Source organism: Ensifer sp. MJa1 (assembly GCF_037026475.1).
In the GTDB taxonomy this organism is placed as follows: Bacteria; Pseudomonadota; Alphaproteobacteria; order Rhizobiales; family Rhizobiaceae; genus Ensifer.
Map to the genome: position 1 here is coordinate 1 of NZ_JAKUMO010000005.1, position 229,152 is coordinate 229,152.

The 229,152-nt window shown below is 62.4% G+C and carries 201 protein-coding genes and 2 pseudogenes (1 of these 203 only partly in view); 123 read left to right on the forward strand and 80 right to left on the reverse strand.

From position 1 onward, the window contains the following. The 9 genes from cysT to MKZ91_RS08610 all read right to left on the reverse strand — a co-directional run. The coding region (gene cysT, locus MKZ91_RS08570) for a sulfate ABC transporter permease subunit CysT (protein WP_336170045.1) at positions 1-716 on the reverse strand (716 nt) is incomplete at its 3' end. Positions 717-838: 122 nt separating this feature from the next. Next, positions 839-1,840 carry a sulfate ABC transporter substrate-binding protein gene (locus tag MKZ91_RS08575; protein WP_442892232.1) on the reverse strand — a complete coding sequence of 334 codons (1,002 nt, stop codon included), beginning with the start codon at positions 1,838-1,840 and terminating at the stop codon, positions 839-841. A 316-nt stretch (positions 1,841-2,156) separates the two neighbouring features. Further along, a complete protein-coding gene (locus MKZ91_RS08580; RefSeq protein ID WP_336170545.1) occupies positions 2,157-3,215 on the reverse strand; it encodes a D-TA family PLP-dependent enzyme in 1,059 nt (352 codons plus the stop codon). 86 nt (positions 3,216-3,301) lie between these two features. Next, entirely contained in the window at positions 3,302-4,387 is a 1,086-nt protein-coding gene (locus tag MKZ91_RS08585; protein ID WP_336170049.1) for an ABC transporter ATP-binding protein, read from the reverse strand. Continuing rightward, positions 4,384-5,319: a PfkB family carbohydrate kinase gene (locus tag MKZ91_RS08590; RefSeq protein ID WP_336170051.1), complete on the reverse strand. Its 936-nt coding sequence runs from the start codon at positions 5,317-5,319 to the stop codon at positions 4,384-4,386. The genes MKZ91_RS08585 and MKZ91_RS08590 overlap by 4 nt, the downstream gene beginning before the upstream one ends. Before the next feature lie 2 nt (positions 5,320-5,321). Then, on the reverse strand, positions 5,322-6,344 hold the full coding sequence (locus MKZ91_RS08595) for an SIS domain-containing protein (protein WP_336170053.1): 1,023 nt from the start codon (positions 6,342-6,344) through the stop codon (positions 5,322-5,324). Then, a complete protein-coding gene (locus MKZ91_RS08600; protein WP_336170055.1) occupies positions 6,344-7,189 on the reverse strand; it encodes a carbohydrate ABC transporter permease in 846 nt (281 codons plus the stop codon). The genes MKZ91_RS08595 and MKZ91_RS08600 overlap by 1 nt, the downstream gene beginning before the upstream one ends. Beyond that, on the reverse strand, positions 7,189-8,070 hold the full coding sequence (locus MKZ91_RS08605) for a carbohydrate ABC transporter permease (RefSeq protein WP_336170056.1): 882 nt from the start codon (positions 8,068-8,070) through the stop codon (positions 7,189-7,191). The genes MKZ91_RS08600 and MKZ91_RS08605 overlap by 1 nt, the downstream gene beginning before the upstream one ends. A gap of 145 nt (positions 8,071-8,215) precedes the next feature. Next, positions 8,216-9,454 (reverse strand): extracellular solute-binding protein, encoded by a 1,239-nt coding sequence (locus MKZ91_RS08610; protein ID WP_336170057.1) that lies wholly within the window; start codon positions 9,452-9,454, stop codon positions 8,216-8,218. 230 nt (positions 9,455-9,684) lie between these two features. Between MKZ91_RS08610 and MKZ91_RS08615 the strand changes: the two genes are divergently transcribed. Next, positions 9,685-10,914, forward strand: a complete 1,230-nt coding sequence (locus MKZ91_RS08615) for an ROK family transcriptional regulator (RefSeq protein ID WP_336170060.1) — start codon at positions 9,685-9,687, stop codon at positions 10,912-10,914. Between the two features lie 229 nt (positions 10,915-11,143). On the opposite strand, the gene MKZ91_RS08625 is transcribed toward MKZ91_RS08615, so the two are convergent. The 8 genes from MKZ91_RS08625 to MKZ91_RS08660 all read right to left on the reverse strand — a co-directional run bounded on the left by MKZ91_RS08625 (position 11,144) and on the right by MKZ91_RS08660 (position 19,778). Further along, positions 11,144-12,397, reverse strand: coding sequence for a Zn-dependent hydrolase (locus MKZ91_RS08625; RefSeq protein ID WP_336170061.1), 1,254 nt, complete (start codon positions 12,395-12,397; stop codon positions 11,144-11,146). Then, positions 12,394-12,930, reverse strand: a complete 537-nt coding sequence (locus MKZ91_RS08630; protein WP_336170062.1) for an L-2-amino-thiazoline-4-carboxylic acid hydrolase — start codon at positions 12,928-12,930, stop codon at positions 12,394-12,396. Before MKZ91_RS08630 ends, MKZ91_RS08625 begins: the two co-directional genes overlap by 4 nt. A gap of 408 nt (positions 12,931-13,338) precedes the next feature. Continuing rightward, complete coding sequence (locus MKZ91_RS08635) at positions 13,339-14,709, reverse strand: BatD family protein (protein WP_336170063.1); 1,371 nt, start codon at positions 14,707-14,709, stop codon at positions 13,339-13,341. Further along, on the reverse strand, positions 14,706-16,277 hold the full coding sequence (locus tag MKZ91_RS08640) for a VWA domain-containing protein (protein ID WP_336170064.1): 1,572 nt from the start codon (positions 16,275-16,277) through the stop codon (positions 14,706-14,708). The genes MKZ91_RS08635 and MKZ91_RS08640 overlap by 4 nt, the downstream gene beginning before the upstream one ends. Continuing rightward, a complete protein-coding gene (locus tag MKZ91_RS08645; protein WP_336170066.1) occupies positions 16,274-17,278 on the reverse strand; it encodes a vWA domain-containing protein in 1,005 nt (334 codons plus the stop codon). The genes MKZ91_RS08640 and MKZ91_RS08645 overlap by 4 nt, the downstream gene beginning before the upstream one ends. Beyond that, on the reverse strand, positions 17,265-17,792 hold the full coding sequence (locus MKZ91_RS08650; protein ID WP_336170068.1) for a DUF4381 domain-containing protein: 528 nt from the start codon (positions 17,790-17,792) through the stop codon (positions 17,265-17,267). The genes MKZ91_RS08645 and MKZ91_RS08650 overlap by 14 nt, the downstream gene beginning before the upstream one ends. A 2-nt stretch (positions 17,793-17,794) precedes the next feature. Further along, entirely contained in the window at positions 17,795-18,790 is a 996-nt protein-coding gene (locus tag MKZ91_RS08655) for a DUF58 domain-containing protein (protein ID WP_336170070.1), read from the reverse strand. Between the two features lie 16 nt (positions 18,791-18,806). Continuing rightward, complete coding sequence (locus tag MKZ91_RS08660; protein WP_336170071.1) at positions 18,807-19,778, reverse strand: AAA family ATPase; 972 nt, start codon at positions 19,776-19,778, stop codon at positions 18,807-18,809. Positions 19,779-20,047: 269 nt separating this feature from the next. On the opposite strand from MKZ91_RS08660, the gene MKZ91_RS08665 reads away from it, so the two are divergent. The 4 genes from MKZ91_RS08665 to MKZ91_RS08680 all read left to right on the forward strand — a co-directional run bounded on the left by MKZ91_RS08665 (position 20,048) and on the right by MKZ91_RS08680 (position 24,848). Beyond that, positions 20,048-21,013: a formylglycine-generating enzyme family protein gene (locus MKZ91_RS08665; protein ID WP_336170547.1), complete on the forward strand. Its 966-nt coding sequence runs from the start codon at positions 20,048-20,050 to the stop codon at positions 21,011-21,013. A gap of 40 nt (positions 21,014-21,053) precedes the next feature. Next, the gene (locus tag MKZ91_RS08670) at positions 21,054-22,115 is read left to right on the forward strand and encodes an HAD family hydrolase (RefSeq protein ID WP_336170073.1); all 1,062 of its coding nucleotides are present in this window, start codon (positions 21,054-21,056) and stop codon (positions 22,113-22,115) included. A 468-nt stretch (positions 22,116-22,583) separates the two neighbouring features. Then, positions 22,584-22,859, forward strand: a complete 276-nt coding sequence (locus MKZ91_RS08675) for a hypothetical protein (RefSeq protein ID WP_336170075.1) — start codon at positions 22,584-22,586, stop codon at positions 22,857-22,859. 219 nt (positions 22,860-23,078) lie between these two features. After that, on the forward strand, positions 23,079-24,848 hold the full coding sequence (locus tag MKZ91_RS08680; protein ID WP_336170077.1) for a hypothetical protein: 1,770 nt from the start codon (positions 23,079-23,081) through the stop codon (positions 24,846-24,848). A gap of 18 nt (positions 24,849-24,866) precedes the next feature. On the opposite strand, the gene MKZ91_RS08685 is transcribed toward MKZ91_RS08680, so the two are convergent. The 10 genes from MKZ91_RS08685 to MKZ91_RS08730 all read right to left on the reverse strand — a co-directional run bounded on the left by MKZ91_RS08685 (position 24,867) and on the right by MKZ91_RS08730 (position 34,843). Continuing rightward, on the reverse strand, positions 24,867-25,895 hold the full coding sequence (locus MKZ91_RS08685) for an NADP-dependent oxidoreductase (RefSeq protein WP_336170079.1): 1,029 nt from the start codon (positions 25,893-25,895) through the stop codon (positions 24,867-24,869). 167 nt (positions 25,896-26,062) lie between these two features. Then, positions 26,063-27,424 carry an O-acetylhomoserine aminocarboxypropyltransferase/cysteine synthase family protein gene (locus MKZ91_RS08690; RefSeq protein ID WP_336170081.1) on the reverse strand — a complete coding sequence of 454 codons (1,362 nt, stop codon included), beginning with the start codon at positions 27,422-27,424 and terminating at the stop codon, positions 26,063-26,065. Between the two features lie 41 nt (positions 27,425-27,465). Beyond that, positions 27,466-28,503 carry an isopenicillin N synthase family dioxygenase gene (locus MKZ91_RS08695; protein WP_336170083.1) on the reverse strand — a complete coding sequence of 346 codons (1,038 nt, stop codon included), beginning with the start codon at positions 28,501-28,503 and terminating at the stop codon, positions 27,466-27,468. 619 nt (positions 28,504-29,122) lie between these two features. Beyond that, a complete protein-coding gene (locus tag MKZ91_RS08700) occupies positions 29,123-29,359 on the reverse strand; it encodes a hypothetical protein (RefSeq protein ID WP_336170085.1) in 237 nt (78 codons plus the stop codon). A 120-nt stretch (positions 29,360-29,479) separates the two neighbouring features. Next, on the reverse strand, positions 29,480-30,202 hold the full coding sequence (locus MKZ91_RS08705; protein WP_336170086.1) for a TfuA-like protein: 723 nt from the start codon (positions 30,200-30,202) through the stop codon (positions 29,480-29,482). Beyond that, positions 30,202-31,449: a YcaO-like family protein gene (locus tag MKZ91_RS08710; RefSeq protein ID WP_442892223.1), complete on the reverse strand. Its 1,248-nt coding sequence runs from the start codon at positions 31,447-31,449 to the stop codon at positions 30,202-30,204. The genes MKZ91_RS08705 and MKZ91_RS08710 overlap by 1 nt, the downstream gene beginning before the upstream one ends. A 9-nt stretch (positions 31,450-31,458) precedes the next feature. Further along, positions 31,459-31,683, reverse strand: coding sequence for a hypothetical protein (locus MKZ91_RS08715; protein ID WP_336170088.1), 225 nt, complete (start codon positions 31,681-31,683; stop codon positions 31,459-31,461). 35 nt (positions 31,684-31,718) lie between these two features. Then, positions 31,719-33,593 (reverse strand): SARP family transcriptional regulator, encoded by a 1,875-nt coding sequence (locus MKZ91_RS08720; protein ID WP_336170089.1) that lies wholly within the window; start codon positions 33,591-33,593, stop codon positions 31,719-31,721. A 27-nt stretch (positions 33,594-33,620) separates the two neighbouring features. Then, entirely contained in the window at positions 33,621-34,070 is a 450-nt protein-coding gene (locus MKZ91_RS08725) for a helix-turn-helix domain-containing protein (protein ID WP_336170091.1), read from the reverse strand. Between the two features lie 416 nt (positions 34,071-34,486). Then, positions 34,487-34,843, reverse strand: coding sequence for a hypothetical protein (locus tag MKZ91_RS08730; protein ID WP_336170093.1), 357 nt, complete (start codon positions 34,841-34,843; stop codon positions 34,487-34,489). Between the two features lie 196 nt (positions 34,844-35,039). On the opposite strand from MKZ91_RS08730, the gene MKZ91_RS08735 reads away from it, so the two are divergent. From MKZ91_RS08735 to MKZ91_RS08755, 5 genes are all read left to right on the forward strand, one after another. Next, positions 35,040-37,163: a mechanosensitive ion channel family protein gene (locus tag MKZ91_RS08735; protein WP_336170095.1), complete on the forward strand. Its 2,124-nt coding sequence runs from the start codon at positions 35,040-35,042 to the stop codon at positions 37,161-37,163. A gap of 40 nt (positions 37,164-37,203) precedes the next feature. Then, positions 37,204-38,658 carry a lytic transglycosylase F gene (locus MKZ91_RS08740; protein ID WP_336170096.1) on the forward strand — a complete coding sequence of 485 codons (1,455 nt, stop codon included), beginning with the start codon at positions 37,204-37,206 and terminating at the stop codon, positions 38,656-38,658. Between the two features lie 162 nt (positions 38,659-38,820). Next, positions 38,821-39,087, forward strand: a complete 267-nt coding sequence (locus MKZ91_RS08745; protein WP_336170551.1) for a hypothetical protein — start codon at positions 38,821-38,823, stop codon at positions 39,085-39,087. A gap of 55 nt (positions 39,088-39,142) precedes the next feature. After that, the gene (locus MKZ91_RS08750) at positions 39,143-40,240 is read left to right on the forward strand and encodes a glycosyltransferase family 4 protein (protein ID WP_336170098.1); all 1,098 of its coding nucleotides are present in this window, start codon (positions 39,143-39,145) and stop codon (positions 40,238-40,240) included. Continuing rightward, positions 40,237-41,007, forward strand: a complete 771-nt coding sequence (locus MKZ91_RS08755; protein ID WP_336170100.1) for a polysaccharide deacetylase family protein — start codon at positions 40,237-40,239, stop codon at positions 41,005-41,007. Before MKZ91_RS08750 ends, MKZ91_RS08755 begins: the two co-directional genes overlap by 4 nt. On the opposite strand, the gene MKZ91_RS08760 is transcribed toward MKZ91_RS08755, so the two are convergent. Then, a complete protein-coding gene (locus MKZ91_RS08760) occupies positions 40,994-41,824 on the reverse strand; it encodes an MBL fold metallo-hydrolase (RefSeq protein WP_336170102.1) in 831 nt (276 codons plus the stop codon). The genes MKZ91_RS08755 and MKZ91_RS08760 overlap by 14 nt on opposite strands. A gap of 307 nt (positions 41,825-42,131) precedes the next feature. Between MKZ91_RS08760 and MKZ91_RS08765 the strand changes: the two genes are divergently transcribed. Further along, on the forward strand, positions 42,132-43,313 hold the full coding sequence (locus tag MKZ91_RS08765; protein WP_336170104.1) for a DUF3095 domain-containing protein: 1,182 nt from the start codon (positions 42,132-42,134) through the stop codon (positions 43,311-43,313). A 39-nt stretch (positions 43,314-43,352) separates the two neighbouring features. On the opposite strand, the gene MKZ91_RS08770 is transcribed toward MKZ91_RS08765, so the two are convergent. Continuing rightward, positions 43,353-44,690 (reverse strand): nucleotide sugar dehydrogenase, encoded by a 1,338-nt coding sequence (locus MKZ91_RS08770; protein WP_336170106.1) that lies wholly within the window; start codon positions 44,688-44,690, stop codon positions 43,353-43,355. A 375-nt stretch (positions 44,691-45,065) separates the two neighbouring features. Here MKZ91_RS08770 and MKZ91_RS08775 point away from each other — a divergent pair, with 375 nt between their 5' ends. From MKZ91_RS08775 to MKZ91_RS08815, 9 genes are all read left to right on the forward strand, one after another. Next, positions 45,066-46,415 (forward strand): adenylate/guanylate cyclase domain-containing protein, encoded by a 1,350-nt coding sequence (locus MKZ91_RS08775; RefSeq protein ID WP_336170109.1) that lies wholly within the window; start codon positions 45,066-45,068, stop codon positions 46,413-46,415. 8 nt (positions 46,416-46,423) lie between these two features. Then, a complete protein-coding gene (locus MKZ91_RS08780) occupies positions 46,424-47,374 on the forward strand; it encodes a polysaccharide lyase (RefSeq protein WP_336170111.1) in 951 nt (316 codons plus the stop codon). A 123-nt stretch (positions 47,375-47,497) separates the two neighbouring features. Then, a complete protein-coding gene (locus tag MKZ91_RS08785; protein ID WP_336170113.1) occupies positions 47,498-49,390 on the forward strand; it encodes an ABC transporter ATP-binding protein in 1,893 nt (630 codons plus the stop codon). After that, complete coding sequence (locus MKZ91_RS08790; RefSeq protein WP_336170115.1) at positions 49,387-51,288, forward strand: ABC transporter substrate-binding protein; 1,902 nt, start codon at positions 49,387-49,389, stop codon at positions 51,286-51,288. Before MKZ91_RS08785 ends, MKZ91_RS08790 begins: the two co-directional genes overlap by 4 nt. Position 51,289: 1 nt before the next feature. Then, on the forward strand, positions 51,290-52,288 hold the full coding sequence (locus MKZ91_RS08795) for an ABC transporter permease (protein WP_336170117.1): 999 nt from the start codon (positions 51,290-51,292) through the stop codon (positions 52,286-52,288). After that, on the forward strand, positions 52,285-53,460 hold the full coding sequence (locus MKZ91_RS08800) for an ABC transporter permease (RefSeq protein ID WP_336170120.1): 1,176 nt from the start codon (positions 52,285-52,287) through the stop codon (positions 53,458-53,460). The genes MKZ91_RS08795 and MKZ91_RS08800 overlap by 4 nt, the downstream gene beginning before the upstream one ends. 72 nt (positions 53,461-53,532) lie before the next feature. Continuing rightward, positions 53,533-54,750 carry a glycosyltransferase family protein gene (locus MKZ91_RS08805; protein ID WP_336170122.1) on the forward strand — a complete coding sequence of 406 codons (1,218 nt, stop codon included), beginning with the start codon at positions 53,533-53,535 and terminating at the stop codon, positions 54,748-54,750. 4 nt (positions 54,751-54,754) lie between these two features. Beyond that, positions 54,755-55,999 (forward strand): glycosyltransferase family 4 protein, encoded by a 1,245-nt coding sequence (locus MKZ91_RS08810; RefSeq protein ID WP_336170123.1) that lies wholly within the window; start codon positions 54,755-54,757, stop codon positions 55,997-55,999. Then, a complete protein-coding gene (locus tag MKZ91_RS08815) occupies positions 55,999-57,135 on the forward strand; it encodes a glycosyltransferase family protein (protein ID WP_336170552.1) in 1,137 nt (378 codons plus the stop codon). Before MKZ91_RS08810 ends, MKZ91_RS08815 begins: the two co-directional genes overlap by 1 nt. Before the next feature lie 36 nt (positions 57,136-57,171). Here the strand turns inward: MKZ91_RS08815 and MKZ91_RS08820 are convergent, their stop codons facing one another. Next, positions 57,172-57,846, reverse strand: coding sequence for a class I SAM-dependent methyltransferase (locus tag MKZ91_RS08820; RefSeq protein WP_336170125.1), 675 nt, complete (start codon positions 57,844-57,846; stop codon positions 57,172-57,174). 300 nt (positions 57,847-58,146) lie between these two features. On the opposite strand from MKZ91_RS08820, the gene MKZ91_RS08825 reads away from it, so the two are divergent. The 8 genes from MKZ91_RS08825 to nadE all read left to right on the forward strand — a co-directional run bounded on the left by MKZ91_RS08825 (position 58,147) and on the right by nadE (position 67,709). Beyond that, positions 58,147-60,846 (forward strand): ABC transporter transmembrane domain-containing protein, encoded by a 2,700-nt coding sequence (locus tag MKZ91_RS08825; protein WP_336170127.1) that lies wholly within the window; start codon positions 58,147-58,149, stop codon positions 60,844-60,846. 90 nt (positions 60,847-60,936) lie between these two features. Then, positions 60,937-61,401, forward strand: a complete 465-nt coding sequence (locus MKZ91_RS08830; protein ID WP_336170128.1) for a cyclic nucleotide-binding domain-containing protein — start codon at positions 60,937-60,939, stop codon at positions 61,399-61,401. A 139-nt stretch (positions 61,402-61,540) separates the two neighbouring features. After that, entirely contained in the window at positions 61,541-62,302 is a 762-nt protein-coding gene (locus tag MKZ91_RS08835; RefSeq protein ID WP_336170131.1) for an FkbM family methyltransferase, read from the forward strand. A 262-nt stretch (positions 62,303-62,564) separates the two neighbouring features. Beyond that, entirely contained in the window at positions 62,565-62,768 is a 204-nt protein-coding gene (locus MKZ91_RS08840) for a hypothetical protein (RefSeq protein WP_336170133.1), read from the forward strand. 146 nt (positions 62,769-62,914) lie between these two features. After that, positions 62,915-64,852: an asparagine synthase (glutamine-hydrolyzing) gene (asnB, locus tag MKZ91_RS08845; protein WP_336170135.1), complete on the forward strand. Its 1,938-nt coding sequence runs from the start codon at positions 62,915-62,917 to the stop codon at positions 64,850-64,852. A gap of 23 nt (positions 64,853-64,875) precedes the next feature. Next, positions 64,876-65,142: an acyl carrier protein gene (locus MKZ91_RS08850; protein WP_336170137.1), complete on the forward strand. Its 267-nt coding sequence runs from the start codon at positions 64,876-64,878 to the stop codon at positions 65,140-65,142. A gap of 21 nt (positions 65,143-65,163) precedes the next feature. Next, the gene (locus MKZ91_RS08855) at positions 65,164-66,711 is read left to right on the forward strand and encodes a class I adenylate-forming enzyme family protein (RefSeq protein ID WP_336170139.1); all 1,548 of its coding nucleotides are present in this window, start codon (positions 65,164-65,166) and stop codon (positions 66,709-66,711) included. Further along, positions 66,708-67,709 carry an NAD(+) synthase gene (gene nadE, locus MKZ91_RS08860; protein WP_336170141.1) on the forward strand — a complete coding sequence of 334 codons (1,002 nt, stop codon included), beginning with the start codon at positions 66,708-66,710 and terminating at the stop codon, positions 67,707-67,709. Before MKZ91_RS08855 ends, nadE begins: the two co-directional genes overlap by 4 nt. A 109-nt stretch (positions 67,710-67,818) precedes the next feature. On the opposite strand, the gene MKZ91_RS08865 is transcribed toward nadE, so the two are convergent. Continuing rightward, entirely contained in the window at positions 67,819-68,934 is a 1,116-nt protein-coding gene (locus MKZ91_RS08865) for a hypothetical protein (protein ID WP_336170142.1), read from the reverse strand. Further along, the gene (locus tag MKZ91_RS08870) at positions 68,931-69,776 is read right to left on the reverse strand and encodes a N5-glutamine methyltransferase family protein (protein ID WP_442892224.1); all 846 of its coding nucleotides are present in this window, start codon (positions 69,774-69,776) and stop codon (positions 68,931-68,933) included. Before MKZ91_RS08870 ends, MKZ91_RS08865 begins: the two co-directional genes overlap by 4 nt. A gap of 101 nt (positions 69,777-69,877) precedes the next feature. Here MKZ91_RS08870 and MKZ91_RS08875 point away from each other — a divergent pair, with 101 nt between their 5' ends. The 11 genes from MKZ91_RS08875 to MKZ91_RS08925 all read left to right on the forward strand — a co-directional run bounded on the left by MKZ91_RS08875 (position 69,878) and on the right by MKZ91_RS08925 (position 83,108). After that, positions 69,878-71,197: a lipopolysaccharide biosynthesis protein gene (locus tag MKZ91_RS08875; RefSeq protein WP_336170143.1), complete on the forward strand. Its 1,320-nt coding sequence runs from the start codon at positions 69,878-69,880 to the stop codon at positions 71,195-71,197. Continuing rightward, positions 71,187-72,335 (forward strand): GNAT family N-acetyltransferase, encoded by a 1,149-nt coding sequence (locus tag MKZ91_RS08880; protein WP_336170145.1) that lies wholly within the window; start codon positions 71,187-71,189, stop codon positions 72,333-72,335. Before MKZ91_RS08875 ends, MKZ91_RS08880 begins: the two co-directional genes overlap by 11 nt. A gap of 128 nt (positions 72,336-72,463) precedes the next feature. Continuing rightward, positions 72,464-74,068 carry a GumC family protein gene (locus MKZ91_RS08885; protein WP_336170146.1) on the forward strand — a complete coding sequence of 535 codons (1,605 nt, stop codon included), beginning with the start codon at positions 72,464-72,466 and terminating at the stop codon, positions 74,066-74,068. Between the two features lie 8 nt (positions 74,069-74,076). Beyond that, on the forward strand, positions 74,077-75,405 hold the full coding sequence (locus MKZ91_RS08890) for an O-antigen ligase family protein (RefSeq protein WP_336170147.1): 1,329 nt from the start codon (positions 74,077-74,079) through the stop codon (positions 75,403-75,405). Further along, entirely contained in the window at positions 75,398-76,156 is a 759-nt protein-coding gene (locus MKZ91_RS08895) for a polysaccharide deacetylase family protein (RefSeq protein ID WP_336170149.1), read from the forward strand. Before MKZ91_RS08890 ends, MKZ91_RS08895 begins: the two co-directional genes overlap by 8 nt. A 9-nt stretch (positions 76,157-76,165) precedes the next feature. After that, positions 76,166-77,410 (forward strand): glycosyltransferase family 4 protein, encoded by a 1,245-nt coding sequence (locus MKZ91_RS08900; protein ID WP_336170151.1) that lies wholly within the window; start codon positions 76,166-76,168, stop codon positions 77,408-77,410. A gap of 342 nt (positions 77,411-77,752) precedes the next feature. Then, entirely contained in the window at positions 77,753-78,853 is a 1,101-nt protein-coding gene (locus tag MKZ91_RS08905; RefSeq protein WP_336170556.1) for a glycosyltransferase family 4 protein, read from the forward strand. Between the two features lie 141 nt (positions 78,854-78,994). Further along, positions 78,995-79,384, forward strand: coding sequence for a VanZ family protein (locus tag MKZ91_RS08910; RefSeq protein WP_336170153.1), 390 nt, complete (start codon positions 78,995-78,997; stop codon positions 79,382-79,384). 54 nt (positions 79,385-79,438) lie between these two features. After that, positions 79,439-80,437 carry a glycosyltransferase gene (locus MKZ91_RS08915; RefSeq protein ID WP_336170155.1) on the forward strand — a complete coding sequence of 333 codons (999 nt, stop codon included), beginning with the start codon at positions 79,439-79,441 and terminating at the stop codon, positions 80,435-80,437. Positions 80,438-80,448: 11 nt separating this feature from the next. Continuing rightward, complete coding sequence (locus tag MKZ91_RS08920; RefSeq protein WP_336170557.1) at positions 80,449-82,602, forward strand: glycoside hydrolase; 2,154 nt, start codon at positions 80,449-80,451, stop codon at positions 82,600-82,602. Between the two features lie 86 nt (positions 82,603-82,688). Beyond that, positions 82,689-83,108, forward strand: coding sequence for a CBS domain-containing protein (locus tag MKZ91_RS08925; protein WP_336170157.1), 420 nt, complete (start codon positions 82,689-82,691; stop codon positions 83,106-83,108). A gap of 79 nt (positions 83,109-83,187) precedes the next feature. On the opposite strand, the gene MKZ91_RS08930 is transcribed toward MKZ91_RS08925, so the two are convergent. Further along, positions 83,188-83,895: an OmpW/AlkL family protein gene (locus tag MKZ91_RS08930; RefSeq protein WP_336170159.1), complete on the reverse strand. Its 708-nt coding sequence runs from the start codon at positions 83,893-83,895 to the stop codon at positions 83,188-83,190. 192 nt (positions 83,896-84,087) lie between these two features. Beyond that, positions 84,088-84,330 (reverse strand): ABC transporter ATP-binding protein, encoded by a 243-nt coding sequence (locus tag MKZ91_RS08935; protein WP_336170162.1) that lies wholly within the window; start codon positions 84,328-84,330, stop codon positions 84,088-84,090. A gap of 142 nt (positions 84,331-84,472) precedes the next feature. On the opposite strand from MKZ91_RS08935, the gene MKZ91_RS08940 reads away from it, so the two are divergent. From MKZ91_RS08940 to MKZ91_RS08970, 7 genes are all read left to right on the forward strand, one after another. After that, positions 84,473-85,552 carry a LacI family DNA-binding transcriptional regulator gene (locus MKZ91_RS08940; protein WP_336170164.1) on the forward strand — a complete coding sequence of 360 codons (1,080 nt, stop codon included), beginning with the start codon at positions 84,473-84,475 and terminating at the stop codon, positions 85,550-85,552. Beyond that, entirely contained in the window at positions 85,549-86,571 is a 1,023-nt protein-coding gene (locus MKZ91_RS08945; protein WP_336170165.1) for an ABC transporter substrate-binding protein, read from the forward strand. Before MKZ91_RS08940 ends, MKZ91_RS08945 begins: the two co-directional genes overlap by 4 nt. Before the next feature lie 100 nt (positions 86,572-86,671). Further along, entirely contained in the window at positions 86,672-87,499 is an 828-nt protein-coding gene (locus MKZ91_RS08950) for an ABC transporter permease (RefSeq protein WP_336170166.1), read from the forward strand. Next, positions 87,496-88,275: an ABC transporter permease gene (locus MKZ91_RS08955; RefSeq protein ID WP_104665158.1), complete on the forward strand. Its 780-nt coding sequence runs from the start codon at positions 87,496-87,498 to the stop codon at positions 88,273-88,275. Before MKZ91_RS08950 ends, MKZ91_RS08955 begins: the two co-directional genes overlap by 4 nt. Then, complete coding sequence (locus tag MKZ91_RS08960) at positions 88,268-89,296, forward strand: ABC transporter ATP-binding protein (RefSeq protein WP_336170170.1); 1,029 nt, start codon at positions 88,268-88,270, stop codon at positions 89,294-89,296. Before MKZ91_RS08955 ends, MKZ91_RS08960 begins: the two co-directional genes overlap by 8 nt. 6 nt (positions 89,297-89,302) lie before the next feature. Then, positions 89,303-90,223, forward strand: coding sequence for a nucleoside hydrolase (locus tag MKZ91_RS08965; RefSeq protein WP_336170172.1), 921 nt, complete (start codon positions 89,303-89,305; stop codon positions 90,221-90,223). After that, a complete protein-coding gene (locus MKZ91_RS08970; protein WP_336170174.1) occupies positions 90,220-92,007 on the forward strand; it encodes an adenine deaminase in 1,788 nt (595 codons plus the stop codon). Before MKZ91_RS08965 ends, MKZ91_RS08970 begins: the two co-directional genes overlap by 4 nt. Positions 92,008-92,147: 140 nt before the next feature. Here MKZ91_RS08970 and MKZ91_RS08975 read toward each other — a convergent pair whose 3' ends face one another. After that, positions 92,148-93,323: a M20 aminoacylase family protein gene (locus MKZ91_RS08975; RefSeq protein WP_336170559.1), complete on the reverse strand. Its 1,176-nt coding sequence runs from the start codon at positions 93,321-93,323 to the stop codon at positions 92,148-92,150. Between the two features lie 172 nt (positions 93,324-93,495). Here MKZ91_RS08975 and MKZ91_RS08980 point away from each other — a divergent pair, with 172 nt between their 5' ends. Further along, positions 93,496-94,197, forward strand: a complete 702-nt coding sequence (locus MKZ91_RS08980; protein ID WP_336170176.1) for a phosphoribosyltransferase — start codon at positions 93,496-93,498, stop codon at positions 94,195-94,197. Positions 94,198-94,315: 118 nt separating this feature from the next. Beyond that, positions 94,316-95,188 (forward strand): hypothetical protein, encoded by an 873-nt coding sequence (locus MKZ91_RS08985; RefSeq protein ID WP_336170177.1) that lies wholly within the window; start codon positions 94,316-94,318, stop codon positions 95,186-95,188. 83 nt (positions 95,189-95,271) lie between these two features. Here MKZ91_RS08985 and MKZ91_RS08990 read toward each other — a convergent pair whose 3' ends face one another. From MKZ91_RS08990 to MKZ91_RS09030, 9 genes are all read right to left on the reverse strand, one after another. Beyond that, positions 95,272-95,733, reverse strand: a complete 462-nt coding sequence (locus MKZ91_RS08990; RefSeq protein WP_336170178.1) for a DUF411 domain-containing protein — start codon at positions 95,731-95,733, stop codon at positions 95,272-95,274. An 80-nt stretch (positions 95,734-95,813) separates the two neighbouring features. Continuing rightward, the gene (locus MKZ91_RS08995) at positions 95,814-96,107 is read right to left on the reverse strand and encodes a copper-binding protein (protein ID WP_336170180.1); all 294 of its coding nucleotides are present in this window, start codon (positions 96,105-96,107) and stop codon (positions 95,814-95,816) included. 27 nt (positions 96,108-96,134) lie between these two features. Continuing rightward, the gene (locus MKZ91_RS09000) at positions 96,135-96,620 is read right to left on the reverse strand and encodes a cupredoxin domain-containing protein (RefSeq protein WP_336170182.1); all 486 of its coding nucleotides are present in this window, start codon (positions 96,618-96,620) and stop codon (positions 96,135-96,137) included. Positions 96,621-96,670: 50 nt separating this feature from the next. Continuing rightward, positions 96,671-98,008, reverse strand: coding sequence for a multicopper oxidase family protein (locus tag MKZ91_RS09005; protein WP_336170183.1), 1,338 nt, complete (start codon positions 98,006-98,008; stop codon positions 96,671-96,673). A 15-nt stretch (positions 98,009-98,023) separates the two neighbouring features. Further along, the gene (locus MKZ91_RS09010; protein ID WP_336170185.1) at positions 98,024-99,487 is read right to left on the reverse strand and encodes a TolC family protein; all 1,464 of its coding nucleotides are present in this window, start codon (positions 99,485-99,487) and stop codon (positions 98,024-98,026) included. Next, the gene (locus MKZ91_RS09015) at positions 99,484-99,714 is read right to left on the reverse strand and encodes a hypothetical protein (RefSeq protein ID WP_336170186.1); all 231 of its coding nucleotides are present in this window, start codon (positions 99,712-99,714) and stop codon (positions 99,484-99,486) included. The genes MKZ91_RS09010 and MKZ91_RS09015 overlap by 4 nt, the downstream gene beginning before the upstream one ends. A 197-nt stretch (positions 99,715-99,911) precedes the next feature. Further along, positions 99,912-100,304, reverse strand: coding sequence for a hypothetical protein (locus MKZ91_RS09020; protein ID WP_336170187.1), 393 nt, complete (start codon positions 100,302-100,304; stop codon positions 99,912-99,914). Between the two features lie 96 nt (positions 100,305-100,400). Beyond that, positions 100,401-100,871 carry a Cu(I)-responsive transcriptional regulator gene (gene cueR, locus MKZ91_RS09025; protein ID WP_336170189.1) on the reverse strand — a complete coding sequence of 157 codons (471 nt, stop codon included), beginning with the start codon at positions 100,869-100,871 and terminating at the stop codon, positions 100,401-100,403. A 99-nt stretch (positions 100,872-100,970) separates the two neighbouring features. Beyond that, the gene (locus tag MKZ91_RS09030; RefSeq protein WP_336170191.1) at positions 100,971-103,487 is read right to left on the reverse strand and encodes a heavy metal translocating P-type ATPase; all 2,517 of its coding nucleotides are present in this window, start codon (positions 103,485-103,487) and stop codon (positions 100,971-100,973) included. Positions 103,488-103,868: 381 nt separating this feature from the next. Here MKZ91_RS09030 and MKZ91_RS09035 point away from each other — a divergent pair, with 381 nt between their 5' ends. The 8 genes from MKZ91_RS09035 to MKZ91_RS09070 all read left to right on the forward strand — a co-directional run bounded on the left by MKZ91_RS09035 (position 103,869) and on the right by MKZ91_RS09070 (position 112,269). Beyond that, positions 103,869-104,456: a hypothetical protein gene (locus MKZ91_RS09035; protein ID WP_336170193.1), complete on the forward strand. Its 588-nt coding sequence runs from the start codon at positions 103,869-103,871 to the stop codon at positions 104,454-104,456. Between the two features lie 22 nt (positions 104,457-104,478). After that, a complete protein-coding gene (locus MKZ91_RS09040) occupies positions 104,479-105,156 on the forward strand; it encodes a hypothetical protein (RefSeq protein ID WP_336170195.1) in 678 nt (225 codons plus the stop codon). Between the two features lie 6 nt (positions 105,157-105,162). Further along, positions 105,163-106,518: a hypothetical protein gene (locus MKZ91_RS09045; protein WP_336170197.1), complete on the forward strand. Its 1,356-nt coding sequence runs from the start codon at positions 105,163-105,165 to the stop codon at positions 106,516-106,518. 1 nt (position 106,519) lies between these two features. Further along, positions 106,520-108,694, forward strand: a complete 2,175-nt coding sequence (locus tag MKZ91_RS09050) for a hypothetical protein (RefSeq protein ID WP_336170199.1) — start codon at positions 106,520-106,522, stop codon at positions 108,692-108,694. Positions 108,695-108,713: 19 nt separating this feature from the next. After that, positions 108,714-109,790, forward strand: a complete 1,077-nt coding sequence (locus tag MKZ91_RS09055; protein ID WP_336170201.1) for an aminotransferase class I/II-fold pyridoxal phosphate-dependent enzyme — start codon at positions 108,714-108,716, stop codon at positions 109,788-109,790. Between the two features lie 13 nt (positions 109,791-109,803). After that, positions 109,804-110,652: a peptidoglycan-binding protein gene (locus MKZ91_RS09060; RefSeq protein ID WP_336170203.1), complete on the forward strand. Its 849-nt coding sequence runs from the start codon at positions 109,804-109,806 to the stop codon at positions 110,650-110,652. A gap of 40 nt (positions 110,653-110,692) precedes the next feature. Then, the gene (locus MKZ91_RS09065; RefSeq protein ID WP_336170205.1) at positions 110,693-111,421 is read left to right on the forward strand and encodes a hypothetical protein; all 729 of its coding nucleotides are present in this window, start codon (positions 110,693-110,695) and stop codon (positions 111,419-111,421) included. A gap of 98 nt (positions 111,422-111,519) precedes the next feature. Then, positions 111,520-112,269 (forward strand): amidohydrolase family protein, encoded by a 750-nt coding sequence (locus MKZ91_RS09070; protein ID WP_336170208.1) that lies wholly within the window; start codon positions 111,520-111,522, stop codon positions 112,267-112,269. Here MKZ91_RS09070 and MKZ91_RS09075 read toward each other — a convergent pair. From MKZ91_RS09075 to MKZ91_RS09100, 6 genes are all read right to left on the reverse strand, one after another. Further along, complete coding sequence (locus tag MKZ91_RS09075) at positions 112,245-113,372, reverse strand: sigma-54-dependent transcriptional regulator (RefSeq protein ID WP_336170210.1); 1,128 nt, start codon at positions 113,370-113,372, stop codon at positions 112,245-112,247. The genes MKZ91_RS09070 and MKZ91_RS09075 overlap by 25 nt on opposite strands. A 734-nt stretch (positions 113,373-114,106) precedes the next feature. Next, positions 114,107-114,877 carry an ABC transporter ATP-binding protein gene (locus tag MKZ91_RS09080; RefSeq protein WP_336170212.1) on the reverse strand — a complete coding sequence of 257 codons (771 nt, stop codon included), beginning with the start codon at positions 114,875-114,877 and terminating at the stop codon, positions 114,107-114,109. 9 nt (positions 114,878-114,886) lie between these two features. Further along, a complete protein-coding gene (locus MKZ91_RS09085) occupies positions 114,887-115,870 on the reverse strand; it encodes an ABC transporter substrate-binding protein (RefSeq protein ID WP_336170214.1) in 984 nt (327 codons plus the stop codon). 39 nt (positions 115,871-115,909) lie between these two features. Further along, positions 115,910-116,782, reverse strand: coding sequence for an ABC transporter permease (locus MKZ91_RS09090; protein WP_336170216.1), 873 nt, complete (start codon positions 116,780-116,782; stop codon positions 115,910-115,912). 9 nt (positions 116,783-116,791) lie between these two features. Continuing rightward, complete coding sequence (locus tag MKZ91_RS09095; RefSeq protein ID WP_336170217.1) at positions 116,792-118,144, reverse strand: LLM class flavin-dependent oxidoreductase; 1,353 nt, start codon at positions 118,142-118,144, stop codon at positions 116,792-116,794. A 441-nt stretch (positions 118,145-118,585) separates the two neighbouring features. Next, positions 118,586-120,910: a PBP1A family penicillin-binding protein gene (locus tag MKZ91_RS09100; RefSeq protein WP_336170219.1), complete on the reverse strand. Its 2,325-nt coding sequence runs from the start codon at positions 120,908-120,910 to the stop codon at positions 118,586-118,588. Between the two features lie 574 nt (positions 120,911-121,484). On the opposite strand from MKZ91_RS09100, the gene MKZ91_RS09105 reads away from it, so the two are divergent. From MKZ91_RS09105 to nuoG, 14 genes are all read left to right on the forward strand, one after another. After that, the gene (locus MKZ91_RS09105; protein ID WP_336170220.1) at positions 121,485-121,985 is read left to right on the forward strand and encodes an NADH-quinone oxidoreductase subunit J family protein; all 501 of its coding nucleotides are present in this window, start codon (positions 121,485-121,487) and stop codon (positions 121,983-121,985) included. After that, positions 121,985-122,287, forward strand: coding sequence for an NADH-quinone oxidoreductase subunit NuoK (gene nuoK / locus MKZ91_RS09110; RefSeq protein ID WP_336170221.1), 303 nt, complete (start codon positions 121,985-121,987; stop codon positions 122,285-122,287). The genes MKZ91_RS09105 and nuoK overlap by 1 nt, the downstream gene beginning before the upstream one ends. A gap of 4 nt (positions 122,288-122,291) precedes the next feature. Beyond that, positions 122,292-123,755: a monovalent cation/H+ antiporter subunit D family protein gene (locus MKZ91_RS09115; RefSeq protein WP_336170222.1), complete on the forward strand. Its 1,464-nt coding sequence runs from the start codon at positions 122,292-122,294 to the stop codon at positions 123,753-123,755. After that, the gene (locus tag MKZ91_RS09120; protein ID WP_336170224.1) at positions 123,752-124,006 is read left to right on the forward strand and encodes a hypothetical protein; all 255 of its coding nucleotides are present in this window, start codon (positions 123,752-123,754) and stop codon (positions 124,004-124,006) included. The genes MKZ91_RS09115 and MKZ91_RS09120 overlap by 4 nt, the downstream gene beginning before the upstream one ends. Further along, positions 123,999-125,774 carry a Na(+)/H(+) antiporter subunit D gene (locus tag MKZ91_RS09125; protein ID WP_336170226.1) on the forward strand — a complete coding sequence of 592 codons (1,776 nt, stop codon included), beginning with the start codon at positions 123,999-124,001 and terminating at the stop codon, positions 125,772-125,774. Before MKZ91_RS09120 ends, MKZ91_RS09125 begins: the two co-directional genes overlap by 8 nt. An 8-nt stretch (positions 125,775-125,782) precedes the next feature. Further along, the gene (locus MKZ91_RS09130; protein ID WP_336170228.1) at positions 125,783-127,258 is read left to right on the forward strand and encodes a complex I subunit 4 family protein; all 1,476 of its coding nucleotides are present in this window, start codon (positions 125,783-125,785) and stop codon (positions 127,256-127,258) included. Further along, positions 127,255-128,694, forward strand: coding sequence for an NADH-quinone oxidoreductase subunit N (locus tag MKZ91_RS09135; protein ID WP_336170230.1), 1,440 nt, complete (start codon positions 127,255-127,257; stop codon positions 128,692-128,694). Before MKZ91_RS09130 ends, MKZ91_RS09135 begins: the two co-directional genes overlap by 4 nt. Before the next feature lie 156 nt (positions 128,695-128,850). After that, the gene (locus MKZ91_RS09140; RefSeq protein ID WP_336170232.1) at positions 128,851-129,216 is read left to right on the forward strand and encodes an NADH-quinone oxidoreductase subunit A; all 366 of its coding nucleotides are present in this window, start codon (positions 128,851-128,853) and stop codon (positions 129,214-129,216) included. After that, a complete protein-coding gene (locus MKZ91_RS09145; RefSeq protein WP_336170234.1) occupies positions 129,204-129,707 on the forward strand; it encodes a NuoB/complex I 20 kDa subunit family protein in 504 nt (167 codons plus the stop codon). The genes MKZ91_RS09140 and MKZ91_RS09145 overlap by 13 nt, the downstream gene beginning before the upstream one ends. Then, positions 129,704-130,240, forward strand: coding sequence for an NADH-quinone oxidoreductase subunit C (locus tag MKZ91_RS09150; protein WP_336170236.1), 537 nt, complete (start codon positions 129,704-129,706; stop codon positions 130,238-130,240). Before MKZ91_RS09145 ends, MKZ91_RS09150 begins: the two co-directional genes overlap by 4 nt. An 87-nt stretch (positions 130,241-130,327) precedes the next feature. Then, entirely contained in the window at positions 130,328-131,542 is a 1,215-nt protein-coding gene (gene nuoD, locus MKZ91_RS09155) for an NADH dehydrogenase (quinone) subunit D (protein WP_336170238.1), read from the forward strand. Between the two features lie 16 nt (positions 131,543-131,558). Then, positions 131,559-132,071 (forward strand): NADH-quinone oxidoreductase subunit NuoE, encoded by a 513-nt coding sequence (gene nuoE / locus MKZ91_RS09160; RefSeq protein WP_336170561.1) that lies wholly within the window; start codon positions 131,559-131,561, stop codon positions 132,069-132,071. 4 nt (positions 132,072-132,075) lie between these two features. Next, complete coding sequence (gene nuoF / locus MKZ91_RS09165) at positions 132,076-133,341, forward strand: NADH-quinone oxidoreductase subunit NuoF (RefSeq protein ID WP_336170240.1); 1,266 nt, start codon at positions 132,076-132,078, stop codon at positions 133,339-133,341. 14 nt (positions 133,342-133,355) lie between these two features. Further along, positions 133,356-135,923 (forward strand): NADH-quinone oxidoreductase subunit NuoG, encoded by a 2,568-nt coding sequence (nuoG, locus tag MKZ91_RS09170; protein ID WP_336170241.1) that lies wholly within the window; start codon positions 133,356-133,358, stop codon positions 135,921-135,923. A gap of 57 nt (positions 135,924-135,980) precedes the next feature. Here nuoG and MKZ91_RS09175 read toward each other — a convergent pair whose 3' ends face one another. From MKZ91_RS09175 to ubiT, 6 genes are all read right to left on the reverse strand, one after another. After that, positions 135,981-136,421, reverse strand: coding sequence for a CBS domain-containing protein (locus tag MKZ91_RS09175; protein ID WP_275026019.1), 441 nt, complete (start codon positions 136,419-136,421; stop codon positions 135,981-135,983). A gap of 41 nt (positions 136,422-136,462) precedes the next feature. Next, positions 136,463-137,029 (reverse strand): NADH-quinone oxidoreductase subunit I, encoded by a 567-nt coding sequence (locus MKZ91_RS09180; RefSeq protein WP_336170246.1) that lies wholly within the window; start codon positions 137,027-137,029, stop codon positions 136,463-136,465. 132 nt (positions 137,030-137,161) lie between these two features. Continuing rightward, positions 137,162-138,148, reverse strand: coding sequence for an NADH-quinone oxidoreductase subunit NuoH (gene nuoH / locus MKZ91_RS09185; RefSeq protein WP_336170248.1), 987 nt, complete (start codon positions 138,146-138,148; stop codon positions 137,162-137,164). Positions 138,149-138,312: 164 nt separating this feature from the next. Further along, a complete protein-coding gene (gene ubiV / locus MKZ91_RS09190) occupies positions 138,313-139,269 on the reverse strand; it encodes a ubiquinone anaerobic biosynthesis protein UbiV (protein ID WP_336170250.1) in 957 nt (318 codons plus the stop codon). Positions 139,270-139,276: 7 nt separating this feature from the next. After that, entirely contained in the window at positions 139,277-140,254 is a 978-nt protein-coding gene (gene ubiU / locus MKZ91_RS09195) for a ubiquinone anaerobic biosynthesis protein UbiU (protein ID WP_336170252.1), read from the reverse strand. Next, a complete protein-coding gene (gene ubiT, locus MKZ91_RS09200; protein WP_336170254.1) occupies positions 140,245-140,763 on the reverse strand; it encodes a ubiquinone anaerobic biosynthesis accessory factor UbiT in 519 nt (172 codons plus the stop codon). The genes ubiU and ubiT overlap by 10 nt, the downstream gene beginning before the upstream one ends. A gap of 124 nt (positions 140,764-140,887) precedes the next feature. On the opposite strand from ubiT, the gene MKZ91_RS09205 reads away from it, so the two are divergent. Both MKZ91_RS09205 and MKZ91_RS09210 read left to right on the forward strand, forming a co-directional pair. Then, complete coding sequence (locus MKZ91_RS09205) at positions 140,888-142,414, forward strand: UbiD family decarboxylase (RefSeq protein WP_336170255.1); 1,527 nt, start codon at positions 140,888-140,890, stop codon at positions 142,412-142,414. Continuing rightward, on the forward strand, positions 142,411-142,989 hold the full coding sequence (locus tag MKZ91_RS09210) for a UbiX family flavin prenyltransferase (RefSeq protein WP_336170256.1): 579 nt from the start codon (positions 142,411-142,413) through the stop codon (positions 142,987-142,989). The genes MKZ91_RS09205 and MKZ91_RS09210 overlap by 4 nt, the downstream gene beginning before the upstream one ends. A gap of 19 nt (positions 142,990-143,008) precedes the next feature. Here MKZ91_RS09210 and MKZ91_RS09215 read toward each other — a convergent pair whose 3' ends face one another. From MKZ91_RS09215 to MKZ91_RS09230, 4 genes are all read right to left on the reverse strand, one after another. After that, positions 143,009-143,701, reverse strand: coding sequence for an NnrU family protein (locus MKZ91_RS09215; protein ID WP_336170257.1), 693 nt, complete (start codon positions 143,699-143,701; stop codon positions 143,009-143,011). 10 nt (positions 143,702-143,711) lie between these two features. Continuing rightward, positions 143,712-144,140, reverse strand: a complete 429-nt coding sequence (locus MKZ91_RS09220) for a hemerythrin domain-containing protein (protein ID WP_336170259.1) — start codon at positions 144,138-144,140, stop codon at positions 143,712-143,714. A gap of 232 nt (positions 144,141-144,372) precedes the next feature. Further along, positions 144,373-145,062 carry a DUF1326 domain-containing protein gene (locus MKZ91_RS09225; RefSeq protein WP_336170261.1) on the reverse strand — a complete coding sequence of 230 codons (690 nt, stop codon included), beginning with the start codon at positions 145,060-145,062 and terminating at the stop codon, positions 144,373-144,375. Between the two features lie 180 nt (positions 145,063-145,242). After that, positions 145,243-145,398, reverse strand: a complete 156-nt coding sequence (locus MKZ91_RS09230) for a hypothetical protein (protein WP_336170262.1) — start codon at positions 145,396-145,398, stop codon at positions 145,243-145,245. A gap of 124 nt (positions 145,399-145,522) precedes the next feature. Between MKZ91_RS09230 and MKZ91_RS09235 the strand changes: the two genes are divergently transcribed. The 6 genes from MKZ91_RS09235 (at position 145,523) to MKZ91_RS09260 (ending at position 151,233) form a co-directional block, all read left to right on the forward strand. Next, on the forward strand, positions 145,523-146,083 hold the full coding sequence (locus MKZ91_RS09235; RefSeq protein WP_336170264.1) for a cytochrome c oxidase subunit 3: 561 nt from the start codon (positions 145,523-145,525) through the stop codon (positions 146,081-146,083). A gap of 5 nt (positions 146,084-146,088) precedes the next feature. Next, positions 146,089-146,367 carry a cytochrome C oxidase subunit IV family protein gene (locus MKZ91_RS09240; RefSeq protein ID WP_336170266.1) on the forward strand — a complete coding sequence of 93 codons (279 nt, stop codon included), beginning with the start codon at positions 146,089-146,091 and terminating at the stop codon, positions 146,365-146,367. Between the two features lie 170 nt (positions 146,368-146,537). Further along, positions 146,538-146,990 carry a c-type cytochrome gene (locus MKZ91_RS09245; protein ID WP_336170268.1) on the forward strand — a complete coding sequence of 151 codons (453 nt, stop codon included), beginning with the start codon at positions 146,538-146,540 and terminating at the stop codon, positions 146,988-146,990. Positions 146,991-147,098: 108 nt separating this feature from the next. Continuing rightward, positions 147,099-148,445, forward strand: coding sequence for a nitric-oxide reductase large subunit (locus MKZ91_RS09250; RefSeq protein ID WP_336170270.1), 1,347 nt, complete (start codon positions 147,099-147,101; stop codon positions 148,443-148,445). A gap of 65 nt (positions 148,446-148,510) precedes the next feature. Then, positions 148,511-149,323 carry a CbbQ/NirQ/NorQ/GpvN family protein gene (locus MKZ91_RS09255; RefSeq protein ID WP_336170271.1) on the forward strand — a complete coding sequence of 271 codons (813 nt, stop codon included), beginning with the start codon at positions 148,511-148,513 and terminating at the stop codon, positions 149,321-149,323. 8 nt (positions 149,324-149,331) lie between these two features. Further along, a complete protein-coding gene (locus tag MKZ91_RS09260) occupies positions 149,332-151,233 on the forward strand; it encodes a nitric oxide reductase activation protein NorD (protein ID WP_336170272.1) in 1,902 nt (633 codons plus the stop codon). A 63-nt stretch (positions 151,234-151,296) separates the two neighbouring features. Here the strand turns inward: MKZ91_RS09260 and hemN are convergent, their stop codons facing one another. Next, positions 151,297-152,649: an oxygen-independent coproporphyrinogen III oxidase gene (gene hemN, locus MKZ91_RS09265; protein ID WP_336170274.1), complete on the reverse strand. Its 1,353-nt coding sequence runs from the start codon at positions 152,647-152,649 to the stop codon at positions 151,297-151,299. A gap of 220 nt (positions 152,650-152,869) precedes the next feature. On the opposite strand from hemN, the gene MKZ91_RS09270 reads away from it, so the two are divergent. Genes MKZ91_RS09270 through MKZ91_RS09285 form a run of 4 tightly spaced genes read left to right on the forward strand, consistent with a single transcriptional unit; the run spans position 152,870 to position 155,387 of the window. After that, positions 152,870-153,148, forward strand: a complete 279-nt coding sequence (locus MKZ91_RS09270; protein ID WP_336170276.1) for a DUF2249 domain-containing protein — start codon at positions 152,870-152,872, stop codon at positions 153,146-153,148. A 34-nt stretch (positions 153,149-153,182) separates the two neighbouring features. Then, positions 153,183-154,547, forward strand: a complete 1,365-nt coding sequence (locus MKZ91_RS09275) for a hypothetical protein (protein ID WP_336170278.1) — start codon at positions 153,183-153,185, stop codon at positions 154,545-154,547. Further along, positions 154,544-155,074: a DUF2249 domain-containing protein gene (locus MKZ91_RS09280; RefSeq protein WP_336170281.1), complete on the forward strand. Its 531-nt coding sequence runs from the start codon at positions 154,544-154,546 to the stop codon at positions 155,072-155,074. The genes MKZ91_RS09275 and MKZ91_RS09280 overlap by 4 nt, the downstream gene beginning before the upstream one ends. Next, positions 155,061-155,387: a metal-sulfur cluster assembly factor gene (locus MKZ91_RS09285; protein ID WP_336170283.1), complete on the forward strand. Its 327-nt coding sequence runs from the start codon at positions 155,061-155,063 to the stop codon at positions 155,385-155,387. Before MKZ91_RS09280 ends, MKZ91_RS09285 begins: the two co-directional genes overlap by 14 nt. A gap of 66 nt (positions 155,388-155,453) precedes the next feature. Here the strand turns inward: MKZ91_RS09285 and MKZ91_RS09290 are convergent, their stop codons facing one another. Continuing rightward, entirely contained in the window at positions 155,454-156,677 is a 1,224-nt protein-coding gene (locus tag MKZ91_RS09290) for an NnrS family protein (protein WP_336170285.1), read from the reverse strand. 337 nt (positions 156,678-157,014) lie between these two features. On the opposite strand from MKZ91_RS09290, the gene nirK reads away from it, so the two are divergent. From nirK to MKZ91_RS09305, 3 genes are all read left to right on the forward strand, one after another. Continuing rightward, the gene (gene nirK / locus MKZ91_RS09295; protein ID WP_336170288.1) at positions 157,015-158,151 is read left to right on the forward strand and encodes a copper-containing nitrite reductase; all 1,137 of its coding nucleotides are present in this window, start codon (positions 157,015-157,017) and stop codon (positions 158,149-158,151) included. 100 nt (positions 158,152-158,251) lie between these two features. Beyond that, a complete protein-coding gene (locus MKZ91_RS09300) occupies positions 158,252-159,169 on the forward strand; it encodes an SUMF1/EgtB/PvdO family nonheme iron enzyme (protein ID WP_336170289.1) in 918 nt (305 codons plus the stop codon). A gap of 123 nt (positions 159,170-159,292) precedes the next feature. Then, the gene (locus tag MKZ91_RS09305; RefSeq protein WP_336170290.1) at positions 159,293-159,991 is read left to right on the forward strand and encodes a Crp/Fnr family transcriptional regulator; all 699 of its coding nucleotides are present in this window, start codon (positions 159,293-159,295) and stop codon (positions 159,989-159,991) included. 754 nt (positions 159,992-160,745) lie between these two features. Here MKZ91_RS09305 and MKZ91_RS09310 read toward each other — a convergent pair. Beyond that, positions 160,746-161,768 carry a LacI family DNA-binding transcriptional regulator gene (locus tag MKZ91_RS09310; RefSeq protein ID WP_336170292.1) on the reverse strand — a complete coding sequence of 341 codons (1,023 nt, stop codon included), beginning with the start codon at positions 161,766-161,768 and terminating at the stop codon, positions 160,746-160,748. A gap of 255 nt (positions 161,769-162,023) precedes the next feature. Between MKZ91_RS09310 and MKZ91_RS09315 the strand changes: the two genes are divergently transcribed. From MKZ91_RS09315 to MKZ91_RS09370, 12 genes are all read left to right on the forward strand, one after another. Continuing rightward, positions 162,024-163,358 carry an ABC transporter substrate-binding protein gene (locus tag MKZ91_RS09315; protein WP_442892233.1) on the forward strand — a complete coding sequence of 445 codons (1,335 nt, stop codon included), beginning with the start codon at positions 162,024-162,026 and terminating at the stop codon, positions 163,356-163,358. 104 nt (positions 163,359-163,462) lie between these two features. After that, positions 163,463-164,410 (forward strand): carbohydrate ABC transporter permease, encoded by a 948-nt coding sequence (locus MKZ91_RS09320; protein WP_336170294.1) that lies wholly within the window; start codon positions 163,463-163,465, stop codon positions 164,408-164,410. Beyond that, on the forward strand, positions 164,407-165,348 hold the full coding sequence (locus MKZ91_RS09325; RefSeq protein ID WP_336170296.1) for a carbohydrate ABC transporter permease: 942 nt from the start codon (positions 164,407-164,409) through the stop codon (positions 165,346-165,348). Before MKZ91_RS09320 ends, MKZ91_RS09325 begins: the two co-directional genes overlap by 4 nt. Further along, positions 165,345-165,533 (forward strand): hypothetical protein, encoded by a 189-nt coding sequence (locus MKZ91_RS09330; protein WP_336170298.1) that lies wholly within the window; start codon positions 165,345-165,347, stop codon positions 165,531-165,533. The genes MKZ91_RS09325 and MKZ91_RS09330 overlap by 4 nt, the downstream gene beginning before the upstream one ends. 4 nt (positions 165,534-165,537) lie before the next feature. Continuing rightward, positions 165,538-166,635 (forward strand): ABC transporter ATP-binding protein, encoded by a 1,098-nt coding sequence (locus tag MKZ91_RS09335; protein WP_336170299.1) that lies wholly within the window; start codon positions 165,538-165,540, stop codon positions 166,633-166,635. After that, complete coding sequence (locus MKZ91_RS09340) at positions 166,628-167,623, forward strand: ABC transporter ATP-binding protein (RefSeq protein WP_336170301.1); 996 nt, start codon at positions 166,628-166,630, stop codon at positions 167,621-167,623. The genes MKZ91_RS09335 and MKZ91_RS09340 overlap by 8 nt, the downstream gene beginning before the upstream one ends. 10 nt (positions 167,624-167,633) lie before the next feature. After that, on the forward strand, positions 167,634-169,298 hold the full coding sequence (locus MKZ91_RS09345) for a dihydroxyacetone kinase subunit DhaK (protein ID WP_336170303.1): 1,665 nt from the start codon (positions 167,634-167,636) through the stop codon (positions 169,296-169,298). A 464-nt stretch (positions 169,299-169,762) separates the two neighbouring features. Next, positions 169,763-172,831, forward strand: coding sequence for an ATP-binding protein (locus MKZ91_RS09350; RefSeq protein ID WP_336170305.1), 3,069 nt, complete (start codon positions 169,763-169,765; stop codon positions 172,829-172,831). After that, positions 172,815-174,053, forward strand: a complete 1,239-nt coding sequence (locus tag MKZ91_RS09355; protein WP_336170307.1) for a YcaO-like family protein — start codon at positions 172,815-172,817, stop codon at positions 174,051-174,053. The genes MKZ91_RS09350 and MKZ91_RS09355 overlap by 17 nt, the downstream gene beginning before the upstream one ends. An 8-nt stretch (positions 174,054-174,061) precedes the next feature. Further along, positions 174,062-174,829 (forward strand): TfuA-like protein, encoded by a 768-nt coding sequence (locus tag MKZ91_RS09360; RefSeq protein ID WP_336170309.1) that lies wholly within the window; start codon positions 174,062-174,064, stop codon positions 174,827-174,829. 35 nt (positions 174,830-174,864) lie between these two features. Continuing rightward, positions 174,865-176,049 carry a hypothetical protein gene (locus MKZ91_RS09365; protein ID WP_336170311.1) on the forward strand — a complete coding sequence of 395 codons (1,185 nt, stop codon included), beginning with the start codon at positions 174,865-174,867 and terminating at the stop codon, positions 176,047-176,049. A 16-nt stretch (positions 176,050-176,065) separates the two neighbouring features. Then, positions 176,066-176,731, forward strand: coding sequence for a hypothetical protein (locus MKZ91_RS09370; RefSeq protein WP_336170313.1), 666 nt, complete (start codon positions 176,066-176,068; stop codon positions 176,729-176,731). Between the two features lie 409 nt (positions 176,732-177,140). Here the strand turns inward: MKZ91_RS09370 and MKZ91_RS09375 are convergent, their stop codons facing one another. Beyond that, the gene (locus tag MKZ91_RS09375) at positions 177,141-177,338 is read right to left on the reverse strand and encodes a heavy-metal-associated domain-containing protein (protein WP_336170315.1); all 198 of its coding nucleotides are present in this window, start codon (positions 177,336-177,338) and stop codon (positions 177,141-177,143) included. Positions 177,339-177,776: 438 nt separating this feature from the next. Here MKZ91_RS09375 and MKZ91_RS09380 point away from each other — a divergent pair, with 438 nt between their 5' ends. Further along, complete coding sequence (locus tag MKZ91_RS09380; protein WP_336170317.1) at positions 177,777-179,069, forward strand: NCS2 family permease; 1,293 nt, start codon at positions 177,777-177,779, stop codon at positions 179,067-179,069. A 159-nt stretch (positions 179,070-179,228) separates the two neighbouring features. Here MKZ91_RS09380 and MKZ91_RS09385 read toward each other — a convergent pair whose 3' ends face one another. Together MKZ91_RS09385 and MKZ91_RS09390 are read right to left on the reverse strand one after the other, a co-directional pair. Next, entirely contained in the window at positions 179,229-179,549 is a 321-nt protein-coding gene (locus tag MKZ91_RS09385) for a 2Fe-2S iron-sulfur cluster-binding protein (protein WP_336170319.1), read from the reverse strand. 39 nt (positions 179,550-179,588) lie between these two features. Further along, positions 179,589-180,842, reverse strand: a complete 1,254-nt coding sequence (locus MKZ91_RS09390) for a cytochrome P450 (protein WP_336170320.1) — start codon at positions 180,840-180,842, stop codon at positions 179,589-179,591. A 112-nt stretch (positions 180,843-180,954) separates the two neighbouring features. Here MKZ91_RS09390 and MKZ91_RS09395 point away from each other — a divergent pair, with 112 nt between their 5' ends. Next, a complete protein-coding gene (locus tag MKZ91_RS09395) occupies positions 180,955-181,803 on the forward strand; it encodes a helix-turn-helix transcriptional regulator (protein ID WP_336170321.1) in 849 nt (282 codons plus the stop codon). Between the two features lie 68 nt (positions 181,804-181,871). On the opposite strand, the gene MKZ91_RS09400 is transcribed toward MKZ91_RS09395, so the two are convergent. The 3 genes from MKZ91_RS09400 to puuE form a co-directional block, all read right to left on the reverse strand. Continuing rightward, the gene (locus MKZ91_RS09400) at positions 181,872-182,357 is read right to left on the reverse strand and encodes an ureidoglycolate lyase (RefSeq protein ID WP_336170323.1); all 486 of its coding nucleotides are present in this window, start codon (positions 182,355-182,357) and stop codon (positions 181,872-181,874) included. 112 nt (positions 182,358-182,469) lie between these two features. Further along, on the reverse strand, positions 182,470-183,492 hold the full coding sequence (gene alc, locus MKZ91_RS09405) for an allantoicase (RefSeq protein ID WP_336170325.1): 1,023 nt from the start codon (positions 183,490-183,492) through the stop codon (positions 182,470-182,472). A gap of 9 nt (positions 183,493-183,501) precedes the next feature. Next, the gene (puuE, locus tag MKZ91_RS09410; protein ID WP_336170327.1) at positions 183,502-184,917 is read right to left on the reverse strand and encodes an allantoinase PuuE; all 1,416 of its coding nucleotides are present in this window, start codon (positions 184,915-184,917) and stop codon (positions 183,502-183,504) included. Between the two features lie 173 nt (positions 184,918-185,090). Here puuE and uraH point away from each other — a divergent pair, with 173 nt between their 5' ends. Genes uraH through xdhC form a run of 4 tightly spaced genes read left to right on the forward strand, consistent with a single transcriptional unit; the run spans position 185,091 to position 190,177 of the window. After that, positions 185,091-185,462, forward strand: a complete 372-nt coding sequence (uraH, locus tag MKZ91_RS09415) for a hydroxyisourate hydrolase (RefSeq protein WP_336170329.1) — start codon at positions 185,091-185,093, stop codon at positions 185,460-185,462. Positions 185,463-185,465: 3 nt separating this feature from the next. After that, a complete protein-coding gene (gene xdhA / locus MKZ91_RS09420) occupies positions 185,466-186,944 on the forward strand; it encodes a xanthine dehydrogenase small subunit (protein ID WP_336170330.1) in 1,479 nt (492 codons plus the stop codon). Between the two features lie 11 nt (positions 186,945-186,955). Further along, positions 186,956-189,295 carry a xanthine dehydrogenase molybdopterin binding subunit gene (gene xdhB, locus MKZ91_RS09425; protein WP_336170333.1) on the forward strand — a complete coding sequence of 780 codons (2,340 nt, stop codon included), beginning with the start codon at positions 186,956-186,958 and terminating at the stop codon, positions 189,293-189,295. 18 nt (positions 189,296-189,313) lie between these two features. Then, positions 189,314-190,177, forward strand: a complete 864-nt coding sequence (gene xdhC, locus MKZ91_RS09430; RefSeq protein WP_336170565.1) for a xanthine dehydrogenase accessory protein XdhC — start codon at positions 189,314-189,316, stop codon at positions 190,175-190,177. Between the two features lie 32 nt (positions 190,178-190,209). Here xdhC and MKZ91_RS09435 read toward each other — a convergent pair whose 3' ends face one another. Further along, positions 190,210-190,998 carry an NAD(P)H-dependent oxidoreductase gene (locus MKZ91_RS09435; protein ID WP_336170335.1) on the reverse strand — a complete coding sequence of 263 codons (789 nt, stop codon included), beginning with the start codon at positions 190,996-190,998 and terminating at the stop codon, positions 190,210-190,212. Positions 190,999-191,092: 94 nt separating this feature from the next. Between MKZ91_RS09435 and MKZ91_RS09440 the strand changes: the two genes are divergently transcribed. Then, entirely contained in the window at positions 191,093-192,019 is a 927-nt protein-coding gene (locus MKZ91_RS09440) for a LysR family transcriptional regulator (protein ID WP_336170337.1), read from the forward strand. Between the two features lie 4 nt (positions 192,020-192,023). Here MKZ91_RS09440 and MKZ91_RS09445 read toward each other — a convergent pair whose 3' ends face one another. Next, positions 192,024-192,938: a LysR family transcriptional regulator gene (locus MKZ91_RS09445; protein ID WP_336170339.1), complete on the reverse strand. Its 915-nt coding sequence runs from the start codon at positions 192,936-192,938 to the stop codon at positions 192,024-192,026. A 147-nt stretch (positions 192,939-193,085) separates the two neighbouring features. Here MKZ91_RS09445 and MKZ91_RS09450 point away from each other — a divergent pair, with 147 nt between their 5' ends. Together MKZ91_RS09450 and guaD are read left to right on the forward strand one after the other, a co-directional pair. After that, positions 193,086-194,324 carry a urate hydroxylase PuuD gene (locus MKZ91_RS09450; protein ID WP_336170341.1) on the forward strand — a complete coding sequence of 413 codons (1,239 nt, stop codon included), beginning with the start codon at positions 193,086-193,088 and terminating at the stop codon, positions 194,322-194,324. Continuing rightward, complete coding sequence (guaD, locus tag MKZ91_RS09455) at positions 194,321-195,673, forward strand: guanine deaminase (RefSeq protein ID WP_336170343.1); 1,353 nt, start codon at positions 194,321-194,323, stop codon at positions 195,671-195,673. The genes MKZ91_RS09450 and guaD overlap by 4 nt, the downstream gene beginning before the upstream one ends. A 108-nt stretch (positions 195,674-195,781) precedes the next feature. Here guaD and MKZ91_RS09460 read toward each other — a convergent pair whose 3' ends face one another. Next, positions 195,782-196,603, reverse strand: coding sequence for an IclR family transcriptional regulator (locus MKZ91_RS09460; RefSeq protein ID WP_336170345.1), 822 nt, complete (start codon positions 196,601-196,603; stop codon positions 195,782-195,784). A gap of 171 nt (positions 196,604-196,774) precedes the next feature. Between MKZ91_RS09460 and gcl the strand changes: the two genes are divergently transcribed. From gcl to MKZ91_RS09480, 4 genes are all read left to right on the forward strand, one after another. Further along, positions 196,775-198,559 (forward strand): glyoxylate carboligase, encoded by a 1,785-nt coding sequence (gcl, locus tag MKZ91_RS09465; protein ID WP_336170347.1) that lies wholly within the window; start codon positions 196,775-196,777, stop codon positions 198,557-198,559. Between the two features lie 80 nt (positions 198,560-198,639). Next, positions 198,640-199,455, forward strand: a complete 816-nt coding sequence (gene hyi / locus MKZ91_RS09470) for a hydroxypyruvate isomerase (RefSeq protein WP_336170349.1) — start codon at positions 198,640-198,642, stop codon at positions 199,453-199,455. Between the two features lie 5 nt (positions 199,456-199,460). Then, complete coding sequence (locus tag MKZ91_RS09475) at positions 199,461-200,345, forward strand: 2-hydroxy-3-oxopropionate reductase (RefSeq protein WP_336170351.1); 885 nt, start codon at positions 199,461-199,463, stop codon at positions 200,343-200,345. A 211-nt stretch (positions 200,346-200,556) separates the two neighbouring features. After that, entirely contained in the window at positions 200,557-201,825 is a 1,269-nt protein-coding gene (locus MKZ91_RS09480) for a glycerate kinase type-2 family protein (protein ID WP_336170353.1), read from the forward strand. Positions 201,826-201,854: 29 nt separating this feature from the next. Here the strand turns inward: MKZ91_RS09480 and hpaH are convergent, their stop codons facing one another. From hpaH to MKZ91_RS09505, 5 genes are all read right to left on the reverse strand, one after another. Continuing rightward, positions 201,855-202,658 carry a 2-oxo-hept-4-ene-1,7-dioate hydratase gene (hpaH, locus tag MKZ91_RS09485; protein WP_336170355.1) on the reverse strand — a complete coding sequence of 268 codons (804 nt, stop codon included), beginning with the start codon at positions 202,656-202,658 and terminating at the stop codon, positions 201,855-201,857. 373 nt (positions 202,659-203,031) lie between these two features. Then, the gene (gene pbpC, locus MKZ91_RS09490) at positions 203,032-205,113 is read right to left on the reverse strand and encodes a penicillin-binding protein 1C (protein WP_336170357.1); all 2,082 of its coding nucleotides are present in this window, start codon (positions 205,111-205,113) and stop codon (positions 203,032-203,034) included. A gap of 8 nt (positions 205,114-205,121) precedes the next feature. Then, positions 205,122-210,572: an alpha-2-macroglobulin family protein gene (locus tag MKZ91_RS09495; protein ID WP_336170567.1), complete on the reverse strand. Its 5,451-nt coding sequence runs from the start codon at positions 210,570-210,572 to the stop codon at positions 205,122-205,124. A gap of 205 nt (positions 210,573-210,777) precedes the next feature. Further along, entirely contained in the window at positions 210,778-211,443 is a 666-nt protein-coding gene (locus MKZ91_RS09500) for a GntR family transcriptional regulator (protein WP_336170359.1), read from the reverse strand. Between the two features lie 231 nt (positions 211,444-211,674). Continuing rightward, positions 211,675-211,926 (reverse strand): hypothetical protein, encoded by a 252-nt coding sequence (locus MKZ91_RS09505; protein WP_336170361.1) that lies wholly within the window; start codon positions 211,924-211,926, stop codon positions 211,675-211,677. A 392-nt stretch (positions 211,927-212,318) separates the two neighbouring features. Here MKZ91_RS09505 and ccoN point away from each other — a divergent pair, with 392 nt between their 5' ends. From ccoN to MKZ91_RS09530, 5 genes are all read left to right on the forward strand, one after another. Continuing rightward, positions 212,319-213,974, forward strand: a complete 1,656-nt coding sequence (gene ccoN / locus MKZ91_RS09510; protein ID WP_336170363.1) for a cytochrome-c oxidase, cbb3-type subunit I — start codon at positions 212,319-212,321, stop codon at positions 213,972-213,974. Between the two features lie 5 nt (positions 213,975-213,979). Further along, the gene (ccoO, locus tag MKZ91_RS09515; RefSeq protein ID WP_336170569.1) at positions 213,980-214,711 is read left to right on the forward strand and encodes a cytochrome-c oxidase, cbb3-type subunit II; all 732 of its coding nucleotides are present in this window, start codon (positions 213,980-213,982) and stop codon (positions 214,709-214,711) included. A 4-nt stretch (positions 214,712-214,715) separates the two neighbouring features. Further along, complete coding sequence (locus MKZ91_RS09520) at positions 214,716-214,886, forward strand: cbb3-type cytochrome c oxidase subunit 3 (RefSeq protein WP_336170365.1); 171 nt, start codon at positions 214,716-214,718, stop codon at positions 214,884-214,886. 4 nt (positions 214,887-214,890) lie between these two features. Next, positions 214,891-215,769: a cytochrome-c oxidase, cbb3-type subunit III gene (ccoP, locus tag MKZ91_RS09525; RefSeq protein ID WP_336170367.1), complete on the forward strand. Its 879-nt coding sequence runs from the start codon at positions 214,891-214,893 to the stop codon at positions 215,767-215,769. Between the two features lie 231 nt (positions 215,770-216,000). Continuing rightward, a complete protein-coding gene (locus MKZ91_RS09530) occupies positions 216,001-216,789 on the forward strand; it encodes a DUF2189 domain-containing protein (protein WP_336170369.1) in 789 nt (262 codons plus the stop codon). A gap of 39 nt (positions 216,790-216,828) precedes the next feature. Here MKZ91_RS09530 and MKZ91_RS09535 read toward each other — a convergent pair. Further along, positions 216,829-217,542, reverse strand: a pseudogene (locus MKZ91_RS09535) (sensor histidine kinase); the annotation flags it as partial. Between the two features lie 309 nt (positions 217,543-217,851). On the opposite strand from MKZ91_RS09535, the gene MKZ91_RS09540 reads away from it, so the two are divergent. Further along, positions 217,852-219,285 (forward strand): Fic family protein, encoded by a 1,434-nt coding sequence (locus MKZ91_RS09540; protein WP_336170371.1) that lies wholly within the window; start codon positions 217,852-217,854, stop codon positions 219,283-219,285. Between the two features lie 313 nt (positions 219,286-219,598). Here the strand turns inward: MKZ91_RS09540 and MKZ91_RS09545 are convergent. Then, positions 219,599-219,816 (reverse strand): annotated as a pseudogene (locus MKZ91_RS09545) (IS66 family transposase); the annotation flags it as partial. A gap of 307 nt (positions 219,817-220,123) precedes the next feature. Here MKZ91_RS09545 and MKZ91_RS09550 point away from each other — a divergent pair. After that, positions 220,124-221,155, forward strand: a complete 1,032-nt coding sequence (locus MKZ91_RS09550; protein ID WP_336170373.1) for a trans-3-hydroxy-L-proline dehydratase — start codon at positions 220,124-220,126, stop codon at positions 221,153-221,155. Positions 221,156-221,212: 57 nt separating this feature from the next. On the opposite strand, the gene MKZ91_RS09555 is transcribed toward MKZ91_RS09550, so the two are convergent. Further along, complete coding sequence (locus MKZ91_RS09555; protein ID WP_336170374.1) at positions 221,213-221,833, reverse strand: helix-turn-helix domain-containing protein; 621 nt, start codon at positions 221,831-221,833, stop codon at positions 221,213-221,215. Between the two features lie 227 nt (positions 221,834-222,060). On the opposite strand from MKZ91_RS09555, the gene MKZ91_RS09560 reads away from it, so the two are divergent. The 6 genes from MKZ91_RS09560 to MKZ91_RS09585 form a co-directional block, all read left to right on the forward strand. Next, positions 222,061-223,638 carry an ABC transporter substrate-binding protein gene (locus tag MKZ91_RS09560; protein ID WP_336170375.1) on the forward strand — a complete coding sequence of 526 codons (1,578 nt, stop codon included), beginning with the start codon at positions 222,061-222,063 and terminating at the stop codon, positions 223,636-223,638. A 63-nt stretch (positions 223,639-223,701) separates the two neighbouring features. Further along, positions 223,702-224,643, forward strand: a complete 942-nt coding sequence (locus MKZ91_RS09565) for an ABC transporter permease (RefSeq protein ID WP_336170377.1) — start codon at positions 223,702-223,704, stop codon at positions 224,641-224,643. Beyond that, on the forward strand, positions 224,640-225,509 hold the full coding sequence (locus MKZ91_RS09570) for an ABC transporter permease (protein ID WP_336170379.1): 870 nt from the start codon (positions 224,640-224,642) through the stop codon (positions 225,507-225,509). Before MKZ91_RS09565 ends, MKZ91_RS09570 begins: the two co-directional genes overlap by 4 nt. A gap of 1 nt (position 225,510) precedes the next feature. Further along, the gene (locus MKZ91_RS09575; protein WP_336170381.1) at positions 225,511-226,524 is read left to right on the forward strand and encodes an ABC transporter ATP-binding protein; all 1,014 of its coding nucleotides are present in this window, start codon (positions 225,511-225,513) and stop codon (positions 226,522-226,524) included. Continuing rightward, the gene (locus MKZ91_RS09580) at positions 226,521-227,537 is read left to right on the forward strand and encodes an ABC transporter ATP-binding protein (RefSeq protein ID WP_336170383.1); all 1,017 of its coding nucleotides are present in this window, start codon (positions 226,521-226,523) and stop codon (positions 227,535-227,537) included. The genes MKZ91_RS09575 and MKZ91_RS09580 overlap by 4 nt, the downstream gene beginning before the upstream one ends. A gap of 25 nt (positions 227,538-227,562) precedes the next feature. Beyond that, positions 227,563-229,152, forward strand: partial view of an aminopeptidase P family protein gene (locus MKZ91_RS09585; protein WP_336170385.1) — the 5' portion only. The gene runs 213 nt beyond the window's last position; 1,590 of the gene's 1,803 nt are visible here — the first part of the coding sequence; its start codon is at positions 227,563-227,565; its stop codon lies beyond the right edge, outside the window.

Here is a 229,152-nt window from a genome sequence, read left to right on the forward strand (position 1 = left end):
AGCGGGGCGATCTCGGAGACGTAAGGCAGGTTGCCGGCGATGAAGATCACCGAGCCGTATTCGCCGACGCCGCGGGCAAAGGCAAGCGCAAAGCCGGTGAGGCCAGCCGGCAACAGCCCCGGCAGCAGCACCCGGCTGATCGTCTGGAAGCGGCTGGCGCCAAGGGTGGCGGCGGCTTCCTCCACCTCCCTGTCGATCTCCTCCATGATCGGCTGCACGGTCCTAACGACAAAGGGCAGGCCGACGAAGATCAGCGCGATGACGATGCCGGCCGGGGTAAAGGCGACCTTCAGCCCGAGCGGCTCAAGAAACTGGCCGATCCAGCCGTTCGGGGCATAAAGCGTTGTCAGCGCAATGCCGGCAACGGCAGTCGGCAGCGCAAACGGCAGGTCGACCATGGCGTCGATCACCCGCTTGCCGGGAAAGCGATAGCGCACCAGCACCCAGGCGAGGATGACGCCGAAGACGAGGTTGATCACCGCGGCGACAAAGGCCGTGCCAAAGGAGATCTTCAAGGCGTTGAGCGTGCGCGGATCGAGCGCCAGCTCCACGAACTTGGCCCAGCCGAGCCCGCTGGCGCGAAACACCAGCCCCGACAACGGGATCAACACGATCAGGACCAGCCAGCTCAGCGTGATCCCGAGCGACAAACCAAACCCAGGCAATACACTCGGCTGGCGAAACCGCCAGGGTGCCGTCTTCTTCGCTTCCGACAATGACACTACCTTCTGCAAAGCGTGCAAGAACCATCCGGCCGCGTTCCAGCCGATGGTCTGGCTAGGCGTGGCGCAGCGAGGATGCGCAGCCGGTTGCCCGGCTGCGCATGTGTGTTCAGGTGTTATTGGCCCGGCTTGTAGAGCTGGTCGAAGACGCCACCGTCGCCGAAGAATTTCGGCTGGGCTTCCTTCCAGCCACCGAAGTCTTCGATGGTGACGAGCTTCAGGTCGCCGAACCGCTTGATGTCAGCCGGGTCGGCGGCTGCCGGCTTGAACGGCCGGTAGTAATGCTTGGCGGCGATCTTCTGACCAGCGTCACTGTAGAGGTAACCGAGATAGGCTTCCGCCACCTTGCGTGTGCCCTTGGCGTCGACATTGCCGTCAACGAGCGCCACCGGCGGTTCGGCCTTGATCGAGATCGACGGCGTGACGATCTCGAACTTGTCCGGCCCGAGTTCCTCGAGCGACAGATAGGCTTCGTTTTCCCAGGCGAGAAGCACGTCGCCAAGGCCACGCTGCACGAAGGTCGTCGTCGCGCCGCGCGCGCCGGTATCGAGCACCGGAACATGCTTGAAGAGTTCAGTCACATATTCCTGTGCCTTGGCGTCATCTCCGCCATTGGCGGCCCGGCCATAGGCCCAGGCGGCGAGGAAGTTCCAGCGTGCGCCACCCGACGTCTTCGGGTTCGGCGTGATCACCTGGATGTCCGGCTTCACCAGATCGCCCCAGTCCTTGACGCCCTTGGGGTTGCCCTTGCGCACCAGGAACACGATCGTCGAGGTGTAGGGTGCGCTGTTGTTTTCGAACTTTGTCTTCCAGTCCGCCGGGATCTTGCCGGTTTCCTTGGCGATCGCGTCGATATCGGCTTCGAGCGCCAGTGTCACGACATCGGCCTGCAGGCCGTCGATGACCGAGCGGGCCTGCTTGCCGGAGCCGCCGTGCGACGTCTGGATCGTCACGGTCTCGCCGGTATCCGCCTTCCACTTCTCAGCGAAAGCAGCATTGAAGTCCTTGTAAAGTTCGCGTGTCGGGTCATAGGACACGTTCAAGATTGTCGTGTCGGCAAACGCGACACTCGCATCTCCGAGCTGCAGGCCTCCGAGCACAATTGCCAGTCCCACCATTCCGGTAATTCGTCCAAAGACCATCTCGACCTCCATTGGTTACCAGATAAAACTATCAATTTAATCGACTGCTACAACGCAAACCGATGATGCTGGAGGCGGCTATCGGGAAATGTCCTATCGTTCTTACGGCTTTTTCAGGAACGGTTTGCCTGCAACCGACCGATCAGGCCGCGCCGACCCGCCATGAGGGTTAACATGGGGGTAACGACGCAGCTGTCCAGTGCTGAATTGGTCGGAACAGAAATTTCGCTGCGTCGAACGGCTCGGCGTTGTCCTTCAATTGGACGGACCGCGACGGCAACGCGGGCGCTGCCTAGAGGACGTGGCCGCGTGCCACGACCGGCCATTTATCCTTCAGGCTGTCGCCTTCGATGATGTGAATGACGTCGACCATGTTGGTGACGACGCAGGCGTGGTTCGGCACGATGCGCAATTGGTCGCCGACCCTCAAGCCGATGGCCCCATCGGTGACGAGGCGGCCGTGTTCCTCCGACAGCTGGTCGATGCGGATGTCGTCGCGGCCGAGAACGTGGCCGTAACCGGTCATCCCGAGCAGGTCCGAGGTCAGCACCTTGCTGCCGGCATCGATGATCGCGCGGTTTTCTGATGGCACAGAGACGACGGTCGCAAGCACCGTCAGCGCGCAATCATCCCAGCTTGCCACACCGCGCGAAACCAGCGAGCGGTCGTTGTAGATATAGGTTCCGGGGCGATACTCGTCGGCAACGGGGGCGCCGGCAGCATGCATCATGCTCGGCGTGCCGCCCGACGTGATCACGGGCACGGTGATGCCATCGGCTTCGATGAGATCTTTTGCCTCGCCCATGAAGGCCTGGACCTTCGTCTCGCCATTGACAGGGGGGTAGGTCATCAGGCCGCCGAACAGCAGCCCTTTCGCATCGGCAATCCGGCGGGCGAGGCTTGCAGCCGCAGCCGGCGTACCAACGCCGCAGCGGTCGGCGCCGGTGTTGCATTCGACAAAAACGCGCAACGGCTTGTCCTTGCCGGCAAAATAGCCGGCAAGCCCGTCGATGACCGCCTCGCTGTCGGCGACGACCGCCAGCGCGACGCGGGCATTCAGCCGATCGAGCCGCGCCATCTTGGCTTCGCCGAGAATGTTGTAGGTGATCAGCACATCGGTGATGCGGTCGCTGCCGTCGACCATCGCCTCGGCCTCCGTCACCTTCTGGCAGGTGATGCCGATGGCGCCGGCTGCAAGCTGCAGTTCGGCCATCTGCGGCAGCTTGTGCGTCTTGATATGCGGGCGCACGCGAATGCCGTGCTCATCGGAATAGGCCTGGAAGCGTTCGATGTTGCGCTTGGCAATATCGAGATCGACGAGAACGGCCGGCGTTTCGATCGACAGGGGCATCGCGGTCACTTCCTCTCCAGGGCGCGGGGATGACATGTGATGAACGATTCTCGCCGGAAGGAAAAGCCGCGCGAAGGCAATGGCGATCAGCCCTCCGCCAGCCTGCATCCGTTTTCCGGGTCAAAGAGATGCAGCGCATCGGCGTCAACGGCGAACAGCCGTTCTTCACCTGGTGTGAGCGCGCTACGTGGCGGCAGGCAAGCGGTCAGGCGCTGAGTGCCGATCCGCGCCGTCGTGACGAGTTCCGGTCCCGTCAGCTCGACGACCTCGATGCGTGCCTTGAACTGCAGCGCGGCCTCGTCGCCGGCGACGAGCCGCAGGGCTTCCGGCCGGGTGCCGAGTTTGACGCGCTGGCCGTCGGAGACCGATCCGCGGAAGCGGGCGGGCAGGGCGACGGCCTGGTCTTCGCCGGTTATCTGCAGGCGCTCGCCCGAAACGGTCGCATCGAGCACGTTCATCGGCGGCGAGCCGACGAAACCCGCGACATAGAGGGTAGCCGGGTGGTCGTAGATTTCCTCCGGCGTGCCGAGCTGCTCGATCCGCCCGTCGCGCATCACGGCGATGCGGGTTGCCAGCGTCATCGCCTCGATCTGGTCGTGGGTGACGTAGACGACGGTCGTCTTCAGCATCTGGTGCAGGCGCTTGAGTTCGGTGCGCATTTCCATGCGCAGCTTGGCGTCGAGATTTGAGAGCGGCTCGTCGAAAAGAAAGACCTGCGGCTTGCGCACCAGCGCCCGGCCAATGGCTACCCGCTGGCGCTGGCCGCCGGAGAGCTGGCTCGGCTTGCGCTCCAGCAGGTTCTCGATCTGCAGCAGCTTGGCCGTCTCCGTCACCGCCTTCTCACGCTCGGCTAACGGCACCTTGCGCATTTCAAGGCCGAAGCCGATGTTCCGGGCGACGCTCATGTTCGGGTAAAGCGCATAGGACTGGAACACCATGGCGATGTCGCGGTCCTTGGGGTGGGCGCCGAGAATGGAGTGGTCGCCGATGCGAATGTCGCCACCGGTCGGTTCGGCAAGTCCGGCGATGATGTTGAGCAGGGTGGACTTGCCGCAGCCGGAGGAGCCGAGCAGCACCAGGAACTCGCCGCTCTGCAGGTCGATGTCGATGCCTTTGAGCGTCTCGACCTCGCCGTAGCGCTTGTGAATGTTCTCAATCGCAAGAGCGCTCATGCGCCGGTCTCCTGAAGGAAGGATGAAAGCGGTTTTCCGTAGCTGCGCGGCAGGGTGGAGATCGCCTCCGAGGCGATCGTGACGCCGGTCGAGAGGCAGGCGGCCAGCGGCATGCCGGCGGCAAGGGCCGCCAGGAAACCGGCGTTAAAGACATCGCCGGCGCCAATCGTATCGACCACCGAAACGGCGGGTGCTGCCACGGACGAGAGGCCGCCATCGGCGCCGACGGCAATCGCGCCGTGCGGTCCACGCTTGACGACGACGATCGCGCCTTCTGGCATGTGTGCCTTCAAGTCGCGCGCCGCCTCAATGGGATCGGAGAGACCCGTCAGCGTCGTTGTCTCGACCTCGTTGAACAGCGCCAGCCGGCAGCGCTTCAGCCAGCCGACCGTCGCAGCGCAATTCGCCTCGGTCCAGCCGTCGAGCGGCCAACCGGTGTCGAGAGCGACCGCGATGTCGTGTGTGTCGGCCCATTCGAAGAAGCGGTCATAGTCTGCCGTCAGCGCGTCGGTGAGGAACGAACCGGTCAGAAGCGCATAGCCGCCCCGCAGTGTCTCGCCGTCGAGCATGGACCGGACTTCGTCGAAGGTGAGCAGCGGCAGATGCCCGCGTGTCGTAAAGAAGGTCCGTTCCCCATCGGGATGGGTGATGCCGACGGATAGTGTCGTCCCGACATTCTCGACCGGCCACGACCTGGAGCGTTCGGGAAAAGCTTGCCTCAGCCAGGTACCGAACTGGTCGTTGCCGACATTGGCGGCGATCGCATAGTCGACACCGAGCGAATCCCAGGCAAGGGCGCTGTTGCCGGCGCAGCCGCCGACCCGCAGCTCGTCGTGATCGACGATGATTTCGGTTCCGGCCTTTGGCCAGGGGGCCGCGGGCCCAAGGATGAGGTCGACATTGGCGTTGCCGACCACGGCAAGAGGACGCATCGTTACTCGCTCCGGGTGATCTTGGTCGAACGCACCGGGGTGCCGGCATTCTCGACGCGGGCCGCCGCAAAGGCGATCATGAAGGATTGCGCCACCGGCAACATGGCGAAGATCGCCGCCATGCCGGAGGCCGGCGCAAAGGCGATGGTGGTGACGCCGTCGGTCGGCGCCTCGCCGGAGGCATCGAAGACGACGACGGGGGCGCCGGCTTCGGCAGCCGAGATCGCCATGGCATGCACGAGCCCGGCGGTTGCGTCCGCACCGCGGAAGAGCACGACACCGACGGACGATCCCAGCATTTCCATCGGGCCATGTCGCAATTGGCCGCCTTCGAGCGAGAAGCACGGCAGGCGGGAAAGCTCGGCGAGACCGAGTCCGATCGCTTCGGCAAGACCTTGCAGTCGGCGGCCGGACGTGACGACGGACCGGACTTCGCTCAAGGCTGCCAGCGCTGCCGACGTATCAGGCGACTGCGGCTCTTCCAACGCCTGAAGGGCAGCGGCGGGATCGTCGCCGAGGGCCGTCAGAACGGCGAGGTGCAAAGCAAAGCTGATCGTCAGGCTGCGGGTGGCGGCAAAGGCCCTTTCGGTTCCGCCGACGCCGACAAGCGAGGGCGCGTTTCTGGCAAGAAACGACCCGCCTTCCAGCGTCAAGCCAAAGGTATCGGCGGTTGCGCCATTGGTCTCTTCGAACCAGCGCAGCACCTCGGCACTCTCGCCCGACTGCGACGTTACGAGGATCGTCTTGCCCTCGATCGAAAGTGGCTGGCCGAGCTGTTCGGAGAGCGGCAGTGCGACGGCATCGATGCCATGGGCGCGGTAAAGTGGCTCGACGGCGCGGCCGACGGCGTGGGACCCGCCCATGCCGAGCAACAGCAGCTTTCCGGTTGCCTTCAGCGAGGCGGCGATTTTCGCCGCGTTCGCAGCGGCCTGCCGGACCGACGCGATGGCGTCTGAGGCTTGGCGCGCCATCTCTTGGTCAATGGCGACGAGCCCGGCCGGGCGTTCCGTTGAGGTCATGGTCATCATCCTTTGACACCGCCGCTGGTAAGCCCCGATATCAGGGCACGTTGCATGACGAGGCCGATCAGCACCGGGGGCAGAGCGGCAAGCACCCCGGCAGTTGCGATCAGGCCGTAATCGGAAACACGGCCACCGGCGAGATCGGAGATGGCGACCGTGAGGGTTTTTGCGCGCAGGTCCGAGGTGAAGAGCAGCGCGTAGAAGAATTCGTCCCAGGCAAGAAGGAAGGCGAAGAGCGCCGATGTCGCCATGACCGGTGCTGCGAGCGGCAGGGTGATGATCCTCAGGATCTGATCGAGGCGCGCACCGTCGATCATGGCGGCGCTCTCGATTTCCTTCGGAATGGAATCGAAGCCGGATTTCAGGAGCCAGGTGGTGAAGGGCGCCAGAATGGTGAGATAGACGAGCGCGAGGCCAAAGACCGAATTCAGGAGGCCGAGATAGGCAAGGCCCATGTAAAGCGGAACGGCGAGCGCCACCGGCGGCAGCATGTAGGTGGCAATCACCCCATAGAGCGACCAGGAGACGTTTGGCGTGCGCGAGACCGCCCAGGCAGCCGGAATGGCAACCGCGATCGCTGCCAGCGTTGCCATGCCCGCGACCTTCAGGCTGTTGACAAGTGATGCGGTAAACGACCCTCCGGCGCTGTTCTCGATCGTCGACAACAGCAAGCGGTAGCGCGACAGGTCGATTTCGTCCGGCCACCAGTTGAGCGGCTTTGTCGACAAGTCGGCAGCCGACGAGATGCTCATGACGAAGAGCCAGAGGATCGGAGCGAGGATGACGGCGGCCAGAAGCAGTGCCGCGGCGTAGACGAAGGCGGTGAAGAGCGGACTTTGGCGTTCCATCACGAGGCTCCTGCGGCTTTGCGCACCAGGCCGGCATAGGCAACGGCAAGCACGGTGACAAGCAATGTAACGATCAGCGCCAGCGATGCGCCCGATCCCGCACGCTGGAAGGAGAACGCCTCCTGATAGACGAGGATCGACAACGTGCGGGTGCTGTTGGCGGGGCCGCCACGCGTCATCACCCAGATCAGATCAAATACCTTGAAGGCTTCGATCGTGCGCAGCACGAGGGCGACGAGCAGGGGGCCCGCCAGGTAGGGCATGATGACGTAGCGGAAACGGTTGAAAGGGCCGGCGCCGTCGACGAGGGAGGCGGCTGTGATGTCGCGCGGCACGGCCTGAAGCGCTGCGAGCGCGATCAGGGCGACCAGCGGGAAATTTTTCCAGCAATCGGCGATGATCAGCGCCGTCAGCGCCGAGCCCGGTTCGCCGAGCCAGGAACGGTAGCTGTCGATCAGGCCGATCTGGGTGAGCGCCGCGTTGAGTGCGCCATATTCTGGATTGTAGATCAGCCGCCAGAGCGTGGCATTGACGACGGTCGGCAGCGCCCAGGGCAGGATCATCAAGGCTCGAAGCGCCGTGCGGCCGCGAAATTGTTGGTTGAGCAAGAGCGCCGCCAGCACCCCGATCACCATCTCGGCCGTGACCGAGACAACCGCAAACCAGGTGGTCGTCACCAATGCACGCTGGAAGTTCGAGCCGCCAAGCACCTTGGCATAATTGTCGACGCCGACGAACACGCCTTCCGTGCCGACGAGCTTGGCGTCGGTGAAGGAAAGCCTGACCGTATCGATCAGCGGCCAGCCGATCACGGCGGTCATGACCACGAGCAGCGGCAGCATGAGAAGCCATGCGCGCGTTGTTATCCAGGTGCCGGGCATACGTTGGAAACCTCTCGGGCGTTCAGGCCCGTCATGCTAGCGCATACCGTCTCAAATCGTCATCGATCTGAGCAGATGATGCATCGATCTGGAGTGCCGGGGAGCTCGGCGCCGCCGCGGATCAGCCTCACGGTCCCCGGGCGGCTTAAAGGCCGCTGTTTTCGGCCGCGGTCTTCAGGGCATCCTCGGCGGAAGCCTGCCCGAGCAGCGCTTCCTGGATGGCCTGCTGAAGAGCAGTCGAAAGTTCCTGGTACTTCGGCGTCGTCGGGCGCGGATACATCGCTGCCAGACCAAGCTTGGCAGCGCCGATCAGCTCTTCCTGGCCCTTGGTGACGCTTGCGTCCTCATAGGAAGAGGCCCAGATCGGCAGGCTGAGCTTGGCATAGGCGTTCTGGGTCTGCTGCGAGGTCATGTGGACGATGTACTTCCACGCCTCGTCCGGATGCTTGCTGGTGGTGGTGATGCCGAGACCCATCGAGCCGTTGACGGCCGAAACCTCGCTCTTGCCGGCAACGCCCGGCGCCGGCACGACGCCGACCTTGCCGGCAACCTTGCTCTCCTTCGGGTCATTGGCAAGGTTGTACATGTAGGTCCAGTTGAGCGCGAAGGCGGCTTCGCCGTTCTGGAACACCTTGCGCACGTCCTCTTCCAGGAACTCCTTGGAGTTCGGGTTGGTGAGGCCTGAGGTGTAGCTCGTCACCATGTAGTTGAGCGCATCGAGACCGCCGCCGGACGTAAACGCCGGCTTGCCGCCGTCGATGAACTTGCCGCCATAGGCGCTGACGAGCGTGGTGTAGTCGCAGATCGCAGCTTCTGCCTGCGACCAGCTCCAGGCGATCGGGGTTGCAAGCAGGCCCTTGTCCTTGATCACCTTGGCCTGTTCGGCAAGCTCGGCCCAGGTCTTCGGCGGCGCCTTGATACCGGCCTTTTCCAGGATCTCCTTGTTGTAGAACAGGTACTTGGTGTCGAGGATCCACGGCATGCCGTAGCGCTTGCCATCATACTCGACCGTCGTCCAGGCGCCCGGCAACACGCCGGATTTCATCTCATCGGTGATGCGGTCGGTGACGTCGACGAGCACCTTGTTGGTCGCGTATTCGGCTGGCCAGATCACGTCGAAAAGCACGATGTCGTAGCCGCTGCCGGACCCCTGCGCCAGCACGGCCTTGTCGTGCAGGCCTTCATAGGGCACGAATTCGAGATTGACCTTCACGTCCGGGTTGGCCTTGTTGAAGGCCTCGGTCATGGCGCGAACATCTGCCTCGCTATAGGCGGCCTGCGCCATGAACAGCGCGTTCAGCGTCGTTTCCGCCTGCGCGTGTCCGGCGAAGGATACGCCGGTGAGAGCCGCGCAAAGCAGGGTCGTTCTTATGGATTTCAGCATTCCAACCTCCAATATCCAAGCGTTTCAGATTTTTCTGGCGTGCCTTCTCGGCCCGCCGCATGCGAGAAATCCGCCGGTGCGTGGCGGCTATCGACATTTCAATCGGAGCGCTTGCGACAGCTTGTTGCCACCGCCTTCGTTCCCCCGGAGCTCTTTTCGGCTCCTATTAAGTCAATTGTCTTGACTTATTTTTTGTTCAATATTCTAACAGTGTCAAGAGGGGTTCGTGGATGAATGATATGCGCCTGATCCGTGCGAAGAGCGGCACCAATCAGGAAGGGACAAGCGCGCACAATCGCCGTGTCATGATCGATGCGCTGCGGTTGAACGGCCAATTGTCGCGAGCGGACCTTGCCCGGGCTACGGCGCTGACGAAGCAGACGGTTTCCAACATCATCGAAGACCTCGAGCGGGATGGCCTGGTTGAATCGCTCGAAGCGGTGCGCAACGGTCGCGGCCAGCCCTCGACGCCCTACAGGCTCGTGCCGGAGGGCGCCTTCGCGATCGGTTTGCAGATCGACCGCCATGTGACGCGCACGATTGCGGTCGATCTCGTTGGCCGCGTGCTTGCCCGTGGTGAAGCCAACCTGCCGGCCGGCGGACCGACGACCGGCGTCAGGTCGATCCTGGAACTGATCGAGAAGACCCGCAGGGACCTCGCCGCCATCGCGCCCCAATCGGAAGACCGCCTCGTCGGCCTTGGTGCTGCCATGCCCGGTCCCTTCGGCATCGAAGCCGAGACCGACGATCCCTGGATGATGGCGGCCTGGCAGAATTTTCCGCTGCTCGAAACCCTAGCCGCCGGCACGGGGCTCGATGTCGAATTGCAGAATGACGCAGCCGCAGCCGCGACCGCCGAGCGCCTGGTCGGTGCAGCGCATGGCGTTGACCAGGCGATCTGCATCTACTTCGGTTATGGTCTGGGGGCCGGGCTGATCCTCAACGGCGAGCTTTATCGCGGCGCCAATGGCAATGCCGGCGAGATTGGCATGATCCTCAGCCTGCCGCGCGGGGCGGCCTCGGACGAGCGCATGCCGCTCGAACATCGCGCCTCCATCGCCTCGCTCTGCAAGCTCCTCGAGCTCGACCCTGCCGATCCGGACCTCTATGCACATATCGATGCGGTCGCTGCACAACCCGACGATCGGCTTGCGCGATGGATTGATGCGGCCGCCTTCGAGATGCGCGCGGCCGTCCAGACGCTGGAGACGATCTTCGACCCGCAGACCGTGATCCTGTGCGGCGGACTTCCGCCTGGGCTGGCACACCTTTTGGTCGACGCGATGATGCCGCTGCTGCCGTCGATCGCCGATCGGCGCGACCGCAGCCTCCCCCGCCTGCAGGTCGGCTTCACCGATCCCTGGGCGGTGGCGATCGGGGCTGCCGCCGAGCCGATCAGCCGAACCTTCGATCCGCGTTTCCAGGCGATTCTGAAAACGCGCGAGCACGCGGCCGTGTAGTTGAGCGACCGTCAGGTCGCGGGTGAAGCGGGCGATCATTTCTGCTACGGGCAACTGAGGTGGACGACGCCCTGCGGCTCGGAGCGCATGCGGTCCATCACCTCTTGCGCCGCCTCTGCCTCCACCAACATGGCCAGGCAATGGCCGTAGTTCGATTCCGCGCGGGCTAAGGCCTCAATCGCAACCACCCGCGGCAGCCGGGCTGCCGTGGGTTGTTTCTTCGTATTCTTCAGCGACGGTCGAGCTCAAGGATGGCCTGGAACAGGACCTCCGCGCCACGCGCACATTCTTCCGGCGATGTGTATTCCGCCTCGTTGTGCGACAGCCCATCTTTGGACGGGACGAAGATCATCGCGGTCGGCGTGATCGTCGCGATGTGGGCCGCATCATGACCGGCGCCCGAAACCACGTCGGTTGCCGAAAAGCCGAGGGCTTCTGCGCTGTGGCGCACGGCTTCGACGATCGCCGGATCGAAGACGACCGGGGCCTTCGACCAGATGTGCTTCAGTTTGGTGCCGACCCCTGCGTTGCGAACGGCGTCTTCCAGCGCTGCCTGCATCTGGTCGAGGCCGGTCTCGGACGGGTGGCGCATGTCGATCTGCAGCCGGACGCTGCCGGGCACGACATTGCGCGAGTTGGGACCGACCTCGACGAAGCCGACGGTGCCGACGCCCGGTGGGTTCTGCCGGGCGATGTCGCGCACGGCAAGCACGATCTCTGCCGCGGCGACGAGCGCGTCGTCGCGCTGCGCCATCGGCGTGCTGCCGGCATGGGCTTCCGTGCCCGATATTGTGATATCGAACCAGCGCACCCCCTGAACCCCGGTAACGACACCGATCTCGGTTGCCGACGCCTCCAGCAACGGTCCTTGCTCGATATGGAGCTCGATGTAAGCGGCGAAGGTGGCAGGATCGAATTTGGCCTCGCCACGGTAGCCGATCGCATCGAGCGCTGCATTGACGGTCGTGCCTTCACGATCGGCAAGCGCGTGCGCTGCCTCGAGCGAAAGCGCGCCGGCGAACACGCCGGAGCCCATCATCGCTGGCGAGAAGCGCGACCCTTCCTCGTTCGTCCAGTTGACGACGGTCAGCTTGTGGCGGAGCCGGGTGGAGCTTTCGCTGAGTGTCCGCAACACCTCGACGCCGGCAAGCACACCAAGGATGCCGTCGAACCGGCCACCCTGGGGCTGGGTGTCGAGGTGGCTGCCGACGGCAATCGCCGGCAGTGACATATCCTCACCGGGATAGGTGGCGAAGATGTTGCCGATACCGTCGATCTCGACCACGCAACCAAGCGCCTGGCACTCGGCGACGAACCAGTCGCGGACTCCGCGGTCCTCTTCGGTCAAGGTCAGACGGGTGACGCCGCCCTTGTCGGTGCTGCCAAAGCGCGCGGTCGCGACGATATCGTTCCACAGCCGGTCGCCATTGGTGGCCGGTGTGTTGTGGCGCCGGGCTCCGGCGCGCAGAGCTTCGGCACTCATTTCGACTGCTCCGGGGTATCCTTGTTGAGCCGATAGCGGAAGTCGCAATGGGTTGCGCCCTGCATCACCGTCTGCGTGCGCTCGAGCGTGATGCGTGGATCGTAGCCGGTGCAGAACACGCCGTCGCGGTTGCAGGAGAGCAGGTGCCCGATATGGCCGAGCCCCATCTCGCGATAGGTCTCGGCGTAGCGACAGCGCTTAACGTTGTAGTGGAATTCGTCGTCCGTCGCCTTTGTCACCTCGATGACAAGCGCGTCGTCCTGCGTCCACAGATCCTGCAACTCCTGGAACGTGCGAAGGTTTGTACCGCCCGGTGTCTTTGCAGCAAAGTTTCTCCCGGCCTCGATCGCAGCCTTGGTAATCGCCTTGTCGAGGATGGCCTGAGCGCGTTCCTCGCCGATCTCCTCGCGCATCGCCTCATAGATCGGTGCGATGATGCCGGCCTCGATCCGGCGGCGGGCGAGAATGCCGATCTCGCCGTCCATCGCCGCCCGCGAGGTGGTTTCGGTTGTTTGCTTGTCCGTCTTTTCCATGGAATGCCTCCCTGTCTACCGTTAAGCAGACCCAACTGGGAGAACATACTACGGCCGAAGAGCCTCTGTGTTGCAAATCCATACCGGGCCGGTTTGGCGCAGCGCAAATATTTTGCGTTATTGCGCTATTTTACCGGAAGAATTCCCGCGTGTTGGCCGAGAGGCGAGCCGCAGTCGCGGCAAATCCTGAATCGGTGAGGCCGGCATAGGCGTTGAGCGACGCCTGGTAGAACGGCATCAGGCGGTTGTGAGCGTCATACTCATTTCACGCCTCCCTGAGGCCGTAACAAATCGCTCTCGGAATGCGGCAGTCACGAGTCTGCCAAGGCAATCTCCGTGCGATTGCGTCTGCTGGTGAGTACAGTTGCGAAGACGGGCGATTGACTGCGAGACCGACCATCGAACAGGTCAGAGGTTCGCCCTCGGCGAAAGGTCGAGGACAGGATTGAGCTCCGGCAATTCGCCCGCCGGTGCGTTGCTGTCTCCCGAGACGGCCTCCAGCCACCGTTGCCGCGACGCTTTCAGGCCGCTGTACAGATGTGCGAGATCAGGCTCTTCCCGATCGATCGGAGCTGTGGCGTAGCGGCTTTGCCGATAGCTGGCAAAAGCGGTCCGGGTCTGCGTATCGGCAAACCCGTCGAGCCAGCGCGATAGTGGCAGGTTGCCGGTCTTGCGTGACCAGGCGTCAAGCGCGGTCTCCAATCGTGCCGGGTCATGTGCACGGCAAGCGTCGAGCACATGGCGGAACGCCGTCGCCTCGGATTGTGCGCGGCGCATGAGAGCCGCCTCGAGGGAGCGTTCCAACCGGCCGAACAGATTGGCCGCCAGCTGGGTCAGAAGCGCGAAGGCAAGGACAGCGGCGGCAAGGCCGGCCCACCAGAGCCGATCGACCGGCTCTTCCGCCGGCGGTGCTGCAGGCGGCGCAAGCGCTCGGTCTGTCGCGGCAGGTGCCGCTGCAACCGTGATCTCTGCCCCGTCAGCCTCGGCCGTCTCGGTCTTGCCGGAAGCCGGATTGAACCATTGCAGTGCGATCGCCGGCAGCGAGAACGTGCCCTGCCGTGTGAAGACGTAAGTCGCGGTGTCCTTGCGTAACCCTGCGGTGATTTCCCCGCGAGGTGTCCGCTCTTCTGTGAGCACAGGGTCATGCGGATAAATCTGCACGCCATCGGGCGCATTGAAGGAGGGCACCGGGATCATCATCGGCGCCACGCCCGCAGCCCGGATCGTCACCGTGCGCACGAGCGCATCGCCCGTTTGCAGGCCCTTAAGCTCCCGGTCGAAGGCCTGGGTGATTGTCAGCTCCCCAGCGGTAACACCGGGCGCGCCACCGGAGGCGCCGGGAACCGCGGCGACCGAAAATGTCAGCGACGGAACCGTGACCTGGCCTTGGCTCGTCTGGCCGGGCACGGCGGCATAGCCGAAGGGGATCTCGATCTTGGGCAGGGTGTAATCGCCGGCCGCCTGGGGCGTGATCACATAGGTCTTGCGGATGCCGGAGAAGTCCTCGCCGTTGACCGTCTCATTGAGGTTCATGCCGCGATCATCGGGCATCGTGACGACCGTGCCCGGAATGTCGAACAGCGGAAACTGCGGCGGCGAGAGGAAGTAATTGGGCACGAAGACGTCGATGTCGACTTCCACCTGCTGGCCGGCATAGATCGTGCCTTTGGTGGCAAGTGTGGCGCGCGCGAAGGGATCGGCGGCGAAGGCTACGCTCGCGAGCCAGAAGGAAAGGCCGGCGAGCCAGATCAGGTGGCGGAGCGCGGACGATGGGCTCACGGTTCTACATCCTTTGCCTCGATCGCAAATTTTCTTGCAAGCAGTTCGGCAGGCGAGACCTGAATGTTGCGCATCCACATGTCTGCCGTTTGCGGTCCGCCCTGGATCGTCGCCGCGGTGCCCTTCTTGCCCTTGTCGTCGAACTGCACCTGGTCAGGTTCGATGCCCGCCTGTTCCTGCTCCTGGTCCTTCTCCAGCTTGTCCTTGTCGGCCTTCAGTTTTTCGGCGATGGCGAGGTTTTTCTTCGCGTCGGCCCAGTCGGCACGTCGCTTCAGCGCCTGCTGGTAAGCGACGATCGCTTCCTCCACCTTGTTGAGATGCATCAGGGCGTTGCCCTGATTGTAATAGCTTTCGGCGGTGTCGCTCTCGGCGAAGGCGTCGATCGCATCATCAAATCGGCCGGCGCGATAGAGTGCGGTCCCGCGCCAGGCGGGATCGGCGAACTTCTCAGCGGCCTCCTGGAAATCGCCGCGCTCGAAGGCGCGCCGTCCCTGCTGGTCGGGCGTCAGCCAGAGGTCAAGGAAACGATTGTCGGCAGCCTCCGCCCGCTCATTGCTCAAGAGCATCACGAAGGCGAAGAGATAGACGGCCCAGCGGATGGTCCAGCCGCGACGGAACCAGAACAGCCCAAACGCGGCGATCGGGATCGTCAGCCACCAGCCGGCGTCGTGCCAGCGGGTCAACCCTTCTGCGGTCTTCGCCGCGAAGTTGGTCTGAATGCGCCTGACGATCCAGCTGACGTCGGCATCGTCGGGCGTTACGGTTGCCACCTCCGCCTTGGATGCGGACTGCAATGCCTTGAGGCCGTCGACATCAAGTTTGGCGCGCACATGGCCGCCGCTGGCGTCTGTCAGGAACCCGCCGTCGGCGGTCTTGACCGGCCCGCCTTCGGCCGTGCCGACGCCGAGCACCATCAAGGTGTTGCGGCCCTGATACTGGGCGAAGGCATCAAAAGCCGACCGCTCGACGCCGTCGGTCATGAACAGAATGGTGCCGGGCACCGTTTCGTTCGCCAGGGCCTTTTCAACTTCCTGCAGCGCCTTTGCCGTATCCTTGCCGGCGACAGGCATGATCGCCGGCGAAAGGGCCGCCAGATAGGTTTTCACAAGGGCCGCGTCGTCGGTGAGCGGCAGAACCATATGTGCCGAGCCGGCATAGGCAAAGAGTGCGGTGCGCGAACCTTTCCGGAGGTTGAGAATATCCTGGGCCTTGAGCTTGGCGCGCTCGAGCCGCGTCGGCGAAATGTCGGTCGCATTCATCGTCGGATTGAGGTCGATGGCGATCGCCAATGGGGCGGTGTCCTCGACGAAGGGTGGCCGCTCCCGCTGCCAAGTCGGCCCAGCGGCTGCAATTGCAGCGACGGCGATCAGTGCCGCGGTGATGTGCACTGGCTGGAAGCGCCGTTTGCCGCCTTTCTCGATCAAGAGATGGTCGAGCAGATGCGGCGCGATCATGCCCTGCCATTGCGAGCGGACGTCGGATCGTCGGCTGACGAGGTAGATGAGCAGGGGAGCTGCCGCGAGCGCCAGCAGCCAGAGCGGTCTGAGAAAGTGGAAATCGGCGATCATTGCGCCGCCTCCTGCCGACGCCGACGCTCGGCAAGCGAAGAAAGCAGCCACATCACGGCGTGGTAGGCAAGCACCAGCAATAGAGCGGCACCGAGCGGGTAGTGAAAGAGTTCGATGCGTGGTCGCCAGGAGAGCGTCTTCTGGTTCGCCGGTGTCAATTGATCGAGCAACTGATAGACGTTTTCGAGGCTTGCCTGGTCCTGACCGAAGAAGTAACGCCCATTCGTCGCGGCCGCGATCTCCTGGAGCGCCTTTGTGTCGAGCTTCTGCTCGCCCTCGGCGTTGGGATCGCCGATCCCGACGGCGTGGATGACGACCTTCCTGTCGGCTGCGATGCCGGCCGCCTTGTCCGGCGGCATTTTGCTGGCGGTGTCGTTGCCGTCGGTCAAAAGGATCATCACCTTGTCCGGTGCGGTGCTTGCATCGAACATCTTGATCGCCAGCCCGATCGCGTCGCCGATCGCCGTGCGCGGGCCGGCCATGCCCGGCAGGCTGTCGGCCAGCATCAGCTTGACAGTCTTGTGGTCGAGCGTGAACGGCACCAGCGGATAGGGCGCGTCGCCGAAGGCAATCAGACCGAGGCGATCGTTGGGCCGGCGGTCGATGAAATCGGCGACGACCTTGTGCACCGCCTCGGCGCGGGTCTGCAGATTGCCCGAGGGATCGCGAAAGTCCCGCGTGTCCATCGATTGCGAAAGGTCGATGGCCAGCATCAGGTCGCGCTGCGGCTCGGTCTTCTCGATCGGCGGCTCGACATATTGCGGCCGCGCGAGCGCCAGCACGATCAAGGTCCAGCAGATGGGCGCGATCACCTTCTGGCCGAGATTGGTTCTCGGGATCACCGAACCCTCGGTCGGGCCCAGGTTTGCAGCCGCCGTGATCTCCTTGAAGAACGGGATCCTGACGGCGGCCGACTGTTCCCGATAGGGGGGGAGCAGCCACCAGACAAGAAATGGCAGCGGCAACAGCAACAGCGCCCAGGCATAGTCAAGGACGTACATGATGCGCCTCGATCCAGTGACGTGCGGTGGCGATGTAGGCTCTCGCTTCGGCTTCCGGGACTGCGGACAGGGCGGTTTTGCCGCGATACTCGGCTTCCTCGAAGAAGCGCGCCGAAGCGATCGGGAACACCGGGCCGCCGGAATGGGCATCGAGGAAGCCGGTCCAGCCGGTGCCGTGAAGGCCGGCAATGGCTTCGCGCGGCCAGATCGCCAGAGCCGTACGCTTCAACAGAACCGGCAGGGCAACGAGCGCTTCGCCACGGGTTGCCGGCGCGGAAAGCCGCGCCTCGATGTCCTTGAGATCTGCGAGTGCTTCCCGGCGGTAGCGGTTGGCTTCCCAGCGCCGATACCAGCGCCAGCCGGCGATGAGGATTACCAGGAGCAGCACGCCGGCAAGGGCCGCCCAGGCCCAGGTCTGCGGCATCATCGATACCGGCGCTGGCACGGAAATGTCCGCGAGTTGTCGAAGAGCTGCGTCGACCAGCGGATCTTTGGCAGGGGCGGCCGTCGCCATCTCTATCGTCTCCGTTGCCGGCTGGCGAGTTGCCCAAGCATGGTGCGCAGTTGCGGCGCCACCTCCTCGGCCGCGGAAATCGGCAGCATCGGCAGGCCAAGTTCCTCCTGCCAGGCGCGCAATGCCCGGCCGCGTTTGCGGGCGAAACTGTCGATCGCCTCGCGCACGTCGCCGTGGCTGAACCGCACTTCCGCCTGGAGCAGGCCGCCGCTGAAGACGATGTCGCCCTTGCGCGGCAGTTCGAGCAGGAACGGGTCATAGATCAGGATGGATATCACGTCGTTGTGCGCCGAGAGCTTCAGCAGCATGTCGCGGGTCTCGAGACTGTAGCCGTCGAAGTCGCTGACGACGATGATCAGGTGGTCATGCCGCGCGATATTGGCGACGGTGGAGAGCACGACGTCGAGCTGCTCCTCTCCGTGCGGGACCTGCGAGCCCGCCTCAAGCATGGTGTTGTGGCGCACGATGCTGTCGGCAAGCCGGATTACCGCCTCACGGCTGCGGTGCGGACGCACCTCCGTGACCGTTTCGTCCCCGAACACGAAGCCGCCGACGCGGTCGCCGAGCCCAAGCACGCGCCAGGCCGAGAGCGCCGCGACCTCGGCAGCAGCGACCGATTTCATGGTGCGGCGGCTGCCAAAGAACATGTTGATACGCTGGTCGACCAGGATGAGCGCCGGACGGTCCTTCTCTTCGTCATAGACGCGCACGACCGGCTTGCCGGTGCGCGCCGTCACTCGCCAGTCGATCGCGCGGATATCGTCGCCGGGCAGGTAGTTGCGCAATTCCTCAAAGGAGAGCCCCCGGCCGCGCATGCGCGACTCGTGGCGCCCGTCAAGAAGCCTGCGGACGGGCGCCTTGCGCAGGAAGGTCAGGTCGCGGGCCATGGCTTCGAGGCCGACAAGCGCGTCGACCGACGTGTAGGCGCCCGCGGTGTCCGTGGTGCGGGGTTTTATGATCCCGCGGGAGCGGGCAAGAGCCGGCAGAGAGATGGCCATCGGCAATCCTCCATCCTCAGGCGACCGCGACGAGTTCGACGATGCGGTCGATCACCTGGTTGGCGGTCGTTCCGCCAGCATGCGCCTCGTAGGAGAGCACCAGCCGGTGGCGGAAAACGTCGTGTACCGTCGCCTGCACATCGTCCGGGGTCACGAAGTCGCGGCCATTCAGCCAGGCATGCGCGCGCGAAACCTTGTCGAGGCCGATGACGCCGCGTGGGCTGACGCCGACCTGGAGCCACTTGGCGAGATCATTGTCGACCTTGTCGGGGTAGCGGGTCGCCATCACCAGGGCGACGATGTAGTTCTCGATCGCCTCGGACACGGTGATGGCCGAGATCTCGCTGCGCGCGGCAAAGACGGCATCCTGGGCCAGCTTTTCCGTCGCGTGATTGTTGGTCTTGGTATGGATTTCCTCCGAGCGTACCAGCCGCATGATGCCGGCTTCCGACGCCGCGTCGGGATAGTCCACCTGAATGTGCATGAGGAACCGGTCGAGCTGCGCTTCGGGCAGTGGGTAGGTTCCCTCCTGCTCGATCGGGTTCTGGGTCGCCATCACCAGGAACAGGTCCGGAAGCGCATGGCTCGTTCCGCCGATGGTGACCTGCCGCTCTTCCATTGCTTCGAGAAGGGCCGATTGCACCTTCGCCGGGGCCCTGTTGACCTCGTCAGCAAGAATGAGGTTGGCGAAGATCGGGCCCTCCTGAAAGCGGAACTCGCCCTTGCCGCCCTCGGAAAAATAGATCTCGGAGCCAGTAATGTCGGCCGGAAGCAGATCGGGCGTGAACTGGATGCGCGAAAGTTCGGCGTCGAGGTTCTTTGCCATGCTTTTGATCGCGCGCGTCTTTGCGAGCCCGGGCAAGCCCTCGACCAGCAGGTGACCGTTGCTGAGCAGACCCAGCAGCAAGCGCTCGATCATGCTTTCCTGGCCGATGATCGCTTCGCCGATACGCTTGCCAAGTTGCTGGATATCGTCCCGTGCACCCATGAATTCCTGCTCCCCTTGCCTCACCGGCAGCATCAGTCATCATGAACTTTCGGCGAAGCTTATTGTTAAATCGGGCGCGATGGAAAGGACGTAACAGTAACGAAGAGATGATCGGCGTCGTTGGCGGCAATGATCAGCGGTTCTGATTGCTTTCGTAACGGTTACGTACTTTGGCCGCGTGACAAATGGCGTTAGCTTGTATCGGCTCGGTGGTCGCGCTTCGCCAATGTCGCCTTCATGCCGCTCAGGAGATGGAAGCCCTCATGCAAATGTCCCCGAAGATGCCCCTAGTCGATGAAACGCCGGCGGCCATCAGTGCGCGCGAACCAATCTGGATCGAGGGCGGCACTTTCGTCATGGGCTCGGACCAGCACTACCCGGAAGAGGCACCGGCGCATCCGGTCAAGGTGGACGGCTTCTGGATCGACGTGACGCCGGTGACCAACCGGCAGTTTGCCGCTTTCATCGAGGCGACCGGCTATGTGACCGAGGCGGAGAAGACGCCGGATCCCAAGGATTACCCAGGCGCCTTGCCCGAGATGATGCGCGCCGGTTCGGTGATCTTTGACCCGCCGAAACGGCTTGCCGGCAATAGTCCGTCGCAATGGTGGAACTTCAAGTTCGGGGCCGACTGGCGCCGGCCCTACGGACGCCAGAGCAACATTCGCGGCAAGTTCGACCACCCCGTCGTCCATGTCTCGTATCTCGACGCAAAGGCCTATGCGGAGTGGGTGGGCAAGGACCTGCCGACCGAGGCGGAGTGGGAGTTTGCGGCAAAAGGGGGGCTTGAAGGCGCCGAATTTGCCTGGGGCGACGAACTCGTGCCCGAAGGGCGCTTCATGGCGAACACCTGGCACGGCATGTTTCCTACGGAAAACCTGAAGCCTGACGGTTTCGAGCGCACCTCGCCGGTCGCCAGTTTCCCGCCGAACGGCTACGGGCTCTACGACATGATCGGCAATGTCTGGGAATGGACGAGCGACTATTGGTCGACGAAACACCCGGCGCCGGCGCAGAAGAGCTGCTGCATTCCTTCCAATCCGCGCGGTGGCGACAGGGAAGCGAGCTTCGATCCGCGCCAGCCGACGATCCACATCGCCCGCCGCGTCGTGAAGGGCGGATCGCATCTTTGCGCACCCAACTACTGCCGGCGCTACCGGCCCGCGGCGCGCCATGCGCATGAGGAAAATGCTGCAACGTCCCATATCGGGTTCCGCCTCATCAGGCGGCCCTGACGGGATTCGACTTCGATTTTGTTCGTTGGGAGGGTTGATGATGACGGCAGTTGCTTTGCGATTTGATTCCGCGCCGGCTCGTGTCGAGGGGCGCCCGAGGCGCTCGCGGCTTGCCGGTCTCTTGCTGCTGCTGGCGACCGTGCTTGGCGCTCCGGCGACAGGGACCACCGCCGACGCGCCCGCCGGCGATCTTTCGTCCTGGAACGACGGTGATGCAAAAGCTGCGATCGTCGATTTCGTCACGCGTGTGACCAGCGAGGGCGGGGCGGACTTCGTCGCGCCGGAAGATCGGATCGCTGTCTTCGACAATGACGGCACGCTGTGGACGGAGCAGCCGGCCTATTTTCAGGCGCTGTTTGCAGCCGATCGCGTCAAGGCGATGGCGCCGGAACATCCGGAATGGAAGGACAAGGAACCATTCGCCTCGCTTCTGAAAGGCGACATGGCGGGTGTGGCGGCATCCGGCGAAAAAGGCATCGTCGATCTTGTCATGGCGACCCATGCCGACATGACGACGGACGAGTTCAGCAAGATCGTGACCGATTGGTTTGCCTCAGCCAAGCATCCGCGCTTCAATCGTCCGTACAACGAAATCACCTTCCTGCCGATGCGTGAACTGCTTGATTACCTGCGCGCAAACGACTTCAAGACCTACATCGTCTCGGGCGGTGGCATCGAGTTCATGCGGCCGATGACCGAGCAGATGTACGGCATCCCACCCGAACAGGTTGTCGGCAGCAGCATCACCACGAAATATGAACTCGACGGCGATGCGCCCGTCCTCAAGCGCGAGGCCAAGATCGACTTCATCGACGACGGCCCCGGCAAGCCGGTCGGTATCAACACGTTCATCGGCCGGCGGCCGATCTTTGCGGCCGGAAACTCCGACGGCGATTATGAGATGTTGCGCTGGGTGACGACGGGCTCAGGCCCGCGCTTCGGCATGATCGTGCACCATACGGATGGAGAGCGCGAATGGGCCTATGACCGGCAATCGCATGTCGGCAAACTGGACAAGGCGCTGACCGAAGCCGAGCAGCGGGGGTGGCTGCTGGTCGACATGAAGAATGACTGGCGCAAGATCTACGCCTTCGAAAACTAGGTCGAAGCATCCGTCCATTGGCGTCGGTGCTGCAGCGCCCGGACACATCTTCACCGGGCGCCACCGCAACGCGGGATTGGCTTAGCCGGTTCCAATGACCGCGCTGCTGCCGCACTCCGGACGGGTGCTGCCTTCGGCGCCAGGCAGCTCCGACGAACGCGACGATGTCCCCTGCCGTATGAGGTCGAGGGGAGGGGATCTCCTTCAGACCAGGCGAGCTATTCCGGGCGGCAGCCAGCCAGGGTCAATGTTACTGTTACGTACTTCCGAAAATCGGCGTTCATGCCACGCTTGCTGCCAAGGGAAAGGTGGGCTGCGGTCGGTTCGGCTGCAACGCGCCGATCGCGAAGCCGATGTCTTGCCCGGGAGGTGTTTGGTCGTCGCTGACACCTCGGTGGATTGCGGGCGCAGATGTCGGGCCATTTGCAGAACATGAGCAACGAATGACGTTCAGACGGGTGGGAAACAATGCCCAGTGCGGACATTCAGCGAGGATTATTGAAGCTTATGCTCAAGCTTCCGGCGTTGCGCGGGCAGTTGCAGCTGCTCAGCGCCAAGAACCTGTCGTTGGCAAGCCTCTGCGAAGCCTACGAGGAGGCGAGCTCGATGCTCGATCGGCAACGGCGCAACGATCCGCTGGATCATTCGATGATCTCGGAGTATGAATTGATCTGTCGTGAGATCGAAGAAGAGGTCATTTCTGTCTGTATCGCCGATACGGGACACGAACCTAATCCATTGTGATTAACAAACGCCTCGATTGAACCTGCCGAATTTACGAAAATCCCAGGAGAATTCTATGGGTATTTTCCAAGGTTCCTGTTTCATTTTGAAATGATGCCATTCTTCCGTAAAAATGTTTTGTGACGGCACAATATTCTTCTTTGCGCCACGAGGGCTCTCGTCTAGAGTTCGTCTCGCGTTTGCACTCTCTTTGGGGTTGTGGGCAGCTGGGAGCGCATTATGGAAGCCAGCAGAAATGCAGGTCAGGCGATTTGTGGTGTCGTTGCCGAATGCGAGGCGCGTGCCACACTCGAACGTCTTCTGGCCGATAGCCAGTTTCATGCGACCGAACGCCATCGGAAGCTCCTGCGGTACCTGGTCGATGAGTTCTTCGCTGGTCGCTCCGCGCAGGTAAAGGCCTACACCATCGCGATCGATGTCTTTGGCCGACCGGCATCCTTCGATCCGGCGACCGACCCGATCGTACGGGTAGAGGCCTCGCGGTTGCGCGCCGCGCTGACGCAATATTACGAAACGACCGGCGACAAAGCGGACCTTCGGATCGAGCTCCCGAAGGGCAACTATGTCCCGCAGTTCGTAACCTCGGGCGGCGAGCATCTGCCCGGCTTGCCCGAAAGCGTCGCGCTTCCCGTCGACGTTGCAGGTGAGCGGGAGAGCGAACCGCATGTACCCGTTGCTGCCCGATCGGGGCGGCGGCGAGTATTGGGCATCCTTTCCGCCGCCGGTGCAGCCGTCGCGACGATCTCCATCGCTGCTTATGCTTTTATGGCTGATCGCCTGCCCTGGCAGCCGGCGCTGTCGGCCAAGCCGACGATCATCGTCGACGTACCTGCCCGTGGAACAATCGGCGAAGAACAGATGAGAGCCGGCGACTATCTGGTGCATGCCTTGTCGCAGTTTTCTACGGTGCGCACCTTGGCCCCGACACCCGGCGTCGATCTCGCCGCGGTCACCGGTTGGGTGTCACCGTCGTCGCGGGTCAAACTCCAAGGTAGCAAGGAGTACCGGCTATCGATTGCCTACAATACCAATCGATATGAGCACGAGATTTCATGGCAGGTCGTCGACGCGCAAAGCAACGAAGCCCTGAGAGCGGGGATTTCGAAGGAGGCGACTGACAGTGGCGACGCCAGGGAAATCCGAGAAAAGCTCTTGGGGCGTCTCGCCCGCGCGCTTGCCGGCGAAGAAGGCGTGATCGTCAGTCTCGAGGCGGCCCGGCAACTGGCAACGCCGTCGATCGGCTACGGTTGCGTACTCCTGGCCGATGTCGCCCAGTCGCGGATCGACCCCGAAGGGCTCGCTTCGGCCTACGGCTGCCTCGAACAGTCGGCGATCTACCAGGCTGCGGATCCAGATGTTCTGGCGAGCCTTGCCACCGTGCTGGTGGCCACGGGCAAGGCAAATGCTGCGCCGACCGAGGCGGCGCGCGCTGTCAAGCTTGCGGACAGGGCAGTCGCGCTCGCACCGCAGTCGAGCCAGAGTTATGTCGCCCAGATGCAGGCGCGCTTTGCCGCGGGCAACGCGGAGGCCGCATTTGTTTCCGGCCGCAGGGCCGCCGCGCTCAACCCCCTCGATGATGCCATTCCGGCCCGGCTTGGGCTGCTGCTGTTCGTCAGCGGTCAGTATTCGGAGGGCGTAAGGCTGGCACGCTCAGCGCAAGTCGGTAGCGAGTATCTGCACCATGACGCCGCGCTCACCCTCGCGCTCGAAGACTATCGAACAGGCCGCTATCGTGAGGCATTGATCCGCGCACGCCAGCTCGCCAACCCGTCGGACATTGCCGTGAACCTGCTGCGCATGGCGGCTGCAGGACAGCTCGGCCTCACGCGGGAAGCGAACAATGCGCTCGACGAACTGCGCTGGAGCAAAGGCAGCGCGGCAAGACAGATCGAGAGCGAACTCCGCGCGCGCCGCTACGCTCCAGAACTGATTGCGCTGCTCGACGAGGGGCTCGGCAGGGCCGGCGTTCGTCCCGCCGACCTGCACTGAAGCCTGCCGGATTGCTTCCTATTCGTCGGCCGCGACCCGGATCACCAGCTTGCCGAAATTGCGTCCGTCCAGCAGCCCGATGAAGGCCGTGGGAGCATTATCGATGCCATCGACCATGTCTTCCTTGTAGCGAACCTCGCCGCTCGCAATCCAGGCAGCCATCTGCTCATAGAAGGCCGGGCGTTGGTCGGCGAACTCGCGCTGGATGAAACCCCTGATAAGCAGGCTTCGGCTCAGCACCTCGCGCATGACGCCGGGCAGTCGATCGTTGCCGGCTTGCGGGCCGGCCTGGTTGTAGTGGGCGATCAGGCCGCAGACCGGAACCCGGGCAAAATCGTTCAGCAGCGGGAACACCGCGTCGAAGACGTGGCCGCCGACATTCTCGAAATAGACGTCGATGCCGTTGGGGCAGGCTGCGGCCAGTTGCGCGGGGAAATCCGGCGCGCGGTGATCGATCACCGCGTCGAAGCCGAGCACATCACGAACAAAGGCGCATTTGTCCGCGCCGCCGGCAATCCCGACGGCTCGCGCGCCCTTGATCCGGGCGATCTGGCCGACCGCAGAGCCGACGGCTCCGCTTGCCGCCGCCACGACGACGGTCTCGCCGGGCTTCGGCTTGCCGATCGTCAGGAGACCGGCATAGGCGGTGAAGCCGGGCATGCCGAGAATGCCAAGTGCGGTCGACAGCGGAGCTGCCGAAGGATCGAGCTTGCGCAGGTCCGCTCCTCGAGACAGCGCGTAGCTTTGCCAGCCGGAATGGGAGAGCACGAAGTCGCCGTCGCTGAAATCCGGGTGGCGGGAACGGACAATGCGGGCGACCGTGCCGCCTTCCATGACCGCGCCGATGTCAACCGGCTTGGCGTAGGATCTGCCGGCACTCATGCGGCCGCGCATATAGGGATCGAGAGAAAGGTAGAGGATCTTCAGCAGGATCTCGCCGTCTGCCGGTTCGGGTATCGCCGTTTCGACGATGCGGAAGTCGCTCGGGGCGGGCCGGCCGGAAGGGCGCGCGGCCAGCAGGACCTGGGTGTTCGTGCTCATTGTCATTCCCTCCCTTTGCGCGCCGTCTCGCAGACCGAACGAACCGGCGATCGACGCGTTCTTTGACACGATTCCGGCAAACGGCCTATCGCTGCGATTTCCTGCGGCACGGCAAAACCTCCGTGGCCCACTCGTCAGAGCAGGTCCGCGGAGGTCTTTTGCGAAGCCTGCCGTCAGGCGACGTCGATCGCCTGCCTGAGGTCGGCAATGATATCATCGGCATGTTCGATGCCGATCGAAAGTCTGACATAGCCCGGGGTCACGCCGGTCTTCAGTTGGTCTTCCTGCGAAAGCTGCGAATGCGTCGTCGTCGCCGGATGGATGGCGAGCGAGCGGGCGTCTCCGATATTGGCAACGTGATAGAGCAGTTTGAGCGCGTCGATGAAGCGGCGTCCGGCGTCGCGCCCGTCCTTCAGCTCGAAGCCGACCAGGGCGCCGAAGTGGCCATTCTCAAGGTATTTTTCGGCGCGGGCCCTGGCTTCGCCCTGCTGGAATTTCGGGAAGATGACCCGCTCCACCTTCGGGTGCGTGCTGAGGAACTCGGCGACCTTGATCGCGTTCTCGTTGTGCTGCCTGATCCTCAGCGGCAGCGTCTCCAGGCCCTGGATGAACTGGAAGGCGTTCAGCGGACTGATGGCGGCGCCAAGGTCGCGCAGGAGCACGGCTCGGGCGCGCAGGATATAGGGGTGAAAGGCGATCGCCGCGGCCTTCTCGAGCCAAGTCTTGCCCTGATAGCTCGGATCCGGCTCGTGCAGATTGGGATGGCGCGCTTCGTGCTCGTGCCAGGGGAAATGGCCGCTGTCGATGATGGCGCCGCCGATCGAGGTGCCGTGGCCACCGATGTATTTGGTGGTGGAATAGACGACCACGGCTGCGCCATGGTCGAAAGGTCGGATCGTCAGCGGTGCTGCGGTGTTGTCGACGATGAGCGGAATGCCGAAGCGCCGACCGATATCGGCCACCTCTGCGATCGGGAAGACCTCAAGCTTCGGATTGGGCAAGGATTCGGCATAGTAGGCGCGGGTCTTGTCGTCCGTTGCACGGGCAAAGGCCTCGGGATCGCAGGCGTCGACGAAGCGCACTTCGACGCCGAAGTTCTTCAGCGTTGCGGCAAACAGCGCCCAGGTACCGCCGTAAAGACCCGCGGCGCTGACGATATTGTCGCCGGCGCGGGCGACGTTGAGGACGGCAAAGGCCGAGGCTGCCTGGCCGGAACCAAGCGCAAGTGCGGCAGCACCCCCTTCGATTTCCGCCAGCCGCTGCTCGAATGCGTCCTGGGTGGGATTGGAGACCCGGGTATAGAGGTGCCCCGGAGCTTCGAGCGCAAACAGCGCGTCGGCGCCATCGGTGCCGGGCAACTGGTAGGACGTTGTCTGGTAGATCGGCACGGCAACGGCGCCGCTTGCCGGATCGAAGCGATAGCTGCCGCCGTGGAGCGCCAGCGTTTCCGGACGCAATTTCCCGTGCGTTTCACGCAGCCCCGTCGGTGTCTTGATTTCGACTACGGCTTCCTCAGGCTTCTGGTGGATCGTCATCGCGTTTCTCCTGTTCAGGTTGATCGGGCCGTTGGGGTGGATCAGGCGGGGACTGCGGCCTTCTGCTGTTCCAGAAGATCAGCATGATGAACGGCGGCAACATCCGGATGCGAGCGCAGCCGCGATTTCAACACGTTACGGCCAACCTCGTGGAAAAGCGGATTGAGCGGATCCTGGCTGACGCCGCGGACCTCGGCAGCAAGGTTCGCAGGCAGGTCGAGTACCGGAATGGTCGATGCGAGGTTCGCGCCGAGGAAGAAGGCGACGGACAGTCGGTCACCGCCCGCCGGCGGGGTGACGACCCGATGGATGTTGGCGAGCAGATAGCCGTTCGACGCCAGTTCAAGCAGTTCACCGACATTGATGACAAAGGTGCCACGCTTCGGCGGCGCGTCGATCCAGCCGCCCTTGCCGTCATCCACTTGCAAGCCGCCGACGACGTCCTGCAAGAGGATGGTGACGAAGCCGCCATCCTTGTGGGCGCCCACACCCTGGTCGCTCTCGGTTTTGTCGCGGCCGGGATAGCGGATGATCTTTAAGAGCTGGTTCGGCCCATCGCGGTAGATCGAGCCGAAAACATCTGGCTTCTGACCGAGGGCCTCGGAGAAGACCTCGATCAACCGGATGCCGAGGCCGGTGACGGCGTCGATGTAGTCAAGGATTGCGGGCTTGAGCTCCGGCAGAGCGTCGGGAAACTGGTTGGGGCCGATCAGCCGCTTCCACGGCGCCTCGCCAGCCGCGACGTCGAGGCGTTGGCGCTCGGGACCGAAGTCGACCTGTTCACGCCAGTCCTGGGTGCCGCGGGTATATTCGAGCCCGGCGCGATTGTAGCCGCGAAAGTGCGGCGACTTGCGCATCTCGATCGCCAACTTGTCGTCTTCCGGCAGGGCAAAGAAACGGCGCGACAGCGACAGGATCGCATCGATCTGCTCCTGCGGAATGCCGTGCCCTTCGAGGTAGAAAAAGCCCACCGAGCGGGCGATCGTGCGCAGCTTGTCGAGAGCTGCCGCCCGCTCGGGGTGGCCTGCCGCAAAGCGCGAGAGGTCCAGGACCGGCAAGGTTGAATTGGTGTGGCTCACGATGGTCTCCCTTCATGTGTCGTGGTCGTCTGCAGTTTGTGCGGAGCTCAAGCGCAAGGCCGAGCGCATGCGGTGCGGTGGATGTCCAAAAGAGCTCGGCCGTCGCGCGGGCGATCCCGAGCACGTCAGGAGAGTTCGGCGTGACAGGCCGGCAGTCTTGCTTGGAGTTGTATGATGATCATCCCCGCTCGCATGTGATGATCAAAGCCTAACCGGCGCTGCGGGGTCTATTCAATATTGTCTATTGAAATTGTGGACTAATTTTCTGGCGAAGCGCAACGCGCGTGTTCGAAGGGGGTTCGCTTCGAGGAAAATTCTGTCCCTGGCCGTCCGCGGACCTTCCTTTTGGGGTCACCGGCTTTGCTCTGAAGAGCCGGCCTCGCGATGAGCACGGGGTAGATGCGACCCAAAGTCACGTTTTCAACGTGCGGTCCGCCAACAGAGTGTCGGATCCCCGAGCGATGTGGCGGCTGAGAAATTCGATGGCCCTGTCTCGCGCTTGCGAAACAGGGCCATCGAGCAAGTGGATGATGCGTCATCCGCCTCCAAGAGAGGCGATCTGAGATTGTGCCGGAACGCCATGCCGATCTGAAAGCCAGGTCGACCTTGCGGTGGCCTCTCAGCAGCGTCCGAGGCTCGGGCGCGTCAGCAATTCGTTGGTGAGATGCGCCCTCTTGTCGCCGCAGTCGTCCGCCTCCTTGAGCAGTGAGGCCAGCGCCAGCTCGAGGCAGTACTGCACACCTTCGACGTTGAGGGTCTTGGCGGAGTCGCGTGCGTAGGTGACAAGGCGAGCCAATGCCAGCAGCTCCTTTTCCTTGTCTTCCGGCTCAACCGGTACAGCAAATGAAGATAGCATGATGTTCCCCAGCTCCCAATGGATCGATGAGATCCCGTTCAGCGTGACCAATCATAGCGTGACCGCGCCACGGCGCGCGTGACATGAGCGTGACACACGTTGTATGTGAAAAACACGCTCTTAAGATGAAGCGTCAGGTTGACCGGACAAGCTCTTCCACATGCTGGTAGAATTGAATTTCCAGTCACGCGGCACAACCGTCCGTTGGGTTTGCGCGTGTTGCACTGCGTCAAGAAGCTGCAGTGCATCAAGTCGTTTCTGGTCGATGACGGCGCCGGTGAGCACTCCCGCAAGCACCGCAACATTCATGTCCTTGGCAAGGCCTGCGCTTTCGCAAATGGCCAGCCAAGTGCGCTCCTTGTAGAAGATGCCGGCTGCTGCGGTGCGGATCGCGATGCACAGCTCGGCCGAAAGGGATCGGCTCTCTTCCAGGTGTGCCAGGGTGGCATCAACATTCACGAGCGGCAGGGTCAGCGGCAGATAGTTAAGCTCGGCCGGACCATGAAGCAGGGCGACATCGGCATCATCGACGCGTTCCCCGGTCGCATATTGCCGGTAGATCTCACCGACACCGACCATGCCGAACGCGGCGCATTCAGCGGCCCTCAGCGCACCCATGCTGGCGGCGCCGAAAACCTCGACGCCCTGCGACAGCGCATAGAGGATTTCCTTGTGCCACACCGGGGCGACATATTCGAAGTTTCCGTCGATCAGCCCGATCGCGGACGCACCGCTTTCGACGGCGCGCAGAATGTCCCCCTGTGCCGCAGGCGGCCGCACGACGATGCCCTCTGCCAAAGGCGATGCATCCGGCAGGGTCGGGCCGACGAAGGCGACTTTCATCACGCCTCCAGCGCGCGTGCCAGCGCCCGCGGTCCGAGCCGGCGCTTGCGAATGCCATCAGGGTTTTCGAGGTCCGGGACGAAAACCTTGACCACGCTGAACGGCATTGTGCCCTCGAGCAACGGCGTTGCGACCACCGTTCGAATGCCGGCCGTCGCCAAACGCTGCAGCACAAGGCCGAGCAAGGCCTGTGGTCCGCCGGTGACCTCCACTGACACAGGCGCCTCTTTCTGCGGCACCGCCTCGAACAGGCTTCGGGTCTCGTGAGGGAGATCGCGCGTGAACGTTTCCGGGAAGACGTCGTCACGGGCCCCGCTGATGTAGGTCAACCTTGATTGCGCCGCCTCGGTCACCGCGCGGATGGCAGCGCGCACCGGCACCGGGTGAGTGCCGAGACCGATCGTGACATCGTGATAACGCGGCCTCCTGGCCGACAACAGGCCAGCCTCGGCCAGCATGACGGCGTAACAGGGGATGGCGATATCGCTGGTCATGTCGAAAAGGCGTATCTGCAGGCCGCAGGCCGATACTCGCGCGATCATGTCGTCGAGGACGCGATCCTCGAACGTGGCCGGGTTGATGCAGCCGGCATGTTTGCGCTCCAGCGGCAGCAGCCGCCAGAGCGTGTCCGCGTCGCGCTCGATGCGCTCGAGAAGACCGTGGAGGATCGCTTCTGCCTGGGTGTTGCCCGACGCCAGGCCGTCGGAGGATTGCCAGTAGCGGCATCGATCGATGGTGCGGTCGAGCGTCGCCGCCTCGAAAGGGACCCATGTCGTTGTGCCGTCGGCAAGGTCGATGCCGCTGAGCCAGGCGATCGGTTCGTCGTCCACAAGATCCGGCTGCCCGACGGCAATAAGACCGGGAAGCGTCAGCGCGCGGTCGCCAGTTTCGCACAGAGCATGCCGCGTTGCGGTCTTTGTCGGCACGGACGGCGCACAGGCGACAGCGCGTTCGATCGCTTCCATCGCCGCCGAGACTTTTGCATCGATGTCGGTGATGCCCTTGCCCTGATTGATGACGATCGATCTGGCGTTTGGCGAGACCGCGTTCCAGACAGGGATGCCGAGCTTGTCGAGGCCGGTCAGGCGCGCCAGCCGGCTGACGCCGAATTGCGGCAACAACCCCTCGATCCGCCGAAAGGTCTCCTCCGGCGGGCAGGTGCGATCGCTATAATTATAGTAAACGGCTTCGCCCGCCGAAGGACGAAGGTCGTCCGGCGGTCGAGGCATTCCGGTGGTGTGCGTCATGTCTTGACGTCAGCCGTCCATGAAGCCGCCGGAGACCGAGCCGGAGGATGCTGCGAGCACGGCCAGGTTGACGCCCTTGTGCACGACCGCGCCGCTGTTGTTGTTGCGAAGATCGTTGGCCGTTGCCAGTGGCCCCTGCGTCGGCGCCGGGATCTCGGTGACCGTTCCGGCATCGAGATCGGCCATCCACAGCCTCGTGTCACCTGCCACGCCAATTACCACCACTTTCGCCATTTGTGCCCCTCCTGGCCATCGGTTGATGAGAACGCTTAGAAGCCTGCCTTTCGCAGGCCCTCGCAATAGTGGATCCGCTGCCATTCTTCCCTAAAGGGGACGATCGCGATCCATTTGTCGAGGTCGAAATCGGGATGCACGTCGAAGGTCTTGCGAACGTACAGGCGCGCCTTTTTCCGGTTGCCCAGCATGCCCCAGCTTGCCGCCGAAAGCCTGTCGGCGGGAGTGGGATCGCGCATGCGGTCGATGTAGCCGATCGCCTGTTCATACTGGCCGAGCGAATAGCTGGCACCGGCGGCGGTCCAGAAGTACTCGTCAGGCGCGATCGGATTAAGGTCGAGCGCGGCCTGGATCTTGCGCAGTCCGCCTTCCGGCCTGGAGGCCTGAACCAGCGTGTCCGCATAGCTCGCGATCACATTGGCGTGCTGCGGACTGAGCGCTTCGGCCTTGTCATGGAACTCCATGCTTTCGTCGAACTGTCTGAGGTAGAGCTTGACGACCCCGAGTTCGCGGTATCCCGTCGCCAACGTGTCGTCGGCGATCACTGCGTCGCGCGCGTGCCGCTCAGCAAGTGCGAGCAACTCGCTGTCACCGCGCGCGGTCAGCAACCATTCGACGAAGTAGCTGCGGGCCAGCCCGCTCATGGCCGGCGCAAAGTCGCCATTCTGGTAGAGAGCCTCGCGGAAGCTCTTGCGCGCGCGCCGCACCTCAGGAAGATTGAGTTGCTTGAGATAGCGCTGCCCTAGCAGGAAGCTGCGGTAGGAGCCGACATTGGTCTCGTAGGACTTGCGGTGGGTCTCGTTGCGCTCCACCTGGCTGGCAATGGCCAGCGCAATCTGCCTCGAGATCTCGCGCCGGGAGGCCATCAAGCCGTCACCATCGAGGTTGAAGCGATCGGCCCAGATCACTTCGTCATTGGCAAAGAAGATCAACTGCGTGAACAGCGTCAGCCGGCTGCCCTCGTCGGTGAGGCGCGTGTCGAGAATGTAGCTGATCGCGTGCTTCTGATAGGTGTTTGCCTTGTCGGCCTGGAGGCTGATCTGTGCGGCGGTATAGGGAGCGATCACCGACACGGAGCGAAGCGCGCAGAGACCGATCGTCACGTCCTCGATCAGGGCACTGGCAAACTGGGTCGCGGGGCTGTCTATCGATCCGTTGTTCGGCGGCAGCAGCACGACGCGGGGTGGCCGCATGTCTCCGGACGCTTCTGGAGCCGGTGAGAAGAGGACCGGCGCCGACGACCCTTCCTGCTTTGAGGGGGCGGCCGGCAGGTTCCCATGCGAGATGACCCGCGCCTCGATATGATTGCCTTCCAGCTGGAAGGCCTGGGCAAGGATCCTGCGCACATCCTCGTCGAGCGGGTTGCGCTCAAGGAGGCGCGTCGCTGCCGCCTTGACGAGCTTGCGGTGGTTGCTGGTCGCTTCGGATGCGGCTGCAAGCAGGCTTTCCCGCAGCAGTGCCACGTGCTCGCTTCGGTGTCGTTCGATCCAGCTGTGGAGCGCCTGGCCCTGGGATCTCAGGTCCCTGAGGAAATCATCCTGAAGCGTGGTCGCGGCCAGCCGAAAGCGCGAGAGAACGTCGCCTTCGCCATTACCGCCAATGTCGTCCAGATCACTGTGCAACCGGCTCCTGTCGAGCCGTACCGACGATTGCGAAAAGCTCAGGAAGTGGCAGTCGAGTTCATCCTGCCGGGCGATGATGCGAGAGATCGTCTTGCGCAGGTTGACGAAGGCCTGGCTCGGCACGATTTCGTCCCACAAGAGCTTTGCGACATCGTTTCTGGATTGCTCCTGCAGTCCGTCGACGATCAGATGGCATAAAATGAGCAGACCCTTCTCCGGGAAGGGCACGTCGCGCCCCTCCGCATCGACGAGACGCAAGCGCCCGAGGGTCTGCAGTCTGAATGTCATCCGGTCATTCCTGTCGGGCGCAGCCGCTTATCCGTGCAGTTCCTGGTTGTGGCTCGTTGCCGTCCGGGTGGTCTCCGTCTCCGGCGTCTGGGCGACGGCGGCGACAAGCGAGATGATCTTCTTGCGCAGCACGGGATCCGTGATCTTCAGGAAGGCGCGGTTGAGCGCGATACCTTCCTTCGACGAGACGAAGGAAGAGATTTCACTGGGTTCGCGCGTCGCTTCGCCGGAGCGGGCAGAGGCGGGATCTTCGCCCTCCTGGAAGAAGAAGCTCGGATGCACGCCAAGGATATCGGCGATGGCCTGAAGACGGCTGGCGCCGATGCGGTTCGTGCCCTTTTCGTACTTCTGTACTTGCTGGAATGTGATCCCGAGACCGTCGGCCAGCTTCTCCTGGCTCAACCCGGCCATCAACCGACGCATCCTGACGCGGGAACCGACAAAGACATCAATCTGGCTGGGGGCTTTCGTGTTCACTTGCATTTCCTCCGCACGTAGGAGTGGTCAGTTCATGCATATGAGTTTGCTTGAATAAATCGCCCGATGCAATCACCACGGGCTAAAACACAGAGATTTGCCGATCTTTGTCCGCATCGTTTGTGGCTGACAGCGCAGGGCGTGTCGTGATTGGAACAGCAGCCCCCGGTTCACAGCCGTGCGGCACGCTGGCGACGGCGAAGCCTTGGGTCGCGCCAGCCGATTCGGTGCGCCCTGAAGGAGGGCGCGCCGCGAAAGCCGGGCGTTTCTGCCGGCTCGGGTGGCGTCGTCAGAGGCCCGTTACGGTCGCCGTTACTGTTACGTACTTGTGCGGACCCGGCGGGCAAACAAGCTTGCTGCTCCACCGGTTCTGACGCCGGCCTCTGGTCGTCGTTTGAGAGGGCAATCAGACGTCTTCAGCATAACGGCCGGCGCGGATCGCCTTTGGATATCGGAGAACCGAGATGCATCGCTCTACCCTGGCCCTGACGCTGCTTGCGATAGCCGCCGTTCCGGCCGAGGCCGGCCCTGCCACGACAAGCGCGTCCGTCAACCAACGGATCGATCCGCAAGGAGCGGACATAGGCGCGCGAAACCAGGCGCCAGACCATCTCGCCGTCGACCAGATCGGACGCCAGCTCGGCAACCAGCGTAGCTTGGAGCGTCAATCGTTCGACCAGCGGCCACTGAACTTTCCGAGCGGTGGCTATCGCGGCGGCTTTGATCGGCCCGGCGGCTTTGGTGGTGGCGGCTTTGAGGGCGGTGGCTTCCACGGCGGTGGCGGGTTCCGCAGCGGTGGTTTTGGCGGGGGGTGGCGGTTTTCACGGCGGCGGCGGGTTCCGTCGGCGCTGACAAGGCAACGCGACCTGCGGCGACGTTGGCACAAACGGCAGCGAGTGTGCTAGCGTTTGGTAATAGGCAAGAGTCGAGCCGATCGGGGGATCGGCTTGTTCGACAGGGGTACTGGGGATGGTTGGTTTGAAGTTGCCGCAACGCATGTGGAAGTCGTTTTGCGGCCTGCTTGCGTTTCTAGCGATCGTCGTTGGCATCGCTTCGCACGGGTTTGCGCAGGAGGCGGCCCCTATCGCTCCGCCGGCCAAGGTCCAACAATTGATTCAGTTGCTGGACGATCCGGAAGTGAAGCAGTGGCTGTCGACGAAGCCGGCGGCCGCCCCGCCTGCGGCTGCAGCGGCGCCTGCCACCGGTATCGTGGCGAGGTGGACGGCCGAGGTCAGGCGGCACTTGACGGGCATTCGCAACGCGGTGCCGCGCGTTTTTCCGGAAATGCAGGCGGCGCGTGAACGCGTGACGGGGGACATGGTGAGCCATGGCACCGCTCCCATTCTCAAAGGCTTTCTGCTCATCCTGTTGATTGGTTACAGCGCTGAGTATCTGTTGCGCTGGCAGCTCGGGCGCAGCCTGAAGGGCGCAGAGTTGACGGGGCCGGCCCGAACCATGCTTGTGCGGGTGCTGCCGCTTGTTGTCTTCGCGGCGGTCAGCTTGGCGGTGCTTGCTATCGCTGACTGGCCGGCACGGCTCGAGGCGACAATCGCGCCCTTGCTCGGAGCCTGGATCGGTGCCCGGCTGTTGATGATTGTCGCCGGTGCCGTGCTGACGGGCGGGCCAGCGAACGAGGGAAATGCCGAAGGGCGAGCAGGCTACCTGTCCCTTACGGCGGATGAAGCGCATTTCTGGCATCGTCACTGCCTTTGGCTGATTGGTGCTGCGGCGCTCGTCTGGGGTGTCGGCGATGCGATGCGGGCACTCTCCATCTCAGCCGACGTCCACAACCTCATTACAGCGGCCCTCGGCCTCGTGGTCCTTGCGCTTGGAATCCTGACCGTGGCGCGGCGCCCTGCGGGTGCCGTCACCGGCTCACGCCGCATTGTCGGCAACGTGCTGTTGATTACCTTCCTGATCGTGCTGTGGCTCGTCTGGGTCGCGGGCATGGACGTGCTGTTCTGGATCGGTCTCTACTTCATCGGTTTGCCGCCCCTGCTGCGCTTCACCAGCGCCTTTACCAAGACGCTTTTGGACGCCTCGGCCGACGACGAAGCGCGTGTCATCCGTAACATCTTGATCGAGCGCGGCGCCCGGCTGCTGGTCATCGCACTTGCCGCCGGATGGCTCGCCCTCGTCTTCAAGGTCAGCGCCACGGCAATGATGGAGGATGATGCCTTCAAGCGGACTTTCCGAGGGGCGTTGGCCGGTGTCGTCATTCTGCTGGCGGCAGACCTCGTCTGGCAACTCGTGAAGGGCTTCATCAATCTGCGCGTCAAGCAGGCCAATCACGCAACCGACGACCCGGCCGAGCGTGCTCGCAACACCCGTCTGATGACCTTGTTGCCAATCCTGCGCAATTTTCTCGCGGCTTTCATTGCGGTCGTGGCCGTGTTGATGGTGCTCTCGGGCCTCGGCGTCGAAATCGGCCCGCTCATTGCCGGCGCTGGTGTTTTCGGCGTGGCGATCGGCTTTGGGTCGCAGACCCTCGTCAAGGACGTCATCAGCGGCATTTTCTACATGATGGACGACGCCTTCCGTATCGGGGAATATATCCAGAGCGGCAGCTACAAGGGCACGGTCGAATCCTTCAGCATCCGTTCCGTCAAGCTCAGGCACCATCGGGGGCCGGTCTTTACGGTACCCTTCGGTTCGCTGGGCGCAGTTCAAAACATGAGCCGCGACTGGGTCATCGACAAGTTCCTGATCAACGTTTCGTTCGACGCCGACGTCGCCAAGGTGAAGAAGGTCGTCAAGGGCATCGGCGCCAAGCTGCTGGAAGATCCGGATATCGGGCCCTTGATCCTCGAAACGGTCAAGATGAAGGGGGTCGAACAGTTCGGTGACTATGGCATGACACTGAGCTTTGCCATGAAGACGAAACCGGGAGCCCAGACTCAGGTCCGGCGCCGGGCCCAGGTCATGATCAAGGAAGCCTTCAAGGAAAACGGTATCAACTTTGCATCGCCAACGGTGCAGGTGGCAGGCGACGAGCCGCAGCAATCGGCCGCAGCCGCTGCGGCGACCCGCGACGCGATCGCCAAGAAGAATGCTGCCGCGGCGCTTGGCGAAGGCGGTGCGCCGAAGGAATAGGATCTAGCAACAGGTTTCTCGGGGGCTTGGGAGTTCGGTCATGAAACGCCTGCTTTTGGGACTATTTCTGCTCGTGTTCTTCGCGGGCGCCAGCGCCCTTGCGCAATCGGACGAAGCCTTTCTCCGCTCGATGTTCGTGCCGCACAAGGATGACTTCGACGGCATGGAAAAGCGCCGTGTCGTGCGTATCATCGTGCCGTTCAGCAAGACGATCTATTTCGTCGACCGGGGCCAGCAGCTCGGCACGGCGGTCGAGTTCGGTACGGCGCTTGAGAACGAGCTCAACAAGGGGCGCAAGAAGCAGATCGACAAGATCCGCGTCGGTTTCGTGCCCATGCCGCGCGTACGGTTGCTGTCTGCGCTCGAAGAGGGCCTCGGCGATATCGTCATGGCCAACCTGACGATTACCGAGGCGCGGCTTGCCAAGGTGGATTTCACCGCGCCGCTGTTCGACGAGGCCAAGGAGGTGCTCGTTACCGGTCCATCCTCGCCGGCGATCGCGAGCCTCGATGACTTGAGCGGCCAGGAAACCCACGTCCGCCGATCGAGCAGCTATTACGAGCACCTGGCGGCGCTCAGCGCCCAATTCGAAAAGGCCGGTCGCGCGCCGATTGCGCTGAAGGACATGGATGAAAACCTCGAGGATGAAGACGTCCTGGAGATGATCAATGCCGGTCTATTGCCGTGGACGGTTGTCGACAAATACAAGGCGGACATCTGGGCGACGGTCTTCACCGACATCAAGGTGCGTGACGATATCGTCTTGTCCGATCACGGCGAGATCGCCTGGGCGATCCGCAAGAACAGCCCGAAGCTGAAAGCCGTCCTCGACGATTTCGTCAAGACCCACAAGGTCGGTACGACCTTCGGCAACATCCTGAAGAATACCTATTACAAGGGCGACAAGATGCTGAAGCGCGCCTATGCGCCAGCCGATGTCGAGCGCTTCAAGCAGCTTGTGGAGATCTTCCGCAAGCACGGAAAGACCTATTCCTTCGACTATTTGATGCTGATGGCGCAGGGCTACCAGGAATCGCAGCTCGACCAGTCCCGCCGCAGCCACCGTGGTGCGGTCGGGATCATGCAATTGTTGCCGTCGACGGCCGCAGACAAGTCGGTCAATATCAGCGGCATCGACAAGGACGAGGACCTGAACGTCGAGGCTGGATCGAAGTACCTTCGCTTTCTGGCCGATACCTATATCAACGATCCGGCGGTCACGCCGCGAAACCAGATGCTTTTCGCTTTCGCGGCCTACAACGCTGGGCCGGGCAATCTGCGCAAGTTCCGGGCGAAGGCGAAGGATATGGGGCTTGATCCGAACCTTTGGTTCGGCAATGTCGAAAACGCTGCCGCGGCGATTGTCGGGCGCGAGACGGTTCAATACGTCAGCAATATCTACAAGTACTATGTCGCCTATAGTCTGCTTGCGGCGCATGATGCAGATGCGGGGGCGACGAAGGTCGGAAGCAAGGAAGGAACCGCCACGCCGTAAGCCCACAGGCGAAGGCAGGCCGGCGACGGTGTCAAGGGTTGCGCGGTTGGCGCCCGGCCGGCAACCACATCAATTGATGCAAGAGCCTGTGAGTGCGGCAGGACCGGTGCCAGGAGATCGGCGCCAAGCGCATGGAGGTCAAAAATGGCTTTGGTGAAGAGCATGTTCGGCGAAGCTCGGTTGTCTGCCTTGCTCTGCTTTTTCGTGTTGACGCTTGCGAGCTGCACGACGCCGGACCTTGAACCGATTCCCGGCAGCATCACCTATGGCGGCCAGCCGCGCACAAAATTGACGAAGGCGCCCGTCGGCAGCATCGTCCCGCACCGCTTCACGAGTGGCAACAGTTTCGTTCAGGAGACCTATGTCATCGAGCCGGATCGCTCATTGAGGTTGATCCGTCGGGACTACTACGATCTGCCGATCGATTGATGAGCGATCGGCGTCGGTTGACAGTATCCAGCGGAGGCATGATAGCTCGCTCCGGATGAAGATTGCCTTTTATGCACCGCTCAAATCTCCCGATCACCCGGTGCCCTCCGGCGACCGCCTGATGGCGCGCATGCTGGTCGCAGCGCTGCGCGCCGATGGGCATGAGGTCACGATCGCTTCGAACCTGCGAAGTTTTCTGGCGAACCCCTCGGTTGACGATTTTTCCCGCCTGCAGTCGGACGCGCAAAACGAGGTGGTCCGGATACGCGCTCATTGGAAGAGCGAAGGTGCAGCCGATCTCTGGTTTTGCTACCACCCGTACTACAAGGCCCCGGATCTGCTCGGGCCTGCACTCGCCGCCGAGTTCTCGATCCCTTACCTGACCGCGGAAGCCTCATACTCGCGCCGGCGCAACGAAGGCGTGCGCGCCGTTGCCCAGAGCCACGTGCTGGCGGCCATCGAACAGGCGGCCGTCAACATTTGCCTGACGCGTCGCGACCGCGACGGGCTGCTCGAGGGGGCTCCGGCCTGCCGCCACGCGATGCTCGCACCCTTCATCGACGCGACGCCGTTCGTCCCGGGCCTTGTGCGGTCGGGTGGCGCCTGTCGGATGGTGGTCGTTGCGATGATGCGCAGCGGCGACAAGATGGAGAGCTACCGGATGCTGGCGCAATCGCTGGCGCTCGTTGCCGATGCCGCCTGGAGTTTGACGATCGTCGGCGACGGGCCCTGTCGCGAGGAGGTGCAACGGGTCTTTGCCGATTTGCCTACGGGCCGCTTGAGATGGCTCGGTGAAAGGGCGGCGGCCGAGCTGCCCGACATCCTTTCTGATGGCGACCTCTATGTATGGCCCGGCTGCGGCGAGGCCTATGGGCTTGCCTATCTCGAAGCGCAGGCCGCCGGCTTGCCGGTCCTTGCCCAGCGAACGGCCGGCGTGCCTGAGGTGGTCTGCGACGGAAAGACGGGTGTGTTGACGCCCGAGGGCGATACCGACGCCTATGCTGCCGCGATGCGGGGCTTGATCGAGGACACAGCCCGTCGTCGGCAACTGGGGGAGGCCGCCCGGCGCTTTGTTCACGACGAGCGGTCGTTTCCGGCTGCGGCGCTGCGCCTTCGCGCGATCTTTGGTGAGTTCCTGGAGAGGCCGGCATGACGGACAACGCCCATTGGCATCAGCTTGCGGCCGCGCTTGACCGCGCGGCGGCATCCGGAAAAAACGTCGATTTCTGGTTGCGGGATGACGACGCGGCCGAACCGACAGCGGCGCTCGACCGCCTCTTGGCTCTGGTCGATCGATATGCGCTTCCGGTCGTGCTGGCCGTCCCGCCCGCTCTTGCAGGCGATGCACTCGCGCGCCGACTGGACGGTCTTGCCGATGTGAGCGTGGCCGTGCACGGGTGGGCACACCGCAACCACGCGCCGCCGCAGGAAAAGAAGCAGGAGCTCGGCCTCCACCGTCCGCGGGCCATTGTCGTTCATGACCTCGAACTTGGCTTTGCGCGCCTGAAAATGCTCTTTCCCGCGAGCTTCGTTCCGGTGCTGGTGCCACCGTGGAACCGGATCGATCCCGTGCTTCTCGATGCTTTGGGCGATGTCGGCTTTGCTGTGCTGTCGGTCTTTGGTCCGGAAAAGCCGCTGCCGTTCCGGCTCGTCAACACCCATGTCGATGTCATGGACTGGCGCGGAACGCGCGGCTGTCGTGACCATGCCGCGATCGTCGCGGATCTCATTGTGAGGCTTGGCCAGGTCTGCGGTGAGGTCGAGGAAAGGGCGGACCAGGCCGGTCGGACGATTGGCCTGCTGACCCATCACCTGGTTCATGACGAGGCCGTCTGGTCGTTCCTCGAAGAGCTCTTTGCGGCAACCGCTAGGCATCCGGCTTGCCGCTGGCTCTCGGGTCCCGAAATCACAGGTCGATGATTTGTCCGTCTCGGGCGGCAAAAGCGCCCGCGAAAGTCGCCTGAACGTCGCGTTCCATCGCGGCCAGCGCTTCGTCGGTGCGGGACGGATCGTGGTGGAACATCGCCAGTTGCTTCACGCCGGCGGCCATCGCCAGCCTGGCGCCGTGCACCCCGGTCGAATGTCCGTAGCCTTGAAAATGCACCATCTCGCTTTCGAGGTAGGTGCAGTCATAGACCATCAACTCGGCGCCGGCGATGAGTTCAAGAACGCCGGGATCGAGAATGCCGGGTTCGTGCTCGGTGTCGAAGACGAGGGCGACGGCGCGTCCGTTCCATTCGACCCGGTAGCCGACGCAGCCGCCCGGATGATTGAGGCTGGTCGTTCGGATGGTGATACCGGGACGCGGCGTCAGGACGTCCCCAGGTTTGAAGTCCATGCCGTCAAGGCTGGCCTGACAGATGTCGGGATCGACCGGGAACCACGGCGGTCGCATGAAATCGCGGATCATTTCCCTCGTGGTCATCGTGCCATGGAGATGGCCGGACCAGAAGCGCACGGAGTTCCGACACTTGTAGATCGGCTTGAAATAGGGGAGGCCGATGATGTGGTCGTAGTGGCTGTGAGTGAAGAACAGGTCAAACTCTTCGACACCTTCGGCAATCAGCGAGTAACCGGCCTCGCGCAGCCCCGACCCTGCATCGAAGAGCAACACATCCTTGCCGCATCGGATCTCGATGCAGGATGTATTCCCCCCATAGGCGACGTATTGTTGGCCGGATACCGGCAAACTACCTCTTACGCCCCAGAACCGCACTCGAAAGTTGTCGTCACGCATTCAGTTTCGGCTTCACTACGCACGCTGGGATCATTTTGATCCCTGTGTGACTGTTAAACAAGCACATATCTCCTCACCCCTGCAATGCCACGGGTTATTATTTGGAAGGTAACCTTAGCATCGCCAAGAGCGGGAGAAGTGAAATCACCCGACGGGGGCTGCGGCGCAGCCTGTACTGCCGGATCGGTGAGGGGGCTTAGCAACGGCATATGAAACTTTTTGTTGCGCTGTTCCGTGGATTATCTAACGAACGGTCAGTAACGCAGGAAACTGGCGAACAAACTGTAACGTAGGGAACAGGTCACCCATGGCTGAGGCAAGTGAAGGACGGTTCTACGACACCGTACCCCTGTTCGATGCGTTCGAAGGGGTGGCGGACGAATCGAATTACCGGCCGCTGCCAGATGGATGGCTGCTTGCGGTCGCCGATATCGTCAACTCGACCGGCGCGATCGCCGACGGCCGCTACAAGATCGTCAACATGGCCGGAGCGAGCGTCATATCCGCGCTGATGAACGCGCTTGACGAAAAAGCGATGCCCTTCGTTTTTGGGGGGGATGGTGCGCTTGCCGCGCTGCCGGCGGCGATGGCGGACCGGGCGAGAAACGCACTCTCTGCGGTCAAGACCTGGGTGGCCGAAGAGCTTGGACTGGAACTGCGCGCCGCCCTGGTGCCTGTCACCGACATCCGCGCCAATGGTCTCGACATGCGCGTCGCGCGCTTCAAGGCGAGCGATGAGGTTTTCTATGCGATGTTTGCCGGTGGCGGCGCCAGTTGGGCGGAGGCGGCCATGAAGGCCGGCCGCTATCATGTCGAAGCCGCGCCGGCTGGCAGCCGCCCGGATCTTACCGGTCTTTCCTGTCGCTGGAACCCGATCCAGTCGCGTCACGGAGCCATCGCCTCGATCATCGCGGTGCCGGGGCCGCTGGGCAACGGTCCGGAGTTCCAGGCTCTGATCGCCGACATCGTCACGCTGGCTGACGAAGAGGACCGTGGTGGCCACCCCGTTCCGGAACTCGGCCCCGATCCGCGTTTCTCCTTCAAGGGGATCGATGCCGAAGCGCGGGCGATCGCTTCGCGCGGGCGGCGCATGCTTGCGCGTTGCTGGATCACGCTTCAGACGCTTGCCCTTTTCGTCTGTTTCAGGCTGAACTGGAACTTCGGCACTTTCGATACGACGCGATACCGGCGCGATCTTGCCGACAATACCGATTTCCGCAAGTTCGACGACGGCCTGAAGATGACCGTCGACATCAGCGCTGAGAGGCTTAAGCGCATCGAGGCCCGCCTGCAGCAGGCGGCTGCCGCTGGCGTTGGCCACTACGGCCTGCACCAGCAGGACTCGGCGCTGATGACCTGCATCGTTCCGACGCCCATGGCGCGGGATCACATGCATTTCGTCGATGGCGCCTCGGGCGGCTATGCCGTGGCTGCAAGCAAGCTCAAGGCTGCGCTTGCACGATCGAACGCGGCGGGCGCGGGCGCTTAAGCCCGGCCGCCAGCGACAGCGACCGGCAACTGCCGCGAACTAGGCCTTGACGATGTGAGCGCCCGTCAGCCCGTTGCGGTGGAAAACATTGCGTGTGTCGACGATCAGCGGCGACCAGGCAGCAAGTGCGGCATAGTCGACCTGATCGTGGTCGGTGGCGATCAGCACGGCGTCGAACGCTTTGACCGCCCCTTCGTTGATCGTGACCGATTGCCGGCCCTTGAGGGCGCCATGCTCGCGTGTCGGTGGGATCTCGGTGACATGAGGGTCGTGATAGGCCGTGCGGCCGCCGCGCTCCTCGATCAGTTCGATCAGGCGCAAGGACGGGCTCTCGCGAATGTCTGGAACGTTCTTCTTGTAGGCGAGCCCGACGACGAGGATGTTGGAGCGGCTGAGCGCCTTGCCCGCGTGCCGGTCAAGCGCTTCTGCCAGCCGGCTGACCACATGGCGGGGCATGGCCGAATTGATTTCGCCGGCGAGCTCGATGAAACGTGTCGGCAATTCGTATTCCCGTGACTTCCAGGTGAGGTAGAATGGATCGATCGGGATGCAGTGGCCGCCGAGCCCCGGGCCCGGGTAGAAGGGCATGTAACCGAACGGCTTGGTCTTTGCCGCCTCGATCACCTCCCAGACGTCGATGCCCATTGCCTCGTAGACGATCTTCAGTTCGTTGACGAGCGCGATGTTGACCGAGCGGAAGATGTTCTCGGTGAGCTTCACGGCTTCGGCCGTCGCGTTCGAGGATACCGGCACGACCGTCTTGACCACGGCCGAATAGAACCGCTCCATCAACGTCGCCGCCTGGGCGCCGTCGCCGGCAATGACCTTCGGGATGCTGACAGTCTCGTAGACGGGGTTGCCTGGATCTTCGCGCTCCGGCGAGAAGCCGACGAAGAAGTCGCTTGCCGACTTGAGCCCTGTTTGCTCGAGGATTGCGCGGACCACGCCATCGGTGGTGCCCGGGTAGGTCGTCGATTCCAGGACGACGAGCTGGCCGGGCCTGAGGGTGGCGGCGATGGCGTGCGATGTTCTTTCGACGAAGGACAGGTCCGGATCGCGATGTTTGGTCAGCGGTGTCGGAACGCAGATGATGATGACATCACAGCCCGCCAGTTGCTGGAAATCCGTCGTCGAGCGGAACCGGCCGGCATCGCTCTCCTTCGAGAGCGCGGCATCCGGGACCGCCGCGATATAGGATTTGCCTGCGTCGAGTGCGACGATCTTGGTGGGATCGATGTCGAAGCCCGTGACGGGAAAGCCCGCCCGTGCAGCCGCGATCGCCAGCGGCAGCCCAACATAGCCAAGGCCGATGACGCCGACCCGGGCGCTCAAGGTGGAGATGGACGACAGCAGGCTTTCGTAATGAGGTGAGGTCAAGTTTGGTTTCCGGATCTCGTGGGCAGACGGACGGTGCCGCGCAAACATGTCGTGGTTTGTTGGAGAGAAACAAGCCCCAAGTCAAGCGAGCGGCGCCATCTGGAATCGCCGCCGGCGATAAGCCGGCCATCGACACGTCGTGCGATAAAAACTTTGCAGCACCTCTGGAAATCACCCGGCGCCGTCAATATCTGCAAGGTATAAGTGCCGCATTCCGGGTGCCTGCACGTCATCGACGCCGGAACCGGCTGGAGCATTTTCTTAACGGGCACGGCTCATCATCATCCACCGCGAACTTCGACCGGCCTGAAGGCTGGGGCGTTCGTCGTCTCCGGATGGTTGATACGGGACGGCCTGTCATGGTGAGGACGCGAAATGGCCACGACGAACGACAACGTATCCGAAATCCTCATCGACAAGGTTGCCGATTGGCTGATGCGCACATCGCTCAGCGACGCGCCGCTGGAAACGATCGTCAGGGGTTTTTGCGAACGGCTGGCAGCCGCCGGCCTGCCACTGATGCGCGTCCATCTCTCCTTTTCGATGCTGCATCCGCTCTATGACGCTCTTGGCTTTACCTGGGTTCGTGGCAAGGGCGTTGAAGTCAGCGGCCTCAGGCACGAGGAGCTGGCGCTCAATCCCGAGCGTTTTCTGCAGAGCCCCTATTATTATCTGCTCAACAACAATCTCGAGCACGTCCGGCGGCGCATCTACATGGACACGCCGTCCGAGTTCCCGATCTTCGACGATTTGAAGGAGATGGGCGCTACGGACTACCTTGCCTTCATGCAGTCGCTGGGCGCGGATTCCGGCCATGGCATGGTCGGATCATGGACGACGGACCGTCATGGCGGCTTTACCGACGACGTGATCGGGGCCTTGCTTAAGCTGCAGCATCACCTGGCGGTTGCCGCCAAGATGGCGGTGCTTGGCAAGCTGGCGGACAACATGCTGACGACCTATCTCGGCTCCAGCGCCGGCAGGCGCGTGATGAGCGGGCAGGTTCGCCGCGGTGATGGCGAAACGGTTCGCGCCATTCTGGTCATGGCCGACATGCGCCGCTCGACCATGCTGGCCGAGAAAGAGGGGCGCCAGTCCTATATCGAGACGCTGAACACCTACTTCGATGCGATCGCGGCACCCTTCAACCGCAATGGTGGCCACATCCTGAGCTTCGTCGGTGATGGGTTCATCGCCGTCTATCCGTGCGGCCGACACAAGGAGCCCTCGGAGTTTGCCGCTCGTGAGGCGTTTACCGCCGTCCGCGCGGCGACCGCGCGCATGGAGGTGCTGAACGGCGAGCGCCGCAAGCAGGCAAGGGATCCGATCGGCTACGGTATCGGGCTCCATGTCGGCAACGTGATGTTCGGCAATGTGGGCTTGCGTGACCGCCTGACGTTCTCCGCGTTCGGCTCTGCCGTCAACGAAGTTCAGCGGCTGCAGAACCTCACCAAGAAATATGCCCACAGCGTTGTCGCAAGCGAAGCCTTCGTCAACTATTGCGGCGGTGACTGGACGGCGCTCGGCCAGGAAAAACTCAGGGGCGTGCGTCAGAAATTCACGATCCTCTACCCCAATGACGCCGCCCTTCTGGCGAGAGCCGACGAACGGTTCGACGACGTCTTGCAGGATGGACTTTCCGAGGCGGAACATGTCATGTTGCTTCATCGCAACACCCGTCCGCTCCAGCCGCCGCGCGGCCTGATCGACAAAATGCTTCAGTAGGGGGAAGAATGTTCCGAGTTGTGTTTCTCGCCGCCAGCATCGCAATGTCCGGAGGCGCGATGGCGCAGCCGTGGGAAACCAAACTGTTCGACGGGTTCGACGGGCAAAATTTCGCATCGGAAGGGGGGCTCTACTACCGCGAGAACTTCGAGCAGAGCGCTGGCACGGTCGAGTTTCAGGATCTGGTCAAGCGCACCGGCAATGGCGCCCTCAAGTTGAGCGTCGTGCCGATCTGCCCCGATTCGCTTGACGGTTGCAGCGAGCGTGCGGAGATCTGGGAGAAGACGGATCTGCGGGTGCCCTATGACCAGGGTGTCTGGTACGGCTTCGCCGTCAAGTTCGCCGACCCGGTCCCGAGCGAGGATCATCGCTACCTGATCGCCCAATGGAAGCGCGAAATCGACCCGGGCGCAGAAGGTGATTTCAGCCCGTTCCTGGCGTTGCGGCTCGATTCCGGCAAGCTGTTTGTGACGGTGGAAACGAACTATATCGCGCCGCTTTCCGCCGGCCCGGAAGGCACGCCGGCAAGCTGCAAGCCCGGTGAAATCCCCGTCTGGGGTCGGCCCGGGGTCAATCAGATGCGAATGCTCGTGGCCGCCGACAGCAATTGGAAGCTGGAAGACGGCAGCTTGTTCAATGGCTGCACCGATGCCATCGCGGTGACGGACCATGGCAACCCGCTGCCCGACCCGAAGTCGGGCTGGATCGATTTTGCGATCTACACGCAGCCGGGCGCCAACGGCTCGGGCCGCATCGAACTCTTTGCCAATGGCAAGCCGATCATCACCGTGAAGGGCCATGTCGGCCATGACGACCAGGGGCTCGGCAAGAACCAGTACTTCAAGTTCGGCCCCTATCGCGCCGCCGACAAGACCGACTGGACGATGTTCTATGACGACTTTCGTCGCTCCCCGAACTGCTCCGACGTGTTGAAGGATGGTGCGTGCCCTTCGCCCTAACCATCTGAAGATGCACGTGGGTAGCGCCTCGGTTGCAGCCGGCCGTGCTGGACAGCCCTCTGAAGCTGCGCTAGTCTTTTTTTAGAGGCGGCGGATAAAAAACGATGAGGGAAGCGTGCTGCTATGACATCTGGGGCGGACCTGCTTCGAGTTGAAGGTCTGCGGATCACATTCTCGGTGCTCGGCGGCGAAGTACAAGCCGTCAATAACGCGAATTTCAGAATTTTGCCCGGCAAGGTCACGGCGCTCGTCGGCGAATCCGGATCTGGCAAGTCGGCGATCAGCCAGGCGGTGATGGGTATTCTGCCCAACGTCGCCAAGGTTGGCGGCAAAATTTTGTTCAACGATCCTGCTTCGGGCGCCAAGCCGACCGACCTGCTCGCTCTGGAACGGGAAGGAGAGGAGATACGCAGCCTGCGCGGCACGCGTATCAGCAAGATCTTTCAGGAACCGATGACGTCGCTGTCACCGCTTCACACCATCGGCAACCAGATTTCCGAAGTGCTGAAGATCCACACGGATGCGGAAAAGGCGGAGCGACGGGCACGCACGGAGGAGTTGCTTGGCTATGTCGGCTTTGCCAATCCGAAGCGAGCCTACGACATGTATCCGTTCGAGTTGTCGGGCGGCATGCGCCAGCGCGCGATGATTGCGATGGCGCTGATCTGCCGGCCGGCACTGCTGATCGCGGACGAGCCGACAACGGCGCTTGACGTGACGGTGCAGGCGCAGATCCTGAAACTGTTGCGCGAGCTTCAGGTGAAGCTCAACATGGCGATGCTGCTGATTACGCACGACCTCGGCGTCGTTGCCAACATGGCCGATGAGGTCGTGGTGATCTATCACGGCCAGATCGTCGAGGCGGGTCCAGTCGAAGCAATCTTCCGCAACCCGCAGCACCCCTATCTCAAGGGGCTGATGGCCGCCGTGCCGCATTTCGACATGAAGCCGGGAGAAAGGCTGAAGGCGTTGCGCGAAGTGCCGGTCAAGGCTGGGACGTTGCTTGGCACATCGGCCGCCGACAGGCGTCATGGGCCCGAAGTCCTCTTGTCCGTGCGCAATGTCTCGAAGACCTATGGAACACGGAAGTCATCCTGGTTCGGTGGCGGCGAGAGTTCGTATCACCGTGCCGTAGACGACGTCAGCTTTGACATTCGCCGCGGCGAATGCCTCGGCCTTGTCGGAGAAAGCGGCTGCGGCAAGACCACCGTCAGCAAGATCCTGATGCGCGCGGTGACGCCCGACAGCGGATCGGTGACCTTCGACAATGGCGAGGGCCGGGTCGATGTGCTGAAAGTGCAGGGCGACGCGTTGCAGGCGATGCGCTCGAAGATCCAGATGGTGTTCCAGGACCCGGTCTCTTCGCTTTCGCCGCGCATGACGGTCAAGAACATTCTGAGCGAGCCGCTGGAGATCCACGGACGCGGTACGGCAAAGTCGCGTGTCGAGACGGTGCGCTCGTTGCTGCAGGCGGTCGGGCTCGACCAGCGCTTCATCAACCGCTACCCGCACAGTTTCTCGGGTGGTCAGCGTCAACGCATCGGCATCGCCCGCGCCCTGGCGCTGGTTCCGGAACTGCTGATCTGCGACGAGCCGGTCTCGGCGCTTGACGTTTCCGTCCAGGCGCAGATCCTGAACCTGCTGAAGGACCTGCAGAAGGAACTGGGGCTTACCTGCCTGTTCATCTCGCACAACCTCGCCGTCGTCGACTATATGGCGGATCGCATTGCCGTCATGTGTGCCGGGCGCATCGTCGAGGTTGCGCCGCGCGAGGTGCTGATGCGCAAGCCGGTACACCCCTATACCAAATCGCTGCTGGCGGCCGTACCATATCCGGATCTCGACCGGCCGCTCGATTTCGACAGGTTGAAGGACAGCGAAGGTTCCGACATGCGTCGTTGGGGCGCTCAGTTCCGTGACGATGACGCTAGTGACGCGCTGATCCCCGCCGATCTCGGTGGTGATCACTTCGTGCTGGCGCGTCGATCCGTGGATGCAAGGGAGTTGCGGCCATGATCACCCGCCGAACTGTACTGGCATTGCTGGCAACCGTGGCTCTGCCGAGCAGGCTCTTTGCCGCTGCCGGCGAGCCGGCATTTCTGGAAAAGCTGATTGCCGACGGCAAGCTTCCGCCGCTCGCCGAGCGGCTGCCCAAGACGCCCCGCGTCATCAATGTCGCGGCCATGGGGCGCAAGCCCGGCAAGCACGGCGGCGTCGTGCGGATGCTGATCGGCAGCGCCAAGGACATCCGGCTGATGACCGTTTATGGTTATGCCCGGCTGGTTGGCTTTGATGAAAAGCTGAAGATCGAGGCGGACGTCCTCGAAAGCTACGAAACCGTCGAGGATCGCATCTTCACCTTCCATCTGCGGGAAGGGCACAAGTGGTCCGACGGAAGCCCGTTGACGACGGAAGACTTCCGCTATTGCTGGGAGGACGTTCTCAACAACGAAAAGCTGAGCCCGGCCGGCATGCCGACGGCGCTGGTGATGGATGGCGAGGTCGGCAAGTTCGAGGTCATCGACGAGCGCACCGTGCGCTATTCCTGGTCGACCCCCAATCCGGACTTCCTGCAGAAGCTGGCGGCGCCCCAGCCACTGGTCGTGGCGATGCCTTCGGCCTATCTCAAGCAGTTCCACGAGAAGTACCAGGAAGAGGACAAGCTGAAGGCCCTCATGAAGGAAGAGAGGGTCAAGAAGTGGAGCCAGCTGCATATGCGTATGGCCCGCTCCTATCGTCCGGAGAACCCGGATCTGCCGACGCTCGACCCCTGGCGCAACACCACGCCGCTGCCTGCCGAACAGTTCGTCTTTGAGCGCAATCCGTATTATCACCGCGTCGATGAGAATGGGCTGCAGCTGCCCTATATCGACAAGTTCGTGCTGAGCGTCAGCTCGTCCGCGCTGATACCGGCAAAGACCGGTACCGGCGAAAGCGACCTGCAGGCAACCGGCATCGATTTTGTCGACTACACGTTCCTCAAGGATTCCGAAAAGCGGTATCCGGTAAAGGTGCTGCTCTGGAAGAAGACGCAAGGGTCGCGGCTGGCGCTCTTGCCTAATCTTAACTGCTCCGATCCGGTCTGGCGACCGCTGCTGCAGGACGTGCGCGTTCGTCGCGCACTGTCGCTTGCCATCGACCGAACGGAGATCAACAAGGCGGTCTTCTACGGACTGACGAAGGAGAGCGCCGATACGGTCCTGCCCGACAGCCCGCTTTTCCGCCCCGAATACGCCAACGCGTGGGTTGCCCATGACCCCACCCAGGCGAACGCCTTGCTCGACGAGGCCGGGCTGACCAAGCGCGGCAGCGACGGCATTCGGATTCTGCCCGACGGGCGGGCGGCGCAGATTGTCGTCGAGACGGCCGGCGAGAGCACGCTCGAGACAGACGTGCTGCAGCTCATCACCGATTACTGGCAGAAGATCGGCATATCCCTGTTCATCCGAACCTCGCAGCGCGATACCTTCCGCAGCCGCGCCGTCGGCGGCGAAATCATCATGTCGATGTGGTTCGGGATCGACAATGGCGTTCCCACGGCAGACATGAACCCGGGGCAACTGGCCCCGACTGCCGACGACCAGCTGCAATGGCCGGTCTGGGGGCTCAACTATCTTTCGCACGGAGAAATGGGCCAGGCGCCGGATCTGCCGGCAGCCATCGAGCTGACGGAGCTGTTGCAGCGCTGGCGGCATTCGGCGGAAGACGCCGAGCGTGCCGAAATCTGGGGGCGGATGCTGTCGGTCTATACCGACCAGGTGTTCTCGATCGGGATCGTCAACGCATCGCTGCAGCCGATCCTTGTCGCCAAGACGCTGGTGAACGTGCCGGAGACGGCGCTCTACGGCTTCGATCCCACGGCCTACTTCGGCGTCTACAAACCCGATACTTTCTGGATCGAGCAGGAAGGCTGACATGCTGCGTTATATTCTCTGGCGTATCGCGGCGATGGTTCCGACCCTGCTCATCATTTCCGCTCTTGTCTTCACCATCATCGAGCTGCCGCCCGGAGATTATTTCGAAAGCTACATTGCCGAGATCAAGGCCCAGGGTGAAGGCGTCGACATGGAGCAGATCGAGGCGCTCCGGAAGGAGTACGGCTTCGACCAGCCGGCGCCGATACGCTACGTCCAATGGGTTGCCGGCATGCTGCAGGGCGATTTCGGCTATTCCTTCGAATACGAACTGCCGGTCAGTGACGTCGTCGGCGACCGGCTGTGGCTGACGATCCTTGTCTCATTCGTGACGATCATCTTCACCTGGCTGATCGCCTTTCCGATCGGCATCTACTCTGCGACCCATCAGTACAGCTGGGGCGACTACGGCCTGTCGCTGATGGGGCTGATCGGCATCGCCATCCCGAATTTCATGCTGGCGCTGATCCTCATGTATTTCGCCAATATCTGGTTCGGGATTTCGATCGGCCATCTGATGGACCAGAAGTATCTCGCCGAACCGATGAGTTGGGCCAAGGCGAAATCGATCCTCGAACACATCTGGATCCCGGTCATCATCGTCGGTGCGGCCGGCACCGCCGGCATGATCCGGCGTCTGCGCGCCAATCTTCTTGACGAGTTGCAGAAGCAATATGTTGTGACGGCGCGCGCCAAGGGGCTTTCGCCGATGCGCACGCTGCTGAAGTATCCGCTCCGCATGGCCTTGAACTTCTTCATCTCGGATATCGGTTCCATCCTGCCGGCGATCATCTCCGGCGCGGAAATTACCGCGATCGTGCTGTCGCTGGAGACCACCGGTCCGATGCTCATCAAGGCCCTTCAGAGCCAGGACATGTATCTCGCCGGCTCGTTCCTGATGTTCCTCGCCTTCCTCACCGTGATCGGCGTGCTGATATCCGACATCGCGCTCGCCATTCTCGATCCCCGAATTCGGCTGCAAGGCAGGAGCACCAAGTGACGTCATTTCTTCCGGCGCCCGGCGAACCCCTGCCGCATTACGTATCGACAGCCCCGTTCGATCCCTATTCCGTAGAGGCGATGACGGACGAGCAGGTCCGCGTCAACCAGGCTTCACAGCTTCGTCTGATGTGGTGGAAGTTCCGCCGCCACCGGCTCGCGCTCGTGTCGGGCATCTTCCTTGCCGCGCTCTATCTGATGATCCTTATCTGCGAGTTTCTGGCGCCCTACAACCTGCACACCCGCAACATGGATTACATCTATGCGCCGCCGCAGTCGGTGCATTTTTTCCATGAGGGCAGTTTTGTCGGCCCGTTCGTCTACGGCCGAACGATGACGCTCGATATGGACACGCTGAAGCGCAACTATGCCGACGACGTCAAGGATGTGCAGCGGCTTCGCTTCTTCTGCCGCGGCGACAGTTATCGTTTCTGGGGCCTGTTTGACAGCAACGTGCATCTCGTTTGCCCGGCAAAGGACGGCCAGGCCTTTTTTCTCGGAACGGATCGCCTCGGCCGCGACGTGCTGTCGCGCATTATTTACGGCGCCAGGATTTCGCTGACGATCGGTTTGCTCGGCATCACCGTCAGCTTCGTGCTCGGTATCGTCATCGGGGGGCTTGCAGGTTACCACGGCGGCGTATTCGATCTCATAACGCAGCGCGTTATCGAAGTGCTGCAATCGATCCCGAGCATTCCCCTCTGGCTGTCGCTGGCTGCGATCATGCCGGCGACCTGGAGCCCGATCCTGATCTATCTGGGGATTACCATCATCCTCGGGCTCTTGGACTGGACAGGTCTGGCGCGAGCCGTCCGCTCGAAGCTCCTGGCACTGCGCGAAGAGGATTACGTCCTTGCTGCCCAGTTGATGGGGGCCAAGAGCAGCCGCATCATCGGACGCCATCTGGTGCCCGGTTTCATGTCACATCTGATTGCAACCGCGACCATCTCGATCCCCGGCATGATCCTGGGTGAGACGGCGCTCAGCTTCCTCGGCCTCGGCCTCAGACCGCCCATCACCAGTTGGGGCATCTTGCTGACGGAGGCAAAAAGCGTCAGCGTCATCGCCTTTTATCCCTGGCTCCTATTTCCCACAATCCCGGTCATTCTTGTGATTTTGGCATTCAACTTCTTGGGAGATGGCTTGCGTGACGCGGCCGATCCCTACAAATGAAGCGCGGTTTGACGCTGGCAACCGGCTGGCGTCGACATTCGGTTCATTGTTCCTGAACGAAAGGTTCCTTGCATGATGCGGCGCTTCGAAGATGCCCGGATCCTCATGTATAGCCATGACACGTTCGGGCTCGGACACCTCAGGCGTTGTCGCACGATTGCGCATTCGCTGGTGGAAGACTATCGCGGCTTGAACATCCTGATCATTTCCGGGGCGACGATCGCCGGCGCCTTCGACTATCGTGCGCGCGTCGATTTCGTCAAAATCCCGAGCGTCATCAAGCTGCACAATGGCGACTACACCTCGCTCGACCGTCACATCGAGCTGGATGAGACGCTGAAGATGCGCCAGGCGATCATTCGCCACACGGCTGAAACCTTCAAGCCCGACATCTTTATCGTCGACAAGGAGCCGATGGGCCTGCGCGGGGAGGTGGAAGAGACGCTCACCTATCTCAAAGCCCACGGCACGACATTGGTTCTGGGCTTGCGTGAGGTCATGGATGCGCCGCATCTGCTCGAGGCCGAATGGAAGCGGCGCGACACGATGCGCAAGATCGAGCAGTACTACGATACGATCTGGGTCTATGGCCCGCCGGATTTCTACGACCCCCTGACCGAGCTGGAGGTGCCTCCGGCCGTGCGCGACCGGATGAATTTCGTCGGCTTCCTGCAGCGCAGCGTCCCCCGTGAGGAGCTGCCCAACCACAAGCCGCAGGGCGACTATATCCTGGTGACCACAGGGGGCGGCGGCGACGGCGCGGATATGATCCACGACGTCATTCACGCCTACCAGCAGGACCCGGAGCTCACCCACAAGGCGCTGATCGTTCTCGGGCCCTATATGCCGGTCAAGAAGCGGGAGAAGCTGATCCGCAAGGGCAGCAAGATCCCGCATATAAAGATCATCGAATTCGACAATCGCATGGAAGAGCTGATCGCCGGCGCGAAGGGCGTCGTCGCCATGGGCGGTTACAACACCTATTGCGAAATCCTGTCGTTCGACAAGCCGGCGCTGATCGTGCCGCGGATCCAGCCGCGCGAGGAGCAACTGATCCGGGCCCGCCGGGCGGCGGAACTCGGGCTGGTCGAGATGTTGCTGCCCAACGAGGCCGAAGACCCGTCGCGGTTGGCTGCAGCGCTCAAGGCGCTGCCCTATCGGGCGCCGCCATCCAAGAGCAGTGCCAATGGCCTGCGGCTGGAAGGGCTCGTTCATATCTCCGAAATCGTCGGCAGATGGCTCGACCGGCCGTCGGGCGAGCATCTGAACATCGTGAAGAAATCGAGCTGAAATAGTGCAGACAGACCGCAAGATTGCCGTCGTGCTGAAGGGATATCCGCGTCTTTCGGAAACCTTCATCGCGCAGGAACTGCTTGGCCTTGAACGGGCAGGACTGGACCTGGTGCTGATAGCGCTCCGCCGCCCGACCGACGCCAAGCGCCATCCCGTTCACGACGAGATCCGCGCCGAGGTCCACTATCTTCCCGAGTATCTGCACGAGGAGCCGCTCAGGGTGCTGCGCGGCCTCATGCGCTCGCTGCCGAAGGCCGGATTCTGGCCAGCACTCAAGCTCTTTGCGCGGGATCTGCGCCGCGATTTCAGTCGCAACCGCTTCCGGCGATTCGGGCAGGCCGCGGTGCTGGCTGCGGAATGGCCGGGCGACCCGGGCTGGCTGCATGCGCACTTCATCCACACACCGGCATCGGTGACCGCCTATGCCAGCGTTATTGCCGGCATACCCTGGACCTGTTCTGCCCATGCAAAGGACATCTGGACGTCGCCCGACTGGGAGCTTTCCGAAAAGCTCGGCCGCGCTCGCTGGACTGTGACCTGCACGCGCATGGGTTACGAACACCTGAGGAGCCTGACGAACGAGAAGGCGAGGGTTCACCTCAGCTACCACGGCCTCGATCTTGACCGTTTCCCGCGGTTCGCGGGCAAACACTCCGATCGCGATGGGTCCGATCCGGCTGCGCCGGTGCAGATCGTCAGTGTCGGCCGTGCCGTCGGCAAGAAGGGATACGACGTTCTGCTGCGCGCGTTGGCAATGCTGCCGGCGGAGCTCCATTGGCGGTTCGAGCATATCGGCGCCGGCGACCTCACCGAAAAGCTGAAGGCGCTGGCAATCGAGCTTGGCATTGCCGACCGGGTCGCCTGGAAGGGGGCGCTTGACCAGACGGACGTGCTTGCGCACTACCGTTCCAGCGACATCTTCGCGCTGGCTTGCCGAGTGACGGCGGATGGTGATCGTGACGGTCTCCCGAACGTGCTGGTCGAAGCGTCGAGCCAGCGGCTGGCCTGCATCTCGACGGCCATTTCCGGTGTACCGGAACTCCTTTCCGACGGTGAAAACGGTCGCGTCGTTCCATCCGAAGATCCGCAGGCATTTGCCCGAGCGCTCGAGGAACTGATCCGCAACCCTGCGCTTCGCCAGCGACTGGGCGATGCGGCGGAACGCAAGGTTCGCGAGCATTTCGATCATCACGCCAGCATCGATCAGCTGGCCGGCCTTTTTGCCAGCGAATGGAAAGCCGCATGATGCGTAGACGTCGCGTATTTTTTTATGTGCAGCACCTGCTCGGCATCGGTCACCTGGCCCGCGCGAGCCGGATTGCAAGCGCGCTTGCGGCCAGTGGGTTCGAGGTGACGGTGGTGACGGGCGGCAGCCCGGTGCCGGGTTTTCCGGCTGCGGACGTGAAACACGTAGCCCTGCCGCCGGTGCTTGCGGGGGACAAGGGCTTTTCGGGTCTTGCCGACAGCGACGGAAAACCAGTGAGCGATGCCTTCAAGGACAAGCGCCGCGATCTGCTGATTAAGGCTTACCTTGCCTGCGATCCGGATATCGTCATCTTCGAAGCCTTCCCCTTCGGCCGGCGCCAGATGCGTTTCGAACTGATGCCGCTGCTCGACGTGATTGCGGGCAAGAGCCCGCGGCCGCTCGTTGCCGCATCGCTGCGCGACATCCTGCAGGAGCGGACGAAACCGGGCCGCGCCGAGGAGACCCTCGAGGTGGTCAAGGAGCACTTCGATCTCGTGCTGGTGCACGGGGATCCCGCCTTCGCGCGGCTTGAGGAAACCTATCCGTTCGCGGCCGAGATCGAGGACAAGGTTGCCTATACCGGTCTGGTGGCGGGGCTGCCGCCGGAGCCACCTTCGCAGAGGTTCGATGTTCTGGTTTCGGCCGGTGGCGGTGCAGTCGGAAAGGAACTGATCGGTGCAGCACTTGAGGCTGCGGGCTTGCTGCCGAGCGATCTGCAATGGTGCCTGATCACCGGGCCGAACCTGCCGCAGCAGGACTATGACGCCTTTTCGGCGGCAGCGCCCGCCAACGTGCATCTGTTCCGCTTCCGCAAGGATTTTGCGAGCCTTCTGGCTGGAACGCGGCTTTCCGTGTCCCAAGCCGGCTACAACACGGTCTGCGACATCATCCGCGCTGGCTGTGCCTCCTTGCTCATTCCGTTTACGGCCGGTGGCGAGACCGAGCAATCGACCCGTGCGGCACGGCTGGAAAAGCTCGGGCTTGCCGGTGTGCTGCCGGAGGCAGAGGTGACACCCGAACGGCTGGCGCGCGACGTCGAGGCGATGCTCAAGCGGGCAAAACCGCTGATCCCGCCACTCGACCTCGATGGGGCGACAAAGACCGCCGAAATCCTCGCGCGCCGCGCTTTGCCGTGAGCAAGGCGACGGCGTGGCGAGGGCGTTCGGTGGTGTTCAGACCGTTCCGATGAGCATGAAGCGCGTGTATTTTTTCGTCGGCAGGGAGCCGGCGAAATCGAGCGTGGTCAGGGCGGCCTGGTTCACAAAGTCCTCGACCGAGGCCACGCAATTGATGTGCGTCGGTTCGCTGAAATAGTCGTTGGATTGCAAAAGCACGCGCGTGCCGGTCGGAACGAGGTCGAGCCACGATCGCAGGTCGGCGATATGTTCGCAGCTCGTGTTGACCAGCAGGTCAGCCTGAAGTGCCGCGTAGTCGATGGCGTACATGTCGGCTGTCACGGCGCGAAACCTGTCGGCGAAGGCGGCATTCAGGGTGCACGCCACCGCCTCGACATCCGGGTCGATGTCGAAACTGTCGACCGCGGCAACCTTGAAGCGGGAATCCTCGAGCAGCATTGCCCCCAAAATGCCGTACCAACCGCCGAGAATGGCGATCCTGGAGTATGCGGGACCCGCTGCCGAAAGGAGCGTGTCGCGCGCCCAGAGCTTGCAGGCGACCTGCTTGTGATTGAAGGCATTGGCGATGTGAGCATCGGGGTGCTTGGCGATCACCCGGGAGATGCCCTCGATCAAGGGGCTCCGGGTGTAGGCGGCAATACCACGTGTCAGATCAAAGGCATGCTCGTACCAATCGCCGGCTTCGGAAGGGTGGTGGCTGGTGTGTTTCATGCGGTCGTTTTAAGCTGGTGGCCGAGCGAGTGCAATAACAGCGTGTGCCTTAGGGAACATCGGTCTCTGCAGTTGCTCTGTAAGCTACCGGGCGGCAGTGGCGTCCATTGCAGATTTTCCTCGCTCCTGCATAATCGATCCACCGGATTCGGCGCCGGCGGATTACGCGGGCGTCTCTTCGTGATCGAGCACACACGGGTGTTTGCGCGGAGGCGTCGCCGAAGAATGATGCGCGGCCAGGGCAGCGGCAGCCCAGACCACCACAATAAACGTGTTCAATAAGGTCCTATTGCCAAAGACATGGAACCACGCCTTTCCCGCTACATTTGGACCCACACGCGCAAGGATCAGCTTTGGATCCTGGTGGTCGTCGCGCTGTCGATGATCCCCTATTTCCTGTCCTTCGACCTGCCGAAGCAGATCGTCAACGGACCGATCCAGGGTGACGGCTTCGACAGTCCGGAGGCCACACAAGCTTTCTTGTCGATCTCCTTCGACCTGCCATATTTCGGCACACTCAACATCTTTGACGGCTTCCAGCTCGGTCGCGAAGGCATGCTGCTTGCCCTGAGCCTGGTGTTCCTGCTGCTTGTGGTCGTCAACGGCCTGTTCAAGTTCTACATCAACACCTTCAAGGGCCGCCTCGGCGAGCGCCTGTTGCGGCGCATCCGCTTCGAACTCGTCGATCGCGTCCTGCGGTTTCCGCCCACGCATTTCAAGCGGGTGAAGCCGGCCGAAATCGCCACGATGATCAAGGACGAGGTGGAGCCGCTCGGCGGCTTTACCGGCGACGCCTTCGTCTCTCCGGCGCTGCTCGGCGGCCAGGCGCTGACAGCGCTGGTGTTCATCCTGCTGCAGAGCTTCTGGCTCGGCCTGATCGCGACGTTGATCGTTGCCGTGCAGGCGATCATCATTCCGCGCATGCGCAAGAGACTGCTGGTGCTCGGGCGCGAACGGCAGCTGACGGCACGTGAACTCTCCGGCCGCGTCAGCGAAATCGTCGACGGTATCGGTGCCATTCGCGGGCACGATACCTCAAACTATGAGCGCGCCGACATCGCCGCGCGCCTCGGTCGTATCTTCAAGATCCGCTATGATCTTTACCAGTGGAAATTCCTGGTCAAGTTCATCAACAACTTCCTGGCGCAGGTCACACCGTTCCTGTTCTACGCAATCGGCGGCTACTTCGCACTGCAGGGGCGCCTCGATATCGGCCAGCTCGTGGCTGTCATCGGCGCCTACAAGGACTTGCCAGGCCCGCTGAAGGAACTGATCGATTGGGATCAGGCGCGCCAGGATGTCCAGGTCAAGTATGCCCAGGTGGTCGAGCAGTTCAGCATCGAACCGCTGCTCGATCCGCAGGTGCAGGCCGTAACGACGGGATCGGCCGAACCGCTGACGGGTCCGCTGGCGGCGGTGAACCTGACCGTGACCGACGATGGCGGCGTGACTGTGCTCGACCATGTGTCGCTTCAGGTGCAGCCGGGAGAGAAGGTGGCGCTCACGGGCGGTGAAGTGCTCGCCGAGGCGTTCGGCAGGCTCGTGTGGCCAGCGAGTGGCAAGGTGACGATCGGCGGGCAGGATATCCTGGAGATACCGGAATCGGTGACCGGACGCCGGGTCGCCTATGCCTCGTCCGACGTCTACATGTTCCAGGGCAGCCTTGGCGACAACATCCTCTACGGACTGAAGCATGCGCCGTTGACGGAACTCGTCTACGAGGGAGAGCGTGCTTCGCACCGCAAATGGGAAGTGACCGAAGCGCGGCTTGCCGGCAATCCGCATCTCGACGTCAACAGTGACTGGGTCGACTATCGCGCCGCCGGTGCGACCGGACCGGAGGATCTGCTGGTCCAGATCAGGCCGGTGCTCGACGCGGTGCTTTTGACCAACGACGTGATGGCGCTTGCCGTCCGCTCGACGATCGATGCCAATCGGCATGCCGATTTCGCCGCCCGTATCGTCGACATGCGCAGCGCGCTCAGGCAGAGGCTTGAAAGCGAAAAGCTCAGCGATCTCGTGGTGTTCTTCGAACCAGGGGCCTACAACATCGAAGCCACCATCGGCGAAAACATGCTGTTCGGGACCATCACCGACCAGGCGATGTGGGAGAACGCGCTCGAGCACCATCCGTTCTTCAAGACGATCCTGCAGCGGGTCGGGCTGAGGGAGACCTTCTACGATATGGGCCTCGAGATCGCGGAGAACGTCGTCGAACTGTTCCGCGACCTGCCTCCGGACCACCCGTTCTTCCAGCAGTTGACCTTCATGACGGCCGAGGAAATTCCCGTCTATGAGGCGATCCTCCAGAAGGTGCGTACGCGCGGTAAGGGCGAGGTTTCCGAAGACGACCAGATCAAGGTGCTCAGGCTGTGCTTCGATTACATCGAGCCGCGGCACCGTTTCGGCTTGCTGACAGACGAGGTGATGGCGAAGATCGTTGCCGCGCGGCGCGAGTTTGACGAAGGGCTGCCTGCCGATCTCGCCGGTATGATCGAACACTATCGTCCCAACCGCTACATCGCATCCGGTAGCATCATCGATAACGTGCTCTTCGGGCGCATCGGGCACAAGCATGCCGACGGTTCGGAAAAAATCCGGGCAATCGTGCGTGACCTGTTCGAAGCCGGCGGTCTTTACAACGAAGTGCTCGCCTTCGGTTTTGGCTACAATGTCGGCGCCGGCGGCAAGCGCCTCACGGCGGGACAGCGGCAGAAGCTCGATCTTGCGCGGGCACTCATCCGCAGCTGCGACTTCTACATCTTCAACCAGCCGCTGCTGGCGCTGGACCAGCGCGTTCAGGAGCAGGTTGTCCGCAACGTCTTTGCCATGCTCGAGCAAGGCGGGCGCGACCCGGCAATCGTCTGGGTTGTCGCCAATCCCGCGCTGACGGATCTGTTCGATCGCGTTGCGAAATTTGAGAACGGGCGCCTGATCAACGACAGCAGTGTCGACGCCACGGTGGATGAAGGACCCGACTATAAGGAAATGGCATCTTGATGTAATATTAATGTCAGACCACGAGCATATGGTCCCGCCCGATGCGGGAGGCGGACTGCTCCCGACGGGAACTCGGAGACACGGATTGTGATGTTGCTCAAAGACGAAGTTGAAATGCTGCGCCGAATTACCCTGTTTTCGGGATTGCCGCCGGCAAAGCTGAAACTTCTTGCCTTCACATCCGACAGGGTCATGTACAACGCAGGTGACGCTTTGTTCCACCAGGGTGACATCGGCGATGCTGCCTATGTCATTCTCTCCGGCAAGGCAGAGGTGCTCATCAACACGGCTGGCGGCCCGTTCAAGATTGCCGAGTTCGAACAAAACTCGATCGTCGGTGAAATTGCCATTCTCTGTAACACGCCGCGCACGGCAACCGTGCGCACAATGACACCGCTTGAGGCATTGCGCATCCGCAAGGACGACTTTCTGAAACTCCTGGCTGACTTTCCGGAGATGGCCGTGGAAATCATGCGTGTACTTGCCGACCGCCTTGCGCAAACCACGGCCGAGCTTAGCGAAGCCCGGGGCCGCCTGGAACCAGTGGACGCCTGAAGCAATCACAGCCTCGTCACGCATTCAGCCGTTTCATCTCGATACACGCAAAGGGCGAGTGCGCGAGCTATCCGCTTCAAGCAGCGAGCCCTTCGCAAAAACGATTCCGCTTTGCGGGGATATCGGCTAGAGAAACGCCATGCGTTCGATAACCTATTTCCGCAAGACTGTTCAGTTTCCCGACAAGCCGGAGAAGAAGCGCTTTTTCGCGCGGCTGCAGAATGGCGACTGGGAACCCTGTACGTTCCAGAACATCGAACGTCTGGTCGATCGTGAGACAACCTTCATTGATATCGGCGGCTGGATCGGGGTGACGCCCTATTGGGCGGCGCAGATTGCCGACAACGTCATCACCGTCGAGCCCGACCCCGTCTGCTTCGGCATCCTCAAGGAGATGCAGCCGCAAAACAGGGGCGAGGTGCACGTCATCAACGCAGCGCTCTCTGAGGACGAGGTGCTGGTGCTGCATTCGGTCGGCGGTGGCTTCGGCAGCTCGGAAACGTCGGCCCTGATCGCTGATGACGACGGAGAGGCAATCCGTGCGCAGACCGTGACCATTGCGCAGCTTCAGGCCATGGCGCGAACCGAGCGGCTCTGTTTCAAGATCGACATCGAGGGGTACGAGTATCGCGCTCTCGACCAGTTCGGCACCATAGACCCGCGACGCACTGCGGGTGTTCTTCTTGCGGTCCATCCGCAGATCCTCTTTGCCTCGTTGTCCGGGTCCCGCGTTTCGCGGGCGGCCCGCACCGTCGTTGCAACCCTTCGACTGATCCGGAGCCTTCGCGGCTTTCGCCTCGACAATCCGTCCGCGCTCTGGACCGCATTGAGCAGGTCGATCGCACGCCGAGAATTCCGCGGTTTCGATCTGCTGTTTGTTGCAAGAGACCGCAACCGCTAAGGGGTGCCCTAAACCTGAAATGCGCCCCCGGCCTTGGGCGACGTCGCCGTTGCGGGAAGGGGCACGCGCGGGGCGTTTGCTGTATGTGAGGGTTTGCTTAAGGATCGGTCTTGACCGACGGGCGCTGTCCGCTACAATTAACCATCCTGGAGGCAAAGTTAATTCTTCGTGTAAAGATATTACTTCCAGTGGTATGAATAGTTTTATGTAATTTTTGGTTTTGAATTGGTTTTGATTGGTGTTGTGTCGTGAGGGCGACCGCATGTCCTGGGTATACGTTGCCAGTGCCGCCTATTGCCTAACCGCATTGTTCCTGATGTCGATGACCTTTCTCGAAGGTGCGCAGGCGCGCGCCTCCTGGAACCTTTATCGTTTTGCCGGGCTTCTGGTCTGCCTTTTTTGGCCGGTCCTGGTCTTGTATTTGATGTTTAAAATGGTTTTCAAAAGAAGTGTTGCAGAACAATAAAAGTACATCTCCGTGCTTCCGGTCGCGCCCTTGGTGCTCAATCGGTGGCATTTACCATACAACTAGAAAATGCCGGAGATTAACCCATGATTTTTGCCTGCGGACTATGCTCCCCCCGTGATCGTCTGATGTGAAAGTAGCTGGGCATGTGCGGTTACGGTGGTTATTTCGGGCCAGTCGCCGACGCGGAAACGCTTCTCGGACGGATGATCTCTGCCATTGCCCATCGCGGGCCAGACGAGCACGGCGTCTTTGTCGCGCCGGAGGTAGGGCTTGGCCACGCCCGGTTGTCGATCGTCGGCCTCGGCGACGGCCAACAGCCGATGTCGGACGCGACGGGCGACCTGACGATCGCCTTCAACGGCGAAATCTTCAATTACGTCGAGTTGCGCGAAGAACTGCGTGCCAAGGGCCGGCAGTTCCGTACGTCCAGCGACACCGAGGTGATCCTGCATCTCTATGAGGTGATGGGCGAGGAGTGCCTGTCGGTTCTCAATGGCGACTTTTCCTTCGCCATCTGGGATCGGCGCCGCCAGCGGATGATGCTTGCGCGCGACCGGATGGGCGTACGCCCACTGTTCTATACCACCCACGGCGGCACGCTGTACTTTGCCTCCGAGATCAAGGCTCTGCTTCAGGTGCCCGGCATTTCCGCGGAACTTGATCCGGTGGCGCTCGACCAGATCTTCACGCTATGGGCCCCGATCCCGCCGAGGACGGGCTTTCGCGATATCTACGAACTTGAACCGGCCCATCTGATGATCGCCGAAAAAGGGAAGGTTTCGGTCCGTCCCTACTGGCAACTCGACTATCCCGATCGTGATGCACCGCCGCTCTTTGCCGACGAACAGAGTGCTGCGGAGGAACTGCGCGCGCTTCTTACCGATGCGACCCGCATCCGCATGCGCGCTGACGTTCCCGTCGGCTCTTACCTCTCCGGCGGTCTCGATAGTTCCATCGTCTCGGCGCTCGCGGCCGGCATGACCTCGCAGGGGCTCAGGACCTTCTCCGTCACCTTCGATAGCGTCGAACATGACGAGAGCAGCTTCCAGATGGAAATGGCAGACGCTCTCGGCACGCACCACAGTGCGGTCGCCTGCCGCACCGGGGATATCGCCAGGGCCTTTCCTGAGGTCGTGCGTTTTGCCGAGCGTCCAATCATCCGGACGGCGCCGGCACCGCTTTATCAGCTTTCGGGGCTCGTCCGGGAACGCGGCCTGAAGGTCGTCCTAACTGGCGAAGGGGCCGACGAGGTCTTTGCCGGCTACGATATCTTCAAGGAGTCGCGGGTCCGCCGCTTCTGCGGTCGACAGCCCGGATCGCGCATGCGCCCGCATCTGTTCCGCAAGCTCTACCCCTATCTTCCGGGGCTGCAGCAGCAGTCGGCCGAGTACCTTGCCGCGTTCTTTGGCGCCGGCGATGTGCCGCTCGACGATCCGCTTTTTTCGCATCGCCCCCGGTTCAAGAACACCTCGGCGACGAAGATCTTCTTCTCGGCCGATCTGCGCGGCATGGTGAAGGGCTACGATGCGGCCGAGGATCTGGCGAGCCAACTGCCGTCCGCCTTCGCACGCTGGCACCCGCTGCACCAGGCGCAATATCTTGAGAGCCGGTACCTTTTGCCAGGCTATATCCTTTCCAGCCAAGGCGACCGCATGGCCATGGCGCATGGTATCGAGGGGCGCTTCCCGTTCCTCGACCACCGCCTCGTCGAATTTGCGACCCGCCTGCCGCCGGAAATGAAGCTCAAGGGCCTGGTGGAGAAACACATCCTGCGGGAAGCGACGAAGGACCTGTTGCCCGTGGCCATACGCCAGCGCACCAAACAGCCTTACCGTGCTCCCGACAGCCAATCCTTCACCGGCGTTGGCCAACTCGACTATGTCCGCGATGCCATGAGCGAGACGAGCATCAGCGACAATGGGTTGTTCAATGCCAAGGCGGTGAGCAAGCTCTACGAAAAATGCCAGTCTCAGCCGGTCACCGGATTCCGCGACAACGCCGCCTTCGTCGGCATCCTCTCGACACAACTCTGGCTGAAGACTTTTACCGGCACCAGCATCCGCGCCGCCGAGGCGGCCTGAATATCATTGGGAAAGGAAACCACATGACGGAAACGATCAAGGACAAGGTCAGGGCCTTTGTCATCGAGAACTTCCTGTTCGGCGATACGTCCTACGATCTCGCCGACACGGCGTCGCTGATCGAGAACGACATCATCGATTCGACCGGCGTTCTCGAACTTGTCGCCTTCATCGAAGATCAGTTCGGAATAACCATGGGAGATGCCGACATCGTGCCCGCGAATCTGGATTCGCTCGCGCGCATCTCAGCCTTCATCGGGGCAAGAGCTGGAGCGCCGGCCACGGCCTAACCTGACGCGAGGGGGCGTCCTATGCGGTTCGAGCAATTCCTTATCGGCAGTGCCACACGGCATGGTGCGAAAACGGCGCTGGTTACCGATCGCAGACGCCTTCGCTATGACGAATTCGATGATCTGTCGAGCCGCCTTGCCAACGCGCTGATGAAAGCCGGCGTCAAGCGTGCCGACCGCGTCCTCGTCTTCATGGACAATTGCTGGGAGGCGGCGGTCTCGATCTTCGCCATCCTGAAGGCCGGGGCGACCTTCAGTCCGATCAATGCGTCGACCAAGGCGGACAAGCTCGCCTATATCATCACCGATTGCGAGGCGGTTGCGATCCTCACCCAGGCGAAACTGACGCCGATTGTCGCCGAGGCTGCGCAGTTGAGTGGAAGCACCGGGCTTTTCATCGCCTCGACGGCGGCGCCGAACGGCAACACCCCTGAGGGGGTAGTGGCCTTCGAAGCCTGCCTGTCGGAAGACGCAACGCCGGTTCCGCATCGCGGCATCGATGTCGACCTGGCGATGCTGATCTACACCTCTGGCTCCACCGGGCGACCGAAGGGGGTGATGATGACCCATCGCAACCTCGACGCAGCCTCGGAGTCGATCACGACTTATCTGCGCAACCAGCCAGACGACATCATTCTCAACGTGTTGCCGCTCGCCTTTGACTACGGCCTCTATCAGTTGCTGATGGCCGTGCGCATCGGCGCGACGCTGGTGCTCGAAAAATCCTTTGCCTTCCCGCATGCGATCTTCGAGCGCCTCCGCGAGGAAGGCGTCACCGGGTTTCCGCTGGTACCGACCATGGCGGCGATGATCCTGCAGATGCGTGAATTGGAGCCGGGTTTCCTGCCGAGCGTGCGCTACTTGTCCAACACCGCCGCTGCGCTGCCGCCGCCCCATATCGCGCGGTTGCGCGAGCTCTTTCCCGGCGCGCGGCTTTACTCGATGTATGGCCTGACGGAATGCAAGCGTTGTACCTATCTTCCGCCGGAGGAACTTGATCGTCGTCCGGGGTCCGTCGGCATCGCCATCCCGAACACCGAAGCTTTCGTCGTCGATGACGAGGGCCAGCGCGTGCCCCCGGGTGTACCCGGTGAACTCGTCATTCGCGGGCCGCATGTGATGCAGGGCTATTGGCGCAACGATGCCGCAACGGAGCGCATGCTCAGGCCAGGGCCGAACCCCTGGGAAAAGGTGCTCTATACGGGCGACCTGTTCCAGACCGATGAGGAAGGGTTCCTGTACTTCGTCGGGCGCAAGGACGACATCATCAAGACGCGTGGTGAGAAAGTCGCGCCGAAGGAAGTCGAGACCGTGCTGCACGCGCATCCCGGCATCGCCGAGGCTGTGGTCGTCGGCGTCGCCGACCCGGTGCTTGGTCACGCCATCGCAGCGCTGGTGGTGCGCTCGGATCCGACCTTGACCGACAAGGACGTCATTCGCCACTGCAGCCGGCATCTCGAAGATTTCATGGTGCCGAAGATAGTCGAATTCCGCACCGAGCTCCCGAAGACGGATACGGGTAAGGTCAGCCGCCGGCTTGCGGCCGAAACGATGGAACCAGCACAATGAACATTCGAACGACTGAGGGTGCACATCCGTTTTCAGCAGAGACGTTGACGATCGACAATGCCGTCGAGACGGACCGTATCGTTGCCGGACTGCGCGAGCAACTGCGGGCGATGAAGAAGCGCGGCCTGGTGCTTGGCCTTTCCGGTGGCATCGATTCCAGTGTTTCGGTTGCGCTGGCGGTGCGTGCCGTCGGTGCCAAGAACGTGTTCTGCCTGTTCATGCCGGAAAACGATTCCGATCCGGACAGCCTGCGCTATGGCCGGCTTGTCGCCGAGACCTTTGGAGTGGACGCAATCGTCGAGGACATTGGGCCGACATTGAAGGCGATGGGCTGCTACGAGCGTCGCGATGCCTTCATTCGCGAGCTGGTGCCTGACTACGGCGACGGATGGGCCTCCAAGATCGTGATCGCCAATGCGCTTGAAGGCGAGGGCTACAACATCTCGTCGCTTGTGGTGCAGAGCCCTGAGGGCGTGCAATCGAAACACCGTATGCCGCCGTCGGTCTATCTCGGCATCGTTGCTGCCACCAACATGAAGCAGCGCACGCGCAAGCAGGTCGAATACTATCACGCCGACCGGCTGAACTTTGCCGTGCTCGGTACGCCGAACAGGCTTGAATACGACCAGGGGTTCTTCGTCAAGAACGGTGATGGGGCGGCCGACGTCAAGCCGATCGCCCATCTCTACAAGTCGCAGGTCTATGCACTTGCCGCCCATCTCGGCATTCCCGAAGAGATCCGCCGCCGGCAGCCGACGACCGACACCTATTCTCTCGAGCAGACGCAGGAAGAGTTTTACTTCTCTCTGCCCTATGCGCGCATGGACCTCTGCCTCTACGGGCTCAACAACGGCATCGACATCGATGCCGTCGCCAGCGCTGCGGGCCTCACACCCATTCAGGTCGAACGGGTATGGGCGGATATCGCGGCGAAACGCAAAGCGACGCGCTACCTGCATCTGGGGCCGCAGCTTGTACGGCCCGTCGAGGAAATCTAAGGTTCCGGGGCAACTCGCGGATCGGATGAAATGGCTCCCGGTCCGCGATTTGCACGGGTACCGCAGCAGCGTCTGCCGGCTTGCTTCCACGACGTTCAGATTGAGCGCATCACTCGAAGTGGCCGGCGATCAGCCGGCACCAGTGTTCCCCGGCAAGGCCGTTGAAGAAACCTTGTCCGTCCCGGCAGGCCTGGACGATCGCCGGATCGCGCGAGTGAAGCACGGTCGAGGCAACGTGGACGAAGGCGATCCGGCGCCCGAGCATGGCCTCCATCAGCGTCGGCTGTGTCCGTCCGCGCAGGCCAGGAAGCCCGCGCCGCGCCGCGTGATCGACAAGGCAGTCGAGGACAGGACCGGCCTGGCCGGGCAGCGCCAGAACCTGCAGCACCCGTCCGATTTCGCCCGGCCTGGCATAGTAGGCGAAGGCGCCGACGACGGTACCGGTGCGCGCCGCGACCAGGGCATAGAGAAGTTCACCCTGTTCGGGCTTTTGCTCTGCGTCACCGAGGATGTAGTCGAGCTGCCCCTCGGCCCAGTCGGGGTGAAGCGGAAACGGTTCAATGAAGCGGTCGACCACGGCGGCGAAACCCTTGCGGTCGGTATCGTTGGCGGTAAAGCCAGACTGGGCGGTGCCGGTCGCAGCCACGGCCGACCAGCGTTGTTCGCCGGGGGCCATACGTTTGCGGTAGAGGCTGTCGACGGTGCGTGCGATGGGCGCTGCAAGCCGCGCAGGCTTGATGCGGTTCGATGCCACGCTGAGGCTGAAGGAGGCGGGTTGGATGACGCGCACCCAGTCGAGGCTGTATTGCGGCAGCACGATGCCGCGAAGCCGGGTCCACATCTGCACGGAGACGTCGCTTGCGGTCTCGCTGAAGGACAGGTCCTGCGGACCTGCCAGGAACGCTTTCAGGATGCGCGCGCCGGCCAGTGGGTCGTTGTCGCGGTCCTCGACCATCAGCGAGCCGCAGATCGCCGCCCGCAGCCGGCGGCCATTCAGCACCATGGGCAGGACATTGACGCCGACAAAGCCGGAGATCACACCCCTGTCGTTGACGTGCACGAGCGGGCGGATCTCCGGGTCGCAGCCCGGCGCATCGAGGTAAAGCCGCTGCATATAGGCCACGAGCGTCGGTGGTGCTCTCCCCTTTTCGTCGCGGAATACGCGCTGGAACATGCCTGCGATCGCCGGAATGTCTGCGCGTTCAAGCGAACGGATTTCGCTCATTTGGATCCGCCAGCCCGATCGTCGATTTTTTTGACGAAAGCGACCCGCGGTTTGCCGTCGCGATCGTTCGCGAACGTTACCGTCTCATAGGCCTTGGCCCGGGAAAGGAGTGCGGCAGCCTGTCGATCCTGTCCCTCGCCGAATTCGAACAGAAGCCAACCGCCCGGTTTCAGGAAGGCAGGAGCGTCCCGGATCAGCCGCTGGTGGATGGATATGCCGTAGGGGCCGCCGTCGAAGGCTTCGCGCGGCTCGCTGTCAAGCAGGTGCGCCCTGTCTCCCTCGAGCCGTCCGGTCGAGATATAGGGGGGGTTGCAGACAATCATGTCGACGCTGCCTTCGAGCCCGTCGTCGGCCAATGCCGCGAAAAGGTCGCCCTGGCGGATGGAGACCCTTGCGCCGACGCCAAGACGCTCGACGTTGCGGCGGGCGAGTGCGACGGTGCTGTCGGTCAGGTCCGCACCCCAGACGCGGGCGGACGGAACTTCGCTGGCAATACCGACGGCAAGATTTCCAGAGCCGCAGCACATGTCGATGACGACAGGTGCGGCCGTGCCGTCCTTGAGGATCGACACAGCCTTCATGCCGAGCAGCTCGGTCTCCTCCCGTGGAACCAGGACATCGGCTGCAAGTTCAAGCTCGACGCCCATAAAGCGATGCAGACGCAGTGGCCGGTCGCCGGCCGGCACGTCGTTCGAATGATTGTCGTTGTGCGGCACGGCCACTCCCTCATGTCCTGGGTGAAGTTCCTGGATAACTCTGTGACGCGTAGTGCTGCAGACTATTGTAATCGGGTAAACGAAGCTCAAATGCAATTGCGGCGCATGCGTTAACCGCGCAATCATCTCTCACTGCTACCTTGCGCGGCGATCAAAGGCGATTGCTCGCTGTCATTGAGTGCGATTTTGCGCAATAAACGGCGGGTTGGTGTCAAAGGCAGATCGGAATGGCTTCGGAAAGTGTGAAGGAACGCACGCACAGACCGTTCCTCTCGATGATCCTGTCCTACGCTGCATCCGGCGGCAGTCTCGTCATCGGGTCCGCCGCCCAGCTCCTGACTTTCGCGATCCTCGCGCGCTGGCTTGGCGTGCATGAGTTCAGCGTTTTCGTCGCCATCACCGCCGTTGCCAACATTGCCGTGCACCTGTGCGGCCTAGGCGCAATGGAGTGCCTGGTGCGTCGCGTCGCGCGTGACCGCGGCATGTATCCGCGCATGCTCGGCCACAACATCCTGCTGACGGCCGCAAGCGGCACGATCCTCGTCCTGCTCGGTGCTGCAGTGCTGCCGCTCTTCTTCACGCTCTCGCGCGATCCCGCGACCAATGTCGCGGCGATCACGTTGATGCTTGTCACCAACGTCATCTTCGTCCGCGTCATCGTGCTTGCCGAGCAGATCTTCCTCGCCCATTCCAATTTCGCTTCGGCGAACAAGGTCGTCGTCGGCTTTGCCGTGGCGCGCACGATCGCGGCGGCACTGGCCTGCATCGTCTTTGGCGTGGCGACCGTCGCGTCGTGGGCCGTGTGGCAGTTCCTGTGCCATGTTCTGGTGGCACTCTGCTGCTGGCGCGCCGTCAAGGGGCTCGGCCGTCCAAGCTACGGTATCGTGCGGGAAGAGTTGCCGCTGGGGCTCTATTTCAGCATTCCCTTCATCCTGCGCGCGGTCAGGCAGAATGCCGATCTCCTGGTGTTGAGCCTTGTGGCGAGTGCCGAGGTCATGTCGAGCTACAGCGTTGCGCGCCGGATGCTGGAAAGCAGCTATCTCTCCGTCGAGGCGTTGAACCGGCTGATCTACCCGGGTTCTGCCAAGGCGACCGCCGCCGGCCTTCATCATGCGTTTGCGCGTGTCCGCAAGGTGCTGTTGGCTGCAACATCGATCAGCATTGCCGCCGCCGTAGCGGTTTTCTTACTCGCGCCGGTACTGCCGTATCTCTTCGGCAAGGACTATGTTTCCCTGGTTTCCTTCGTCCGCATCCTCTGCTGGGTCGTTGTTCCGCTCGCCATGTGGTCGGTGGCGATGGAAGCGCTCGGCGCTTCCGGCTACCATCCGGCGCGCGCTTCCGTGATGGGGCTCGGCAGCGTGCTCGGCGCCGGGCTCACGGCCTGGGCGACCTGGTATGCACCGCCGACCGGAACGTTCATTTCCTTCTACGTCATCGAAATTGCGATGGTCATTGTCTCCTGGACCGTTTTCCTGCGCTTCGTGAAGCGCGATCGGGACCAGGCGGACCATGCACCGCTGCAGACCAGGATGGCCCATGAAGGTTGAGGTCGGGACCATGCGGGTAGAAAGGTCGCTCGGACGGGAAACGTCCCGCTTGGGCACTGTGCGCGCGATGGAGCTCCGGGACATTCCCATCGTCAGCAGCATGTTCACGCGGATATTTCGCAAGCGCGAACACGCGGCGAACCAAGAGCTTCGACAGTATATCGAGACCACCTTCTTCGGCAGCCCACTCTATGCCCCGGAGAACGGCAGCATCGTCTACGACGACGGGGCCGGCGGGATCGGCAGCGCCATCCTGGCGCTACCGATGGAATTCACGGTCAACGGCCGACGGACCATGGCACGGCTCCTGTGTGCCTTCATGTCGGAAGGCAAGGCCGGCGCAGTCGGCGCCGCCTGCCTGGCCCGCGCCATGCGTGCCGCCCGGCAGGACATGTGTTTTTCCGACAATTCTTCGCCGGTGAGCGCGGACCACTGGGTAGCCGGTGGCGGGATCGTGCTTCCGGTCCAGAGCCTCGACTGGCGCCGGTCCTTTCGGCCGCTCAAGGCCTGGGCCCTGACGATCGGTCGTCAGGCGCCGGTTCTGCGCTCGCGTGTCATCACCGGGCCTCTTTCGGTGGCCGATGGAATCCTGCGCCGCCGTCGTCCCAGCACGAAGCCGAGCGGCGCGGCCGGCTGCACCGCCCGTGCCATCGATCCCTCAGCCTTTATCGAATGCGCCGAGCCGATGCTCCAGCGCTTTGCCGTCCGGCCCGTCTGGTCGCGCAGCGAGTTCGACTGGCTGGTGGCCGTCGCGCGCTTGAACAGCAACTTGGGCGAACTGCTTTGCCGGGAGGTCGTGGATGGGAATGGGCGTGTCATTGGCGCCTATCTCTATTTCGGCAAGGCCGGGAGTACCGCAACGGTGCTCAACATCGTCTGTGAGGCGGGCCGCGAGCTCGACGTCACCGCGCAGATGTTCCATGCACTGGACGCCGAAGGATACGCTCTTGCGATCGGCAGTGCGCAACCTTTCCTGATGAACGCGATTTCACGTCAAAGGTGGCTATCATTCCACCACCGCGGTTACTTCTGCATGGTGACGCGGCACGCGGACCTCAAGGAGGCCGCGCTGCGCAACGAGATCTACATCGGCGGGCTTGCGTCGGAGAGCTGGAGCCGCCTGTTGACCGACTTCTGAGGCGGCATGGTTAAGCTGCCGCTGGTTCGTTTAACGGAATGTTCACCCTGCGACATTAAATCTGCGGTAGAAGGCGGCACGCGAGGTCACGTTCTTCGCGTCTTGATGGGCGTGCGTGAGGGATGCGTATGTATAGGCCGGACGAGGCCGGAAAACCGAGGCCTAGCCAGGCGACGCATGATCACCGTGCGGCGAGCGAAAGAGGTTCCTTGCTGGATCTTTTGTCGTCCGATGTCCAGCAGGCCGCGCCGCCTGTTGACCGGCCTGCAAGCTTCCAGCAGCGCTCGCAAAGCTCTCCTGATCCAGCCCCGCTTCAGTCGAGCGCACCGCAGTTGCGTGACAGTGGCTATTTCCCGGGACTGAGCGACATCGGCGCGATCGGCGTCGACGACATTATCCGCTGGCTGCGCGACGGGCTCTTTTGGATCGTTGTCGCCGTTGTTCTCTGCACCGCCGCAGCACTCGCCTATGCCGTGACAGCCACGCCGCGCTACGCCGTCTATACCGATATCGTCGTCGACCCATCCAACCTCAATGTCGTCAGCGACGACGTCTTCACCAGCAATCCGCAGCGCGATGCGCAGTTGCTGGAGGTCGAAAGCAAGCTTCGCATCCTGACGTCGCGTAACGTCCTGTCGCGCGTCATCGAGCAATTGCGCCTGACCGAAGATCCGGAATTCGTCAAACCGTCGACCTTCGGTTCGCTGAAGAACCTGTTCTCGAGTAAGGCGGAACAACGGGCAGACAACGAACTAGCGGCCATGCGGGCCTTGTCGGAGCGTGTCGAAGCGCGACGCGAGGAGCGCTCCTTCGTCGTGGTGATGAAAGTCTGGAGCGAAGAAGCGGCAAAGGCGGTGACGCTGTCGAACGCTATCGTCGCGGCCTTCGAGCAGGAGCTTTTTCAGTCCGCTGCAGAGAGTGCCGGACGCGTTGCCCAGAACCTGAATGCGCGCCTTGACGAATTGCGCCACAACGTCACCGCGGCCGAACGGGCTGTCGAGGATTTCCGCCGCAAGAACGGGCTGCAGTCGACCAATGATGGCCAACTGGTCAGCAATCAGCTTTCCAATCAGCTGAACACCCAGGTTCTCGACGCGCAACAGCGCTTTATCCAGGCGGAGACGCGCTATCGGCATATGAACGACGCGATCGTGCAGGGGCGGACCGCGAGCGCTTCGGAGTTCGAGTCCGTCAACATGACGAATCTGCGCGAGCAGTACAACCTGCTGCAGCAGCAGATCGCTTCCATGCAGCGCACCTATGGCGAACGCCATCCACGCCTGGTCAGTTCACGCTCCGAACGCGCGACCCTGGAAGCGGCCATGGCTGACGAGGCACGCCGCATCCTCGAGCGGGCAAAGGCCGACATGGACCGGGAGCAGCAGGCCTTTGCAGCCTTGCGGGCCAAGGCCAGCGACGAGAAGTCGAACGTCTTTGCCGACAACGAGGCCCAGGTTCAGCTTCGCGACCTCGAGCGGGACGCCCGCGCCAAGGCCGCCATCTACGAAACCCATCTGGCGCGCGCCCAGCAGATCGCCGAACGCCAGCAGATCGACACGACCAATGTCCGCGTCATTTCGCGTGCGCTGCCACCGAATTCCCGAAGCTGGCCGCCGCGCACCCTTATCCTTTTGGCAGGCGGTGCGATATTCGGTCTGGCGCTCGGTATCGGCCTGGCGGTCACTTTGGGCCTGTGGCGCTTCTTGCGCGGACGCCGGCCGGTCGCGGCCTGAGAGGAGGCATGAGCAGCGCCGTCTATATCGAGGAAAGCCCGGCAGACCTGCTCCGCATGCGCGTCGGAACGGTGCTCTTCATGGCGACGTTCCTGTTCTTCTGGATTTCGACCACCCCCTTCGTCGATCTGACCGGCGCGGCGGTGCTCGATCCATCGGCCGGCAATTCGAACCGGCTGAACCAGATCGTGTCGCTGGTCCTGTTTGCCGGAATGTTTGCCTATGGCCTGGCACACCCGATGCGCCGGATCATCCTGCAGCCGCGACCGTTGCTTGCCGTGCTCTACACCTGGTTCCTGTTCGTCTCGGCGATCTCGGCCTATCCGATGCTCGGTATCAAGGGCACCGTGCTTGCGGTGATGGTGACGATCAATGCCAGTGTCTACCTGCTGCTGCCGGCGTCCGAACGGCATTTTGCCAAGATGCTTGGGCTCGGCATCCTGTTCATGCTGGCGGTGGCCTATTACGGCATTCTCTTCAAGCCGACCCTGGCGATCCATCAGGCCACGGAGCTGCGCGAGCCGATGAATGCCGGCCTTTGGCGTGGCCATTTTCCCCACAAGAACAGTGCGGCGGCGGCCATGGTGATTGCCGCCTTCTTCGGCCTCTACGTGATGAACGTCTGGTCGCGGCTCGCCGGCATCATGATCGTCGCACTGTCGTTCAACTTCCTGCTTCACACCGGCGGCAAGACGTCGACCGCGATGTTGCCGGCGATCGTACTGCTTGCGTGGATTTTCGAGCGGTTCCGTTTTCTGCGGATCCCGATCGTTATCGGCGGCGTCGGCCTCTTCAATCTTTTTGCCGTCGGTTCGGCGGTGTTCACGCCACTCAGCGAGTTCATCACCGAACTCGGCATCGACGCGACATTCACCAACCGGGCGGATATCTGGCGCTTTGCCTTTACCGCGCTCGCCGAACAACCGATAACCGGTTACGGCTTCAAGGCCTTCTGGCAGACGTCCGAACTCGTAAACGGCGGCGGTTCGATCGAGACCTGGGCAGTGGCGGCGGCCAACGGCCACAACTCCTATCTCGACATTGCGCTCACCACGGGCTTTCCCGGATTGTTTCTGACGGTGATCTGGTTGCTTGTCCTGCCGTTGCGCAACATCGCGCGCCTGGCGCCTGCCGAGGAACATTCGCATCTGACCCGGCTGTTCATTCGGGTCTGGCTCTATACGATCTTCAACGCCGGTCTGGAGAGCCTGTTCTTCGAAGGCGGCAACATGCTCTGGTTCACCTTCCTGTTTTCCCTCTATGGCCTGCATCTCCAGTCGCGCGCCGTGCTTTCGGTGGCGCCGCAGCAGGCAGTGTACGGAGCCGCCCATGGCTGATCTCATGCGAACCATAGACGGACTGGTGGATCGCGTCGCCAACCGGCTGATCTGGCGATTTGCCGCCAAGCCGCGCGATGTGAAGACCGGCGTACCGCTCGTCTCGTTCACCTTTGATGACGTGCCCGACAGCGCGCTCCACAACGGCGCCGCGATCCTCGAGCGCCACGGGGTGCGGGGCACCTTCTACATTGCCGGCGGCCTTGCGGGCCGGGTCGAGCCCGGCCGCACACTGATCTCGTCGGAAGGATGCAGCGAGCTTGCCGCGCGCGGCCACGAAATCGGTTGCCACACCTTTTCCCACAGCAAGATGCGGCGCCTGGGAGCGGGGCTTGCCCGCGATCTTGACGGCAATGCCGACTACCTGAGGCGGAGCGGCGTCGACAGGGCCGCGACGAACTTCGCCTTTCCCTATAACGCGGCCTGGCCATTGGCGCGCCGCGAACTCGGACGGCGCTACCGCACCTGCCGGGCTGCCGGCGAGAGCATTAATCGCACCGCCGTCGATCCGCTGATGCTGAAAGCGGTGGAAATCCGGCAGCCGGAGGCCGATGCCCGGATGCTGACCGGGTGGATCGACGATGTGGTCACGCGACCTGGCTGGCTGGTGTTCTTCACCCACGACATCGCCGCGCGACCGACGCCCTTTGGCTGCACGCCGGAAACGTTCGAGTACCTCGTTCAGTACGCGGTCGACAAGGGCTGCGCGGTGCTGCCTGTCGAGCAGGTGCTCGACAGGCTCGGCTGGTAGGAGGGCCGGATGTCGGAACCCAAGAACGGCACCAAAAGTCTTCTGGCAATCAACAACTACTTCTACCGGCGCGGCGGCGCCGAGGCGGTCTTCTTCGACCACATGAAGATGTTCGGCGATATCGGCTGGGAGGTCGTGCCCTTTGCCATGCAGCACGAGGACAACGCGCCTTCGCCCTGGGCGGACTATTTCGCCTCCGAGATCGAGTACGGCCGTCGCACCAGCCCGCTGCGCAAGGTGGTGCAGGCGGCAAGCGTCATCTATTCGCGCGAAGCGCAGCGAAGCATCGGCCGGTTGATCGAAAAGGTCAGGCCCTCGATCGCCCATGCCCACAACGTGTACCACCATCTCTCCCCGGCCATCTTCTCGACGCTGAAGTCGGCAGGGATACCGGTGGTGATGACGGCGCATGACCTGAAGCTTGCGTGCCCTTCCTACAAGATGCTGCGCCACGGGGTCGTGTGCGAGGAGTGCCGCGGCGGGCACGTCTACAATGTCCTGCGCCATCGGTGCATCAAGGGGGAGTTGCCGCTGAGCGCCGTGGTGCTTGCGGAAACCGTCGTCCACCGCGCGCTCGGTCTCTACCGCAACAGGGTGGACCGCATCGTCGTGCCCAGCAAGTTCTATGTCGAGAAGCTGGTCGAATGGGGCTGGCCGCGCGAGCAGATGGTCCATGTTCCGAACTTCGTCGATGTGGACGATTATTCCGACCAATGGACGGAAGGCGACTATTTCGTTTTCGCCGGGCGGCTGGCGCCGGAAAAGGGGCTGGCGACCCTGATCCGGGCCGCAGCTTCTTCGCGGCAACGGCTGGTGATTGCCGGCACCGGTCCAGAGGAGGCAGCGTTGCGCCAACTCGCAGGCGAGACCGGCGCCGATGTCACCTTTGCCGGTTACCTATCGGGTCACGCGCTGCATCGTTTGATCGGGGAATCGCGAGCACTGGTCCTGCCGTCCGAATGGTACGAAAACGCGCCGATCAGCGTGCTGGAAGCCTATGCCTTGGGGCGCCCTGTCATTGGTGCATCGATCGGCGGCATTCCCGAGATGATCGTTGAGGGGGAGACCGGCATGACGGCACGGGCTGGTGATGCCTCCGACCTGGCGCGCACGCTGGCGAAGATGGCCGCGCTGCCTCCGGCAGCGCGTGCGGCGATGGGGAGTTCCGGTCGCAACTGGATCGCCAAGGAATTTTCGGCGGCCGCCTATCGCCGCCGGACGCTCGATCTCTATGCCATGCTCGGCGCGGCCTGACCGCGCCGCCATTAACGTTACGATACAATTTGTAGTAACCTGGGCTCGCCCTATGGTTTTCTCTGATTTATATAAGGGGTCAATGAAATATCTTGAACAGCAGGTAAGTATTTCGCCGCAGTAAAAAAACGGAACGGCTCGAGGCGACGCATGAGCAGGAAGCCAGAAGTTTCGCGAAGTCATCGCCAACAGCAGCCGGTGAATGCGCAGGAGATGGTGCAAACCGGAGTGTCCGGCGGAAACGACGGGTTGCCTCGGCGTGGCGCTGCCTTTGCCGCAAGGCAGAACAGCCGGTCTGTCCAGAGCGGAGCCCTTGCTGCCAGAGGTGAGCGCAAGCGCGTGATGATGCTGGGGCTGCGCGGCATACCGAACGTGCAAGGGGGCGTCGAGAAACACGTCGAGATGCTTTCCAGCAAACTCCTGGGTTACGGGTGGGACGTGGAGGTGGTCGGGCGTCGCCGCTATCTCCAGGATAGAGAGATCTATGCCTGGAACGGGGTCGAGGTCATTCCGCTGTGGTCGCCGCGTCGCATGGCACTGGAGGCGCTCGTTCATACCTTCCTCGGCGTGTGCCTTGCTGCATGGCGGCGCCCTGACGTGCTGCACATCCACGCCATCGGCCCAGCGCTGATGACGCCGTTTGCGCGCCTTCTCGGGCTCAAGGTCGTCGTCACCCATCACGGCTATGACTACGACCGGCAAAAGTGGGGCGCCTTCGCCAAGCGGGCGCTGAGGCTTGGCGAGTATTTCGGCATGCGCTTTTCCAACGGGCGTGTGGCGATCTCAAAAGATATCGTCCAGACAATGCGGGTTCGCCACCATGTGTCGATGACGCTGGTGCCGAACGGTGTCGCCATCAGTCCGCCAAGTGGCACGTCTGGCGTTCTCGCGGAGTTTGGCCTCACGCAACGGGGCTACATCCTGCTTGCTGCCCGTCTGGTGCCGGAGAAACGGCAGATAGATCTGATCCGGGCCTTTGCCAAGGGCGGCCTTTCCGGCTTCCGGCTCGTCCTTGCCGGCGGAGCGGAGTTTGAAACACCCTATGTCAAAGAGGTGAGGGTGCTCGCTGCCGAGGTGCCGGGCGTGGTGCTCACAGGCTTCCAGTCGGGCGACAGGCTCGCGGAACTGTTTGCGAATGCCGCCCTGTTCGTGCTGCCTTCGAGCCATGAGGGCATGCCGATCGCGCTGCTCGAAGCGATGGCCTACGGGCTGCCGGTACTGGCAAGTGACATCGTCGCCAACCAGGAACTGGACCTGGCCGCCGACGAGTACTATCCGCTGGGCGATATCGGTGCGCTTGCGGCTGGAATTGCCGGAAAGCTTGCGGCACCGTTGAACGACGAGGAGGTGCGCGAGCGTGCGGCGCACGCCGAAGCCACCTACAGTTGGACGAACGTGGCGCAAAAGACAGCTGCCGTGTATAGCGCACTGCTGGCGAAGTAGCCTGGATGCCCGTCGCGTCCGACGTTTCGCCGTAGCCAAGTTGCGTCAGCGCCCGCGCAAATCAGACGAATTGTGCGGTCGCAGTCGCGGATCCCTCGCCGATTGCCGTGCCCTGCACGCCGCCTGAAAGACAAGAAGACAATGAACCTCAAGCGCGCCGCCTGCCTTTTCGCATGGCTCCTGTTTGCCGCGATTGCCTACTCGACGACATCACCGCTCGATCTGCGCCCGCGCATCGGACATCTGGTACACCTTGAGCGCTTCGGTGCGTTCGGCCTGTTGGGCCTGCTGTTTGCGATCGCCTATCCGAGACGGCTCGGCCAAGTTCTTGTTCTCGTGCTCGCGACCGCCATCGGTTTCGAGATGCTGCAGATGGTGTCGGCGGACCGCCACGCCCGGGTGACGGATGTCGCGGTCAAGCTTGCCGGGGGCGCCTGCGGGGTTCTGGCTGGTTGGGTCTTCATCCGCTACCGGTCACGGTTTTCGGCTTTGCTGGTCGGGATAAACAAAAACGCAAAACATCGCAGCTAGTGTGTTGGCAACCTGAACGCGTCCACGGACGCGCCACTGATATTGGGGGATCGCGTGGCAGTATCCGTCATCATCAAGACGCTGAACGAGGAAAAGCGTATCGCCGCCACGATCGAGAGCGCGCTTGCAGCGCTCGGGACGGTCGGAGGCGAGGTTATCGTTGCCGACAGCGGCTCCCTGGACAGGACTGTCGAGATCGCTTCGCGTTATCCCGTGGTCATCGCTCAGATCAGCGCACCGGCACGACCGAGTTGCGGGATCGGTCCGCAGCTCGGGTTTCAGTACTCACGCCATGACCTTGTGTGCCTGGTCGATGGTGACATGCTGCTCGATGGCGATTTCCTTGAAGTGGCGGTCGAGTTCCTCGACGACAATCCCGAAGTCGCGGGTGTCACCGGTCACGTCCAGGAAATGTTGACCTCCAATCTCGAATTTGCCCGGCGGGTCACGCGCAACGCGCCGGAAAACCGCATCGGCGCCATCGACCGCATGAACGGCGGCGGCGTCTACCGGCGCGTGGCGATCGAGAAGGTTGGCTATCTCTCCGACCGCAACCTGCATGGCTACGAGGAGTTCGATCTCGGCATCAGGCTGCGCAGCGCCGGGTGGAGGCTGCACCGCCTCGACCGGCGCTTCGTCCAGCATTTTGGCCATACGGACAATTCCTACCGACTGCTCATCCGGCGCTGGAAGAGCAAGTACCTGTTCGGTATTGGTGAATTGCTGCGCGCTTCGATCGGCCGGCCCTATTTCTTCCAGCTCATCCGGGAGTTGCCGGAGCTGAAGCTCTGGGCATTGGTCTATCTCTGGTGGGCGCTATCGCTTGGCCTCCTGCTGTTCCTGCCTGACAAGCGGCTTGCGCTTGGCACTATTGCGGCCGTGCTTGTCGCCGTCGTCGGGTTGATGAGTTGGCGCAAGGGCGGCTTCAGCATGGGTCTTTATACCGTCGTTGCCTGGTTCTTCCACGCGGCTGCCTTGCCGGTTGGCTTCTTCCGGGCGCGCCGCAAGCCCGATGCACCGATCGAAAGCAAGCTGCTCGGAGCGCCGGCGTGACGCGATGGATCATGTTCGCGACGGCGGCTGTGTTGCTTGCGCTCGGCGCGCCGGCGCGCGGCTCCGACCAATGGCTGCCCGTGCGCGAGATCTCACTGGAGCTTCGCCCCGGCAGCCCGCTTGATTTTACCTCACTGTTGCCGAACGGGACGATCGACGGTGATCACCGCCTGATTGCCGGAAACGATGGGCGGCTTGCCTTCGCCAAGTCACCGGACAAGCCCGTCCGGATGCTTTGCGCCTCACTGGCATGGAGCCCGGCCTCCGGCGGATTTCCAGACCACGATACGGCAGACCGTTATGCCCGGCAGTTGGCAATGCGCGGATACAACATCGCGCGCCTGCACTTTGTCGATGCCAGCCTGATGTTTGGCCGCGACACGGATTTCGACTTTGACCCGGAGACACTCGACCGCGTTCACTATCTGCTGGCCGCGTTGAAGAGGAACGGCATCTACTGGATCGTCGACGGCCTTTCGTCGCCACGTGGCGCCTATGGCGGCTTTGACGATCGCTGGGATGTCGGTGGCGACCTGAAACAAGCCCTCTACTTTGACGAAAAGGCGTTCGCTCACTGGAAGCGAATGCAGGAAACCATCCTCGGCCGGGTAAACCCTTATACCGGGATAGCGCCGATCCGCGACGATGCCTTGGCCCTTGTCATTCTCGCCAACGAGAACGGCCTTGAGTTCGACGGTGTCGTACGCGACCGGCCGGGCAGGGTGCCTTACGATGCCGTACTCGCGACACCTTTCAATGACTGGCTGGCGGCACGCTATGGTTCGACCGAGGCGCTGGCAAATGCCTGGCCCGACCTTCAGGCCGGCGAACGGCTCGAAGCGAGAACGATCGCGCTTCCCGCCGATCGTTACGCCGACAGCCCGCGGCTGCGTGATCTCCAGGCCTTTTTCGTCGAGACCGAACGGGCGGCCATCGCGCGGATGAGCGCTGTGCTGCGCGGGCTCGGCCATCGCGGGCTGATCAGCACCTACAACAACTGGCCGACGATCCAGACGGCACTAAGCCGTCGCGACCTCGAAGCCGTCACCATGAACACCTATCACGACTGGGTCAGTGGCTATGCGCCGGGCAGCACGACGACCCAGACGAGTTCGATCGCCGACGGCGTCAATTACATCAGGATGATCGCCGCGGCGCGCTGGCTCGGCAGGCCGTTCGTCGTCAGTGAATATGATCATCTCTTCTGGAACCGCTACCGCTACGAGGCCGGCTTGGCGATGCCGGCTTACGCGGCGCTGCAAGGGTGGGACACACTTTGCCGTCATGGTCATGGCCCGATCGTACTCGCCTATGGCGAACCCTTTGCGCACAAGAAGGCGATGCTTCCTTATGCCATTGCGCTCGATCCGGTCGCGCGCGCCGGTGAAACCCTGGCAGCCCTTCTTTACCGACGCGGGGACGTCGCGACATCTGGTGTGACAGTGCCTTTTGCCATGCGCGGCGAGGAAGACCTCTCCGACGACATGCAGGCGCGCGAGCCGGAGTTTCTGACCGACCTCGCCCTCATCGGTCGGATCGGCCTTGAGGAGGCAGGCCGGATCGGCGAGACCGATGCGGTAACACAGCCGCGTCGCCAGAGCACGGATGACATCCTCGAGGTCCTGCGCGAGCGCGGCGTGCTTGCCGGCAACAACAGTACCAGCGTTGATGCCGGTATCTACCAAAGCAGCACCGGAGAAATCCTGCTGAACCGCTTTGCCGGGCAATTGCAGGTTTCGACGGACGCGACGGAGGCTGCCGCCTTCTCGTCGATGCGCGAACCGCTGGATCTTGGGGTGATGCGCATCGAAAGGGCCGATGGCAACGGGCTCGTCGCGCTCTCGGCACTGGATGCCGAGGCATCGCTGGCAAAGAGCCGCCGCTTGCTGCTGATCTTTGCGACCGATGCGCAAAACACCGACATGGTCTTTCGCGACACCGAGGAGAAGGTGATCGAGGATTTCGGGCGTCTTCCGGTGCGCATTCGTGAAGGCTACGTCGATCTCACCCTCGCCAGAACCGTAGCCTCCTGGAGTGTGTCGCCTGTCGGCCTCGACGGCACCGTTCACCCCGCGGTCGCAAGGGGCAGCGGGCCTGTTGCATTCCGTCTCTCCAACGATCTCCCCTTCGGTCCGACGACCTACTTCCTGCTTGAACTGCGCTAGGCAACTTTCGAGCCCGACGATGGCCGGACCAATGAATGGCCATGATCTGAGCCTATTCTCTGTGCTTCGACTGAAGGGAGGATGTTATGAGAATATCAGAAGCCATGCACCCGGGTGCCCGCTGGATCTCCCCCGACACGGATCTCTCCACGGTCGCGCGGATAATGCGCGACGACGACATCGGCGCTTTGCCGGTCGGTGAAAACGATCGACTGATCGGTATGGTCACGGATCGCGACATAGCGCTGCGCGCGCTCGCCAAAGGTCGAGATGCCGCCTCGATGACGGCACGCGACGTGATGACGAGGGACATCGTTTACTGCCGCACCGATGAATCGATCGAAGACGCCATCCATCTGATGGAAAAGAAGCAGGTTCGTCGCCTGCCTGTCATAAACAAGGACAAACGCATGGTTGGCATGCTGTCGCTCGGCGACATATCCCACGCCACCAGTCGCGAACTGTCGGGTGAACTGACCAGGGCAGTCTCGGCGCACCACGCCTGAGAGGATCCCCGCTGCGCTGATCACATCGCGGTGCCGGTAAGATGGCGCCGCGATGTGCCGCGTCTCGGGCCGGCCGCGATCAGAAACGGTAGCTGATGCCGGTGCCGATCAGCCACGGGTCAAGCTTGACCTTGCCGCTGACTGAGCCTGCACCGGGCAGGGTGGCGTTGACCTCCGGCTCCAGGAACAGCTTTTTCACATCGAAGTTCAGGCCCCAATGTTCGTCGAGCTTGATGTCGACGCCCGCCTGGAGCGCCACGCCAAAGGTGTTCTTCATGTTGAAGCTCGAGAAATCGCCGCGAGGCTTCTCGTTGTAGAACACCGTGTAGTTCACGCCGGCGCCGACATAGGGCTTGATCGTGTCCGTCGCGTTGAAGTGATACTGCAGCGTCAGCGTCGGCGGCAGCAGCCAGGCCTTGCCAATCTCACCCAGCCCGGCGATCGAGCCGCTGCCGCGCGCCGTGTGCGGCGTCGTGCCGAGGACCAGTTCGGCGGCGATGTTGTCGGTGAAGAAATAGGTGATATCGAGTTCGGGCACGACCGAGTTGCTGACGCCGACCTTCTCGCCGTCGAGCGCGGTGCCGTTCAGGGAGAGCGACGCCTTGTCGTCGGGCAGCACGGCGAGCGCGCGGGCGCGGATCATCCACGGGCCGGGCTCGCTCGCAAGCGGCATTTCGGGTGCTGCCACTGCGCTCGGTTCGGACAAATCCGCCGCCACCGCGGTCGAAAGCGGTGCCGCGAGTGCGGCGAGGACGATGGCAGATAGCAGAGTAGCGCGCGTAGGCATGATTTTTCCGGACCCTAAGTGACATTGAGCACCGCCCGTCGGGCGTGCGGCCACGGGACTCCGTGGCCGGCGGCACTATGTTCAAGACGGGCTTCTCAAGGGTTGTCCTGGATCAATGCGCGCGCGAATCGCCAAGTGCTTGGGGATAAATACGGATTCGTCGAAAGCAGCGATATCTGCGCCAAGTCGTTGTCAGGCAGGCATGCGCGGAATGCTGGCAAGCAGCCTCTGTGTATAGGGATGCTTTGGGGCTGACAGAATGTCGCGGGTCTTGCCGCTTTCAACCACGGTGCCGCGCTCGAGAATGACCATTTCTTCGCAAAGGGCGGCGACGACGCCGAGGTCGTGGGAGACGAAAACCAGCGTCAACTTTTCCGAGAGCGCCTTGAAGAGTTCGACGATGCGGATGCGGGTGGAGAGATCGAGGGCGCTCACCGCCTCATCGGATTGTCGTCCACAATGGAATTCGCTCGAAAATTGCAAAATGCAACACGTCGATAAAAGGATTCGACAGGTGCGGGATTCTGATATATCGCATGATTAATCGTTTAATCATGCGATAGCGGAAACCAATGCCTTGGCGCGTTCCGGACCAAAACTGACGAGGATTGCCAGAACGCTGGGCGTCTCCGCGGCGACGGTGTCCAACGCGCTCTCCGGCAAGGGCCGGGTTTCAGCCGAGATGGTTGAAAAGATCCGCGCGACCGCTGCCGAACTCGGTTATGTGCCGAGCCAGGCGGGCAGGGCGCTCAGGACCGGGCGCACCGGCGTCCTTGGCCTCGTGCTCCCTGATATCGCCAATCCGCTCTTCCCGCAGATCGCCCAGGCAATCGAGCTCGCCGCATCCTCCTCCGGCTACGGCGTGCTGATTGCGGACTCGCGCGGCGACGTCTCGACCCAGACCAAGGCGATCGAGCGGCTGATCGACCGCGACGTCGACGGCCTGGTGATCGTGCCCAGGCGCGGCACACGCATCGCCGATGTCGGCTGTCCGGTTGCCGTCATCGACACGCCTTCGACGCCTGGCAACACGGTAGCTGCCGACCATTGGGGCGGCGGTCGGCAGATTGGCGAACATTTGAAGGCGCTCGGGCACCGCCGCGTGCTGATCGTCGGCAACAATCCCGCTTCCAACGTGCAGAACGATCGTGCCGGCGGTATCCGCTCGGTCTTTGGCGAGGGCTGCCACACCGATACGCTCTGGATCGAGCCGCTGGAGAGGATGAATGGCAAGGGCTGTCCTCTCGGGCTCGCCGAGAAGGTGGCCGAAGGTTACACCGCCTTTGCCTGCATCTCCGACCTGCATGCGCTTCGGGCGCTCACCGAATTGCAGCGCGCCGGCATCAAAGTGCCGGAAAAGGCGAGCGTCACCGGTTTTGACGACCTGATCTGGGCGCCGGTGATCACGCCGGCTTTGACGACCGCCCGCATGGACATGACCGAGATTGCCGCGATCGCGGTCGCAGCGCTCGTCAAGGCGATCAGCGAGCGCGACCCGACCGATCCACAAATCGGTGCGCCGGTTACGGCTGAGACGTCGAAGGTTCCGATGCACCTGGTCGTCCGGCAATCGGCCGCCGCACCGCTCGGCTCTCAGCCCATTCATACACCCACCACCGCAGCCACACCCGTCATCGAAGGAGGACACCAGCCATGAAGAAGTTCCTGCTTGCCTCGAGCGCGCTCTTGCTCGTCGGCGCCACTGCCGCGTCTGCTCAGGAAAAGACGCTCACCATTTCCGTCTACGGCTTTGCCCAGGACGCGTTCAAGGAACTGGTCTACACGCCGTTCGAACAGAAGTGCGGCTGCAAGCTCATCGTCGAGACCGGCAACAGCGTCGAGCGCCTGGCGAAGATGGAAGCCAACAAGGCAAGCCCGGTCGTCGACATGGCCGTCGTTTCGATGGCCGACGCGCTATCCGCCACCCGCGCCGATCTCATTGAAAAGATCGACACGTCGAAGCTTTCGAACTTCAACAAGCTCTATGACCTGGCCAAGGATCCGAACGGCGACGGCATGAGCGTCGGCTACACCTTCTACGCCACCTCGATCGTCTATCGCTCGGACAAGATGGAAGTGAATTCCTGGGCCGACCTCCTGAGCGATGAGAACGCCAGCCACGTCGCCTTCCCGAACGTCACCACCAACCAGGGCCCGCCGGCGCTCTACATGGTCGGCGAAGCCATCGGCAAGAGCACGCCGGACCTGAAAGAAGCGATCGCCGCCGTCGGCGCCAAGAAGGATGATATCGTCACCTTCTACGTCAAGTCCTCGCAGCTCGTGCAGCTGATGCAGCAGGAAGAAATCTGGGCAGCCCCGATCGGCCGCTTCTCCTGGGAAGGCTTCACCAAGCTCGGCCTGCCGATCAAGTGGGCAACCCCGAAGGAAGGCCAGACCGGCGGCATGAACGTCATGGTGCTGACCAAGGGCAGCAAGAACCAGGACCTCGCCCTTCAGTTCATGGACTTCTGGCTCTCGACCGAAATCCAGACGGCACTGGCCGAAAAGCTGGTCGACAGCCCGGCCAACAAGGAGGTGAAGGTCTCGCCCGAGATCGCCGAGAACCTGACCTACGGCGAAGAGACCGTGAAGAACCTGAAGCTGATCCCGTCGGCCGTCGCTCTCGACAATCGCGAAGCGTGGCTGTCGGAGTGGAACGCGCAGGTCGGCCAGTAAGCCCAGAGACCGAACTCCACCGGCCGGCCCTGTCGGCCGGTGGACGCTGCGGCGCCTGTGAAGGTAGGCCGCGCCAACGAATGCCTTGAAAGGAAGAAGGATGTTCCAGAACCGCGCCGAAGCCCTGGCGCTCGCTCTGCCCGCAGCGGTCTTTGCGGCGATCGTCTTTCTGGCGCCGGTGGTGATCCTGCTGGCGGAAGGCTTTCGCAGCGCCGACAGCTGGTCGCTCTCGGCCTATACGGCCTTCTTTTCCGACCCGCTGAACCGCACGGTGTTCCTGCGCACCTTCCGGCTCGGCCTGATGGTCACCGTCGTCTCGGCGGTCATCGGCTATGCCGCAGCCTTTGCCATCGTCAATCTGACGCCGCGCAACAAGGGGCAGATGATCGGCCTCGTCGTGCTGCCGCTGATGATCTCGTCGGTTGCCCGCACCTATGCCTGGATCGTCATCCTCGGCCGCACCGGCATCGTCAACCAGGCACTGCAGCTCGTCGGTCTCTCGGACGAGCCGATCCGCTTCCTCTTTACAGAAACGGCTGTCTTCATCGGCCTGTTGCAGCTTTTCCTGCCGCTGATGATCCTGTCCTTGATCAGCGCGCTTGAAAACATGCCGAAGGATGCGATCCCGGCGGCCCGCGTTCTTGGCGCCAACTGGTTCCAGGTGTTCTTCAAGGTGATCTTGCCATTGACCAAGGAAGGTCTCGTGATCGGCGGCACCTTGGTCTTCACCGGGTCTCTCACCGCCTATATCACGCCGGCCATCCTCGGCGGCTCCAAGGTGCTGATGCTCGAAACGCTGCTCTACCAGCGCGTCACTGTCGCCAATGATTTCGTCGCAGCCAGCGTCATCGCCTTCATCCTGATCGTCATGAGCTTTGCCGCCAATCTTCTCCTGAAACGGCTCGCTACCGCGAGGAACAAGCGATGACACCGCGCGTCTTTACCCCACTCGTTCTTTTCCTGGTGATCGGCTTCCTGATCGGGCCATTCTTCATCATCGTTGCAGCCTCGCTGTCGGGCGGCGAGACGCTGGCTTTCCCGCCGCAGGGCTTCTCGCTCAAGTGGGTCGCCAAGGTCTTCACGGTCGAGAGTTTCCAGGAAAGTTTCGCGATCTCGATGCTGCTTGCGATTGGCGGTACGGCGGCCGCGCTCGTCCTCGGCGTTCCCGCCTCCTACGCCCTTTCGCGCTACAAGCTGCCGTTCGGCGAGACCATCCGCACGATCGTCTCTCTGCCGATCATCGTGCCCGGCATCATCGTCGGCCTGGCGCTTCTGCGCTACATCGTCGTGCCCTTCGGCCTCAACATCACGCTGACGCTCTTCCTTGCCCATACGGCGCTGGTTCTGCCCTATGCGGTGCGCGTCGTCTCGGCGAGCCTCAACAACCTGCGCTCCGATATCGAGGAGGCGGCGGTGCTGCTCGGCTCCTCGCGCGCCGGCGCCTTCTTCCGGGTGGTGATGCCGAACATCCGCAGCGGCATTCTCGCCGCCTTCATCCTCGGCTTCGTCACGAGCTTCAACCAGGTGCCGGTGTCGCTCTTCCTCTCCGGTCCGGGCGTGCGCACGCTGCCGATCGACATGCTCTCCTACATGGAGATCACCTACGATCCGTCGGTCGCAGCGCTCTCGGCACTACTCGCCTTCATGTCCATCGGCATCGTCTTCCTTGCCGAACGCTTCCTGGGATTCTCTCGCTATGTCTGACGCAGCCTTCCTCAGCCTTGAAAAACTGACGCTCGCCTATGGCGACACCGTTGCGGTGAAGGATCTCGACCTTTCGATCCGCAAGGGCGAACTGGTGGCGTTCCTCGGACCGTCCGGTTGCGGCAAGACCACGACGATGCGCTCGATCGCAGGTCTGCTGTCGCCGGCTTCCGGCGCGATCAGGCTCGACGGCGCCGACATCACCCGCGTTTCCGCCAACAAGCGCTCGGTCGGTCTCGTCTTCCAGTCCTACGCGCTGTTTCCGCATCTGACTGTATTCGAAAACGTCGCCTTCGGCCTGCGGCTGAAGAAGCTCCCGGCGGTCGAGGTCGAAAGCAAGGTCACGGCCGGGCTGAAGTCGGTCGGGCTTTCGAAGTTTGCCGCCCGCAAGCCTGGTGAGCTCTCGGGCGGCCAGCAGCAGCGCGTGGCACTTGCGCGCTCGATGGTGATGGAGCCGAAGGTGCTCTTGCTCGATGAGCCGCTGTCGAACCTTGATGCCCGCCTGCGTCTCGAAATGCGCACCGAGCTGCAGCGGGTGCAGAAGGAAACCGGCGTGACGATGATCTTCGTCACCCACGACCAGGGCGAGGCCCTGTCGCTTGCCGACCGCATCGTAGTCATGCTCAACGGTGCGATCGAGCAGATCGGCACGCCCGAGGATATCTACAACCGCCCGGTCTCGCGCTTCGTTGCCGATTTCGTCGGCTTCGAGAACATCTTTGCCGTCGAGAGCGGCAAGCTCAAGGCCGGCAACGGCCCGATCGATCTTTCCGGATCCCTGCCGCCTGACACGGCGGGGCTTGCGTGGCGTCCGCGCATGGTGACCCTTGGTTCAGGTCCTTTCCATGGCACCGTGCGCGGAGCCTCTTTCTCCGGCAGCACGCGCGAGTATCTGCTCGACACACCGCTCGGCGCCATCAAGGCCGAGGAAGATGCCGCATTGGCGGCGCGCGAAACCGGCTCTACGATTGCCTTCGATCTCCCGGTCGACAAGGCTGCGTGCCTCAAGAAGTGCGGGTAACCGCATATGGGTGTCTGGATCGATACCGACATGGGCTTCGACGACATCGCCGCGGTGCTCGTCGTCCTTGATGCCGGCGAAGAAGTTGATGGCGTCTCGCTCGTATTCGGTAACACGCCGATCGATCAGGTGAAGCGCAATGCCGCAGGTGCAGCGCGTGCCTTCGGCTGGAATTTTCCCATCCACGAGGGTCGCTCCCTGCCGGTGCTCGGCAAGCTCGAAACCGCCGAACGCATCCTCGGCGAGGCCGGCATGCCGACGGCCGGGTTGACGCTGCCGGAGGTCGACGCCTTGCCGGTAAGCGATGCGTTCGCCGCACTCTGCGCGTGGCTCGAAGAGGAGGGGCCGAAGCGTATCCTGGCGCTCGGGCCGCTCACCAACCTGGCAGCCCTTTGCCTGGCCCGCCCGGACCTTGCCGCCCGGATCACCGATCTGACCTGGATGGGGGGTGGTGTGACCAGCGGCAACCACACGGCGTCCGCCGAGTTCAACGCCTTTGCCGATCCGGAAGCGCTTGCGATCGTGTTTTCGCACGGCCTGCCGCTGCGCATGGTCGATCTCGATCTCTGCCGCAAGGTCTTTGGGTACCCGGACGACGTCGCGCCGATCCGCGCGGCCGGCGGCGCCAATGCAGCGCTGCTCGCCGATTTGCTCGCCGGCTACATCTCGATCGGTACCAGCCGAGGCCGCCCGGGCATGGCGATCTACGATCCTTGCGCCGCCGTTGCCTTCGTCAATCCGGGGGCGATCTCCTTCCGCAGCGCACGCATCGACGTGGAGCTCGGTGGTACGCTCACCCGTGGGCGCACCGTCGTCGAAACCCGGGCGAGCCACGCGACCTTCAACGCCGACTATGCCGTCGACGCCCATGTCGAGACGACACGAGCACAGATCCTTGGCGCACTGATGCGGGAAGCGCAGAAATGAATGCCGTAATTGAGCCTCAGGACCTGATCGATGCGACGCTCCGCACCCGTGCCGTCGCCGCGGCGCGCGGTGCCGCGCCGTTCGATGTGCTCATTGCAGGCGGAACCCTGGTCGACATGGTAACCGGCGAGCTTCGCCGCGCCGACATCGGTCTCGTCGGCCCCCTCATCGCCAGCGTTCATCAGCCGGGCGCCCGCACCGACGCAGCATCCGTCGTCGATGCGAGCGGTGCCTTCGTCTCGCCGGGCCTGATTGACACGCACATGCACATCGAAAGTTCGATGGTGACCCCCGCGACCTATGCCAACGCGGTGCTGCCGCGTGGTGTGACGACCATCGTCTGGGATCCACACGAATTCGGCAACGTCAACGGGGTTGCCGGCGTGCGCTGGGCTGCGGACGCAATTTCGAGCTCGCCCTTGCGCACCGTCCTGCTCGCTCCGTCCAGCGTGCCCTCGGCACCGGGGCTGGAACTGGCCGGTGCCGATTTCGACGCCGAGGCCATTGCCGACATTCTGCGTTGGCCGGAAATCGGCGGCATTGCCGAGATGATGAACATGCGCGGCGTCATCGACGGCGAGGCGCGCATCAGCGCCATCGTTCAGGCAGGGCTTGCCGCCGGAAAGCCGGTCAACGGCCATGCCCGCAGCCTTGCCGGCGCCGATCTCCAGGCCTTCGTCACCGCCGGCGTCAGCTCCGACCATGAGCTCGTCTCTGGTGATGATCTGATCGAGAAGCTGAGGGCAGGGCTTTCGATCGAGCTGCGCGGCTCGCACGATCACCTGCTGCCGGATTTCGTCAAGACCATCAATGCGATGGGGCATCTTCCTCAGACGGTAACGCTCTGCACCGACGACGTCTTCCCCGACGATCTCGCCGGCGCCGGCGGCCTTGATGATGTCGTTCGACGGCTGGTTCGTTATGGCCTGCCCGCCGCATGGGCGCTTCGGGCGGCAACACTCAACGGTGCGATCCGGCTTGGCCGGCATGACCTCGGCCTCGTGGCGCCGGGTCGCCGGGCGGGTATCGTGATCTTCGAGGACCTCGTCGCGTTTCGTGCACGCACCGTCATCGTCGACGGCAGGGTGACGGCCGAATTCGGACGGATGGTCGAGCCGGTCACTGACATTGATGTGGCGCCGCTGCATGGCACGATGAAGATCGCGCCGCTTTCGGAGAATGACTTCCGCATTCCGGCAGATGGCACGAAGGTGCGCCTCGCAACCATCGACCGGCCACGCTTCACCCAGTGGGGCGAAGCGATCGCCGAGGTGGAAGGCGGCTTTGTCGTTCCGCCCGAAGGCACAACCCTGATCGCGGTCGCCCATCGTCACGGCCGCGCCGACAGCCGCCCGCGTGTGGGTTTCCTGTCGGGCTGGGGCAACTGGCGCGGCGCCTTTGCCACGACGGTCTCGCATGACAGCCACAACCTCACCGTCTTCGGCGGCAATGCCGGGGACATGGCTGTGGCCGCGAATGCGGTGATTGCCGCCGGTGGCGGAATGGCCGTCGCATCCGGCGGCAAGGTCGATGCGCTCCTGCCCCTGCCGCTCGCCGGATTGGTCTCGGAAGAGCCTTTGGAAGCGGTCGCCTCCAGTTTTGCCGAGCTTCGCGACGCGGTCGGCCGCATCGTCGATTGGCAACCGCCCTATCTGGTGTTCAAGGCCTGCTTCGGTGCGACGCTCGCCTGCAACGCCGGCCCGCATCAGACCGACCGCGGCATCGCCGACGTGACGACGGGCAGGGTCATGGAAAGCCCGGTCCTCGAGGTTCTTGAAGCATGACTTTTAAAGGTCGCTGAAGCAAGGCGGCCTGTGAACCATGGGTCATCCGCCTGGCGGATCACCTCAATGTTCAAGAAAATGCGCTAAATCATTGATATCGCGCCATTTCGACTGACTTTATGCGTCTTCTCCGGGCGATATTAATCCGCGCCGGCCAGTTCCTGTTCCGCCAGGGTCGACCAGAAGGCAACGCCCGGGCCGATCGCCGCGTCGTTGAAGTCATAGGCGGTGTTGTGGTGGAGCGCGCCGTCGACGGCGGGACCGTTGCCGAGCCAGACATAGCAACCAGGCACTTCGAGCCCGAAGAAGGCGAAGTCGTCGCCTGCGGTCGAAGGCGGAAACACCGTGCGGGTCTTCTCACCGAAGACGGCGCGTGCGGCTTTCAGCGCCCGGGCGCTGGCATCGGCCACGTTGACGACGGGCGGAATGCGCCGCTCGAACTCGTAGTCAACGGAAATTCCGTACATCTCGGCGGTGCCGCGGGCGAGCCGGCCGATCTCCGCTTCGAGCTGGTCGCGGACTTCGGGCGTATAGGCGCGGGCCGTGCCGCCGATCTCGACGACATCCGGGATGACGTTGAGCGCCTTCGGGTCACCGGCACGCACGGAGCAGGCACTGACGACGGCGGGCTGCAGAGGATCGACAACGCGACCGACGATGGATTGCAGCGCGGCGAGGAAGGTGCCTGACGCCGTCACCGGATCGCGGCCGAGATGCGGCTTGGCACCGTGGGTGCCGACACCGCGGAAGGTGATGCGCCAACTGTCGGACGAGGCAAGCTGCGGCCCCGCGACCACAGCCATTTCGTCCGGGTCGAGACCGGGCATGTTGTGCAGGCCATAGACTGCGTCGCAGGGGAACAGTTCGAACAGCCCATCCTCGACCATGCGCTTCGCACCGCCGCGCCCTTCTTCGGCCGGCTGGAAGATGAAATGGACGGTGCCGGAGAAATTGCGGGTCTTGGCCAGATGGCGTGCGGCGCCGAGCAGCATCGTGGTGTGGCCGTCATGGCCGCAGGCATGCATCTTGCCGGCTTCACGGGACTTGTAAGGGCGGTCGGCGATTTCAGGCATGGCAAGCGCGTCCATGTCGGCGCGAAGCCCGATCGCGCGCGTGCCATTGCCCACCTGCAGCGTGCCGACCACTCCGGTTTTTCCCAAGCCTCGGTGGACCTTTAGCCCCGCCTCTTCAAGCGAGTTGGCAACAAGCTCACTGGTACGCACCTCCTCGAAACCGAGTTCGGGATGGGCATGCAGATCGCGACGGAAGTCGGTGAGGAAGGAGAGGTCGTCAACAATTCCGTCCGGCAGGCGCATATCAGGCATTTCCCATGTTGCATCGGGCGAAGGGGCTTGTGAATTCCGCGTGCTTTGCGCGGCCCGCGCTGCCCTTTCGGTTTGATAGAAGTCGCAAACGGTATAGACGAAAACGGCCGGAACCAGAACAGCAAGCCGGCCTTTTTGATCGCCTTTCATTTCAGGCGAGAGCGTGCAGACGAGGACCGGACCGATGCAGCCCCACGATTTCTGGCAGGAAATCTATCCGCCGAAAAGCTTCGATGTTCAGGCAGGTTATCGCGATTTCTTCCCGGCCTCTCTTGGAGACGGGCGCCAGATCCTCCTGCCAATCCGTCCGCTCGCCGACGGCAAGCATGCGCTCGCCTCGCTGATCGTCAATCAGGCGAGCTTTGCGGTCGAGGACGCGCTGGCAACGGAACTTGCAGCAAAGCTTGCAGCCTATGAGCCCGATGTTGTCGCCGGCCTGCCGACGCTTGGGCTGACGCTTGCGTCAGCGGTCGCGCGCAAACTTGGCCACAGCCGCTACGTGCCGCTCGGGACATCCAGGAAATTCTGGTATGTCGATGACTTGTCGGTGCCGCTCTCCTCGATCACCACGCCCGATCAGAAGAAGCGTCTCTATGTCGATCCGCGCATGCTGCCGCTGCTTGAAGGGCGGCGGGTGGCGCTGATCGACGACGTGATTTCCAGCGGTACGTCGATCCTGGCGGGGCTTACCCTGATGGAAACCTGCGGCATCGAGCCGGTCGCGATCGGCGCCGCCATGCTGCAGACCGAGCGCTGGCGTCAGCCGCTTGCCGATCTCGCGCCGCACTGGCCCGAGCGGGTCGTCGGGGTTTTCCAGACACCGATGCTTCAGCGCAACGACGACGGTAGCTGGTGCATTTCGTAGGTGCGCCGCAACGCAGGCCAGTTACAGAAATTCTCGGCGAATGTCGGAGAGTCCCCGCGACGATGCCAAAGCTAACAAATCCAAGTAGTATCCGTGATGACCGAGTACGGATGCATTGATGATTCCCTTAGCGTTCGTAATTGAAACAGACCAAAAGTTGCTCGAAAAAGACATCCCACTTCACGCGCGGCCGTTTCATGTCGTCGTTGAATGGATGCGCCAAAATGGTATCGGGGGAGGTTTGATGGCGCCCGAGATTTGGACGCCACTGAATGCGGCCTACGACCAACTGTATCCCTCGAGCAAGCGCTACATGCCTCCGATGTTGTTGGGCGGAGTGGGTTTTCGCGACCGGATGTACGCCGCCAGAGTAAATGTCGGTTTTGGCCAATTCAAAATAGTTTTCCTAGAATGCATTGATATTCCTAAGCATGAACTGGAAGTCATTTGGAGACACAGACCGGCGGAGGTTTTCCGTGCGACATACGCTGTGGCTGATCTCTGGGATTTTGCCTATGGAACTGAGGGCCTCGGAAGAGACCTAAGTAGCTTCCATGGTCAACTCTGGAACAATGCACGTAGTGCTATCACCAGTGCAGCGCAGGACTTGTCGCGTGATCATGCGTTTGATCTGTCGGTCCAGTCATCGTGCATCGCAGCCGAGCTCGCGATGAAGGGAGTTCTCGCATACAGAGGTTGGCCGGAGAGCGAGATCAGGAAACTAAACCATGATCTGCCAAAGATAGCTGAGGCCATTATAAAGGAGGCGCCTTCCAGTACGGATGTGCGTTTGATGCAGGCGTGCGGAGTGTTTCCGGGCTACGCGAATTCGCGCTACAAACAACATGGCCTGAGCAAGATTCAGTTAATCGAACTAGCGATGCGAGCGCAGTATGTCGCAGCCGATGTGTTGCGTCGGGTTTCGCAACGAAACATCGGTGGTGATCTGGAGAACCGGGGCGACTTACCACCTCGTGGTGATCTGATCTAACAGATCGGTTGCGTCGTTGGGATGGACCTACCTTTCTGTGCAGACTACCGGGCGCAAATTTGGTCACGCCCGGCTTTTGGGTTCTACTTCGCCGGCCGCACCTGATAGTAGACCGTCGACGGAGCACCTGCCTTGGCGATCGTGTAGACGTCGTAGGATGCCTTCGGGTCATTGCCCATGCCGAGCGAACCTGCGGGCATGCCGGGCACTGTGATGCCGGCGATGTCGGGTTTCTCAGCCAGGAGCTTCTTGACCGCTTCAAGCGGCACGTGGCCCTCGATGACATAGCCGTCAACGAATGCGGTATGGCAGCCCTCCATGTCGGCAGGGACCGCAAAGCGCGCCTTGATGACCGACATGTCGGCCTCGTCATGAACCTCGACCTTGAAGCCGGCGGCCTCCAGCGCCTCCGCCCATTGCTCACAGCACCCGCATTGCGGATCCTTGTAGACGGCCATGGTGCCGGTGGCCGCGGCTGCTCCTGTCGCAAAGAGGGTGATGCCCGCGATCGTGCCGGCAATGAAATGCCTGCGAAATACGTTCATCGAACACTCCTTTCCATTTGATAGTCTCGGATATTGTGAGCCCCGGGTCGCGCGAAGTCGACCGGGGCCGCGGTTCACAGTTACTTGACCTCGGTCACCGTCAGCTTGCCGTTGACCCGGTCGGCGACGAATTCGATCGACGCGCCTTCCTTGAGCTTGGCAAGCACTGCTTCATCGCCAACGCGGAACACCATGGTCATCGCTGGCATGTCGAGGTTCTTCAGGTCCTCATGGTCGATTGTGACCTTCTTGGCCTTGGTGTCGACCTTCTTGACGACGCCCTTGGTGAACTCGGCTGCCTGTGCGGGAAGGGCAAAGGTGGCGGTGGAAATAGCGAGCGCGAGAGCTGCGAGGAGTTTGCCTGCGGTCTTCATGGTTTTCATCCTTTCCTGCGATCGGGGTTACTTCTTCACGACGTCGAGCGGGCCGTGCATGCCGGCGCCGTAGTGGCCGGGCACCAGGCAGGCGAACTCGAAGGTGCCGTCGTTGGTGAAGGTCCAGTAGATGTCGCCGGACTTGCCCGGTTCGAGCCGGATGGCGTTCGGATCGTCGTGCTCCATGTCCGGGAACTTCTCCATCGTGATCTTGTGTTCCTGGATCGTCGCCTTGTCGTCGAGCACGAACTCGTGCGCGAGTTCGCCGGCGTTCTTGATGGCGAAGTGAACCGTTTGGCCCTGCCGCACCTTGATCGTCGAGGGCGTGAAGATCATCTTGCCATCGTCGGTTTCCTTCATGGTGACGCGGATCGTCTGGGTCGCCTTGGCCTTGTCGCCGGCTTCTCCGACGGAGACTTTGCCGTGGCCGCCTTCGTGGGTGCCTGACGCGAGCGCTTGGGAGGAGAGGGTGGAGGCGACAACGAGCGCCAGTGCGAATGCTGTTTTCTTCATCGTATGGTTCCTGGTCGATTTGAGAGAGTTCACAACAATCAGCCGAGCCGTCATGGTTTCGGCGTGATCACGGTCTTGGCATCGTTTACCCGCGTCGCTTCCGGCAAGTCGCCGGTCCACTCGAAGGCTTGCGTCCCGGGCGGGTTCTCGTACCAGCCGGGGTCGCTGTAATCGCCGGCGGAGATGCCTTCGCGCACCTTCACCACCGAGAACATGCCGCCCATCTCCAGCGCGCCGTGTGGACCCCAGCCGGTCATCATCGGGATCGTGTTGTCAGGGAGCGGCATTTCCATTTCGCCCATGTCGGCCATGCCGGCCGTCCCCATGGGCATGTAGTCGGGCTTGACCTTGCGGATCTTTGCCGCGACCGATGTCTTGTCGGCGCCGATGAAGGTCGGGATATCGTGCCCCATCGCGTTCATCGTGTGGTGGGACTTGTGGCAATGAATTGCCCAGTCGCCCTCGTACTTGGCGTCGAACTCGTAGGCGCGCATAGCGCCAACGGGAATGTCGATGGTCACCTCCGGCCAGCGCGCCTCGGGCCGCACCCAGCCGCCGTCCGTGCAGGTCACCTCGAAGTCGTAACCATGCATGTGGATCGGGTGGTTGGTCATGGTGAGGTTGCCGACCCGCACCCGCACCCGGTCGTTCTTGGAAACGACCAACGGGTCGATGTCCGGAAAGACCCGGCTGTTCCAGCACCACATGTTGAAGTCGGTCATTTCCATGATGCGCGGGACGTAGGTGCCGGGCTCGATGTCATAGGCATTGAGCAGGAACACGAAGTCGCGGTCGACGCGCATGAAGTCCGGGTCCTTCGGGTGCACCACGAAGAAGCCCATCATGCCCATGGCCATCTGCACCATCTCGTCGGCGTGCGGGTGGTACATGAAGGTGCCCGACTTCACGAGGTCGAACTCGTAGACATAGGTCTTGCCAACGGGGATATGCGGCTGCGACAGGCCGCCAACACCATCCATGCCCGAGGGCAGGATCATGCCGTGCCAGTGGATCGTGGTATGTTCCGGCAGCTTGTTGGTGACGAAGATCCGGACGCGGTCGCCTTCGACAGCCTCGATCGTCGGCCCCGGCGATTGGCCGTTGTAGCCCCAGAGATAGGCAGTCATGCCATCGGCCATCTCGCGTTCGACCGGCTCGGCCACGAGGTGGAACTCCTTGACGCCGTCGTTCATGCGATGCGGCAGCGTCCAGCCGTTCAAGGTGACGACCGGGGTGTAGTCGGGTCCGCTGGTCGGCACGAGCGGCTTTTGCGTCTTGGCATTGTCCATGCTTGCCGCTTCAGGCAGGCCGGAGTTGGAGGTCTGGGCCCAGGCGGCCGTGGAAACGAGAGCAGCACCAGCGCCGAGGAAATGTCTTCTGTTGAACATCTTCTGTAATCCTTCTTAGTGCCCTGCGCCGCCAGCTTCCGCTGCCGCTGGTGCGGCTGACGCTCCGCCGGAGCCACCCGAGCCGCCGCCGTTGATCGCGGTCACCAGATCGGCGTCCGCGAGCCAGAAGTCGCGTTTCGCGTTGCCGGAAAGCACGGTCGAATTGACCTTCGCCCGGACGTCAGCCAGGAGCTCGAAGGTGCTGGTGATCATGCCGTTGTAGCTGAGCGTCGCCTCCTCCTCGATCTTGGTTCGCAGCGGCACGACGCTGTTGCGATAGTGGCGGGCGATCTCGTAGCGCGAGCGGTAGGCCTCATAGGCTGTCCGGGCCTCCGAGCGAATGTTGACCGCCTTTTCCGCCAATAGGTTTGCTGAGCGCATATGGGCGAGCTCCGCCTTGCGCATGCGTGCATTGCCGGTGTCGAAGATCGGGATGACGAATTCGAGCTCGAACTGGCCTGTCGTCTCGACCTTGGTTCCGTGGTCCTCTTGTTCTCTCTCCGCTTCCGCGCCGGCGACGAGCTCGAGGTCGGTCACGAGGCGGGTCGCCTCGGTCAGCTTGTAGGACTTCGCCACGGCCTCGAGATCGAGACGGGCGATCTGCAGGTCGACGCGCCGTTTCAGCGCCTCCGCTTCAATGCTGTCCTTGCGGACAAGGGCCTTCGGCAGGTCCGGCAGGCGGTTCGGGACCTGGTAGTCGACATCGGCGCCCCACAGACCCATCAGCCGCGTGAGGTTTTCCTTGGCAAGCCGGGCGGCAAGTCGTGCTTCTGCCGCTTGCCCCGCGAGTTCGGCATTGAAGGCATGCTCGCGTGCCTGCGTACCCTTGCCCATTGCGCCGGTTTCACCGAGCTTGGCGGCAAGTTCCGATGATGCATCTGCGGCAATCTGGGCCCGGTTCAGCTGCGCAACCGTTTCCCATGCCGCGACCGCTTCGATCCAGGCACGACGGGTTTCCGCGGCAAGTTCCAGCGTGCTGAGCGCGGCTGCGAGCTGCGCCTGGCGGAAGCGTGCGTCGGCAATGGCGATGTTCCGATCGCGCGTCAGAAGCGCGAGGATGTTGGTGGTGACCAGGCCCTCGATCGCCTGATAGGCGCGCAGCTCAGGCGTGCCGATGCCGGTCGTGCCGATCGAGACGGTGGGGTTGAGGAACAGCGTTGCCTGCCAGGCGTCCGCCGAGGCATCGCCCAGATCGGCATAGGTGGCCTGCAGGCCCTTGTTGTTGAGGAGCGCGATCTGGACGGCCGTGTCGGCGTCGACGGTCTTGCGCTTCAGGAGCGCCTTGACCTCGGCGTTGACCTTGTCGGCCTGTTCGCGGTTCTGGATCCAGACGCTTCTCTTCGTTGCGGCCGTCGCGATCTTGGCATCCACGGTGGTAAAGCCCGCGTCCTTGGCGGAGTATTCCGCATTGGTCGCGCAGCCGGCAAGCACGAGCGGCAGGCCGACGATGGCAACCAGCTTGATCCTGCTGCCTATCATGACGCGTCTCCCTTCTTGGGAGACTGGGCGTCATTCAACGGAACCCACGGCTTCGGCCCGATCGGCTCGCGGTGGGTATAGCCGGTTATGGGGCTGCGATACTCGAGCGGACGAATTCCGCTGGTGCTGTCGGCGGGATCGCCAAGGCTCGAGACCTCGGCAGGCAAGGTGGCAGCGCATCCGCCCAGAACGATGGGCAGGAGCGCCATGGAAAACAATCGTTTCATGGTTCAACCTGAAATCTGAATGACTGGAGATCGACGGCCGACCGGGACGAACCGGGCGGACTTGGAGCATCGCGCGTCACTTGGTGCGCGCGCGTCGTCGCGAAAGGACGATCGACTGCTGGTCACGTATCGGCCGCTTGCGACCAAGACGAAGCGGAATCGTCCCTGACCGCGAGACCGGTCAGGAATTTACGAAATCAGGTTCTTGGGGGTCGGTGCAGGTCGGCAAGCTCACCGGGCGCGGGCTGTGTTTGCGGACCGAAATTACGAATCGAGCGCGGAAGGATCGGTTGGTTGCCGCCGGCATCCGCCAGCACCGCGACCGCGGCGCAGAACGCCTTGCAGCAGTCCTTCTTCTCCGCTTTGCCACTGTCCTGAGCGGGCTTTAAATTGCCCTTGTCGGCGCTGAGGCAATGCTCGCTCATCGCCTTCGTGACGTCGCCGGAGGCGTGTTCCATCTGCATGGCGCCGTGCGCCGCTGCGTGCGTCATGCCGGATGCGGTGGAAAGGGGCAGCAAGGCCAGCGACAACATGACCGCCAGCTTCAGCACAATCAGCAAACGCAGATATGTGGTTCGCACCTTTTCCATGACCGATCCGTAAAAACGCCGACGATTCCTGTCAATGCCGCTTGCGCCTCGCACCGTCACGAATGCGTGAGACGTTGGCGAGCGTATGGCAGCACGTCATCCATGGCGCCGGTTGCGAACCGGATCGATGCCGCCGGCACCGAACCGGGCGGGCTCCGTCACCTTCGCCGGTGCTTTTCCGGCGTCGGCGAGGTCGTCGAGAATGGGACAGTCCGGGCGACCGTCGCCATGGCAATGGGCAGCGAGGTGCTTGAGCGTCCGGCTCATCGCCTTCAACTCTTCCGCCTTGCGCTCGAGGATCTCGACATGTTCGAGCGCGATCTTCTTGACCTCGCCGCTCGCCCGCGACCGGTCGCGCCAGAGTGCCAGAAGGTCGGCCATCTGCTCGACGGTGAAGCCGAGATCGCGCGAGCGACGGATGAAGCGCAGCGTATGGACGTCGGTCTCGCCATAGTTGCGATAGCCCGATTCACTGCGGTCTGCTGGCGGGATCAGGCCGATCGTCTCGTAGTAGCGGATCATCTTGGTCGAGACGCCGGAGGCGCGTGAGACTTCACCGATGTTCATGATTTCCAATCCCCTGGCCGCATTGGTCTTTCATTGAAAATATAAGCGCTCTCCCCGGTCTGTGCCACGTCGTAGCGCTGGCCGGGGAGAGCTTTGGTGTTACGCCGCCTGGCTTGCTGCAACCGGACGAAATGCTCTGAGACGCAAAGCATTGCCCAGCACAAAGACGCTCGACAGTGCCATGGCGCCAGCCGCAAAGATCGGCGACAGTAGCAGGCCGTAGGCTGGGTAGAGCGCGCCGGCCGCAACCGGGATCAGCACGGCATTGTAGGCGAAGGCCCAGAACAGGTTTTCCTTGATGTTGCGGATCGTCGCCTTGGAGAGCGCGATCGCGTTCGGCACGCCTAGGAGGTCGCCCGACATCAGCACCACGTCGGCGCTTTCGATGGCGACATCCGTGCCGGTGCCGATCGCAAGCCCGACATCGGCCTCGGCGAGCGCCGGCGCATCGTTGATGCCGTCGCCGACAAAGGCCACGGCCCGTCCGCCTTGCTTCAGTTTCTTCAGCGCTTCGACCTTGCCGTCGGGGAGCACTTCGGCGATCACCTCGTCGATGCCGAGCTTGGCGGCGATCGCTTCTGCCGTGCGGCGGTTGTCGCCGGTGATCACCGCGACCTTGAGGCCGAGGTCGTGCAGCATACGAATTGCTTGTGGCGTCGTTTCCTTGATCGGGTCGGCGACCGCGATGATCGCGGCAAGCTTGCCGTCGATTGCCGCATAGAGCGGGCTCTTGCCTTCCGAGCCGAGACGGGCGGCCTGTTCGGCAAAGACGGAGACGTCGAGTTTCAGCTTCGCCATCAGCCGGTCCGCACCGACATGGACGGCGCGACCTGCGACTTCGGCGCGGGCGCCGAAGCCGGGGATGGCCTCGAACTGTGCCGGCTCTGAAATCGCCACGCCCCTTGCCTTTGCCGCTTCGACGATCGCCTCGGCAATCGGGTGCTCGGAGCGGGTCTCGACGGCGGCGACAAGCGAGAGAACGGTGTCGCGCTCGAAGCCTTCGGCGGTTTCGAGGTCGGTCAGTTCAGGCCGGCCCTTGGTCAAGGTACCGGTCTTATCGACTGCAATGACGGTGGCGTTGCGCAGCGTCTGCAGCGCCTCGCCCTTGCGGAATAGCACGCCCATTTCGGCGGCGCGGCCGGTGCCGACCATGATCGAGGTCGGGGTGGCAAGGCCCATGGCGCAGGGGCAGGCGATGATCAGAACCGCGACGCCGTTGACGAGCGCGAAGGTCAGCGCCGGATCGGGGCCGAAGACCAGCCAGATGCCGAATGTAAGCAATGCGATGGCAATGACAGCAGGCACGAACCAGGCGGTGACGCGGTCGACCAGCGACTGGATCGGCAGCTTGGCGCCCTGGGCCTGTTCGACCATCTTGATGATCTGCGCCAGCACCGTATCGGCGCCAACCTTGGTCGCACGGAAGGTGAAGGAGCCGGTCTTGTTGATCGTCCCGCCGACAACTTCGCTGCCGGCCACCTTTTCGACCGGGACCGGCTCGCCGGTGATCATCGATTCGTCGACATAGGAGTTGCCATCAATGACGCTGCCGTCGACCGGTACGCGGTCGCCGGGACGCACGAGCACGGTGTCGCCGCTGTGCACATCGGCAAGCGGAACTTCAATCGTTTCGCCGTTGCGAAAGACACGGGCGGTCTTTGCCTGCAACCCCATCAGGTGCTTGATCGCCTCCGATGTCCGGCCCTTGGCGCGCGCCTCCAGGAAGCGGCCGAGCAGGATCAGCGTGACGATGACGGCAGCCGCTTCGTAATAGACGTTGGCGGTGCCCTCAGGCAGAAGATCCGGTGCAAAGGTTGCGACGACCGAATAACCCCAGGCAGCTGCGGTGCCGATCGCGACCAGCGAATTCATGTCCGGCGCGAGGCGGAAGAGGGCGGGTACGCCCTTCTGGTAGAAGCGCAGGCCGGGGCCGAAGAGCACCAGGGTGGTCAGCACGAACTGCAGGTACCAGCTTTCCTGCATGCCGATATTGGTCATGACAAAGTCATGCACGGCCGGAATGAAATGCGAGCCCATTTCGAGCACGAAGATCGGCAATGTCAGGATGGCCGCGGTCACCAGAGAGTGGGCGAGACGCCGTGTTTCCTGTTCGCGCTTCTCTCCCTCCTGGTCGACGTTCTCGGTGCCGGTAATTTGCTTGGCGTCATAGCCGGCAGCTCGCACCGCTTCTTCGAGTGCCGCGGCCGTTGCCATCCCCTTCGTGACACGCACCGAAGCACGCTCGGTCGCGAGATTGACGTTGGCTTCGGAAACACCCGGCACTGCCTTCAGCGCCTTTTCGATGCGCGCGACGCAAGAGGCGCAGGTCATGCCTTCGATAGTAAGGTCAATCGTGTCCTCGGCAGCGCCATATCCGGCGTTCTCGATCGCCTTGACGATATCGGCCGGCCTGGCCGTCGCGTCGAAACGCACGTCGGCGCGTTCGGTCGCCAGGTTAACCGAAGCCGAGGTAACACCGGGGACCGCGCGGATCGCCTTTTCGACGCGCGACACGCAGGACGCGCAGGTCATGCCCTCCACGGGGATGCTGGCGCTCAGGGCGGTGGCGGAAAGCGTTTCGGCATTGCTCGTTCTTATTGGGGTCACGGATCCCATGATCGCGCTCCTTGCATTTCTGTCTTGGACTGAAGATGGGGCTTCCAACGATGGGAAGGTCAAGGCCGCCGTTGAAATTTTTCGTGGGGCGGTCTTCTTCTTCTTCGTGATGCCAAAACCTATTCGAAGCAGCGCCAAAAACGCACGACGCGAACCCAAAATATCTTGGTCCATGGCGGCACGGAGGGGCTTGCGCTTCACCGGATGATCCCGGCCAGCGGCGAATCGGACTTCGCCTGAAATCGATACCCATCGCCCTGATTGCGAAGCTGTCTTCGCCTGGCGGGCCTGATTTTGCTTGAATCCCGGCCGATGCGACTTGGCACGGGCCTTGCAATCTCTGTTTCGGCGCAGCTGGTGGCTGCCGGATGGAGTGTTGGCATGAGCAACAGGCTTCTCACCTACAATCCTGAGACCGAGGTCGCAGACGGCCTTCTCATAATGGGCGTGCCGACGCGAGCGGCGCAGCCTCAGCCATCGACCGAGCTCGAGGAGCTCGAACTCGGCAGCGCCTTTCTCGAGGCCACGAGCAACAGCGAACTGGCCAGCGTCGTGAACCGGATTCTTCGCCACGGCGCATTGCTCGCCGGCAGGCCTATCAACCCGCAGGTCGTGCAGCATCTTGGATCGCGCCTAAACCGAGCCGGTCAATCCGTCAGGACTTTGCTGGCGCCGCCTGCGGGTCCATCCGACACCGACCCTTCCGAGGCGATGGAGCGCATCACCGGCGCCGAGCTGGAAGGCCTGAGCGACGAGGATAAGGAATTTGAAACTGCGCGAGCGTTCGTACGCTTCGCCATGGAGGCCGGGCGTCTCGCCGCCCGGGCGCCCTGGACCCATCCGCCAGCTGCGATTGCCACTGCCGCGGCCAGGGTCGCGGCACGTCGCCACGCACCGGGATTGGACTTCGTCCAACTTGTGCCGGGTTTCCGGGCGCGCCGCGCCATCAGACGTCAGAGCTTTGCTTGAAAACCCAACCCAGGAGAGCGTCATGCATGACATCGACCGTACCCAACTGGAATTCCAGGAAGCTTCCCCATTCCAGAACGAGGAGTTCGAATTTCAGGAATTCGAATGGGGCTCCGGCCAGTCGGAGCTCAGCGAGAACGAGGAAATCCAGCTCGCCCACGAGCTTCTGGCCGTCAACAACGAGCAGGAACTCGAGCAATTCCTCGGCGACTTTATCAAGAAAGCCGTCAGCGTCGTCGGCCAGGCGGCGAGGTCGCCCATCGGCCAGGCGATCGGCGGCGCGCTGAAGGGCGTTGCCAGGAAAGCCCTGCCCATGGCCGGCCAGGCTTTGGGTGGCTACATCGGCGGGCCGCTGGGTGCCAAGATCGGCACCGGCCTTGCGAATGCGGCCGGCAGGGCGATCGGCCTCGAGCTCGAATTCGGCGAGAACGAGGAGTTGGAGTTCACCGGCGCCCGCCAGTTCGTGCGCCTTGCCTCAGACACTGCCAGGCAAGCGACCAGCGCGGCTGCCGCCGGAACGGATCCGCGCACTGCGGCCCAGCAGGCGGTGGTGGCCGCCACCCGCAAGCATGCCCCGGGGCTCCTTGGTCCTGCGGGCGGAACGGCCTTGACGGCCAGGGCCGGCGGCATGCTCGGCCAACGGGCTGCCTCCGGCCGTTGGGTCAGGCAGGGCAACAGGATCGTCGTATACGGAGCCTGAGCTGCCATGGCGATCGACCCATTCACGTTTCGCATGCTCGAGGAGGAGGCGCGCGGCCTTCAGACGCGGCTCGACCGCGTCAAGCCGTTCGCCTTGCTCGAGCCGATGGTGCCGGCCGCCAATCTGTTTCCGAATGCGCAGTCGGCGATCGAGAGGGCACTCATAGACGGGCGAAGGGAGCTAAGGCGCCTGATGGCAAGCTTCCTTGCCTGGCTGCAACGCGCAAGGGCGGCGGCGACGCCGGCCGATGCGCAACGACGCCTCTCGATCCTGCGCCTCAGGTTCCATCAGGTGCTCAACGAGTTCGACATGTACAGTGACGTCATCACCCAACGCAGCGAGCACGACAACGGGCCCTGGCTCTCAGGTCTCGATTCGGTCGCGGCCGATGCGCTCACCTTGCAGGGCCAATTCTACGCGCTGCCGCCGGTCGTGTGTCACCTGGAGCGCGGGCCTGGCGCCGCTATCCGCCGGGCGCGCACGCGACTGCCCGGCGGCCGCACAAGTCCCGTCGCTGTCATCCGTGTCCCGCGCGAGCGAATGGTCGGCAGCGGCATCGCCTCTTCGCTCATTCACGAGACGGGGCATCAGGCGGCTGCGCTGATCGAGCTCGTTCCCTCGTTGCGCGCCATGCTGAAACCGCTCAAGGAGCAGGCCAGCCCCGACAAGGATCTGTGGGCGATCTGGGATCGCTGGATCTCCGAAATCGTCGCGGATTTCTTCTCGGTGGCGCGTGTCGGCATTACCTCGACGATCGGCCTGATCGGCGTCGTCAGCCTGCCGCGCGCCTTCGTGTTTCGCGTCGATGTCAACGATCCGCATCCAACGCCGTGGCTGCGCGTGAAAATCAGTGCTGCGATTGGCCAGGCGCTCTACCCGCATCCGCAATGGGCCCGCATCTCGGCCCTGTGGGAACAGCTCTATCCGCGCGAGGGGCTCGACCTCGAGCGCCGTACCCTGTTCGAACGCCTCGAGACCCATATGCCGCAGTTCGTGGCGCGGCTCGTCGAGCATCGTCCGGAAAAGCTGCGCGGACAGACGCTGCCCGAGGTGCTGCAGGTCCAGACCCGCACGCCCATGCAACTTGCGCTGATGTTCCAATCATGGTCGCGGTCGCCGGCTGGCATGTACCGGGCGCGGCCGACGGTCGTTTTCGCGGTGCTGGGCCAGGCCCGCGCCGACGGCAAGCTCTCTCCGGAAGACGAGAGCGCGCTGATCGGAAAGCTGCTGACCTTCTGGGCGCTCAAGTCGACGCTCGACACCAGTTACGCATGCGCCCTCACGGGCGAGACCCTGCGCGGCAGACCTTTCCCCGCCGCTATCCGATCCACGAACCCCAGTTTGACCATCCAAGGAGGATGAGATGAGCCCGAGCACCGTTTCCGACAAAGTTCGCATCACCGTCCATGTCAGGGGCCTGCTGAGCACCGGCCTTCGCGTGTGCCTGACCGGCGTGGAGGTCGCCATCATCGATGACCGGACAATCGTCACCCAGATCAAGAAGGGCAAGGATGTCATTGGATACATCGTTGAAAATTGGGACACCATCCATCACGAGACGACAAAGGCGGATGGCAAAGCCAGGTTCGAGATCCCGAGGCCCGACGACATGGAAGAGGACTATGCTGTCGTAGCCCGCTTCCACAACGATGACATAAAGGAGCAGAAGCCCTTCCTGCTCAACCAGGACGGCGAGACGAGCATTGCGCTTAAGCTGCACCTCACCGACAATTTCAAGATCTATGTGGCCTCGCCCGACCAGACTTCATTCGTGGAGGTTGGCACTCGGTTGCCGACGCTTCCCGTGGGGAAGAGCGCCACGTTCAAGTTCCGTTGGCCCACGGGCAAGGTGAACGTGCATGCACACCTTCGCGCTTCGCTGGGCCGCGTTGCGCCGGCTGCCCAAGATATCGAAGAAGGTGGCATGCTCGACAGCGAGTTCACCCTGACGGCCGACCGCCAAGGCGAGGTCCACATGGTCGGTGGCTTCGGGAACGTGCCTCACCAGGGATTCGACTTCGTCAATGATGCGACCTCGTCCGGCGTTATTGCACCGCCGGAGCCCTCGTCCGTTGTCGGCCCCGTCACCGTCACCATGCAGCGCGCGAGCTCGTTCTCGACCAATGACATCTCGGTCGGGCCGGAGATTCGCCGTGGCACCGACGCGCTCCTGTTCAAGAACTACTTCGATTTCATGGACTGGGTGTTCTGCGGCGATCCGCTCGGAACCGGCAATCCGATCGATAGAGGTCGAACCAGGGACACGCTGTCACGGACCACAAGGCGTCGGGCGCTGCCCTTCACGGACACCGACGCCTACCGCAACATCAAGGTCGCGACCGAAGCGTTCGTGATGGCGAATTGCGGTTTTCTCGGCGATGCGACCAGCTATTCCCAGGACGACGCTGACTTCATCACAAACCGCGTCGTCGTGCCGACGAACATCGGCGATTTGGCCACCTGGCTCGGGCGTTATCTCGAATTCGACTTCCAGGCGCAGGCGGGGCTGCTTCCTTATCTTGCCGTTATCCGGCGCAAGATGGCCGACGAGCCGATCAAGCAGACCGATATCGGCGACGTCGATCTCGAGCTTGATCCGAACGATTTTCACGAGCAGGTGAGCCGCTGCTACGGGATACTCAAGTCTCGGCTGACACAGCCCTGCCTGCTCGAACTCATCTGGTCGTACTGGCAGGAAGAAGGGATGCTCGTCCAAGCGATGAACTCGATCACGCGGCGCTTCCAGAACATCCGCGGGCCGATGCAGAACGATCCTCTTGCCAACATGGAGGTCGACCCGTTGCGGCCGCTCAACAATCTCCTCTGGGGCTACATCCAAGACGAGCAGCACCGCTTGAGCGTCGTCAGGCGCAACTACGAATATGACCACCACTACGGGCTGAGGCTCTCCGGCAAGGCCGTCAACAACATGCGCCCTGCTGACAGCCGGTCGAAATTCCTGGAGGCCTTCCACACGCTGCTCTCCGTCGTGTCGCGCTTCTACCGGCTCGACGACGACACGACCGTCAAAGCGGACGCGTTCCCGGTGCTCAACGCGCTGAAGGAAGCGCACCTCGTCCTGTCGCAAGGCGCGCACAACCAGTTCGGTGACCTGCCTTCGACGGCGCGCATCGAGATGCTCATGCAGCAATGGATACTCGCCCGACCCGAGTTCCGCGAGTTCCTGCCGACGCGCATCATGGTCGCCTATCCCGAACCCTGGATGGATCGTGTCGATGCCATGAAGAAGCTGCAGGGATGGTCGGACACCAGCAGCCTGCACTTCCGCAACCTCGCGATCTTTGGCGAGCAGGTGCTGCTGTCGGTCCGTTTCGGCAATTGGGCCGACGTCAACGATCCCTACAGCGCGCTGAACTGGGCCCGTTACTGGCGCTCCGAGATCCAGGGCTACCTGCATGCCTACCGGTCGGCGACCGGCATCGACTTGTCGCTCGACGTCCAGAACGCGCGGATCGACGCCACCATGCCTTCTGTGCATCTCGTCAGGCGCCTGGACGAGCAGCGGCGCCTGGTCTGACCGCGAGGGAGTGTGTGCCATGCTGGACTTTACGTCCGCACTCTATCTCGGGTTGGACCATCCGAGCGCATCGCTTGCCCCGTGGCAGGCGTTGACGCTCGGCCGGCCCGCCGCCCTCGATGAGCCCAAGGGCGCGCGCCCGCTGGCGCGGGACCTGGCACTGCTCATGGGCGAGGAGGCTGGGCTGCTCTATCCTTCGACGCTGCACCTGTTCCGCGATCTGTTCCAGGCCGCCGCGTCGAAGGACAGCCTTCTCCTTTTTGACGCTTCATCCTATCCGATCGCACGCTGGAGCGCCGAGCGCGTCCAGCTCGACCAGGTGCCGGTGGAGACCTACCGGCACCATGACACGGCCAGCTTGGAGCGGCGGCTGCGAAAGGCGCGTCGCGCCGGTCAGCGTCCGGTCATCGTCACGGATGGGCTTTGCCCATCTTGCGGCCAGGTAGCGCCTCTGCCCGCTCTGTCGCGCCTGGCGGCCGACATGGGAGGGCGCCTCGTGATCGACGACACGCAGGCGCTCGGTGTGCTTGGCCGCAACCCGTCGCCGGCCAAGCCGCTTGGCCTGGGCGGTGGCGGCTCGCTCGCCTGGCATGGCCTGTCCTGTGCCAACATCGCGACGGGTGCGTCGCTCGCCAAGGCGTTCGGCGTGCCGCTGGCCGTGCTGTGCGGCACCCAGGACTTCGTCGCGCGAGCCGCGCGTGATGGGGAAACCCGTGTTCACACCAGCCCGCCGTCGGTCGCGGACATTGCCGCGGCAAGGGGGGCGCTTGCGGCAAACTGCAGCGCCGGCGACACGTTGCGTGCGCGTCTGCAGCTGCTTGTCGAGCAGCTTCGCGCCGGCGTGAGGCGGATAGGTTTGCAGGTCAGGAGCCTGCTGCCGGTTCCGATGCAAACCATCGCCATGCCTTCCACCGACGCGGCGCGAGCCGCGCTGGAGTCGCTTGCCGGCATGGGCGTGCGCGCGCTGGCGACCCGTTCGTGCGGCGAGGGCAAGCCGAACCTTTCGTTTTTGGTGACTGCGCGTCATGCGCCGGCCGACATCGGCCGCCTGCTGGCCGCACTGGAGCGCATCGCGGACGGCATTTCGGCCGCATGAGACAGGAGGCGTTATGAGCACGATCCCGACCATCGACCCGTTCCCGGCGCAACTGGAATTCGAGCGCTCATCCAGACCCGCCCGTGGCGCAGCCACGGGACCGAGGGGTGGACAGCCGCCCCGCCCGACGCGCTCCTCCCAGCCGCCATACGCTCCCGCCTGGCGCAGGCGGCGATTTGGCGGCCCGCGCTACCCGACGATCGGCCCTGCATACGACGAGCCGGATCCGCAGCCAGCGCTGCGCATGGCGGACGGAGAGCCGGCGCGTCCGGGCAGCTCCGAATATGTCCGCTGGGTGCAGGACACGCTCAACATCGCTCTCGGGACCACGCTTAGCGTCGACGGCGTCATGACCAGCTCCTTACGACAATGGATTCGTGCCTTCCAGCGGCGTTGTCGGTTGCCGGTCAGCGGCTTCATCGGTCCGGATACCGAGGCCGCGTTACGCCGGGTCCGGCGCGACCGTGAAGAGCGCGAGTTCGAATTCGAATGGGAGCTATCGGGCGAGGCGCTGAGGGCGGAAAACGCGCTCGCGGTTGCCAATGCAAAGCCTGTGGCGCTCGCGCTGAAGTCGCTGGGAAAGCAGAAGATTCCCGGCCTCTACCGCTTCCACACGTCCGCCGGCAAGTTCTACACCGGCAAGGCCGTCGATCTTCGTCGCCGCCTCATCCAGCACATGTGGTGCCTGTCGCATTTCGGGAAGACCGCAAGAGGCATGAAGCTCGCGCTCCACCTCATGAAGGACGCCACGGAAGCGCACGTCCGTGCGCTGGAAAGGAAGATCAACGAGCATCACAAGAACGATAACAACCGCCTCAACAGGGTCACCGAGCTGGAGGTTCTCGCGCTCAATGAAATCTGAACACGCAATCATCATGTCACTCTAACAACAGGAGGCTAGTATGCATCCGCTGAGCTGCAATTGCCCAAACTGCCGCGCCGCGGCAGGGGAATTTGAACTGTATGGAGCTTTCGAGGCCGGCGAACTCCTCTCTGAGAACGAAGAGTTCGAACTGGCCATGGAACTGCTCTCTGCCCAGAACGAACAGGAGCTTGAGCAATTCCTTGGCGGCCTCTTCAAGAAAGTCGGCGCCGGCCTGAAATCGGTCGGCAAGTTCGTCGGCAAGAACGTGTTGCCGGTGGTCGGCCCGGCGCTGAAGTCGCTTGCCAAGGCCGCGCTACCGATCGCCGGCGGCGCGCTCGGCTCGCTGATCCCCATTCCCGGGGTCGGAACGATGATCGGCCGGGGGCTGGGCCAGGCTGTGGCCAGCGCGCTCGAATTGGAAACCGCGGGGATGAGCCCGGATCAGGCCGACATCGAGAAGGCCCGCCGCTTTATCAGGATTGCAGCAACCGCGATCGCCGACGCCTCGACGGCGCTCGGAACCTCGCCGGTCGTGCCCGGTTCTGCGCCTGCCGAGCAGATTGCGCGCAGCGCCGTGGCCAACGCAACGCGCCGTCATGTGCCTGGCGTGAATGCCACCGTGCTGCGGCAGGTCGCGTCCGGAGCCCGCACGTCGTACCCCTCGAAAGGGCTGGCCGCATCGGGTGGGGCTTCGGCGATCGCCGGAAGGGGTGCGGGCGGCAGGTGGTGGCGCCGCGGCAACGCCGTGGTCATCGAAGGCGTTTAAAACATCCTGTCCGCCGCGGCCGGCTGTCCCCGACCCTTTCGGGACGAGCCCGGCCGTGGCGGGCCAGGCACCGGTAACCGCATTGGGGTTCTCTGGCCATGATCATCGACTGCCATTGTCACGCCGGAAAGGGCAACGGGCTCACGCAGCCTGCCGACACGTCCGCTCCGCTTGGCCGGTATCTTGCCCGTGCGCGCGAGGCCAATATCGACCGCACCATCATCTTCGCGGCGTTTTCCGACGGCTACCTTCTGGCTAATCGGGAAGTGGCGCGCATCATTGCCGGCATGCCCGATCGCCTTCTCGGCTTCGCCTTTGTTCACCCGGTCGCCGACAAGGGCCGCGTCGAGATGATGGTCCGCGAGGCGGTGGTGTCCCTGGGCCTCGTCGGCATCAAGGTTCATCGTCACGACGGGCACATAACCCGTGAGATCTGCGAAGCCGCGCGCCGCTATCGGCTTCCGGTGCTCTATGACGTCATGGGCGAAGTTTCGGTCGCCGAAATCCTTGCCCAGGAATATCCGGACGTACCGTTCATTATTCCGCATCTCGGTAGTTTCGCCGACGACTGGAAGGCCCAGAGTGCGCTCATTGACCATCTGGTCCGGCACAGGAATATCTTCACCGACACTGCCGGCGTACGTCGTTTCGACATTCTCGAAGAGGCGGTCAAACGCGCCGGCGCCAGCAAAATACTGTTTGGATCGGATGGGCCCTGGCTGCATCCCGGCGTCGAGATCGCCAAGATCGAGGCGCTTGGCCTCAACCCCGAGGACCGCGCAGCAGTCCTCGGCGGCAATGTGCTCAGGCTTGTCAGCCGCGTTCAGGGGTTCTCGGTCGCTGCGTGACGTGCGCCGGCCACGGCCGCCTGGCCGTGACCGGCGCGGCGCAGTTGCAGCGCGCGATCGGTGATTCCGAGGCGGCGCGCGGCGCGCTGCAGGTTGCCGCGCTCCTGTTCGAGCGACAGGTTGATGGCAGCGTTGGACACGGCGCGGCCGATCTCCTTCAGGCCAATGCCGTGGTCGAAGGCGTGCTGGATTGCCAGCAGGAATCCGGGTTCGCCGAACGGTTCGGGCGGTCGGCCGCCCACCGGCCGATCGTCGAGCGGAAGCGCCCCGATCGTGATCGGCCCCTTGCCAACGTGGCGCGAATGAAGACGCATCACCAGTCGTCTCAGATCGCGCACATTACCTGGATAATCACGGCTGACGAGATAGTCGGCCAGGGCCGGTTCGATTTCGGGAGCGACAGCGTCGCCGCTCGCAGCCGTCAGGAAATGCCGCGCCAGCGGGAGGATGTCGGCGCGCCGCTCGCGCAGCGGCGGCGGCTTGATCACCCAGTCGGCGATCCGGTAGTACAGGTCGCCGCGAAAACCGCCTTCAGCCACGAGTTTCTCCAGGTCGCGGTTGCTGGCGCAGATCAGGCGGAACTCGGTGCGGTTCCACACATTGCCGCCGACGCGCTTGTAGGTACGCTCCTGGATCACGCGCAGCAGTTGCGCCTGCAGTTGCAGCGGCAGCTCGCCGATCTCGTCGAGGAAGAGCGAGCCGCCGTTGGCGAGTGCGAAGGCGCCGTCACGCTCCGTGATAGCCCCGGTGAAGGCGCCGCGTTCGTGTCCGAACAGCTCGCTTCCCGACAGCTCGGGAGACAAAACCGTGCAGTCGACGACGACCAGTTCCGGCTTGCCTGCCCGCTTGCTAAGCTTGTGAATGGCTCTGGCGATCTGCTCCTTGCCGGTGCCGGTCTCGCCGATGAGGAGCACATTGCCCAAGGAGTATGCGGCCGCCTCGACCAGTTTGCGCTTCAATGATTTCCAGCACAGCGAACCACCGACGAGGCTTTGCTGAAGCGTGTCGCTCTCAACCAGCTGCGCGATCTCGATCGAGCGCGTGAGGCGCGCCGCGATTTCCTCGGGCAGCGCACGATCGCCGCTCCAGTCGAGCACGTCCATGGCGCCTGCGTTGAGAAGCTCCCACCGCGGATCTGCCGCGCCGCTAGAACCCGGGACCAGGACAACGATGACCTGGAAGCGCTGTGACAGCTCCCCGATATAGGCGATGAGCGCGGCATCGACATCCGAGATGAAGGCAACGCAGTATTCGGCGTCGCCTTCGCGTTCTGCAAGCGCGTCCTGAAAGCCGAGCTCCGACAGCCGGCTTCGCACGACATCGACGGCTGGCCCCGTGCTTGCGAAACACAAAAAACGGACCGGGTTCCCCATCGCGGCCGCTCCACATCAAGGGGCGATGGCTAGATCCGTAAAACCTACCGCGTCGAGGCGCGTTCGTTCACTTGCTTGGGGCAAGTGCCGCCTTCCCAGGCCCGGCCCATGCGCAAAAAGAGGTGGCGCACATCATTTGACGGAATTTCAACACCATCGTTGCCGACTCGACTATCACGATTACGCTGCGCTGACACTGGGCAACCTCTAGGCTGCCATTACGAAGATGCGAACCACAAGAACCACAGTTCCTGCCCGGCGCGTGGGCCAATCTTCAAGCTAGGCAGAGTATCTCTCATCATTGATGAATTCAACCAAACCTGGGCTTCCTCAATTTGTGTGGTTCATTCGCCGTTAACGGTAATGCCGCTTTGGGCGGGCATGCGAACCAAAACGAAATGGGCACCCGCGGCGCTGTGCCGCCATGCGTGAGCACAGCGGCTGGTCGCCGCGGGTGTAGCAGGTCAGTGCAGCCCGAAGACACCGAGCAGTTCCTCTCGATGTCGGACGAATTCGGGCGCGCTGCGGTCGCGCGGTCGCGGCAGATCGACGGCGATCAGGCGCGGTTCGCCTCCCTTCTCGCGTGGCAGGATCAGTATCCGGTCGGCAAGATAGATCGCCTCTTCGAGATCATGGGTAACAAGAACCGTCGTCACGTCCTCATCGCGCCAGATCCGCGCGAGCTCCTGTTGCATGCTGATCTTGGTCATGGCGTCGAGAGCGCCGAGCGGCTCGTCGAGCAGCAGGATCTGGGGCTGCACGGCCAGCGCGCGGGCAATGCCGACGCGTTGGGCCATGCCGCCGGAGAGTTGCCGGGGATAGGCCTCTTCAAATTGCTGCAGGCCCACGAGCTGCACATAACGCCTCGCCCGGCTGCGGGCCTCGCTGCTGGAGAGGCCGCGCGTTTGCAGTCCGAAGCCGACATTGTCGAGAACGCTTAGCCAGGGCAGCAGGCGCGGTTCCTGGAAGATGACGGCGCGTTCGGCCCCCACACCCCGGACCGCCTTGCCATCAATTGTGACTGCGCCGGCATCCGCATCCTCAAGTCCCGCAAGAATCCTCAGCAATGTGGTCTTGCCGGAGCCGCTGGCGCCGACGATGGCAAGCGTTTCGCCAGGATGGATATCGAGGTTGACGTCTTTGAGAACGGGCAAAGGCGAACCGTTCAGGCGGTAGGTCTTGGAAAGGTGGCGGATGGCCACCTCTCCGCGGCGAAGCTCCCGGGACGCGCTCATGGCTACTCCTCAGTTGCTGGCGGCCGGAGCATCGACGGCAAACAGCACGTCCTTCGGCGCCAATTGCCCTTGCTTCAGCTTGCCTTCGCGCACCAGAACGTCGATCCAGAACTGCAGGTCGCGGTCGACGGCCAGTCCGCCGGCGCGCACGCCGTAGCCACGGAAGTACTGGGCAATATCAGGGTTCTCTCCGCGCACCTTCAGCGCCTTGGCGAAGATCTCTTTGGTTTCATCGGGATGCTCCCGGGCATAATCGAGCGCGCGGGCGGACTGAAGAACAAAGGTCTTTGCCGCATCGGGATGCGCCTTCACAAAGTCGCGCCTAAGCACCACGAAACCACCGGCGATCTCGCCGAGCACGTCCGTGTCATCGAAGATGGCGCGCAGCCCGCCATTCTTGCGCGCAGCCCCCTCGAAGGTCGTCTGCCAGTAGCCGAAGGCCGAGATGTCAACCTGGCCGGAACGCAGGACCTGTTCGAGCTGCGGCCCCGGAACGACAATCTGGTTGGCCGCATCCGAGGGTAGGCCGACTGAATGCAGCGCTTCGCGGATGGTGTAATCGAGATGCGCGCCCAGCGTGTTGACGGCGATGCTCTTGCCGGCGATGTCCTTGATGCTCTTGATCGGGCTGTCTTCGAGCACATAGAAGATCGACTGCACCTCGTCATTGATGCCGTTCGACGGATAGGCGGCGACGAAATCATTGCCGCTGATGATCGAGTTCAGCACGGCGGAAGTCGCGGCACTGCCGACCTCGACATCGCCCGACGCAAGCGCGATCAGCGAGGCCGGGCCACCGGTTGCGTATCCGACGTTCTCGATCGTGATCCCGGTTCCGTCGAAGTAACCGAGTTCCTGGGCGAGTTCATGGGCCGAAAGGCCGCCCTGGCTGGCGAGAAAGCGCAGCTTGACCTCATCAGCGGCCGTTGCAGGTGCGGCGAGCCCGAAGGCGATTGTTGCCGAAAGCAGGAGATTGCGGGGGTGGAAGCTCATTTCGATTTCCTTTCCGAAGTGAAAACTGAAGCAGACGGATCAGCCGTTGGGTTGCGACCAGCGGCAAAGGTTGCGTTGCAGGAGTACGAGCAGGGCGTTGGCCGCCAGCCCGAGCAGGGCAAGCAGCAGGATCGCGGCGAACATCAGCGGGATCTGGAAATTGTACTGGGCGTTCATCACCTGGAAGCCGATGCCCTTGTTGGCGCCGATCATCTCGGCGGCGATCAACAGAAGCAGTGCTGTGGTCGCCGACAGGCGCAACCCGACGAAGATCGCTGGCACCGAAGCCGGCAACACCACGCGACGGAAGATGGCAAGTGGCCCGGCACCATAGGTCCGGGCCATCTCGATCAGCTTCTTGTCGACCTCCTTGACCCCGCCAATCGTCGACAGCAGGATCGGGAACAGGGTTGCCCAGAAGATCACGAACACCTTGGAGGTCTCGCCGAGGCCGAGAAGCAGGATGAAGACGGGATAGAGCGCCAGCGCCGACGTCTGTCGGAAGAGCTGCAGAATCGGATCAAGCGCCTGCTCGAAGAGCCGGACCTGCCCCATGAACAGGCCGAGCGGTATGCCTAAAGCCACGGCCGCGGCAAAGGCGATACCCGACCGCTGCAAGCTGATGGCGATGTCGTCCAGCAGCGCGCCGCTTGAAAGCCCATCCCAGAGCGCTGCGACGATCACATCGAGCGGCGGGAAGACGGCCGGATTGACCCAACCGATGGAGCTCGATGCCTGCCAAAACGCGAGAAAGGCAAGGACGACGCCGTAGCGGGCGACGAGGGCACCAATGCTGCTGCGCCAGCGCGGTGGGAGGGGGCGTGCGGCCGGGAGTGCGGTGAGGGTACGCCCGTCGCGGCGGCTGACCCTCAGGCCCGCGGCAAGAAACGGATTGGCATTTTCATAGGACATGGTCGCACCTCACTCAGCTGCCTGGACGGCCGATCTGGCAGCGACCCAGCGGTTGACGGGAAAGGGCAGGCCGAGATTTTCGCGAAGCGTCCTGCCTTCGTAAGCCGTGCGGAACAACCCGCGACGCTGCAGCTCCGGGATGACCAGCTCGACGAAATCATCAAGGGCCGTGGGGAACCACGGTGGCAGGATGTTGAAGCCATCGGCCGCTTCGTTTTCGAACCATTCCTGCAGGGTGTCGGCGATCTGCTCGGCTGAGCCGACGATCGTGTAATGGCCACGCGCCGACGCGATCCACTGGTAGAGCTGGCGAATGCTGAAATCGTTCTCGTCGGCAATCTGCCGGATCAACGCCTGGCGGCTCTTCATGCCCTCGGTCGGCGGCGCCGGCGGCAATGGGCCGTCGAGGTCGTAGCCGTGCAGGTCCAGCGTGCCTCCGGTCAGCCCATTGAGTAGACCAATGCCATCCTCCTCGACGATCAGCGACGTTAGGCGGTCGTATTTCTCGCGTCCTTCGGCCTCCGTCTTGCCGACGAAGGGCGAGACGCCGGGCATGATGAGAACGTGATCCGGGTTGCGACCGAAGCCGCGGGCGCGCGCCTTGATGTCGCGGTAAAACTCCTGGGCCGTTTCGATGTGCTGGTGCGCCGTAAAGATCACTTCCGCCGTCGCGGCGGCAAGCCCCCGTCCGTCGTCCGATTGCCCCGCCTGCACGATGACGGGATGCCCCTGCGGCGAGCGCGAGATGTTGAGCGGGCCGCGCACCTTGAAATGTTCACCGCGATGATCGGTGTCATGCAGTTTCGTCGGGTCGAAGAAGACGCCGGTATCCTTATCGCGGACAAAGGCGTCATCCTCGAAACTGTCCCAGAGCTTTTTGACGACGTCGACATGCTCGGCGGCGCGTCGGTAGCGCTCGGCGTGCGGAAGCTGGGTATCGCGATTGAAGTTCTGCGCCGTCGGATCGCCTGTGGTCGTCACCACGTTCCAGCCGGCACGGCCGCCGGAAATCAAATCGAGCGACGCGAATTTGCGCGCCGTCGTATAGGGTTCCTCATAGGTGGTCGACGACGTCGCGATGAAGCCGAGATGGGTCGTCAGCGGCGCCAGCGCCGAAAACAGGGTTACTGGCTCGAAACCGGCGACGCGGGCGTTGCCGCCCTCGCGCGCACCGCCAAAGCCGATCGCCAGGCCGTCGGCCAGGAAATAGGCGTCGAACAGGCCACGTTCCGCCGTCAGCGCGAGATGCTTGTGAAATTCGAAGCTCGTTGCGCCGTCAGTCGGCTGGTCCGGGTGCCGCCAGGCCGCGATGTGCTGCCCACCGCCGGGAAGAAAGGCTCCAAGCCGGATCTTGCGTGTCATCTCAATCCTCTCCTCTTTTCGTCGCGCTCAAACGTTAGGGGCGCTTTGCTTCAAGGGCGTCGGTGACCGAAAGCTCTCGGCGAGGAGAAACAGACCTCGGCTACCACCGAGATTACGTTACATTATCTATTGTAACTATAGAGAAAGACGATTTCCTTGATCCCCGGCGAAGGTGAAATGATTTTCGGCGTCAGGGCGGATCGCGAGATCAGTCGCCTGCTGCTTCGCAAATACGGCGAGCTTGCTGCACCCGCTCGTCGATCACGACACGGGCCGCAACGTTCTTTTCACCTTTTGCGAGACTTCACCGAGTGTCGCCATCACGCGGTTCAACTGGGTGAGCATGCAGCCTGCATTGGTGCATATCCGGCGACGATCGGCGCGCATCGGTCGGAAGTTTCCAAATATTGCTCTGCATGTGACGAGCGGCTCGGCAAAGGATCACTTTTCGCAGAGTCGCCGTCCGCCATAATAGGGCTGGTAGGTACAGTCCGACGGCCGGAACGAACGATAGCTGCGGGAACAGGCCGTAATGTTGCAGGACTGCGGTGCGGCTTGGCCCGTGACAAGCGGCTCTGTCTGGGGCTCCGCCATCGCTTCGCGCATGAATTCCCGCCAGATATTTGCCGGCAGATCGCCGCCCGTGACCCCCTTCATCGGTGTGTCGTTGTCGTTGCCAACCCATACGCCAGCGACGAATGGCTCGGTGAAGCCTACGAACCAGGCGTCGCGATTGTCTTGGCTGGTGCCCGTCTTGCCGGCAGCGAACGCGCCGGGATCGGCTCCGCGCCCCGTCCCACGCTCGACCACCAGCTGAAGAAGGCGAAGCAGATCAGGCTGATAGGCCGAAAGATCAATGGCCGGTGCGGTTGGCGCGCCCACCCGAAATGCCCTCGATTGTCCAGCCGCCTGAAAGTCGACGATGCCCCAGGGTTCGACGGGTGCCTTGCCGAGGCGAACAGATGCATAGGCACTCGTCAGGTCAAGGAGGCTGATTTCAGATGTGCCGAGTGCCAGGGACGGCGTATTGGCGAGCGGTGCATTGATGCCGAGCTCGCGCGCCGCGGCGATGACTTTGTCGAGGCCAACCTCCTGGGCGAGTACCACCGTCGGCGCATTCAGCGAGCGCGCGAAGGCCTCGGCGAGCGACACCCATCCACGATAACGACCGCCGGAATTCTCCGGCGACCAGCCGTTGATATCGATCGGTGCGTCCAGGATCTGGTCAGATAAGGTGAAGCCGGCCTTTAAAGCTGCGTAGTAGACGAACAGCTTGAACGTGGAGCCCGGTTGCCGCATCGCGGTAACCGCTCTGTTGAACTGGCTTTGCCTGTAATCGCGACCACCGACCATGGCAACGACTGCTCCCTCGGGCGTCATCACAACCAGTGCGGCTTGGGATGCCCCCGCAGCCTTGCCTTCGGTGTCCAAGGTTCGTTTAATCACCCGTTCAGCGATCTGTTGAAGGCGTGGTACGAGTGTAGTGCGCACCGTGGTCGAACCCGGCGAAGCGCCGGCGATTTCGCCCGCCTGCGGCGAGATCCAGTCGGCAAACCAGCTTCCCGCGCGCGGCGGAGGTGCCGTTGGGTGCAGCCGGGCAAAGTTTGCCTTGACCCGCTCTGCCTCAGGGGCAGCAATCTTTTCATTCGCCACCATCGTGTCGAGAACGACGGAAGTGCGTTGTCGGGCGCCTGCGAAATTGTCGATCGGATTCCATTGGCTTGGTGCTCTTAGCAACCCCGCAAGCATCGCCGATTCTGCCAGGTCGAGGTCGCCTATCTCCTTGTTGAAATAAATCCGCGCGGCTGCAGGCATCCCGGTTGCGCCAGCGCCGAGATAGGCGCTGTTGAGATAGCGGGTCAGAATTTCTCGCTTGCCGAGCTTCCATTCCAGCCAGAGGGAGATCACGAATTCCTGGATCTTTCGCTTTATCGTCCGGTCGCTGTCGAGGTACTGCAGCTTGATCAGTTGCTGGGTGATCGTGCTGCCTCCCTCTACAACCGACCCGGCCTCGAAGTTCCGCACGAGCGCCCTGCTGATGCCGCGAATATCGATACCGAAATGATCCATGAACCGCCGGTCTTCAATCGATAGGACGGCATCGATCAGGTGAGGTGGGAAGGCCTCGTATTGTGCGTATGGCCCTTGATACGGCCCTTGTCTGACCAACGGCCCGCCATCTGACGTTTCCAGAACCACGACGGGCTTCAGCGTTCCCGCCCTGATCTCGCTCCAGGGAACATCCTTCAGCGCCCAAACCAACAGGCTGCTTACAAACAACACGAAGGCAACAAAGACGGATCCGACCGTGATCTTCCATCCACTGGCATTGAGCCATGCCTGCCGGCTGCTTTCGAAAAGCTCCCTCCAGAGATCGCGAACTACCGCACGTATTTTGGGAAGTGCGACCGTCAACCAATGACCAAGATCGTGAGCGATCGATTTGGCAGACGGTCGCTTCGAAGCCTTAAGTCTCGTCGACAGATTGGAAGCGGCTGCCTTGGTCTTCACTTGGGTCGACGTGAAGAATGCATGCAAGTCGTGGCGGAGCGCCTGTCGAAGATTGTAGACGGCCTGCCTGCTCTGACTGAAAGGTCTTGGAGAGGGGGGCTGATTGGCTTGCGTAGGCGAGCCGGATTCTTCTTTCTCGTGAGAAACGGAATGTGTCTCAGTCTGCTGGGCATCGAATGCGTGGTTCGCTTCAGCTCTGGCGTCCTTGTCGGCGCCACTGGTGCGCGCAGGGGAAGATTTGGAAGGGCGTCGCATTGGCTACCGCTTTGAGACTAGTGCGCTTTGTTGGACTTGGGGCGCGGCACGGCCGCTTTTACCTTTGTTCACATGAACCCGACATTATTGATCGCGCTGCCCGTAGCCATTGCTGATGTCGTATTTAAGTCCAGGCGAGGTCTTTGCAGGCGCGGAGTTAGTCTCGGGTTGAGGCAAAATTCAGGTCAACAGGCCTCGGCGGGAATATCTAGCCACGAGGTTGTTCGAACCGGACACCGTTCGTTCACACCGCGCCATCCGCTTGGATCGACGGTTCTGGGACTGCGTCCGTCTTGCAAATCGTGAACAGGATAGCCTGGGGCGCGCGCCTCACGGCATCTCTCCTGTTGTTCCGGTCGCGATGCTGTCATTGCCACCCAGCCTACTTCGCCGCGTTCTCGGCCAAGCGGGTCGCATAGACTACCCACGCTGCCTCATTCAGCTAAGTCGCAGACAATAATCTTGTGAAAAACCGTTCCTTGGGGCACAATTTATGAACGCAACTGAAGTGCGGCGCTATCTGAATTCCGGCCGTCACGCGCCGCGGAACGGTTCGCGCGGGAGAGGCTGCGTCATGGGCCAGGGGTTCTTCCTTCTGTTTGCTGCGGGGGCCGTGGTTACCGCCCTTACAGTCGTCCTGGCACGGAACCCTGTTCACAGCGCATTGGCGCTGATGGCGTGTTTCCTGCAAATCTCGGCTATCTTTGTGCTGCTCGAGGCGCCGCTGCTCGCAGTGGTGCAGATCTTCGTCTATGTCGGCGCCATCATGGTCCTCTTCCTGTTCGTGATCATGATGATCGACGTGCGCGAAGCGATGCTGCAGCGGTTTGTGCCGGGGCGAAATCTGCCCGCACTGACCCTGCTCGTCCTGCTTGGCGTCGAGATGCTTGCGCTTGTGCTCTGGAGCGGCCGCTTTTCGGCGGTTGAGCCCGTCGCGTCGCGCGGTGGCGACCAGGTGAGGCAGCTGAGCACGACACTTTTCGCCGATTATCTCCTGCCGTTCGAAGTTGCCTCGATCATCCTTCTGGCGGCACTCGTCGGTGCCATCGTTCTGGCCCGAAAGGAGACCGGGTGATGGTTCCGCTCTGGTGGTACATTTCGCTCGCGGTGGTCGTCTTCGTGATCGGAGCCGCGGGTGTGCTGCTCAGGCGCAACATCCTGGTCGTGCTGATGTCGCTCGAGCTTATGCTCAACTCGGTCAATATCAATTTCATCGCCTTCGGACGTTACTACGATGATTTTCGCGGGCAGATCTTCGCGATCTTCGTCATCGCCATCACCGCGGCGGAGGTTGCCGTCGCCCTCGGCATTCTGGTCGCCCTCGTGAGGAACAAGTCCACCCTCAAGATCGACGACGTGACGACGATGAAAGGATAGCGGCTTGGATCCGGTGCTATCAATCCGGCCGCTACTTGCCGTCGCCGTCGCAGGGCTGGCGGCACTGGCAGTTCTCCTATTGAACAAGCACGACAAAATCCGAGATGCCGTCTCGCCGCTCGCCGCGGTCGTCATGTTCGCAATTGTCATCTCGATGGCACCCACGGTGCTGGCGGGTGGTACTCTCGATCTCAGCCTGTTCGAGATCCTGCCGGGCGTCGCCTTCGCCTTCCGTGTCGATGCGCTCGGCATGGTGTTTGCCACCGTGTCGTCGCTCTTGTGGATCGTCGCAGCCGTCTATTCCATCGGCTACATGCGGCACCTGAACGAGCACGCGCAGACCCGCTTCTTCGCCTGCTTTGCCACCAGTCTCGCCGCCGCCGTCGGGGGCGCCTTCGCGGCCAATCTGTTCACGCTGGTGATCTTCTATGAGGTGCTGAGCCTTGTGACCTATCCGCTCGTCTACCACCACGAGGACGAAGAGGCCTGGGCAGGCAGCCGAAAATACCTTGTCTACCTGATGGGCGCATCGAAGAGCGTGCTTCTCGCCGCGCTGGCGCTGACCTACCAGATTGCCGGATCGCTCGACTTTGTGCCGGGTGGGCTGCTGGCGAGGGTGGATGCCTCGGCGCCGCTGCTGATGGTCATCTACTTCTGCTACCTTTTCGGTTTCGCCAAGGCCGCCGTGATGCCGATGCACGCCTGGCTACCGGCCGCAATGGTTGCACCGACGCCGGTGAGCGCGCTGTTGCATGCCGTGGCCGTGGTCAAGATGGGCGTGTTTTGCGTGTTGCGGTTGGTCTTCGATGTCTTCGGCGTGGATCTGGTCGCAAGGCTGGGGCTCGGCATCGCAACGGCCTATCTCGTCTCCTTCACCATCCTCATGGCGTCGATCTATGCTCTGACCCGGGACGACCTGAAGGCGCGGCTCGCCTATTCGACGGTGAGCCAGCTCTCCTACGTGGTACTGGGCGCGGTGCTTTTGTCTCCTGTCGCGATGATCGGCGGCATCATTCATATCGCCGTGCACGCCTTCTCCAAGATCACGCTCTTCTTCTGCGCCGGATCGATCTACTGCGCCTCGGGAAAGCGAAATATCAGCGACATGGCCGGCATCGGTCGACGGCTGCCCTGGACGATGGGGGCATTCTTTGTCGCTTCGCTCAGCATGATCGGTGTGCCGCCAACTGCGGGTTTCGTCAGCAAGTGGTATCTGGCGCTTGGCTCGGTCGAAGCAGGCGAGATGGCTTTCCTCATCGTCCTTTTGGCGAGCTCCATCCTGAACGCCGCCTACTTCCTGCCGGTGAGCTATATCGCCTTCTTCGGAGCAGAGGCGTCGGGAGCGGCAAAGCCTGTCCGTGAAATTCCGCTGGTAACGATCCCGCTGGTCGCGACCGCCGCCCTGTCGGTGCTGATGGGCATCTTCCCCGGCTATTTCATCGCCTTGGCGGAAGGAGTGGTCAGATGATCAGGCACATCGTCTATTTCTTTGGCGACGAGCGCTATGCGCGGTCTCGCCGCCGGTTGTTCTATCTCGTGCTCGTTCTGATCGTCGCTGCCGATTTCCTGGTTCCGCGCGAACACGCCGAATATCTGTGGGACCGCTTGCCCGGCTGGTCGGCCGCCTACGGTTTCGGCTCCTGCGTGCTCATCATTTTCGTTTCCAAGTTCCTCGGCCACCAAGTCGGCCTCATGCGGCGCGAGGACTATTATGATTGACTTCGTCCATCCCGGCCTCCTGTTCATTCTCGGCGCCGTGCCGATCCCGTTCCTGAAGGGTTCGGTCCGCAAGGTCTTTCTGGTGCTCGTTCCCGCTCTGGCAATCGTCGCGGTGCTGACGATGGAGCCAGGCAACTATGGCGCGGCGCGCGTCTTCGGGCAGGAAATCCTGTTCGCAAAGGTTGACAAGCTCAGCATCGTCTTTGCCACCGTGTTCACCATCATGGCGCTGATCGGCATGGTTTACGCGCTGCATCTGCCGCGGGCGGGTCAGCATGTGGCGGCCTTCGTCTATGTCGGCAGTGCGTTGGGCGTGGTGTTTGCCGGTGACTACCTGACCCTTTACCTCTTCTGGGAGGGCATGGCGTTTGCCTCGGCCTATCTGGTCTTCGCGCAAGGGGGAGAACGCGCGATCCGTGCGGCCTTCCGCTATCTGATGGTGCACGTCACGGGCGGCGTCGCTTTGCTCGGTGGCATCGTGCTCCACGGGGTCGCCGCCGGTTCGTTGCTCTTCGGCCCGATCGCCGGCGGCGGTGCCGCGGGAGCAACGGCTATTGGCGGCTATCTGATCCTAGCGGGCTTTTTGCTGAATGCTGCGGTCCCGCCGCTGAACGCCTGGCTGACGGACGCATACCCCGAAGCGACCGTCACAGGGGCGGTGTTCATGAGCGCCTTCACCACCAAGACGGCCGTCTACGTGCTGGCGCGCGCATTCCCCGGGACAGAGCTTCTCGTCTGGCTCGGTGCTGTGATGGCACTCTACGGCGTCATCTACGCGGTGCTGGAAAACGACTGTCGGCGGCTGCTTGCCTATCACATCGTCAGCCAGGTGGGCTACATGGTGGCGGGCATCGGCATCGGCACCGAAATGGCGGTGAACGGAGCCACCAGCCACGCCTTTGCACACATCCTATACAAGGCGCTCCTCTTCATGGGGGCAGGGGCGGTGATTGAGGTCACCGGTCGGCGGAAGCTGACCGAGCTCGGCGGGCTCTACAAAACCATGCCTTTGACCGTTGCGCTCTATATGGTTGGCGCCTTCGCGATCTCGGCCTTTCCGTTCTTCTCGGGTTTCGTCACCAAGTCGATGGTGATCGCCGCCGCAGGACAGGATCACCGGGCGCTCGTGGTCCTGGCGCTCACGATGGCGTCGGCAGGCACGTTCCTGCACACCGGCCTCAAGCTGCCCTACTACATGTTTTTCGGGTCCGATCGAAAGCTGGAGGCGCGAGAGCCGCCCCGCAACATGCTGGTTGCCATGGGTATGGCGGCACTGCTCTGCATCGCGATTGGCGTGTTCCCGGGACCGCTCTATGCGCTCCTTCCCTATCCGGTCGCCTTCGAGCCCTATACGGGCGCGCATGTCACCGAGAGCCTTGGTCTGCTGATGTTTACCGCACTGGGCTTCGTCCTGTTCCTGAAAGCGCTCGATCCGGAAAATACAATCAGCATCGATACGGACTGGTTCTACCGCAAGGGCGCGCGAGCCTTCCTGTGGCTCGCCGAGAAACCACTGGCGCGATACGAAAAGACGGTGAGCAATGTGTCCGACTCTCTGGTCCTGCCGCTCCTGCACGGGACGGCGCGCGCCGGACTGCGGGTGGATCTCAACGGCGTCGATGCCGCGGTGAACGGGCTTGCCCGCGCCATCCTTGTTGGCGGCGGCGCGTTGCGGCGGTTGCAGACCGGCATCGTCACTCACTACGCGCTGGCGATGATCGCCGGCGTGATCGCGGCGATCGCCGTATTTGCCGTCGTGTGGCAGTAGGGGGTGTGATGGCGTTCCCTCTGCTTAGCCTGATCGTCTTCGTACCGGCCGCCGGGGCAGCGGTCATGATGCTTCTGCGCAGCGACGAGGCGGTGCGGTGGGCAGCGCTCGGCTTCACCTTGCTCGACGTGGCGCTCGCCATTGTGATGCTCGCCGGTTTCGATACCGGGAGCTCACAGATGCAGTTCGTCGAGGAGCGCCCGTGGGTGCCGATGCTTGGCATAACCTTCGCGCTCGGCGTTGACGGCATCAGCGCGCTCTTCGTCTTCCTGACCGCGCTGTTGGGCTGGGTCTCGGTGCTCGCCTCATGGGTCGCCATCGACCGGAAGGTGAAGCAGTTCATGGTCTGCCTGCTCGCCATGCAGACCCTGATGTTGGGTGTATTCACGGCGCTCGACCTGTTTCTGTTCTATGTCTGCTGGGAGGCGATGCTGATCCCGATGTACCTGCTCATCGGGGTTTGGGGCGGCGATGGCCGGGTCTATGCGGCGTTCAAGTTCTTCCTCTACACTTTGGCGGGTAGCTTGCTGTTCTTGATCGGCGTCATCGTTCTCTACTTCGAGGGTGGCAGGACGTTCGACATCCTCGCCTTGATGGCACTCGACCTGCCGTTCGACATTCAATCCTGGCTGTTTTTTGCCTTCCTCGTCGCATTCGCGGTCAAGGTGCCGATGGTCCCGCTCCATACCTGGCTGCCGGACGCCCACGTGCAGGCGCCGACGGCCGGCAGCATCATCCTTGCCGGCGTACTCCTGAAGATGGGGGCCTATGGATTCCTGAGGTTCTCGCTGCCGATGCTGCCGGAGGCTTCTGTCTATTATTCGACCCTGATGATGGCACTCTCGGCACTTGCTATCGTTTATGGCGGGCTGCTTGCCTTGGCGCAGGACGATTTGAAGAAGCTGGTGGCCTATTCCAGCATCAGCCATATGGGCTTCGTGACGCTTGGGATTTTTGCCCTCAACCCGCTCGGGCTCCAAGGCAGCATCCTGCAGATGTTCAATCACGGCGTGACGACCGGCGCCCTATTTCTTTTCGTCGGCCTGATCTACGAGCGGACCCACACCCGCAGCATCGCCGACTATGGCGGCTTGATGAAGATGGCTCCCGTCTACACCGGATTTCTGGCGTTGTTCGTGCTGTCGTCGATGGCGCTGCCGGGAACGAACGCGTTCGTGGGCGAGTTGCTGGTGCTGTCGGGCGGGTTTGCGGCCAACCTCACCCTTGGCGCATTCGCCGTATTGGGCGCGTTGCTGAGCGCGGCCTATCTGCTTGGCATGTACCGGAAAGTGGCGCTCGGTCCGGCGACCGTCGGCGCGCGGCTCAAGGTTCGTGATGTCAACGGCCGCGAGTTGGTGGCGATCCTGCCGCTTGCCGTCTTCGTGCTTTGGGTCGGGTTCTACCCCAAGCCCTTTCTCGCCATCATCGACAGCTCGGTCACGCATCTTTTGCAGCAGGTCCACGATAGGGGGAACGGCCCATGACCGCCGCAGTGCTCCTTCCGTCGATCCTCGCGAGCCTGCCCGAAATCATCGTGATTGTCGGGTCCTGCATCCTGTTGATTGGCGGGCAACTCTTGCCGAAGGGACAGGACGCCCTTCTTGTGTGGGCGTCGGTCGCTGTGGTGCTGGTCGCAGCGGTGGCGACATTCACGCTGTCCGGAGGGGCGCAGCCGGCCTATGCGGGCATGTTCGTCTCCGACCCCTTCTCCATCTTCTTCAAATCGCTGTTCTACCTGTCGATCCTGCTCACGTTCCTGCTCTCGCGAAACTATGCCGATATCGAAGGGATCGATGGCAGCGAATATTATGTCCTGCTGCTGCTTGCGCTTGCCGGCATGATGATCATGGCGTCTGCGACCGATCTCCTGTCGATCTATGTTGGCCTCGAACTGATGGTGCTCTGCACCTACGTACTGACCGGCTTCCTCAGGCGTGAACAACGCTCAAACGAGGCCGCATTGAAATACGTCATCCTTGGCGCCGTCTCGACCGGGATTTTCCTTTATGGTGTTTCACTGGTCTACGGCCTCACCGGCACGACGCAACTGGACCGGATGGCGGCGGCAGTCACCAATGATCCGCTCGATCCGGGCTTGCTGCTTGCGGTGGTCTTCATCGTCGCCGGACTGGTCTTCAAGATCGGCGCGGTGCCGTTCCACATGTGGGTGCCGGATGTCTACGAGGGCGCACCGACGACGGTTACCGCCTTCATGTCCGTCGGGCCCAAGGCGGCGGGCTTCGCGGTGATCCTGCGCGTCTTCCTCAACCCGTTGGTCGCAAGCTCCAACGTCTGGATCATATTGGCCGTTATCGCGGTGGTGACGATGGCGCTCGGCAGTTTCGTGGCGCTGGTGCAGGATAACTTCAAGCGTCTGCTCGCCTATTCCAGCATCGCCCATGCCGGCTTTGCCATTTTGGGCATCGTGGCCGGCGGTGCAGACGGGATCGCCAGCGTGATGCTCTACCTTCTGATTTACACCTTCATGAACCTCGGCATCTTCGGCGCCGTCATCATGATGCGCAACGGCAATTTCTCGGGCGAAGTCATTGAGGACTATTCCGGCTTCGCCAAGCTGCATCCGGGCCTGGCGCTGTTGATGTTGCTCTATCTGTTTTCGCTGGCCGGCATTCCGCCGACGGCCGGTTTTTTTGCGAAGTTCTACGTATTGGTCGCGCTCGTCGAGCGTGGTTTCGTCCTCCTGGCAGTGATCGCAGTGCTCCTGAGCGCTGTCGCCGCCTATTTTTACATTCGCATCGTCATGGTGATGTTCATGCGCGAACCGGAGCGGGCGTTCGAGCCGGCGCTGACGCCCCTGGTCGGCGCCGCTCTCGCCGTCACTGCCGCCGGCACGGTGGGCATCGGCCTGTTTCCAGCGTGGTTTCTCAGGCTCGCTCAGCAGTCAGCCTTCGGCGGCTGAGCGAACGGAATTGCATTGGCCTATCCGACGGAATAAACTAGCGGTTTAGGAAAGGAATGCCCTCAGTCGCTTCTCCGGGGCGACCGCGTTACCGGCCCGAATGAGCCCGGTCGCGGCTTGAGCAACGCCCCCCGATGGGTGACCGGGCTGCGCGATATGTCTGCAGCGGAATTCTTGCCGGTTCTTTTCATGATCGCCGGAATTGTCCTGGTGGCGAGCGTGACGCTTTTTGTTTCCTCGCTGTTGCGGCCGTCCAATCCCTATCCCGAAAAGAACATGCCCTATGAATGTGGCATGGACCCGGCTGGCGAGGCAGCCGGTGGGCGCTTCAGGGTGCAGTTCTTCATCCTCGCGATCCTCCTGGTCGTCTTTGATGTCGAGGCGATGTTTCTCTTTCCCTGGGCGATCGTCCTGAAAGAGATCGGTATCGTCGGCTATCTGGAGATGTTCGTCTTTATCGTGCTGCTTCTCGTGGGTTTCGCCTACGCCTGGCTGAAGGGGGCGCTGGAATGGGAGGAGTAGGAAACACCATCCAGGACAGCGTGCTGTTCACCACGGCCGAAAGCGTCATCAACTGGAGCCGAAGGTCGGCCCTATGGCCCGAGACCTTCGGCATTGCCTGCTGCGCCATCGAAATGATCTCGGCCGGCTGTGCGCGCTACGACCTCGATCGCTTCGGCGTGGTGTTCCGCCCATCGCCGCGGCAGTCCGACGTGATGATCATCGCCGGCACCGTCACCCGGAAGTTCGCGCCCGTCGTGCGCCGGCTTTACGACCAGATGCCGGAGCCGCGCTGGGTGATTGCCATGGGTACCTGCGCGATATCGGGCGGGGTCTACAACACCTATGCCGTGGTGCAAGGGTCCGAAACCTTCGTGCCGGTCGATGTGCACGTGCCTGGCTGCCCGCCACGCCCCGAGGCGCTGATGCACGGGTTCCTGCTGCTGCAAGAGAAGATCAAGAGGTCCCGCGGGCTGGCCGGGACACCTCTCGATCGGGCTGCGGCATCATGAGTATCGAACCGTCTCTCAACCGCGCTCCCATCCTGGAGCGCTTCGGCGAAACGATCGAGGATCTAGGCACTGCGCATGGCATCGATGTCTTTGTCGTTCCGCCCGAGATGATCGTCGAGTTCTGCCGGTTCCTGAAAGACGATCCGGCGCTCAGGTTCAATTTCCTTTCCGACATTTGCGGGGTTGACCACTATCCCGAAACGCCTCGCTTCGAGGCGGTTTACCATCTCTATTCATTGCCCAACCGGTGGCGGGTCCGCATCAAGTGTCGGCTTGGCGATCCGCCTGAGGTCCCGTCGGTCACCGGGGTCTGGCGCACAGCCAACTGGCACGAGCGCGAAGCCTGGGACATGTATGGCATCCGGTTTCCGGGGCATCCCGATTTGCGCCGGATCTACATGTGGGAGGGCTTCGAGGGCTTTCCCCAGCGCAAGGATTTCCCGCTCAGGGGTTACAGGGACAAGCTGAACCCGTTTGGTACCGAAGGTCCGCCACCGACGCAGCCCGACCTTGCCACCCGCGACATTCCATAGGGAGGAAAACAAAGGTGCGCGGTTTTCCAATAGGGCCGATCCGAATCCTCATGAACCACGGAGGCCGATCGACGCCGGAGAGTTGAGATGACCGAAGTCACCGAGCTTACGAGGCCGGAAGGCGAAGCGCTCAATAGCAAGGAAGTGCTTCTCAATCTCGGGCCGCAACATCCCAGCACCCATGGGGTCCTTCGGCTCGTCCTGCAATTGGACGGCGAATATGTCGAGCGGGTGGATCCACACATCGGCTACCTGCATCGCGGCACCGAAAAGCTGGCGGAAAGCTTTACCTATACCCAGATCTTCCCTCTGACCGATCGGCTCGACTATCTCTGCCCGCCGTCGAACAACCTGGCATTTGCGCTCGCGGTGGAGAAGCTGCTCGGCATCGAGGCCCCGATCCGAGCGCAATATATCCGCGTGATGATGGCGGAACTGGCGCGCATTTCCGGCCATCTTTTGATCACCGGCGCGCTGCCGATGGATCTCGGCGCCATGACCGCACTGCTCTACGTGATGCGCGAGCGCGAAATGATCATGGATCTCCTCGAGATGATTACCGGTGCGCGCATGCACACCTCCTTCTGCCGGGTTGGTGGCGTGCGCGAGGATCTGCCTGAGGGTTTTTTCCCGAAGATCCGGGAGTTTTGCGATATCTTCCCGAACCGCATCCGTGACTATGAGCGGCTGCTCGAAGACAACAGGGTATTCCTGAAACGCACCCAGGGGATCGGGGTGATCTTAGCTGACGACGCCGTCGATCTCGGCCTCAGCGGCCCGAACCTACGCGCTTCCGGCGTCGACTGGGACATCCGCCGTGACGAGCCCTACGAGATCTACGACCGGCTCGATTTCAATGTGATCACGCGCAATAAAGGCGATTGTTATGCACGCTGGCGGTGCCGGGTCGATGAGATGCGCGAGAGCATCCGGATCATCGAACAATGCATCGAGCAGATGCCCGATGGGCCGTTCCAGGTCGACATGCCGACGATCGCCTTCCCGGTCGACAAGGAGCGCGTGCATTGTTCGATGGAGGCGTTGATCCAGCATTTCGACCTCTCGGCTTATGGCTTCAACGTGCCGAAGGGCGAGGTCTATTCGGCGATCGAAGCGCCCAAGGGGGAGCTCGGCTTCTACATCATCAGCGACGGGTCGCCGAAACCGTTCCGGATGAAGGTCAGGGCACCCTCGTTCGTCAACCTCCAGGGGGTTTTCGGGGTTACGAACGCCCGCTACCTGGCGGATATGATCGCCGTGCTCGGCAGCCTCGATCCTGTGATGGCGGAGGTGGACAAGTAGCGGAGACTTCGACGTGGTGACGATGCGCGAAAAGATCGAACAGGCGGCGGCGCGGTATCCCGACCAGCGCTCGGCGATCATGCCGGCACTTTTGATCGCGCAGCGGGATCATGGTCATCTGCCGGGGCCGGTGCTGGAAGAGGTCGCCGAAATCCTCGGCGTCGAGCGGATCTGGGTCTATGAGCTCGCGACCTTCTACACACTTTTCCATACGGAGCCGGTGGGGAAATTCCATCTGCAACTTTGCGACAACGTCTCCTGCATGCTGCGGCGATCAGAGGATCTGGTGCTGCATCTGGAGAACATGCTTGGGATCCGGAAAGGCGGCACGACCGAGGACGGCCTGTTCACGCTTTCGACCGTCGAATGCCTAGGTGCCTGCGAGATGGCCCCGGTGATGCAGGTCGGCGACGACTATCACGGCAATCTCGACATCGAGCGGATCGATGCGCTGCTTGCCCGGTTGCGTGCGACGGTTCCCGACACGACCGGTGCTGATCGCGCGGCTGTGGGCCCACCGGGGAAATAGCGCCATGTTCGAACAGGTTCTTTTGAAGAATGTGGCCGTGCCGGATGGGCATCTTCTCGCGACCTATGAGGCCGGTGGCGGCTACCGAGCACTTGCCAAGGCGCTCAAGGAACACACGCCCGACGAGATCATCGATCTCGTCAAGCGGTCGAACCTACGCGGCCGCGGTGGGGCCGGGTTTCCGACCGGCATGAAGTGGAGCTTCGTGCCCAAGCGGGCAGACAAGCCGAAATATCTCTGCTGCAACGCAGACGAAGGGGAGCCTGGCACGTTCAAGGATCGCATCGTCATGGAGCGCGATCCGCATCAATTGATCGAGGGCATCGCGATCAGCGCCTATGCGATCGGGGCCGAGGTCGCCTATGTCTACATTCGCGGAGAGTATGTGCTGGCGATCCGGCGGCTGGAACAGGCGATCGCCGAAGCCAAAGCCAAAGGGTATCTCGGAGCGAGGATACTGGGATCGGATTTCAATTTCGTCGTGCACGTCCATTGCGGCGCGGGCGCCTATATTTGCGGCGAGGAAACCGCGATGCTCGACTCGCTCGAGGGCAAGAGGGCACAGCCGCGCCTGAAACCGCCATTTCCTGCCGTTGCAGGGCTCTATGCCAGCCCGACGGTCATCAACAATGTCGAGACGCTGGTTTGCGTGCCGCATATCGTTGCGCGGGGCGCTGACTGGTTCCGCGGTATCGGGCCGGAGAAGAGCCCGGGCCCGAAGCTCTATTGCGTCAGCGGGCAGGTGCGCAAACCGGGGCTCTACGAGCTGCCGATGGGCATTCCGCTTCGCGAGCTCGTCGAGGACCATGCGGGCGGGCCGCCGCCCGGACGCAGGATCAAGGCGGTAATACCAGGTGGTGTTTCCGCGCCGGTTATCCCGGAGCCGGGCCTGGACGTCGGGATGGATTTTGACTCGCTTGCTGCTGCCGGCACGATGCTGGGTTCGGCAGGCGTGATCGTCGTCGACGACACGACCTGCATGGTCAGGGTCGCCACCCGCATCATCGAGTTCTTTCACCACGAATCCTGCGGCAAATGCACGCCTTGCCGCGAGGGACTGAACTGGGTGGTGAAGGTGTTGCGCCGGATCGAAGCGGGCGAGGGGGCGACCGGCGACATGGAGCAGTTGGACATGCTCTGCAAGGGCATTTTCGGCAACACGTTTTGCGCTTTGGGTGACGGCGCGGCGATGGGATTGCGGGCTTCGCTCGCGCATTTCCGTGACGAGTTTGTCGCCCATATCGAGGAGCGGAAGTGTCCGTTCCACTAGGGGGCGAGTAAGTCATGGTCAGCGTTGTGATCAATGGGCAAACGGTGGAAGTCGAGGCCGGTGCGACTGTGTTGCAGGTCGCCCAGCGGTTGGGCATCGAAATTCCGACCTTCTGCTACCTGAAGCGCCTGCCGCCGCTTGCCTCCTGCCGCATGTGTCTTGTGGAGATCGAGGGACTGCGACGGCTACAGCCGTCCTGCGCCACCGCGGTCACGGACGGCATGGTCGTGCGGACCAACACGACGCTGATTGATGAAACGCGCTCGTCCATGCTTGACATGCTGCTTGCCAACCATCCGCTCGACTGCCCGATCTGCGACAAGGGCGGCGAGTGCGAGCTTCAGGACATGGTGATGGCCTATGGTCCGGCGAAAAGCCGCTTTCGGGATCCCAAACGCGTCTTTCATTCTCGCGACATTCGCCTGAGCCCGGTTGTGATCATGAACGTCAACCGCTGCATCCAGTGCCAGCGCTGCGTGCGGATGTGCGAGGAGGTTGTTGGCGCCGTCGCTCTTGGCACGGTCGAGAAAGGCATGGATACCGCCGTCACCGGCTTCGAGGGTAGTCTTGCCAGTTGCGACCAGTGCGGCAACTGCATCGAAGTCTGCCCGGTCGGCGCGCTGATGAGTTTCCCTTATCGATACAAGGCGAGACCCTGGGATCTCGCCGAGACCGATACTGTCTGCCCGCATTGCGGCACCGGATGCCAGTTGACCGTCGGGGCGCGCAAGGGCGAATTCTTGCGGGTCCGCTCCAAGGAGGAACATGGCGTCAACCGCGAAACGCTTTGCGCGCGCGGCCGGTTCGGTCTCGACTTCATCGAGGGGCATGATCGGATCAAGCGACCGATGATCCGCCGCGACGGCGTCCTGGTTGCGGTTTCCTGGGATGAGGCAGGAGACTATCTGCGCACGCGGCTAGCGGAGGTCGAAGGCAAAGCTGCTGGCGGCGTCGTCTCGCCGCGCCTGCCCAATGAAGTCCTCTACCAGTTCCAGAAGCTCATGCGCACGGTCTTTTCGACCAGCAACATCGACAGCTCGTCGCGCTGGTCGACGCCCTTCGATGCACTCGCTCCGCTGATGACAAGCTATACGCGGGCGCCGCTGAAAGAGGTGCTCGACGTCGACTGCGTGCTTGTGATCGGTGGCAACGTGACCGAGGAAAACCCCGTAACCGAATACCTGCTGCGGGATGCGGCGCGGCGGCGCGGCACCGGACTGCTCATGCTAGCGACGCGGCCTTCCCGTCTCGATGCCGATGCGCAGGTTGTGGCTCGCATTCCGCCAGGCGGAGAGGCCAAGAGCATTGCGGCCGTGGTCGCCGGGCTAGGTGTGGCGGCCGGCGAGAGACTGTCGGGCGACACTCTTGCAGAATTCGAACTGATAGGCGCCAAGCCGGTGAGCGGAGACAAACCGGATCGTTTGGCCGCCGCGCTCAACGAGGCTAGCACCGTCGCCGTGCTCGTCAGTGTCGACCTCCTGAGGTCCTCCGAAGCGCGCGCGACCTTGCAGCAACTCTCAAACCTGCTGAAACTTCTCCGCCTCCTCGGCAAAAGCCCGGCATTGCAGATCCTCTTCGACCGCGCCAACCAAATGGGCGCCTGGGACATGGGTGCGGTAGCGGGTGCCTTGCCAGGGCTGCAGGCGGTGGCCGCCGATACGGCGCGCGCCGTTCCTGCGCGAAATTGGGTCGCAGAGATCCACCATGAGCCGGGTGCCGATCTCGACGGGATGCTGGATCTCTGCGCGGCGGGGCAAATGGGCGCGCTCTACCTCGTCGGGACAGACCCCCTGATCTCCTATCCAGACAGGGAGTTTGTGGCCCGTGCCCTTGGTGCCGCCGATCTATTGATCGTACAGGACAGTTTCCTTACGGAGACGGCAAGCCTTGCCGACGTCGTCTTGCCGGCGGCGGGCTACGGCGAAGAGCCTGGCAGCTTCACCAACAACGAGGGACGCGTCCAGAAAGTCTGCAAGTTCCGGGAACCCGTTTTCGAGGCGAAAGGCAATCTCGCGATCTTCGATCTGGTCGCGACTTTGCGTGGTCAACCATTGCAGCCTTCGACGCAGGCCGAGATTTTCGATGAGATCGCCCGGCTGCTACCGGCTTACCAGGGGCTGAGCTGGGCCGGACTTGGCGCCGACGGCGCCTTCACGAAGGCAGACCCGACACCATCGGCGGTTGCCTTCCATCCCCTGCCAACTGGTTCGCAGACGCATGACAGGCTGATGCTCATCACTGGCAACTGCCTGTTCCACAACGGCTATCTTTCGGAGCGCTCGGAAATCCTGAACACGGTCGCCAACGACCCCTATGTCGCGATGAGCGCTGAAGATGCTGCAGAGCTTGGCATATCGAATGGCGATCAGGTGGTCGTAACGTCATCCCGCGGTGAACTGGTGGCGCAACTCAGGGTCGAGAAGCTGTTTCCGACGGGCCTCGTCTTCGTTCCCGAAAACTATCGGTCCCTGCGCCTCAACAGCCTTATGCGGCGGGGCGAATACCCGTGTCCCGTCAATGTTCAAAAAGCGCAGACCGCTCACCAAGCCGAGGGCGTGAACCGGGTCTGGCGTGGAGCTTGAGGCTGCGGCGCGCGCCCGCGGGGCCTAGGGATCCCGACCCGATCGGCGCGAGTTTCATCAGTGGTAACCGGCGCCAGCGATGTATTCGTGCAGGTGTCGCTCGGTGCGCTGTGCCTCATCGAGCCGATGCTTGACGACGTCGCCGATGCTGACGACGCCGACAATGGCTTCGTCCTCAATGACCAGCACATGGCGCGTGCGTCGTTGCGTCATGATCGACATCACCAAGGGCAGCCCATCGACAGCCGAACAGACGGCCACGTTGCGGTTCATGATATCGGCAACCGGCATCAGCGCTGCCTCGGGTCCGTATTCCGCAAGCGCGTTGCAGCAATCCCGCTCCGACAGCGTGCCGAGATACCTTCCGGGCGCGTGGCTGACGACCACGAAGCCGATATTGTTGTCACGAAAGAGCCGCAGGATCTCCACCATCGTCTGGTCGGGAGCGACCGCGATCACTCCAGCACCCTTGTCCTTCACGATTTCACCGACAAACATTTCAACCTCCTATCTGCGCGCGCCGGTTTGATCGCTGCTCCTCACGTTCGCCGGATGTTGCGCCACCAGTTGTACCCATGCGGTTCGCTTGTCTCGACCAGCACGTCCTGTTCTGTGTTCAGGCGTGCGGTGACGACGCCACCGCCGGTCATTGCCTTTCCAGGTTTGCCAAGCAGATCGTCACGTCCGATCACCAGGTCACGTGACGAGTAACTTGAGAATTCATACTGCTGGCCAAGTGCGATGGCGTCCGCCGGGCAGGCGTCTTCGCACAGGCCGCAAAACAGGCATCGGGCCGTGTCGATCTCGAATTTTGCCGGGTGGCGGTTGCCTTTCTCGTCTTCATAGGGAACGACCTCGATGCAATCGCAAGGACAGATGCGAGCGCAGAGTTCGCAAGCGACGCATTTGATTTCGCCCGCATCGTCCCGTTTCAGGAAGTGATGCCCGCGATAGCGCGAGTAGGGGAGCCACTTCTCCTTGTCCGGATACTGCATGGTGACGGGCTTGGAGAACATATAGCCAAAGGTCAGCGCAAAGGCGTTTGCCAAATCGGCAAAAAGCGCCCAGCCGATCCATGTTCCAGCTCTGTCGACTACGCGTGACATCGTCGCGCCGTTCTACAGCGGTGTGCGTCTATTCCAACGCGGGAGGGTCGCTGTCGTCCCTTCGATTGCTGCACGCATCTTCCCAAGACCGACACCGATCTCGCAAGGCACGTGAAGAAGCCGCCACGGCTCCTAAGTGAAAGCAATTCCAGAGATAATTATGTTCGCCATCGACAGAGGAAGCAAGACTTTCCATCCGATTGCCATCAGTTGGTCATAGCGATAGCGGGGCAAAGTGAAGCGGAACCACATGAACACATAGATGAAGAATGCCACCTTGAGTGCAAACCAGAGAAGCGGTGGCAGCGGAAGCAGAATACCGTTCCAGCCGCCGAAAAAAAGGATGACGGAGAGGACCGATACGAGCAGCACGATAACGTATTCGCTGACCATGAAGAACGCGAAACGGATGCCGCTGTATTCGGTGTGGAAGCCGGCGCCGAGATCCCCCTCCGCCTCGGCGAGGTCGAAGGGAATGCGCTGCGCTTCTGCCAATCCCGCGATGAAGAAGACAAAGAACCCGATCGGCTGGTAGACGACGTTCCAGAGATCGCTCTGGGCGCGCACGATGTCCACGAGGTTCATCGATTGTGCCAGCATGACAACGCCGATGACCGCGAACCCCATGGGAATTTCGTAGCTGATCATCTGCGCACAGGTCCGGAGACTGCCGAGAACCGCGTATTTGCTGTTGGCGGCCCAGCCACCGAAGATGACGCCATAGACCTCCAGCCCGATCACCGCGAAGACGAAAAGCAGTGCCACGTTCAGGTTGGAAACGTAGAGCGTGATCTCCGCATTGAGCACCGAGATGCTCTCGCCGAAGGGGATCGCGACGAATACGACAAAGGGTGGAGCGAGCGCCAGGATCGGCGCCAGCTTAAACAGGAAACGATCGGCCTCTGCCGGGATGTGATCCTCTTTCGTCAGAAGCTTGATACCGTCTGCCACAGGCTGCAGCAACCCGTGCCATCCCACGCGCATGGGTCCCATCCGTTGCTGCATATGGCCGGCAATCTTTCGCTCCAGCCAGGTCAACGGCAAAGGCAGGAGAAGCAGCATTGCGATCAGCAACGCGATCTTGATGGCGATGAGGCCAAGGGCGATGAGAAGTTCCATGATCAACGGCCACCTGGAAAACAGGCTGATACGCGACTGGATTGGCCCAACTTAACCGTCGAGGGCTTCGGGCACTTCTAGCTTTCGCGATTTTCTCATGAAACGGTGGTTGCGGACAAGCTACCGTTTCCCGTTATGTGCTGGACCTGTCTCACAATCTCGCATCACGGTCGATGCTGCACCGCTTCCTTTTCCGTTCCGGCCTTGGCGGACAACCATGTGGCGCCCAATTGGCCATGGTGAAAGCCGTTGGAAAACGACGCGCCGGGGTAGGCGCTACCCAGGCGTGCCAAACCCTCGGCCGTCGAGCATCGTCCAGCGATGGTGTCGTCAAAAGCCCGGGCCACGGCCAACATGTCGCAGTGCTGCGGCGACAACCGGATGCGGGACGCGCCCGCAACGGCAAGCTCCGGCAGTTCTTGAATGAGTGCCTGGCAGGTATGCGACATGGTCTGCACGCCATTGAGAGCCAGGAACGGCTGGCGGTCGAGCGTCTCAACGGTCAAGCCATCCGGATCCTCTGCGCAGACGAACTGGCAATTGTCCTTGATCAGCCCCTTGGAGCGCGCATGGGCGCAGCGCGCCGAGATCGCCAGGGGAACGCGACCGAAGGCGAAGATCTCGAACGCGACCGCCGGAGTTTCTTCAATGATGCCGCGCACCGAGGCCATCGGTAACTCCGGCGGGAGACAGATGCTCGTCGCCCCCCTTGATGCCAACAAGCGCGCCGTGGCGCCGTTGTAGACGTTGACGAGCGGCCCGATCGAATGCGGCTTGCCGGTAAGCAATTGCAGTGCGGAAAGGTCGTTGGCCTCGATCGGATGGGTGCTATCACGCGAAAGCCCGCGCACGAGCTGGCTTTCGCGCTCCAGCGTCACCAGCGCCAGCGAAGTGAGGCTCACCTGTTTGCCGGCGCTCTCCAGCCGTTCGATGACCTCGACCACATGCGGCTCGATGAAATGCAGACGCTTCGAGCAGACGGCCTCGCCGATCGTCACATGGGCGAGCGGCGCCTCGTCGGCGATGCGGAAATAGAAATCGCGCCACTTCGGGCCGTCCCAGAGATAATAGACCGGGCCGAGGCTCAAGGTGGGCTTGGATGGGCTCGCAGTTGTGGTCATAGGCCGATTACCTCCACCGCTTTTCATAGGCGCCTGTTGTTGTTTTCTGGCCTTCGCTGAGCGCTTTCAGCCGCGCCACCAAGGCGGGCCGCTCGGCCACACTGGCGCTCAGTGCCCGCCTCATGACCGAGACCACTTCGGCGACATAGGCCTTGCCGCGTTGCCGACCCTCGATCTTCAGCGCGCTGACCCCAGCTGCACGCAGCGCATCGATATGATCCATCACATCGAGCGAAACCGGATCCTCGAAGGCGTAGCCACGCTCCTCGGCAATGTCGAAACGCCCCTTGCAGAGGGTGGGATAGCCTGCGGCCTCGCCGGCCGGGAAGCGGTTGATCGTGTAGTCGCCGAGCTCGGAGACGAGTTCGCGCCCATCCTGGCGATAGCGCACATGGCTTGCGGGCGAACAGACGCCGTTCATGTTGGGCGATTTGCCCGTAGCGTATGAAGAGAGCGAGCAGCGCCCCTCGGCCATGACGCAGAGGCCACCGAAGGCAAAGACCTCGATCTCGCAATCGATCTGCTTGGCGAGGCGAGCAATGTCGGCGATCGTCAGCGTGCGCGGCAGCACGACGCGTTTTGCCGCGAAGGCCTCGACGAGGAAGCGCACGGCATCGGCATTGGAGGCCGAGGCCTGCACCGAAACATGCAGCCGCTGCTGCGGATGGCGCTCGACCGTATAGGCCATCAGGCCGAAATCGGCGAGGATGACGGCATCGGCACCGAGTGCAACGGCGTCATCCACCGCCTGATGCCAGAGCGTCTCCTGGCCGGCGCGCATGAAGGTGTTGATCGCGACGAATGTCATCACCTTGCGCTGCTTGGCATAGGCAATGGCGGTGCGGAGTTCCTCGCGGGAGAAGTTCAAACCGGGAAAATTGCGGGCATTCGTCTCGTCGCGAAAGCCGCAATAGACCGCGTCGGCGCCTGCATCGACGGCTTCACGGAAGGCGGCCGGCGTGCCGGCGGGGCAGATCAGTTCCATTGGGGAACCTCCTCCTTGAGAACACCGCCAAGCATTCGCTCGCGGATCTGTTTTCCCGCGCGGCGCACGAGCGGCGCGAACGGTCCGCTCATGCCAGCGAGATCGCTTGGAAGATCGATCTCGCAATCGTCGAGCGCGTTTCGAAGCGCCAGCATCGCCTCCATGTCGCCGCTGACGGTGAGATCGCGCGAGAAGAAGACGGCGTCGCCGTCGATGCGTCCTTCGAGCAGCGCCAAGAGCAGGACAAGCTCGCCTTCCATGCAGGCGTCTGACGGCGGCGCGTGCTCCTTGCGATGGACGGAAATACGCGGGATTGCTGGTTCGACGAGAAAGCCGATCGGCAGATCGCGGGGCAGGAAGGCGTAGCGCTTGTCTACATGGTCGGCGAGGCGATCGAAGAGACCGGGATGGGACTCGATCACATGGGCGAAGACGCGTCGCACCACGCTTTCCATGGCGGCGATGGGAATGAAGTTGAGGGGGGCGGTGATCGCGAGCGGAAGTGTCATGACGACCTGCGGGATTGCCTGTGGAGGAAGAATCGGAAGATGCGGCGCATGCTAGTCGCCTGGGGCCGCCGGTTGTTTGCGCCACGTCAAAGACAAGGGCCATTCGCCGCCACAAACAGGCTTCATGAACAGGATCTTCCGTCCGTCCAAGGGCTTCACAACGCTGCGGGATTTTGTCGATACGCTTGAGCGCGAAGGCGACCTGAAGCGGATTTCGCGGCCGGTTTCGCTGGTGCACGAGGTGACCGAGATCCACCGCCGGGTACTTGCCGCCGATGGTCCGGCGCTGCTTTTCGAGCAGCCGGTCGACGCCTCGGGTGCGGTGCAGCCGATCCCGCTTCTTGCCAATCTCTTCGGGTCGGAACGGCGGATCGAACGTGGTTTCGGGCTGGCGCCGGGCGGGCTCGATGCGCTTGCCGGGGAGTTGGCGGAACTGCGCGATCCGAGAGCACCACAGTCGCTGCGCGACGCCTGGGACCGGCTGCCTCTACTCCGATCGGCGATGTATATGCGGCCGCGCAAGATAACGCGCGCACTCTGCCAGGAGGTCGTCTGGCGCAATGAGGAAATCGACCTCGGGCGCCTGCCGGTTCAATGGTGCTGGCCGGGCGAGCCGGCGCCGCTCATCACCTGGCCGCTGGTGATCACGCGCGCGCCGGATGATCCCCTGGATGTCAATGTCGGCATATACCGTATGCAGGTGCTGGGGCCCGATCGCGCCATCGTGCGCTGGCTCGCCCACCGCGGCGGCGCCCGTCACCATCGCCTTTGGCAACGCTTGGGTCAGGATATGCCGGTCGCCGTCGTCATCGGTGCCGATCCGGCGACGATCCTTGCAGCCGTCATGCCGCTGCCCGATGGTTTGAGTGAGCTCAATTTCGCAGGGCTGCTTCGGCGCGGCAGGACGGAGCTCGTCAAGGCGAAAACAGTACCCCTTTCGGTCCCGGCCAATGCGGAGATCGTGCTGGAGGGTGCCGTCTCGGCCGTCGAAACGGCGGAGGAGGGCCCCTATGGCGACCACACCGGCTATTACAATTCGGTCGAGCCGTTTCCCGTCATGCGCCTGTCGGCGATCACCATGCGCCGGAACCCGGTCTATCTTTCCACCTATACCGGCCGGCCGCCGGACGAGCCTTCGCGGCTCGGCGAGGCGATGAACAGGCTGTTCGTGCCGCTGGTCCGCAAGCAGTTTCCAGAAATATCCGATCTCTGGCTGCCGCCGGAAGCCTGTTCCTACAGGGCCATGGTCGTCTCGATCGACAAGCGTTATCCGGGGCAGGCCAAGCGCGTGATGATGGGGCTATGGTCTGTCCTGCCGCAGTTTAGCTACACCAAGCTGATCATCGCCGTCGATCCGGATATCGACGTGCGCAATTGGTCCGATGTGATGTGGGCTCTTGCCACCCGCTTTGACGCCAGCCGCGACGTGACCGTGATCGAAGGCACGCCGATCGACTATCTCGACTTCGCCTCGCCGCGGTCCGGCCTCGGCGGCAAGCTCGGGCTCGATGCCACCAACAAGATCGGCAGTGAAACCGACCGTGAATGGGGACGGGTGCTTGAAATGTCGCCGGAGGTTGTCGGTCAGGTCGATGCGATCTGGACCGGCCTCGGGCTTGGAGGCCTCGAGCCTGGAGGGCCGGCGCGATGACCCGGATGAAGATCGTCCTCGCTGTCACCGGCGCCTCGGGCGCTGCGATTGCCGTGCGCATCGCCGAGCAGCTCAGCGACATCGACAGTGTCGAGCTGCATCTCGTGCTATCGCCGGCGGCGCATCGCACGCTCGGACACGAGGTTGGTGCAGAGGCGCTGCCGTCCCTGCTGCGTAGGGCCGCGCGGACCTATAACCACGCAGACATCGGCGCGGCGATTGCGAGCGGGTCGTTTTCGACGGCGGGCATGATCGTGGCGCCGTGCTCCATGCGCACGCTCGCCGCGATCTCCGCTGGCATGGCCGACAATCTGGTCGTACGTGCAGCTGACGTGCATCTGAAGGAGCGGCGCAGGCTCGTCCTGATGGCGCGCGAGACGCCGCTGCATCTTGGTCATCTGCGCAACATGTGCGCCGTCACCGAAATGGGGGCAATCATCATGCCCCCGGTGCCGGCCTTCTACCATCGGCCTGAAACGGTCGAGGCCATCGTCGACCATCTGGCTGCGCGCGCGATCGACCTCCTGGCGCTGCCGATCGCCCCTTTGGCAAAAGCCTGGCAGGGCGAAGGCTAGTTCACCTGAAAGCCCGACACTAGCCGAGTGCACTGGCCTGGAGCAGCGGGTCGGCGCCGAAGAGGACCTCGTGACCGCCGAGCAGCAGCCAGACGGCAATCGCGACGGTCGCAAAGACGGCGACGATCATCACGGGATCGGCGCGCAAGCGTGTTTCACCCCGGATGATCGCTGCGAAGGGCCAGACCGATGTGCCCTTCGAGGCCGCTTGCCAGCCCTCACCGAGACGGCGGCGGGCGCGCTTTTCGAGCATGAAGAAACCGCCGACGGAAAACAGCGCGAAGCCACCGAAAAGCACCAAAGAGCGCAGGTCGCCATTGGGCACGATGTGACCGGCGGCCCAGAGCAGGAAGCCCCAGAGCACGGGGTGGCGGGTGATCGTTACGATGGCGCCCGGCCGTTCGTTTCCCTGATAGATCGAGATGGACAGCGGGTTCTCGCTGAAGAGACCGGTCAGCACGAGAAAGTTCCCGAGCGGCGCCAGAACGAAGGTCACCCAGGCCTGCCAGGCGGCAGGCTCCCAGAGCGGGATGAAATCGAGTTGAAGTGCTGCGTGAAAGACGAAGCCGAGCGCAAGCACGGAGAGCAGCGAGTAGACCGCTAAATAGGTCGAGCGGCCGAGCCAGTCGATCAGGCCCTGGCGCAATGCCGGCCAGGCTGGCACGAGATGGAGCAGGAGGAAGACGGCAAAGGCGAGGAGAAAATAGCTCATGTCTGCCGTCTCACGCATGGCGCCAGAGAAGCAGGCGTTCCGTCGCGATGTGCCGGCGGACGGTTTCGAAGAAACGTCGCAACATGTAGCCGATCGCGTTCCAGGTAAGCGATGCCCTCTCGTCGAGCACAGCCTTCAGCACGCAGACCAATTCGACGGCGGCACGGTCGTCGTGGTCGTGCTCCGCGCGCAGTCGGGCGATCAGATGCTTGCGATCCTCGGCTGTTCGCTGATCTTCGACTGCCGGAAACAGAACCGTCTCCTCCAGCGCGTGGACGCGCCTGAGCCTCTCGGGCAGTTCCGCCATGATCACGCGACAGCTCGCTGTATCGATGCGACGGGGGATCGAGTCTGCGAGCGTCTCGAGCCGATCGCATAGATCGAGGAGCGCGCGGTAGGCCTGTCCCAGCTCCTGTTGTCCTGAAAACTGCTGCTGCATCGAGCGTGCTCCGTTGGGTGTTCGTGTCTGACCTACACCCGACGGCAACGATCCTCTTTGACATTTCTCAAAGTCCGCGCCGCGCCCGCTCGCCGTTCTGTAGCACCCGTCGAAACGCGGCATGTTTTCGTCCTCGGACGGTCGAGGCCATCAAAGGAGACATAGGGTGGGACGTCGACGCGCAAAACGCGCCGGCTTGGGTGCAATAGGGACGCAGTTGACCCCATTGGGGTCATTGATTGGAACGCGAACGCATCCGGTCAAGCCATGCGGTGAGCCTTGATCTTTCGCGGACCAAGCCATGCTGGTCAAAGTGGTGAACACAAAAATGCGCCCATGAATCTTCAAACGCCATTTCCATATCGCCGGTGACCGAGGTGGTCCCTAGTCCGATCTCGGCATAGGTAAACTCGAAACTGCCGCTCGGGCGTGCCATGGCAATGTGGAATGGTTGACCGGTGAACTCGTTGATCATCGGCCGACCATTGCTGCGCATGACGCCGGGGATCTCTACCCTGGCGGTTCTCAGTTCCAAGTCGGCTTCAAGATGGATCGGCAGGAACAATGTCTCGATGAATTCAGAGCATGTCGACGCGAAAACCGAAAACAGATTGCTCAAAGGTTCGCCGGCCTCACCGGAGATGATCGCTTCAAGCGCGCTCCGTTGAGGTTCATTCGCGCGCTCGTCGATGACGATCAGCCGCCGGCCGTTCCCGTCCTTGATTTCGCCGGGCCACTTGTAAATCGCAGCCCAGTTCAGGCCGGCGATCGGCGTGTCCTTGAAGTGGCCTTCAACGACGTTGCCGACGAATGCCGACTGGCAATGGCCGTGAGTGCTTGGCAGGTTGAACTGGCAGCCGCAATTCATAGCGCAGTTGCAGTTGTCGTAAGTCTCGCTCTTGAAGAGCCACTGGTCATCCATCCTTCCGTCCTCCCCTGATCCGTGAGAGGGCAGTGCGTCATGGTGAACGCTTCTGCATCGCTCCGCACCCGTTGCGCTGACGGGGCACGCGCCTGCTTTGAATGCGGAAGAAGTGGAATTTTACCAGTGTCGAAGGGCCGCTACAATCGGCGCCGACAGCCGGGCCGAAGCCCTCGCGGGTCAGCGATCAAGGAAGAGGACAATGGCGACCGCGATGGAGGAAAGGACCGCCGACAGCGTCGCGCCGCGCTGAAGCACGCCCATGCGATAGAGCACGAGGGCGAAGACGATGATGATGGGAGTGGCGACCGAAAGGCCGATCTGTGCGTCAGTCATAGGAATGCTCCTTTGTTCACTGGCAATATCCCCGCGCCCCTTGGCCTTCTTTGCTGAAACGCAAAGACAGGATGCCCGCCTGCGCCTAGCTCCAACGGCGATTTTTTCGAACGGAGGCGCTGACATGGATGCCCGCAGTCATCCGATCGCCGTGGCGGCGGAAGAGGATATGACGGACACCCCCCTGCTGCTCTGGGTGCTCGTCTGGAGCGAACTTGTCGCCTTCGGCATTCTGCTCGTCGGCTTTCTGGTTGTGGGCGTCATCCAGGCAGACGCTTTTGCCGTTGCCCGCTTGCATCTCGATCCGCTGCTGGCGGGTATCAACACGCTTGTTCTGCTGACCAGCGGCTGGCAGGCGGCCCTGGCGACAAGGGCGCGCGCATTGCTGGGGCAGCGCCGGCGGGCGCTGGTCAGTGCCGCGCTCTTCGGCATCGCTTTCGTGGCCATCAAGCTTTTCGAATACAGCGCCGAAGTGGGTGTTGCCGGCGATCTTCAGTTCGGCTCCTTCTTCGAACTCTATTTCCTCGTCACCGGCTTCCATCTGCTGCACGTCGCCTTCGGTGCCTTCGTGCTGCTCATCGTGGCCTGGCAACCGAAACCCGGCAATGTCGCGCTGATCACCACGCTCTGGCACGTGATCGATCTCGTCTGGATCGTGATGTTTCCGCTCGTCTATCTTGCGTGAGAGCCATGACCGATCGCAATCCAAGACAACTGTTCAACACCTGGCTTTTGCTTGCCGCGACGGTGCTTTCGGGCATGACACTGATGGCTGTCGGTGGGCCGACCATCCCCGTCATCGCCGTCCTGCTTGGGCTTGCGATCGTCAAAAGCCGGCTCGTCGCGCTCGATTTCATGGGGCTCAGGCATGCGCCGTCTGCCCTTCGTCTCAGCCTTTTGTTCTGGCCCGCAACACTCGTCCTCATCGCCGCAGCTAAGCTGATGCTTGGGACCATTCTCTTCACTTAAGGCGAGCCGCCGACTTGTTTGCCGAAACGCAAAGAAGCTGCCGTCGATTTCCCTAGACATGGGGTCGCCCCGATTGTTGCCGGCGTCGAAAATGCCGACGCCACACGGGGAGGGGATCAGATCAGCCGGCCGCGCGCTTAGCGGCCATCTGAAATCGAAAGGACCACGTGATGGCAGAACGCCTCACCAAAACCGGGGCCCGTAACGTCTTTTACGGCGGGTCCTTCTTTTTCTTCGCAATCTTCGTCGGGCTCACGGCCCACAGCCACTACTACATGCGGACGACCTCGACGGACGAAACGACGCTGACGGATGCGGTCGCACGCGGCAAACACGTCTGGGAAAAGAACTCCTGTATCAACTGCCACACGTTGCTCGGCGAGGGCGCCTATTTCGCCCCCGAACTCGGCAATGTCTGGAAGCGTTTTGGCGGTGAGTCTGATCCGGATGGTGCCCGCGAAACGCTGAAAGCCTGGATGGCCGCCCAGCCGACCGGCATCGAGGGGCGGCGGCAGATGCCGCAGTTCAACCTTACCGAACAGGAACTGAACGACCTCGCAGACTTCCTCGATTGGACGAGCCGCATCAAGACCCAGGACTGGCCGCCGAATGAAGCGGGCTAGGGCGCCGCGCGTTCAAAGACGCGCTAAGGACGCCCTAACTCTTTGAACTCAGCCCATCTTATCCGCCATTCGGCGGGATGCTCTGCAGAGCAATTGGAGTGTGACACCATGAAATACCAAACCCAGAAGGTCGCGATGCTCTACTTTTACGGAGCGCTCGGCCTGTTTCTCGCCCAGGTGATGTTCGGTGTGCTTGCCGGCACCATCTATGTCCTGCCCAATACGCTCTCCGAGCTTCTGCCCTTCAACATCGTGCGCATGGTCCACACCAACGCGCTGATCGTCTGGCTGCTCATGGGCTTCATGGGCGCGACCTACTATCTGCTGCCGGAAGAGGCGGAAACCGAACTCTACAGCACGAAGATCGCCGTTGCGCAGTTCTGGATCTTCCTGATCGCCGCGGCCGTCGCCGTCGTCGGCTATCTCATGCACATCCACGAGGGGCGCGAATTCCTTGAGCAGCCCTTCGCGATCAAGGTGGGCATCGTCATCGTCGCGTTGATGTTCCTCTACAACATCACGCTGACGGTGCTGAAAGGCCGAAAGACCACCGTCACCAATATCCTGATCTTCGGGCTCTGGGGTGTCGCGATCTTCTTCCTCTTTGCCTTCTACAACCCGATCAACCTGGCGCTCGACAAGATGTACTGGTGGTACGTCGTCCACCTCTGGGTCGAAGGCGTCTGGGAACTGATCATGGCATCGGTGCTCGCCTTCCTGATGATCAAGCTCAACGGCATCGACCGCGAGGTCGTCGAGAAGTGGCTCTATGTCATCGTCGGCCTGGCGCTCTTCTCCGGCATCCTCGGCACGGGCCACCACTACTACTGGATCGGTGCGCCGGGTTACTGGCAGTGGATCGGCTCGCTGTTTTCGACGCTCGAAGTCGCCCCCTTCTTCACCATGGTGGTCTTCACCTTCGTGATGACCTGGAAGGCCGGCCGTAAGCATCCGAACCGCGCAGCCCTCCTGTGGTCGATCGGTTGCTCGGTCATGGCCTTCTTCGGCGCCGGCGTCTGGGGCTTCCTGCACACGCTGTCCTCGGTGAACTACTACACCCACGGCACCCAGGTGACAGCGGCCCACGGACACCTCGCCTTCTTCGGCGCCTATGTGATGCTGAACCTTGCGGTCATGGCCTATGCCATTCCGGAAATCCGCGGCCGCGCGCCCTATAACCAGTGGCTGTCGATGGTGAGCTTCTGGATCATGTGCACCGCCATGTCGGTCATGACCTTCGCGCTCACCTTCGCCGGCGTCCTCCAAGCACACCTTCAGCGGGTGCTCGGCGAAAGCTACATGGACGTGCAGGATCAGCTCGCCCTGTTCTACTGGATCCGCCTCGGCTCCGGCGCCGTCGTCCTGATCTCGGCGCTGATGTTCATCTGGGCGGTACTCGTGCCCGGTCGCGAGCGCAGCGAAAAGCTCGCCGGTTTTGCCCAGCCCGCTGAATGACCATCCGGCCGGCGCGGCTTGCCGCGCCGGCATCTCCCCAAGAATTCCCAGCATGGAGACCAACCTTGAGCCCTGTCCAAACTGCCATCAGTCGCGCGGCACTCGATATCCCTGCCTATAGTCCTTCCGGCAACGAATGCGCGCTGTTCGAAAGCGCCTGGGTGCGGCAGCTGCCGCTCTTGCTGAAGGGTCCGACCGGTTGCGGCAAGACCCGTTTCGTCAGCCACATGGCAGCCAAGCTCGGCCTGCCACTTTCGACCGTTTCCTGCCATGACGATCTTGCGGCCGCCGACCTCACCGGCCGTTATCTCTTAAAGGGCGGCGACACCGTCTGGGTCGACGGTCCCCTGACACGCGCCGTGCGCAATGGTGGGGTCTGCTATCTCGACGAGATCGTCGAAGCCCGCAAGGACGTGGCCGTCGTGCTGCATCCGCTGACCGACGATCGCCGCATGCTGCCGCTGGAGCGCACCGGCGAACTGCTTGAGGCGCCTTCGAGCTTCATGCTCATCGTTTCCTACAATCCGGGCTACCAGAACCTTCTGAAGAGCCTGAAGCCCAGCACAAGGCAGCGCTTCGTGGCGATCGAATTCGATTTCCTGCCGAAGAACGCGGAGATATCAGTGGTTTCTGAGGAAAGCGGATTGCCGGAGAGCCAGGTGGCGCCGCTCGTCAATCTGGCGCAGCGGCTGCGCGCGCTGAAGGGGCATGACCTGGAGGAAGGCGTGTCGACCCGGCTGCTCGTCTATTGCGCTTCGCTCATCGATGCCGGCATGCCGGTCAAGGATGCCGTCCGCGCCGCGATGATCGAGCCGCTTACAGACGAACCGGATGTGCGCGCAGCTCTTCTCGAAGTGGCCGGTTCGCTGATCGCCTGAGGTGCACCATGCTTGACTTCCTCGAGCTCGAAGAAACCGTCGGGCGGGCCTGGCACCGCTTCGTCGGCAACACCGGAACCTGGCGGCGTTATCCGGAGCAGGCGGTGAAGCTCACCGACATGATGCCGGTGCTCGCCGTATGCTTTCGCGGACACGGCGGCGAGGCGGCGGTGCAGATCGTTCCCGCCCGCGGGCGCACGTCAACCCATCGCTTGCGCTGGCGACAGCGCATGGGGCTCGGCGAAGAAAAACTCGTTCAACCAGCGCGCGACCACGCGTCGCTGATGCTGCCGGGCGAGATCGACATCTTTCCGACGAAAGACCTGAACCGCGATCTCTATCACTGGCTCGTCGCCTATATGGCGACGATGCCGGTCGAACCGGTCACGGAGACCGATCCGCTCCGTCGTGATCTGGTGCAGATATCGCGCGCGCTGGAAACGGTCGAACAGGTCTTCGAGCGGTTTCCCGGCCTGCGCCAACGGTATCGGCGTCTGGCAGAAGCGACGCTCGTTGAGCGCAAGAGGGGGGCGTTGCCGTCGATCGAGCAGCAGCTCGAAAACCGCATCCTGCGACTGCTGCGCAAGGTTACAGGTGAGACGGACACAACGCTGCCGGTGATCTTTCCGCATCGCGCGCCGCCTGGCTACCTGCCGATGCTGCCGATGCCGCTCTGGCCCGATACGCTGCTGCGCACCGAAACGACGACCGAGCGTGACGAGGATGTCGCCGCGACTCCGGGGACTCAAAGTGCGGTTGCCGAGGTCGAACACCACGTCGCGGTGCGCGAAAATCCGGAGAACCGCAAGGGCGAACGCAGCCCCTTCATCCTCAATCGCTTCGAGAAGATCCTGGCGATGGCCGAGATGGTCAACGTCGACCGCCCCGGCGACGACAGCGATGATCACGACAGCAAGGCTGCCGAAGAGCTGGACGACATGACGCTCGGCGAGCGCAAGGGACGGCCCTCGGCACGGTTTCGTTTCGACCTCGACCTGCCACCAGAAGCCGCCGACCCGACACCGTTGACGGCCGAACTCACCTATCCCGAATGGAACTACCGGACCGGTCAGTACCTCAAGGACCATTGCCGAGTGCTGGCAATGCCGGCTTCCGCCCAGGAGGAGCGGACGGAACTCGGCGAGGAAAGCAGGAGCCTGATCCGTCGGGTGCGGCGCCAGTTCGAAGTGCTGCGCCCGCGGCACGAGATGCTGCGCGCCCAACTCGACGGCGCAGATCTCGATCTTGACGCGGTCGTGCGCGCCCGTACTGATCGCGCCGCCGGCGGGCAGGGCAGTGACCGCATCCATCTGATGAGCCGGCCGCAGGTGCACGATCTGGCGGTGACGATCCTCGTCGACGTTTCGCTGTCGACCGATTCTTGGTCCGACAATCTGCGCGTGCTCGACGTGGAGAAGGAGGCCCTGCTGATCCTTGCGCACGGGCTCTCGGCCTGCGGCGACAAGCACTCGATCCTCACCTTTACCTCGCGACGGCGCGACTGGGTGCGGGTCGAAACCGTGAAGGCTTTCGACGAGGCGATGGGACCGCTGGTCGAGGCGCGCATCGCGGCGCTGAAACCCGGCTATTACACCCGCATCGGTGCTGCGATCCGGCATGCCTCGGCCGAACTTCGCCGGCAACCGAACCGCAAGAAGCTCCTGCTTGTCCTGACCGACGGCAAACCCAACGACATCGATCACTACGAGGGACGTTTCGCGCTCGAAGACAGTCGTCGAGCGGTCATGGAGGCACGGCGCAGCGGCATCAACACCTTTGCCGTCACCGTCGACCGGGAGGCGAAATCCTACGTGCCTGCCATGTTTGGTCAGAACGGCTACGCGGTCGTGGGCAACATTTCCCGACTGCCTGCGGCATTGCCGGCGATCTATCGCAATCTGGTGGGGTGAGGCGGCCAGTCGAGGGAAGTAAAAACGCCCGGCAATCGCCGGGCCTTTTCGATGAAAGCGCCCTCAAGCCGCCTTGCTGTGCGCCCTCTGGGACGCGTCGATATAGGCATCGAAGGCCGCAGCCACCGCGCGGATGACAAAACGGTGCGTGGGCCTGACCGTGATGACGCCAGCTTCAATATCGACCACGCCATCCTGCTGCAGTTCGGCCAATTTGCCGTTGCCTTCGACGAGCGTCCGCCAGTCCCTGCCATGCGCTTCTGCGATCGCGGAAATATCCGCGCTGAAGTCGCACATCAGCCGTTCGATGATTGCGGCGCGCAGCCGGTCCTCGTCTGTCAGCCGGTAGCCCTTGGTGGTCGCGAGCCGGCCGGACGCGATGCGGCTGGCATAGACGCCGGGCGGTACCTCGTTCTGGACATAACCGTCGCGCGAGCGGCCGATCGCCGAGGCGCCGAAACCGATGAGCGTTTCGCAAATGTCGGTCGTGTAGCCCTGGAAGTTGCGGCGCAACCGTCCGGCCGCCTGGGCTGTGACGAGATCGTCGTCGGGCAAGGCAAAATGGTCAAGGCCGATCTGCCGGTAGCCGGCGCTGACCAGCGCCTCGCTGATCGCCATCGCCTGTTCGGCACGAGCACTACTTCCGGGCAGCGCACTTTCGTCGATCATGCGCTGGTGCTTCTTGAAGCTCGGCACATGGGCGTAGCCGAAGACGGCGAAGCGTTCCGGCCGCATTGCCACGGCCGCCTCGACCGTCTCGACGCAGGAGCGGACCGTCTGATGCGGCAGGCCATAGATCAGATCAAAGTTGATCCCAGCGATGCCGGCGCCGCGCAGATGGTTGACAGCGTCAGCCGTCTGCTCTTCGCTTTGAATGCGGTTGATTGCTTTCTGCACGACGGGATCGAAGCTCTGCACGCCGAGGCTCGCGCGCCGGACGCCGCCTTCGCCGAGCGCCTCGGCCATGGCGAGCGTCAGCCGGCGCGGATCGATTTCGACCGCGACGTTGGCCGACGGCGACAGGGCGAAATGTTCGCGCATCAGCGCCATCAGCGCCAGGAATTCGCGCGGTTCGATGATCGTGGGTGTGCCGCCGCCAAAGTGCACTTCCGAGACCGGCAGCGGTCGGCCGACGGTTTCGGCGACCATGCGGATCTCGCCCCTCAACACATCGAGATAGTCGAGGATCGGGTCATCCTTCTTGGTGATCGTCGTATGGCAGCCGCAGTACCAGCACATGGAGCGACAGAACGGAATGTGCAGGTAGAGCGACACGTCCTGCCCCTCGGGGGTCGCCTTCAGCCAGTCGCCATAGGTGTGCTCGTCGACCGCTGCGGCAAAGCGTGGTGCGGTCGGGTAACTCGTGTAGCGCGGCAGGCGCATTTCACCATATTTCAGCAACGCGGAAGCTAACATATCGTCCTCATCTCATTGGCGATGGATGCTGCTTTCTAGGCCTCGCCGGCCGGCAGCTCTTTGCGAAAAGTCAAGGACGAGACGGTCTCGGCTAAAGCGAGATTTGTTTGCGCTTCGACAAAATGTCGCGGCGGCGCTGTCGTTAGGTTGCGGAAATCCGGGGCGTGTGCGCCGGCGTTTCCCGGACCACCATCAAGCGACGGCGCCAGAGCGGATGACCATGACCATTGCAGAGACCGACAAGCCCTTCATCGATGTGCGGACGATCCCGCCGGTAGAACGCCATCCGAAAATCTTCGGCATGGTGGACGCGCTTGCCGAGGGCGGCGCCTTCATCATCATCAACGATCACGATCCGCGTCCGCTGCACTACCAGCTGGAAACGCGCTATCCGGGCGAATTCACCTGGGAATATCTTGAGCAGGGACCCAAGGTCTGGCGCGTCGAGATCGGCCGGCAGCAGTCCTCCGGCTGCGACTGCTGCTGCGGCGGGCATTGAGCCCGCCCGGTGCGCCTCGACGGGTTCAATCGCCATGTTCGCAGCCACGCTATCCCGCTGGACCATGTCCTATTTCGCGGCGGCGCTGATCTTCCTCGCCCTGGGCGAGATCATGATGGTTCTCGGCTTCGGCTACCCGGCCTCGGCCCCTGAGGCGCCGGAGACGCTGGCGCTCGTCCATGTCGTTGTGTTGGGCTGGCTGAGCCTGCTGATGACCGGCGCGTTGCTGCAGTTCGTGCCTGTTCTCGTCGGCTGGCCGCTTTCCTTCCCGAGCGTCGCGTTGCCGGCGCTCCTCGTACTCGTCACCGGCATCGCCAGCCTGACCCTCGGCTTCGGCAGTCTTTCTGGCGCGATCAATGTTCCGGTGACGTTGCTTCCTGTTGGAGCAATTCTCTCTATCGGCGGCTTTTCGGTGCTCGCCTTCGCCTTCGCGGCCACGCTGTGGCAAGCGCGCCCGCTGCCGCTCCCGGCACGTTTCGTTGCGGTCGGTCTTGCAGCACTCCTTTGCACGATGCTGCTCGGCGGCGTCTATGCCGGTGTGCTCTCGGGCCTGATCGATGCGGAATGCGCAATAGACCTGACGATCGATGGGCTCTCGCTTCATGCCTCACTCGGCCTTTGCGGCTGGTTGACCTTCACCACCATGGGCGTCAGCTACCGGCTTTTGACCATGTTCATGCTGTCGCCGGACAAGGAGCGGACAAGCAGCCGCGTCGTCTTCGTGCTTGGCGCCCTTTGCCTCGGCCTTCTGGCCGCGGCGGTGCCGGCCGTTCTCGTGGGCACCATTGGCCGCGCGCCGCTTCTCATCCTTGCCGTTGGGTCCGGTGCCGTCGTGGCGGCGATCTATGTCGGCGATATCCAGCGCATCTATCGGGAACGCCGGCGCAAGGCGATCGAGCTCAACAGTCGCGCCAGCATCGGCGCCTTCGTCTCGCTGATTGTCGCGGGCCTGCTCTTCATCGCGCTGCTGGCGGCCGGCCGGCTCGATCTGGGTATCGGTGCTGTCGTCTATCTCGTCACCTTCGGCTGGCTGACGGGTATGGGGCTCGCCCAGCTCTACAAGATCGTACCGTTCATGACCTGGCTCGAATGCTACGGTCCGGCGCTTGGGCGCATGCCGACGCCCAGGGTCCAGGACCTCGTCACCGAGGCTTCGGCCCTGCGCTGGTTTCGGCTCTTCTATCTCACCGTCGCGATTGGGACTCTGGCCTTGCTGATCGGCAGCGCTCTTGTCTTTCGATTTGCCAGCCTCGGCCAGTTGATTGCCGTCAATGCGCTTATCCTGGAGTTCGTGCGAACACGGCGGCTGATCAACGTTCCGGCCGAAATTCGACTGCCTGACGGTTTCGTTCGACCAGGCCTGTTTCTGCCATCCCATTCCTCACGGAGGTTCCCATGAGCCAAGACCCCTACGAACTCGATGTCCGGCCGCTGCTGCGCAGCGGTGGCGATCCGTTCCAGGCCATCATGAATGCCGTCGATAACCTGGGGCCCGGCCAGGCCCTGAAGCTGATTGCGACATTCCGGCCGGTTCCGCTCTTCAGCGTTATGGCCGGTCGCGGTTTCAGCCACCAGGACCGCCCGCTCGACAATGGCGATTGGGAAGTTCTGTTTTCGCCCGAAGGCGCGGTCGACGAGATCAGGCTTTCGGCCGGCGAAACCGATCTCGACACCTGGCCCGACCCCAGCCGCCAGCTCGACTTGACCGAGCTCGATCCGCCCGAGCCCATGGTTCGCATCCTGGCAACGGCCGAGAAGATGGCGGAAGGCGAAGTGCTGTTTGCGCTGCTCGCGCGCGAGCCGCTGTTCCTCTATCCGGAGCTCGCCAAGCGCGGGCACAAATGGGCCGGAAATTTCGATGCGACCGGCGAGACCTACCGGATCCTCGTCCGCATTGGCGGGAGGCGATCAGATGTCGGCGCCTGAAATCCTTGATCTCGAAGCCAAGATCCGTGATGCCTTGCGCATCATCATCGATCCCGAAATGGGCAAGAACGTCGTCGATCTCGGCCTGATCTATGACATCGACGTCCAGGAGGGCGGCATCGCCCGCGTCACCATGACGACAACGATCAAGGGCTGCCCGGCAACGGCTTTTCTCAAGGAAGCGGTGCAGAACTGCGTCTGGTATGTGCCGGGCGTCGAATATGCGGAAGTGCGCCTGACCTACGAGCCGCCATGGTCGCCCGAGATGATGGTCGACGACGCAACCGAGTTCGCCCACGGCAGCATCTTCTGAGGCCTACACTGACTGAACAAAAGGCGCCGTTGACGCGCGCCTTTTGTTTTGGCGTAGAACGCACACTCAGGAGGCGGCACGCGGTGAGCGACGTTCGCGCGCCAGCATCGGCGCGTATTCGATCGTAAACAGTGCAAAGGCGGCGATCCACAACACACCCGAAAGCGCGACCAGGTGGTGGTAATGCGCCGGCAGCATCTCAGCCAGTGGCCGGATCAGCGCGGCGCCCGTGATCGCGACATAGGAGGCGCTGGTGAATGCCGATCCCACCAGCGGTCGTCCGGTGTGGCCGCGGCTGGCGCGGGTCATGACGGCGAGCATCATGAAGGCGATCACGCCGACGGTCAGCACGTGCATGACCGGATACGCGCTCAGGAGCTCGATCGCGCCGGCGGACATTGCCAGGAAGCCGAGCGGAACGAAGACATAGGCGGCATGCAGCACGAAGAGCAGCTTTTCCGGCCAGGTCGTCGATCCGCGCCAGCGCAGCAGGCGTACCGTATGGAAGAAGCAGGCGATAAGCGCCATTGCCGCCGTGCCGATGTGAAGGGGAGCGAAGGTCCAGGCGGCGAGTGCTGCGACGCCGACCAGGATCGCCGCCGTGTCGAAGCGGTTATAGGGCACGGGGAAATCGGTGCGGCCGAGCTTGTTCAGCCAGTTGCGGGTGAAGCTCGGCACGATGCGTCCGCCGACGATCATGATCAGCATGGTGTAGGCGCCGATTGCCAGCCGCGCTGCGGCATCGACGTCGAGACCGCCGAGCACCGAGAAATGGAACCAGATGTTTGCAGCGGACAGGAGAATGAGCCCGCTGATCACCTTCAGGTCCTTCCATTTGCGGCCGACGATCACCTCGCGGGCGCAGATCAATAGCAGCACCGGCAGGAACAGCGCCTCCATACCGGCGGCAAAGGTAAGGCCGATGATACCGCTCGAAAGGAGAGCGATGCGGCCGATGACCCAGAGCCCGAAGAGGGCTGCGAGCGGCCGGCCGGAAACCGGCAGTCTTCCCGTCCAGTTCGGGATCGCAGTCAGCAGGAAGCCGCCGAGAACGGCGGAGGAAAAGCCGAACAGCATCTCGTGCGCGTGCCAATGGGCAGCACCGTAGTCGCCGGCGAGATCGATCCCAAGAACAAGTGCCAGTATCCAGAGCATCATCGCGCCGATCGCCCAGAGGGCGGCCGCCAGAAAGAACGGCCGGAAGCCGTAGGAGAAGAGCACTGGGCCGGTGGTCGAGAGCCCGCGCGGAATGCCGCCGCTCGGTTTCGGTTTAATAAATCTGTCCAACATGATCGTGGTCCTCGTCGTGCGTGCCTGCGGACTTGCGGATGAGGCTTGATCTATCAATGGCTTCGCGGGCGCTCTTTGCGAAAACGCAAGTATCGCTGCCCGCCTTGTTCCCCGCCGCCGCAAGGGACAAAGAAAAGCGCTCTCTCAAAACGATTTGTTCCAAGACAAAGACGCAATTCGTCTGTGGCTCTACTTCTTATCTGACTGCTGGGGGACCGGTGGTCGAGACCGGAGGTAAGGCCGCCCAAGTCGGCGTTGCCCACCCTAACTCGTTGAATACAGGTGCGTTTCGCAGAAGGCCAATCCCGGCCGCTCGAACGCGCCGAAGGAGAGCAAGATGACTGAACAACTTCAGATGACCCGCCGGACAATGCTTGCCGGCGCTGCCCTGGCGGGCGCGGTTGCGCCGCTTCTCCATACCGCGCAGGCGCAGGCAGCCGGCGCCGCCACGGCTGCGGCGGCCGCCCCTGTCGACATCTCGACCCTGCCGCGCGTGAAGGTCGACCTCGTCAAGCCGCCGTTCGTCCACGCCCATGAGCAGGTCGCCAAGACCGGACCGCGCATCGTCGAATTCACCATGACGATCGAGGAAAAGAAGCTGGTGATCGACCGCGAGGGCACCGAGATCCACGCGATGACCTTCAACGGCTCGGTGCCTGGTCCGCTAATGGTGGTGCATGAGAACGACTATGTCGAACTCAGGCTCATCAACCCGGCGACCAACACGTTGCTGCACAACATCGACTTCCACGCCGCGACCGGCGCGCTCGGCGGTGGGGCGCTGACACAGGTCAACCCGGGCGAGGAAACCACGCTCCGCTTCAAGGCGACCAAGCCCGGCGTCTTCGTCTACCATTGCGCGCCGGAAGGCATGGTGCCCTGGCACGTCACCTCGGGCATGAACGGCGCCATCATGGTGCTGCCGCGCGAAGGCCTGAAGGACGAGAAGGGCAAGCCGCTGACCTATGACAAGATCTACTATGTCGGTGAGCAGGACTTCTATGTGCCGAAGGACGAGGCCGGGAACTACAAGAAATACGAAACTCCCGGCGAAGCCTATGAAGATGCGGTGAAGGCGATGCGCACGCTGACCCCGACCCACATCGTCTTCAACGGCGCGGTCGGCGCTCTGACCGGCGACCACGCTCTGACCGCAGCCGTGGGCGAGCGCGTCCTCGTCGTCCATTCGCAGGCCAATCGCGATACGCGCCCGCACCTGATCGGCGGACATGGGGACTATGTCTGGGCGACCGGCAAGTTCCGCAACCCGCCGGACCTTGACCAGGAAACCTGGCTCATTCCGGGCGGCACCGCCGGCGCTGCCTTCTACACCTTCCGCCAGCCGGGTGTGTACGCCTACGTCAACCACAACCTGATCGAGGCGTTCGAACTGGGCGCTGCCGGCCACTTCAAGGTCACCGGCGAGTGGAACGACGACCTCATGACGTCGGTCGTCAAGCCGGCCGCCATGTAGGCGACTGGCGCAAGGCGATGGCGGGGCCGCGATGTTGCGCGGCTCTACTCGCGCAAAGGCACGCGTCACCAGGCGCGTGCCGTTCCCTTGGAGAAGTCGCATGCCCAACAAAAAGAAACCCGCTGTCTCGCTCCTATCGATTGCCGCTCCGGCCGTTCTGTTGGCCGCGATCACCGGCGTGCTTTCGGCGAAGGTCGGGCTGTTCGATGATCTCAAGGATGGCGTCGATCTGGCGGTCCGGCCGCCGGTGACCGTGACGATCGCGCCGCGCCAGATGAGCTACCGGGCAGAGGGACACTTCCTGAAGAACGGCTTTGCCGTCGATGCGCCGATCGTCGTCGCCGTGCTTGAAGGACCGCTCGAGATCATGAAGTATCAGGTGACCCGCGAGGATTTTGAACGCTGCGTCGCCGACGGCGCCTGCCAGCAGCCGGAAGGTGGTCACAGCCCCGGTCTGTCGGGTGTGCCGATGACCGAGGTCAACTATACGGACGCGACCGACTATGCGGCATGGCTGACCAGGAAGACCGGCGAGGTCTGGCGTCTGCCGACGGACCAGCAATGGGCCTTTGCCGCCGGCTCCAAGTTTCCTGACGATGCGCTCGGGATCGACGGCAGCAAGGACAATCCGGCGCTGCGTTGGTTGGCGGACTACGAGCGCGAGGCGAGCCGGCAGCGGGCGAAGAACCCGCTGCCGCAGCCATCGGGCGCTTTCGGCGAGAACGAATACGGCGTAGCCGACCTTGGCGGCAATGTCTGGGAATGGACCGAGACCTGCCACCGCCGTGTCACGATCGGTGAGGGCGGCGAGGTCCTGAAGGAGCAGCCCGCCTGCGGCATCTTCGTCGTCAACGGCAAGCACCGCGCGTCGATGAGCTTCTTCATTCGTGACCCGAAAAGCGGCGGCTGCGCAGTTGGCGTGCCGCCGGACAATCTTGGTTTCCGGCTCGTGCGCGACGGACGCTGGTATTCCGGCTTTCTCTACGCCTTCGAACGCCGGCTCCAGGGAGCCGGGTGAGAGGAACAGCCGATGGAATTGCTTGGAAAACCGTCTATGCGGCACAAGGACCCGGTGCTTTTGCAGGGTCCGGCGCTGTGCTAGAGCAAAAGCAGTTTCAAATCGGCAGGACATAGGGCCAAAGTGGCTGCACTTGATCGCACACTCGTCAAATCGCTCCCCCTGTTTCAGAAGATGAGCGACCCGGAACTGGATTCGCTGCTGACGCGCGCCACGGTGAGGCGCGTTCCGCAGAACGAAGCCGTGTTCGAACAGGGGGCGGCGGCCGACTTCTTCTTCCTGCTTCTGCATGGCCGGCTGAAGGTGACACAGGTTACCAAGGACGGGCAGCAGATCATCGTCCGGGTGGTCAATCCAGGCGATCTCTTCGGCTTTGCCCGCGCACTGCAGCGCAGCGACTATCCGGGAACGGCAACCGCTGCGACCGAGAGTCTGGTCCTTGCCTGGCCGACGGAACTCTGGAACGTCTTCGTCGAGAAAAACCCCCACCTTGCGGTCAATGCTCTGCATACGATTGGCCAGCGCCTCGACGAAGCACACACGCGCATCCGCGAGATGTCGACAGAAGAGGTCGAGCGGCGCGTCGCCCACGCGGTGCTAAGACTTGCCGAAAAGGCTGGCAAACCTGACGGTGATGGTATCCGCATCGACTTCCCCATCTCCCGCCAGGATATCGCCGAGATGACGGGGACCACGTTGCACACGGTCTCGCGCATCCTCAGCGCCTGGGAAGGGCAGGGTCTCGTTCAGGGGGGAAGGCAAAAACTCACCCTCAAGGACATCCATGGTTTGCGGCGCCTGGCGGAGCGGATCGGCGGCTAGTCGTCGGGGGGGCAGCAATCCCATGTCCCATAATCCATGCCGCTGTTCGGTACGAGTGACGTGCATTTGAAAGGCCATGGTGCCTCGATACAGGATCGCACAATGGTTGCGTTCGTGGGCGAAATCGCGCGGCGTCCCGAGTAGTCGGCCGTGGGGGCATTCTCGTCCGGCGCTGGGGCCCCTGGCGTAAAGTGATGCGGTCTCCGAGGCAGGACGCGCCCTTTCGTCGTTTGTGAAGGAAACCTCGTCAACGTGTTCACAAATGCATGAGCCTCCGCAGGGGCGGAGGCTCATGCGATACGCGCGTCTTTTGAAATGGAGGAATTGCGCGGCAATAAAACCAGCACGAATCTCATCTTTAACTTGTGCTTCTTGGTTGCGCAATTACAGGTGTATTGTCGCAATTGCGATAACCGAAATCAATAAATTTTTAAGGGTTCTGACTAATCAATTTGAGTTAGGCAGGCACGCTCCCACGCCTGCCGCACGGTTGGTTTGCCGCTTGCAGTAGCAACTGGCCAGAACTGCCAGACCGTCCCGGCTAAAACCAGAACAAGGGCCGGCACGGCTACTGCTGCCCAAACCCAGCGCGCAGGCGATGACCGAACTGCTTGGCGTCGGCCTGTCCCACAAGGATGACGCGAAAGGCCCGCACCGGTTCGGCGATGTTCTTCCCCTTCTGCCAGCCCATTGGCTCGAAGCCGAAAGCCGGCTTCTTCTCGACCTCCCTGTCTCTTGAGCCTCAAGGGGCGTCTCAGAGGTTTTCCTTGAGCAAGACCTCAATGCGGATCTTGTCCTGGGCGGCATGTGGCTCGCGCGAATCGGTGCGTGCCCGCATGATCCGGATCGCGCTTCTTACGGCGTGTCCCGGGTCCTGGGCGATCACCGCATCGATGCGCTCGTCGCGCAGGCCGCCTTCGCTGAAGGGGGTGCGTTCGTGGACGACCACAGTCAGCGGCCGCAGATCGGTGAAAGATGCTGCGCCCTCCAGCGGGATCCTGGCCTCCGAGCTCAGCACATAGATCGAGACGATATCCTGATTTCGCTCCAGAATTCTCTGCAGGATCTGGGCGGCCCTGCGTTCGTCGCCATGTGTCTCTATCGATGGCAGGCACTGGAGTTGAGGAAACTGGGCATTGACGACGCTGTCGAAGCCGACGCGTCGTTGAATGCTGTCGAGTGAGAGCATCGTCTCAGCGACGATCAGCACCTTTCCCGGTTTCCCGCCGACAAACCGGCCGATGATCTTTGCCGCGGTCGCGCCGGCTGCGAAGTTGTCGACGCCCACGAAATCGGCCGTCGGCAGCTTTTCCTGTCCGGAAAGGAACTGCACGAACTTGATGCCGCGCTCGATCAGGCGCCCGATCGCGTCACGCACCTGCGGTGATTCCGGCGCCATCAATGCGATGCCATCGAATTCGTTCTCGTCTACTTCGGACAGGTATTTCGCAACCTTGTGCGGATCGTCGATCGGAATCTGGACGACGTCGAGATCGATGAGGTCACCCTTCATCGCGACGCGCGCATCCTCCACCCGGTGGATCAGTTCGCCGAGGTAAAGGTCGCCGGTTGTCGGCAGGATGAAGCGGAACCGATAGCTCTTGTTGCGTGCGAGGCTGACTGCAGCAGGGTTGCGTATAAATCCAATTTTTTCAATGGTTTCGTTGACCTTTCGAACGGCCTTTTGGCTGACGTTCGGTCGATCGTTCAGGACGCGGTCCACCGTTGCGAGGCTCAGGCCCGCTGCCTCAGCAAGATCTTTGGCCGTTGGCCGCATGCGCAACTCCTGACGTCGTCCTATTGCAATCTACTCCAACAAAATGAGCACAAAATCAAGAATTGATGTGCGCACCTCAAAAATCGCTTGCGCTGAGGTGCGCACCTCAGTTATGAATCTTCTGGCGAAGGATGCGGGCTCCAAGTGCAGCCGCGCGCCGCCAGTGCCAAGAGGATCTACGGTACGCCAACCGCCCGGCTTGGGCGCTTTCCTTCTGATGGAGGTCGGAAGGTACAAGGGGAGGAGAACCCGATGATGAAGCAGATGCTGTTGAGCTCCACAGTCATGGTTGGAGCGTTTTTCGCCGTTTCAGGTGCGGCTGGCACCCACGCCTCGGCGGCAGAGCTGACCCTTTGCTGGGCGGCCTGGGATCCGGCCAATGCGCTGGTCGAACTCAGCAAGGATTTCGAGGCCAAGAGCGGCAACACGATGAAGTTCGAGTTCGTGCCGTGGCCGAATTTCGCCGACCGGATGCTCAACGAGCTGAATTCCGGCGGCAAGCTGTGCGATCTGATGATCGGCGACAGCCAGTGGATCGGCGGTGCTGCCGAAAACGGCCAGTACATCAAGCTCAATGATTTCTTCGACAAGGAAGGAATCAAGATGGATGACTTCATTCCGGCGACCGTCGTCGGTTATGCGGAGTGGCCCAAAAACACGCCGAACTACTGGGCGCTGCCGGCCTTTGGCGACGTGGTTGGCTGGACCTATCGCAAGGACTGGTTCTCCCGCCCCGAGCTGCAGGCAGAGTTCAAGCAGAAGTACAGCCGTGACCTTGCCGTGCCGAAGACCTTTGCCGAACTCAAGGACATCGCCGAGTTCTTCCAGAAGCGCCAGATCGACGGCAAGACAGTCTATGGCGCTGCGATCTACACCGAACGCGGCTCGGAAGGCATCACCATGGGTGCCATGGACGTGCTTTACAGCTTCGGCTTCGAGTACGGAAATCCGAAGAAGGCCTATGAGCTCGACGGTTTCGTCAATTCGGCGGATGCGGTGAAGGGTCTGGAATTCTACAAGGCGCTCTACGATTGCTGCACGCCTCCCGGTCATTCCGATGCCTATATGTCGGAGGACATCGATGCCTACAAGTCCGGCCAGGTCGCCTTGCAGATGAACTTCGCCTTCACCTGGCCCGGCATTCACGTCGATGCCAATGTCGGCGGTGACAAGTCCGGTTACTTCCCGAACCCTGCCGGCCCCACGGGCATTCAGTTTGCCCAGCTCGGCGGCCAGGGCATCTCGGTCGTTGCCGCATCCGACAAGCAGAAGGAAGCGCTCGACTACATCAAGTGGTTTGCCCAGCCCGAGATCCAGAAGAAATGGTGGTCGCTGGGCGGCTATTCGGCCCTGCGTTCGGTCGTCGAGGACCCGGGCTTTGCGACGAGCCAGCCCTATGCCCAGACGTTCCTCGATTCCATGGCAATCGTGAAGGATTTCTGGGCCGAGCCGTCCTATGCCTCCCTGCTGCAGGCGTCGCAGAAGCGCTTCCATGACTATGTGGTCGCCAATCAGGGCTCTGCCCAGGATGCGCTCGACGGTCTCTCGGAGGACTGGAAGGACATCTTTGAGGACGAAGGCAAGTACTGACGCGAACGAACCACCGCCTCCCGGTGGATAGCGTCGATGCAGGGCCGGTCGTAATATCGGTGCCGGCCCTGCATGCCATCGTCTCAATGCCTTAGGGGAATAGCATGCTCCATTCATCGATCGATCGCGTCGCGCACGCGACGCCGCCGGCGGTTGCGCAACGGATCAGAGGACTGTCGGATCGCGCGATCGCCTGGATTTTCGTCGCTCCATCCATTGTACTGCTGCTTGCGATCAACATCTTTCCGCTGATCTGGACGATCCGGCTGAGCTTCACCAATTTTCGCGTGAACCGTCCGAACGAGCCGGTTCAGTTTGTCGGTCTTCGCAACTACCTCAACATTCTGACCGACGAGGATATCTGGCTGACGATGCAGGCAACGGCTCATTTCCTGATCTGGACGATCGTCCTTCAGGTTTTGATCGGCTTCTCTCTCGCCTATCTCATCAACAAGAAGTTTCGCGGCAACGACCTGTGGACGACGATCATCGTGCTGCCGATGATGCTGAGCCCCGCGGTCGTCGGTAACTTCTGGACCTTTCTCTACCAGCCGCAGATCGGCCTCTTCAATTACGCCGTCGGGTTCCTGACCGGCGCCGACCCGTCCAGCTTCTCGATGATCGGCGACACCACGCTTGCCCCCTGGGCCATCATCATCGTCGACACCTGGATGTGGACGCCGTTCGTGATGCTCATCTGCCTTGCCGGGCTGCGCTCCATTCCAAACAGCATCTATGAGGCGGCGGAATGCGACCGCGCCAGCAGCTGGCGCCAGTTCTGGACGATTACCATTCCGTTGGTGCTGCCGTTCCTGATGCTGGCCATCCTTTTCCGTGGCATCGAAAACTTCAAGATGTTCGACCTGGTCGTGCAGCTGACCGGGGGTGGTCCCGGTTCGATCACGGAGCTGACGTCGATCAACCTGAAGCGTGAAGCCTTCGAGAAATGGCGAACCGGATACGCTTCCGCCTATGCCGTGATCCTCTTCGTCACCGTCTTCGGCCTTGCATCGATCTATGTCAAAGCCCTCAACAAGGTGAAACAGAGATGAGCAGCTTTTCTGTAACGGAGCCCTCCGCACGGCAAAAGTGGTTCGCAGGCACCCTGGTCGTGCTCTATGCCGTCATCACTATTCTGCCACTCCTCTGGATCATCGGAACGAGCTTCAAGTCCCCCTCGGATGCCATTGCTTATCCGCCGAAAACCTTCTTCGAGCCGACGCTCGAAGGCTATGTGAACCTCTTCACCACCCGTACGCGTGTCACCGAAGAGCAATTGAAGGAGATGGGCGAGCCGACGACCTGGTATGACCGGCTTGTGCGCAAGGACGGGCTGATCATCGCCGGTCCGTCACGGTTCACCGAACGCTTCTACAATTCGGTCATCATCGGCTTCGGGTCGACGGTTCTGTGCATCGTGCTCGGGACTGCGGCGGCCTATGCCTTCTCGCGGTTCAAGGTGCCGCTCAAGGACGATCTGCTGTTCTTCATTCTGTCGACGCGAATGATGCCGCCGATCGCCGTTGCGATCCCGATCTTCCTGATGTTCCGCTCGCTCGGGCTGAACGACACCCATGCCGGCATGATCCTGCTCTACACGGCGGTGAACCTGTCGTTGTCCGTCTGGCTGCTCAAGGGTTTCATCGATGAAATCCCGATCGAATACGAAGAGGCGGCCCTGATTGACGGCTACACCCGCTTCCAGGCCTTCTACAAGGTGGTTCTGCCCCAGGCAGCCACCGGCATCGCGTCGACCGCGATCTTCTGCCTGATCTTTGCCTGGAACGAATACGCCTTTGCCGTGCTCTTGACGTCTGGCACCGCACAAACCGCGCCACCCTTCATCCCGACGATCATCGGCGTCGGCGGCCAGGATTGGCCGGCCGTGGCCGCCGGCGCCACCCTGTTCCTCGTCCCCGTGATGGTGTTCACGATCCTTCTTCGCAAACACCTGCTGCGCGGCATCACCTTCGGAGCGGTTCGAAAATGACAGCTTTCCTCAACCAGTTGCTTCATCTCCGCCGCGGGGCGTGGGAAATGGTGGCTTCGATCCTCATCGCGCTCGGCGTGGTCATGTTGATGCAGCCACTGTCGCTCACGCTCTACTCCTTCTCATTCCTGGTGACGCTGACTGGAACCGTGATGTTCATCATTGTCAGCCATTTCCCGGAGTAGGCCGATGGCTCAGATCAGAATTGAGAACGTGCGCAAGGAATTCGGAGCGTTCACCGCCGTCCAGTCCTCGACGTTCACGGTGGAAGACGGCGAGTTCTTCATGTTGCTCGGCCCATCCGGATGCGGCAAGACGACGACGCTTCGCATGATGGCCGGGCTGGAACTGCCGACAAGTGGCCAGATCTACATCGGCGGCGAAGAGGTCGGCATGAAAAGGGCAAGCGAACGCGACATCGCCTTCGTCTTCCAGATGTTTGCCCTCTATCCGCACATGAACGTGCGCAAGAACATCTCTTATCCGCTCGTCAGCCAGGGAACGAAGAAGGCGGACGTTGCCGCGCGCGTTGCCGAGGTTGCGAAGATCCTGAGAATTGAGGCCATTCTCGACAAGCCGGTCGGCGGTCTCTCCGGTGGTGACCGCCAGCGGGTCGCTCTCGGGCGTGCCATCGTCAGAAACCCCAAAGCCTTCTTCATGGATGAGCCGCTGGGCGCGCTCGACGCCGAGTTCCGCGAACACATGGCGGGTGAACTGCGCGCGCTGCACGATCGGATGGGGGCCACCACCGTCTATGTCACCCACGACCAGCTCGAAGCGATGCAGATGGGTGACCGGATCGTGGTGATGAACCACGGCGTCATCGAGCAATTCGGCCGGCCGCAGCAGATCTACGACTGGCCGGCGACGAAATTTGTCGCCAAGTTCATCGGTTCGCCGCCGATGAATTTCCTGGACTTCGAAGGCATGATCGGCATTGGCGGCGACAGCATCAATCTCTCCGGCAAGACCGTGCAGGTGCCGGCGTCTCGCGAAGGCAGGGCGGGCAAGCTGACGCTTGGCGTGAGACCGGAGCACATTCATTTCGCCGATGACTCCGGCTACAGGGGCCGCGTCATCGCCGTTGAATATCTCGGCACCACGCAGATCGTCACGCTCGAGACGCCCAATGGCGAGCTCAAGGCGCGCACACCCTCGAACCAGGCGGCCCGAACGGACGAAATCGTCGGTCTCGATTTCGATGCACGAACGCTTTCGCTGTTCAACGCGGAAACGGGCCGCGCCCTTGTTTCCGAGGCCAACGAGGGAGTGCTTCGCCGTGGCTGAAGTCATGTTGAGGAATGTCACCAAAACATTCGGTGCCCATACGGCACTGGACGACGTCTCGATGACGGTACCCGACGGGTCGTTCGTTGTGCTTCTGGGGCCGACGGGAGCCGGGAAAACGACGACGCTGCGCATGGTCTCCGGCCTCGATGTGCCGGATTGCGGCGAGATCTTTATCGGCGGGCTGTCGATGCAAGGGCTGACGCCGGCGCAGCGCAATGTTGCAATGGTCTTTCAGCAATACTCGCTCTATCCGCATTTGTCCGTGCGGCAGAACCTGGAGTTTCCGCTGAAGTCTCCGCTTCTGAAGACGCCGCAAAAGACGATTGACGAAAAGGTCAACGCGATCGCCGAGGTTCTGCAGATTTCGCACAAGCTCGACAACAAGGCCACTGCCTTGTCCGGGGGCGAGATGCAGCGCGTGTCGATCGGGCGGGCGCTTGTCAGAAACCCGCAGATTTACTTGATGGACGAACCCTTGAGTTCGCTCGATGCGAAGCTGCGGGCGGACCTGCGCGTCGAACTGAAGAACATCCAGGCGAAGTCCGGTGCAACGCTTCTTTACGTCACGCACGACCAGATCGAAGCAATGACCATGGCGACTCATGTCGGCGTGCTGGAAGAAGGCAGGCTCGTGCAATTCGGCTCGCCGAGAGAAATCTACGAGGCCCCGGTGAGTGTCTATGCCGCGAGCCGTCTCGGCCAACCACGCATCAACGTCCTGCCTGCCGAGTTGTTTGCCGGTTCTCCACCGAAGGCGAAATCGATCGGTCTTCGTCCCGAGCACATCGTCCAGGGAAGTGGTGAAGATGCGCTTGTGACACGGGTGGAACATCTTGGCGACCAGACACGTCTGCATCTCTCGTTCAAGCAACATGTGCTCGTGACGGTCACGGACCCGCATACAGGGTTCCGCGGCGGCGAGACGATCAAGATCCAGCCAAACAAGCCGCTGTTCTTTGACGCGGCCGGAATGCGCATCGCGTAGGGAGCGGAACATGAGTCAATTTATCAACCGCAAGGAAAATGTGGTGACCGAGGCAATCGATGGGGTGCTGGCCGCGTCGGGCGGCGCACTCTGCCGCCTCGACGGCTACCCGCACATTCGCGTGGTCCTTCGCGCGGACTGGGATCGGAGCAAGGTTGCGCTCGTCTCCGGCGGGGGCTCGGGCCATGAGCCGGCGCATATCGGTTTCGTTGGGAGGGGCATGTTGACGGCGGCCGTCTGTGGCGACGTCTTCGCCTCGCCGAGCGTCGACGCGATCCTTGCCGGCATTCTCGCGGTCACGGGGCCAGCCGGCTGCCTGCTGATCGTCAAGAACTATACCGGAGACCGGCTGAATTTCGGTCTGGCGGCGGAACGCGCGCGTGCCTATGGCCTCAATGTCAGCATGGTGATCGTCGACGACGACATCGCCTTGCCCGACCTGCCGCAGGCGCGCGGCGTCGCCGGCACCTTGTTCGTCCACAAGATTGCCGGGGCGCTTGCCGAAAGCGGTGCGGACCTCGATACGGTCGCAAGCGCAGCCCGCAAGGTGATATCGGGCACCCATACCATCGGCATGTCGCTCGATACCTGCACGGTCCCGGGCTCTCCGAAGGAGCATCGCATCCCGGAGGGACACGCGGAACTGGGGCTCGGCATCCACGGCGAGGCTGGTGTCGAGCAGGTTGCCTATTCGGACGCGAAGGCCGCGGTCGCCGCAATGGTCGAGCGGTTGCGGGCAGCCATGGACGACAGGCCGCACATAGCCCTCCTCAACAACCTCGGTGGCACATCAATCCTCGAAATGTCGGTTCTTGCGCATGAGCTTGTCCATTCCGCCATCGGCGGCCGGATCGCACATCTGGTAGGCCCGGCGCCAATGATGACGTCGCTCGACATGCGCGGGTTCTCCATCTCCGTCTATCCGGCAGAAAAAGCCGAGCTGGAACTGCTGTCCAGGCCTGTGGCCCTTCCGGCCTGGCCGGGGGTGAGCACGATCAAGCCGGTTGCCGTTCTGGCGCTACCGGACGGTCTGACACCGATCACTCCGCTGCCATCGCGGCACGAGGCAACACGGCAGTTTCTGCTTGCCTGCTGCAACGTGCTGATCGAGGCCGAAAAGGACTTGAACGCGCTCGACGCCAAATCCGGAGACGGAGACACGGGCTCGACACTGGCAGGTGCTGCGCGGGCTCTTATTCATGCCCTCGACCGTTTGCCGCTATCGGACCATACGCAACTGCTTCGCGCCATCGGGCAGGAGCTGAGCCAGACCATGGGTGGGTCCTCGGGCGTGCTTCTCGCGATCTTCTTTGCGGCGGCAGGAGACGGCGCTTCCAGTGGTCTGTCCATACGCGAGGCGCTGAAGGCCGGGCTGGCGCGCATGCAGGAGATCGGCGGCGCGCAGATCGGCGACCGTACAATGGTCGACGCCCTTTCGCCGGCGCTGGACGCGCTTGATGAAAGCGTGGGTGTCGCTGCCGAGGCGGCGCGCGCCGGCGCGGATCTCACCGCGACGCTGGTGCGCGCTCGCGCGGGGCGGGCGGCCTACATCAATGCCAAGCAACTCGAAGGGCATGTGGACCCGGGCGCCGAAGCCGTCGCCCGGCTGTTCGAGCATCTTGCACGGCATCCGTCACTCGATGCCGCTCGGCCGGCGGTTGCATCGGCCGGCTGAGGTCTTGCTGTCTGATCATTCGGAACAGGCGGAGTAAGCCGGTTTGACGTTCAGCTGCGGCAGATGGGGCAGGACTTACTGCCCTCATCGCTTGGTGGTTGTCTGCCTGAGGTCGCCAGACTTGGGCATTCAGCGTCTCGGGGGCTTGCAAGGTTCATCTGTCGCAAGGCAACCCTCGGCTCTCGCCCTTTCGGTATCGGAGGCGAAGGAACTCCGAAGGCTGCCGGCCCTCAGGGCCTGGTGTTCCTTCATGATACTCTCGCAGGTGGCTTCCGCTCGCCGCCAGAGTAGGAGTGCCACGGCGCGTCACTTGAGGCATCGCAGCCTCGTTTCATTGAGTATGTATCAGGCTGATCAGGCCGCCGATTGAATCTCTGCGCCACGAGCGAACGTCACGCGCCTATGCTATATTTCTCTGAAGGGGAATTCGAGAGCCAGCATGCACGCGAGCGTAGGGGTGGCAGATGCTCGAAAGTCGGGTCAACAAACCACGACAACCAACGAAACCTTCGCATCGCAAGGGCCCCCTCGCCGAATTTGTCGGCGAGCGGCGCATTGTCACCGCCCTCTGTTACGATCTCGTGGGTTCGACGCGACTTCTCCATTTGCTCGACATTGAAGACTATCAGGAACTGATCGCTGCATTTCAGAATGCGGCGAAACAGTCGATCGTCTCTCATTCTGGCGTCATGCAGCATGAGGCTGGAGACGGTGGCGTTGCGCTCTTCCCGTTTGAATTGGGGGCGAAGGATGCGGCATCGCTCGCCATTCGCGCGGGTCTCGGGATCGTCGAAGGTTGCGCGCGCGTTGGCCGGGAGACGGGTCGCGACGACTTGCACGTTCGCGTCGGGATCGCGACATCCGTCGCGCTCATTCAAGACACACCGGATGAGAAGGGGGAGCCGGTTACGGCAGCCGCCCTCGCGATAGCCACCCGTCTTGAGGAGATTGCCCCAGCAGACACCGTCCTTGTTTCGCAGGACACCCGCGATCTGGCCGGCAGGTCGCATGCTTTCGTGTTCAAAGGAGCCAAGACGCTCAAGGGCTTCACTGCTCCGGAGAAGGTCTGGCGGGCGCTCGGGCACAAGATTGACGTCGACAGGTTCTACGCGTTCGGCAGACTTGGCGGCCCCTTCATTGGCCGCGAAAGCGAGTTGAAGACGATTGCAGCCTGTTGGGAAAGGGTCGCCGCGACGGGTGGCGAGATACTGCTGCTTGAAGGAGAGGCAGGCATCGGAAAGTCGCGGCTTTTGCGGGAAGTCCGCAAGATGACGCGCGACCGGCGATCAGGGCTGTTCTTCTTTCAGTGCCTGCCCGGGGGGCATCGCTCGACGCTGCATCCCCTGTTGAACAGTTTCATGGGGGCGGCATCTGGACAGGACGATCAATTGGGCCTGTCTGCTTCCGCTGTAGCAACTCCGTTACAACGACACGGCATTCGCGACGCGGAAACCATTGAAACATTCACCTATTTGCTGGGCGCGCTGGGACGAAATCAACGGCTCGCCGACAACAACCCCAAAGCCATCCGCGAAAAGGCGCTTCGCGCCGTGTCTCACGCACTTGCGGCGTTGTGCGCGAACGGGCCGATCGTTCTAGCTGTCGAAGACATCCACTGGATCGATCCGACCTCCCGGGACTTGTTGGCGGAGGCCGCGCGGGTAGCGCGCCAACTTCCGGTTCTCCTCGTGGTGACCTCACGTCCCGGATTTGTTGCGGACTGGTTGGACGCGGCCAATCCCACGCGTCTGACGCTGCTCCCCCTTGATCGTGTCGACACACGACGGGCGATAGAGGCAAGGTGGTCGGAACCGGGGCAGGCCATGCTTCCTGGGCTCTATGACGTGATCGAGAGGGTATCTGGCGGCGTTCCGCTCTTCATCGAGCAAATCTGCCAATGGGTCTCGGAGAACGTTGCCGCAGACACAATGAGCCTGTCGGAAAACGTTAAACCCAGCCACGTGTCCGCTTTCGAGGAGATCCTGGATGCACGCCTCAACCACCTCGGCACGGCCAGAGACGTGGCGCGAGCGGGTGCAGTGGCGGGCACCCGTTTCACGCCTTCGCTGCTTCGTGCGTTGCTGCCGGGACTTGGCAAGAAGTCTTTGGCCAGGGCCGCAGATACCCTGATCGAAGCGGGGTTCCTGGCGCGGATCAGGGCGCGAGGACATACCGCCTACGGGTTCCGGCACGTTTTGATACAGGAAACGATCTACAATGCGCTTCTGCGCCGGCAGCGCCAGGCATTGCATCGGCGGCTGTTCCTCGCTGTCAGTCAAAATCGCCAGATGGCCGCTTGGATCGACACCGGATCGCTGGCCGAACATGCGGAACGTGCCGGGCTGATCGAAAGCGCCATCGAACTTTATACCGCGGCAGGGACCGAAAGCTCGAGCCGATCGGCGATGGTAGAGGCGCGCAACTGTCTGGAGCACGCCTTGGCAATTTGCGAGCGCCTGGGCGAGGGACACGCGATCCAGCGATTGCAGTTATCGGCGCTGATTTCGCTCGGTCCCATCCTGACTGGTCTTATCGGATTGAACTCGCCGCCGGCACGCAAGCTCTATGAAGATGGCGTGGCCATCGCCCGGCGGCAGCCGATGGAAGACCAATCCAAGTGGTTTCCGATCTATTGGGGGTGGTGGCTCACGGGATCGGATTTTCGCATCATGCACGACCGCGCCCTGCAGGTGCGCGCCATGCTGGCCGGGGCGACAGATCCGGAGATCAAGCTCCAGGTCAACCATTGCATCTGGGCCATTGAGTTCAATCTCGGCAATCATCGGGAGGCGCAGGATGCGATTAAAGCCGGGCTTTCGCTCTACAACGAGCAATCGGCGAAAACCAGCCGGACGTTGTTTGGCGGCCATGACGCCAAGGTGTGCGGTCTAGGGCAATTGGCGCTTTCGCTCTGGCTGACGGGACAATCGAAGGCATCGGACGCGGCCTTGTCGAAGATGGTCACCTTCGTCGACCGGATATCACACGTGCCGAGCAAGGCGCACTCGCTTGATACGGAGGCCGTGTCTGCGTTTTACCGCGACGACTATGGACGCCTCACCGAAATCTCCACCAGAATGGCAGAATTTGCGGGATTGCATGGGATGCAGTCGCTGTCCGGCGTGTCCCGGCTTTTTTCCGGGTGGGCGCGCGCGCATGAGGAAAGCCTGACGGGCGGGCACGCGATGTTTCTCGAGGGCTTGTCGCTCTTGAAAAGCCTCGGCGCCGTCGCAGATCTCCCGATCTATCTCTACATGCACGCCACGCTGCTCGGGCTAGCGGGCGAATTCGAAGCGGCAGTCGACGTCACAAATGACGCGATCGAAAAGGCCAGGGAAACGGGTCATGCCTATTGGCTTGCCGAACTCCACCGCCGCCGCGCCGTTCTTTACGCGCGTCGCAATACGACCAAGGATCACATCGCGTCCGAGCTGCGTTCAGCTGTGGACATTGCCGAGAAGCAGGGGGCAAGGGCACTTTTAAGGCGGGCAAAGCGTTCAATTCAGGAGCTTGGCGTTGCGGTTGAGTGTTGAACCAACCGGCCGCGAGGCGGCCGATCCGTCAGGCTGCGAGCGTATGCTCGCAAACTTTTTCGACGCGATCGTTGCCGGCTTTCACGAGCCCCTGTCGCCCCCCGCAGGCCCCGAAGAGGCCGCTCATACCTTGTGCGCAATTTTGCCGCTCTGTCGTCGTGCCGGCATAACCCGGGTGGGCGACCTGACCGGACTGGACCGGATCGGGCTTCCGGTGGTTCAGGCCGTTCGACCTGCCGCCCTTTCTGAAGTGACGTCACTCGGCCGTGGTCTTGCCGTTGAGGCAGCGGCGGTGGGGGCGATCATGGAATCGCTTGAGCGGTACTACGCCGAAGCCATTCCTTCGGACCGGATATTCTCGACGACGGCTGAGGAGCTCAAGATCCCTGACAAGCTGTTCGACAATCTTCTGGTACCTGATCGCCGGGAGGGCTGGCGGACAAGGACGATACCTTGGGTCGCCGGTATCGACGTCACGGGTCGTCGCCTCCAATCAGTGCCTGTGGAGCTTGTTCACACCCGCTACACGGACCCGCCGCCTGCGCATGATGGACTGTTCCTGCGCACAACCACGGGGCTGGCCTGTCATAGGACCGCCCTCGGCGCCTTTCTGCATGGCTTGTTCGAATGTATCGAGCGCGACGCTATCGCGCGTGCCTTCGCTACTCACGGCTTCTTTGATCGAATGCGCATTTCGACGGCCGGACTTGGCGCCGGGGTAGAGCACCTGCTTTCCGTTGCGAGTGAGCACCACGTCTTCTTCGGCCTTTGGCTTGCCCCTTCGCCTGCAGGAGTCCCGGTGGTCTGGTGCCAGACGATCGAGACAGGCCCCGGCGAACCGATCCTTGCTCTTCCGACCGAGGGTTATGCGGCTGGACCAAGCGTCGCTGCGGCGGCGGAGAGCGCGATGCTGGAAGCGTTATCTGCACGGGCCGGGGCAATATCGGGCGCACGCGACGATCAGACCCGGGATCACTACAGACGCAGCACTGATGTGATCGTCGCCAAAGCGCGCCAACTCATACTCATGGACACGTCCGAGATGCCACACGCAGCAACTGAAGTGTCCGCCGTTTCGGATCTGGGCGCGCTGATCGACAGGGTGCTCTCCGCAGGTATGGGCCCCATACTGGCTGTACCGGTAGGGACGGACCGCGAAACAGGCGTTCAGTGTGCAAGAACCATACTTCCCGGGGCCAGTCCCTTTTCGGTCCTGCGGTGAGAGATCACATGGTCGACGCGAGCGAGAAGGGTCCAATCCTGGTGTTTCTTGGTCCGACACTGCGGTTGGCCGAGGCGGAGCCGGTGCTCGACGCCATCTACCTGCAGCCCGCCGCGCAAGGCGACATTCTGCTTGCTGCCCACGCATTTCACCCACGAGCGATGGTCCTGATCGACGGGCAATTCGAGGACAGGCCCGCGGTCCGCCACAAGGAAATCCTCTGGGCGATGGCGCAGGGGATCGTGGTGATCGGCGCGGCAAGCATGGGCGCGCTCAGGGCGGCGGAACTCAGCGAATTCGGGATGATCGGTGTCGGTCTTATTTACCGCTGGTATCGCCGCTGGCGGCTTGCCCCGGATGATGCAGTCGCCGTTCTTTCGGGTCCACCGGAGCTCTGTTTTCTTCCATTGACCGACGCATTGGTCGATCTCCAACGGACGTTCGCCAACCTGAAGCGCCGCAATCTCATAACGCCCGCCGAGCACGACCTGCTCACAACAATGGCGCGAACCACGAATTTTCGAGAGCGCCGATTCGACGCGATTTTGCAACAGGCGGGGTGGCGGGAGGATGGGTTCAAAGAGTTGCAGAGGGCGATAGTCGGGCAAAAGAAGCTGGATGCTCTGCAAGCACTGCGAAGCGCGCGAACCCTCACACTCCAGGAGGATGTGGGGCGATCAAGCGTTGAGTGGGTTGCAACGAACACGTTTATCCGCGACCTCGAGGCAGGCGGCATTGACTCAAATTTAGTCAGCACTTATAAATTGAATCCTTAATTGCCGGATTTTCAGATCGTGGGGGCAATTGTGCGATGCGTCCAATTCGAGACGATGCCCGCGACCCCGGAAATGAAAGTGTCGGCACGCGCTTCTGGATCTATCCCCAGCCACCCTTCATTCCTGGATACGAACAGCCCGATCGCGTGTGGCTGTCGATACCGCGCGACGAAATAGGCGAGGGGCCTAGCGACCTCTCCATGTATGTCGCGGACCCGCTTTACGACAAACAGCCCTATGGCTTTGCGAGCTTGCCGCCATTTGATGGGGCGAGGCGCGCGCCGGTGGCGCCGGGGCCGGACCGTCATTTCGACAACATCGATCCGACCTCCCGTCCATTCCTTGGTGTACACGCCTACGCTTGCGTGCGTTTCGTTCTCGACATCTGGCAAAGCTATCTGGGGCGGCCGGTCCACTGGTTCTTCGACCAGACCTTTCCAAGGCTTGAAATCGTTCCCTTTGTCGATTGGGACAATGCTCAGGCGGGCTACGGCTTTCTGGAACTGGGCTGGTCCGACGTCGACGGTGTCCTGCGACCCTACGCGTTGAACTTCGACACGATCGCGCACGAGGTCGGGCATCTGATCATGCTCTCGGAGACCGGTGTGCCGACGGTGACGTCGCCCGACGGCGACTTCTTTTCGTTCTCGGAAGCGTTTTCGGACAGTGTTTCACTGATCTCGTTCCTGCATTTCGATTCCGCGATTGAGCGGCTTCTGCGGCGGACGAGAGGCAATCTGCTCCTTTACAACGAACTGAACCGCTTTGCCGAAACGAGCCCCGAGGCGCAGATCCGTCTCGCCACCAATTTTCGGCGGATGTCCGCGGTTACCCGCGAGGTGCACGACCGCTCGCTGCCGTTTGTTGGCGCCATCTTCGACAGCATCGTCGCGCTTTATCACCGGGATTTGGTGGCGAATGGTTGTGCCGACAAGCGGCTTCTGGATGTCGATATCCGGGAACTGGCGCGGGATGAGTTTGACATATTTCATCAGGCGACGGCGGCTGCATTCAGCACCAAGCCACTGTATTTCAAGCTGGCCTTGGCTGCCGCTCGCGACACGGTGGGCGCAGCACTCGCGACCGCATTGAAATCGATTGATCCAAACACATTGCGCCTTCAGCAAGCGGCAGAAGCGATTGTCGCCGCTGCGGACGGGGCGGCCGCCGAACTGCTCGAAGAGAATTTTGCCTGGCGTGAAATCACCACTTCACGGTGAAACAAAGGAGGGAGACATGAGTGGCTGCACTATTAATCCGGTGGTTGGCGATGCGCAGGACAGCTTAACCGACAAGATCGACTATAAATATTACCGTCCTGGGGATATTAGGCTATATGGACGGCCGGCAAAAATGTATGAGAAGCAAAAAAATGATAAAAAAATCAAGGAGTCAATTGAGAAGCTCGATAAAAAGATAAACGGAATTGGAGACTCAAGTATAATCGAAGATATAAATGAAATAATAAAAGATATACTTGAGAGTATAGTCAAGAGTAATGGCATCATTAGTGACCAAGTGACGGTCGCAGTATTTGATGGAAAATATTACAGCTTTCTTCCTATTAGTCTCGGTCCATCTCTGAGCTACATAAAAAGCATTGGCGTAATTTATGGTTATGCGTACGAGGGGCATTGTTACAAGTTGCCAAAACCGCAGATCATGTGCCTGCCTGAAAGGCCATCGAAAATCACCAAAGGGGATTGCGGCTGCGATTGCGGATTTGACCCGAAAAGCGGCTACGCTGTTTGGTCGATCGACAAGCTTGAACGGGCCATATCTCTCGACGTCCGCGCCGACAGTCTGAAGACGTTGATATTGGACGAGAACCTGCCAGGTAACCGGTCGCCTCTCGCCTATGCGCAGACGATGGCGTTGGCCCCACAGCGGTATCGGGACTGACAGGAACGGCCCACAAGGCGCGTGGTGCTAAAGCATATGCGAAGCCTGTTCCTGACACTGGCCAGTGCAGCTTGCTGAGGGTCGAAGGTCTCCCGAAGAAATTGTGGTGTTTGCTTCGCTGTGTTGGCGAGCACTCTTTTCAGGGAGGTGGTCACCGACGACCCCGACTGTGTACCCGTGCGATGGGTGGGCTGCTGTGCGAGGCGTTCGCGGTAGCACCGTCCTTGGGTGCGGCTGACCTAAAAAGACAGTCCGCACCGAAGGTCATTTTCTTTGGTTCATTTGCCCGCGTACCCGCGCGGACCGGGTGGAGGCTGCGCGCACCGGTCAGGGCTATCGTTCCGTTTGCGCCTGGCTGTTGATCGTCGGCAGTCGAAAGCAGGCGAGCTGAAAGACGTCCGGATGCCGTTCAGATTGGCCGGCTGTCGTAGCCGGCAGCTTTCAGCGCGTCGGTGATCGGGCCGGCGCCGGCTGCGGTCTCGATGCTGACTTCCCGATTGCCGAGATCGACCTTGATCGTCGCCTGCGGGTCGACGCTCAGGATCGCCTTCTGGACAGCGCCGGCGCAGTGGCCGCAGGTCATGTTGTCGATCTTCAAGTTCTGCATGCTTGTCTCCTTCGTTTCGTTGTGAGAGAAACATGGCGGTTCCCACCGTTGGAAGGTCAAGAGGGCCTTTCAAGATATTTTCCCTCGGTTTTTCTTTCTTCATGGTCTGGCGCATGGTGGGGGACGGCCCAAACACCCGGTTTGGGCGCCGGGATATTCTCCGAAAAATTTGAAAGTCTTTCATCATCGATCCCGGGAATGGACGGCTAGCGGTTCGGCTTCGGACGTCGCACAATCCCAAGGCTGTGCAAAAGGCATTCGCGTCGTCTGAAAGAGGGCGGACGATCGCCAGCCGGCACGGAGCCTTGAAAGGTTTTGTGAAGCGATCGTACCGGAATGCTCCGGGCGTTCGAAATGCATTGGTCGGGAACTGGAGGAGACGGTTTCCCGGTCTCTGTCGTTCGGCTGCGTCGTGGTGACGCCGCCAAGGGAGGAAAGATGTTTGAACGACTATTCAAGCTGAAAGAGCATCAGACGACGGCGCGCACCGAGGTGATCGCCGGTATCACGACATTCCTGACGATGTCCTACATCATCTTCGTCAACCCCGACATCCTGTCGAGCACGGGCATGGATAGGGATGCCGTCTTCGTTGCAACCTGTATCGCCGCCGCGCTCGGCTCGGCCGTCATGGCGCTCGTCGCCAACTGGCCGATCGGCATGGCACCCGGCATGGGCCTCAACGCCTTCTTCGCCTTCACCGTTGTTGCAGCCCTCGGCTTCACCTGGCAACAGGCGCTGGGCGCGGTCTTCATCTCGGGCGTAATCTTCCTGATCCTGACCGTGACCGGGGTGCGCAGCTGGCTGATCGCCGGCATCCCGCATTCGCTGAGAAGCGCGATTGCCACCGGTATCGGCCTCTTCCTCGGCATCATCGCGCTGAAGAACGCCGGCATCGTCGTTGACAACCCGGCAACACTCGTCGGCCTCGGCGACCTCAAGCAGACTGGTCCGTTGCTCGCCATCCTCGGCTTCTTCGTCATCGCGGTACTGGATGCACTGAAGGTCCGCGGCTCGATCCTGATCGGCATTCTCGTCGTGACGGTCCTGTCGATGATCCTTGGCGTCAGCGAGTTCAAGGGCATCGTGTCGGCTCCGCCGAGCATTGCGCCGACCTTCATGCAGCTCGACATCATGGGCGCACTGCATGGCGGCTTGGTTCACGTGATCCTGGTCTTCGTGCTCGTCGAAGTCTTCGACGCCACCGGCACGCTGATCGGTGTCGCCAAGCGCGCCCGGCTCATCGAGGAAGGCAAGCCGAGCCGCCTCGGCCGCGCGCTTCTCGCTGACAGCACCGCGATCGTCGCCGGTTCGCTGATCGGCACCAGCAGCACGACCGCCTATGTCGAAAGCGCCTCTGGCGTCCAGGCCGGCGGCCGCACGGGTCTGACGGCGCTCACCGTCTGCGTGCTCTTCCTGGCAGCACTGTTCTTCTCGCCGCTGGCAGCAGCCGTTCCGTCCTATGCGACGGCACCGGCCCTGCTTTATGTCGCCGGCCTGATGATGCGCGAACTGACGGAAGTCGACTGGGACGACCTGACGGAGGCTGCACCTGCTGCGCTGACAGCGCTCGCCATGCCCTTCACCTACTCGATCGCCAACGGCCTTGCCTTCGGCTTCGTGAGCTATGTCGTTCTCAAGGTCTTCACCGGCAAATGGAGCGTCATCCATCCGGCTACGCAGCTCGTCGCGGCGCTGTTTGTCGTCCGCTTCGCCTTCTTTGCCGAGTAAACGAAACTTGGCCGGGGCGTGTCGCCTCGGCCAATCAGAACTTCCCCGCAAGTAGTGGCCGGAACGACGCTATGTCGCTCCGGCCTTTTTCTATCCGATCCAGAATTCGACGTACGCGAAGCCGGGGAGAAAACGGTTTCACACTTTTCCTGGTTTAGCTCAGTATTGCCCGGCCGGCAGATGCACGACGAGGCCATCGAGCTCGGCCGAGACTGTGATCTGACAGCTGAGGCGGCTGCGTTCGTCCGGATTGACCACGCATTCGATCATGTCCTGCTCCTGGAACTCGGGCGCGGGCAGGCGTGCGGTCCATTCACCGTCGATGTAACAGTGACAGGTGCCGCAGGCGCAGGAGCCGCCGCATTCGGCAGCAATCGCATCGATGCCGTTCTGCACGGCGGCCGACATCAGCGACTGTCCGACTTCTGCCAGGACTTCTCGCGTCGTGCCGTCCGCATCGATGAAGACGATCTTGGGCATGGGTATTCTCCAATTAGAAACGTTGGTTCCCGGTGCGGGTCAGGCCGGCTGAATGGCGATCTGCAGTCGCTTGGGGCCGCGGACGGAGAGACCGCGCTTGTACTCCGGCGTCGGGTCAACAAGCTCGATCGCCGGGAAGCGGCGCAACAAGGTGCTGAAGATGATGTCCATGTCCAGGCGCGCCAGGTGATTGCCGAGGCAGAAATGCACGCCGCCGCCGAAGGCGAGGTGCCGGTTGGGAGCGCGGCCGATGTCGAAGGTATCGGCGTTGTCGAATTGCTTGGGGTCGCGGTTGGCAGCACCATAGAGCAGGCCGAACTTGGTGCCACGTTCGAAGCGGCGGCCGCAGATTTCGACATCCTCGACGCAATGGCGGTGGAAGAACGGGAGCGGGGACTCGTAGCGGAACATCTCCTGCACGCCGGTCTGGATCAGGCCGGGATCCTGCCGCAGCCGCGCCATCTGCTCGGGGAAGCGCAAGAGCGCGTGCATGCCGCTGCCAAGCACGTCGATCGTCGAGCCGTGGCCGGCCATCAGGATCAGCATGCAGGTCGAGATGAATTCGTCAAAATTCATCGCGCCCGAACGTTCCGCCGCAATCAGCACCGAGATGAGATCGTCCTTCGGTGCGCGCTCGCGCTCGGCCTTCAGCGCCGTCAGATACTCGTAGAACTCGGTCGTATTGCGCTCGGCGATCTCCTTGCGCGCGTCGGAACGGTCGACGTCGAAGAACTGCACGATATTTTCCGACCAGATGCGCAACTGCGGACAGTCCTCGTCCGGCACGCCGAGCAGGCGGCCGATGATATGGCCGGGCACATGGGCTGCGAGATCATCGACGAAATCGATCTCGCCGCGATCGGTAAGGCTGTCGATCAGGCGGTCGACATAGGCCTGGATCTGGTCGCGCAGCTTGGCGATCATGGCAGGCGTGAACAGCTTGAACACCTGCTTGCGCAGCCGGTCGTGTACCGCGCCGTCGCTGTCGAGCAGGCTGAACTGTACAAAACGTTCGTGGTGCGGCATGTCGTGCCAGTTGGCCGCACGCTGCAGTTTCGCAAGCTCCTCGGCGGTCGCTATATCCTCGAGCGAGCGCACCATGCGCTTGTCCATGACGATGGCCGACACATCCTCGAAGCGCGAAGCCAGCCAGATGTCGAAATCCGCGAAATAGTGCAGACCTTCGGTCTCCCGCAGTGCCCGATAGGTCGGATAGGGATCGCGGGCAAACTCCGGCGAGAGTGGCGCGAAGGTGAACTTCGCTGCGTCGCCCGACGGTGCGGCTTCGGTCATAGGCAGTTCTCCGTGCACAAAGCTGCATGATAGCGTCACGAACATACGCCAAGGAATAGTCGTCTGTCGCAAGGTGATGGACAAAACTCGCATCGCCTGCCAGAAAGCGCCGATGCAGCCCAGAAACGAAGAGCTTCATTTCCATACGCCGGCGAAATTCGCCGATGCGTTCCCCTATCTGGCGATGGTCGCCGGGAGCCGGACGGCCTGGCCGCAGGAGGCGCCGATCCGCAAGCGGTTCCATCAGCACGTCTTCGTTTACACGACCGGCGGCTGCGGGCTGGTTGAGGTGCGTGGCCAACGCTTCCTGGCGGAGGCGGACAGTGTCGTCTGGTTGGATACGGCGCAGGCCTATGCCCATAGCTGCGCCGCGGAGCGTGAAAACTGGCGCTATCTCTGGATGGGGATTGAGGGTCACGGCCTCAATGCGCTTTACCAGTTCCTCGGGGTTCAGCAGCAACCGCTATTTGTACCTCGGGATCCAAAGGCCGCACGCGCTGTATTCAAAGCCGTCAATGGATTGCTGGCGGAGCGTTCGCCCGCGACCGACGCCCTTGCGAGCGCTGCGATCGCCGCGCTCATCGCCGATATGATCGCGCCGAGATTGACGGGCACCGAGCCGGCTGATGATGCGCGCGGCGCGGACCGCCTGCTTACGGTGCTCAAAGCCATGCGTGACGATCTCGTCCGTTCCTGGACGATCGACGACCTCGCAGCGCTTGCGCGGCTCAGCCCGTCGCAATTCTTTCGCCGCTTTCGCGATGTCGTCGGGACGACGCCGATGGACTGGTTGCGGCACGAGCGCATCAATCAGGCAAAACGCCTGCTGGTTGGCCCGGATGCCAAGGTCTCTGCGGTGGCTGCCGCTTGCGGCTACCCTGACCCCTATCATTTCTCCCGCGATTTCCGCCGGGTGACGGGGTACACGCCGACGAAGTTCCGCCGGGACGGTGGTTACTGACGGCGGCCGCCGTCCACCGTCGCCCCGCGCACCGGTGACCCGGTCGAACGACCGGGCCATGCGTTTATTCAAACGACCAGGAACGGTTCCTTGAAGAAGTGTTCCTCGAGGTTGACGCCTTCGCCGCCGCGGTCGACCACGGCGAAGTCGGAGACGCCCTCAAGCGGGGTCAAGATGCCATGCCAGACATTACGGGCGATGTTGACGCCCTGACCCGGCGATGTCTTGAAGGCGATCGGCTCGCCCGGTCCTTCGTTAGTCTCCCGGGAAACGACAACGAGAAACGGGTTGTCGCTCAAGGGGATGAAGGCCTGGCTGCCGAGCGGGTGGCGTTCGACCATGGTCAGTTTCAGTGGCAGCGGATAGGGCACCCCGCGCACCAGGCTGATCATCGGCCGGGCCTTGTCGCCCGTTGTTTCGATATTTGCGAGATCATGATAGCGGGTTGCATTGCCGCCGTTGATGGGGAAATTGTGGGCATTCTCCGTTTCAATCACGTCGCCGAAGGGCGCAAAGGCCTCACGGGTCAGCGGTTGTATGACGATCTCCTTCATGTGACGCTCCTCCGTCCAATATTGATCGAGCGGCAACTCAGAACAGGCGTGAAACTGCCTGTGCCCGGGGCTGCCCTGTTCAAGGTCGATCATCTCGCCTCAGTGAAATGATCTATGCGGTGCCGGCCTTCGCGATACGCCCGAAGACACGCAGCCGGCTGACGCCGCCGTCGGGGAAGATGTTGAAACGCACATGGGTCACGGGGCCGGGATCCCGGAGTTCGTTCGCCCCGTAGCTGTGGAGGTTGTCGGCAGAGAGCTTCTGCGGCGGCAGGACCTCGTGCCAGAACATCGACGACGCCGTGACCGCGGATGCGAGTTCGCAGGCGGTTTCTCCCAGATCGGCCGCCTGCAGTGAACAGGCATCCGGATAATTGCCCTTGAAATGGGCGGTATCGACGACGACCCGCTCGATATCGCCGCGGGCGGCAAGCTTGACGACGATCCAGTCATTTCCAGGCTCGCGCCGGCGGCGGGTCTCCCAGCCGTCGCCCATATTGATGCCGCGCCCGGGGGCAAGCAGTCGCTGGTGGCCATAGTGCCCGTTCGAGTAGGCAAGGATACGGCCACCGAGAAGCGACGAGGCAAGGTCGATCTCGGCGGCGCCGGCACCCGCTTGATCGAGCGCAGGCGTGCCATAGACGCGAAAGCGGGCGACACCGCCATCCGGATAGATGCGCAGACGCACATGGCTCCAGACCTCTTCAGACCGGACTTCGAAAAAGTGCTGGGCGCTCGGACCAAGGGGCCGCGCGCAGAGGAGTTCCGTCCAGACCGTCCGCTCGTCCGGTCCAATGGGCGAAAGGCACGCATCGATGGCACAGGCAGCCGGATAGTTGCCGGTGAAGTGTGCGGTATCGACCTCGAAGCCGTGGATGCGCCCGTTTGTAGCCAAAGCGACGATGGCGTGGTCGTTGCCGGGGCCGCGGCGGCGCCGCGTCTCCCATCCATCCATCCACTTGCCGTTCTCGTCATAAACACCGGGATGATAGACCGGGGCTGAGTCCTGGAGCATACGCTCGAGCGGTGCGAAGAACTCGTCGGTGGCAAACACCGGCCTGGCGCCGAGACCGGCGGAGGCAAGGTTGATCGCATTGCGGGCGAATTCGGGCAGGCTCACGCCGTCGGTCGTCATCGCTGGTCCTCAGATCGGCAGCATGTCCTTGAGGCGCAGATAGGCAATGCGCTCCACCTGTCGGCACGCGGTCTCGAACTCGGTATCGCGGTCATTGCCGATCCGGCTTTCGAAGGCGGCGAGGATCTCGTCCTTGGTGCGGCCCTTGACCGCCATGATGAACGGGAACTTGAACTTCTCCACATAGGCCGCATTGAGCGTGGTGAAGCGCTCGCGCTCGGCGTCGGTCAGCGCATCGAGGCCGGCACCGGCCTGTTCGTTGGTCGAGCTTTCTGTGAGGCGCTTTGCCTGCGCCAGCTTGCCGGCAAGGTCCGGGTGAGCGATGAGAACGGCGAGCCGCTCTTCGGCCGAGGCCTCGCGGAAGACGGCGGAAAGGGCTGCCGCAAGGCCGATCGCCGTGTCGTTGGCGGGCGACAGTTCGCCCTGGAAGGCGCGCTTGGCGATCCACTTCGAATGTTCGAACACACCGCCAAACTTCGTGACGAAGGCCTTTTCGCTAAGCCGCGACGGACGATCGTCCCAGGCTTTGAACGGATAGGCCTCGGTCCAGTAGCGAGCGATATCGACGCGTTTTGCGAGCCAGACCTTTTCGTGGCCCTGCACATAGTCGAGGAAGCGTGCGAGCGCCGCGGCCCGGCCCGGACGGCCGACGAGGCGGCAGTGAAGCCCGATGCTCAGCATCTTCGGCGCGCCTGCCGTTCCTTCGGCATAAAGCACGTCGAAGCTGTCCTTAAGGTAGCTGAAGAACTGGTCGCCGCTGTTGAAGCCCTGGGGCGTCGCAAAACGCATGTCGTTGCTGTCGAGCGTGTAGGGGATGACCAGCTGGTGGTGCCCGGCATGTTCGTGCCAGTAGGGCAGGTCGTCGGCATAGGCGTCCGACACATAGTCGAACCCGCCGGCCTCGGTGACGAGGTCGAGCGTGTTGTCGGAGCAGCGCCCCGTGTACCAGCCGCGCGGGCGTTCGCCGGTAACGATCGTATGCAGCCGGATCGCCTCGGCGATCTCCTGGCGCTCGCGTTCGGGCGAAAAGTCCTTGTGCTCGATCCATTTGAGGCCGTGCGAGGCGATTTCCCAGCCGGCGTCCTGCATGGCGGCGACCTGCTCGGGCGAGCGCTTCAGCGCGGTGGCGACGCCATAGACGGTCGCCGGCACGCCGCGTTCGGTGAACATGCGGTGCAGCCGCCAGAAGCCGGCGCGGGCCCCATATTCGTAGATCGATTCCATGTTCCAGTGACGCTGGCCCTGCCAGGCCTGGGCGCCGACGATTTCCGACAGGAACGCTTCGGAGGCCGCGTCGCCGTGCAGCACGCAGTTTTCTCCGCCTTCCTCGTAGTTGATGACGAATTGCACGGCGATCCGCGCGCCGTCGGGCCATGTGATCTTGAAGTTCGGGCCGTGGCCGTGAAGATCGCGGGGGTATCTCATCAAAGCAGCTCCTCCAGACATTTTCGTCTCTGCGGACAAATTTCTAGCGGCATTTATCTCGAGCCATTCCCCCCAAAAAATTTGAAAGTCTCGAATGATCGGCTCGCTACCGGGGAAGCCCAAATGCCGGAATACTGCGAGGTGGAAAGCTGACTTCGGGAGGAGCGAACTACATGCAATCTCATGGTGGAAACGCCGGCCGTCTGACGACACACGTGCTGGATACGGCAAGCGGTAAACCGGCCGAGGGGCTGCGCATCGAGCTCTACCGGGTCGAGGGCGAGCGCCAGACGCACATCAAATCCGTGAAGACCAATGACGACGGTCGCTGCGACGAACCGCTCTTGAGCGGCGAGCGGATGCAGTTGGGCACCTATGAGCTGCATTTTCATGCCGGCGATTACCTCGGCGGCCAGAGCAAGCGCGGTCAGAACCCCTTCCTTGACGTCATTCCGATCCGCTTCGGTATCGACAACGAGGGAGCGCACTACCATGTGCCGCTGCTGCTTTCGCCCTTTGGCTACTCGACCTACCGCGGGAGCTGAGCAATGACGATCCAGATTCGTAACACCATCCGCTTCATCCTGAACCATCGCCTGGTCGAACTTGCCGACGTTTCGCCGGTTCAGACCCTGCTCGATTTCCTGCGCATCGACCGCAACCTGAAGGGCACCAAGGAAGGCTGCGCCGAGGGCGATTGCGGCGCCTGCACGGTGCTCGTCGGTCGACTGCTCGACGGCAAGCTCAAGTATGAATCCGTCAATGCCTGCATCCGTTTCGTCGGTTCGCTCGACGGCTGTCATATCGTGACCGTGGATTCACTCGCGCAACCGACCGGTCCGCTGCATCCGGTGCAGCAGGCCATGGTCGATACGCACGCGTCGCAGTGCGGCTTCTGCACGCCGGGCTTTGTGATGTCGCTCTACGGCCTCTGGATGGAGAACCCGAAGCCGTCGATCGCCGAAATCGAGAAGGCGTTGCAGGGCAATCTTTGTCGCTGCACCGGCTATGCCGCGATCATCCGCGCGGCCGAAGCAATCTCGACGATCGGCGATGTCGGCAAGGATCCACTGGTTGCCGAGCGTGACCGCATCGCTAGGGAGTTGGCGTCGCTGCAGGATGGCCGTCGCGTCGAGATCGGCTCCGAGGCGGAACGCTTTATTCTTCCGGGCTCGGTCGACGATTTTGCTGCTGTACTCGAAGCCAACCCGAAGGCGACGATCGTCGCCGGTTCGACCGATGTCGGCCTCTGGGTGACGAAGTTCATGCGCGACATCTCGCCGGTCATTCACCTCACTCATCTCGAAGAGTTGCGCCGGATCACGGTCGATGCCGATGGTGTGACCCTTGGCGCCGGCGTCAGCTATGCCGAAGCCTATCCTGTCATCGTCGCGCATTTCCCTCAGTTGACCGAACTTTGGGACCGTATCGGCGGTCAGCAGGTGCGCAACATGGGGACCGTCGGCGGCAACATCGCCAACGGCTCGCCGATCGGCGACACGCCGCCGGCGCTGATCGCACTCAAAGCATCGATCACGCTGCGCAAGGGCAGCCGTCGTCGCACGGTCGTTCTCAAGGACTTCTTCATCGCCTATGGCAAGCAGGATCGCGAGCCCGGTGAGTTCGTGGAAAGCGTACGCATCCCGTTCGTTTCCGACGATGCCCGGGTCGCCGTCTACAAGGTGACGAAGCGTCTCGACGAGGACATCACCGCCGTCTGCGGCGGCTTCAACATCGCGATTGATGCCGGACGCGTGACCGACGCCGTGATCGCCTTCGGCGGAATGGCTGGCACGCCGAAGCGCGCGTCGAACGTCGAAGCGGTGCTCAAGGGCGCCGACTGGAACGAGGAGACGATCGAGCGCGCGGTTGAAGCGTTCGACCAGGATTTCACGCCGCTCACCGACTGGCGCGCCTCGGCGGAATACCGCCAACTGGTGGCGAAGAACCTGCTTCGTCGCTTCTATCTCGAAACGCAATCGGGCGGCCAGATCCGCCTCGATCGCACCATTGCTGTCGCGGTTTAAGGGAGGAAGCCATGAACGTGATGCAGCCCATCGACCGCATCCGCGGCGCCGTCCACGAAAAGGAACGGCACGAATCCGGCCACAAGCATGTCTCGGGAACAGCGGAATACATCGACGACATTCCGGAGCCCCAGGGCACGCTGCACGGCTATCTCGGCCTGTCGCAGCGCGCGCATGCCGATATCCTGTCGATCGACTTCGAGGCGGTAAACAGCAGCGAAGGGGTGATCGGCGTGCTGACGGCGGCCGATATTCCGGGCGAGAACGACATCAGCCCGGCGCACAAGCACGACGAGCCGATCTTCGTCACCGACAAGGTCGAGTTCCACGGCCAGCCGATCTTCGCGGTCATTGCCACGTCGCGTGAAGCCGCCCGTCGCGCGGCCGCCAAGGTCAAGATCGAGTATCGTGACCTGCCGCATGTGACCGACGTGGTCGAAGCGGAGGCCGCCAACTATCCGCTGGTGGTCGATCCCCTGAAGCTCGAGCGCGGCGATATCGAAGCCGGTTTTGCCAAGTCGAAGAACATCCTTCAGGGCGAAATGCGCATCGGCGGTCAGGACCACTTCTATCTGGAAGGCCAGATTTCCTTTGCCGTCCCCGGCGAGGACGACGAGGTTCTCGTCTATTCCTCGACGCAGCATCCAAGCGAAACGCAGCACATGGTCGCGACCGTGCTCGGCGTGCCGTCCAACGCGGTCACCGTCAATGTGCGCCGCATGGGCGGCGGCTTCGGCGGCAAGGAAACGCAGGCCAATATCTTTGCAGCGGTCGCCGCAGTCGCCGCCAAGAAGTACCGTTGCCCGGTCAAGGTCCGGCCCGACCGCGACGACGACATGTGCGCCACTGGCAAGCGCCACGACTTCCATGTCGACTACAAGCTCGGCTTTGATGACGAGGGACGCATTGAGGCGGTCGACGCCGTCTTCTCGGCGCGCTGCGGCTATTCGGCCGATCTCTCAGGCCCGGTCACCGACCGTGCGCTTTTCCACGCCGACAATTGCTACTTCTATCCGAACGTGCGGCTGCGCTCACGCCCGCTGAAGACCAACACGGTTTCGAACACCGCGTTCCGCGGTTTCGGCGGCCCTCAAGGGATGGTCGGCGGCGAGCGCATGATCGAGGACATCGCCTATGCTGTCGGCAAGGATCCGCTCGAAATCCGCAAGCTGAATTTCTACGGCGGCGAAGGTCGGAACCTTACGCCCTATCACCAGACGGTGGAAGACAACATCATTGGCCGGATCATCGAGGAACTGGAAACCTCGGCCGACTACGCCAAGCGCCGCGAGGCGGTGATCGCCTTCAACCGCGAGAACCATGTGGTCAAGCGCGGTATCGCGCTGACCCCGGTCAAGTTCGGCATCTCCTTCACCAAAACCGAGTACAATCAGGCCGGCGCGCTGGTGCACGTCTATACGGATGGCTCGATCCATCTGAACCACGGCGGCACCGAAATGGGGCAGGGGCTCTATACCAAGGTTGCCCAGGTGGTGGCCGACGAGTTCCAGGTCAACCTCGACCGGATCAAGGTGACTGCGACGACGACCGGCAAGGTGCCGAACACCTCGGCGACGGCAGCCTCGTCCGGTTCCGACCTCAACGGCATGGCGGCTGCCAACGCCGCCCAGCAGATCAAGACGCGGCTCGTCAAGTTTGCCGCCGAGCACTGGAACGTGAGCGAAGCGGACGTTGCCTTCGAACCGAACACGGTTCGCATCGGCGCCGAACGCGTGAGCTTCAACGAGTTCATCAAGATCGCCTATGGTGCCCGTATCCAGCTTTCGGCCGCCGGCTTCTACAAGACGCCGAAGATCCACTGGAACCGTTCGGAAGGTCGTGGCCGTCCGTTCTTCTACTACGCCTATGGCGCCTCGTGCTCGGAAGTCAGCGTCGATACGCTGACCGGCGAGTACCAGGTGGACCGCACCGACATCCTGCACGACGTTGGCCGTTCGCTGAACCCGGCGCTCGACCACGGCCAGGTGGAAGGCGCCTTCGTCCAGGGCATGGGCTGGCTGACGACCGAAGAACTGTGGTGGGATGCCAAGGGCCGACTGCGCACGCATGCGCCCTCGACATACAAGATCCCGCTGGCATCTGATCGCCCGCGCATCTTCAACACCCGCCTTGCCGAATGGTCGGTCAACCGTGAGGAAACGATCCGCCGCTCGAAGGCCGTGGGCGAGCCGCCGTTCATGCTCGGCATTTCGGTACTCGAAGCCTTGTCGATGGCGGCAGCCAGCGTTGCGGAGTATCGTATTGCACCGCGGCTTGATGCACCGGCAACGCCGGAGCGGGTGCTGATGGCGATCGAGCGGCTGAGGGCAGCCGCGCGGCAGAAAGGGTAACAAGGGCTGATTGTCATGGTGGCAAGCCGCGAGGATATCAGGGACTTTCTCCGACGCGAGCCGGATTGCGTGCTCGTGGAGGTCAGCGGTGCCGCCGGCTCGACGCCGCGCGACACCGACGCCTGGATGCTCGTCGCACCCGAAGGCCTTTTCGGGACGATCGGCGGTGGCCAGCTCGAATACATGGCGATCGACCATGGTCGTCGGGCGCTGAAGCGCGGTGACGCGCTTCAAGCCATGACCATCCCGCTTGGTCCGGAGATCGGCCAGTGTTGCGGCGGCCGCGTTGCGCTCGCCTTCACACGTATCGACCGGGAGAAAGCAGCCATGCTGATTGAACGCAGCGACCTGGAAATCGCCAGTAGGCCGCATGTCTACGTCTTCGGCGCAGGTCATGTCGGCGACGCGCTGACGATGGCACTTTCGCTGGTGCCGGTCCGCACCGTGCTCGTCGATACCCGCGAGAACGAGCTTTCCGCCGTTGCCGACATACCGGGTATCGAAACCTGCCTGACGGCAATGCCGGAGGCCGTCGTGCGCGACGCCCCACCCGGCAGCGCCTTCGTGATCCTTACCCACGACCACGCACTCGACTTCCTGATAGCGGCGGAAGCGCTTCGCCGCGACGATGCATCCTATGTCGGCATGATCGGTTCCAAGACGAAACGCGCCACTTTCAAGAACTGGCTGTCGCGCGAAATCGGGCGACCCGAACTCTTCGACAGGCTGATCTGCCCGATCGGCGGCACGGCGGTGAAGGACAAGCGCCCGGCGGTCATTGCGGCGCTTGCCGCCGCTGAAGTCATGGCGGCGGCGCTCAATTTCCAAGAACCGGTGCAGGCCGACGTTTCTCGCCGCCCCGCGGCCAGGCTGGCACGCTAGCAGCCCAGCGGTCATTGCGGGTGTAACCTGCGCTATTCGGCGGCGCCGAGGTGAAGCGCAAAACCACGGGCGCCCGGAGCGCCGACCTCCGGTCGAAGCTGAAGCGTCGGGATCAGATAGTCGCCGCCGTTTTGCCGACGATAGGGAATAGGCGCGATCGTTGTCAGCGTGCGCATCCTTTCCCTGAGACGCTCGGCCGTCACCTCAAAAGCCGCTTCGTCTATATTGTCGACGCGGTAAGCGACGAAGGGCGGGAGCACGTCGTAACCGGGATAATAGAGTACGCCGTGGTTGATCGGGAACAACAGGTCGTCGATCGGGCCGTTGACCCCGCGTGAGGAATAGTGCTCTTCCCAGCCGCCTGTCGTCACGATCAGCATGGCACGTTTTCCCGCGAGCGTGCCTTCGCCGAAGCGCTTGCCCCAATATTTGTCGCTGTGTTCGCCGACGCCATAGGCGAAACCATAGGCATAGACGCGATCGACCCAGCCTTTCAGGATGGCCGGCATCGAGTACCACCACAGCGGAAACTGCAGGATCAGCGCATCGGCCCAGAGCAGCTTTTCCTGTTCAGCCCTGACATCGGCGGTCAGATTATCGCTCGTGAACGCCTCCTTCGAGGCGCGGCTTGGTTTGAACCGCGTATCCGGGCTGAGCGCCGGGAAATCGGCGCGATCGATCTCGGATTTCCATCCTTCGGCATAGAGATCCGTGATGCGCACTTCGTGGCCCTCCGCCTCGAGCGCCTTGACGGCGACATCGCGTAGCGCGCCGTTGAGCGAACGCGGTTCGGGGTGCGCGTAGACAAGCAGAACTTTCATGGTCGGGTGTCCTTCAGTCGTGAATAGACACGTTAGGTAGACCGCGATTTTTCCATGCGGTAGATATCTGGAATGGATATGATTGTGCCGAATAATGGATAAATCAGAGATTACGCTCGAACGCATGCGCACATTCGTGCGGGTTGCCGAACGCGGAAGTCTTTCGGCCGTTGCGCGTGAACTCGGCATCGGTCAGTCCACCGTCACGCGGCACCTGCGCGAACTCGAGGAAGCCGTCGGTGTGCCACTGCTCAGTCGTACCACGCGCCGCGTGTCGCTGACTGATGAAGGCAGCCGATACTATGCCAACAGCGTCCAGATCCTGCGGTTGGTCGAGCAGGCTCGTGACGAGGCGCGCGGCAACCGCGGTGCGGCGGCCGGAACCATTCGCGTCTCTTGCACCGCGGCGTTCGGGGTGCTGCATGTCAGCCGGCTGATCTTCGCCTTTCAGGACACCTATCCCGACATCGACGTCGACCTCAGCCTCACCGACGAACGCGTCGATCTGGTGCGCGAGGGCGTCGACATTGCGCTGCGTCTCGGGCCGCTCACCGACAGTTCGATGAAGCTCAGGGTACTTGGCGAAAGCCGGCGCCTGCTCGTGGCCGCACCTTCCTATCTGGAACCGCGCGGAACTCCTGTTTCGCCTCAGGATCTCGTCGGCCACGAAGGCATTCGCATGTCGAACGTTGCAGGCAGCGATGTGTTGAGCTTGCAGGGGCCGGGCGGCCGCAGCCATCAGGTGCCTTTTGCCGGACGCTTCCGCGTCGACCACGGCCTTGCCGCCCGGGAGGCGCTCGCCGCCGGTCGCGGCATTGCGCCGGCGCACCGATGGCTGGTCGACGATTTGATGGCGACCGGCCGGCTGGTGGAACTGTTGCCGGACTACAGCTTGCCTTCGGTGCCACTCAGCCTGTTGATCGTGCCGGGGCGCGCGGGCATCGTACGCGTGCGCATGCTCGTCGATTTCCTTGTCGAGCACATTGGAGGGATTCCGGGAATCGAGCGCGCGAGGGGCTAGGCGCCTATTCCAGCGCCTTGCCGATCAGGCGCTGACAGCGCTCGGCCATGTAGTCGATCATCAGCCTGACCTTCGGGTCCTGGAACCGCTTGTGCGGATAGATCGCCGCAAGCTGCACGCTGAGCGGCGGCGTGTCGGCGAGGATCGGCACCAGCGCGCCGGAATTGATGTGGCTCTTCACCTCAAACAACGGCTTGTTGATGATGCCGCGACCGTCGAGTGCCCATTGGGTCAGCACATCGCCGTCGTCGGAATCGTAGGGGCCGGTAACCTCGAGCTTGCGCACGCCCTCCATGGTCTGCAGCGTCCAGAAATATTCCTTCGAGCCCGGATAACGCAGCAGCAGACAGTCATGCTTGTCGGTAATCAGCGTGTCGGGTGTCTCGGGCACGCCGCGCCTCTCGAAATAGGCTGGCGCCCCACAGATCACGCGCTCGCAATTCATGATTCCGCGCATGCGCAGGTTGGAATCTTCGAGGATGCCGAGCTTGAAGGCGACGTCGACGCCTTCAGACAGGATATCGACATTGTGGTCCGACAGGCGAAGGCGCACTTCGATGTCGGGATACTTGTCGTGAAACTCCGGAATGCCCGACGCGATAAGCCGTCGACCTATCCCCAATGGAGCGGTAATCTTCAGTGCACCCTTGGGATTTCGCGAGAGATCGGCGATCGCATTTTCGGCTTCGTTGACCGCTTCGAGGATCTTCACGGCGCCATCGTAAAAGACGCGACCGTGCTCCGTCGGGGTCAGCTTGCGCGTCGTCCGATTGAACAGGCGAACGCCCATGTGGCGTTCCAACTCTTTGATTCTATTGCTTGCAACCGCCGGCGTCACGCGTTGGTCGCGACCCGCTGCAGACAGGGTTCCAAGCTCTACGACGCGTACGAAGACGCGCACATTGTCCAGATATGACATGCCTCCGTCCCACTCCTTCAGGCTCTCTTTAGCCTATCCATTGCGTCGCTATTTTATAGATTTTTTTGAAAGTGTTGGTGAAGCAGCGACGTTCCCGCGACCTCCAGCAATGACACATAATGGCGAGAGGAGAAATGGGAGAATTTCATGTACGACTATGCCATCGTCTGGGATTGGCTGACCTTTGCCGTGAGATGGCTGCACGTCATCACCGCCATTGCATGGATCGGTTCGTCCTTTTATTTCGTAGCCCTTGACCTCGGTCTGAAGAAACATCCGGGCCTGCCCGTCGGCGCCTATGGCGAAGAATGGCAGGTGCACGGCGGTGGCTTCTATCACATCCAGAAATACCTGGTCGCGCCGTCCAACATGCCGGAGCACCTGATCTGGTTCAAATGGGAGTCTTACGTCACCTGGCTCTCCGGCTTTGGCATGCTGTGCCTGGTCTACTATGCCGGTGCCGACCTCTATCTGATCGATCCGAACGTTCTCGACGTTTCCAAGCCGGTGGCAATCGCCATCTCGCTCGGCTCGATCGCCTTCGGCTGGCTTGCCTATGACACGATCTGCAAGTCGCCCTTCGGCCGTGACAACACCAAGCTGATGGTGCTTCTGTACTTCATCCTGGTCGGCATGGCCTGGGGCTACACGCAGCTCTTCACCGGCCGCGCCGCCTTCCTGCATCTCGGGGCCTTCACCGCGACGATCATGTCGGCCAACGTGTTCTTCATCATCATTCCGAACCAGAAGGTGGTCGTCGCCGACCTGATCGCCGGCCGCACGCCGGATGCCAAATACGGCGTGATCGCCAAGCAGCGCTCGACCCACAACAACTACCTGACGCTGCCGGTTCTGTTCCTGATGCTGTCGAACCACTATCCGCTGGCCTTCGGCACCCAGTACAACTGGATCATCGCCTCGCTGGTCTTCCTGATGGGCGTTACCATCCGCCACTACTTCAACACCCGCCACGCCGACAAGGGCAACCCGACCTGGACCTGGCTCGTCACCGCGCTGCTCTTTGTCGCGATCATGTGGCTTTCGACCGTGCCGAAGATCTTGTCCGGCGGCGAGGAGGAAAAGATCTCCGCCGCACAGCAGCCTTTCGTTACGGCCGAGGCCTTCCCGAAAGTGCGTGACACGGTGCTCGGCCGCTGTTCCATGTGCCATGCCAAGGAACCCGGCTGGGAGGGGATCGTCGTGCCGCCGAAGGGCGTGACGCTCGAAACCGACACCGAGATCGCCAACCACGCGCGTGAAATCTATCTGCAGGCTGGCCGCACCCACGCGATGCCGCCTGCCAACGTCACCGGCGTATCGGACGAGGAGCGGCAACTGCTCGTCGCCTGGTACGAATCCGTGGTGAATGGAGGAAAGACCCAATGACCGATTTGCTGATCCGCGGCCGCGTGCTGACCTTCGTCGATGAGCCCAAGGGCATCGATGACACCGCCTCCTATCGCTATTTCGAAGATGGCGCGGTGCTGGTGCGGGGCGGCAAGGTCGCCGATATCGGTGAGCATGCCGAGGTTGCCCGGCGCGCCGGCGCCGGCGTCAAGGTCGCCGACCATCGCCCCAATCTCGTGCTGCCGGGCCTGATCGACACGCACTTGCATTTCCCGCAGACGCAGGCGATCGCCTCCTACGGCGCCCAGTTGCTCGAATGGCTGAACACCTACATCTTCGTCGAGGAACAGAAGTTCCGCAAACACGAGCATGCCGATTACATCGCCGGCCGCTTCATGGACGAGCTTCTGTCGAACGGCACGACGACGGCCGTTGCCTATTGCTCGGTGCATCCGGAAAGCGTTGATGCCTATTTCAGCGCGGCGGAAGCGCGCGGCATGCTGATGATCGGCGGCAAGGTGATGATGGATCGCAACGCCCCCGACGCGCTGCGCGACACGCCGCAACTTGGCTATGACGAGACCAAGGCGCTCATCGCCAAGTGGCACGGCCGCGGCCGGGCGCATTATGCCATCAGCCCGCGTTTCGCCATTACCTCGACGCCGGAGCAGATGGAGATGAGCCGCGTGCTCGTCGCCGAACATACGGAATGCTACGTGCAGACGCATCTTTCCGAAAACAGGGACGAGATCGCCTTTGCGACCTCGCTCTATCCGGAAGCCAAGGACTATACCGATATCTATGCGCGCTACGATCTTCTGACGCGTAGGACGCTGCTTGGTCACTGCATCTACTTGAGCGACCGCGAGATTTCGGTGCTTGCCGAGACAGGCGCAGTCGGCACCTTCTGTCCGACCTCGAACCTGTTCCTCGGTTCCGGCCTCTTTGACCGCGATCGCTTCGACAAGCTCGGTGCCCGGTGGTCGGTAGCGACCGATGTCGGCGCCGGCACAAGCTTCTCCATGCTCGAGACCATGGACGAGGCCTACAAGGTGCTGCACCTGCAGGGCCAGCGGCTGACGCCGTTCAACTCCTTCTACCGCATGACGCTCGGCAATGCCCGGGCGCTCGACCTCGAGGACCGCATCGGCTCGCTGCGTGTCGGTGCCGATGCCGACATCGTTGTTCTCGACAGCCGCGCCAAGCCGTCGATGGAGTTGCGCATGCGCGTTGCCGGTACGCTGGCCGAGGAACTCTTCATCCTGCAGACGATGGGTGACGACCGCTGCGTGGCCGAAACCTATGTCGCCGGCAAGCCAATGAAGCGCGCTTCAAACGGCGCGAAGGATGTGGCAACGACTGCGACCAGAAGCCTCGAAACGGCCTGACCGACGTCAGGGCCATGTGCGCGGGCTCGCAAACCGAGAACGGATGCGAGCCCAAAATCTCAAAACGCCGCGTGTCCCTTCGGACGCGCGGCGTTTGCCGTTACGGGGCTATAGCTCTTCCGGCCGCTTGCCACCCATCGCCTTGGTGAGCGCGTCGGCGCGTTCGCGCACGATCGGACCGAAGGTCGACAGCTTATCGTCATTGACGCGAACCGACGGGCCGGAGATCGAGATGCCGGCGATCGTCTCGCCATATTCGTTGAAGATGGGGGCGGCGACACAGCGCATGCCGAGCGTGTGCTCCTCATCGTCGACGGACCAGCCGCGGTGACGGATTTCCTGGATGTCCTTCAAGAGCGCCGGCAGCGTGTCGCGGGTCTTGTCGGTGAAGTGGGCGAGTTCGCGCCCGCCAAGCAACTGGGCGATCTCTTTGTCCGACCAAGTGGAAAGGATCGCCTTGCCGATGCCTGAAGCATGCACCGGACCGCGGCGACCGGGTCGGAAAAAGGCGCGCATCGGCGCGTGGCTCTCGACCTGCGAAATGAAGACGACGTCGCCGCCTTCCTCGATACCGATATTCGCCGTCTCGCCGCTTTCCTCCATGAGGCCCTTGAGGAATGGGCGGCTGATGGTGCCAAGCTTGCGGAAGCGCAGATAGGCGTTGCCGATCTCGAACGCCTTCAAGCCCACAGTCCAGGCGCCGGTATCCGGGTCGTTCATCACCATGCCGTGGCCGGCGAGCGTCGTCAGCAACCGGTGCACGGTCGAGGGCGCCATGCCGGTCTCGTCGGCAAGCTGGGTCAGGGTGGAGCCGTCGCCCTCGGCAACGACCGTCAGCAGGGCAAGGCTGCGATCAAGCACCTGGACGGATGAGGGGGCGGCATTCTCGCCCGCCTTGCGCCCGCGTTTTCCCCTGCCGTTGCCGTCCATAAGAGCCTCTCTGCAAATCACGTCTCTCGCCCATCATCCTCTATCAGGCTGCGAAGCGATTTTCTCCGAATTGTTGAAAATCTTTATTTCCACATGATGGAAATGAATTCCATTTGAGTGTTGCATATCGCAGACAGTGGATTATGTTTTCAGGAAATTGGAGGAGTTCCCATGGCTAAGATGCGTGCCGTTGATGCGGCAGTTTATGTTCTGGAGAAGGAAGGCATCGATTGTGCCTTCGGCGTACCGGGTGCTGCCATCAACCCGTTCTATTCGGCCTTGAAGGCACGTGGCTCGGTTCGCCACATCCTGGCGCGCCACGTCGAGGGCGCCTCGCACATGGCGGAAGGCTACACCCGCGCCAAGCACGGTAATATCGGCGTCTGCATCGGTACGTCCGGCCCGGCCGGCACGGATATGATCACCGGCCTCTATTCGGCGTCGGCGGATTCGATCCCGATCCTCTGTATCACCGGCCAGGCGCCGCGTGCGCGCCTCGACAAGGAAGACTTCCAGGCAGTCGATATCGCAAAGATCGCAGCGCCCGTCACCAAGTGGGCTGTCACGGTCATGGAACCGGCGCTGGTTCCCTTCGTCTTCCAGAAGGCGTTCCACATCATGCGCTCCGGTCGCCCGGGTCCGGTCCTGATCGACCTGCCGGTCGACGTCCAGCTCGCCGAGATCGAGTTCGATCCGGATACCTACGAGCCGCTCGAGGCCTACAAGCCGAAGGCGACACGCGCCCAGGCCGAAAAGGCAATCGCGATGCTGAACGAGGCGGAGCGTCCGCTGATCGTTGCCGGCGGCGGCATCATCAACGCCGATGCCTCCGACCTGCTCACCGAATTTGCCGAAATCACCGGTATCCCGGTCATCCCGACGCTGATGGGCTGGGGCACGATCCCGGACGACCATCCGCTGATGGCCGGCATGTGCGGCCTGCAGACCTCGCACCGTTATGGCAATGCCAATCTGCTCGCCTCGGACTTCGTGTTCGGCGTCGGCAACCGCTGGGCCAACCGCCACACCGGTAACGTTCCGACCTATACGGAAGGCCGCAAGTTCGTTCACGTCGACATCGAACCGACCCAGATCGGCCGTGTCTTCGCACCGGATTTCGGCATCGTCTCGGATGCCGGTGCTGCGCTGAAGCTGTTCCTCGACGTCGCGACGGAATGGAAGACCGCCGGCAAGCTGCGCGACTGGTCCGCCTGGGCGGAAGAATGCCGCGAGCGCAAGCGCACCCTGCTGCGCAAGACCCATTTCGACCAGACGCCGCTGAAGCCGCAGCGCGTTTACGAGGAGATGAACAAGGCCTTCGGCCGCGACACCTGCTACGTCTCGACCATCGGGCTTAGCCAGATTGCCGGCGCCCAGTTCCTGCACGTCTACAAGCCGCGCAACTGGATCAACTGCGGCCAGGCGGGCCCGCTCGGCTGGACCCTGCCGGCAGCGCTAGGTGTTCGCGCCGCCGATCCGGACCGGACGATCGTTGCGCTTTCGGGCGACTACGATTTCCAGTTCCTGATCGAGGAGCTCGCGGTCGGCGCCCAGCACAAGCTGCCCTACCTGCATGTGGTCGTGAACAACTCCTATCTCGGGCTCATCCGCCAGGCGCAGCGCGGCCTCAACATGGACTTCGAAGTCAGCCTCGCCTTCGACAACATCAACGCGTCAGGCGATGCAGAGAAGGGTTACGGCGTCGACCACGTCGCGGTCGCTGAAGGTCTCGGCTGCAAGGCGATCCGGGTGCGCAGCCCGAACGAGTTCCAGGAGGCCTTCGATCGGGCACGTGCCCTGATGGACGAGCACCAGGTTCCTGTCGTCATCGAGTTCATCCTCGAGCGCGTCACCAACATCTCGATGGGTGCCGACATCAATGCCGTCGTCGAGTTCGAGGAACTGGCGCTGCGTGGCGAAGATGTGCCGACCGCCATCACGGCCCTGCTCGACTGAGGCCTGCTCAAATGAAGGAGATGCGGGCGGCTAACCGCCCGCATCCGCTCCAGAGAAAAACACGAAGGAGGAGACATCGCATGGCGAAGTTCGCTGCGAACCTGACAATGCTGTTCAACGAGGTGCCTTTCCTCGACCGCTTCGCCCTTGCTGCCAAGGCCGGTTTCGAAGGCGTGGAGTATCTGTTTCCCTACGAATTCGAGAAGGTGAGCTTGCGCGCCGAGCTTCAGCGGCACGGCCTGACCCAGGTTCTGCACAACCTGCCGGCCGGCGACTGGGCGCGCGGCGAGCGCGGTATCGCGATCCTGCCGGATCGCGTCGACGAGTTCCGCAAGGGTGTTGCCAGCGCGATCGACTATGCAACGGCGCTGGAATGCAAGCAGGTGAACTGCCTGGTCGGCATTGCGCCGGACGGTGTTTCCGACAGCATCCTGCGTTCGACGTTGGTCGCAAACCTGAAGCTCGCCGCAAGCGAACTCGGCAAGCACGGCATTCGCCTTTTGATCGAGCCGATCAACCACTTCGACATTCCCGGCTTCTACTTGAACACGGTGGCGCAGGCCGCATCGATCATCGAAGAGGTCGGCAGCGACAATCTCTTCATCCAGTACGACCTCTACCACCAGCAGCGTACGCAGGGCGAGTTGGTCGGCACGTACAAGCGGTATGCCGAGCGCATTGCCCACGTGCAGCTCGCAGACAATCCTGGCCGCAACGAGCCGGGCACCGGAGAGATCAACTACCCGTTCGTCTTCGACGCCCTGGAAGCGGCCGGCTACGACGGCTGGATCGGTTGCGAATACAAGCCGCGCACCACGACAGCCGAAGGTCTCGGCTGGCTCGGCACCGAGCGCCAGCGCACCCAATCCGCAGACATCATCAAGATCAGGAGCTAAGCATCATGGCAACAATCGGTTTCATTGGACTGGGTATCATGGGCACGCCGATGGCGCGCCACCTGCAGGATGCCGGCCACACCATCGTCACTTCGAAATTCGTCATTCCGCCGCGCCAGGAACTTCTCGATAACGGCCTCAAGTTCGTCGACACGCCGAAGGCGCTCGCCGAAGCCGTCGACACCATCATCCTGATGCTGCCCGACACGCCCGAAGTTAAGGACGTTCTCTTCGGCGAGAACGGCGTTGTCTACGGCCTTTCCAAGGGCAAGCTGGTCATCGACATGAGCTCGATCTCGCCGATCGAGACGAAGGAATTCGCCAAGAAGGTTCGTGAAACCGGCGCCGAATATATCGACGCCCCGGTCTCCGGCGGCGAAGTCGGCGCCAAGAACGCCTCGCTGTCGATCATGGCGGGCGGCAGCCAGGAGAGCTTCGACCGCGCCCTGCCGCTCCTGAAGCTGATGGGCAAGAACATCACGCTTGTCGGCGATTGCGGCGACGGCCAGGTCACCAAGGTTGCCAACCAGATCATCGTCGCGCTGACAATCGAGGCGGTTTCGGAAGCACTTGTCTTCGCGTCGAAGGCCGGGGCCGATCCGGCCCGCGTCCGCGAAGCGCTGATGGGCGGCTTTGCTTCCTCGCGCATCCTTGAAGTGCACGGCGAGCGCATGATCAAGCGCACCTTCGATCCGGGCTTCCGCATCTCGCTGCACCAGAAGGACCTGAATCTGGCGCTGCAGGGTGCCAAGTCACTCGGCATCTCGCTGCCGAACACGGCGGCGACGCAGGAGCTCTTCAACAATTGCGCCGCCAATGGCGACAGCGGCCTTGATCACTCCGGTCTCGTCCGGGCGCTCGAGCGCATGGCGAACCACCAGGTCGCTTAATCGCCTGGGCAGACATGAAATGCGCATGACCCGTCCGGCGTCCCATTGTTCCGGGCCGGTCATGTGTCCGGGCGGCGGTTGGAGGAACCGCCGCCCGAGACCATCAGACAACTCCGGCGAAAGCGCACAGCGCTTCCGCTCGTAGAGTTGCGTAAGGGATAGACTAGGAGAGCCGGCGCCATATGCCGTACGCGCTCTCGGGGGGAGACCAATGCCAGCCATCACCGACCCGCGCCGTTTCCTCGAAACGCTTTTCACCTCTGCGGTCGCCGCAGCCGACCCTGAAAAGGTGATCGTGGCCAACTTGCCGGCGCGGCCGAAGGGGCGAACTGTGGTTGTGGGTGCAGGCAAGGGTGCCGCGCAGATGGCGGCAGCCTTCGAGCGCCATTGGGTTGGCCCGCTTTCAGGTGTTGTTGTCACCCGTTACGGTTATGCCGCTCCGTGCGAGCGGATCGAAGTCCTGGAAGCGTCGCACCCGCTTCCGGATGCGAATGGCTTGCTGGCTTCGAAGCGTTTGCTTGCGGAAGTGGGCGGCCTGACGGAAGACGATCTTGTCGTGGCTCTCATCTGTGGCGGCGGTTCGGCGCTTTTGCCGTCGCCCCCGCCCGGCCTGACGCTGGAAGACGAGATTGCGGTCAACCGGGCGCTCCTGGCCTCCGGCGCGCCGATCAGTGCCATGAACGCCGTGCGCAAGCACGTCTCGATCATCAAGGGCGGCAGGCTCGCTGCGGCTGCCTATCCGGCAAAGGTCGTTTCCTTGATCGTTTCCGATATTCCGGGCGACGATCCGGCGTTGGTCGCCTCCGGTCCGACGCTTGCCGATGCCAGCACGCGCGAAGACGCACTGACGCTGGTCGAGCGCTACGGCCTGGATCTGCCTGCACGTGTGATGGCATGGATGAAGAGCGCGGACAGTGCCGCGCCTTCACCTGACGATCCGCGGTTCGCGCGCAACGAAGTCCAGCTTATCGCGTCGGCTTCCGTCTCGCTCGAAGCGGCCGCTGCAGAAGCCCGCGCCGCTGGCATCGAGGCAATCATCCTCTCCGACGCGATCGAGGGCGAGGCGCGCGACGTTGGCGGCGTTCACGCCGCGATCGCCCGCGAGGTCGCCGGTCGCGACCGGCCCTTCACCAAGCCGGTTGTCGTACTTTCGGGAGGTGAGACGACCGTCACAATCCGCGGAAGGGGCAAGGGTGGCCGAAACAGCGAGTTCCTGCTGGCCTTGGCGCTTGGCATTGACGGCGCCAAGGGTGTCTCGGCGCTCGCGGCCGATACCGACGGCATCGATGGTTCGGAGGATAATGCCGGAGCGTTCGCCGACGACACGACCATCGCCAGGCTAGTGGCGCAGCGGCTGGACGCTGCAGGACTACTACAGAAGAACGATAGCTGGACGGCCTTCGATGCGCTCGGCGATCTCTTCAAACCTGGCCCGACCGGCACCAACGTCAACGATTTCCGCGCCATTCTCGTGCAGTAAGGGCGGGCTCTGGTCCCTTTCGCTATCTTTTAAGCGAAGTGGCAACTCACCGACCCATAGGCGCCAAAGTCTGCGACGATCGTGTCGCCGCTCGTCGCTTCGATGGTGCGGATGAATGAGCCTGAGAGCACGATCTGGCCGGGTTCGATCGCGTCCCCGCAATGCGCCAACCGATTGGCGAGCCACGCGATGCCGCGGGCCGGGTGGTTGAGCACGCCGGCGCCAAGCCCGGTCTCCTCGATCACTGCATTGCGCGAAACGATTGCCCCCATCCAGCGCATGTCGACCGTATCCGGGCGAACGGCCCGACCGCCAAGGACGAGGCCGCCATTGGCGGCGTTGTCCGATATCGCATCGACGATGGTGCGCGCCTTCTTGGTCTTCGGATCCGTCCTCAAGATGCGGGTATCGAGAATTTCGAGCGCCGGCATCACAAAGTCGGTAGCATTCAACACCTGAACCAGAGTGACGCGCGGCCCCTTGAGGCCGGCCTTCATGATGAAAGCGACTTCCGCCTCGACCCGCGGCTGGATGAAGCGGTTGGCAGGAACTGTAGCGCCGTCGTCAAACAGCATATCGTCGAAAAGCACGCCGGAATCCGGCGTATCGATGCCAAGCGCCTGCTGCATTGCCCTCGACGTCAGGCCGATCTTCCAGCCGATGATGCGATGGCCGTCATCGCGCTTGCGTCTGACCCAGGCGGCCTGCACCGCATAGGCATCGTCAACCGTCATTTCGGGATGCTTGAGCGACAGCAGGCCAATCTGCTTGCGGTCGTGCTCTGCCTGATGCAGGCTTTCGGCGGCTTTGGCAATCTCCGTTGCATTGAGCATGATCCGGCCCCTCCACTCCAGCGTGTCATACGATACACCAAGGCCCCCACGTGGGCACGGGTCGTTTGTTGTCGAGATCGGTTGGCTTGTCCGCATAGGGCCGAAGACGATGAGGAACGATCGGCAGGTACCCGGAACCAATCGGCTTTCGCTGCCCGGACACCGGCGTCGGCCAAGCCGCGGCCAAGCAGGTGATCTTCGAGGAGTTCGTGCAGTTCAGAAATCTGGTGCGACCGGACCCGGGGCTCGGCCTCTGGCGGAGCGTCTCAATTAGCGCAAGCGGCTAGCGGCTGCAGCACAAAATGCGGCACGCCCGGCGGAGGAGACCGAAGTCGTGATGACCGGTGGGAAAACAACCGCGACCTCGGCGCTGCTATTCGATGAAGACGCCGACACTTGCGGCCCGGCCGACCGCATCGATGACGGTCAGGGTTGAATAGCCAACGCCATCCGGCTGCCACTGCGTCACACGCCGGCGGGTGAGCTCGGGCAGCGGCTTGCCGTTGGCGAGCCAGCGGAAGGGGGCGCGTCCTCCCTGGAGCTTGAGGGTCAACGGGGAAATCGTCTGATGGTCGGCGCCGAGTTCGACGCGTGCGCCCTCCGGCGGGAAGACGATCTGAGGCGCCGGTTCGCGGGCCGAGGCATTGACGAGGCCGCTCGCGGTCAACGAGAAACGGCGCTGGCTGACCGGCAACTCGGCTTGAGAGATGCGAATTGCCCCAGCCGGCGCATCGGGAAGGGGCGTGATGCCGAAACCGGACTTGGCAAAGCCTTCGAAAAGGATGGGAGCGGCGCTGCCATAGCCGGTCAGGCCCGGCACCGCACCGTTGTCGGGTCGGCCGACCCAGACCCCAAGCACATGGCGCCCGTCGTAGCCAACCGACCAGGCGTCGCGATACCCGTAGCTGGTGCCGGTCTTATAGGCGATGCCGCGTTGGCGGCTGCCGGTCGGCGGCAGGACGCCGGCGAGCGCATCCGAGACGTTCCAAACAGCGACCGATGAGAGCAGCGGTTCGGCTTCGATCAGGCCGGCCTCGCCGTCGACGCCGTCGCCGAGCCGGATGGGAAAGCCGCGATTGGCAAGCGCCGCATAGAGCTGGACGAGATCGCGCAAGGAGAGCCCGACACCGCCAAGCCCGATGGCGAGCCCCGGCGCTTCACCGGCCGGCAGGGCCGGTTTCACCTCGCCACGGCGAAAGCGCATCATCAGTTCGGCCGGGCCGACCGCATCGAGCAGCCGGATCGCCGGAACGTTCAGAGACAGTTGCAGCGCCTCGCGCACGCTGACGTCGCCCTGATAGCTCATGTCGAAGTTGCGCGGTCGATAGCCGAAGAAGTCGGCCGGTCGGTCCTCGATAATCGTTTCCTGGCTGACCAATCCCTCCTCGAAGGCAAGGCCATAGATGAACGGCTTGAGGGTGGAGCCGGGCGAGCGCGTGATGCGCGTCATGTCGATCCAGCCGGAACGGCTCGCGTCGAAATAGTCGGCCGATCCGACCGAGGCGACGATCTCGCCGGTTTTGGCATCGGCCATCACCATTGCGACCGAGACCTTCGGTCCGAGCTTGGCAGCGCCCTCCCTTGCCACGGATTCGAGATTGCGCTGGACGGCGAGGCGCAAAGTTGTCTGGTGCTGAACGGCTTTCGGGTCCTTGCGAAGTGCCCGTTCTGCGAGATGCGCGGCATAGGAAGGAAGCTGCAGGCGTCGGAAGGGGACGGAGGTGGCGATCGCACGTTCGGCTTCGCCGTCTCCGATCACGTCGTCAACGGCAAGTCGGGTGAGGACACTTTCGCGGGCAGCGACGGCGGCGGCATGGTTGCGGTCCGGCCGGCGCTTCTCCGGCAGCTGCGGCAGCGCCACGAGCAGTGCCGCTTCGCCGGCCGTCAGCCGCTTCGGCTCTTTGCCGAGCCAGGCAAGGCTTGCGGCGCGCACACCCTCGATGTTGCCGCCATAGGGGGCGTGGGTGAGATAGAGATTGAGGATCTGGTCCTTCGAAAGCCGCCGTTCGATCTGGATCGCGCGGGCGATCTGCAACAGCTTGGCGGTAATCGAGCGCTGCTGGCGCGGCTCGATCAGCCGAGCCACCTGCATCGAAAGCGTCGAGGCACCCGAAACGATGCGCCCGTTGCCGACGAACTGCAGCGCCGCACGCCCGAGCGCGAAGAAATCAACGCCCGCATGGTCCGCAAAACGCTGGTCTTCGTAGGCGATCAGCATTTTCAGGAACTGAGGATCGACATCGTCGACCGTCGTCCTCAGCCGCCAGAAACCGTCCGGCGTTGCGAAGGCGCGCAGCAGTTCTCCGCTGGCGTCGTCCACTTCGCGCGAGACGATGTCCGCCGCCGCAAGCGGTGGCGGAAATGCCTCGTCGGCCTTCTCGATCGCAAAGCCCGTCAGTCCCGTCAGCAAGAGGCAGACGGGCAAGGCGATCAGCAGTTTGCGCCCAATCGACATGATCTTGCCTATTGCGCGGCGAGCACCTCCATGCGCCCTGTGGCGGTGCGGGCCGAGAGTTGCGGCCGGTACATGTCCTCGACCGTTGCTGCCGGATGATCGTAGACGCCGGGCGTCACGGCGCGCACCACGTAGGCGAGCGTGACTTCGCGGCCGGCACCGGTGCTACGATCAAGGGCCGCAACGAAGCGGTCGTTGCGGAACTCCGTATGGGTCGCGGTGATCTCGCCAAGCCATTCGAAGTTGCTGAGCTGGGCGCTGTCGACGAGGCTCGGATTGTCGATCTGGAAGCCGGCCGGAAGAAGGTCGGTCACCAGAACGCGCGACGGCCAGTCGTTGGCCTCGGTCAGCTTCAGGACCACCACGTAGCGTTCGTTCTGGCGTACTCCGGTGACATTGGCCTCGGCGCCGTCGAGCGTGTAGTAGGTGCGCTCAATGGTGAAACCGTCGCCGCCGGCCGAAAGCGGCTGGGCGGGGGCGGCAACCGTGGTCACTACGGCCGAGACCGGATCCGCACCCTGGTTGCGGATCACCACCGGGTGCGTCATCAGCGCGTCGCCGGTCATCTGGGCGGCATAGCTGCCGGTCTTCGATGCGCCGTTGACGTCGAGCGCCATATCCTCGTCGCCATTCTGGATGGCGCGGGCGGCCAGCAGCATCCAGGCCTGTTCCTGGGTGCTGGTGTAGGTCTTCTGCTCCCACTCGCGCGCCACGATCTTTGACAGTTCCGGAACGATCGGCGGGACGGGCCGGCTCTCGGCGGCAAGCGCGAGCACCGCCGCATTGTCACGCAGCGAAGAGCCGTAGTCGGAGCGCGACAGGCTGACATTGACGAGGCCGGTCGACATACCAGCCGCCTTGGCAAAGGTGTCCTGCGACCCCTGCGCATCGCCATAAAGGGCGAGCGCCGCAGCGATATGGGCCTTGGCGAGCGGTGTCGGGAAGTCGTCGATCGCGGTATTGGCGTAGTAACGCAGATCGTTGATCGCGGCCTTGCGGTTGCGGGCGAGCACGTAGAGCCCGTAGGCGATCTCGTTGCCGCGGTCCTTCACGTTGGTGTCATAGCCGACGCCGTTCTGCAGGTTTTCGAGCGCCTGGACCATGGCGGCCTCCGGTACGTCGTATTTCTGCTCGCGGGCGCGAGTGAGGAAGTCGGTGACATAGGCATCGAGCCAGAGGTCACCGTAGCCCGGGCCCCAGAGGCCGAAGCTGCCTGAGGACGACTGGTATGAGAGCACGCGATAGATCGCCTCCTGCACCCGCTTGGTCACGCCTTCGTCATCGGCAAGGCCGGACTGTTTGGCAAGTTCACTCAAGTAGAGCAGCGGCAGGGCGCGGCTCGTCGTCTGCTCGGCGCAGCCATAGGGGTAGCGATCAAGCGTCATCAGCAGCGCCGGCATGTCGAAGGCGGCGGAGCGGGTGACGCTGAGGTTGAGCGATGCGCCTTGCAGGATGCTGTCGGCGAGCAACTGTCCGTCGACGGTCAGACTGCTTCCGGGCGCGATCGAAACCACCTGCCGCCGCGTGATGGGCAGTGTCGCCGGACGTACGAGCAGATCGAGTGACTGTTCCAGCGAAAGCCCATTGGCGCCGGTCAGCGCCACCGTGACGGTGCCATTGCCGGGATATTGCCCGACCACTGGCAGGGTGATCGAGGTGCGGCCGCCCTGGTCTAGCGTCACCGTATTGCCGGTGCCCGGTTGTTCGACCGTGGCGGGACCGCTGGTCGTGACCTGGATCTGGTAGTCGCCGGCCGGTGCATCGGTGTTGGCGATGTCGAGCCTCAACTGCGACCGATCTCCGGGTGCCAGGAACCTGGGCAGGCTGGCGGTGACGACCACCGGATCGCGGATCACCACGTCGCGGCTGGCGTGGCCGACACCGGATTTCGTCCAGGCGACGGCCATCAGTCGTGCCGTGCCGTTGAACTGCGGGATGTCGAAGCTGACGTTCGCCTTGCCGTCGCTGTCGAGCTGAACCGGACCTTCAAAGAAGGCGACCAGCTTTTCGGTGGGCGGGCTGCCCTGAAGCGCCACCTGTCCACCGTCGCCACCGGTGCGCAGGCGGCCAGTGGCGCCGAGCGAACCGTCGATCAGGCGACCATAGAGGTCGCGGATCTCAAGCCCGAGCTGCCTTTGGCCGAAGTACCAGGCTTCCGGATCCGGCATCTCGTAACGGGTAAGGTTGAGAATGCCGACATCGACGGCGGCGATTGTGACATAGGCCTCTTCATCGGCTCCGGCGCCGGCGACATGCAGGCTGATGTCGAGCGGCCGGCGCGGCTCCATCTTCTCCGGAGCATCGAGCGCGACGGCGAGCTTGCGCTCGGCCGGATCAACCGAGAGCCACTTGATGCCGATCGCGCGCATCGGCATGCGGCTTTCCTGCGCATCGCCCGGCCGGTAGAGCGTGGCGGTCACATAGGCACCGGCACCCCAGGCGTCGGTGACTGGCAGCTCGACTTCGCCGCCTTCGGCAGCAATCGATGTCGTCTTCGTCGTGATCAGGTTCTCGGTGCCGACGGTGACCAGCAGCTCACCGGCAAAACGCGGCGAGACCTTCAGCTTGGCGGTATCGCCGACCGCGTATTTTTCCTTGTCGAGCGCGATCTCCAGGCCATCGGGCGTTTCCGTCGACGTCGCGGCGACATACCAGCCGGCGTCGAATTCGACGCTTGACGTTGGGCCGTCGATCGAGGCCGTCTCGACCTCGAGGCGATAGCGGCCCCAGCCGACCGGGACCGAAATCTCGGCTCCGTCTTCCGTTAGGTCGATGCTGCCGTTTGCCACCTGCTTGGTGGTGACCACAGGCTCGTACTTCCAGGCACTGCCGTCGCGATACCAATGATAATTGCGCTCGACGCTGATCAGTTTCCAAAGCAGCCCTGGCACTGCGATCTTGCTGCCCGTCGGATCGACGGCGATGACGCGGAATTTGCCGACCGAGTTCTCGGCGAGTTCGCCCTCGAATTCGGGCTTGATGCCAAGCATCGGGCCTTCGGCACGTACCGGCAGCTTCAGCGAGCGCTCGACGGCACGACCGCCAGCTTCGCGCATACGCACGGTCACGCTGGCGTCGAGCAGTTGCGTGGTCGACGGCACTTCGTCGATGAGGACGTCGAAGTTCGATTTTCCCTCCTCGTCAAGGGCCGAAAGGTCTTCAAGCGGCAGGCGGGTGTCTTCACTCGCCTCCTCGTCGGCAAGGCCGAAAGAGTAACCCTTGAAGGCCGCGTTTTCGCGTGTCGGCTTGATCGTCACTTCGCCTTCGAGTTCGAGGCCGGCTGCCGGGGCGCCGTAGAGATAACGTCCGTCGACGGCGACGATTGCGGGTTCGCCGACGGCAATCTCCTTGGCGTCGCTGGTCAGATCGAATTCGGTGCGGTCTGGCACGAAGTCATCGACCAGGAACTGTTTTTCGCCGATCGCCGGGGACTTCGGGTCGGTGAAGATCTGCATCGTCCAGGTGCCGCGCATGGCGTTTGCCTGAACGTCGAGATGCAATGTGTGACCGCCGAGCTTGCCACCAGGGCTGGTCATGCGGCGATACTCGACACCATCGGGGCGCAGGAAGACGAAGGTCAGCGGCAGGTTCTCGATCGCCATGCCGTCGACGTCGCGGGCAAGGGCCGCCGCGTGCACCGTTTCACCGGCGCGATAGATGCCACGCTCCGTCCAGGCGAGAATGTCGATGGCGCCGGGAGCCGTGCGGCCGGTGACGCCGCGATCGGAAAGGTCGAACCCGGCGCGGCTCATGTCGAGGAAGACGTAGTCGTCTTCGCCGTTTCTGGCGGTGATGACCGCAGGCGTGAGGCCAGACGTGCCGCGCATCAGGCCGGCCGTGAAGGTGACGCGGCCGTCGCCGTCGCTCACCGCAGTCCCGAGGATCTCATTGTTCTTGGCGACGAGCTGCAGTTCTACACCTTCGATCGGCTCGGCCGAAGCAAGCGAGCGGACGAAGACATTCAGACCGTCGGTGCCGGCATAGGTGGAAATGCCGATATCGGAGACGACGAACCATTGCGTGGCGCGGGCATCCCACTCCTGGCTGACGCCGGTGGTTGGTGCTGCGGTCAGCACATAGACGCCAGGCTTGCGCTGAGGCAGCGCTTCGTCGACCGGGAAGCTGGTGACGACTTCCTTGTTGACGTCGCGCTCGATGTCGATCGTGCCCTGCCAGACGAGTTCACCGCTCTCTTCCTCGATACGCTGGGCGCTGTAGCCGTCGAGCTGGGTCAGGAACTGCGAGTTTTGCAGAACCTGGGCGATGCTGCGGTCGCCGACGCGATAAAGCTTGAGCTTGGCGCTGTCGGTATTTACCGAAACAAGCGGGATGCCGCGACGTGCGGTCGAGGGCAGCACGAAGCTGTCGCCGGTGAAGCGCACCATCTGGGCGCGGTCGGCGACATAGATGTCGAGGCTGACAGGCGCTTCCAGCACTTCGTCGACGGTAGAGGGCAGGCCGGTGCGAAGTGTCAGCTTGTAGCGCTCGCCATGCGAAAGTCCTTCGACGCAGATCTGATCGCCCTTGGCCTCAAGCGCCTTCGGTGCGGCACCGTTGACGGTGACGAAGGAGGCGTAGTCGGCACCGCTCTTCAAGAGCTGCTCGGAAAACTGGACGCAGGCGCGCGGGGTCGCGGCATCGGAATCGATGGTGTGTTCGACGACACGGAAGCCCTTGCGCTGCTTGAGATCGAGATAGGCGGCCTCGACGGATTTCGCCTTCACGAGCTCAAGGCTCGCCTTGTAGGCCTCCAGCGCGGCGCGAAAGTTTTCGGCGCCTTCGAGCGATTTTGCCATGACCGCAAGCGCATGCGCCCGGCTCTCGGTGGTGCGGGTGAGCTCATAGCCGTTGATCGCGGCGATCGCCGCCTGGATCGACACGCTCGAATTGTTGGTGATCCGGTTTGCCGTGCGTGCAGCCTCCAGCCAGAGCTCGGCATCATCCGGTGTGATTGCAAGCGCGCCCTGGAACGCCTTCAGCGCATTCTCGATATTGCCCATGCCGGCCTGGCCGCGCGCCATTTCGAGCAGCGTATTGACGCCCAGTCCCTGCTGGTCGTCGGCAAGCGTCAGATTGGCCTTGGTGTTACGGGCGTCCTGCAACAGCTGGTCCGAAACGAACTTCAGCCGCGGCGGTGCGCCGATATCGGCCTCGGCCGCCTGGGCCTCAACGATCTTGCCGGCAATGGCGCCTGGGAAGGTATTGAGCTGGTTATAGTCGGACTTGAGGAAGCACCACTTCACCTTGGGATTGTAGGTGAAGGCGCGGCAGGACTGATCCGCGATACAGGTCTGCTGGCATTCGTCGAGCGAGACGTTCTGCTCGGTTCTCAGATCAAAACCGAAATAGTCGCCATCCTGCGTTATCTCGATCTGCCGACCGCTCTCCTGGGCAGCAACGGGACTACCAGCGGTCAGAAGGGACAAAAAGAGGATGGAAAGGCCGAAAAACGCGCGCACAGACATCAAGTCCTCCCAACGCTGCCGGTCTCGATAGGGGCTTCACTTTTCAAGCTTCCCGGTCGCTTGTCAACCGAGGAGAGATCAAGGCCCGGTGCAATTTCAACGGGTGTCCTTGCGCGAAGTTGAACACATCGATCCGGAATGAAACACGATAAAACGTTATCTAAATCAAACTAGTATGACGACTGAGCGTCAGCGCCGCCTAGCCCCTTTGCTCCCTGAGGAAGATGGTCAGCGATCGGCCGGCGTCGAGGATATGGTTACGCGTGAGTTCGCAGGCGCGCTCGGCATCGCGCGCGATGCAGGCGTCGAGGATCGCCTTGTGCTCGCGGCGTGCCCGTGCAACCCCCGAGGTCAGCGTCAATTGTGCCCTGAGGTAACGGTCGATGCGGTCGAGCGAAGCGCGAACGATCTGCAGATAGTAGGGACGGCGTGCGGCCTCATAGAGGCTATAGTGGAAATTGCGGTTGATTTCGCCCCATCGGTCGGCGTTTTCTTCCTGCTCGAACTCCTCGCAATGCTTGCGTGCAAGATCGAGCGTGCGCCGGTCGAGATTGGGTACCGCGAGGCGAATGACCTCGGCCTCGATCAGAGCCCGGAACTCGAAGATTTCCTCGATTTCCTCGATCGAGAGTCCGGCGACGACCGCGCCCTTGTAGCGCTCGGTGGTGATCAGGCCATGCTGTTCGAGGCGGGAAAGCGCCTCGCGTACCGGAATGCGGCTCGTGTTGAACATCTGGGCAATGTGATCCTGGCGCAGGTTCTCGCCCTCGGCGAGGTCGCCTTCGATGATCGCCTTGCGCAGGGCCTCATAGACGATATCGGCGGCTGAGGCTGCTTGCCTGACATCGACGGCATCGAGTTTCATCGTATTCGAACCCTGCTGGCCGAGCCTCAGGCTTGGCCAGTCCCCGTTTACATGGTGCTTGCACGGTCATAGGTCCAATCCGGACGTCGGGCAACAGAGCCTTGGCGCTGAATCCAACGAAGTCTGATGAAGCATTCGTTTTGCCCTTTCGAGCACCAGGGCAAGGTATCGCCTGTTGGAAACCACGCGCAAACACGCGGCTCCGTTACACCGGTACGGGGTATGGGGCCGTCAAATGTTGACCAGCTGTTTGATCAGAGCGGCCAGGCGGGGCGCTGACTTGGAACTGCCGTCATTGCGGTATTTCTGCAGCCGAAGAAGTTCGGTGGCGGCCCGTTTCGACAACATCGAGCCGAGGTCATCAGCAATCGCAGGGCGGTCGCGCAGTAGTCCTGCTAATCCGTGCATCCGGTAACGGCGCCGGCTCGGCGTGATCGCCGACTCCGGCCCGGTCGGGCCTGCCTCGGCGGGCGCCTTTCCCATCTACGAAGCCACAATGGCGTCCGGGGTGCCGAGCGGCGCCACGCCCGGCGGATGTTCCGACTTGGTCGGGTCGTGTGTCGCGACCGGCGGTTCCTGCGATCGTTCCTTCACTCCATCGCCTCCGCGCCGGAGTTCTTTCCACGCATCACACGTTCAGCGGCAATAGTACTCTGCGTCTTGTCGCTTTGAACTGTATTTTGAACAATATTGCTCGCTGGCGCCAGCCCACTTGCCAGCCATGACTGCACGCGGCAGAATTGAAAAACGCAGTGCTTTCTGCAAAGACTAACCGCCAAGTATAACCATGGTCGACGTTTCCACATTCCGATGCGCAACCGCGCGTCGTGACAGTTCTGATGCTCTGTGCAACCTGTTCGGAACGAGGCAGATTGATGGTCGCGAGCCTGACAATGAGCGAACGGCGAATGGCTGTCGTCATTCTCGTCGCACTCGCCCTGTGTGGACTGACGATGGCGGCCGCTGGTCGCGCAGACCCGCTCGGTGTCCACGGTTTCATTGCTCTCGTCGTCAGTATCGGGCTCGCCTTCTTCGTGATGTCGGCCTTCTATTCGCCCGCGCCCGATGCTGAGCGGCTGACGCGCTATTATGACGATCCGACCAAGGTTGGCATCGTCCTGGCCATGGCTTGGGCGGTGATCGGCATGTTCGTCGGCGTCTGGGTCGCAGCCTTGCTTGCCTGGCCGGATTTGACGTTCGATGCAGCCTGGGCGAGTTTCGGAAGGCTGCGCCCCGTCCACACCTCCGGTGTGATCTTTGGCTTCGGCGGCAACGCGTTGATTGCAACATCGTTTCATGTGCTGCAGCGAACGTCGCGGGCCCGCCTCCCGGACCAGCTCAGCCCCTGGTTCGTGCTGATCGGCTACAACCTCTTCTGCGTCGTTGGCGCGAGCGGATATCTGCTCGGTGTCACGCAGTCGAAGGAGTATGCAGAACCTGAATGGTATGCGGACATCTGGCTGACGATCGTCTGGGTCGTCTATTTCTTCATTTATATCCGCACGCTCGCGCGCCGCAAGGAACCGCATATCTACGTGGCCAACTGGTACTACATGGCCTTCATTCTCGTCGTCGCGGTTCTGCACATCGTCAACAATCTCGCCGTGCCGGTGTCGTTCGGACATGCCAAGAGCTACTCGCTTTACTCCGGCGTCCAGGATGCCATGACGCAGTGGTGGTATGGCCACAACGCCGTCGCCTTCTTCCTGACCGCCGGCTTCCTCGGCATGATGTATTATTATCTGCCCAAGCGCGCGGATCGGCCGATCTTTTCCTATCGGCTGTCGATCATCAGCTTCTGGGGCATCACCTTCATGTACATGTGGGCGGGTTCGCACCATCTGCACTACACCGCCCTGCCGCAGTGGGTGCAGACCCTCGGGATGACCTTCTCGCTGGTGCTACTAGTGCCGTCGTGGGCTTCGGCTGGCAACGCGCTGGCAACGCTCAACGGCGCCTGGCACAAGGTGCGCGACGACGCCACATTGCGCTTCATGATGGTCGCCGCCGTCTTCTACGGCCTTGCAACCTTTGAAGGTTCCTTCATGGCCATCCGCGCCGTCAATTCGCTGTCGCACTACACCGACTGGACCGTGGGGCATGTTCATGCCGGCGCACTTGGTTGGGTGGCGATGATCTCTTTCGGATCGATCTACGCGCTCGTGCCGTGGATGTGGAAGCGCAAGGCGATGTATTCGCCCGGGTTGGTCGAGGTGCACTTTTGGCTCGCGCTCTCCGGAACGATCGTCTACGTGTTCTCTATGTGGAATTCAGGCATCATTCAAGGCCTGATGTGGCGGACTTATAACGAGAACGGCACGCTTGCCTATTCGTTCCTCGACACCGTCGTCGCCATGCACCCCTATTATATCGCCCGTACCTTCGGCGGCCTCCTGTTCCTGGCGGGGGCGTGCGTCGGGTTCTTCAATGTCGTGATGACGATCCGCTCCGCTCATGCGGAGGCTGCCGCCGAAGGTGATCCGGACCTGCCGGTTTCCGCGCCGGCGGGCGCATTTCCTGCTGCGGAGTGATCGACATGTTCGGGTTCCATCGCAAGCTAGAACGCAGCGCAATCGGCTTTGTGCTTGCCATCATCGGCGTGTCGGCGGTCGGCGGCTTTGTCGAGATCGCACCGCTTTTCACGATCCACGAGACGGTAGAGGATGCGCCCGACATGCGCCTTTATACGCCGCTCGAACTCGCGGGGCGCAACATCTACATCCGCGAGGGCTGTTACGCCTGTCACTCGCAGATGATCCGGACGTTGCGCGACGAGGTCGAGCGCTACGGGCCTTTTTCCCTGGCGGTGGAATCCAAGTACGACCATCCGATGCTCTGGGGATCCAAGCGCACCGGACCCGACCTGGCCCGCATCGGCGAGAAGTATTCTGATGCCTGGCACGTCGCCCACCTGATCAACCCGCGCGACGTGGTGCCGCAATCGGTCATGCCGAAATATGGCTGGCTGCAGCGCAACGCCCTCAGGATCGACGATCTCGGGGAGCATCTTGCCGCGCAGCGCGCCGTTGGTGTCCCCTATACCGAGGAGATGATCGACAACGCCACGATCGATGCGTTCGGCCAGGCGTCGCCCGACAGCGACAAGGCAGCCGGGGTCAGCGCGCGCTACGGTGACGCTACCCATATCCGGGCGTTCGATGGTGACGCGGGCCGCGTCACGGAAATGGACGCGGTGGTCGCCTATCTGCAGATTCTTGGTCTGTTGACGGCCGCAGCGTCGCAGCAAGCTGCTCTGGCAGGGGATTGAGGCAATGACCGTGGATCACCAGACATTGGTTGCCATCGCCAAGAGTTGGGGCATGTTCTACCTGATCGCCATGGCGGTTGCGGCCACCGCCTATGCGCTCTGGCCGTCCCACAGGCAACGCTTCGACCGTGCCAAGCACAGTATTCTGGACAAGGACGACAATCCGTGGAGCTAAGCGCGTGGCCCTAGAAAAGCTCGATCCCGTCACGGGCCGGATGACCACTGGCCATGAATGGAATGGCATTGAGGAACTCGACACTCCTGTGCCGCGGGTGGTGCTGTTCTTCCTTGCCGCAGGCACGCTGTTTGCCATCGTTTATTGGATCCTGATGCCGGCCTGGCCGCTCGGATCGACCTATACGAAGGGCCTGCTCGGCATTGATCAGCGCGAGGTGGTCGCGGAGCAAGTCAAAAGTGCAGCCGCGGAACGTGTGACGTGGACCGACCAGATCCAGAAGGCAAGCCTTGGCGAGATCGAAGCGGACGCTGCCCTGATGCAGCAAGTGCAGGAGACGGGCCACAGGCTCTTCGTCGACAATTGCGCTGCCTGCCATGGCGTCAACGCAACCGGCGGCCCTGGCTTCCCCGATCTGAGGGCGAAGTCCTGGCTCTGGGGCGGCGAGCCGGACATGATCGCGCAAACCATCAAGGTCGGTATCAACTCCACCAACGACGATACGCGGGTCTCGCAGATGCCAGCTTTCGGGCGCGACGGCGTCCTTGAACGCGACAAGGTCAGCGCCGTCGTGGATTATGTGATGTCGCTGTCTCAAGGGGCTGGCGCTACCGCAGATGCCCAAGAGATCGCAGCCGGCCAGGAGGTCTTCGCCGCCAATTGCGTTGCCTGTCACGGCGAAGACGCGAAGGGCAAGCACGACGTCGGAGCGCCGGACTTGACCGACAAGCACTGGATCTATGGCGGCGACAGGGGCTCCATTCATTTGAGCGTGTATGGGGGGCGACAGGGACATATGCCGCATTGGAGTGGCCGGTTGTCTGAGCTCGACTTGAAGATCCTTGCCACCTACGTTCATTCGCTGAAGGGAGAAACCCAATGAGCGAGGGTAGGGGCATCTCTGCACCGGGCGCGGGTGCGTCGCAGGTCAATTGGCGACGTCTTTCGCTCGCAATCGTCGCCCTGGGCGGGCTGATCGTTCTCAGCGCAAACGCGCATCTTGTTTACGTCGCGGTCCATTCCCAACCGGAATGCGTGCCGCACGCGAAGTCGGGCAGTGAAGGTGGAGCGCTACGAGCGGCGTCACCCAGCTGCTGACCAGGGAGACTAGGACATGGCTGCCACCAATCGCTCAGGTCTTTCGGTCACGCCGCTTGCGGCGCAGCGACAGCGCCATCTTCCGGCAAGCGCGGCCTTCGGCTGGTTGAAGGCCGGATGGCGAGACTTTGCGGTTCGCCCCGGTCCCAGTCTTGTCTACGGTCTTGTGGTTTTCGCGGTGTCCCTTGCCATCGTCTGGGGGCTCTACTCGGTCGGGCTCGATTATATCCTGTTTCCGGCCCTTGCCGGCTTCATGGTCGTCGGCCCGCTTCTCGCCATCGGCCTCTACCAGAAGAGCCGTGACATCGAGGCCGGAACGCCGCTCAGTCTCGCGCGCATGCTGTTCGTCGAAGCCCAGTCCGGGGGAAGACAGGTCTGGTACACCGGGGCGATCCTCTGCCTGTTGATGCTGGTCTGGATGCGCGCCGCGGTCATTATCTACGCGCTGTTCTTCGGCCTGCGTCCATTCCCCGGACTGGATCACATCGTTTCCATGCTGTTTACGACCCCGGTGGGCTGGGCCATGCTTTTGGTCGGCACCGTTGTCGGCGGCCTCTTTGCGGCCTTCTCCTTTGCGATCAGCACATTCTCCATTCCCATGCTGCTCAACGAAAAGACCGATGCCTTTACCGCGATGGGGACAAGCATCTCTCTCGTCTGGAACAACCTGCCGGTCATGCTCGCCTGGGGAACGATTGTGCTCGGCCTGTTCCTTCTGAGCGTGCTTACGGGTCTCGTCGGCCTCATCGTCGCGTTCCCCGTTCTCGGCCACGCGACCTGGCACAGCTACAGGGCGATCAGATAGACCGTCTGGTTCGGCCGTTCACGCAAACACGCGGGAAACCTATTGTCCTTGGGGAGATATCGCCAGGGCCGGAGCAACCGGCAACGTGAAAATGAACCTCGCGCCTTGCGGTTCGTTGCTCTCTGTGGAGAGTTGCCCGCCATGCGATTCCACGATCGATCGGCAAATCGCGAGCCCCATGCCCATGCCGCGACCTTTTGTGGTGAAGAACGGCTCGAATATCCTGTCAGGAAACGCGACGCCTGGGCCACGATCGCTGATCTCGATCTGGACCAGATCCTCCAGTCGCCGCGCGCGCATGCGAAGGACCTTGTCGCCGGCAAGGGACTCCATGGCCTCTAGACCATTGCGGACGAGATTGACCAGGACCTGGTGGATCTGGACGCGATCAACCACAACGGGCGGCAGATCGCCCTCGACCTCGACATCCATGTGGATATGGTGTCGCGAAGCCTCCTCGGCCATCAGGTCGCGTGCCTCGGTCACGAGGCACTCGAGCGCTGCCCTATCCCTCGTTTCCGCGGTTTGCCTGAACAAGGCGCGGATGGAGTTCACGACCTCGACCGCGGCGTTTGCGGCCCGCATGATGCGCTCCAAGCTCTTCGCCGCCCGTTCGACGTTCGGCCGTTCCGTCACCAGCCATCGCTGGCAGGCGTTCGCGAAGGTAACTACAGCCGTCAGCGGCTGGCTGACTTCGTGGGCGATGGAGGCCGAGAGCTCGGCCAGGCTCGCGGCCTTGTTTGCCCATGCGAGGATGCGGAAAGTTCGTGCCGCAGGAATTCAGAAAATTAGCGCTGGGGGAATTCAAGAAATTAGTGCTGGAGAAAGTCAAAAAATTAGTGTTATAAAAATTCAGAAAATTAGTGTGGAAAAAATTCAGAAATTAGTGAAGCCGCGAAGGAGCGGGAAGTGCGAGGAAAGACCCCAAACGAGCTTTTGGCGACATCGCTACGGGAATTAAGAGGAATTACGGAGCAGGGGACGATCTCTGTTCTTAGGAGCGATAGCCTTAGCAGGGTTCATCGGGATCGTTTGACAAACGCAGGGTTCGTCGAACCCATTATGAACGGTTGGATCGCAGTCAACTCCAGACCTTCTGACCGTCGCCGTGTCGATGTCGCGTGGAGCACAGTCTATTGGGAGTTCCTCGAACGATATCTCAACGACCGTTTCGAAACCCAATGGGTGCTTTCTCCCGAAACGTCGGTCTCTTTGTGGGCCGAAAATTGGTCGATTGCCCAACAAATCGTCGTTCGCAGTCCTCAAGCGAACAATCAGGTTCTCCAAATGCCTGGTGACACCTCAATTTTCATGTTGCGGGTGCCGGAAGGCGATAATTCGGAAATTCATGGTGGAATGCGGGTTCTCTCGAAGGAAGAGACCGTGATCAATTTGTCGAAAAACACTTGGTCCACAGCAGCAACCGACATTATCTCCGTTCTCGGATCCATTCGCGGGTCCTCTTCTCTAATAAGGGTACTTCTCTCCAAGCGGAAAAGTACAATTGCAGGGAGGATCGCCGGCGCGCTTCGCCACCTCGGAAGGACGAAAGACGCCGACCAGATTCTCTCTGCAATGCAATCGGCTGGGTATACTACGAATGAAGAGAACCCCTTCGACGACCAAGCCCACGCGGTCCTCGACGAACGACGTGCGGCCGCGCCTGCCGCGACGCGGATCAAAAATCTCTGGGCGAAGATGAGCAACGACGCTTTTCAGAACGTGAACGTTGAAGGCACTCGCTTCAACGATATCGACAGTTACATGAGCGATATCGAGGAGCGATATGTCGCTGACGCTCTCAACTCGCTGTCGATCGAGGGTTATCAGGTATCTGAAGATTTGATTGAACGCGTCCAATCCGGAGACTGGAATCCCGAGCAACACGCAGGAGACGCGGACGCCAGAAATGCTTTGGCGGCGAAAGGCTATCGCATGGCCTTCGAGGAGGTGAAAGTCGATATCCGTAAAATCCTAGAGGGCGCTCCGTCGGGCGAGTTGCTTGCCCACCGACATCAGGATTGGTTCCGTGCAATGTTTCAGCCGTCGGTTCAGGCGGGCATCATTGAAGCATATCAACTTGCAGGCTACCGCAGCCACAATGTCTATCTCTGTGGGTCATCGCACGTGCCATTACCTCCCCACGCTATTTCCGACGCGATGGATGCCCTGTTTGAATGTATCGAGGATGAACCAAATCCTCTCGCGAAAGCGATCGTTGCGCCATTCTTGTTTACCTACATCCATCCATTCCCTGATGGTAACGGACGGACGGGCCGCTTTCTGATGAACGCTTTGATGGCGGAAGCGCGTCTTCCCTGGACCGTGGTGCCCGTTGAACAACGTGATCGTTACATGTCTTGTCTGGAAGAGGCGAGCCAGAACGAAAAAATCGGCCCACTTGCGGAGTTTATTGAAGAATTGGTCAGCTCACCGCCTCCGCCGAGGCCAGGTGAAACTGGCTGGCAACGTAAGAATGGCGTGCCAAGCCCGTGACACCCAAACATTCACTCCTGCGGGGATGTCTCCGCAGGAGCCGAATTTGTCTTCAGACTTGTTTGGTTGCTCTGCCGAGAAGCGGAGTTCGATGATCACCGGAATGGGCAGAGCATCCTCACAACGGCCTCCACCATTCGTCGATTTGGCGAGGGCCAGAGTGTCGGACCCTCAACGGCGTCATTTGTTAAGTGCGTCCTTGAGCGCTTTGGCTGGCGCGAAACTGAGCTTTTTTGGTAAGCGCTATTTTCCCGGCACGTTGACGCCGGCGATTTCGACGGATCGCCTACGAGTTGGAAGGCTTCTGGTCTGATCAGGCAGCAGCGGTTTTGGTGAAGTTGAAGGGCAGCAGATAATCGATATCGGCTTCTTCGGTGCGCTGAGGCAGAGAGCGTGGCCCAGCCAAGCTAGTGGCTCGACGCCACAGGCGTGGCAGGTCAGCGTCAGGCTACAGATGACGGCGCTCGCCCTGGCACCGTCGACCGTATCGCTGAACAGCCAACTCTTTCTGCCGGTTGCAAAAATTCGGACCCGAGAACCTTCCTCTTTCGATCTTACCGACGGCGTCGCTAACCTCTTGAAAATCAGCGCTTTTCTGCCTTGGGAAATTTGAGCCTTCTTTTGCGGAAGCTCCGGCTTGCCGTGGGCAATTTCAGCCTACTTTTTTTACATCATCATCGTATTACAAACTCCCTGGAAATTTCGGATTGTATATTGGATCCAATTTTTCTATGAGTCCTTTCCGCGGCCACGAGCGCGTTCACGCATTGGTGGTCGCAAGATCGGATTGCATGAGGAGCGCGGCTGGCGTCGTCCGCCGCTTGAAGGAGAAAAAGGCATGCGCAGCAGCAAGGTCGTCCACATCGTTTCCTGCCACGCAGAAGGTGAGGTCGGAGACGTGATCGTCGGCGGCGTCGCTCCGCCACCCGGCAATACGCTTTGGGAGCAGCGCCGGTTCATCGCCGAAGACCAGACGCTGCGCAATTTCGTGCTCAACGAGCCGCGCGGCGGTGTCTTCCGCCACATCAACCTGCTCGTGCCGCCGAAGGACCCGCGCGCGACGATGGGCTTCATCATCATGGAGCCCGAGGATACGCCGCCGATGTCCGGCTCCAACTCGATCTGCGTCTCGACCGTGCTGCTCGACAGCGGCATCGTGCCGATGCAGGAGCCGGAGACACGCATGGTGCTGGAAGCGCCGGGCGGGCTGGTCAACGTCGTTGCCGAGTGCCGCGGCGGCAAGGCCGAGCGCATTACCGTCACCAACGTGCCGTCCTTTGCCGACAAGCTCGACGCCAAGCTCGAGGTCGAGGGCCTCGGCACACTCACGGTCGACACCGCCTATGGCGGCGACAGCTTCGTCATCACCGATGCGCGCGCCCTTGGTTTCTCCGTGACGCCGGATGAGGCGCGGGAACTGGCCGAAACGGGCATCAAGATTACCCGTGCGGCCAATGAACAGCTTGGCTTCACCCATCCGGAAAACCCGGAGTGGAACCACATCTCCTTCTGCCAGCTGACGCTGCCGGTCGAAGAGAAGGACGGCGTCCTGCATGGCCGCAACACCGTTGTGATCCAGCCGGCAAAGCTTGATCGCTCGCCGACCGGCACCGGCTGCTCGGCGCGCATGGCCGTGTTGCACGCGCGTGGCGTGATGAAGGTCGGCCAGCGCTTCAGCGGCCATTCCATCATCGATTCGACGTTCAACTGCCGCATCGTCGGCGAAACGACGGTTGGTGGCCGCCCAGCGATCGTGCCGGAAATCTCGGGCCGCGCCTGGATCACTGGCACCCATCAGGTGATGCTCGATCCCGCCGACCCGTGGCCGGCCGGCTACCGGCTCGCCGACACGTGGCCGCGCAAGCAGTAACGCGGGGGTAGAGCGGGCCGCACCGTGCGGCCCGCATTCAGAAATGGCGTGGCCGCCTTAGCTTTCCTTGATGATCCGCGTCGTGCCGACCCAAAGTTCGCGGGCCGGCCCGGTGCCGACATTGCGGGCGCGATGCGGGAGCGAGGCGGGAAAGTGCAGGGTATCGCCGGCCTTTAAGAGATATTCCTTGCCGTCGATCTCGTAGAGCATCTCGCCGTCGATCAGATAGAGGAAGTCCTCGCCTTCGTGGCTCGTCAACTCGGACGCGTATCCCGGCGGCATGTGCGTGATGCAGCCGTTGAGGGCCGCGCCGGGGAAACCGCGTTCGATCAGTTCGTAGACGCGTTCCTTCGTCTCGACATTGTAGCCGGGGCGCTCACCGGCGTGCGACACCATTGAATGCCCATGCTGCGGTGGCTGTGACAAGAACGTATCGACACTGGTGCCGAGTGCGTTGGCGACGTTGTAGAGCGAGATCAGTGACGGGGTGGAAATGCCGCGTTCGATCTGGCTGATGAAGCCTTCGGTCAGGCCTGCCTCCCGCGCGACATCCTTCATGGTCTTGCCGATTTCCTTGCGGCGAGCGCGCAGCATCTGTCCGAGCGATGCTGTGGTCTGGGCTTCGGGGAGGGAGGCGCCTGTGGTCTTCTCTGGCGCCTCGTCAATCTTCACGGGCATGATTTTCTTTCCGCTTGACTCGCGTCTATCGATGTACTTTAGTCCAACTAAAGTTGGTTCGGCAAGCCGATCAGATCGGACGCTGCGCCTTCTTGATAAGGGGAACTACAAGAACGCTTTCACGGCAATCCGTCGGCGGCAAAAATCACTAAGAAAAATTGGATCCAATATCCAATTTATGTGCGTGACGCGCGATCGATGGCGGCTGCGAACAAAGGAGGAGTGAGATGAAACGTATATTGCCTATCATGCTCGGCGCGACGCTTGGGCTGCTTGCGGCCACCTCGGCATTCGCGATCGAGCGCGGCGGCGCGATGACGTTTGCGCGCTATGACGATTCGACCGTCATCGATCCCGTTTATGCGGACCGCAACCCCGATCTGTGGATGGTGAACGGTCTCTATGAAACGCTGCTGCGCAACGGTCCCGATGGTTCGATCGTACCCGGTCTTGCAGAGGCACACGAAGTCTCGCCCGACGGCAAAGCCATCACGCTGACGCTCAGAAGCGGCCTCAAGTTTTCAGATGGTTCCGACCTGACAGGTGCTGACGTCGTCTTCTCGCTCGACCGGGCCCGCGACGCAAACCTCGGCCCCTGGGCCGGCTTGCTCGGCGCGGTCGACAAGGTGACGGCTGACGGCAACAAGATCACCGTGTCGCTGAAGAACCCTGATCCGACGATCATTTCAATCCTTGCGACCTTCAATACCGGCATCATGCCGAAGGCAGCCTTCGAAAAGGCAGCCGGTGCGACGGATCAGGAGAAAGCACGCGCCTTCTTTGCCGCCGGACCGGTGACATCAGGTCCCTTCGTCATGAAGAGCCATGTGCAGGGCTCGAGCATGAGTTTCGGGCGCAACCCGAACTACTGGCGCCAGGGCGAGGATGGCAAGCCGCTGCCCTATCTCGACCGGGTGGAGTTCCTGGTCATCCCCGATGACGCCACCCGCATCCTCAAGCTTCAGGCGGGCGAAGTCGATGCGGCCGAGTTCATTCCCTTCGCGCGTGTCGGTGAACTGGGCGCCGATCCGAACCTGAAGATGGAACTCTTTCCCTCGACCCGTATCGTCTACGCGCCGATCAACACGCGCGAGGCGAAGAAGGACGGTGAGAAGAACCCGCTTGCCGACGCTAGGGTGCGTCGGGCGCTGAACTATGCGACCGACAAGAACGTGCTGATCAAGCTCGTTACCTTCGACACCGGCAAGCCGATGACCTCGCTGATGTCGGCCGCGACCCAGTTGCACTACGGGCCGGAGCCGCTCTATCCGTACAACCCGGAAAAGGCCAAGCAGTTGCTCACGGAAGCCGGCCTCAGCGGTGGTTTCGAGGTGAAGCTCACGACGCTTGCCGGCAGCGCAGACGATGCGACGCTGTTTACCGCCCTGCAGCAGATGTGGGCGCCGCTCGGCGTCAATCTCAAGGTCGAGCAGGTCGACAACCCGACCCGCGGCGAGAAGAACCGTTCCGGCGATTTCGACATCCATACCTATGGCTGGGCCAACGACGTCAACGACCCGGCGCAGGTCACCGGCTGGCTCGGCTACTACAAACAGCGCCAAGCCGTCGGCACCGGCTGGAACAACCAGGAGTTCAACACGCTGTTCGAGGCCTCCAACGCCGAGACCGATCCTGCCAAGCGCAAGGATGAGTACAAGCGCATGCAGGAGATCTATGCGGCAGAAGCGCCATTGCTCTTCCTGTTCGAAACGCCGTTTGCCGTCGCGGTCTCGAAGTCGATCGAGGGCTATGTCCAAACCCCGCTCGGCGCCAACGACTTCTCCGAAGCCTGGCGCGCCGACTGATAGCGGAACGGTCCCAGAGAGCCGGGCGGCAAGCCGCCCGGTTTTCCGTTGAAGGTTGGAACCATGCCCTCACTTTCCTATCTCATCGCGCGGCTTTTGCAGATCATCCCGACGTTTCTTTTGGTGATGGTCTTCATCTTCCTGCTCGTGCGTCTTTTGCCGGGCGACCCGGCGATCGCCATGGCCGAGGCCAAGGCGACCGATGCCCAGCTCGAACAGATCCGGCAGAATCTCGGTCTCGATCAGCCGCTGCCGGTGCAGTTCCTGGTTTTTGTGAAGAATACGCTGACAGGTGATCTCGGCCGCTCGATCATGCTGAAGGCGCCGGTCAGCGAGATCATCCTCGCGCGGTTGCCGACGACGATCTTCCTTGCGCTCTATTCGGTGGTGCTCGCCGTGATCCTTGCCGGGCCGCTGGCGTTCCTCGCGGCATCCAGGGTCAACAGCCCCATCGATGTCGCCATCCGCGGTGTGTTCCAGGTCGGGCTCTCGATGCCCGTCTTCTATATCGGCCTCGTACTTCTGACGGTGCTTGCCGCGCAATTGCGCTGGTTCCCGGTTGGTGGCTACGGCAAGACCTTTCTTGCCAATCTCTATCACCTGATCCTGCCGGCGCTCAGCGTCGCGCTCTATACGTCTGCGATCATCCTGCGCAATCTACGTGCCTCGCTGATCGAGGTGCTCGACGCCGACTATGTGCAGTTCGCTCGGGCCAAGGGGCTATCGCCGCGCATCATCATGACGCGGCATGTGCTGCGCAACGCGCTCGTCTCCACGGTGACGTTGCTGGGGCTTTCGATCGGCAACCTGATGAGCGGCACGCTGGTGACGGAGACCGTCTTTGCCATTCCCGGCGTCGGACGGCTGATGCTGGAAGCAATCTTTGCTCGCGACTATCCGTTGATCCAGGGGCTGACACTCACCTTCGCCGTGCTCGTCTCCGTCGTCTTCCTGCTGACGGATGTCGTGCAGTCCTGGCTCGACCCGAGGCTTCGCCAATCATGAGTGCCATCACGCAATCTCATTCGCGGAAGCCGGGACGGCTGGCTGCCTTCCTCGCCCGCGCCTTCACCCGCCCGTCTTTCGTCGTCGGCATCGTCATACTCGGTCTGTCGCTGGCGCTTGCGCTGTTTCCGCAAGCTTTTGCGCCCTACGATCCGCTCGCCTTCGACCTTCAGGCGATCCAGCAGGGGCCAAGCCTCGCGCACCCCTTCGGCACCGACAATTTCGGTCGCGACGTGCTCTCGCGGGTGATCTGGGCCTATCGCGTCGACATGCAGATGGCCTTCTTCGCGACGATCTTCGCGCTTTTGATCGGGCTCACCGTCGGCGCCTTCGTCGGCTACTACGGCGGTATCGCCGACGTGATTTTCGGCCGCTGCGTCGATGCGATCATCACTTTCCCCTTCCTGGTCCTCGTGATCGCCATCGTCGCAGTGCTCGGACCCGGCCTCGTCAACATGTATGTGGCGATCACCGCGGTGAACTGGGTTTATTACGCCCGGCTGACGCGCGCCGAAATCATGGCGCAGAAGGCGAACGACTACGCAGCCGCCGGCCGCGTACTCGGCTATTCCGACCGGCGCATCATCTTCCGCCATCTGCTTCCGAACGCGATCTCGCCGATCCTTGTCTACTGGATGACCGACATGGCGCTCGCGATCCTGCTCGGTTCGTCACTCGGCTATCTCGGCCTCGGCGCCCAGCCTCCGGCGGCCGAGTGGGGCGTGTTGATCGCCGAGGGCCGCAACTTCCTGATGACCGCCTGGTGGATGAGCCTGATGCCAGGCATCGCCATCGTCTTGACCGGTCTCGGCTTCAGCCTTGTTGGCGACGCGCTCGCCGACCTGCTTCGACCGAAAGGGCGCTGATATGGCAATCAAAGAAGGAGCCATCGCGCTCGAGGTTAGAAGCCTGCGCACCGAGTTTGGCACGCGCGAGCGGCCGCTGGTTGCGGTCGACAACGTCTCGTTCCAGGTGAGACAGGGTGAAATCCTTGGGCTTGTCGGCGAGTCCGGCTCCGGCAAGAGCATCACGTTGCGCTCGATCCTCGGCATTGTCCGGCCGCGTGGTCGGGTCGCCGGCGAAATCCTGTGGAAGGGCCAGGACCTTGTGGCGCTCTCCGAGGCGCAGCTCCGGCGTATCCGCGGCCGGGAAATCGCGATGATCTTCCAGGAGCCGATGTCATCGCTCAATCCGCTGCTGACGGTCGGCCTGCAGATCTCGGAAAACCTCGTCGCCCATACGGATCTCGACGCCAGGGCGAGGAAAGCACGGGCGATCGAGCTCCTTGAATTGGTCGGCATCCCGGCCGCACGCAATCGTCTCGACGATTTCCCGCACGAGTTCTCCGGTGGTATGCGGCAGCGGGTGATGATCGCAATCGCGCTCGCCTCCAACCCAAGGCTTCTGCTGGCGGACGAGCCGACGACTGCGCTCGATGTGACCATCCAGGACCAGATCCTGCGGCTGATCCAGTCGCTCAGCCGCGATCTCGGGATGGCGGTGATCCTCGTCACCCACGACATGGGCGTCGTTGCCGAAACCTGTGACCGCGTGGCTGTGATGTATGGCGGTCGGCTTTGCGAAATCGGCACGACGGCGGAAGTGATCGCCGACGCCCGCCATCCCTATTCGCTCGGGCTGCTGCGTTCGATCCCGCGCGACGTGGCGCCAAGGACGCCGCTCTATTCAATCCCCGGCGCACCACCGGCGCTGAACGCGCTTCCGCCCGGCTGCGCCTTCAGCGCCCGTTGTCCGGTGGCGGGACGCGAATGTCGAGACCGTCGACCTGCGCTCGAAGCGGTCGGCTCGTCGCGCCAGGTGGCCTGCCATCATCTTCAGGATGCTCAAGTGCATTTCGGACCGCGGGAGGCGGCGCAATGACCACCATTCCGACCACGGTAGGCACAACGCCGTTGCTTTCGATCCGTGCGCTATCGATCCAGTTCGAGAAACGACGTTCACTCTCCGATACGCTCGCCCGCCGCCCGCAGCAGGTCGTCTCAGCGGTCAATGGCATTGATCTCGACGTCATGCCCGGCGAGACGATGGGCATTGTCGGAGAATCCGGTTGCGGCAAGTCGACGCTCGCGCGGCTCATTGCCGGGCTGCACCGTCCGACATCAGGCGACATCCTGTTTGAGGGCGAAAGTGTCGTCGGCCTCAAGGGCGCGCGCCGGCGCGCCTATAACAGGCGCGTCCAGATGATGTTTCAGGACCCCTACACCTCGCTTAACCCGCGCATGACCGTGCGCGATACATTGAGAGAGGCGATATCGGTACATCGAATGCGCGAAGGGGCCGCGATCGACAAACGGGTCGACGAACTGTTGGATCTGGTTCGGCTGCCCGAGGGGGCGGCGGATAAGTATCCGCACGAATTTTCGGGCGGGCAGCGCCAGCGGATCGGTATCGCCCGGGCACTGTCGCTGGAGCCGACCTGTCTCGTCGCCGACGAACTCGTCTCGGCGCTCGACGTTTCGGTGCAGGCGCAGGTGGTCAATCTGCTGATCGAGCTACAGGACGAACTGGGGCTGACCGTGCTGTTCGTGGCGCACGACCTTCGCCTTGTACGTCATGTCTCGCACCGCGTCGCCGTCATCTATCTCGGTGCTATCGTCGAGATCGGTCCGTCGGAGGCGCTTTTTTCGAAGCCGATGCATCCCTATTCCAAGGGGCTGCTGGCGGCGGCACCCTCGCTCGATCCCGGTGCACGGCGCAAGGCACCGGCGCTGTCAGGCGAACTGCCGAGCCCACTCGCCATTCCGCCCGGCTGTCCTTTTCACGTGCGCTGCCCGCATGCAACCGAGCTCTGCCGTCGAGAAAAGCCGGCACTCCGCCCCGTCGGCGCCGGTATGACGGCCTGCCATTTCGCCGAGACGATCGGCGACGCCTGAAACACCACTCAACAGGAAAGACATCATGGATACGAGAGCAAGGCCGGACATCTCCGGCCGGATCGGCGCCCTGCGACGCAAGCTTGAGGAAACCGGGCTCGACGGTTACGTTGTACCGCGTTTCGACGAACACCAGGGCGAATATTGCGCGCCGCACGATAATCGCCTGGCCTTCGTTACCGGTTTCACCGGCTCGGCCGGCGTCGCGATCGTCATGCGTGATCGCGCCGCCATCTTCGTCGACGGCCGCTACCAGGTGCAGGTGCGCGACGAGGTGGATCTGGAAACCTTCGCAATCGAGCACTTTTACGATGCGCCGCTGAAGGCGTGGCTGAGGACCAATTTGCGCAAGGGCGAGCGCGTCGGCTTCAACGCGATGCTGCTGCCGTCGACCTGGGACGCGGATTGCGGTCGCGCGGTGGAAGGCGCCGGTGGCGTCTGGGCGCCTGTCGAGGAGGATCTTGTCGACGCGATCTGGACTGACCAACCGGAAAAGCCGCTTGGCAAGATCATGGCCTTTCCCGTCACCTATTCCGGCGAAAGCGTCGCTGACAAGAAGCGCCGCATCGCCGCCATGTTGGCGGAGCAGGGCGTGGATCTCCTGATCGAGGCGCAGCCTGACAACATCGCCTGGTTCCTCAATGTTCGCGGTCGCGACGTCGCCTTCAACCCGATGCCGCAATCCTTCCTGATCTTTGATCGCTACGGCAAGATGGTGTGGCTCGTCGATCATCGCAAGCTGCCAAACGACCTCTCGGACTTCGAGCTTGATGACGTCTCGATGGCCGAACCGGGGCAGTTGCTGGAGCGGGTCCGCTCGATGGCTGCGGGTCGCGCGGCATTGATCGATCCGGGTTTCGCCCCTTCGGCGACGGCCCGAGCGACGCGCGCTGGCGGCGGCACCGTGCAGCTGGCGCGAAGCCCGATCACGCTTGCCAAGATGCACAAGAACGCGACGGAGCTTGCCGGCTTTCGCGATTGCCACCGCCTTGACGGCGCCGCCTGGGTCCGCTTTTTCGCCTGGCTCGAACGGAACGCTGCAGAGCGGGATTCAAGTGGCAGGCCCGTCAGCGAACTGGAGGCAGAGGAGCGCATTCTCGCCTACCGGCAGATGGACGAAAGCTTCGTCGAGCCGAGTTTCCGGTCGATCTCGGCCGCCGACGGCCACGCGGCCATGTGCCATTACGCCGCTACAAGTGCGACCAGTGCGCCGATCAAGAGGGGCGGGGTCTATCTACTAGATAGTGGCGGCCAGTACTTGACCGGCACAACGGACGCGACGCGCACGACGGCGATTGGCCCGGTCAGCGATGAGATCAGGCGCGCCTACACGGCCGTGCTCAAAGGCCTGATCTCGATGATCACGCTCAAGTTCCCAAGGGGAACCTATGGCCACCAGCTCGACGCCTTCGCCCGCCGCTCGCTCTGGGATCTCGGCCTCGACTACGATCACGGCACCGGTCACGGCGTCGGCCACTTCCTGTCTGTTCACGAGCAGCCGCAGCGCTTCGATCGCCGTGTCAACGAGATCGAGTTGACGCCGGGAATGGTGACGACGATCGAACCCGGCTACTACAAGGCCGGTGCCTACGGCATCCGCATCGAGAACCAGGTG

What these genes read in the sequence shown, in the direction of transcription:
- MKZ91_RS08575 (WP_442892232.1), bottom strand. Translation starts at nt 1,840, where the DNA reads ATGGTGGGACTGGCAATTGTGCTCGGAGGCCTGCAGCTCGGAGATGCG.
- MKZ91_RS08580 (WP_336170545.1), bottom strand. Translation starts at nt 3,215, where the DNA reads ATGCCCCTGTCGATCGAAACGCCGGCCGTTCTCGTCGATCTCGATATT.
- MKZ91_RS08585 (WP_336170049.1), bottom strand. Translation starts at nt 4,387, where the DNA reads ATGAGCGCTCTTGCGATTGAGAACATTCACAAGCGCTACGGCGAGGTC.
- MKZ91_RS08590 (WP_336170051.1), bottom strand. Translation starts at nt 5,319, where the DNA reads ATGCGTCCTCTTGCCGTGGTCGGCAACGCCAATGTCGACCTCATCCTT.
- MKZ91_RS08595 (WP_336170053.1), bottom strand. Translation starts at nt 6,344, where the DNA reads ATGACCATGACCTCAACGGAACGCCCGGCCGGGCTCGTCGCCATTGAC.
- MKZ91_RS08600 (WP_336170055.1), bottom strand. Translation starts at nt 7,189, where the DNA reads ATGGAACGCCAAAGTCCGCTCTTCACCGCCTTCGTCTACGCCGCGGCA.
- MKZ91_RS08605 (WP_336170056.1), bottom strand. Translation starts at nt 8,070, where the DNA reads ATGCCCGGCACCTGGATAACAACGCGCGCATGGCTTCTCATGCTGCCG.
- MKZ91_RS08610 (WP_336170057.1), bottom strand. Translation starts at nt 9,454, where the DNA reads ATGCTGAAATCCATAAGAACGACCCTGCTTTGCGCGGCTCTCACCGGC.
- MKZ91_RS08615 (WP_336170060.1), top strand. Translation starts at nt 9,685, where the DNA reads ATGAATGATATGCGCCTGATCCGTGCGAAGAGCGGCACCAATCAGGAA.
- MKZ91_RS08625 (WP_336170061.1), bottom strand. Translation starts at nt 12,397, where the DNA reads ATGAGTGCCGAAGCTCTGCGCGCCGGAGCCCGGCGCCACAACACACCG.
- MKZ91_RS08630 (WP_336170062.1), bottom strand. Translation starts at nt 12,930, where the DNA reads ATGGAAAAGACGGACAAGCAAACAACCGAAACCACCTCGCGGGCGGCG.
- MKZ91_RS08640 (WP_336170064.1), bottom strand. Translation starts at nt 16,277, where the DNA reads ATGATCGCCGATTTCCACTTTCTCAGACCGCTCTGGCTGCTGGCGCTC.
- MKZ91_RS08645 (WP_336170066.1), bottom strand. Translation starts at nt 17,278, where the DNA reads ATGTACGTCCTTGACTATGCCTGGGCGCTGTTGCTGTTGCCGCTGCCA.
- MKZ91_RS08650 (WP_336170068.1), bottom strand. Translation starts at nt 17,792, where the DNA reads ATGGCGACGGCCGCCCCTGCCAAAGATCCGCTGGTCGACGCAGCTCTT.
- MKZ91_RS08655 (WP_336170070.1), bottom strand. Translation starts at nt 18,790, where the DNA reads ATGGCCATCTCTCTGCCGGCTCTTGCCCGCTCCCGCGGGATCATAAAA.
- MKZ91_RS08660 (WP_336170071.1), bottom strand. Translation starts at nt 19,778, where the DNA reads ATGGGTGCACGGGACGATATCCAGCAACTTGGCAAGCGTATCGGCGAA.
- MKZ91_RS08665 (WP_336170547.1), top strand. Translation starts at nt 20,048, where the DNA reads ATGTCCCCGAAGATGCCCCTAGTCGATGAAACGCCGGCGGCCATCAGT.
- MKZ91_RS08670 (WP_336170073.1), top strand. Translation starts at nt 21,054, where the DNA reads ATGACGGCAGTTGCTTTGCGATTTGATTCCGCGCCGGCTCGTGTCGAG.
- MKZ91_RS08675 (WP_336170075.1), top strand. Translation starts at nt 22,584, where the DNA reads ATGCCCAGTGCGGACATTCAGCGAGGATTATTGAAGCTTATGCTCAAG.
- MKZ91_RS08680 (WP_336170077.1), top strand. Translation starts at nt 23,079, where the DNA reads ATGGAAGCCAGCAGAAATGCAGGTCAGGCGATTTGTGGTGTCGTTGCC.
- MKZ91_RS08685 (WP_336170079.1), bottom strand. Translation starts at nt 25,895, where the DNA reads ATGACAATGAGCACGAACACCCAGGTCCTGCTGGCCGCGCGCCCTTCC.
- MKZ91_RS08690 (WP_336170081.1), bottom strand. Translation starts at nt 27,424, where the DNA reads ATGACGATCCACCAGAAGCCTGAGGAAGCCGTAGTCGAAATCAAGACA.
- MKZ91_RS08700 (WP_336170085.1), bottom strand. Translation starts at nt 29,359, where the DNA reads ATGCTATCTTCATTTGCTGTACCGGTTGAGCCGGAAGACAAGGAAAAG.
- MKZ91_RS08705 (WP_336170086.1), bottom strand. Translation starts at nt 30,202, where the DNA reads ATGAAAGTCGCCTTCGTCGGCCCGACCCTGCCGGATGCATCGCCTTTG.
- MKZ91_RS08710 (WP_442892223.1), bottom strand. Translation starts at nt 31,449, where the DNA reads ATGACGCACACCACCGGAATGCCTCGACCGCCGGACGACCTTCGTCCT.
- MKZ91_RS08715 (WP_336170088.1), bottom strand. Translation starts at nt 31,683, where the DNA reads ATGGCGAAAGTGGTGGTAATTGGCGTGGCAGGTGACACGAGGCTGTGG.
- MKZ91_RS08720 (WP_336170089.1), bottom strand. Translation starts at nt 33,593, where the DNA reads ATGACATTCAGACTGCAGACCCTCGGGCGCTTGCGTCTCGTCGATGCG.
- MKZ91_RS08735 (WP_336170095.1), top strand. Translation starts at nt 35,040, where the DNA reads ATGGTTGGTTTGAAGTTGCCGCAACGCATGTGGAAGTCGTTTTGCGGC.
- MKZ91_RS08740 (WP_336170096.1), top strand. Translation starts at nt 37,204, where the DNA reads ATGAAACGCCTGCTTTTGGGACTATTTCTGCTCGTGTTCTTCGCGGGC.
- MKZ91_RS08745 (WP_336170551.1), top strand. Translation starts at nt 38,821, where the DNA reads ATGTTCGGCGAAGCTCGGTTGTCTGCCTTGCTCTGCTTTTTCGTGTTG.
- MKZ91_RS08750 (WP_336170098.1), top strand. Translation starts at nt 39,143, where the DNA reads ATGAAGATTGCCTTTTATGCACCGCTCAAATCTCCCGATCACCCGGTG.
- MKZ91_RS08755 (WP_336170100.1), top strand. Translation starts at nt 40,237, where the DNA reads ATGACGGACAACGCCCATTGGCATCAGCTTGCGGCCGCGCTTGACCGC.
- MKZ91_RS08760 (WP_336170102.1), bottom strand. Translation starts at nt 41,824, where the DNA reads ATGCGTGACGACAACTTTCGAGTGCGGTTCTGGGGCGTAAGAGGTAGT.
- MKZ91_RS08765 (WP_336170104.1), top strand. Translation starts at nt 42,132, where the DNA reads ATGGCTGAGGCAAGTGAAGGACGGTTCTACGACACCGTACCCCTGTTC.
- MKZ91_RS08775 (WP_336170109.1), top strand. Translation starts at nt 45,066, where the DNA reads ATGGCCACGACGAACGACAACGTATCCGAAATCCTCATCGACAAGGTT.
- MKZ91_RS08780 (WP_336170111.1), top strand. Translation starts at nt 46,424, where the DNA reads ATGTTCCGAGTTGTGTTTCTCGCCGCCAGCATCGCAATGTCCGGAGGC.
- MKZ91_RS08785 (WP_336170113.1), top strand. Translation starts at nt 47,498, where the DNA reads ATGACATCTGGGGCGGACCTGCTTCGAGTTGAAGGTCTGCGGATCACA.
- MKZ91_RS08790 (WP_336170115.1), top strand. Translation starts at nt 49,387, where the DNA reads ATGATCACCCGCCGAACTGTACTGGCATTGCTGGCAACCGTGGCTCTG.
- MKZ91_RS08795 (WP_336170117.1), top strand. Translation starts at nt 51,290, where the DNA reads ATGCTGCGTTATATTCTCTGGCGTATCGCGGCGATGGTTCCGACCCTG.
- MKZ91_RS08805 (WP_336170122.1), top strand. Translation starts at nt 53,533, where the DNA reads ATGATGCGGCGCTTCGAAGATGCCCGGATCCTCATGTATAGCCATGAC.
- MKZ91_RS08815 (WP_336170552.1), top strand. Translation starts at nt 55,999, where the DNA reads ATGCGTAGACGTCGCGTATTTTTTTATGTGCAGCACCTGCTCGGCATC.
- MKZ91_RS08820 (WP_336170125.1), bottom strand. Translation starts at nt 57,846, where the DNA reads ATGAAACACACCAGCCACCACCCTTCCGAAGCCGGCGATTGGTACGAG.
- MKZ91_RS08825 (WP_336170127.1), top strand. Translation starts at nt 58,147, where the DNA reads ATGGAACCACGCCTTTCCCGCTACATTTGGACCCACACGCGCAAGGAT.
- MKZ91_RS08830 (WP_336170128.1), top strand. Translation starts at nt 60,937, where the DNA reads ATGTTGCTCAAAGACGAAGTTGAAATGCTGCGCCGAATTACCCTGTTT.
- MKZ91_RS08835 (WP_336170131.1), top strand. Translation starts at nt 61,541, where the DNA reads ATGCGTTCGATAACCTATTTCCGCAAGACTGTTCAGTTTCCCGACAAG.
- MKZ91_RS08840 (WP_336170133.1), top strand. Translation starts at nt 62,565, where the DNA reads ATGTCCTGGGTATACGTTGCCAGTGCCGCCTATTGCCTAACCGCATTG.
- asnB (WP_336170135.1), top strand. Translation starts at nt 62,915, where the DNA reads ATGTGCGGTTACGGTGGTTATTTCGGGCCAGTCGCCGACGCGGAAACG.
- MKZ91_RS08850 (WP_336170137.1), top strand. Translation starts at nt 64,876, where the DNA reads ATGACGGAAACGATCAAGGACAAGGTCAGGGCCTTTGTCATCGAGAAC.
- MKZ91_RS08855 (WP_336170139.1), top strand. Translation starts at nt 65,164, where the DNA reads ATGCGGTTCGAGCAATTCCTTATCGGCAGTGCCACACGGCATGGTGCG.
- nadE (WP_336170141.1), top strand. Translation starts at nt 66,708, where the DNA reads ATGAACATTCGAACGACTGAGGGTGCACATCCGTTTTCAGCAGAGACG.
- MKZ91_RS08865 (WP_336170142.1), bottom strand. Translation starts at nt 68,934, where the DNA reads ATGAGCGAAATCCGTTCGCTTGAACGCGCAGACATTCCGGCGATCGCA.
- MKZ91_RS08870 (WP_442892224.1), bottom strand. Translation starts at nt 69,776, where the DNA reads ATGATTGCGCGGTTAACGCATGCGCCGCAATTGCATTTGAGCTTCGTT.
- MKZ91_RS08875 (WP_336170143.1), top strand. Translation starts at nt 69,878, where the DNA reads ATGGCTTCGGAAAGTGTGAAGGAACGCACGCACAGACCGTTCCTCTCG.
- MKZ91_RS08880 (WP_336170145.1), top strand. Translation starts at nt 71,187, where the DNA reads ATGAAGGTTGAGGTCGGGACCATGCGGGTAGAAAGGTCGCTCGGACGG.
- MKZ91_RS08885 (WP_336170146.1), top strand. Translation starts at nt 72,464, where the DNA reads ATGTATAGGCCGGACGAGGCCGGAAAACCGAGGCCTAGCCAGGCGACG.
- MKZ91_RS08890 (WP_336170147.1), top strand. Translation starts at nt 74,077, where the DNA reads ATGAGCAGCGCCGTCTATATCGAGGAAAGCCCGGCAGACCTGCTCCGC.
- MKZ91_RS08895 (WP_336170149.1), top strand. Translation starts at nt 75,398, where the DNA reads ATGGCTGATCTCATGCGAACCATAGACGGACTGGTGGATCGCGTCGCC.
- MKZ91_RS08900 (WP_336170151.1), top strand. Translation starts at nt 76,166, where the DNA reads ATGTCGGAACCCAAGAACGGCACCAAAAGTCTTCTGGCAATCAACAAC.
- MKZ91_RS08905 (WP_336170556.1), top strand. Translation starts at nt 77,753, where the DNA reads ATGATGCTGGGGCTGCGCGGCATACCGAACGTGCAAGGGGGCGTCGAG.
- MKZ91_RS08910 (WP_336170153.1), top strand. Translation starts at nt 78,995, where the DNA reads ATGAACCTCAAGCGCGCCGCCTGCCTTTTCGCATGGCTCCTGTTTGCC.
- MKZ91_RS08920 (WP_336170557.1), top strand. Translation starts at nt 80,449, where the DNA reads ATGTTCGCGACGGCGGCTGTGTTGCTTGCGCTCGGCGCGCCGGCGCGC.
- MKZ91_RS08925 (WP_336170157.1), top strand. Translation starts at nt 82,689, where the DNA reads ATGAGAATATCAGAAGCCATGCACCCGGGTGCCCGCTGGATCTCCCCC.
- MKZ91_RS08930 (WP_336170159.1), bottom strand. Translation starts at nt 83,895, where the DNA reads ATGCCTACGCGCGCTACTCTGCTATCTGCCATCGTCCTCGCCGCACTC.
- MKZ91_RS08945 (WP_336170165.1), top strand. Translation starts at nt 85,549, where the DNA reads ATGAAGAAGTTCCTGCTTGCCTCGAGCGCGCTCTTGCTCGTCGGCGCC.
- MKZ91_RS08950 (WP_336170166.1), top strand. Translation starts at nt 86,672, where the DNA reads ATGTTCCAGAACCGCGCCGAAGCCCTGGCGCTCGCTCTGCCCGCAGCG.
- MKZ91_RS08955 (WP_104665158.1), top strand. Translation starts at nt 87,496, where the DNA reads ATGACACCGCGCGTCTTTACCCCACTCGTTCTTTTCCTGGTGATCGGC.
- MKZ91_RS08960 (WP_336170170.1), top strand. Translation starts at nt 88,268, where the DNA reads ATGTCTGACGCAGCCTTCCTCAGCCTTGAAAAACTGACGCTCGCCTAT.
- MKZ91_RS08965 (WP_336170172.1), top strand. Translation starts at nt 89,303, where the DNA reads ATGGGTGTCTGGATCGATACCGACATGGGCTTCGACGACATCGCCGCG.
- MKZ91_RS08970 (WP_336170174.1), top strand. Translation starts at nt 90,220, where the DNA reads ATGAATGCCGTAATTGAGCCTCAGGACCTGATCGATGCGACGCTCCGC.
- MKZ91_RS08975 (WP_336170559.1), bottom strand. Translation starts at nt 93,323, where the DNA reads ATGCGCCTGCCGGACGGAATTGTTGACGACCTCTCCTTCCTCACCGAC.
- MKZ91_RS08985 (WP_336170177.1), top strand. Translation starts at nt 94,316, where the DNA reads ATGATTCCCTTAGCGTTCGTAATTGAAACAGACCAAAAGTTGCTCGAA.
- MKZ91_RS08990 (WP_336170178.1), bottom strand. Translation starts at nt 95,733, where the DNA reads ATGAACGTATTTCGCAGGCATTTCATTGCCGGCACGATCGCGGGCATC.
- MKZ91_RS08995 (WP_336170180.1), bottom strand. Translation starts at nt 96,107, where the DNA reads ATGAAGACCGCAGGCAAACTCCTCGCAGCTCTCGCGCTCGCTATTTCC.
- MKZ91_RS09000 (WP_336170182.1), bottom strand. Translation starts at nt 96,620, where the DNA reads ATGAAGAAAACAGCATTCGCACTGGCGCTCGTTGTCGCCTCCACCCTC.
- MKZ91_RS09005 (WP_336170183.1), bottom strand. Translation starts at nt 98,008, where the DNA reads ATGTTCAACAGAAGACATTTCCTCGGCGCTGGTGCTGCTCTCGTTTCC.
- MKZ91_RS09010 (WP_336170185.1), bottom strand. Translation starts at nt 99,487, where the DNA reads ATGATAGGCAGCAGGATCAAGCTGGTTGCCATCGTCGGCCTGCCGCTC.
- MKZ91_RS09015 (WP_336170186.1), bottom strand. Translation starts at nt 99,714, where the DNA reads ATGAAACGATTGTTTTCCATGGCGCTCCTGCCCATCGTTCTGGGCGGA.
- MKZ91_RS09020 (WP_336170187.1), bottom strand. Translation starts at nt 100,304, where the DNA reads ATGGAAAAGGTGCGAACCACATATCTGCGTTTGCTGATTGTGCTGAAG.
- cueR (WP_336170189.1), bottom strand. Translation starts at nt 100,871, where the DNA reads ATGAACATCGGTGAAGTCTCACGCGCCTCCGGCGTCTCGACCAAGATG.
- MKZ91_RS09030 (WP_336170191.1), bottom strand. Translation starts at nt 103,487, where the DNA reads ATGGGATCCGTGACCCCAATAAGAACGAGCAATGCCGAAACGCTTTCC.
- MKZ91_RS09035 (WP_336170193.1), top strand. Translation starts at nt 103,869, where the DNA reads ATGAGCAACAGGCTTCTCACCTACAATCCTGAGACCGAGGTCGCAGAC.
- MKZ91_RS09040 (WP_336170195.1), top strand. Translation starts at nt 104,479, where the DNA reads ATGCATGACATCGACCGTACCCAACTGGAATTCCAGGAAGCTTCCCCA.
- MKZ91_RS09045 (WP_336170197.1), top strand. Translation starts at nt 105,163, where the DNA reads ATGGCGATCGACCCATTCACGTTTCGCATGCTCGAGGAGGAGGCGCGC.
- MKZ91_RS09050 (WP_336170199.1), top strand. Translation starts at nt 106,520, where the DNA reads ATGAGCCCGAGCACCGTTTCCGACAAAGTTCGCATCACCGTCCATGTC.
- MKZ91_RS09055 (WP_336170201.1), top strand. Translation starts at nt 108,714, where the DNA reads ATGCTGGACTTTACGTCCGCACTCTATCTCGGGTTGGACCATCCGAGC.
- MKZ91_RS09060 (WP_336170203.1), top strand. Translation starts at nt 109,804, where the DNA reads ATGAGCACGATCCCGACCATCGACCCGTTCCCGGCGCAACTGGAATTC.
- MKZ91_RS09065 (WP_336170205.1), top strand. Translation starts at nt 110,693, where the DNA reads ATGCATCCGCTGAGCTGCAATTGCCCAAACTGCCGCGCCGCGGCAGGG.
- MKZ91_RS09070 (WP_336170208.1), top strand. Translation starts at nt 111,520, where the DNA reads ATGATCATCGACTGCCATTGTCACGCCGGAAAGGGCAACGGGCTCACG.
- MKZ91_RS09075 (WP_336170210.1), bottom strand. Translation starts at nt 113,372, where the DNA reads ATGGACGTGCTCGACTGGAGCGGCGATCGTGCGCTGCCCGAGGAAATC.
- MKZ91_RS09080 (WP_336170212.1), bottom strand. Translation starts at nt 114,877, where the DNA reads ATGAGCGCGTCCCGGGAGCTTCGCCGCGGAGAGGTGGCCATCCGCCAC.
- MKZ91_RS09085 (WP_336170214.1), bottom strand. Translation starts at nt 115,870, where the DNA reads ATGAGCTTCCACCCCCGCAATCTCCTGCTTTCGGCAACAATCGCCTTC.
- MKZ91_RS09090 (WP_336170216.1), bottom strand. Translation starts at nt 116,782, where the DNA reads ATGTCCTATGAAAATGCCAATCCGTTTCTTGCCGCGGGCCTGAGGGTC.
- MKZ91_RS09095 (WP_336170217.1), bottom strand. Translation starts at nt 118,144, where the DNA reads ATGACACGCAAGATCCGGCTTGGAGCCTTTCTTCCCGGCGGTGGGCAG.
- MKZ91_RS09100 (WP_336170219.1), bottom strand. Translation starts at nt 120,910, where the DNA reads ATGCGACGCCCTTCCAAATCTTCCCCTGCGCGCACCAGTGGCGCCGAC.
- MKZ91_RS09105 (WP_336170220.1), top strand. Translation starts at nt 121,485, where the DNA reads ATGGGCCAGGGGTTCTTCCTTCTGTTTGCTGCGGGGGCCGTGGTTACC.
- nuoK (WP_336170221.1), top strand. Translation starts at nt 121,985, where the DNA reads ATGGTTCCGCTCTGGTGGTACATTTCGCTCGCGGTGGTCGTCTTCGTG.
- MKZ91_RS09120 (WP_336170224.1), top strand. Translation starts at nt 123,752, where the DNA reads ATGATCAGGCACATCGTCTATTTCTTTGGCGACGAGCGCTATGCGCGG.
- MKZ91_RS09125 (WP_336170226.1), top strand. Translation starts at nt 123,999, where the DNA reads ATGATTGACTTCGTCCATCCCGGCCTCCTGTTCATTCTCGGCGCCGTG.
- MKZ91_RS09130 (WP_336170228.1), top strand. Translation starts at nt 125,783, where the DNA reads ATGGCGTTCCCTCTGCTTAGCCTGATCGTCTTCGTACCGGCCGCCGGG.
- MKZ91_RS09135 (WP_336170230.1), top strand. Translation starts at nt 127,255, where the DNA reads ATGACCGCCGCAGTGCTCCTTCCGTCGATCCTCGCGAGCCTGCCCGAA.
- MKZ91_RS09140 (WP_336170232.1), top strand. Translation starts at nt 128,851, where the DNA reads ATGTCTGCAGCGGAATTCTTGCCGGTTCTTTTCATGATCGCCGGAATT.
- MKZ91_RS09145 (WP_336170234.1), top strand. Translation starts at nt 129,204, where the DNA reads ATGGGAGGAGTAGGAAACACCATCCAGGACAGCGTGCTGTTCACCACG.
- MKZ91_RS09150 (WP_336170236.1), top strand. Translation starts at nt 129,704, where the DNA reads ATGAGTATCGAACCGTCTCTCAACCGCGCTCCCATCCTGGAGCGCTTC.
- nuoD (WP_336170238.1), top strand. Translation starts at nt 130,328, where the DNA reads ATGACCGAAGTCACCGAGCTTACGAGGCCGGAAGGCGAAGCGCTCAAT.
- nuoF (WP_336170240.1), top strand. Translation starts at nt 132,076, where the DNA reads ATGTTCGAACAGGTTCTTTTGAAGAATGTGGCCGTGCCGGATGGGCAT.
- nuoG (WP_336170241.1), top strand. Translation starts at nt 133,356, where the DNA reads ATGGTCAGCGTTGTGATCAATGGGCAAACGGTGGAAGTCGAGGCCGGT.
- MKZ91_RS09175 (WP_275026019.1), bottom strand. Translation starts at nt 136,421, where the DNA reads ATGTTTGTCGGTGAAATCGTGAAGGACAAGGGTGCTGGAGTGATCGCG.
- MKZ91_RS09180 (WP_336170246.1), bottom strand. Translation starts at nt 137,029, where the DNA reads ATGTCACGCGTAGTCGACAGAGCTGGAACATGGATCGGCTGGGCGCTT.
- nuoH (WP_336170248.1), bottom strand. Translation starts at nt 138,148, where the DNA reads ATGGAACTTCTCATCGCCCTTGGCCTCATCGCCATCAAGATCGCGTTG.
- ubiV (WP_336170250.1), bottom strand. Translation starts at nt 139,269, where the DNA reads ATGACCACAACTGCGAGCCCATCCAAGCCCACCTTGAGCCTCGGCCCG.
- ubiU (WP_336170252.1), bottom strand. Translation starts at nt 140,254, where the DNA reads ATGGAACTGATCTGCCCCGCCGGCACGCCGGCCGCCTTCCGTGAAGCC.
- ubiT (WP_336170254.1), bottom strand. Translation starts at nt 140,763, where the DNA reads ATGACACTTCCGCTCGCGATCACCGCCCCCCTCAACTTCATTCCCATC.
- MKZ91_RS09205 (WP_336170255.1), top strand. Translation starts at nt 140,888, where the DNA reads ATGAACAGGATCTTCCGTCCGTCCAAGGGCTTCACAACGCTGCGGGAT.
- MKZ91_RS09210 (WP_336170256.1), top strand. Translation starts at nt 142,411, where the DNA reads ATGACCCGGATGAAGATCGTCCTCGCTGTCACCGGCGCCTCGGGCGCT.
- MKZ91_RS09215 (WP_336170257.1), bottom strand. Translation starts at nt 143,701, where the DNA reads ATGAGCTATTTTCTCCTCGCCTTTGCCGTCTTCCTCCTGCTCCATCTC.
- MKZ91_RS09220 (WP_336170259.1), bottom strand. Translation starts at nt 144,140, where the DNA reads ATGCAGCAGCAGTTTTCAGGACAACAGGAGCTGGGACAGGCCTACCGC.
- MKZ91_RS09225 (WP_336170261.1), bottom strand. Translation starts at nt 145,062, where the DNA reads ATGGATGACCAGTGGCTCTTCAAGAGCGAGACTTACGACAACTGCAAC.
- MKZ91_RS09230 (WP_336170262.1), bottom strand. Translation starts at nt 145,398, where the DNA reads ATGACTGACGCACAGATCGGCCTTTCGGTCGCCACTCCCATCATCATC.
- MKZ91_RS09235 (WP_336170264.1), top strand. Translation starts at nt 145,523, where the DNA reads ATGGATGCCCGCAGTCATCCGATCGCCGTGGCGGCGGAAGAGGATATG.
- MKZ91_RS09240 (WP_336170266.1), top strand. Translation starts at nt 146,089, where the DNA reads ATGACCGATCGCAATCCAAGACAACTGTTCAACACCTGGCTTTTGCTT.
- MKZ91_RS09245 (WP_336170268.1), top strand. Translation starts at nt 146,538, where the DNA reads ATGGCAGAACGCCTCACCAAAACCGGGGCCCGTAACGTCTTTTACGGC.
- MKZ91_RS09250 (WP_336170270.1), top strand. Translation starts at nt 147,099, where the DNA reads ATGAAATACCAAACCCAGAAGGTCGCGATGCTCTACTTTTACGGAGCG.
- MKZ91_RS09260 (WP_336170272.1), top strand. Translation starts at nt 149,332, where the DNA reads ATGCTTGACTTCCTCGAGCTCGAAGAAACCGTCGGGCGGGCCTGGCAC.
- hemN (WP_336170274.1), bottom strand. Translation starts at nt 152,649, where the DNA reads ATGTTAGCTTCCGCGTTGCTGAAATATGGTGAAATGCGCCTGCCGCGC.
- MKZ91_RS09270 (WP_336170276.1), top strand. Translation starts at nt 152,870, where the DNA reads ATGACCATTGCAGAGACCGACAAGCCCTTCATCGATGTGCGGACGATC.
- MKZ91_RS09275 (WP_336170278.1), top strand. Translation starts at nt 153,183, where the DNA reads ATGTTCGCAGCCACGCTATCCCGCTGGACCATGTCCTATTTCGCGGCG.
- MKZ91_RS09280 (WP_336170281.1), top strand. Translation starts at nt 154,544, where the DNA reads ATGAGCCAAGACCCCTACGAACTCGATGTCCGGCCGCTGCTGCGCAGC.
- MKZ91_RS09285 (WP_336170283.1), top strand. Translation starts at nt 155,061, where the DNA reads ATGTCGGCGCCTGAAATCCTTGATCTCGAAGCCAAGATCCGTGATGCC.
- MKZ91_RS09290 (WP_336170285.1), bottom strand. Translation starts at nt 156,677, where the DNA reads ATGTTGGACAGATTTATTAAACCGAAACCGAGCGGCGGCATTCCGCGC.
- nirK (WP_336170288.1), top strand. Translation starts at nt 157,015, where the DNA reads ATGACTGAACAACTTCAGATGACCCGCCGGACAATGCTTGCCGGCGCT.
- MKZ91_RS09300 (WP_336170289.1), top strand. Translation starts at nt 158,252, where the DNA reads ATGCCCAACAAAAAGAAACCCGCTGTCTCGCTCCTATCGATTGCCGCT.
- MKZ91_RS09310 (WP_336170292.1), bottom strand. Translation starts at nt 161,768, where the DNA reads ATGCGGCCAACGGCCAAAGATCTTGCTGAGGCAGCGGGCCTGAGCCTC.
- MKZ91_RS09315 (WP_442892233.1), top strand. Translation starts at nt 162,024, where the DNA reads ATGAAGCAGATGCTGTTGAGCTCCACAGTCATGGTTGGAGCGTTTTTC.
- MKZ91_RS09320 (WP_336170294.1), top strand. Translation starts at nt 163,463, where the DNA reads ATGCTCCATTCATCGATCGATCGCGTCGCGCACGCGACGCCGCCGGCG.
- MKZ91_RS09325 (WP_336170296.1), top strand. Translation starts at nt 164,407, where the DNA reads ATGAGCAGCTTTTCTGTAACGGAGCCCTCCGCACGGCAAAAGTGGTTC.
- MKZ91_RS09330 (WP_336170298.1), top strand. Translation starts at nt 165,345, where the DNA reads ATGACAGCTTTCCTCAACCAGTTGCTTCATCTCCGCCGCGGGGCGTGG.
- MKZ91_RS09335 (WP_336170299.1), top strand. Translation starts at nt 165,538, where the DNA reads ATGGCTCAGATCAGAATTGAGAACGTGCGCAAGGAATTCGGAGCGTTC.
- MKZ91_RS09345 (WP_336170303.1), top strand. Translation starts at nt 167,634, where the DNA reads ATGAGTCAATTTATCAACCGCAAGGAAAATGTGGTGACCGAGGCAATC.
- MKZ91_RS09350 (WP_336170305.1), top strand. Translation starts at nt 169,763, where the DNA reads ATGCTCGAAAGTCGGGTCAACAAACCACGACAACCAACGAAACCTTCG.
- MKZ91_RS09360 (WP_336170309.1), top strand. Translation starts at nt 174,062, where the DNA reads ATGGTCGACGCGAGCGAGAAGGGTCCAATCCTGGTGTTTCTTGGTCCG.
- MKZ91_RS09365 (WP_336170311.1), top strand. Translation starts at nt 174,865, where the DNA reads ATGCGTCCAATTCGAGACGATGCCCGCGACCCCGGAAATGAAAGTGTC.
- MKZ91_RS09370 (WP_336170313.1), top strand. Translation starts at nt 176,066, where the DNA reads ATGAGTGGCTGCACTATTAATCCGGTGGTTGGCGATGCGCAGGACAGC.
- MKZ91_RS09375 (WP_336170315.1), bottom strand. Translation starts at nt 177,338, where the DNA reads ATGCAGAACTTGAAGATCGACAACATGACCTGCGGCCACTGCGCCGGC.
- MKZ91_RS09380 (WP_336170317.1), top strand. Translation starts at nt 177,777, where the DNA reads ATGTTTGAACGACTATTCAAGCTGAAAGAGCATCAGACGACGGCGCGC.
- MKZ91_RS09385 (WP_336170319.1), bottom strand. Translation starts at nt 179,549, where the DNA reads ATGCCCAAGATCGTCTTCATCGATGCGGACGGCACGACGCGAGAAGTC.
- MKZ91_RS09390 (WP_336170320.1), bottom strand. Translation starts at nt 180,842, where the DNA reads ATGACCGAAGCCGCACCGTCGGGCGACGCAGCGAAGTTCACCTTCGCG.
- MKZ91_RS09395 (WP_336170321.1), top strand. Translation starts at nt 180,955, where the DNA reads ATGCAGCCCAGAAACGAAGAGCTTCATTTCCATACGCCGGCGAAATTC.
- MKZ91_RS09400 (WP_336170323.1), bottom strand. Translation starts at nt 182,357, where the DNA reads ATGAAGGAGATCGTCATACAACCGCTGACCCGTGAGGCCTTTGCGCCC.
- alc (WP_336170325.1), bottom strand. Translation starts at nt 183,492, where the DNA reads ATGACGACCGACGGCGTGAGCCTGCCCGAATTCGCCCGCAATGCGATC.
- puuE (WP_336170327.1), bottom strand. Translation starts at nt 184,917, where the DNA reads ATGAGATACCCCCGCGATCTTCACGGCCACGGCCCGAACTTCAAGATC.
- uraH (WP_336170329.1), top strand. Translation starts at nt 185,091, where the DNA reads ATGCAATCTCATGGTGGAAACGCCGGCCGTCTGACGACACACGTGCTG.
- xdhA (WP_336170330.1), top strand. Translation starts at nt 185,466, where the DNA reads ATGACGATCCAGATTCGTAACACCATCCGCTTCATCCTGAACCATCGC.
- xdhB (WP_336170333.1), top strand. Translation starts at nt 186,956, where the DNA reads ATGAACGTGATGCAGCCCATCGACCGCATCCGCGGCGCCGTCCACGAA.
- MKZ91_RS09435 (WP_336170335.1), bottom strand. Translation starts at nt 190,998, where the DNA reads ATGAAAGTTCTGCTTGTCTACGCGCACCCCGAACCGCGTTCGCTCAAC.
- MKZ91_RS09440 (WP_336170337.1), top strand. Translation starts at nt 191,093, where the DNA reads ATGGATAAATCAGAGATTACGCTCGAACGCATGCGCACATTCGTGCGG.
- MKZ91_RS09445 (WP_336170339.1), bottom strand. Translation starts at nt 192,938, where the DNA reads ATGTCATATCTGGACAATGTGCGCGTCTTCGTACGCGTCGTAGAGCTT.
- MKZ91_RS09450 (WP_336170341.1), top strand. Translation starts at nt 193,086, where the DNA reads ATGTACGACTATGCCATCGTCTGGGATTGGCTGACCTTTGCCGTGAGA.
- guaD (WP_336170343.1), top strand. Translation starts at nt 194,321, where the DNA reads ATGACCGATTTGCTGATCCGCGGCCGCGTGCTGACCTTCGTCGATGAG.
- MKZ91_RS09460 (WP_336170345.1), bottom strand. Translation starts at nt 196,603, where the DNA reads ATGGACGGCAACGGCAGGGGAAAACGCGGGCGCAAGGCGGGCGAGAAT.
- gcl (WP_336170347.1), top strand. Translation starts at nt 196,775, where the DNA reads ATGGCTAAGATGCGTGCCGTTGATGCGGCAGTTTATGTTCTGGAGAAG.
- hyi (WP_336170349.1), top strand. Translation starts at nt 198,640, where the DNA reads ATGGCGAAGTTCGCTGCGAACCTGACAATGCTGTTCAACGAGGTGCCT.
- MKZ91_RS09475 (WP_336170351.1), top strand. Translation starts at nt 199,461, where the DNA reads ATGGCAACAATCGGTTTCATTGGACTGGGTATCATGGGCACGCCGATG.
- MKZ91_RS09480 (WP_336170353.1), top strand. Translation starts at nt 200,557, where the DNA reads ATGCCAGCCATCACCGACCCGCGCCGTTTCCTCGAAACGCTTTTCACC.
- hpaH (WP_336170355.1), bottom strand. Translation starts at nt 202,658, where the DNA reads ATGCTCAATGCAACGGAGATTGCCAAAGCCGCCGAAAGCCTGCATCAG.
- pbpC (WP_336170357.1), bottom strand. Translation starts at nt 205,113, where the DNA reads ATGTCGATTGGGCGCAAACTGCTGATCGCCTTGCCCGTCTGCCTCTTG.
- MKZ91_RS09500 (WP_336170359.1), bottom strand. Translation starts at nt 211,443, where the DNA reads ATGAAACTCGATGCCGTCGATGTCAGGCAAGCAGCCTCAGCCGCCGAT.
- MKZ91_RS09505 (WP_336170361.1), bottom strand. Translation starts at nt 211,926, where the DNA reads ATGGGAAAGGCGCCCGCCGAGGCAGGCCCGACCGGGCCGGAGTCGGCG.
- ccoN (WP_336170363.1), top strand. Translation starts at nt 212,319, where the DNA reads ATGGTCGCGAGCCTGACAATGAGCGAACGGCGAATGGCTGTCGTCATT.
- ccoO (WP_336170569.1), top strand. Translation starts at nt 213,980, where the DNA reads ATGTTCGGGTTCCATCGCAAGCTAGAACGCAGCGCAATCGGCTTTGTG.
- MKZ91_RS09520 (WP_336170365.1), top strand. Translation starts at nt 214,716, where the DNA reads ATGACCGTGGATCACCAGACATTGGTTGCCATCGCCAAGAGTTGGGGC.
- MKZ91_RS09530 (WP_336170369.1), top strand. Translation starts at nt 216,001, where the DNA reads ATGGCTGCCACCAATCGCTCAGGTCTTTCGGTCACGCCGCTTGCGGCG.
- MKZ91_RS09540 (WP_336170371.1), top strand. Translation starts at nt 217,852, where the DNA reads ATGAACGGTTGGATCGCAGTCAACTCCAGACCTTCTGACCGTCGCCGT.
- MKZ91_RS09550 (WP_336170373.1), top strand. Translation starts at nt 220,124, where the DNA reads ATGCGCAGCAGCAAGGTCGTCCACATCGTTTCCTGCCACGCAGAAGGT.
- MKZ91_RS09555 (WP_336170374.1), bottom strand. Translation starts at nt 221,833, where the DNA reads ATGCCCGTGAAGATTGACGAGGCGCCAGAGAAGACCACAGGCGCCTCC.
- MKZ91_RS09560 (WP_336170375.1), top strand. Translation starts at nt 222,061, where the DNA reads ATGAAACGTATATTGCCTATCATGCTCGGCGCGACGCTTGGGCTGCTT.
- MKZ91_RS09565 (WP_336170377.1), top strand. Translation starts at nt 223,702, where the DNA reads ATGCCCTCACTTTCCTATCTCATCGCGCGGCTTTTGCAGATCATCCCG.
- MKZ91_RS09570 (WP_336170379.1), top strand. Translation starts at nt 224,640, where the DNA reads ATGAGTGCCATCACGCAATCTCATTCGCGGAAGCCGGGACGGCTGGCT.
- MKZ91_RS09575 (WP_336170381.1), top strand. Translation starts at nt 225,511, where the DNA reads ATGGCAATCAAAGAAGGAGCCATCGCGCTCGAGGTTAGAAGCCTGCGC.
- MKZ91_RS09580 (WP_336170383.1), top strand. Translation starts at nt 226,521, where the DNA reads ATGACCACCATTCCGACCACGGTAGGCACAACGCCGTTGCTTTCGATC.